At 59.0% G+C, this 224318-nt stretch carries 230 protein-coding genes, 2 tRNA genes, 7 pseudogenes and 2 riboswitches (2 of these 241 only partly in view); of the genes and pseudogenes, 124 read left to right on the forward strand and 115 right to left on the reverse strand.

Going from position 1 to position 224318, the window contains the following annotated elements:
• From benC to IF199_RS12805, 18 genes are all read left to right on the forward strand, one after another.
• A protein-coding gene (gene benC / locus IF199_RS12720; RefSeq protein WP_192560611.1) for a benzoate 1,2-dioxygenase electron transfer component BenC crosses the window boundary here: on the forward strand, positions 1-22 show its final stretch. 986 nt of this gene lie to the left of the window's left edge; the window shows 22 of its 1008 coding nt (coding positions 987-1008); its start codon lies beyond the left edge, outside the window; its stop codon occupies positions 20-22.
• A gap of 27 nt (positions 23-49) precedes the next feature.
• Entirely contained in the window at positions 50-811 is a 762-nt protein-coding gene (locus IF199_RS12725; protein WP_192560612.1) for a 1,6-dihydroxycyclohexa-2,4-diene-1-carboxylate dehydrogenase, read from the forward strand.
• Positions 812-833: 22 nt separating this feature from the next.
• On the forward strand, positions 834-1955 hold the full coding sequence (locus tag IF199_RS12730) for a muconate cycloisomerase family protein (RefSeq protein ID WP_192560613.1): 1122 nt from the start codon (positions 834-836) through the stop codon (positions 1953-1955).
• Between the two features lie 18 nt (positions 1956-1973).
• On the forward strand, positions 1974-2264 hold the full coding sequence (gene catC / locus IF199_RS12735; protein ID WP_192560614.1) for a muconolactone Delta-isomerase: 291 nt from the start codon (positions 1974-1976) through the stop codon (positions 2262-2264).
• A gap of 41 nt (positions 2265-2305) precedes the next feature.
• The gene (gene catA / locus IF199_RS12740) at positions 2306-3220 is read left to right on the forward strand and encodes a catechol 1,2-dioxygenase (RefSeq protein ID WP_192560615.1); all 915 of its coding nucleotides are present in this window, start codon (positions 2306-2308) and stop codon (positions 3218-3220) included.
• Between the two features lie 321 nt (positions 3221-3541).
• On the forward strand, positions 3542-4057 hold the full coding sequence (locus IF199_RS12745) for an Hcp family type VI secretion system effector (protein ID WP_007949952.1): 516 nt from the start codon (positions 3542-3544) through the stop codon (positions 4055-4057).
• Between the two features lie 128 nt (positions 4058-4185).
• Complete coding sequence (locus IF199_RS12750) at positions 4186-7092, forward strand: type VI secretion system Vgr family protein (RefSeq protein ID WP_192560616.1); 2907 nt, start codon at positions 4186-4188, stop codon at positions 7090-7092.
• Entirely contained in the window at positions 7089-11795 is a 4707-nt protein-coding gene (locus tag IF199_RS12755; RefSeq protein WP_192560617.1) for an RHS repeat-associated core domain-containing protein, read from the forward strand. Before IF199_RS12750 ends, IF199_RS12755 begins: the two co-directional genes overlap by 4 nt.
• Positions 11796-11811: 16 nt before the next feature.
• On the forward strand, positions 11812-12426 hold the full coding sequence (locus IF199_RS12760) for an Imm43 family immunity protein (protein ID WP_192560618.1): 615 nt from the start codon (positions 11812-11814) through the stop codon (positions 12424-12426).
• Complete coding sequence (locus tag IF199_RS12765; protein ID WP_096821616.1) at positions 12423-13061, forward strand: hypothetical protein; 639 nt, start codon at positions 12423-12425, stop codon at positions 13059-13061. Before IF199_RS12760 ends, IF199_RS12765 begins: the two co-directional genes overlap by 4 nt.
• 23 nt (positions 13062-13084) lie before the next feature.
• Complete coding sequence (locus tag IF199_RS12770) at positions 13085-13570, forward strand: DUF4265 domain-containing protein (RefSeq protein ID WP_208491909.1); 486 nt, start codon at positions 13085-13087, stop codon at positions 13568-13570.
• Positions 13571-13622: 52 nt separating this feature from the next.
• Positions 13623-13964 carry an immunity protein Imm33 domain-containing protein gene (locus IF199_RS12775; RefSeq protein ID WP_244142465.1) on the forward strand — a complete coding sequence of 114 codons (342 nt, stop codon included), beginning with the start codon at positions 13623-13625 and terminating at the stop codon, positions 13962-13964.
• Between the two features lie 21 nt (positions 13965-13985).
• Positions 13986-14249 (forward strand): PAAR domain-containing protein, encoded by a 264-nt coding sequence (locus IF199_RS12780; RefSeq protein ID WP_169430019.1) that lies wholly within the window; start codon positions 13986-13988, stop codon positions 14247-14249.
• A 135-nt stretch (positions 14250-14384) separates the two neighbouring features.
• Complete coding sequence (locus IF199_RS12785) at positions 14385-14780, forward strand: hypothetical protein (RefSeq protein WP_192560619.1); 396 nt, start codon at positions 14385-14387, stop codon at positions 14778-14780.
• A 249-nt stretch (positions 14781-15029) separates the two neighbouring features.
• Positions 15030-16082 carry an isopenicillin N synthase family dioxygenase gene (locus IF199_RS12790; protein ID WP_192560620.1) on the forward strand — a complete coding sequence of 351 codons (1053 nt, stop codon included), beginning with the start codon at positions 15030-15032 and terminating at the stop codon, positions 16080-16082.
• A gap of 27 nt (positions 16083-16109) precedes the next feature.
• On the forward strand, positions 16110-16919 hold the full coding sequence (locus IF199_RS12795) for a MetQ/NlpA family ABC transporter substrate-binding protein (RefSeq protein ID WP_192560621.1): 810 nt from the start codon (positions 16110-16112) through the stop codon (positions 16917-16919).
• The gene (locus IF199_RS12800) at positions 16916-17716 is read left to right on the forward strand and encodes a methionine ABC transporter ATP-binding protein (RefSeq protein WP_192560622.1); all 801 of its coding nucleotides are present in this window, start codon (positions 16916-16918) and stop codon (positions 17714-17716) included. The genes IF199_RS12795 and IF199_RS12800 overlap by 4 nt, the downstream gene beginning before the upstream one ends.
• Positions 17713-18384: a methionine ABC transporter permease gene (locus IF199_RS12805; protein WP_102622740.1), complete on the forward strand. Its 672-nt coding sequence runs from the start codon at positions 17713-17715 to the stop codon at positions 18382-18384. Before IF199_RS12800 ends, IF199_RS12805 begins: the two co-directional genes overlap by 4 nt.
• A 15-nt stretch (positions 18385-18399) precedes the next feature.
• Here IF199_RS12805 and IF199_RS12810 read toward each other — a convergent pair whose 3' ends face one another.
• Together IF199_RS12810 and IF199_RS12815 are read right to left on the reverse strand one after the other, a co-directional pair.
• Positions 18400-18813, reverse strand: coding sequence for a cupin domain-containing protein (locus tag IF199_RS12810; RefSeq protein WP_192560623.1), 414 nt, complete (start codon positions 18811-18813; stop codon positions 18400-18402).
• Positions 18814-18856: 43 nt separating this feature from the next.
• Entirely contained in the window at positions 18857-19609 is a 753-nt protein-coding gene (locus IF199_RS12815; protein WP_192560624.1) for an SDR family oxidoreductase, read from the reverse strand.
• 241 nt (positions 19610-19850) lie between these two features.
• Between IF199_RS12815 and IF199_RS12820 the strand changes: the two genes are divergently transcribed.
• The 7 genes from IF199_RS12820 to IF199_RS12850 all read left to right on the forward strand — a co-directional run bounded on the left by IF199_RS12820 (position 19851) and on the right by IF199_RS12850 (position 30181).
• Positions 19851-21419: a winged helix-turn-helix domain-containing tetratricopeptide repeat protein gene (locus IF199_RS12820; protein ID WP_192560625.1), complete on the forward strand. Its 1569-nt coding sequence runs from the start codon at positions 19851-19853 to the stop codon at positions 21417-21419.
• A 243-nt stretch (positions 21420-21662) separates the two neighbouring features.
• Positions 21663-23219, forward strand: a complete 1557-nt coding sequence (locus IF199_RS12825; protein WP_192560626.1) for a sugar ABC transporter ATP-binding protein — start codon at positions 21663-21665, stop codon at positions 23217-23219.
• The gene (locus IF199_RS12830; protein WP_192560627.1) at positions 23212-24237 is read left to right on the forward strand and encodes an ABC transporter permease; all 1026 of its coding nucleotides are present in this window, start codon (positions 23212-23214) and stop codon (positions 24235-24237) included. The genes IF199_RS12825 and IF199_RS12830 overlap by 8 nt, the downstream gene beginning before the upstream one ends.
• A gap of 31 nt (positions 24238-24268) precedes the next feature.
• The gene (locus IF199_RS12835; RefSeq protein WP_192560628.1) at positions 24269-25324 is read left to right on the forward strand and encodes a substrate-binding domain-containing protein; all 1056 of its coding nucleotides are present in this window, start codon (positions 24269-24271) and stop codon (positions 25322-25324) included.
• A 9-nt stretch (positions 25325-25333) separates the two neighbouring features.
• A complete protein-coding gene (locus IF199_RS12840; protein WP_192560629.1) occupies positions 25334-25999 on the forward strand; it encodes a sulfite oxidase-like oxidoreductase in 666 nt (221 codons plus the stop codon).
• A gap of 388 nt (positions 26000-26387) precedes the next feature.
• On the forward strand, positions 26388-28775 hold the full coding sequence (locus IF199_RS12845) for a TonB-dependent receptor plug domain-containing protein (RefSeq protein WP_192560630.1): 2388 nt from the start codon (positions 26388-26390) through the stop codon (positions 28773-28775).
• 41 nt (positions 28776-28816) lie between these two features.
• The gene (locus tag IF199_RS12850) at positions 28817-30181 is read left to right on the forward strand and encodes an APC family permease (RefSeq protein WP_192560631.1); all 1365 of its coding nucleotides are present in this window, start codon (positions 28817-28819) and stop codon (positions 30179-30181) included.
• On the opposite strand, the gene IF199_RS12855 is transcribed toward IF199_RS12850, so the two are convergent.
• Positions 30178-30639: a DUF3574 domain-containing protein gene (locus tag IF199_RS12855; protein ID WP_192560632.1), complete on the reverse strand. Its 462-nt coding sequence runs from the start codon at positions 30637-30639 to the stop codon at positions 30178-30180. The genes IF199_RS12850 and IF199_RS12855 overlap by 4 nt on opposite strands.
• A 390-nt stretch (positions 30640-31029) precedes the next feature.
• Between IF199_RS12855 and IF199_RS30360 the strand changes: the two genes are divergently transcribed.
• Positions 31030-31539 carry a hypothetical protein gene (locus tag IF199_RS30360; RefSeq protein ID WP_244142466.1) on the forward strand — a complete coding sequence of 170 codons (510 nt, stop codon included), beginning with the start codon at positions 31030-31032 and terminating at the stop codon, positions 31537-31539.
• Positions 31540-31620: 81 nt separating this feature from the next.
• Here the strand turns inward: IF199_RS30360 and IF199_RS12865 are convergent, their stop codons facing one another.
• The 3 genes from IF199_RS12865 to IF199_RS12875 all read right to left on the reverse strand — a co-directional run bounded on the left by IF199_RS12865 (position 31621) and on the right by IF199_RS12875 (position 33443).
• On the reverse strand, positions 31621-32211 hold the full coding sequence (locus IF199_RS12865; protein WP_173861382.1) for a helix-turn-helix domain-containing protein: 591 nt from the start codon (positions 32209-32211) through the stop codon (positions 31621-31623).
• A gap of 53 nt (positions 32212-32264) precedes the next feature.
• Positions 32265-32426, reverse strand: coding sequence for a hypothetical protein (locus IF199_RS12870; protein ID WP_192560634.1), 162 nt, complete (start codon positions 32424-32426; stop codon positions 32265-32267).
• Positions 32427-32531: 105 nt separating this feature from the next.
• Entirely contained in the window at positions 32532-33443 is a 912-nt protein-coding gene (locus IF199_RS12875; protein WP_096821634.1) for an AraC family transcriptional regulator, read from the reverse strand.
• A gap of 104 nt (positions 33444-33547) precedes the next feature.
• Here IF199_RS12875 and IF199_RS12880 point away from each other — a divergent pair, with 104 nt between their 5' ends.
• The 5 genes from IF199_RS12880 to IF199_RS12900 all read left to right on the forward strand — a co-directional run bounded on the left by IF199_RS12880 (position 33548) and on the right by IF199_RS12900 (position 37994).
• Positions 33548-34093, forward strand: coding sequence for a carboxymuconolactone decarboxylase family protein (locus IF199_RS12880; RefSeq protein ID WP_096821635.1), 546 nt, complete (start codon positions 33548-33550; stop codon positions 34091-34093).
• 62 nt (positions 34094-34155) lie between these two features.
• Complete coding sequence (locus IF199_RS12885; RefSeq protein WP_192560635.1) at positions 34156-35226, forward strand: acyl-CoA dehydrogenase family protein; 1071 nt, start codon at positions 34156-34158, stop codon at positions 35224-35226.
• Positions 35223-36065, forward strand: a complete 843-nt coding sequence (locus IF199_RS12890; RefSeq protein WP_192560636.1) for an ABC transporter ATP-binding protein — start codon at positions 35223-35225, stop codon at positions 36063-36065. Before IF199_RS12885 ends, IF199_RS12890 begins: the two co-directional genes overlap by 4 nt.
• On the forward strand, positions 36031-37233 hold the full coding sequence (locus IF199_RS12895; protein ID WP_192560637.1) for an ABC transporter substrate-binding protein: 1203 nt from the start codon (positions 36031-36033) through the stop codon (positions 37231-37233). Before IF199_RS12890 ends, IF199_RS12895 begins: the two co-directional genes overlap by 35 nt.
• Positions 37230-37994, forward strand: a complete 765-nt coding sequence (locus IF199_RS12900) for an ABC transporter permease (RefSeq protein ID WP_192560638.1) — start codon at positions 37230-37232, stop codon at positions 37992-37994. The genes IF199_RS12895 and IF199_RS12900 overlap by 4 nt, the downstream gene beginning before the upstream one ends.
• 30 nt (positions 37995-38024) lie before the next feature.
• Here the strand turns inward: IF199_RS12900 and IF199_RS12905 are convergent, their stop codons facing one another.
• The 3 genes from IF199_RS12905 to IF199_RS12915 form a co-directional block, all read right to left on the reverse strand.
• The gene (locus tag IF199_RS12905; RefSeq protein WP_192560639.1) at positions 38025-39467 is read right to left on the reverse strand and encodes a YdgH/BhsA/McbA family protein; all 1443 of its coding nucleotides are present in this window, start codon (positions 39465-39467) and stop codon (positions 38025-38027) included.
• Positions 39468-39597: 130 nt separating this feature from the next.
• The gene (ahr, locus tag IF199_RS12910) at positions 39598-40629 is read right to left on the reverse strand and encodes an NADPH-dependent aldehyde reductase Ahr (protein ID WP_192560640.1); all 1032 of its coding nucleotides are present in this window, start codon (positions 40627-40629) and stop codon (positions 39598-39600) included.
• Between the two features lie 87 nt (positions 40630-40716).
• Positions 40717-40950, reverse strand: coding sequence for a hypothetical protein (locus tag IF199_RS12915; protein WP_192560641.1), 234 nt, complete (start codon positions 40948-40950; stop codon positions 40717-40719).
• Between the two features lie 164 nt (positions 40951-41114).
• Between IF199_RS12915 and IF199_RS12920 the strand changes: the two genes are divergently transcribed.
• The 3 genes from IF199_RS12920 (at position 41115) to IF199_RS12930 (ending at position 42735) form a co-directional block, all read left to right on the forward strand.
• The gene (locus IF199_RS12920) at positions 41115-41759 is read left to right on the forward strand and encodes an ATPase (protein ID WP_192560642.1); all 645 of its coding nucleotides are present in this window, start codon (positions 41115-41117) and stop codon (positions 41757-41759) included.
• An 86-nt stretch (positions 41760-41845) separates the two neighbouring features.
• On the forward strand, positions 41846-42187 hold the full coding sequence (locus IF199_RS12925) for a hypothetical protein (RefSeq protein ID WP_096821644.1): 342 nt from the start codon (positions 41846-41848) through the stop codon (positions 42185-42187).
• A gap of 155 nt (positions 42188-42342) precedes the next feature.
• Positions 42343-42735, forward strand: a complete 393-nt coding sequence (locus IF199_RS12930; protein WP_192560643.1) for a DUF1801 domain-containing protein — start codon at positions 42343-42345, stop codon at positions 42733-42735.
• Positions 42736-42785: 50 nt separating this feature from the next.
• On the opposite strand, the gene IF199_RS12935 is transcribed toward IF199_RS12930, so the two are convergent.
• The 5 genes from IF199_RS12935 to IF199_RS12955 all read right to left on the reverse strand — a co-directional run bounded on the left by IF199_RS12935 (position 42786) and on the right by IF199_RS12955 (position 46102).
• Positions 42786-42860 (reverse strand) — tRNA-Gln (locus IF199_RS12935).
• Between the two features lie 201 nt (positions 42861-43061).
• Positions 43062-44525 (reverse strand): GDL motif peptide-associated radical SAM/SPASM maturase, encoded by a 1464-nt coding sequence (locus tag IF199_RS12940; protein ID WP_192560644.1) that lies wholly within the window; start codon positions 44523-44525, stop codon positions 43062-43064.
• Positions 44526-44628: 103 nt separating this feature from the next.
• A complete protein-coding gene (locus tag IF199_RS12945) occupies positions 44629-45207 on the reverse strand; it encodes a DUF1842 domain-containing protein (protein ID WP_192560645.1) in 579 nt (192 codons plus the stop codon).
• A 42-nt stretch (positions 45208-45249) separates the two neighbouring features.
• Positions 45250-45882, reverse strand: coding sequence for a DUF1842 domain-containing protein (locus IF199_RS12950; RefSeq protein WP_085708430.1), 633 nt, complete (start codon positions 45880-45882; stop codon positions 45250-45252).
• Between the two features lie 34 nt (positions 45883-45916).
• A complete protein-coding gene (locus IF199_RS12955) occupies positions 45917-46102 on the reverse strand; it encodes a DUF1843 domain-containing protein (protein WP_085708738.1) in 186 nt (61 codons plus the stop codon).
• Positions 46103-46651: 549 nt separating this feature from the next.
• On the opposite strand from IF199_RS12955, the gene IF199_RS12960 reads away from it, so the two are divergent.
• On the forward strand, positions 46652-47569 hold the full coding sequence (locus tag IF199_RS12960) for a LysR substrate-binding domain-containing protein (protein WP_192560646.1): 918 nt from the start codon (positions 46652-46654) through the stop codon (positions 47567-47569).
• Positions 47570-47606: 37 nt separating this feature from the next.
• Here the strand turns inward: IF199_RS12960 and leuD are convergent, their stop codons facing one another.
• The 6 genes and pseudogenes from leuD to IF199_RS12985 all read right to left on the reverse strand — a co-directional run bounded on the left by leuD (position 47607) and on the right by IF199_RS12985 (position 51985).
• Positions 47607-48215, reverse strand: coding sequence for a 3-isopropylmalate dehydratase small subunit (gene leuD / locus IF199_RS12965; RefSeq protein ID WP_192560647.1), 609 nt, complete (start codon positions 48213-48215; stop codon positions 47607-47609).
• Between the two features lie 3 nt (positions 48216-48218).
• Positions 48219-49640, reverse strand: a complete 1422-nt coding sequence (leuC, locus tag IF199_RS12970) for a 3-isopropylmalate dehydratase large subunit (protein WP_192560648.1) — start codon at positions 49638-49640, stop codon at positions 48219-48221.
• A gap of 151 nt (positions 49641-49791) precedes the next feature.
• On the reverse strand, positions 49792-50304 hold the full coding sequence (locus IF199_RS30365; protein ID WP_244142481.1) for a GNAT family N-acetyltransferase: 513 nt from the start codon (positions 50302-50304) through the stop codon (positions 49792-49794).
• A pseudogene (locus IF199_RS30370) lies at positions 50302-50859 on the reverse strand (HD domain-containing protein); the annotation flags it as partial. The pseudogene IF199_RS30370 and the gene IF199_RS30365, both read right to left, overlap by 3 nt.
• An 85-nt stretch (positions 50860-50944) precedes the next feature.
• Positions 50945-51502, reverse strand: coding sequence for a helix-turn-helix domain-containing protein (locus tag IF199_RS12980; protein ID WP_096821653.1), 558 nt, complete (start codon positions 51500-51502; stop codon positions 50945-50947).
• Between the two features lie 78 nt (positions 51503-51580).
• Entirely contained in the window at positions 51581-51985 is a 405-nt protein-coding gene (locus tag IF199_RS12985) for a RidA family protein (RefSeq protein ID WP_192560650.1), read from the reverse strand.
• A gap of 134 nt (positions 51986-52119) precedes the next feature.
• Here IF199_RS12985 and IF199_RS12990 point away from each other — a divergent pair, with 134 nt between their 5' ends.
• Positions 52120-53061: a LysR family transcriptional regulator gene (locus IF199_RS12990; RefSeq protein WP_192560651.1), complete on the forward strand. Its 942-nt coding sequence runs from the start codon at positions 52120-52122 to the stop codon at positions 53059-53061.
• Here IF199_RS12990 and IF199_RS12995 read toward each other — a convergent pair.
• Positions 53024-53884: a LysR substrate-binding domain-containing protein gene (locus tag IF199_RS12995; protein ID WP_096821656.1), complete on the reverse strand. Its 861-nt coding sequence runs from the start codon at positions 53882-53884 to the stop codon at positions 53024-53026. The genes IF199_RS12990 and IF199_RS12995 overlap by 38 nt on opposite strands.
• A 137-nt stretch (positions 53885-54021) precedes the next feature.
• On the opposite strand from IF199_RS12995, the gene IF199_RS13000 reads away from it, so the two are divergent.
• The 4 genes from IF199_RS13000 to IF199_RS13015 are packed head-to-tail and all read left to right on the forward strand — an operon-like array spanning position 54022 to position 58257.
• On the forward strand, positions 54022-55074 hold the full coding sequence (locus IF199_RS13000) for an agmatine deiminase family protein (protein WP_192560652.1): 1053 nt from the start codon (positions 54022-54024) through the stop codon (positions 55072-55074).
• A 3-nt stretch (positions 55075-55077) separates the two neighbouring features.
• On the forward strand, positions 55078-55986 hold the full coding sequence (aguB, locus tag IF199_RS13005) for an N-carbamoylputrescine amidase (protein WP_192560653.1): 909 nt from the start codon (positions 55078-55080) through the stop codon (positions 55984-55986).
• A gap of 1 nt (position 55987) precedes the next feature.
• Positions 55988-57091, forward strand: a complete 1104-nt coding sequence (locus IF199_RS13010; RefSeq protein WP_102621663.1) for an extracellular solute-binding protein — start codon at positions 55988-55990, stop codon at positions 57089-57091.
• Positions 57092-57138: 47 nt separating this feature from the next.
• Positions 57139-58257: an agmatine deiminase family protein gene (locus IF199_RS13015; RefSeq protein ID WP_096821660.1), complete on the forward strand. Its 1119-nt coding sequence runs from the start codon at positions 57139-57141 to the stop codon at positions 58255-58257.
• Positions 58258-58266: 9 nt separating this feature from the next.
• Here the strand turns inward: IF199_RS13015 and IF199_RS13020 are convergent, their stop codons facing one another.
• The 4 genes from IF199_RS13020 to IF199_RS13035 form a co-directional block, all read right to left on the reverse strand.
• A complete protein-coding gene (locus IF199_RS13020) occupies positions 58267-58929 on the reverse strand; it encodes a glutathione S-transferase family protein (protein ID WP_192560654.1) in 663 nt (220 codons plus the stop codon).
• A 105-nt stretch (positions 58930-59034) separates the two neighbouring features.
• A complete protein-coding gene (locus tag IF199_RS13025) occupies positions 59035-59397 on the reverse strand; it encodes a hypothetical protein (RefSeq protein ID WP_192560655.1) in 363 nt (120 codons plus the stop codon).
• Positions 59398-59414: 17 nt separating this feature from the next.
• On the reverse strand, positions 59415-59921 hold the full coding sequence (locus IF199_RS13030; RefSeq protein ID WP_192560656.1) for a PaaI family thioesterase: 507 nt from the start codon (positions 59919-59921) through the stop codon (positions 59415-59417).
• A 70-nt stretch (positions 59922-59991) separates the two neighbouring features.
• Positions 59992-60828, reverse strand: coding sequence for an SDR family oxidoreductase (locus tag IF199_RS13035; RefSeq protein WP_192560657.1), 837 nt, complete (start codon positions 60826-60828; stop codon positions 59992-59994).
• A 112-nt stretch (positions 60829-60940) separates the two neighbouring features.
• On the opposite strand from IF199_RS13035, the gene IF199_RS13040 reads away from it, so the two are divergent.
• Entirely contained in the window at positions 60941-61846 is a 906-nt protein-coding gene (locus IF199_RS13040) for a LysR family transcriptional regulator (protein WP_192560658.1), read from the forward strand.
• A 39-nt stretch (positions 61847-61885) separates the two neighbouring features.
• Here the strand turns inward: IF199_RS13040 and IF199_RS13045 are convergent, their stop codons facing one another.
• Positions 61886-62155, reverse strand: a complete 270-nt coding sequence (locus IF199_RS13045; protein ID WP_192560659.1) for a FecR/PupR family sigma factor regulator — start codon at positions 62153-62155, stop codon at positions 61886-61888.
• Between the two features lie 214 nt (positions 62156-62369).
• Here IF199_RS13045 and IF199_RS13050 point away from each other — a divergent pair, with 214 nt between their 5' ends.
• Positions 62370-64280: a tyrosine-protein phosphatase gene (locus IF199_RS13050; RefSeq protein ID WP_192560660.1), complete on the forward strand. Its 1911-nt coding sequence runs from the start codon at positions 62370-62372 to the stop codon at positions 64278-64280.
• 30 nt (positions 64281-64310) lie between these two features.
• Here IF199_RS13050 and IF199_RS13055 read toward each other — a convergent pair whose 3' ends face one another.
• Together IF199_RS13055 and IF199_RS13060 are read right to left on the reverse strand one after the other, a co-directional pair.
• Entirely contained in the window at positions 64311-65285 is a 975-nt protein-coding gene (locus IF199_RS13055) for a helix-turn-helix transcriptional regulator (RefSeq protein WP_102621655.1), read from the reverse strand.
• An 82-nt stretch (positions 65286-65367) separates the two neighbouring features.
• Complete coding sequence (locus IF199_RS13060) at positions 65368-66273, reverse strand: LysR family transcriptional regulator (RefSeq protein WP_102621654.1); 906 nt, start codon at positions 66271-66273, stop codon at positions 65368-65370.
• 105 nt (positions 66274-66378) lie between these two features.
• Here IF199_RS13060 and IF199_RS13065 point away from each other — a divergent pair, with 105 nt between their 5' ends.
• From IF199_RS13065 to IF199_RS13075, 3 genes are read left to right on the forward strand one after another with little or no spacing between them, the layout of a single operon-like run.
• Complete coding sequence (locus IF199_RS13065) at positions 66379-68106, forward strand: amidohydrolase (protein WP_192560661.1); 1728 nt, start codon at positions 66379-66381, stop codon at positions 68104-68106.
• Positions 68107-68146: 40 nt separating this feature from the next.
• A complete protein-coding gene (locus IF199_RS13070; RefSeq protein ID WP_192560662.1) occupies positions 68147-69220 on the forward strand; it encodes a C45 family autoproteolytic acyltransferase/hydrolase in 1074 nt (357 codons plus the stop codon).
• 48 nt (positions 69221-69268) lie between these two features.
• Positions 69269-70615 (forward strand): MFS transporter, encoded by a 1347-nt coding sequence (locus IF199_RS13075; protein ID WP_192560663.1) that lies wholly within the window; start codon positions 69269-69271, stop codon positions 70613-70615.
• 45 nt (positions 70616-70660) lie between these two features.
• Here the strand turns inward: IF199_RS13075 and IF199_RS13080 are convergent, their stop codons facing one another.
• Positions 70661-72337 carry an MFS transporter gene (locus IF199_RS13080; RefSeq protein ID WP_192560664.1) on the reverse strand — a complete coding sequence of 559 codons (1677 nt, stop codon included), beginning with the start codon at positions 72335-72337 and terminating at the stop codon, positions 70661-70663.
• Positions 72338-72868: 531 nt separating this feature from the next.
• Between IF199_RS13080 and IF199_RS13085 the strand changes: the two are divergent.
• Positions 72869-72982: pseudogene (locus IF199_RS13085) on the forward strand (hypothetical protein); the annotation flags it as partial.
• 120 nt (positions 72983-73102) lie between these two features.
• Here the strand turns inward: IF199_RS13085 and IF199_RS13090 are convergent.
• Positions 73103-73798, reverse strand: coding sequence for a transposase (locus IF199_RS13090; protein WP_192560665.1), 696 nt, complete (start codon positions 73796-73798; stop codon positions 73103-73105).
• A 1046-nt stretch (positions 73799-74844) separates the two neighbouring features.
• On the opposite strand from IF199_RS13090, the gene IF199_RS13095 reads away from it, so the two are divergent.
• Positions 74845-75222: a hypothetical protein gene (locus tag IF199_RS13095; protein ID WP_192560666.1), complete on the forward strand. Its 378-nt coding sequence runs from the start codon at positions 74845-74847 to the stop codon at positions 75220-75222.
• Between the two features lie 55 nt (positions 75223-75277).
• Here IF199_RS13095 and IF199_RS13100 read toward each other — a convergent pair whose 3' ends face one another.
• Positions 75278-75661, reverse strand: coding sequence for a DUF6124 family protein (locus IF199_RS13100; RefSeq protein ID WP_192560667.1), 384 nt, complete (start codon positions 75659-75661; stop codon positions 75278-75280).
• A gap of 508 nt (positions 75662-76169) precedes the next feature.
• Between IF199_RS13100 and IF199_RS13105 the strand changes: the two genes are divergently transcribed.
• Entirely contained in the window at positions 76170-76550 is a 381-nt protein-coding gene (locus tag IF199_RS13105) for a RidA family protein (RefSeq protein WP_065261325.1), read from the forward strand.
• A gap of 266 nt (positions 76551-76816) precedes the next feature.
• The gene (locus tag IF199_RS13110; protein WP_192560668.1) at positions 76817-78805 is read left to right on the forward strand and encodes a peptidase U32 family protein; all 1989 of its coding nucleotides are present in this window, start codon (positions 76817-76819) and stop codon (positions 78803-78805) included.
• A gap of 60 nt (positions 78806-78865) precedes the next feature.
• Here IF199_RS13110 and IF199_RS13115 read toward each other — a convergent pair whose 3' ends face one another.
• From IF199_RS13115 to IF199_RS13130, 4 genes are all read right to left on the reverse strand, one after another.
• A complete protein-coding gene (locus IF199_RS13115) occupies positions 78866-80176 on the reverse strand; it encodes an MFS transporter (protein ID WP_102621647.1) in 1311 nt (436 codons plus the stop codon).
• A gap of 285 nt (positions 80177-80461) precedes the next feature.
• Positions 80462-81697 (reverse strand): aromatic ring-hydroxylating oxygenase subunit alpha, encoded by a 1236-nt coding sequence (locus tag IF199_RS13120; protein ID WP_192560669.1) that lies wholly within the window; start codon positions 81695-81697, stop codon positions 80462-80464.
• Between the two features lie 103 nt (positions 81698-81800).
• Positions 81801-83141 (reverse strand): MmgE/PrpD family protein, encoded by a 1341-nt coding sequence (locus IF199_RS13125; protein WP_192560670.1) that lies wholly within the window; start codon positions 83139-83141, stop codon positions 81801-81803.
• Between the two features lie 123 nt (positions 83142-83264).
• A complete protein-coding gene (locus tag IF199_RS13130) occupies positions 83265-84224 on the reverse strand; it encodes a LysR family transcriptional regulator (RefSeq protein WP_096821679.1) in 960 nt (319 codons plus the stop codon).
• 366 nt (positions 84225-84590) lie between these two features.
• On the opposite strand from IF199_RS13130, the gene IF199_RS13135 reads away from it, so the two are divergent.
• From IF199_RS13135 to IF199_RS13165, 7 genes are all read left to right on the forward strand, one after another.
• Positions 84591-85625 (forward strand): quaternary amine ABC transporter ATP-binding protein, encoded by a 1035-nt coding sequence (locus IF199_RS13135; protein WP_102621644.1) that lies wholly within the window; start codon positions 84591-84593, stop codon positions 85623-85625.
• Positions 85626-85692: 67 nt separating this feature from the next.
• On the forward strand, positions 85693-86646 hold the full coding sequence (gene proW / locus IF199_RS13140; protein ID WP_192560671.1) for a glycine betaine/L-proline ABC transporter permease ProW: 954 nt from the start codon (positions 85693-85695) through the stop codon (positions 86644-86646).
• Positions 86647-86688: 42 nt separating this feature from the next.
• Positions 86689-87711, forward strand: a complete 1023-nt coding sequence (gene proX, locus IF199_RS13145) for a glycine betaine/L-proline ABC transporter substrate-binding protein ProX (RefSeq protein WP_192560672.1) — start codon at positions 86689-86691, stop codon at positions 87709-87711.
• Positions 87712-87753: 42 nt separating this feature from the next.
• A complete protein-coding gene (locus IF199_RS13150) occupies positions 87754-89070 on the forward strand; it encodes an NAD(P)/FAD-dependent oxidoreductase (protein WP_192560673.1) in 1317 nt (438 codons plus the stop codon).
• 62 nt (positions 89071-89132) lie between these two features.
• Positions 89133-90035 carry a dihydrodipicolinate synthase family protein gene (locus tag IF199_RS13155; protein ID WP_192560674.1) on the forward strand — a complete coding sequence of 301 codons (903 nt, stop codon included), beginning with the start codon at positions 89133-89135 and terminating at the stop codon, positions 90033-90035.
• A gap of 1 nt (position 90036) precedes the next feature.
• Entirely contained in the window at positions 90037-91527 is a 1491-nt protein-coding gene (locus tag IF199_RS13160) for an aldehyde dehydrogenase (RefSeq protein WP_102621641.1), read from the forward strand.
• 128 nt (positions 91528-91655) lie between these two features.
• Entirely contained in the window at positions 91656-92681 is a 1026-nt protein-coding gene (locus IF199_RS13165) for a GlxA family transcriptional regulator (protein WP_192560943.1), read from the forward strand.
• A gap of 22 nt (positions 92682-92703) precedes the next feature.
• Here IF199_RS13165 and IF199_RS13170 read toward each other — a convergent pair whose 3' ends face one another.
• Positions 92704-93765, reverse strand: coding sequence for an alpha/beta fold hydrolase (locus IF199_RS13170; RefSeq protein ID WP_192560675.1), 1062 nt, complete (start codon positions 93763-93765; stop codon positions 92704-92706).
• A 254-nt stretch (positions 93766-94019) separates the two neighbouring features.
• On the opposite strand from IF199_RS13170, the gene IF199_RS13175 reads away from it, so the two are divergent.
• The 7 genes and pseudogenes from IF199_RS13175 to IF199_RS13205 all read left to right on the forward strand — a co-directional run bounded on the left by IF199_RS13175 (position 94020) and on the right by IF199_RS13205 (position 99343).
• Positions 94020-94856, forward strand: a complete 837-nt coding sequence (locus IF199_RS13175; RefSeq protein WP_192560676.1) for an AraC family transcriptional regulator — start codon at positions 94020-94022, stop codon at positions 94854-94856.
• A 51-nt stretch (positions 94857-94907) separates the two neighbouring features.
• On the forward strand, positions 94908-95504 hold the full coding sequence (locus IF199_RS13180; protein ID WP_192560677.1) for a LysE family translocator: 597 nt from the start codon (positions 94908-94910) through the stop codon (positions 95502-95504).
• A gap of 65 nt (positions 95505-95569) precedes the next feature.
• A complete protein-coding gene (locus IF199_RS13185) occupies positions 95570-96265 on the forward strand; it encodes a tRNA (adenine(22)-N(1))-methyltransferase (RefSeq protein WP_244142467.1) in 696 nt (231 codons plus the stop codon).
• Between the two features lie 137 nt (positions 96266-96402).
• The gene (locus IF199_RS13190) at positions 96403-97740 is read left to right on the forward strand and encodes an alpha/beta hydrolase family protein (RefSeq protein WP_192560678.1); all 1338 of its coding nucleotides are present in this window, start codon (positions 96403-96405) and stop codon (positions 97738-97740) included.
• Positions 97741-97853: 113 nt separating this feature from the next.
• Positions 97854-98663 (forward strand): tetratricopeptide repeat protein, encoded by an 810-nt coding sequence (locus IF199_RS13195; protein WP_192560679.1) that lies wholly within the window; start codon positions 97854-97856, stop codon positions 98661-98663.
• Positions 98664-98871: 208 nt separating this feature from the next.
• Positions 98872-99129, forward strand: a pseudogene (locus IF199_RS13200) (tRNA (adenine-N(1))-methyltransferase); the annotation flags it as partial.
• Between the two features lie 52 nt (positions 99130-99181).
• Positions 99182-99343 carry a DUF2986 domain-containing protein gene (locus IF199_RS13205; protein WP_192560680.1) on the forward strand — a complete coding sequence of 54 codons (162 nt, stop codon included), beginning with the start codon at positions 99182-99184 and terminating at the stop codon, positions 99341-99343.
• A 100-nt stretch (positions 99344-99443) separates the two neighbouring features.
• On the opposite strand, the gene IF199_RS13210 is transcribed toward IF199_RS13205, so the two are convergent.
• The 3 genes from IF199_RS13210 to IF199_RS13220 form a co-directional block, all read right to left on the reverse strand.
• Positions 99444-99797 (reverse strand): DUF190 domain-containing protein, encoded by a 354-nt coding sequence (locus tag IF199_RS13210; protein WP_096821700.1) that lies wholly within the window; start codon positions 99795-99797, stop codon positions 99444-99446.
• A gap of 10 nt (positions 99798-99807) precedes the next feature.
• On the reverse strand, positions 99808-100191 hold the full coding sequence (gene crcB / locus IF199_RS13215; RefSeq protein WP_192560681.1) for a fluoride efflux transporter CrcB: 384 nt from the start codon (positions 100189-100191) through the stop codon (positions 99808-99810).
• Positions 100192-100334: 143 nt separating this feature from the next.
• Positions 100335-100395: riboswitch (Fluoride riboswitch) on the reverse strand.
• Positions 100396-100471: 76 nt separating this feature from the next.
• Complete coding sequence (locus tag IF199_RS13220) at positions 100472-101257, reverse strand: AraC family transcriptional regulator (protein WP_192560682.1); 786 nt, start codon at positions 101255-101257, stop codon at positions 100472-100474.
• A 109-nt stretch (positions 101258-101366) separates the two neighbouring features.
• On the opposite strand from IF199_RS13220, the gene IF199_RS13225 reads away from it, so the two are divergent.
• Positions 101367-102263: an EamA family transporter gene (locus IF199_RS13225; protein ID WP_192560683.1), complete on the forward strand. Its 897-nt coding sequence runs from the start codon at positions 101367-101369 to the stop codon at positions 102261-102263.
• 30 nt (positions 102264-102293) lie between these two features.
• Here IF199_RS13225 and IF199_RS13230 read toward each other — a convergent pair whose 3' ends face one another.
• On the reverse strand, positions 102294-104678 hold the full coding sequence (locus tag IF199_RS13230; protein WP_192560684.1) for a DUF3772 domain-containing protein: 2385 nt from the start codon (positions 104676-104678) through the stop codon (positions 102294-102296).
• A 158-nt stretch (positions 104679-104836) separates the two neighbouring features.
• On the opposite strand from IF199_RS13230, the gene IF199_RS13235 reads away from it, so the two are divergent.
• From IF199_RS13235 to IF199_RS13255, 5 genes are all read left to right on the forward strand, one after another.
• Entirely contained in the window at positions 104837-105178 is a 342-nt protein-coding gene (locus tag IF199_RS13235) for a hypothetical protein (protein ID WP_096821826.1), read from the forward strand.
• A 99-nt stretch (positions 105179-105277) separates the two neighbouring features.
• Positions 105278-106534 carry a TolC family protein gene (locus IF199_RS13240; protein WP_192560685.1) on the forward strand — a complete coding sequence of 419 codons (1257 nt, stop codon included), beginning with the start codon at positions 105278-105280 and terminating at the stop codon, positions 106532-106534.
• Positions 106531-107778 carry an efflux RND transporter periplasmic adaptor subunit gene (locus IF199_RS13245; protein ID WP_192560686.1) on the forward strand — a complete coding sequence of 416 codons (1248 nt, stop codon included), beginning with the start codon at positions 106531-106533 and terminating at the stop codon, positions 107776-107778. The genes IF199_RS13240 and IF199_RS13245 overlap by 4 nt, the downstream gene beginning before the upstream one ends.
• The gene (locus IF199_RS13250) at positions 107775-110933 is read left to right on the forward strand and encodes an efflux RND transporter permease subunit (protein WP_192560687.1); all 3159 of its coding nucleotides are present in this window, start codon (positions 107775-107777) and stop codon (positions 110931-110933) included. Before IF199_RS13245 ends, IF199_RS13250 begins: the two co-directional genes overlap by 4 nt.
• A complete protein-coding gene (locus IF199_RS13255) occupies positions 110930-111280 on the forward strand; it encodes a copper-binding protein (RefSeq protein WP_192560688.1) in 351 nt (116 codons plus the stop codon). Before IF199_RS13250 ends, IF199_RS13255 begins: the two co-directional genes overlap by 4 nt.
• A gap of 56 nt (positions 111281-111336) precedes the next feature.
• On the opposite strand, the gene arsH is transcribed toward IF199_RS13255, so the two are convergent.
• From arsH to IF199_RS13275, 4 genes are all read right to left on the reverse strand, one after another.
• Complete coding sequence (arsH, locus tag IF199_RS13260; RefSeq protein WP_192560689.1) at positions 111337-112026, reverse strand: arsenical resistance protein ArsH; 690 nt, start codon at positions 112024-112026, stop codon at positions 111337-111339.
• A gap of 11 nt (positions 112027-112037) precedes the next feature.
• The gene (locus IF199_RS13265; protein WP_102621626.1) at positions 112038-112508 is read right to left on the reverse strand and encodes an arsenate reductase ArsC; all 471 of its coding nucleotides are present in this window, start codon (positions 112506-112508) and stop codon (positions 112038-112040) included.
• A gap of 9 nt (positions 112509-112517) precedes the next feature.
• On the reverse strand, positions 112518-112865 hold the full coding sequence (locus IF199_RS13270) for a metalloregulator ArsR/SmtB family transcription factor (RefSeq protein WP_192560690.1): 348 nt from the start codon (positions 112863-112865) through the stop codon (positions 112518-112520).
• A 103-nt stretch (positions 112866-112968) separates the two neighbouring features.
• Positions 112969-113637 (reverse strand): hypothetical protein, encoded by a 669-nt coding sequence (locus tag IF199_RS13275; RefSeq protein WP_244142468.1) that lies wholly within the window; start codon positions 113635-113637, stop codon positions 112969-112971.
• Positions 113638-113855: 218 nt separating this feature from the next.
• On the opposite strand from IF199_RS13275, the gene IF199_RS13280 reads away from it, so the two are divergent.
• Positions 113856-114317 carry a hypothetical protein gene (locus IF199_RS13280; protein WP_096821712.1) on the forward strand — a complete coding sequence of 154 codons (462 nt, stop codon included), beginning with the start codon at positions 113856-113858 and terminating at the stop codon, positions 114315-114317.
• 117 nt (positions 114318-114434) lie between these two features.
• Here IF199_RS13280 and IF199_RS13285 read toward each other — a convergent pair whose 3' ends face one another.
• The 3 genes from IF199_RS13285 to IF199_RS13295 are packed head-to-tail and all read right to left on the reverse strand — an operon-like array spanning position 114435 to position 116750.
• Entirely contained in the window at positions 114435-115055 is a 621-nt protein-coding gene (locus IF199_RS13285; RefSeq protein WP_192560691.1) for a LysE family translocator, read from the reverse strand.
• Between the two features lie 43 nt (positions 115056-115098).
• Entirely contained in the window at positions 115099-115566 is a 468-nt protein-coding gene (locus IF199_RS13290) for a metallophosphoesterase family protein (protein WP_096821714.1), read from the reverse strand.
• Between the two features lie 47 nt (positions 115567-115613).
• Complete coding sequence (locus tag IF199_RS13295; protein ID WP_192560692.1) at positions 115614-116750, reverse strand: tetratricopeptide repeat protein; 1137 nt, start codon at positions 116748-116750, stop codon at positions 115614-115616.
• Positions 116751-116945: 195 nt separating this feature from the next.
• On the opposite strand from IF199_RS13295, the gene IF199_RS13300 reads away from it, so the two are divergent.
• The 3 genes from IF199_RS13300 to IF199_RS13310 all read left to right on the forward strand — a co-directional run bounded on the left by IF199_RS13300 (position 116946) and on the right by IF199_RS13310 (position 119496).
• A complete protein-coding gene (locus IF199_RS13300) occupies positions 116946-117677 on the forward strand; it encodes an NAD-dependent epimerase/dehydratase family protein (protein ID WP_192560693.1) in 732 nt (243 codons plus the stop codon).
• A 600-nt stretch (positions 117678-118277) separates the two neighbouring features.
• Positions 118278-118640 carry a hypothetical protein gene (locus IF199_RS13305; protein WP_192560694.1) on the forward strand — a complete coding sequence of 121 codons (363 nt, stop codon included), beginning with the start codon at positions 118278-118280 and terminating at the stop codon, positions 118638-118640.
• A 1-nt stretch (position 118641) separates the two neighbouring features.
• The gene (locus IF199_RS13310) at positions 118642-119496 is read left to right on the forward strand and encodes an SAM-dependent methyltransferase (protein WP_192560695.1); all 855 of its coding nucleotides are present in this window, start codon (positions 118642-118644) and stop codon (positions 119494-119496) included.
• 615 nt (positions 119497-120111) lie between these two features.
• On the opposite strand, the gene IF199_RS13315 is transcribed toward IF199_RS13310, so the two are convergent.
• Positions 120112-120624 (reverse strand): GNAT family N-acetyltransferase, encoded by a 513-nt coding sequence (locus tag IF199_RS13315; protein ID WP_192560696.1) that lies wholly within the window; start codon positions 120622-120624, stop codon positions 120112-120114.
• Positions 120625-120952: 328 nt separating this feature from the next.
• Between IF199_RS13315 and IF199_RS13320 the strand changes: the two are divergent.
• Positions 120953-122206: pseudogene (locus IF199_RS13320) on the forward strand (IS3 family transposase).
• A 123-nt stretch (positions 122207-122329) separates the two neighbouring features.
• On the opposite strand, the gene IF199_RS13325 reads toward IF199_RS13320, so the two are convergent.
• Positions 122330-123253: a bifunctional helix-turn-helix transcriptional regulator/GNAT family N-acetyltransferase gene (locus IF199_RS13325; RefSeq protein ID WP_192560698.1), complete on the reverse strand. Its 924-nt coding sequence runs from the start codon at positions 123251-123253 to the stop codon at positions 122330-122332.
• A gap of 130 nt (positions 123254-123383) precedes the next feature.
• Here IF199_RS13325 and IF199_RS13330 point away from each other — a divergent pair, with 130 nt between their 5' ends.
• Positions 123384-123827 carry a hypothetical protein gene (locus IF199_RS13330; protein ID WP_192560699.1) on the forward strand — a complete coding sequence of 148 codons (444 nt, stop codon included), beginning with the start codon at positions 123384-123386 and terminating at the stop codon, positions 123825-123827.
• A gap of 61 nt (positions 123828-123888) precedes the next feature.
• Here the strand turns inward: IF199_RS13330 and IF199_RS13335 are convergent, their stop codons facing one another.
• From IF199_RS13335 to IF199_RS13350, 4 genes are all read right to left on the reverse strand, one after another.
• The gene (locus tag IF199_RS13335; protein WP_192560700.1) at positions 123889-124380 is read right to left on the reverse strand and encodes a GNAT family N-acetyltransferase; all 492 of its coding nucleotides are present in this window, start codon (positions 124378-124380) and stop codon (positions 123889-123891) included.
• A gap of 35 nt (positions 124381-124415) precedes the next feature.
• Complete coding sequence (locus IF199_RS13340; protein WP_192560701.1) at positions 124416-125105, reverse strand: phytanoyl-CoA dioxygenase family protein; 690 nt, start codon at positions 125103-125105, stop codon at positions 124416-124418.
• 111 nt (positions 125106-125216) lie between these two features.
• Positions 125217-126254 (reverse strand): alpha/beta hydrolase family protein, encoded by a 1038-nt coding sequence (locus IF199_RS13345; protein WP_192560702.1) that lies wholly within the window; start codon positions 126252-126254, stop codon positions 125217-125219.
• Between the two features lie 18 nt (positions 126255-126272).
• Positions 126273-126704, reverse strand: coding sequence for a bleomycin resistance protein (locus tag IF199_RS13350; RefSeq protein WP_096821725.1), 432 nt, complete (start codon positions 126702-126704; stop codon positions 126273-126275).
• A 213-nt stretch (positions 126705-126917) separates the two neighbouring features.
• On the opposite strand from IF199_RS13350, the gene IF199_RS13355 reads away from it, so the two are divergent.
• The gene (locus IF199_RS13355) at positions 126918-127364 is read left to right on the forward strand and encodes an anti-virulence regulator CigR family protein (protein WP_192560703.1); all 447 of its coding nucleotides are present in this window, start codon (positions 126918-126920) and stop codon (positions 127362-127364) included.
• Positions 127365-127442: 78 nt separating this feature from the next.
• Here the strand turns inward: IF199_RS13355 and IF199_RS13360 are convergent, their stop codons facing one another.
• From IF199_RS13360 to IF199_RS13385, 6 genes are all read right to left on the reverse strand, one after another.
• Positions 127443-127769 carry a low molecular weight protein tyrosine phosphatase family protein gene (locus IF199_RS13360; RefSeq protein WP_192560704.1) on the reverse strand — a complete coding sequence of 109 codons (327 nt, stop codon included), beginning with the start codon at positions 127767-127769 and terminating at the stop codon, positions 127443-127445.
• Entirely contained in the window at positions 127766-127960 is a 195-nt protein-coding gene (locus IF199_RS13365; RefSeq protein WP_192560705.1) for a hypothetical protein, read from the reverse strand. Before IF199_RS13365 ends, IF199_RS13360 begins: the two co-directional genes overlap by 4 nt.
• Positions 127961-128158: 198 nt before the next feature.
• Positions 128159-129073, reverse strand: a complete 915-nt coding sequence (locus IF199_RS13370) for an ABC transporter substrate-binding protein (RefSeq protein WP_192560706.1) — start codon at positions 129071-129073, stop codon at positions 128159-128161.
• Positions 129070-129429 (reverse strand): (2Fe-2S) ferredoxin domain-containing protein, encoded by a 360-nt coding sequence (locus tag IF199_RS13375; protein WP_192560707.1) that lies wholly within the window; start codon positions 129427-129429, stop codon positions 129070-129072. Before IF199_RS13375 ends, IF199_RS13370 begins: the two co-directional genes overlap by 4 nt.
• Positions 129429-131366 (reverse strand): TonB-dependent receptor plug domain-containing protein, encoded by a 1938-nt coding sequence (locus tag IF199_RS13380; RefSeq protein WP_192560708.1) that lies wholly within the window; start codon positions 131364-131366, stop codon positions 129429-129431. The genes IF199_RS13375 and IF199_RS13380 overlap by 1 nt, the downstream gene beginning before the upstream one ends.
• A gap of 92 nt (positions 131367-131458) precedes the next feature.
• Positions 131459-131664: riboswitch (cobalamin riboswitch) on the reverse strand.
• Between the two features lie 34 nt (positions 131665-131698).
• Positions 131699-132607 (reverse strand): LysR family transcriptional regulator, encoded by a 909-nt coding sequence (locus tag IF199_RS13385; RefSeq protein ID WP_096821732.1) that lies wholly within the window; start codon positions 132605-132607, stop codon positions 131699-131701.
• A gap of 171 nt (positions 132608-132778) precedes the next feature.
• On the opposite strand from IF199_RS13385, the gene IF199_RS13390 reads away from it, so the two are divergent.
• Both IF199_RS13390 and IF199_RS13395 read left to right on the forward strand, forming a co-directional pair.
• Positions 132779-133219: a DoxX family protein gene (locus IF199_RS13390; RefSeq protein ID WP_096821733.1), complete on the forward strand. Its 441-nt coding sequence runs from the start codon at positions 132779-132781 to the stop codon at positions 133217-133219.
• An 87-nt stretch (positions 133220-133306) separates the two neighbouring features.
• Positions 133307-134206 carry a pirin family protein gene (locus tag IF199_RS13395; protein ID WP_096821734.1) on the forward strand — a complete coding sequence of 300 codons (900 nt, stop codon included), beginning with the start codon at positions 133307-133309 and terminating at the stop codon, positions 134204-134206.
• Positions 134207-134230: 24 nt separating this feature from the next.
• Here IF199_RS13395 and IF199_RS13400 read toward each other — a convergent pair whose 3' ends face one another.
• Positions 134231-134989 (reverse strand): sulfite exporter TauE/SafE family protein, encoded by a 759-nt coding sequence (locus IF199_RS13400; protein WP_192560709.1) that lies wholly within the window; start codon positions 134987-134989, stop codon positions 134231-134233.
• A gap of 153 nt (positions 134990-135142) precedes the next feature.
• Between IF199_RS13400 and mug the strand changes: the two genes are divergently transcribed.
• Positions 135143-135652, forward strand: coding sequence for a G/U mismatch-specific DNA glycosylase (gene mug / locus IF199_RS13405; protein WP_192560710.1), 510 nt, complete (start codon positions 135143-135145; stop codon positions 135650-135652).
• On the opposite strand, the gene IF199_RS13410 is transcribed toward mug, so the two are convergent.
• A complete protein-coding gene (locus tag IF199_RS13410; protein ID WP_192560711.1) occupies positions 135625-136257 on the reverse strand; it encodes a TetR/AcrR family transcriptional regulator in 633 nt (210 codons plus the stop codon). The two genes, mug and IF199_RS13410, sit on opposite strands and share 28 nt — an antisense overlap.
• Before the next feature lie 112 nt (positions 136258-136369).
• Between IF199_RS13410 and IF199_RS13415 the strand changes: the two genes are divergently transcribed.
• Positions 136370-137026, forward strand: coding sequence for an O-methyltransferase (locus IF199_RS13415; protein WP_192560712.1), 657 nt, complete (start codon positions 136370-136372; stop codon positions 137024-137026).
• A gap of 145 nt (positions 137027-137171) precedes the next feature.
• The gene (locus tag IF199_RS13420; protein WP_096821828.1) at positions 137172-137675 is read left to right on the forward strand and encodes a hypothetical protein; all 504 of its coding nucleotides are present in this window, start codon (positions 137172-137174) and stop codon (positions 137673-137675) included.
• A gap of 18 nt (positions 137676-137693) precedes the next feature.
• Here the strand turns inward: IF199_RS13420 and IF199_RS13425 are convergent, their stop codons facing one another.
• The 5 genes from IF199_RS13425 to IF199_RS13445 all read right to left on the reverse strand — a co-directional run bounded on the left by IF199_RS13425 (position 137694) and on the right by IF199_RS13445 (position 140537).
• The gene (locus IF199_RS13425) at positions 137694-138074 is read right to left on the reverse strand and encodes a c-type cytochrome (RefSeq protein ID WP_096821740.1); all 381 of its coding nucleotides are present in this window, start codon (positions 138072-138074) and stop codon (positions 137694-137696) included.
• Between the two features lie 77 nt (positions 138075-138151).
• Positions 138152-138337: a hypothetical protein gene (locus IF199_RS13430; RefSeq protein ID WP_244142469.1), complete on the reverse strand. Its 186-nt coding sequence runs from the start codon at positions 138335-138337 to the stop codon at positions 138152-138154.
• Between the two features lie 679 nt (positions 138338-139016).
• Positions 139017-139667, reverse strand: a complete 651-nt coding sequence (locus IF199_RS13435; protein WP_192560713.1) for an SMI1/KNR4 family protein — start codon at positions 139665-139667, stop codon at positions 139017-139019.
• A 99-nt stretch (positions 139668-139766) separates the two neighbouring features.
• A complete protein-coding gene (locus tag IF199_RS13440; RefSeq protein WP_096821744.1) occupies positions 139767-140159 on the reverse strand; it encodes a hypothetical protein in 393 nt (130 codons plus the stop codon).
• Positions 140160-140192: 33 nt separating this feature from the next.
• A complete protein-coding gene (locus IF199_RS13445; RefSeq protein WP_192560714.1) occupies positions 140193-140537 on the reverse strand; it encodes a hypothetical protein in 345 nt (114 codons plus the stop codon).
• A 185-nt stretch (positions 140538-140722) separates the two neighbouring features.
• Here IF199_RS13445 and IF199_RS13450 point away from each other — a divergent pair, with 185 nt between their 5' ends.
• On the forward strand, positions 140723-141646 hold the full coding sequence (locus tag IF199_RS13450) for a LysR family transcriptional regulator (RefSeq protein ID WP_192560715.1): 924 nt from the start codon (positions 140723-140725) through the stop codon (positions 141644-141646).
• Positions 141647-141754: 108 nt separating this feature from the next.
• Positions 141755-142480, forward strand: coding sequence for an alpha/beta fold hydrolase (locus IF199_RS13455; RefSeq protein WP_192560716.1), 726 nt, complete (start codon positions 141755-141757; stop codon positions 142478-142480).
• Between the two features lie 51 nt (positions 142481-142531).
• On the opposite strand, the gene IF199_RS13460 is transcribed toward IF199_RS13455, so the two are convergent.
• Positions 142532-142990 carry a hypothetical protein gene (locus IF199_RS13460; RefSeq protein ID WP_192560717.1) on the reverse strand — a complete coding sequence of 153 codons (459 nt, stop codon included), beginning with the start codon at positions 142988-142990 and terminating at the stop codon, positions 142532-142534.
• Between the two features lie 221 nt (positions 142991-143211).
• Here IF199_RS13460 and IF199_RS13465 point away from each other — a divergent pair, with 221 nt between their 5' ends.
• The 6 genes from IF199_RS13465 (at position 143212) to IF199_RS13490 (ending at position 148389) form a co-directional block, all read left to right on the forward strand.
• Positions 143212-143676, forward strand: coding sequence for a MarR family winged helix-turn-helix transcriptional regulator (locus IF199_RS13465; protein WP_192560718.1), 465 nt, complete (start codon positions 143212-143214; stop codon positions 143674-143676).
• A gap of 362 nt (positions 143677-144038) precedes the next feature.
• A complete protein-coding gene (locus IF199_RS13470) occupies positions 144039-144560 on the forward strand; it encodes an AidA/PixA family protein (protein WP_096821748.1) in 522 nt (173 codons plus the stop codon).
• A gap of 332 nt (positions 144561-144892) precedes the next feature.
• Complete coding sequence (locus tag IF199_RS13475; RefSeq protein WP_192560947.1) at positions 144893-146203, forward strand: glycosyltransferase family 39 protein; 1311 nt, start codon at positions 144893-144895, stop codon at positions 146201-146203.
• Between the two features lie 156 nt (positions 146204-146359).
• Positions 146360-147898, forward strand: coding sequence for a cryptochrome/photolyase family protein (locus IF199_RS13480; protein ID WP_192560719.1), 1539 nt, complete (start codon positions 146360-146362; stop codon positions 147896-147898).
• A complete protein-coding gene (locus IF199_RS13485) occupies positions 147895-148041 on the forward strand; it encodes a DUF2256 domain-containing protein (RefSeq protein ID WP_192560720.1) in 147 nt (48 codons plus the stop codon). The genes IF199_RS13480 and IF199_RS13485 overlap by 4 nt, the downstream gene beginning before the upstream one ends.
• A gap of 27 nt (positions 148042-148068) precedes the next feature.
• Positions 148069-148389 carry an isochorismate lyase gene (locus tag IF199_RS13490; RefSeq protein ID WP_192560721.1) on the forward strand — a complete coding sequence of 107 codons (321 nt, stop codon included), beginning with the start codon at positions 148069-148071 and terminating at the stop codon, positions 148387-148389.
• 60 nt (positions 148390-148449) lie between these two features.
• Here IF199_RS13490 and IF199_RS13495 read toward each other — a convergent pair whose 3' ends face one another.
• The 6 genes from IF199_RS13495 to IF199_RS13520 form a co-directional block, all read right to left on the reverse strand.
• Positions 148450-148791 carry a hypothetical protein gene (locus IF199_RS13495; RefSeq protein ID WP_244142471.1) on the reverse strand — a complete coding sequence of 114 codons (342 nt, stop codon included), beginning with the start codon at positions 148789-148791 and terminating at the stop codon, positions 148450-148452.
• A 43-nt stretch (positions 148792-148834) separates the two neighbouring features.
• A complete protein-coding gene (locus IF199_RS13500) occupies positions 148835-149191 on the reverse strand; it encodes a DUF7079 family protein (RefSeq protein WP_192560722.1) in 357 nt (118 codons plus the stop codon).
• A complete protein-coding gene (locus IF199_RS13505) occupies positions 149176-149958 on the reverse strand; it encodes a hypothetical protein (RefSeq protein WP_192560723.1) in 783 nt (260 codons plus the stop codon). Before IF199_RS13505 ends, IF199_RS13500 begins: the two co-directional genes overlap by 16 nt.
• Positions 149959-149968: 10 nt before the next feature.
• A complete protein-coding gene (locus IF199_RS13510) occupies positions 149969-150514 on the reverse strand; it encodes a PAAR domain-containing protein (protein ID WP_192560724.1) in 546 nt (181 codons plus the stop codon).
• 172 nt (positions 150515-150686) lie between these two features.
• On the reverse strand, positions 150687-151046 hold the full coding sequence (locus IF199_RS13515; RefSeq protein ID WP_096821752.1) for a DUF6124 family protein: 360 nt from the start codon (positions 151044-151046) through the stop codon (positions 150687-150689).
• A gap of 539 nt (positions 151047-151585) precedes the next feature.
• Positions 151586-151804, reverse strand: coding sequence for a hypothetical protein (locus tag IF199_RS13520; protein ID WP_192560725.1), 219 nt, complete (start codon positions 151802-151804; stop codon positions 151586-151588).
• 385 nt (positions 151805-152189) lie between these two features.
• Between IF199_RS13520 and IF199_RS13525 the strand changes: the two genes are divergently transcribed.
• Positions 152190-153164 (forward strand): DUF4365 domain-containing protein, encoded by a 975-nt coding sequence (locus IF199_RS13525; RefSeq protein ID WP_192560726.1) that lies wholly within the window; start codon positions 152190-152192, stop codon positions 153162-153164.
• 81 nt (positions 153165-153245) lie between these two features.
• Here the strand turns inward: IF199_RS13525 and IF199_RS13530 are convergent, their stop codons facing one another.
• The 7 genes from IF199_RS13530 to IF199_RS13560 form a co-directional block, all read right to left on the reverse strand.
• Positions 153246-154175, reverse strand: a complete 930-nt coding sequence (locus IF199_RS13530; protein WP_192560727.1) for a hypothetical protein — start codon at positions 154173-154175, stop codon at positions 153246-153248.
• A 1-nt stretch (position 154176) separates the two neighbouring features.
• A complete protein-coding gene (locus IF199_RS13535) occupies positions 154177-156687 on the reverse strand; it encodes a hypothetical protein (protein WP_192560728.1) in 2511 nt (836 codons plus the stop codon).
• A gap of 240 nt (positions 156688-156927) precedes the next feature.
• Positions 156928-157695 (reverse strand): phosphonate ABC transporter, permease protein PhnE, encoded by a 768-nt coding sequence (phnE, locus tag IF199_RS13540; RefSeq protein WP_192560729.1) that lies wholly within the window; start codon positions 157693-157695, stop codon positions 156928-156930.
• Positions 157692-158519, reverse strand: coding sequence for a PhnE/PtxC family ABC transporter permease (locus IF199_RS13545; protein WP_192560730.1), 828 nt, complete (start codon positions 158517-158519; stop codon positions 157692-157694). The genes phnE and IF199_RS13545 overlap by 4 nt, the downstream gene beginning before the upstream one ends.
• Positions 158513-159310, reverse strand: a complete 798-nt coding sequence (locus tag IF199_RS13550) for a phosphonate ABC transporter ATP-binding protein (protein WP_192560731.1) — start codon at positions 159308-159310, stop codon at positions 158513-158515. Before IF199_RS13550 ends, IF199_RS13545 begins: the two co-directional genes overlap by 7 nt.
• Entirely contained in the window at positions 159307-160161 is an 855-nt protein-coding gene (locus IF199_RS13555; RefSeq protein WP_192560732.1) for a putative selenate ABC transporter substrate-binding protein, read from the reverse strand. Before IF199_RS13555 ends, IF199_RS13550 begins: the two co-directional genes overlap by 4 nt.
• Before the next feature lie 100 nt (positions 160162-160261).
• Complete coding sequence (locus IF199_RS13560; protein ID WP_192560733.1) at positions 160262-161158, reverse strand: LysR family transcriptional regulator; 897 nt, start codon at positions 161156-161158, stop codon at positions 160262-160264.
• Positions 161159-161322: 164 nt separating this feature from the next.
• Here IF199_RS13560 and IF199_RS13565 point away from each other — a divergent pair, with 164 nt between their 5' ends.
• Positions 161323-162072 (forward strand): SDR family NAD(P)-dependent oxidoreductase, encoded by a 750-nt coding sequence (locus tag IF199_RS13565; RefSeq protein WP_192560734.1) that lies wholly within the window; start codon positions 161323-161325, stop codon positions 162070-162072.
• 20 nt (positions 162073-162092) lie between these two features.
• Here IF199_RS13565 and IF199_RS13570 read toward each other — a convergent pair whose 3' ends face one another.
• Complete coding sequence (locus tag IF199_RS13570) at positions 162093-162755, reverse strand: paraquat-inducible protein A (RefSeq protein WP_192560735.1); 663 nt, start codon at positions 162753-162755, stop codon at positions 162093-162095.
• On the reverse strand, positions 162752-163348 hold the full coding sequence (locus IF199_RS13575) for a paraquat-inducible protein A (protein ID WP_096821765.1): 597 nt from the start codon (positions 163346-163348) through the stop codon (positions 162752-162754). The genes IF199_RS13570 and IF199_RS13575 overlap by 4 nt, the downstream gene beginning before the upstream one ends.
• A 176-nt stretch (positions 163349-163524) precedes the next feature.
• Here IF199_RS13575 and IF199_RS13580 point away from each other — a divergent pair, with 176 nt between their 5' ends.
• Positions 163525-164211, forward strand: a complete 687-nt coding sequence (locus IF199_RS13580) for an alpha/beta hydrolase (RefSeq protein WP_192560736.1) — start codon at positions 163525-163527, stop codon at positions 164209-164211.
• Positions 164212-164235: 24 nt separating this feature from the next.
• Here IF199_RS13580 and gstA read toward each other — a convergent pair whose 3' ends face one another.
• Positions 164236-164847 (reverse strand): glutathione transferase GstA, encoded by a 612-nt coding sequence (gene gstA / locus IF199_RS13585; protein ID WP_192560737.1) that lies wholly within the window; start codon positions 164845-164847, stop codon positions 164236-164238.
• A gap of 108 nt (positions 164848-164955) precedes the next feature.
• Between gstA and IF199_RS13590 the strand changes: the two genes are divergently transcribed.
• The gene (locus IF199_RS13590) at positions 164956-165843 is read left to right on the forward strand and encodes a transcriptional regulator GcvA (protein WP_192560738.1); all 888 of its coding nucleotides are present in this window, start codon (positions 164956-164958) and stop codon (positions 165841-165843) included.
• A 131-nt stretch (positions 165844-165974) separates the two neighbouring features.
• Positions 165975-166400, forward strand: coding sequence for a cupin domain-containing protein (locus tag IF199_RS13595; protein ID WP_192560739.1), 426 nt, complete (start codon positions 165975-165977; stop codon positions 166398-166400).
• A 112-nt stretch (positions 166401-166512) separates the two neighbouring features.
• Here IF199_RS13595 and IF199_RS13600 read toward each other — a convergent pair whose 3' ends face one another.
• Positions 166513-166674, reverse strand: a complete 162-nt coding sequence (locus IF199_RS13600; RefSeq protein WP_192560740.1) for a hypothetical protein — start codon at positions 166672-166674, stop codon at positions 166513-166515.
• A gap of 220 nt (positions 166675-166894) precedes the next feature.
• On the opposite strand from IF199_RS13600, the gene IF199_RS13605 reads away from it, so the two are divergent.
• Positions 166895-167353: a GNAT family N-acetyltransferase gene (locus IF199_RS13605; RefSeq protein ID WP_192560741.1), complete on the forward strand. Its 459-nt coding sequence runs from the start codon at positions 166895-166897 to the stop codon at positions 167351-167353.
• Positions 167354-167445: 92 nt separating this feature from the next.
• Here IF199_RS13605 and IF199_RS13610 read toward each other — a convergent pair whose 3' ends face one another.
• Positions 167446-167865 (reverse strand): organic hydroperoxide resistance protein, encoded by a 420-nt coding sequence (locus tag IF199_RS13610; RefSeq protein ID WP_192560742.1) that lies wholly within the window; start codon positions 167863-167865, stop codon positions 167446-167448.
• Positions 167866-167992: 127 nt separating this feature from the next.
• Entirely contained in the window at positions 167993-168610 is a 618-nt protein-coding gene (locus IF199_RS13615) for a LysE family translocator (RefSeq protein WP_192560743.1), read from the reverse strand.
• A 66-nt stretch (positions 168611-168676) separates the two neighbouring features.
• On the opposite strand from IF199_RS13615, the gene IF199_RS13620 reads away from it, so the two are divergent.
• Positions 168677-169597, forward strand: a complete 921-nt coding sequence (locus IF199_RS13620) for a LysR family transcriptional regulator (protein WP_192560744.1) — start codon at positions 168677-168679, stop codon at positions 169595-169597.
• Positions 169598-169666: 69 nt separating this feature from the next.
• Here IF199_RS13620 and IF199_RS13625 read toward each other — a convergent pair whose 3' ends face one another.
• The 5 genes from IF199_RS13625 to IF199_RS13645 form a co-directional block, all read right to left on the reverse strand.
• On the reverse strand, positions 169667-171202 hold the full coding sequence (locus IF199_RS13625) for a tyrosinase family protein (RefSeq protein ID WP_192560745.1): 1536 nt from the start codon (positions 171200-171202) through the stop codon (positions 169667-169669).
• A gap of 43 nt (positions 171203-171245) precedes the next feature.
• Entirely contained in the window at positions 171246-173426 is a 2181-nt protein-coding gene (locus IF199_RS13630; protein ID WP_192560746.1) for a multicopper oxidase family protein, read from the reverse strand.
• A gap of 103 nt (positions 173427-173529) precedes the next feature.
• Positions 173530-173760, reverse strand: a complete 231-nt coding sequence (locus IF199_RS13635) for a type 1 glutamine amidotransferase family protein (RefSeq protein WP_192560747.1) — start codon at positions 173758-173760, stop codon at positions 173530-173532.
• A 237-nt stretch (positions 173761-173997) separates the two neighbouring features.
• Positions 173998-175377: a sensor histidine kinase gene (locus tag IF199_RS13640; RefSeq protein WP_102622290.1), complete on the reverse strand. Its 1380-nt coding sequence runs from the start codon at positions 175375-175377 to the stop codon at positions 173998-174000.
• Entirely contained in the window at positions 175355-176047 is a 693-nt protein-coding gene (locus IF199_RS13645) for a response regulator transcription factor (protein WP_192560748.1), read from the reverse strand. Before IF199_RS13645 ends, IF199_RS13640 begins: the two co-directional genes overlap by 23 nt.
• Positions 176048-176164: 117 nt before the next feature.
• Between IF199_RS13645 and IF199_RS13650 the strand changes: the two genes are divergently transcribed.
• From IF199_RS13650 to IF199_RS13665, 4 genes are all read left to right on the forward strand, one after another.
• A complete protein-coding gene (locus IF199_RS13650; protein ID WP_096821784.1) occupies positions 176165-176854 on the forward strand; it encodes a response regulator transcription factor in 690 nt (229 codons plus the stop codon).
• A gap of 105 nt (positions 176855-176959) precedes the next feature.
• Complete coding sequence (locus IF199_RS13655; protein ID WP_192560749.1) at positions 176960-178378, forward strand: efflux transporter outer membrane subunit; 1419 nt, start codon at positions 176960-176962, stop codon at positions 178376-178378.
• Positions 178375-179541 (forward strand): efflux RND transporter periplasmic adaptor subunit, encoded by a 1167-nt coding sequence (locus IF199_RS13660; protein ID WP_192560750.1) that lies wholly within the window; start codon positions 178375-178377, stop codon positions 179539-179541. Before IF199_RS13655 ends, IF199_RS13660 begins: the two co-directional genes overlap by 4 nt.
• Positions 179538-182615 carry an efflux RND transporter permease subunit gene (locus IF199_RS13665; protein WP_192560751.1) on the forward strand — a complete coding sequence of 1026 codons (3078 nt, stop codon included), beginning with the start codon at positions 179538-179540 and terminating at the stop codon, positions 182613-182615. The genes IF199_RS13660 and IF199_RS13665 overlap by 4 nt, the downstream gene beginning before the upstream one ends.
• Positions 182616-182618: 3 nt before the next feature.
• Here IF199_RS13665 and IF199_RS13670 read toward each other — a convergent pair whose 3' ends face one another.
• Positions 182619-183680 (reverse strand): YncE family protein, encoded by a 1062-nt coding sequence (locus IF199_RS13670; protein WP_192560752.1) that lies wholly within the window; start codon positions 183678-183680, stop codon positions 182619-182621.
• Positions 183681-183974: 294 nt separating this feature from the next.
• Here IF199_RS13670 and IF199_RS13675 point away from each other — a divergent pair, with 294 nt between their 5' ends.
• From IF199_RS13675 to IF199_RS13685, 3 genes are all read left to right on the forward strand, one after another.
• A complete protein-coding gene (locus IF199_RS13675) occupies positions 183975-185129 on the forward strand; it encodes an MBL fold metallo-hydrolase (RefSeq protein ID WP_192560753.1) in 1155 nt (384 codons plus the stop codon).
• Positions 185126-185875, forward strand: a complete 750-nt coding sequence (locus IF199_RS13680) for a class I SAM-dependent methyltransferase (RefSeq protein ID WP_096821790.1) — start codon at positions 185126-185128, stop codon at positions 185873-185875. The genes IF199_RS13675 and IF199_RS13680 overlap by 4 nt, the downstream gene beginning before the upstream one ends.
• Before the next feature lie 326 nt (positions 185876-186201).
• Positions 186202-187287: an acyltransferase family protein gene (locus tag IF199_RS13685; RefSeq protein WP_192560754.1), complete on the forward strand. Its 1086-nt coding sequence runs from the start codon at positions 186202-186204 to the stop codon at positions 187285-187287.
• Between the two features lie 147 nt (positions 187288-187434).
• Here the strand turns inward: IF199_RS13685 and IF199_RS13690 are convergent, their stop codons facing one another.
• The 6 genes and pseudogenes from IF199_RS13690 to IF199_RS13715 form a co-directional block, all read right to left on the reverse strand.
• On the reverse strand, positions 187435-187980 hold the full coding sequence (locus tag IF199_RS13690; RefSeq protein ID WP_192560755.1) for an NADAR family protein: 546 nt from the start codon (positions 187978-187980) through the stop codon (positions 187435-187437).
• A 107-nt stretch (positions 187981-188087) separates the two neighbouring features.
• Positions 188088-188621: pseudogene (locus IF199_RS13695) on the reverse strand (enhanced serine sensitivity protein SseB C-terminal domain-containing protein); the annotation flags it as partial.
• A gap of 125 nt (positions 188622-188746) precedes the next feature.
• Positions 188747-188968, reverse strand: a complete 222-nt coding sequence (locus IF199_RS13700; protein WP_192560756.1) for a hypothetical protein — start codon at positions 188966-188968, stop codon at positions 188747-188749.
• A 48-nt stretch (positions 188969-189016) separates the two neighbouring features.
• Positions 189017-189424 (reverse strand): hypothetical protein, encoded by a 408-nt coding sequence (locus IF199_RS13705; protein ID WP_192560757.1) that lies wholly within the window; start codon positions 189422-189424, stop codon positions 189017-189019.
• A 48-nt stretch (positions 189425-189472) separates the two neighbouring features.
• Entirely contained in the window at positions 189473-189856 is a 384-nt protein-coding gene (locus IF199_RS13710) for a hypothetical protein (protein ID WP_192560758.1), read from the reverse strand.
• A 102-nt stretch (positions 189857-189958) separates the two neighbouring features.
• Positions 189959-190046, reverse strand: a tRNA-Ser gene (locus IF199_RS13715).
• Positions 190047-190168: 122 nt separating this feature from the next.
• Here IF199_RS13715 and IF199_RS13720 point away from each other — a divergent pair.
• A complete protein-coding gene (locus tag IF199_RS13720; RefSeq protein ID WP_003224442.1) occupies positions 190169-190840 on the forward strand; it encodes a Bax inhibitor-1/YccA family protein in 672 nt (223 codons plus the stop codon).
• Positions 190841-190912: 72 nt separating this feature from the next.
• On the opposite strand, the gene IF199_RS13725 is transcribed toward IF199_RS13720, so the two are convergent.
• Complete coding sequence (locus IF199_RS13725; RefSeq protein WP_192560759.1) at positions 190913-191239, reverse strand: YceK/YidQ family lipoprotein; 327 nt, start codon at positions 191237-191239, stop codon at positions 190913-190915.
• A 40-nt stretch (positions 191240-191279) separates the two neighbouring features.
• A complete protein-coding gene (locus IF199_RS13730) occupies positions 191280-191717 on the reverse strand; it encodes an Lrp/AsnC family transcriptional regulator (RefSeq protein ID WP_064381847.1) in 438 nt (145 codons plus the stop codon).
• A gap of 139 nt (positions 191718-191856) precedes the next feature.
• On the opposite strand from IF199_RS13730, the gene IF199_RS13735 reads away from it, so the two are divergent.
• A complete protein-coding gene (locus IF199_RS13735; protein WP_096821798.1) occupies positions 191857-192750 on the forward strand; it encodes a DMT family transporter in 894 nt (297 codons plus the stop codon).
• Between the two features lie 2 nt (positions 192751-192752).
• On the opposite strand, the gene IF199_RS13740 is transcribed toward IF199_RS13735, so the two are convergent.
• Entirely contained in the window at positions 192753-193793 is a 1041-nt protein-coding gene (locus IF199_RS13740; protein ID WP_176504879.1) for an FUSC family protein, read from the reverse strand.
• Between the two features lie 46 nt (positions 193794-193839).
• Positions 193840-195465: an NADP-dependent glyceraldehyde-3-phosphate dehydrogenase gene (locus IF199_RS13745; RefSeq protein WP_096821799.1), complete on the reverse strand. Its 1626-nt coding sequence runs from the start codon at positions 195463-195465 to the stop codon at positions 193840-193842.
• Positions 195466-195732: 267 nt separating this feature from the next.
• On the opposite strand from IF199_RS13745, the gene IF199_RS13750 reads away from it, so the two are divergent.
• The 3 genes from IF199_RS13750 to IF199_RS13760 all read left to right on the forward strand — a co-directional run bounded on the left by IF199_RS13750 (position 195733) and on the right by IF199_RS13760 (position 198774).
• Positions 195733-196086, forward strand: coding sequence for a c-type cytochrome (locus IF199_RS13750; RefSeq protein WP_192560760.1), 354 nt, complete (start codon positions 195733-195735; stop codon positions 196084-196086).
• A 76-nt stretch (positions 196087-196162) separates the two neighbouring features.
• Positions 196163-197491, forward strand: coding sequence for a D-arabinono-1,4-lactone oxidase (locus IF199_RS13755; protein WP_192560949.1), 1329 nt, complete (start codon positions 196163-196165; stop codon positions 197489-197491).
• Between the two features lie 74 nt (positions 197492-197565).
• Complete coding sequence (locus tag IF199_RS13760; RefSeq protein ID WP_192560950.1) at positions 197566-198774, forward strand: DSD1 family PLP-dependent enzyme; 1209 nt, start codon at positions 197566-197568, stop codon at positions 198772-198774.
• A gap of 3 nt (positions 198775-198777) precedes the next feature.
• On the opposite strand, the gene IF199_RS13765 is transcribed toward IF199_RS13760, so the two are convergent.
• From IF199_RS13765 to IF199_RS13785, 5 genes are read right to left on the reverse strand one after another with little or no spacing between them, the layout of a single operon-like run.
• Complete coding sequence (locus IF199_RS13765) at positions 198778-199044, reverse strand: bacteriocin immunity protein (protein WP_244142472.1); 267 nt, start codon at positions 199042-199044, stop codon at positions 198778-198780.
• Positions 199041-199295, reverse strand: a complete 255-nt coding sequence (locus tag IF199_RS13770) for a bacteriocin immunity protein (protein WP_192560761.1) — start codon at positions 199293-199295, stop codon at positions 199041-199043. Before IF199_RS13770 ends, IF199_RS13765 begins: the two co-directional genes overlap by 4 nt.
• Entirely contained in the window at positions 199292-199540 is a 249-nt protein-coding gene (locus IF199_RS13775) for a bacteriocin immunity protein (RefSeq protein ID WP_192560762.1), read from the reverse strand. The genes IF199_RS13770 and IF199_RS13775 overlap by 4 nt, the downstream gene beginning before the upstream one ends.
• Positions 199537-199809 carry a bacteriocin immunity protein gene (locus tag IF199_RS13780; RefSeq protein ID WP_192560763.1) on the reverse strand — a complete coding sequence of 91 codons (273 nt, stop codon included), beginning with the start codon at positions 199807-199809 and terminating at the stop codon, positions 199537-199539. Before IF199_RS13780 ends, IF199_RS13775 begins: the two co-directional genes overlap by 4 nt.
• A gap of 9 nt (positions 199810-199818) precedes the next feature.
• Positions 199819-201132, reverse strand: coding sequence for an S-type pyocin domain-containing protein (locus IF199_RS13785; RefSeq protein WP_192560764.1), 1314 nt, complete (start codon positions 201130-201132; stop codon positions 199819-199821).
• Positions 201133-201410: 278 nt separating this feature from the next.
• Between IF199_RS13785 and IF199_RS13790 the strand changes: the two genes are divergently transcribed.
• From IF199_RS13790 to IF199_RS13835, 10 genes are read left to right on the forward strand one after another with little or no spacing between them, the layout of a single operon-like run.
• Positions 201411-202028 carry a transposase gene (locus IF199_RS13790; RefSeq protein WP_371858329.1) on the forward strand — a complete coding sequence of 206 codons (618 nt, stop codon included), beginning with the start codon at positions 201411-201413 and terminating at the stop codon, positions 202026-202028.
• Positions 202029-202083: 55 nt separating this feature from the next.
• Positions 202084-203679, forward strand: coding sequence for a ShlB/FhaC/HecB family hemolysin secretion/activation protein (locus tag IF199_RS13795; RefSeq protein WP_192560765.1), 1596 nt, complete (start codon positions 202084-202086; stop codon positions 203677-203679).
• 14 nt (positions 203680-203693) lie between these two features.
• Positions 203694-205493 (forward strand): DUF2341 domain-containing protein, encoded by a 1800-nt coding sequence (locus IF199_RS13800; RefSeq protein WP_192560766.1) that lies wholly within the window; start codon positions 203694-203696, stop codon positions 205491-205493.
• An 11-nt stretch (positions 205494-205504) separates the two neighbouring features.
• The gene (locus tag IF199_RS13805; RefSeq protein WP_096821810.1) at positions 205505-205930 is read left to right on the forward strand and encodes an ExbD/TolR family protein; all 426 of its coding nucleotides are present in this window, start codon (positions 205505-205507) and stop codon (positions 205928-205930) included.
• Between the two features lie 3 nt (positions 205931-205933).
• The gene (locus tag IF199_RS13810) at positions 205934-206638 is read left to right on the forward strand and encodes an energy transducer TonB family protein (RefSeq protein ID WP_192560767.1); all 705 of its coding nucleotides are present in this window, start codon (positions 205934-205936) and stop codon (positions 206636-206638) included.
• A 39-nt stretch (positions 206639-206677) separates the two neighbouring features.
• Entirely contained in the window at positions 206678-208375 is a 1698-nt protein-coding gene (locus IF199_RS13815; protein ID WP_096821812.1) for a putative porin, read from the forward strand.
• Between the two features lie 17 nt (positions 208376-208392).
• The gene (locus IF199_RS13820; RefSeq protein ID WP_192560768.1) at positions 208393-209022 is read left to right on the forward strand and encodes a DNA repair protein; all 630 of its coding nucleotides are present in this window, start codon (positions 208393-208395) and stop codon (positions 209020-209022) included.
• Between the two features lie 29 nt (positions 209023-209051).
• Positions 209052-209519 carry a YbjN domain-containing protein gene (locus tag IF199_RS13825; protein WP_192560769.1) on the forward strand — a complete coding sequence of 156 codons (468 nt, stop codon included), beginning with the start codon at positions 209052-209054 and terminating at the stop codon, positions 209517-209519.
• Positions 209516-210463, forward strand: a complete 948-nt coding sequence (locus tag IF199_RS13830) for a peptidylprolyl isomerase (protein ID WP_192560770.1) — start codon at positions 209516-209518, stop codon at positions 210461-210463. Before IF199_RS13825 ends, IF199_RS13830 begins: the two co-directional genes overlap by 4 nt.
• Positions 210464-210502: 39 nt before the next feature.
• Positions 210503-211480 carry a LysR family transcriptional regulator gene (locus IF199_RS13835; protein ID WP_192560771.1) on the forward strand — a complete coding sequence of 326 codons (978 nt, stop codon included), beginning with the start codon at positions 210503-210505 and terminating at the stop codon, positions 211478-211480.
• Positions 211481-211552: 72 nt separating this feature from the next.
• Here IF199_RS13835 and IF199_RS13840 read toward each other — a convergent pair whose 3' ends face one another.
• Positions 211553-213277, reverse strand: a complete 1725-nt coding sequence (locus IF199_RS13840; RefSeq protein ID WP_192560772.1) for an Ig-like domain-containing protein — start codon at positions 213275-213277, stop codon at positions 211553-211555.
• Between the two features lie 176 nt (positions 213278-213453).
• Positions 213454-213552 (reverse strand): annotated as a pseudogene (locus IF199_RS30585) (DUF6124 family protein); the annotation flags it as partial.
• 148 nt (positions 213553-213700) lie between these two features.
• Between IF199_RS30585 and IF199_RS30590 the strand changes: the two are divergent.
• Positions 213701-213796 (forward strand): annotated as a pseudogene (locus IF199_RS30590) (GNAT family N-acetyltransferase); the annotation flags it as partial.
• A gap of 77 nt (positions 213797-213873) precedes the next feature.
• On the opposite strand, the gene IF199_RS13850 reads toward IF199_RS30590, so the two are convergent.
• The 4 genes from IF199_RS13850 to IF199_RS13865 all read right to left on the reverse strand — a co-directional run bounded on the left by IF199_RS13850 (position 213874) and on the right by IF199_RS13865 (position 218107).
• Positions 213874-215151: a hypothetical protein gene (locus tag IF199_RS13850; RefSeq protein WP_192560773.1), complete on the reverse strand. Its 1278-nt coding sequence runs from the start codon at positions 215149-215151 to the stop codon at positions 213874-213876.
• Positions 215152-215335: 184 nt separating this feature from the next.
• Entirely contained in the window at positions 215336-215707 is a 372-nt protein-coding gene (locus IF199_RS13855) for a DUF6124 family protein (RefSeq protein WP_192560774.1), read from the reverse strand.
• A 525-nt stretch (positions 215708-216232) separates the two neighbouring features.
• Complete coding sequence (locus tag IF199_RS13860; RefSeq protein ID WP_192560775.1) at positions 216233-217552, reverse strand: Ig-like domain-containing protein; 1320 nt, start codon at positions 217550-217552, stop codon at positions 216233-216235.
• Between the two features lie 183 nt (positions 217553-217735).
• A complete protein-coding gene (locus tag IF199_RS13865) occupies positions 217736-218107 on the reverse strand; it encodes a DUF6124 family protein (protein WP_192560776.1) in 372 nt (123 codons plus the stop codon).
• Positions 218108-218487: 380 nt separating this feature from the next.
• On the opposite strand from IF199_RS13865, the gene IF199_RS13870 reads away from it, so the two are divergent.
• Both IF199_RS13870 and IF199_RS13875 read left to right on the forward strand, forming a co-directional pair.
• Positions 218488-218997 carry a GNAT family N-acetyltransferase gene (locus IF199_RS13870; protein WP_192560777.1) on the forward strand — a complete coding sequence of 170 codons (510 nt, stop codon included), beginning with the start codon at positions 218488-218490 and terminating at the stop codon, positions 218995-218997.
• A gap of 115 nt (positions 218998-219112) precedes the next feature.
• Entirely contained in the window at positions 219113-219604 is a 492-nt protein-coding gene (locus IF199_RS13875) for a hypothetical protein (protein WP_192560778.1), read from the forward strand.
• Between the two features lie 47 nt (positions 219605-219651).
• Here the strand turns inward: IF199_RS13875 and IF199_RS13880 are convergent, their stop codons facing one another.
• Positions 219652-219873, reverse strand: a complete 222-nt coding sequence (locus tag IF199_RS13880; RefSeq protein WP_096821818.1) for a CcoQ/FixQ family Cbb3-type cytochrome c oxidase assembly chaperone — start codon at positions 219871-219873, stop codon at positions 219652-219654.
• Positions 219874-219888: 15 nt separating this feature from the next.
• Positions 219889-221316: a cytochrome-c oxidase, cbb3-type subunit I gene (gene ccoN / locus IF199_RS13885; protein ID WP_096821819.1), complete on the reverse strand. Its 1428-nt coding sequence runs from the start codon at positions 221314-221316 to the stop codon at positions 219889-219891.
• Between the two features lie 324 nt (positions 221317-221640).
• Here ccoN and IF199_RS13890 point away from each other — a divergent pair, with 324 nt between their 5' ends.
• From IF199_RS13890 to IF199_RS13900, 3 genes are all read left to right on the forward strand, one after another.
• Positions 221641-223314, forward strand: coding sequence for a nitrite/sulfite reductase (locus IF199_RS13890; RefSeq protein ID WP_192560779.1), 1674 nt, complete (start codon positions 221641-221643; stop codon positions 223312-223314).
• Positions 223311-223790: a DUF934 domain-containing protein gene (locus IF199_RS13895; protein WP_192560780.1), complete on the forward strand. Its 480-nt coding sequence runs from the start codon at positions 223311-223313 to the stop codon at positions 223788-223790. Before IF199_RS13890 ends, IF199_RS13895 begins: the two co-directional genes overlap by 4 nt.
• Positions 223791-223929: 139 nt before the next feature.
• Positions 223930-224318: the start of a hypothetical protein gene (locus IF199_RS13900; protein WP_192560781.1), read on the forward strand. The gene runs 586 nt beyond the window's last position; the window shows 389 of its 975 coding nt (coding positions 1-389); its start codon is at positions 223930-223932; its stop codon lies off the right edge, out of view.

Below are 224318 nucleotides of genomic sequence, written 5' to 3' on the forward strand. Positions count from 1 at the left end.
CGAGAAGTTCGCGGCGGCCTGAGTCTTTTTTCTGAATGTCGAGGTTGTCATGAACAACAGATTCGCCAACAAGGTCGCGCTGGTCACCGGCGCGGCGCAGGGCATCGGTCGCCGGGTGTGCGAGCGATTGCTGGAAGAGGGCGCACACGTCGTCGCCGTCGACCGCTCCGCACTGGTTCACGAACTGCAAGGCGAGGGCGTTTTGTCGCTGACCGCCGACCTTGAGCAATACGCCGATTGCGCCCGGGTGATGAGCGCCGCCGTCGATGCATTCGGGCGCCTGGATGTGCTGGTCAACAACGTCGGCGGCACCATCTGGGCCAAGCCGTTCGAGCACTACGACGTCGAGCAGATCGAGGCCGAAGTGCGCCGCTCGCTGTTCCCGACGTTGTGGTGCTGCCACGCCGCATTGCCGTACATGCTCAAGCAGGGGCGCGGCGCGATCGTCAATGTGTCGTCGATTGCAACCCGCAGCCTGAACCGTGTTCCGTACGGCGCAGCCAAGGGCGGCATTAACGCATTGACCGCGTGCCTGGCTTTTGAGAATGCCGAGCGCGGGATCCGGGTCAACGCCACCGCGCCCGGCGGCACCGAAGCACCACCCCGGCGCATTCCGCGAAACACCACCGAACAGTCCGCGCAGGAGCAAGCCTGGTATCAGGAAATCGTCGCGCAAACCCTCGATAGCAGCCTGATGAAACGCTACGGAACCCTCGACGAACAGGTCGGCGCGATCCTGTTTCTGGCCTCGGACGACGCCTCCTACATCACCGGCGTGACGCTGCCGGTCGGTGGCGGCGATCTCGGCTGACACCTATTGAATGGACACCTCAATGAACCGAATCCTGATTGAAAACCTGTCGACGATCATCGTCGACCTGCCGACCCTCCGCCCGCACAAACTGGCGATGCACACGATGCAGAACCAGACGCTGGTGATCCTGCGCCTGCGCTGCAGCGATGGCATCGAAGGCATTGGCGAAGCCACCACCATCGGCGGCCTGGCCTATGGCTACGAAAGTCCGGAAAGCATCAAGGCCAACATCGACGCGCACCTGGCGCCGGCGCTGATTGGCATGGACGCGAGCAACATCAACGCCGCCATGCAGAAGCTCGACAAAATCGCCAAGGGCAACACCTTCGCCAAGTCCGGGATCGAGAGCGCATTGCTCGACGCCCAAGGCAAACGCCTTGGCCTGCCCGTGAGCGAACTGCTCGGCGGACGGGTCCGCGACAGCCTCGAAGTCGCCTGGACACTGGCCAGTGGCGACACCGCCCGCGACATCGCCGAGGCCGAGCAGATGCTTGATCTGCGACGGCATCGGATCTTCAAACTGAAGATCGGCGCCAACCCGCTGGAGCAGGATCTCAAACATGTGGTGGCGATCAAGAAAGCCTTGGGTGATCGCGCCAGTGTGCGGGTCGACGTCAACCAGTACTGGGACGAGTCCCAGGCGATTCGTGGCTGTCAGGTGTTGGGCGATAACGGTATCGACCTGATCGAGCAGCCGATCTCGCGAGTCAATCGTTCCGGGCAGATTCGTCTGAACCAGCGCAGCCCGGCGCCGATCATGGCCGACGAATCCATCGAAAGCGTGGAAGACGCGTTCAGCCTCGCCGCCGACGGCGCCGCCAGCGCCTTCGCCCTGAAGATCGCCAAGAACGGCGGTCCGCGCGCCGTATTGCGCACTGCGCAAATCGCCGAAGCCGCCGGCATCGCCCTGTACGGCGGCACCATGCTCGAAGGCTCCATCGGCACGCTGGCTTCGGCCCACGCGTTCCTCACACTCAGGCAACTGACGTGGGACACCGAGCTGTTCGGCCCGTTGCTGCTGACCGAAGACATCGTCACCGAGCGCCCGCAGTACCGCGACTTTCACCTGCATATTCCACGCACCCCAGGCCTGGGCCTGACGCTGGATGAAGAGCGTCTGGCGCGTTTTCGCCGGCACTGATTCCCCAAGGAGAACGCCATGCTGTTCCACGTAAAAATGACCGTGAAATTGCCCGCCGACCTGGACCCGGCCGTTGCCACAAAGCTCAAGGCCGACGAGAAAGAACTCGCCCAGCGCCTGCAACGCGAAGGCCAGTGGCGACACCTCTGGCGCATCGCCGGGCACTACGCCAATTACAGCGTGTTCGACGTACCCAGCGTCGAGGCGCTGCACGACACCCTGATGCTGTTGCCGCTGTTTCCCTACATGGAGATCGAGATCGACGGCCTCTGCCGTCATCCCTCGTCGATCCACGCCGACGACCGCTGAGCCCGGACTCAACCCCACAACAACAAGATGAGGTGAACATCATGACCGTGAACATTGCCCACACTGCCCAATTGCAGAAGTTCTTCGAAGAAGCCGCCGGTTTTGCCAACGATGGCGGCAGCTCGCGCTTGAAAACCATCGTCCTGCGGGTGTTGCAGGACACCGCCCGGATCATCGAAGACCTGGACATCAGCGAAGACGAATTCTGGAAAGCCGTCGATTACCTCAACCGTCTGGGTGGCCGATCCGAAGCCGGGCTGCTGGTGGCCGGCCTCGGGCTTGAGCATTTCCTCGACCTGTTGCAGGACGCCAAGGATGCGCAGATCGGTTTGACCGGCGGCACACCGCGCACCATCGAAGGCCCGTTGTACGTGGCCGGCGCGCCGCTGTACGAAGGTGAATGCCGGATGGACGACGGCAGCGAGGAAGGCGTCGCCACGGTGATGTTCCTTGAAGGCCAAGTGTTCGACCCGCAGGGCCAACCGCTGGCCGGCGCCACGGTCGACCTGTGGCATGCCAACACCAAGGGTACTTACTCGTTCTTCGATCAGAGCCAGTCCGACTACAACCTTCGCCGCCGGATCATCACCGACGCCGAAGGCCGTTACCGCGCCCGCAGCATCGTGCCTTCCGGTTATGGCTGCGATCCCCAGGGCCCGACTCAGGAATGCCTGAACCTGCTTGGCCGCCACGGCCAGCGCCCGGCTCATATTCACTTCTTCATTTCCGCGCCTGGGCATCGGCACCTGACGACGCAGATCAATCTGTCGGGGGACAAATACCTGTGGGATGACTTCGCCTATGCAACCCGTGAGGGGTTGGTCGGGGAAGTCGAGTTTCGTGAGGATGCCGCGGGGCGTCGTGCCGAATTGAAGTTCGACTTCCAGTTGCAACAGGCGCCGGATTCGGCAGCCGAACAGCGCAGTCAACGGCCACGGGCGTTGCAGGAATCCTGATTCCAGAGCTCTGACCGGATTGGTTGAACTGCGCAAGAAGTTGCGCAGTTGTCCGTAATAAAACCAGGTTCAAAACCGCTACAGGCCTTGCCGATCATGGCCTACAGCCAAGTGCGCAAGAAGTTGCGCAGTACTGCGCAACTTCTTGCGCACTTTTTCGCTTTTTCCTACAGAAAAAAACGAAAAAAAACCGCGCGAGCTTCGTAAACCCTTGATAGGTAATGGCCATATGATAGCTGGCACGGCTTTTGATTACTCCTTTGCCACCTGGACAGGCAATCACGCCGTCCGGTCCTGTCTTTTGAGCAAGGAGCACACCCCATGGCAACACCAGCGTACATGTCGGTTACCGGCGAAAAACAAGGCCTGATCACTGCCGGCGCCTTCACCGCCGACTCCGTTGGCAACACCTACCAGGAAGGCCACGAAGACCAGGTCATGGTTCAGGCTTTCACCCACGACGTGATCATCCCGCGTGACCCGCAATCCGGTCAGCCAACCGGTCAGCGCGTTCACAAGCCAGTTGTGATCACCAAGGTCTACGACAAGGCTTCGCCTCTGCTGCAAGCGGCTCTGACCTCCGGCGAGCGCATGAGCGAAATCGTTATCCAGTGGTACCGCACTTCGGCGCAAGGCACCCAAGAGCACTACTACACCACCAAACTGGAAGACGCGATCATCGTCGCCATCAACAACAAAATGCACAACTGCCAGGATCCAGGCAACGCGCACTTCACCCACCTGGAAGAAGTGCAGTTCACCTACCGCAAAATCACCTGGACCCACGAAGTATCCGGTACTTCGGGTTCCGATGACTGGCGTGCTCCAGTCGTTTAATTACGACTGATGGTTGTACCGCCTCGGCCGGTTTCGCCGGTCGAGGCACCTTCACTACTCAAAGAATTTTCAGCGTCAGATTCTTATCGATCTGGCGTGCGCAGCAGCACAGCACGAGGGACAAGGGAATGTTCTCACCGGCCAACCAGGCTCATTTCAACCTGACCATCGATGGCGCGGACAGCGATTTCCAGGTGCTGTCGTTCACCGGTCGGGAGGCCCTCAACACGCCCTTCGAATTCGAGCTGGAACTGGTCAGCGAAAAGGCCTCGATCAACCTCGAAAGTCTGCTGCACAAACTGGCGTTTCTTCAGCTGTCGCCGAGCGGCACCGGCATTCACGGGCTGATCTACAGCATCGCTCAGGGCGAGGCGGGCAAGCGCCTGACCCGCTACAAGATCTCGCTGCGCCCGCAGCTTTCGTACCTCGCGCACCGTTTCAACCAGCGCATTTTCCAGCAGATGACCGTGCAGCAGATCATCAGCCAGGTGCTGGAAGAACACGGCATCCTCGCCAGCGACTACCACTTCCAGCTGAGCGCGATCTATCCCGAGCGCGTCTACTGCACGCAGTACGACGAAAGTGACCTGCATTTCGTCCAGCGCCTGTGCGAAGAGGAGGGGATTCACTACCACTTCCAGCACACCGCCAGCGGCCACAAACTGACCTTCGGCGATGACCAGACGGTGTTCCCGAAACTGGCGCCCGTGGCCTATCAGCAGGACTCCGGGCTGGTGGCGGACAAACCGGTGGTCAAGCGTTTCGGCCTGCGCCTGGCGACCCGCACCAGCCGCACTACGCGGCGCGATTATGACTTCGTCAAACCGAAGATCGAGCTGGAAAGCGACGCCAAGAGCAGCGCCCAACCGGACCTGGAAGACTACGATTACCCGGGGCGTTTCGTGGACCGCGAGCGCGGCAAGCATCTGGCCAACCGCAACCTCGAACGCCACCGCAGCGACTATCGGCTGGCCGAGGGCAACAGCGACCAACCGATTCTGGTCACCGGGCATTTTCTGGCCCTGACCGACCACGCCAACCCGACGTGGAACGACCTGTGGCTGCTTACGGACATCTTCCACGAAGGCAAACAGCCGCAGGTGCTGGAAGAGTCGGTGACCAGCGACACCACCGACAACAAAGACGATTTCCATCAGGGCTATCGCAACCGCTTCAACGCCATCCCCTGGGACGTGCCGTACCGTCCGCCGCTGGACCACCCGAAACCCAAAGTCCTCGGTTCGCAAAGCGCCGTGGTCACCGGCCCCGAAGGCGAAGAAATCTTCTGCGACCAGTACGGCCGGGTGAAGGTGCAGTTCTTCTGGGACCGCGAAGGCCAGCACGACGACAAGACCACCTGCTGGATGCGCGTGGCCTCCAGCTGGGCGGCTGAAACCTTTGGCTCGATCAACATTCCGCGGGTCGGCATGGAAGTGCTGATCACCTTCCTCGAAGGCGATCCCGACCAGCCGCTGATCACCGGTTGCCTGTACCACGGCGCCAACCTGCCGCCGTACAAACTGCCGGACTTCAAGACCCTGGCCACGGTCAAGAGCAAGGAATACAAGGGCAGCCGCGCCAACGAACTGCGCATCGACGACACCACCAGCGAGATCAGCATCGCGCTGCGCAGTGACCACGGCGCGAGTGCGATCAACCTTGGTTACCTGACCCACCCGCGCCCAAGCGGCGGCCAGCCGCGCGGCGAAGGTTTCGAGTTGCGCACCGACCGCCACGGCGCCGTGCGCGCCGGTGCCGGCCTGCTGATCACCACCGAGCCGCGCCCGAACGAATCGAAGCACCACAAGGACCTGCCGGAAACCGCCGAACGCCTGGCCACGGCCAGCGATCAACAGGATGGTTTCGCCACGCAGGCCAAAGAGCTGCAAGCCCAGGAAGCGGGCGACCAGGACGACGTGGCCAAGGCCTTGCACGCGCAGCATCAAGGCGTACTCGGCTCGGGTCCGGCAAACCTCACCGCCAACGAATTCCCCGAGTTCACCGAGCCGCATCTGGTGCTCGCCAGTCCGGCCGGTATCGCCCTGACCACACCGCGCTCCAGCCACATCGCCACCGGCGAACACCTGGCGCTGAGCAGCACCGGGCACACCAGTTTTTCCATCGGCAAACGCCTGCTGGCCAGTGCCAGCCGTGGCATGCGCCTGTTCGTGCAGAGCATGGGCTGGCGGCTGGTGGCGGCCTCCGGCGACATCGACGTCAAGGCACTCAAGGACAGCATCAACCTGCTGGCCAAGCTCAACATCACCGCCAACGCCGACCGCATCACCATCACCGCCAAGACCGAACTGGTGATCCAGGGCGGCGGCAGCGCCACCACCTACAACGCCGGCGGCATCACCCACGCCACCAGCGGCCCGTACACCGCGCATGCGGCGAACTTCGCCTACACCGGGGCGAAATCCTTGGCGGGCGTGTTCCCGGAACCGCCGAAACCGGGCAAGGGCAATCTCGAATTGTTCAACCAGTACGCCGGGCGTCAGGGCATCAAGGAAGGCGACTACGAAGTCATCGATGCGCTGGGCAAAAGCATCAAGGGCAAGCTCGACGGCAAGGGCTTCGCCAGCGTCGCCGGCGCCGCACCGGGGCCGGCGCGCGTGCTGTTCGGCAAGGATCCGGCGGATACCTGGAGTGAAGGCAGCTACATCGGCAAACCGGAATGGCCGTTGAATCCGCCGGGCGCGGAAGACATTCCGAGTCAGGTGCAGGCCATGGTGGCGCAGGCGTTGCCGAGCAAGAACTGGGATCTGTTGGAGAAGGGCAAGGAATTGGCACAGACCGGGATGGGCGCGATGCAGACCGCACAAGGCGCGATGCAAACAGCGCAGCAGGTGAAAGGCGCCGTGCAGGGCGGAGCGGCGGGGCTGCCGAAACTGGCGAGTGCGGCGATGCCGAGTGCTTCCGGGCTGCTCGGGGCGGCGAGCAAGGCGGGCAAGTTGCCGAGTCTGCCAGCACCCGCGCTACCGAAATCCTCGCTTAAAACCCCTGGGCTGATTGCAAGTGAGATGCTGTCATGACTACCGCAAGCGCAACACAAAGCCGAGAGTCTCAAGTTGCTGTCGTGCCACTGAATCAGATTCAAGTAGCGGATGTCGGACGCGATGCTGCCAAGTTCGATGCATGGCTGCAGGAAGTCAGTGGCGGTTACGTCACCCTCGAGCGAATCAAATATGTCGCCGGAGCCCTGCCGGTAGTTGGCAACATCATGGCGTTGGTCGATGTCTTGAATGACATTGCCGTTTTATCTCGAAGTGAAAAGCGCGATCCGCTGGATTGGGTCAGCCTGGGCATCGACCTTATCGGTGTAATACCTGTCCCTGCGAATATGGCTGCCGCACGCATGAGCCTTCGACCGACGCTTTACCTGGTTCGGCAGGAAATGAAGGTGGCTGGCAAGGCGCTTTTGGGCGACGCGTTGATCAACGTGATTGCCGGTCACTTGAACGCAACGATTGTTGGCGAGATTGATCACTTCGTTAAGACCGCCCAATCTGCCTTGCCTGATCTGCTGGATAAAGCCGGGCAAAAGGGTGAAGAGTTCCTCAAGCAGATTGCCACGGGATTGAACGCTGTTGTCGATGCTGAACTTGATGCCGGTGCTGACCTCAAGCGAGCAGGGAAAAAAATGGACGGTGTGGGGGGGCAACTCCTGCACGATCCCGGCAAGGCCATCAGCAATATTTTTGACGCAGCCTTCGATGTCTATAAGGCCGCGGGAAAGGGCGTAGTCAATAGCGCTGCAAAGCATCTGTTGCCTCGGGAAGCCAAGAAGCTCGTTCACGATCAAACCAAGATACTGGTTGCCATGGGGCCGGAGCTAAAGGCTCAACTGAAAAAGCTCAGTAATCCGAACATGCCGTTTTCCATCGGCGCGCTGCTGATCGTACTGACAAAGGCTGTCGAGGCCTGGAATCTGCGTAACAGGCGTGGTGTCGCCGGTCACGTGAAAGTCGGCGGAACGAGCCAGGCCAAACACAGGGCAGGTGAGGGCAGAACCGAAGTCAGGAAAACGGAAGTCCCGGCGAAGAAGAAACCCAATGCTGAAAAAAACGGTACCTGCCCGGGTACCTGCGACAGCATCAGCTTTGCAGTGGGCTCCGAAAGCATTGCTCACACGGATTTCAATTTGACCGGCCCGTTCCCGATCGAGTGGACGCGTATTTACAGCTCGGATCTGGATACCTATGACCAAGGCGATTTGGGTGCACGATGGATCACTTCGTTCACCACACGATTCGACCTCGTTGACGGTGCCTTGCAGTTCCATGATGCGGATGGCCGCAGCCATGACTATCCGCTGCCCAAAGTTGACCTGTTCCATTACGACGCGATCGAAAACCTCACGGTTGTCCGCGTTAGTGACGACAAGCTGTTGCTCTGCCGTGGTTTCGAACGCAAGGAAACCTATGTCCGTCGTGGCCAGCAGTTTCTGCTGGTCGGTGTGGAGTTGCGCAGCGGCGCCGGCATCATGCTGCATTACGAGCATCGCTACGGTGACCGGACAGTACTGTCCGACCTGATTACGTACGAGGGGGATCCGGGCAAGGTGCATCTGCACCTCGGCACGATGATTGATGGACAAGGGCGCTTGACCGGGCTCTGGGAGATCCGTGACGGTGAGCCTCTGCGTCAGCTTTGTTCCTATGTTTACGATTCGGCGGGCGATCTGGTTCAGGCACAGGATGAAAACGGTGCTGCATGGCGTTATCAGTACCAGCATCACCTGATCACCCGTTACACCGATCGCACCGGGCGCGGCATGAACCTGCAATGGCTGGGTCATGGTGCAGACGCCAAGGCAGTTCGTGAGTGGGCGGATGACGGCAGTTTCGATACCCGTCTGGAATGGGATGAAAACATTCGACTGGTGTACGTCACGGATGCGCTCGGTCATGAGACCTGGCATTACTTTGACAGTCTGGGTTACACCTACCGTATTCGGCACGCCGACGATCGTTCTGACTGGTTCTTCCGCGATAGCGCAAAAAACGTGATCCGCCACGTCCGTGCCGATGGGCGCTCGGATCGCTACAGCTATGATGAACGAAGCAATCTTCTCGAACACATTCGCACCGATGACACGGTGGTCCACTTCGCCTACGACGATCTCGACCAACTGATCAAGATCAGCGATGCCGAGGGCGGGCAATGGACAAGGGCCTATGACGACGCTGGCAACCTTGTCGAGAGCGTCGATCCACTGGGCAACAAGACCGAATACGCTTACAACCCGGCCGGGATGCCAACCTCGGTCAAAGATGCCAACGGCAATGAAAAGAAACTGGCCTACAACGCTTCCGGGCAATTGGTGGAGTACGTCGATTGTTCAGGCAAGACCAGTGCCTGGGAGTACAGCGAACGCGGCCAGATGATTTGCTTCACGGACGCTGCCGGCCACAGTACCGAATACCGATACAGTGCCGGGCAATTGACGTTGATCATGCACCCGGACAAGACCGAGGAGCGCTTCGAGCGTGATGCCGAGGGCCGATTGCTGGCCCATGTCGATGGTCTGGATCGTTGCACAACTTGGAAGTACAGCGCGGCGGGGCTGATCGCCGAGCGGGTGGATGCGCTGGAGCATGCCGTTCGTTATCGCTGGGACAAGCTCGGTCGACTGATTGCACTGGAGAACGAGAACGAACGTCGTGCTCACTTCAACTACGACCCGGTCGGTCGTTTACTTGAAGAAACAGCTTTTGACGGGCGTTCAGCCCGTTATTCGTACGAGCCCGAAACCGGGCGGCTTGCGAAAATCTACAACGGTGAACATTGCGTCGAGATACGTTTTGACTCAATGAATCGTTTGATCGAACGCAGAGCGATTCTGGGTGATCAGCAGCAAAGCGAAACCTTCGATTACGACGGTAACAGCAAACTGATCATGGCTTGCAACGCCGATAGCCGCCTGCAGTGGTTCCATGATCTGGCGGGTAACATCCTGCGTGAGCATCAACACTATCTGGGCCTCGAGAGCCCGATGGTCGCCATATGGCAGCATGAGTACGATGCACTCAATCAACGCGTTGCAACCCTGCGCCCCGATGGCCACCGAGTCAGTTGGCTGACCTACGGCAGCGGCCACCTGCTGGGATTGCGTCTGGATGACCATGAACTGGCCGGATTCGAGCGTGACGATTTGCACCGTGAAGTCGCTCGCCATCAAGGAAATCATCTGTTGCAAACGCAGAAATGGGACCCGGCCGGGCGCTTGCAAGCTCAGGTGCTGGAGCGCAGTGCCGACAAATCGGTGCTGCTCAAGCGTGACTACCAATACGATGCCGCTGGTCAACTGACGGATATCAATGACAGTCGTCGGGGCCCGCTTTCCTATCGTTATGACCCTGTCGGTCGTTTGATCAATGCCGTTACGCGTATAGGGGTCGAAACCTTTGCGTTCGATCCTGCCGGGAATCTCCTGGATGAACGAGCCTTTGAAATCCGCCGGCCTCTGGACCAAGAGCCTGCGCGAAGCAAACTGCTGGATAACGTGTTGCGTGAATACGCGGGCACGAATTATGAGTACGACGAGCGCGGCAATCAGATCAAGCGCTGGAGTAACGGCAGCGTCTGCGAAATGCGATGGGACCTGTTCGATCGCCTGGTGCATTTCGAAGATGATCGTCTGTCGGTGGATTATGCATACGACCCGTTAGGTCGCCGCCTGCACAAGAACTCTCGAGCGCACTACAAGCATCGTCCAGAGGCAGGCTCTCTGTGGAACAGCAATGAACATGCACGTAAACAACGTGAGCATGACTGTGGCTTCACGATGTTCGGTTGGGATGGTGACAATCTGGCGTGGGAGAGCAGTCCCCCGCAGCTGGATGGTGATACCGGACGCACGGTTCATTACATTTACGAACCTGGTACCTACAACCCCGTGGCACAGGCGCTGAGTCAGCAGCCTGTTCGTCTGGTGCCTCAACCCGAATACGGTGACGTTTACGCGGCGGACGAGGATCCACTTTGGAATCACGCTCCGGTTCCGCCCCCGTTTGATTCGATTGCCTGGTATCAGTGTGATCACCTCGGTACACCCCAGGAAATGACCGATCAGCAAGGGAATGTGGCTTGGAGCGCTCATTACAAAGTGTGGGGGCGGGCGATTGAACAGCGCTCATCATCAGCGCTGCAGCAAGGGTTGAAAAACCCATTTCGCTTCCAGGGTCAGTATCACGACCATGAGACCGGCCTGCATTACAACCGTCACCGGTACTACGATCCAGACGTCGGTCGCTTCGTTTCTCGTGATCCGATCGGGTACGCGGGTGGTATCAACTTCTATCAATATGCAATCAGTCCGACCCAGTGGGTCGATCCGAACGGTCTTTGCAGCACTGCACTCAATCGGGCACTGGGCGGAAAAACCCATGACAAGATGCAGGCCCATCACCTGATTCCCGAGGAAGTATGGGGACGGCAGGCCAGCTTCTTCTCGGATATCGGGATGGGTGGAGAACGCGATAAAAAGGAAAACGGATTGTTGATGCCCGACAGTGCCGATCAGGCCAAGAAAACCAAGCGTGTTTTTTACCACTGTGGGTCGCATGGTAAGGTCTACAGCCCGATGGTTAACAACATGGTAACGACCGTCAGAAGCAAATATGAAGCTGGTGTGATTGACGAAGCGCAGGCGCGAACTCAGATATCCGCGATTCAGACAAGACTGAGAGCCAGTCTTTCCGTACCTGGCACAACACAGCGCAGACTTAGATAAGCAGGGAGAAGGGATTATGGAATACTTTGTGCTTTCTCAAAAAGAAGAGCCCGGTTGCCCGGTCGGATTCTTGCAGGCGGATCTATACGATAAGTTCTATTCAGATACCAAGGACGTTGAGCATGGTTTTTTTTCGTGGTACGCGGAGAAAATTCATTACAAAACGCACACGCCTTATCCAGAAGGCATGGTGCTTATTTCAAAAGACAAGCTCTATGACTTTGATATACGTAGCATTGCCCGCTTTTATATAGTCAGTGACGAATTCATGTCTGTTTGCAGCGAGATGGATGTTGCTGTTACTGATTCGGTGCCAATCAAGGTGGTTTCCAAAGCTGGAGAAAGTATTTCATCCAGAAACTACAATGCTGTTCTTTTTGAGGAACTGGATGCGCGCTCGCAAACTGACCCGGCATCGACTTTTATAGAGGAGGATGGGTTGATTTTCAGATTCAAAAAGCTTGTATTGCCAGCAGGCTTTAATCGGAATCTGTTCAAGTTCAAGGGGCTGATTTCAGGTAGTAATACGCTTATCTGTTCCAGTGAGTTCAAGAAGCTCGCGGAGGGGATCAAAGGGGTGAACTTCACTCCTCTGAAGGATGTGATCTGGTCGGGCGTGAGACCTATTTGACTGCGAGCACAGAGTTTATGAATTTTTATGTGCTTTCACAGAAAGAGGAGCAAGGCTGTCCTGCCGGGATTTTACGTGCTGATCTTTTCGACAGATATTATTCCTGCACAAGAGATGTTGAATTTGGTTTTTTTCCCTGGTACGCGGAAAGGGGGAAGCCCGGGCCGCGTACCCCCTTTCCGGAGGGCATGGTTTTAATTTCCAAAGATGAAAACTATGAATTCGATATTCGAAGCGTTTCGAAATTTTTTTATGTGGTGAGTGACGAATTTTTAGCCGCCTGCAATAGCTTCAACGTGAATGTGGTTGATAGCGTCAGGATTGACGTGCTTTCGGAGGGCGGAAAACGCACTTCCTCAAAACATTACAATGCTGTGTTGTTCGATGAGTTGGATGTACGGACAAACTGCGATCCAGCCTCTACGTTTGTAGAGGAAAAGGGCAGGCCAATCAGGTTCAAAAAATTAATTCTCGGTGATGATTGGAAATTCGATCTTTTCAAGTACGGGAGACAGGTGTCAGGAAGTGATAGTCTGATCTGTTCTCAGGCGTTCAGGGATGCGGCAATCGATTTCAAGGGTATTGATTTTACCTCGTTGGAAACAGTTGTGTGGTCCGGGGTTAGGCGAATATGAACGATACAAAGCTGAGTTTTCGCATAGCCGACAAAACCAACCCTGTTCATATTAAGGTATTTGCAGGCAGCCACTCTGATGGTCCGGTATACGAGGAGCTCCCGGCTCGTCATGTAGGCGCGACAGCCTATGAACTGCTGTCCTCACCCGGGCTGGCGCTGAATATGGCTCGCGGAGACGTCATATCGATCAAAAACAAAAACACCCATGCGGTGGTGCTTGAACGAGGTGGTAACTTTTGCATTCACATCTACGCCGATTCCATTCGTGCTGCGGATATCGCTGAGCTGGAAGTCGATGTGCTGCGTGAACTGGGTGGAACGCTGGACGGCGTGTTTGAGGGCAATCTTTCGTTGGCTGTTCCAGCGAGCAACGGGATGAACAAGATCAACGAGGTTTTTGACCGATTTCGCGATAGAACCGGGATTCAATGGTATTACGCCAACATCTATCAGAACCTGGATGACGATGATGACGAGACGCTGTTGAACTGGTGGCTCGAAGGCTGACGACCCTGAACCCACAATCGAATGGAATCGGATCAACAAACAAGGAGTGGCTGTGAGCGAACATGAGCGGGTTTATCCCAGTGCTGCGCAGAACGTGATCTGTGAAAAATACGGGATGTCTGTGCTTCCTCCCGAGGAAATGGTCGCTATCGCCATCGAGTCGCTAGGGAACACACCCATTTATGGCACACGCGTTTGTTTGCCGGATGGGGGGAATGTCAGCTGGTTCATCCACGGCGGCACGCATTCAGCGGCGATTGATTTTTACCAGCCGGTTTGTATTGAACACTTACCCGAAATGCTTCCGCTGGTGATGAAATATCTGTGTTTACCCACGGGCGCCAAATTCATCATCGATACCCAAGGGTACGAAGACGTCTGGATGGCTGAGTAACTTGGTCAAAGGAGTGACAACATGAAAGACGCAATTCGCCTCGGCGACTCCACCACCCACGGTGGCAAGGTGCTCGAAGCCTTCTCCCAAACCAACCTCAACGGCAAGCCGATTGCCGGGGTCGGTCACAAGGTCAGTTGCCCATTGTGCAAAGGGGTATTCCCGATTGCCGAGGGCAGCAGCACCTACACCGTCGATGGCACACCCATTGCGCTGGACGGTATGAAAACAGCCTGTGGGGCGGCGCTGATTGCCAGCGGGCCCAAAGGGGCCGTTGTCAGTTAAATCCATATTTGCACATTGATTGCCATCTCCATGACGCGGCCTTTTCGGCGCGTCATTTCAACAAGACTTGCTTCAACCAAAACATGCTTCACCCAAAACAGAGTTCAAAACTCTCCAACATTTAAAGGAATAAATATGAAAACCGCTTCTTTGATTCTCGCCATGGCAGCCGCTTTTGGCACCAGCATGCTCGCCCACGCCGAAGGGCAAGACGCCGCCACCCTGAAAGGGATATACGACAACGGCCGCAACATGTCAGGTCTGATTAAAAGCTGTGTCGACAAGGGGTTCCTGAAAGCAGATAGCACCGAGAACGCCAATAAGATGGTTGCATTCGTTGGCAACATGCCTGGCGATTTCGACAAGCGTGACGGCGACAAAAACGAACAGTTTGGCCGTAAAGGCGAAGTGTTCACGGATGGGGAATACAAGAGCCTGGAAAGCAACCTGCCGCCGAACCTCACCCTTAAACAATGGTGCGAACAGGCCGATCAAGGCATGCGCGAAGGGTTGAAGCGCGTCGGTCTGTAGCAGTCAGCCGATTCAGGACCGACGGTAACGGCAAGCCGATTGCCGCGGTCGGTCCTGAGGTCAGTGGAGCCCCCTCGATAGACAGACCTAAGCTAATGCAAAAAAGATATTTGTTCGGAGTTTTATATATCGTTTAGTTTTGATTCACAGACGAATCAAAGCATCAAACCGACAGACCCCCGATTGCCATGACGGCACACGCTGAATCGATCACAGGCTCTTCAGGTTTGATTCACACGGGAGTGAATCATGCCGCACACCTCAGACATCACCGCATTACCCATCCTCGACTTGTCCCTGCTCGACGGTACGCCGCAGCAGCGCCAGACCTTTCTCGATGACTTGCGCCACGCCGCGCGCGACGTCGGTTTTTTCTACCTGACCGGTCATGGCATCGACGCTGGTCTGCTCCAGCAAGTGCAAGACCACGCCCGCCAATTCTTCGCTTTGCCTGACAGCGAGAAAACCGCCGTCGGCATGGTCAACTCCCCGCACTTTCGCGGTTACAACCGCGCCGCTTCGGAGATCACTCGCGGCCAGCCCGATCAGCGTGAACAGTTCGATCTGGGCGCCGAGCGTGAGGTCTTGCCGTTGACGCCCGACAGTCCGTTGTGGGCGCGCCTGCAAGGCCCCAATCAATGGCCGCAGGCATTGCCGCAACTCAAACCGTTGCTGCTCGATTGGCAGCAAGCCATGACCCAAATGTCTTTGCGCCTGTTGCGCGCTTTTGCCAAGGCGCTCGCGCTTCCGGAAGACGCCTTCGACCAGTTGTACGGCGATAAACCCAACGAACATATCAAGTTGATTCGCTATCCCGGGCAGCCCTCGAAGGCGAGCAATCAGGGCGTCGGCGCGCACAAGGATTCGGGTTTCCTCAGCTTCCTGCTGCAAGACCAGCAGGCCGGTCTGCAAGTGGAAATCGAAGAAGGTCGCTGGATCGATGCGTTACCACGGGACAATACCCTGGTGGTCAACATCGGCGAATTGCTGGAGCTGGCCACCAACGGTTATCTGCGCGCCACGGTGCATCGCGTGGTCTCGCCGCCGGCAGGCAGTGAACGGTTGTCCATCGCGTTTTTCCTTGGCGCGCAACTCGACGCGGTGGTGCCGCTGTACCCGTTGCCGGCGGTGTTGCTGCGCGAAGCGCGGGGGCCGGCGAGTGATCCGCTCAATCCGTTGTTCCGTGACGTCGGCTGGAATTACCTCAAGGGCCGACTGCGCTCCCATCCCGATGTCGCGCAGCGCTTCTATGCCGATGCGTCGAATACCCGGACACCGCTTCGCAAGACCGCCAACGCCTGATCCATCACTCGCAAAAGGACTCTTCCCATGTTGAAAAAAGCAGGCTTGACCCTGGCCGTTCTCGGCGCGCTGGTGGCTTCGTTTGGCGCTCAGGCGCTGGAACCGTTGCGCGTTGCCGCCGACCCGGTGCCACACGCACAGATCCTGGCCTACATCCAGAAAATCGATCCGCAACTGAACCTCAAGGTGATCGAAATCCCTCAGGGCGTGAACTCCAACGAGTTGCTGGTTCACGGCGATGTGGACGCCAATTACTTCCAGCATCTGCCGTATCTGCAATCCCAGGAAAAAGCCCTCGGCGAGAAACTTGCGGTGGCCGCGACGGTGCACATCGAACCGCTGGGCATCTACTCACATCGCCACAAAACCTTCGCCCAAGTGCCGGACAAAGGCACCGTCGCCGTACCGAACAACGTCACCAACCTGAGCCGTGCGCTGTACCTGTTGCAGGACAACGGCCTGATCAAGCTCAAGCCCGGTTTCAATGACCCGGCGGCGGATCAGGCAACGCCCAAGGACATCGCCGAAAACCCGAAACACCTGAAGATCCTCGAAATCGAATCGCCGCAACTGCCTCGTGCGCTGGACGATGTGGACCTGGCGGTGATCAACGGTAACTACGCGCTGGAGGCCGGTCTGGTGCCGGCCAAGGATGCGCTGGGCCTGGAGAAAGCCGAGCACAACCCTTACGCCAACATTCTGGTGACCACGCCGAAACTGGAAAACGATCCGCGCATTCAACAACTGGCCAAGGACCTGACTTCGCCGCAAGTCGCCAAATACATCGCCGAGAACTTCAAGGGCTCGGTGATCCCGGTGGCGGACGCCAAGCCATGATCCTCGTCGAGCAGTTGAGCAAGACTTACCCGTCAGCGCCGACACCGGCGCTGGATCAGGTATCGCTGAGTATTCCCGATGGTGCGATCTACGGGATTCTCGGGCGCAGCGGCGCGGGCAAGTCGACGCTGTTGCGCTGTCTCAATCTGCTCGAACGCCCGGACTTCGGGCGGATTCTGCTGGACGGCGAAGACCTCACGGCGCTGTCCGACGGTGAGCTGCGCCGGCAACGTCAGCGCATCGGCATGATCTTTCAGGGCTTCAATCTGCTGCATTCGCGCAACGTGTTCGACAACGTCGCAGTGCCGCTGGAAATCGCCAAAGTCGCCAAACCACAGCGTCATGAACGGGTTCGGGAGCTTCTGGATCTGGTGGGCCTGAGCGACAAGGCTGGAGCATTCCCGTCGCAACTGTCCGGCGGGCAGAAGCAGCGGGTGGGCATCGCCCGGGCCTTGGCGGCGCGTCCGGCGTATCTGCTATCGGACGAAGCCACCAGCGCCCTCGACCCGGAAACCACCGCGTCGATTCTGGAGCTGTTGCGCGATATCAACCAGCAGTTGGGTTTGACCATTGTGCTGATCACCCACGAGCTGGACGTGGTCAAGTCGATCTGCGATCACGCTGCGTCCATGGCCAACGGAAGATTGGTGGAGGCGGGGCCGGTCGCCAGATTGCTGGCGACTCCGGATTCCGCGCTCGGCAGCTCGCTGCGGCCCAGTTGCGGTTTGCCGCTGGGGCACGACACACCGGGGCTGAGTTTTCTGCGGCAATACGGTGTACGGGCGGCCCACTCATGAACCGTACCGTCGACTGGAATGAAATCTTGCAACTGGTGCTCAACGCCACCGGCGAGACCCTGTACATGGTGCTGCTCGCCGGGCTGTTCACCTTGCTGATCGGTTTGCCGCTGGGGGTGTTGCTGTTCATCAGTCGCCGTCAGGGTCTGTATCCGTTGCCCCGGATCAATCAGGCATTGGGCGCGGTGATCAACCTCGGTCGGTCGCTGCCGTTCGTGGTGATGCTGATTGCCCTGATCCCGCTGACCCGGCTGGTGGTCGGCACCACGTTGGGCAGCACGGCCGCCGTGGTACCGATCACTATTGGAGCTTTTCCGTTTTTTGCGCGGATCGTCGAAAACGCCCTGGACGAAGTTGAAAAGGGCCGGATCGAAGCGATCCTCGCCATGGGGGGCGACATCCGTCATGTGATTTTCAAAGTGCTGTTGCCCGAGGCGCTGCCAGCCTTGCTGGCGGGCGTCACCCTGACGCTGGTGATGCTGATCGGTTTTTCCTCCATGGCAGGAGTGATCGGTGGCGGCGGACTGGGCGATCTGGCGATCCGCTACGGCTATCAACGGTTCAACAACGAAGTGATGGTCGCCACCGTCGTGGTGCTGGTCATCCTCGTCCAGGGCGTGCAGAGCCTGGGCGATCGGCTGGTGCGATCGCTGGCTCATCGACGTTGAAGGTCGGTTGCAGGCTTACTTTTTGATGGGCGTGACGAGCACCGTTTCGTCGGTGTCGAGGACGAATACCGCCAGCAGGCGTGCAGGCTGGGTATCGCTGGCGTTGGCACTCACCAGGTGCACGGAGCCCGGTTCCTCGACGAAGTTTTCGCCGACGTGGTAGATCTTTTCCGGCTCGCCTTTGACTTTGATGCGGAACGAGCCTTCCAGAACCGTGGCGTAGATAAAGGCAGTTTTCGGATGAGTATGGGACGGCGATGCCGCTCCCGGCCCGTATTCGACCACCACACCTCTCATGCTCTTGCCGGGGATGTTGGGAATCGGCCGATCAAAGACCACCGAGACCTTGCCGGCGGGTGGCTCGGCGGCCGACGCGGCGCTGATCGACAGCGCTGCGAATACGGCAGTCAGTAAAAATCGGATGACCATGTTTTTTCTCCTTGGCAAAAAGGGAAGGGAATGGCGCGAATGACTATCGCGCGGTCGACCGAGTGATCCAGTCTTCAAAACGGATGGCACCCAGGCGCGAGTGCTTGCCGGTGACCAGCGATTGATCGTCGAGCAGCGTCCCGTAGTAGCGTGCGTGCACGTCCGGTACGACCTTGCGGTTGTCCTGGCTCGCCTGCAGGAAGCGTCGGACCAGTTCGTCCAGCGGCAGCGCTTCGGGCCCTCCGACATCCACTGAGCCGTTGAGCGGGGCGGCCAGGACGACGTCTGCCAGCGCCGCCACCACGTCGCCAGAAGCAATCGGCTGAATCAGCGCTGGTGGCACACGAAGTTCATCGGCGACGGCAAAGGATTCAGCGATGCCACCGACAAATTCGAAAAACTGCGTGGCCCGCAGGATCGAGTAAGGCATGCCGGATGCCTTGATCAGGTTTTCCTGGGCCACCTTGGCGCGCATATAGCCGGCCTCGGGCAAGCGTTCACACCCGACAATCGACAGCGCTACGTGATGGTGCACCCCGGCAGCTGCCTCGGCCGCCAGCAGGTTACGGCACGAGGTTTCGAAGAAGTCGAGGACGGCCTGATCCTCCCACGACGGAGCATTGGCCACGTCGACCACGACATCGGTGCCGTCCATGGCGGCCGCCAGACCTTCGCGGGTGATGCTGTTGACGCCCGTGCTGGGGCTGGCGGCGAGCACGTCATGGCCGCGTTCGCGAAGAAGGTTCACCAGTTTCGAGCCGATGAGGCCGGAGCCTCCGATAACGACGATCTTCATGGGGTCTCTCCTCGATGACGCCAACCATTGGCGTCGTTGGAATGGAGAGTGCCGGTGCAGGGGAGAGAAGTCCTTGTGGCGACCTTGGGTTTGCCTTGTCGAACCCTTGCATTTTTGTCCAGCCAGCGCCCCGGAATGGACGCAGTGGCGTGTTCAAGTCAGGCGTATTATCGTTCTCGACTTCTCACCATCTGCCGCCCGGGACACGGAGTTGAAGGCGCGTCGCCAAGGGACGTTCGCTGTGCCATTCACGTTTGAAGACTATGTACTGGATCAGGAACGTCGCGAGCTGACCTTGCGCGGGCAGGTCGTGGCCGTCGGCCCGCAGGTCTTCGATCTGTTGCTGCTGTTCGTCAACAACCCCGAACGCGTGCTGAGCAAGGACGAATTGCTCGGCACGGTATGGAGCGGTCGCATCGTTTCCGAGTCGACGATCACCAGCCACATCAACGCCGTGCGCAAGGCTATCGGTGATACCGGCGAGGAACAGCGTCTGCTGCGCACGGTCGCCCGCAAGGGCTATCGTTTCATTGGCCAAGTCAGTTCCGATATGACCGAGCCGGTGCCTGACACCGACGAGGGCTCAACTGCATCTCCCCGCGTATTGGCGCTGCCGGACAAACCCTCGATCACCGTCCTGCCTTTCTACAATCTGAGCGGCGATCCCGAACAGGATTACTTTGCCGACGGTGTCGTGGAGGACATCATCGCGGCGTTGTCGCGTCTGCGCTGGCTGTTCGTCATCGCACGCAATTCGAGCTTCACGTTCAAGGGGCGCACGGTAGATGCCCAAGGAGTCGGGCAGGAACTGGGCGTGCGCTATGTGCTGGAAGGCAGTGTGCGCAAATGCGGAAATCGGGTGCGCATCACCGGGCAACTGATCGACGCCACGAGCGGGGCACACATCTGGGCCGAGCGTTTCGAAGGCACCCTCGACGACATCTTCAAGCTGCAGGATCAAATCACCGAAAGTGTCGTCGGGGCCATCGCGCCACAACTGGAGCGCGCGGAGATCGAGCGCGCCAAACGCAAACCGACGGAAAGCCTCGACGCCTACGATTACTACTTGCGCGCCATGGCAAAGCTGCACAGCGGCACCCAGGAGGCCATCGAGCAGGCGCTGCCGATGTTCTACAAGACCCTCGAACTCGATCCGGAATTCGCTTCCGCCTATGGCATGGCCGCCTGGTGTCACTTCTGGCGCAAGCTCAATGGCTGGATGACGGATCGGCCGGCCGAGATCGCCGAAGGCATTCGACTGGCGCGTCTGGCGGTCACGTTGGGGCGCGATGATGCCGTGGCGTTGACGCGCGGCGGACATGCGCTTGCGCACCTGGCCGGTGATGTGGATGCCGGTATCGCCTTGCTCGATCGCGCGCGCCTGCTCAATCCCAATCTCGCACCCGCGTGGTTTCTTGGCGGAATTCTGCGTGCGCTTCGCGGTGAAACCGCGTCCGCCATCAAGGACTTGAACCATGCTGCGCGCTTGAGCCCGCTGGATCCGGAAATGTTCAGAATGCACGTCGGCATGGCCCTCGCGCATTACTTCGCCGGGGACTTCGAGGCCTCGGCAGATTTCGCCGAAAAAGCCTTGGGTAACCTGCCCACGCTGTTGGTGGCGGCGGCGCTGGTGGCGGCCAGTCATGCGCTGGGCGGGCGTCCGGATAAAGCCCGCTGGGCGATGCAGCGTTTGCAGACGCTGAATCCGGCGTTGCGCCTTGGCCACCTCAAGGACTGGCTGCCGATTCAACGGCCCGAGGATTTTGCCCGGTTCATTGAAGGGCTTCGACTCGCGGGGTTGCCGGAGTGATGGCTCGAGTGCACCTGCTCCGATCTCGCGGACATGCACGGCGGTACCGGGCCTAAGCTAATACCAAAACGGTATTTGTTTGTTGTTTTTAAGATCGTTTAGCTTTTACTGACTCACCAATCAGACTTTCAAACAATAGAACCCTCGATTGCCATGACGGCACGCGCTGAATCGATCAAAGGCTCTGCAGAATTTTCTTGCTGATGGGCGCCACACACTGGCCCATCGACTTTAAGGATTTGTATGAGTGCGCCTGTCGCCGTGGCCTCCGAGCCGCTGATTCGTGTACGTGAACTGAGCAAGACCTTCGGCTCGAACCGTGCGCTGGATCGGGTCAGCCTGGAGATTTATCCCGCCGAAGTGGTTGCGTTGCTGGGTGCCAACGGCGCGGGCAAGTCGACGCTGGTGAAGATCCTCGCCGGCAGCCAGTCCCATGAGGGTGGCGAGATCCGGATTGATGGCCAGCCCCGGCATTTCAGTTCGCCGCTGTCGGCGCGCCGCTTCGGCATTGTCGCGGTCCATCAGCAGATCAACGAAGGCATCGCGCCCGGATTGAGCGTGGCGGAAAACCTGCTGCTCGATGAACTGTGCCGCCCCGACGCCGACTTCTGGCTCAATCGCAAACGCCTGCTGGAGCGCGCCGCAAGCATCGCCGCCGGCCTCGGTCTGGTGCTGCCGCTGGAACAACCGATCGAACACCTCGGCCAGGCTGAACGGCAACTGGTGGTGCTGGCCCGCGCCTTCGCGTTGCAACCACGGTTGCTGATTCTCGACGAACCGACAGCAGCGCTCTCGGATGCCGAAGCACAGCGCCTGTTCGGCCTGATCGACACGCTGCGCAGCCGGGGCGTGGCGATCGTTTATATCTCCCATCGCCTGTCGGATCTGCAACGGGTGGCGGATCGCGCCATCGTCCTGCGTGACGGGCAACTGGCCGGTGAATTCAGTGCCCGGCAACTGCCTCAGGCGCTGGAAGCCATGCTCGGTCAGGCGCTGGAGGCGCATGTCTATACGCCGAGAGCGGCGGGGCGCGAAGTGCTGAAGCTGCACGACGTGAAACTGCTGCCACGCACCCGAGCCTTCGATCTGACCCTGCATGAAGGCGAAGTCGTGGTGCTGACCGGATTGCTCGGTGCCGGTAAAAGCGAGATCGCCGAAGTGCTGTTCGGTCTGCGCAAACCCTTGTTCGGATCATTGCAACTGGATGGCGCCGACTGGCAACCGGGCTCGCCCCGTGAGGCGATCCAGAGCGGCGTGTTCTTCGCCGCCGAGGATCGCGCGAGCCAATCGTTGGTGCCGGACTTTTCATTGCGCCGAACCCTGACCCTGCCATTTCTCGAACGCTTCACCCGTGGCGGTTTCATTCGTAACCGAGCCGAAGCGGCAGCGGTGGAGGCGCAAACCGCGGCGCTGGGGATCAAGACCGTCGGCATCGATGTGCCGATGAGCGCACTGTCCGGCGGCAATCAGCAGAAAGTCGTGCTCGGCCGCTGGCTGCTCGGCGAGGGCAGGGTGTTGATCCTTGATGAGCCCTTTCAAGGCGTTGATGTGCGTGCCCGACGCGAGATCGGTCAGTTGCTGCGCGATAGCGCCGATGGTCGTGCCACGCTGGTGATCTGTGCGGATGTCGATGAAGCCCTGGAAATCGCCGACCGGATCCTGCTGGTACGCGATCACGCCGTGGTGGCCGAGTACCCGCGTGCCGGGCTGGATCGCGCCACCCTGGTCGCCGCGCTGGCCGGCACTGATCCAGAAAATTCTTTTGTTCAAGCCGCGCCAAGGAGTAGAGCGAGTGCCTGATTCGAGTTCCCTGTTGTCATCCGCCCCGGCGCCGTCCGAGCGCTTCGTGCAAGCGTTGATTCGCTACGGCCTGCTGTGGGTGCTGGCGTTGATCGTGGTGTTTTTCAGTGTCGCTGAACCAGCGTTCCTGCGGGTCGGCAACCTGTTCAGCATCTTGCAGTCGGTGTCGATTGTCGCGCTGCTGGCGTTGGGTGTGACCCTGACCATGGCTGTCGGCGGGCTGGATCTGTCCATCGGTGCGGTGGCGGCCATGAGCCTGATGATCGCCAGTTACGTGATGGTGGTGCTCGGTTGGGGCGCGGTGCCGGCGGTGCTGATCAGCCTCGCGGGTGGCGCGCTGGTCGGGCTGCTCAACGGCTGGCTGATCGTGAAGATGCGCGTGCCGGACATTCTCGCAACGCTCGGCAGCATGTTCCTGGTGATCGGTGTGCAGCTGATTCCCACGGGCGGGCGCTCGATTGCGGTGGGCATGACCCTACCCAATGGCGACGAAGCCGAAGGCACGTTCAGTGCGCTGTTTCTTGCACTTGGGCGCGGGCGGCTGTGGGACGTCGTGCCGATTCCGGTGTTGATCACCGCAGTTGTCGCGGTGGCGGTGTGGCTGTTTCTCGAACGCACGCGCATCGGTCGGTTGTTCTATGCGATTGGCGGCAACGAGCAGGCGGCGCGTCTGGCCGGTGCGCCGGTGCAGCGCTTCAAGCTGCTCGCTTATGTGCTCTCGGCGCTGCTGGCGTCGCTCGGCGGATTGTTGTTGGCGGCGCGCCTGGGGCGCGGCGATGTCAGCTCCGGCAACGGTCTGGTGCTGGATGCGCTGGGTGCTGCGCTGATCGGTTTTGCCGTGCTCGGGGCGAAGAAGCCCAACGCGTTCGGCACGCTGGTCGGTGCGCTGCTGGTGGCCTCGTTGCTCAACGGCCTGACCATGTTCAACGCGCCGTATTACGCGCAGGATTTCGTCAAGGGACTGGTGCTGGTGCTGGCCCTGATGTTCACCTTCGGCCTCGCGCATCGGGCGCGCTGAGCCGGTTCATTGAAGCTTCAAGGAAAGATCCATGCACGGTTCAATCAAGCAGTTCGCACGCCATTGTCTCGCTGGTGCCTTGCTCTCGGCACTGGCGCTCAATGCCCATGCCAAAGCCCTGCCGGGGGCGCCGGCACCGTTCGACAAAGGTCAGGTACAGATCGCGCTGGTGGGTTATCTGTTCTCCGGGGATTTCCCCGAAGCCTACCTGCGCGGCGTCGAGAAACAGACCGAAGCGCTGGGCGCCAACCTGCGGGTGTTCGACGCCCGGCAACAGGCGGCCAGCCAGGGCGAAATGATCGATCAGGCCGCCGACCTCGGCGTCGACGGGATCATCGTGCAACTGGGCCTGGCGGAAACCCTCAAGGGGCCGATTGACCGGGCGCTCGCCAAAGGCATCAAGGTCGTTGCGTTCGACGTAGACCTGAACACACCGCAAGTGACCCAGGTCGAGCAGGACCACCACGCGCTGGCGCGTCTGGCGCTGGATCAAGCGGTCAAGGACAACGGCACTCGCTTCGACGCCGGGTATGTCTACATCAGCGGTTTCACACCGATGGAACGCCGCGACGAGATCTGGAGCCAGGTCAAGGCGAGCAATCCGGGGATCATCGAGAAGGCCCGTTTTGGCACGCTCAATCCGCCGATTGCCAACTCGGTGGCCGATCAGGCCAGCGCCGTGCTGCGGGCCAATCCGGGAATCAGCGTGATCTTCGCGCCGTTCGACGAGTTCGCCAAAGGCGCGAAAATCGCCGTGGACGAGGCGGGTCTGAGCAGCAAAGTGAAGATCTACAGCGCCGATATTTCCACCGCCGACATCCAGATCATGAAAGAGCCGGGCAGTGCCTGGGCCGCGACGGCAGCGGTCAATCCGCAAGTGGCCGGCGCGATCAGCGTGCGCAGTCTCGCGTTGCTGATCGCCGGGGAAAACCCGGGGAACAAGGTGCTGGTACCGCCGACATTGATCACCCGCCAGCAACTGCTGGATCTGGACGTGAAGAACGTGCGGGATCTGGGGCAGAAACTGCCGTCCTTCGGTGATACCGCCAATGTGGCTCGGGCACCGTGGATTCCCGTGGCGAACTGAGGAGCCGACATGCACGACAAGGCTGCGCGCCTGCGCAAGAGCCGTTCGCCGCAAGCCGATGTGGCGCTGGGCGAACGGCTGCCACCGGGGCAGGTGCTGACGGAGCGTTTCCCGATCCTGCACGAAGGCGAGGTGCCGGCGTATGACCTGGCGACGTGGTCGCTGCGCCTGTTCGGCACCTTGGCAAACCCGGTCGAGCTGACCTACGCCGATCTGCAAGCGCTGCCGCAATGCTCGTTGCAATGCGACATTCATTGCGTGACACGCTGGTCGAAGTTCGACACCCGCTGGAGCGGGGTGCACCTGCAGGATCTGTTGCAGGCCCTGGACATCCGGCCGACGTCGTCCTTCGTCATGGCCCACGCCGATCACGATTACCAGACCAACCTGCGTCTCGATGACCTGCTGCACCCGGACAGCCTGCTGGCCACCCATTACGACGGTCAGCCGCTGACTGCGCAACATGGTTGGCCGCTACGTCTGGTGGTGGCAGGTAGGTACTTCTGGAAGAGCGCGAAATGGCTGCGCGGGCTCGAATTCGTCGATCAGGAACAACCGGGCTTCTGGGAGCGCAACGGCTTTCATTTGCACGCCGATCCGTTCATTGAACAGCGCTTCAGCGGTGATGCGCTGGACATAGCCGAAGATGCCTGGCGGGAAAAGGATTTCGACTGACGGCATTTAACTTCGCGGCGGAAAAAACACAGATTAATAACGTGCTCTACAACAGCGTGGAGTTCGTTCTTGTGCGTAATTAGTTGCCCGTTAGTTGGCTGTTCATGTTGTTGCGTAAACACAAGTGTTGCTCAGGCAACACTCCGTTCGTCGGGCATAACCTAAGCGTTATTGGTTCTTTTGCGGCAGGCGACTGCTCGTCTAGGATCGGTAAACAGGGGGTTCTACTAACTTTGGGGTTCTTGCGCTCTAACAGTTGATAGTTGTTCGACACACTTCGCTGCCTTTCTGAACATCAAAACTACAGCAGAAATTACCGTGCACTGATTGCCGACGCTTAATGATTCGGCAGCGGCCGGTTATTAACTGCGATTCAAGGAGCTGTCACATGATTCACCGTTCGCGTTCATTACTCGCCATCGCTGTTGTCAGTGCAATCTGGCAACTTCCTGCGCAAGCCGAAGAGACTTCCGCGCGCGCCGACGATGACACACGGCTGGGTACCGTGCTGGTCACCGGCACCCGTGGCACCGCCCGGACGGTGCTGGATTCACCAGTGCCGGTGGATGTGCTGACCGCCGAAGACCTGAAGACCGCCGGCGCCAGTGACGGCGAGTTGGGTCAGGCGTTGCAGACGCTGTTGCCGTCGTTCAGTTTTCCGCGTCAATCCAACTCCGGCGGTGCCGACCATGTGCGTGCCGCACAGTTGCGTGGCATGAGCCCGGATCAGGTGCTGGTGCTGGTCAACGGCAAGCGTCGGCACACCTCGGCGGTGGTCAATGACTCGTCGAAAATCGGTCGCGGCACGGCGCCGGTGGATTTCAACTCGATCCCGATCAGCGCCATCAAACGCATCGAAGTGCTGCGTGACGGCGCGGGTGCGCAGTACGGCTCCGACGCGATTGCCGGGGTGATCAACATCATCCTCGACGACGCCCCCGAGGGCGGTGAAGTGTCCACCAGTTACGGCGCCTACCACACCCATCAGGACGCCATCGGCAAAACCACCACCGACGGCCAGAACAGCGTGACCACTGCGAAGATCGGCACACGCCTGGGCGAAGAGGGCGGTTTCATTCGCGGCGGTACCGAGTACAAGAATCGCAACCCGACCAACCGCGCCGGTTACGACGGTTTTGCCGACACACCGAACCAGCGCAACTATGTGATGGGCGATGGCATCGCACGGGACGTCAATCTCTGGTTCAACAGCGAATTGCCGCTGGCCGGCGGCAAGGCTTATTCGTTCGGCACCTACAACCAACGGCACACTACAGGCGCCGAGTTTTATCGCTATCCATCCGAGCAGCCGCAGTTCTACCCCAACGGTTATTTGCCGCAGTCGATCGGCGACAACAAGGACATCTCCGCCACGGCCGGTTTCAAAGGGCTGATCGGTGACGACTGGGATTTCGACAGCAGCATCACCCACGGTCGCAACCGTTTCGACGGTGCCACCCGGCGCACCCTCAACGTCAGCCTCGGCGAGGACTCGCCAACCCGGTTCGACACCGGCGATTACGAGTTGCGCCAGACCACCGCCAACCTCGATTTCAGCCGTGAACTGCGCCTGGGCGGACGCTCCTTCGTCCTTGCGCTCGGCAGTGAATACCGCTACGAAAACTACCTGACCTACGCCGGTGACGAGGCCTCTTACATCGGCTCCGGTGCAGACGGCGCCAACGGTTTGCGCCCGAGTGAAGAGTCGGACCTGGACCGCAACGTGTTCGGCACCTACGCCGAATTGTCCGGTGATCTTACCGACCGTTTCTTCGTCGACGCCGCCACGCGCTGGGAGCATTACGACGATGCCGGCAGCAAACTCACCGGCAAGCTCAGTGGTCGCTACAAGTTGACCGAGCAGTGGGCGTTGCGCGGTGCGATATCGAACAACTTCCGTGCGCCATCGCTGGCGCAAAGTGGCTTCCAGAGCACCACCAGCAACTTCGGCGACGGCGGCACGCTCACCGACATTCGCGTGCTCTCGGTCAACGACCCGATCGCCCGTGCCCTCGGTGCGCAGAAGCTCGATCCGGAAACTTCGAAGAACTACAGCCTCGGCCTGACGTTCCAGTTGAACGAACGTTTCGACGCGTCGCTCGACGTGTTCCGCATCGACGTCAAGGATCGCATCACGCTGTCGCAACGCATCGGCAGCGACGCGCTGGAAAGCTACATCAATGACAACTTCGGTGTGGCGGGCGTGCACGATGTCAACTTCTTCACCAACGCCGCCGACACCAGCACCCACGGCGCCGAACTGGTGCTCAACTATCACCAGCCGTTCTACGAAGGGCAACTGGGCCTGACCACCGCGTACACCTACAACCACACCAAAGTCACCAGCACCAAGGGCACTCCGTCGCAACTGACCGCGTTGGGGATCGGCAACGATGCACTGGTCGGCGTCGAGGAAACCAACACCCTCACCGATGCGGCACCGAAGGATCGCTTCGTGTTTTCTGCCAACTGGGCCAGCGAACATTGGGGTTTGCTCGGCCGTCTGACTCGTCAGGGCGAGACCACCCGGGTGTTCGATTTCGGCGACTCGCAGCCTGAGCAAACCTACGGCGCGGTGTGGCAACTGGATGCCGAGGTGACCTACAAATTCACCCCGAAATTCAGCGTCGCCCTGGGCGGCAACAACCTGACCGACAACTACCCGGAACGCTCCGGCTCGGCCATCAACTACGGCGGCAACCTGCCGTACGACGTGCTCTCGCCGATCGGCACCAACGGCGCTTACTACTACGCCACCGCCACCTACGGCTTCTGAGTCTTGCCGCCAAGGATGGCGGTTCATCAGCGGGAACACTCATGACTCAAACCAATGGTCCCAAGCGGCATCTGCCGGTATTCCAGGCATTGCTGATCACGCTGGGCATGGTCATCACCACCGACATCCTCAAAACCGCGCCGACCGTTGCCTTGAACGTCGGGCCGGAACATTTCTATTGGGTCTGGGTCCTCGGCGGATTGGCGTCGATGGCCGGGGCCTTGTGCTTCGCCGAGATGGCCACCGCGTTTCCGCACCCGGGCGGTGACTATCATTTCCTGCGCACCGCGTATGGCGAGCGCATGGGTTTCCTGTTCGCCTGGTCGCGTTTCTCGGTGATGCACACCGGGTGGATCGCGTTGTCGGCGTTCATGTTTGCCGACTATTTCAACGCGGTTTTTCCGCTGGGACAGTACGGATCGGGACTGTTTGCCGGCGCGATCATTGCCGCACTGGTGCTGCTGAATCTGACCGGCAAGCACATTGGCTTCATCACCCAGACCGTGCTGGTGGGGCTGCTTGCCGCGGGCTTTCTGAGCATTGCCAGCGCCGGTGTGTGGCTGGTGTGGCAGGGCGTCGAGCCGCTTGCGCCGAGTGCGCCGGTCACACCTGAGCACACGGGGGCGGCGGGATTTTCCGCCGCGATGATCTTCGTGTTTCTGGCCTTCGGCGGCTGGAGTGATGCGGCGACGTTGTCCTCCGAAGTGCGAGATGGCCGACGCGGGATTTTCATTGCCATGCTCGGTGCACTGACGGTGTTGATGGCGATCTACCTGGCACTGAACTGGGCGTTCGTCCAAGGCCTGGGGTTCGAAGGCCTGGCCGCGAGCAACGCGCCGGCGGTGGAATTGTTGAACCGCGCATTCGGTGCGCCGGGTGTGATGCTGATTCTGTTGATGGTCGGTATCGCGGCCATCGCCACCATCAATTCAACGCTGTTGGTCGGTGCCCGCACAACGTACGCCGCCGCCCGCGACGTGCCGCAACTGCGTCGCTTCGGTGAATGGGACGAACGCGATGGCGTGCCGCGCAAGGCCTTGCTGGCCGAGGGTGCGGTGGCGTTGTTGTTGGTGTTGTTTGGCAGCTTTACTCAGAGTGGCTTCAACACCATGGTTGAGTACCTTACGCCGGTGTACTGGTTGTTTTTGAGTTTAAGCAGCCTGGCGTTGATCATTCTGCGGCGGCGGTTTCCCGAGGTGACGCGTCCGGTCAGGGTGCCGCTTTATCCGTTGCTGCCGCTGCTGTTTTTCGGGTTGTGCGTGTACATGCTGTATTCAAGCGTGACGGTGGTGGGGTTGGGGGCGTTTCTGGGGATTGGAGTGTTGCTGGTGGGCGCGCTGTTGCTGGCGGTGTTGAGCCGCCTGGTGTCGACACCTCGGCAAGCTCTGCAGCGCACCAGCGATTAGAACGATACCTGCGCCGGTTGCGACAAACGCAGCACCGACAGATCCCCTGTAATCCGTTTGTAAGCCAGACGAATCGCCTCGATGTCGCTCTCACGCTTCGGGCTGCCTTCGTGCAGGATCACAATCACCTTGGTCGCCAGCCGCTCCGGCGTTTTCGCATCGTGGTCCTTCCACTGCCCATAGGCATCGAACACGCTGAAACCGTCCGGGAAACGCGTCGTCACTTCCTGATCGAGAAACTCGCGCCAGCGCGCCGGGCTCACCACTCCTTCCTTGCCCTCAATCGGCCCCACCGAGAAGTACAACTCGGTGCGGACCCACTGCGCCTGTGCCGGGCGCGTGGCATCGCCTTGCAGGGTTGAGCTGGCGGGGTCTTTGGTATGTACGGAAACAGGAGGAGGGCTGGCACAACCGGCGACCGCCAGGAACAGTGCTGCCATCAGGAAACGTTGCGGCATGGAACTTCCTTATTGTTAAGAACTGTCCCGAATTATAGGTGGCGGTGGTAATAGCAATAAAAGATTAAAAAGTGGATCGGTCGTTAACTAATGGAATAAGCAGATGGCGTGAAAATAATTCCTGCTGGTTAGAACGATTATTTCTTTAAGTTATTTGCTTGGTTTTGGATCGCATATCCAGGACGTTGAAAAACCTGTTCTTGCATTTGATAGATCTGTCATTGCGTCTACTCTGCTGCTTCAACGGTTCAAGGCGCACGGAATGCTGCACTTGAAGCGTTTGAACAGCACTTTTTGCTGCTCGATGGGCAGCTTGTTCCGGTTTGGCCAATCCTTAGAATCCGCTCCATCAACTTCTCATCCAGTTCTTAATCCTCAGGGAGCTCCACCATGATGAACGCCATGCAGATGCAAATGCCGATGAACGCCAACATGCCGATGATGCCGATGACCGGCATGCCGATGATGATGGCGACCATGTCCTGCGAAATGATGGACGACGGCATGATGTGCAAGATGATGCCGGCCGCTGGCATGGACATGGCGATGTTCAAGAACAGCTGCGAAATGATGCAGATGATGATGGACTGCGGCATGCCGATGATGATGCATTGCGGCAACATGAGCATGATGTGCATGTCCCAGGCGGCCATGGCCATGCCGATGATGAACATGATGATGCCGATGCCGATGATGGGCATGCCGATGCCTTCGATGAAGTGCGTGATGGAATGCACCATGATGGCCGACTGCATGATGTGCAAAATCATGCCGATGCCGGGCATGAACATGGACATGATGAAAAACTGCTGCGCCCTGATGATGAAGATGATGAACGACTGCAGCATGCCGATGATGATGAGCTGCAACGGCATGCCGATGATGTGCTGCACCTGCTGATTTCTGACCGCGCATGAAAAAGCCCCCGCAGCTTGATGCTGCCGGGGCTTTTGCATTTCTGGAATTCGGTGAAAACGGTTTTCAGTCCAGACGTTCGGGGTAGGTGACAACCAGATAGGCCACTGCCTCACTGTCAGCCGGATTGCGATAGCGGTGCGGCTGGTCGGCGTAGAACAGGATCGAGTCACCGGTCGACAGCAGATAACGCTCGTCGTTGACGCTGATCTCCAGCACGCCCTGGGACACCACCAGATTCTCCTGCACACCGGGGCCGTGGCCCTCGGAGTGATCCTCACCCAGGGGGCTCAGGCGTAATTCGTAGAATTCCGATTGGCGCGCCACATCGAACGGAAACAGCGCCCGACTGACAAATGCGCCGCTGGCACTCACCAGCCGTTTGCTCTGACTGGCCGACAACACGGCCACACCTTCGAACGCACGGTGCTCCAGAAACGCCGCCACCGACACTTTCAAACCCTTGGCAATTTTGCACAGCACCTTGATCGACGGCACGCTGCGGCCGGACTCGATCTGCGCCAGCATCGCCCGGCTCACGCCGCACTGGCGGGCGAGGGCATCCAGCGACAGATGCCGCTTGCCACGCAGGCGTTGCAGGTTCTGCGCGACGCGCTCGCAGATCGGGTCTTCTTCCAGTGATTCGAGGTTGTTCAGATCCAGCACGGGTTCGTCGGCGCTCGCCAGAAAGCGCGAGGGTTCACGTGCGTTCACGCTTGACGCGGCTCGTCGGAACGAGCGGCCTGCGCCCACTGAAAAGCCTGGTAGCCGGCGTTGCGCGCATACATTTCCCACATGGCCCGGGCCCGTTGCTGAGCTTGGCGGCGTTTGCGGTAGGCGGCGAAGTCGATCAGGTTGTCGGTTGGATTCATGGCGCACTTCACTGTGATCAATGACGGGATGAGCTGAGAGTACGCCGATATTTTTATAACGATAAATACTGATTTTGTATTTATTAATTCTTTTAGGTTATTTATTCAGCGCCCCTCATGCTGCTTGCGATAAGCCCCCGGTTGCACCCCCACCGACTTGGCAAACGCCCGTGTGAACGCGGCAATCGACTGATAGCCCACGGCAGCGCAAACCTGCTCGACCGTGTGATTGTTCTTCAGTAACTGGCAGGCATGGCGGATGCGCAGCGCCAGCAGTACCTGCCCTGGCGACTGGCCTGCGAGTTCGTTGAAGCGTTTGAAGAACGCCGAGCGCGAGAGTCCGATGCAGGCCGCCATGCTTTCCAGCGACCACGGCAGTTGCGGTTGCTCGATCAGTCGGTCCAGCAGCGGCGCGAATTGCGGATTGCGCGCCAGCGCTACCAGTCCGCCGAGTGACGGGTTGTCGGCCATCTGTTGGCGCAGTACATACAGAAACAGCAGGTGACTCAGCCGCTCCAGCAGCGCCGAAGAGGGCGTCGGCTGGCGTTCGCATTCTTCCAGGATCAACTCGAACAAGGCCCGCGCCGCACTGGAAGAAGGATCCCCCGCTCGCAGGACGATCCAGTGCGGCAAGCCTTCGATGATCAGCGACGACAGCCCTGATTTGAAGTGGAAGAACCCACAGACCAGCCCGACGCCATCCTCTGCCTGGCTGTCCAGAGCCGTCATGGTCATGCGCGGCAAGGTCTGCGCGATGCCTGAGTCTTCAGCGCTGGACAGCCGATAGTTGAGGTCGCGCAGCAGGAACACCGCATCGCCGGCATTCAGGCGTAAGGCCTGAGTCTCGCCCTCGATGTGCAGCCAGCAATGGCCCTGAACGATGAGGTGAAAACTGGCCCGCGCCAGGCCATGCGTGCTGGCGTGCCAGCCGCCGCAATAGCGGCCGACATGGAACAGGCTGGCGTCGAGTTCGAGGCTCTCTAATAACCAATCAACCAGTGGGCTGGACGAAATCATCTAATGGAAACACTCAGGAGCAAGTAATCGCTACTTTAGAATATGGATCGGAATTCTTATAACCAACAGACTGGCCCGACACCCCAATAGCAGGAGTCCAGCCCATGTCACGCGTCACGCTACACACCTTGCAAAGCGCGCCCGAAGCGGCCCGGCCGTTTCTTGAAAATGCGCAGAAGAATTCCGGGTTCATTCCGAACCTGCTGGCCGTTCTGGCCAACGCGCCGGCCGCGCTGGAAACCTACGTTACGGTATCGGCGCTCAATGGCAAAGCCGAGTTGAGTCTGGCCGAGCGCGAAGTGGTGCAGTTGATCGCAGCGACTAACCATGGATGCGATTTCTGTGTCGCAGGTCATACCGCCGTCGCGCTGAACAAGGCAAAACTGCCACAGGAAGTGGTCAGCGCATTGCGTGAGCGGGCGACCGTTCCCGAGCAAAAGCTTGAGACGCTGGCGGCGTTCACCCGTGAAGTGATCGCCACCCGTGGCAACGTCAGTGAGCAGACCTACAACCAGTTCAAGGCCGCCGGTTACACCGAAGGCAACGCGCTGGAAGTGATTCTCGGCGTGAGCCTGGCGACCCTGTGCAACTTCGCCAACGTGTTCGCCGATACGCCGCTCAACCCGGAGCTGGCGCCGTACCGCGCGTGACCGGCGGATCGATTCAGGCAGCGTGGTCTATGGTTGACGCTGCGTACAAGGAGAGAAACGACATGCTCGATCCGGCATTGAGTCAATGGCTGGACACCCACGCCCAGGCCCTGGACCTGGGCGACAGTGATCCGCAGCAAGTGCTGACGCAACTGGCGGCGGCCGATGTCCTGCGGGTTGGTATCAGTCCGTCATTGGGCGGCAGCGGCGGCGACATCAACGACGCCGTGGAAGTGCTGGCCGAAGTGGCCAGTCATTCGCTGGCAGCGGCTTTTGTGTTCTGGGGCCAGCGGGCGTTTATCGAATACCTGCTGCAGAGCCCGAACGTGACACTGCGCGAGCGGCTGTTGCCCTCGTTGATCAGCGGCGAACTGGCCGGTGCGACCGGGCTGTCGAACGCGATGAAATTCCTCTCGGGCATCGAGGCCCTGCAAGTGCGCGCTCGCACCGAAGGCAACGGCTGGAGCCTCGGAGGCCGGTTGCATTGGGTGACCAATCTGCGCAAAAGCGGCTTCGTCGTCGCCGCTGCGATTGAGCACGAAGAGGGCGGCTCACCGTTTGTGCTGGCGATTCCCGGCGAGGCCACTGGTGTGTTGCGTTCGGCGGATCTGCAACTGATGGGCTTGCAGTCAAGCAACACGGCGGCCATCGATTTTGCCCAGGTTCAGGTCGGTCGCGAGTGGTTGCTGCATGGCGATGCGCGGGCGTTTTTGCCGGCGGTGCGTCCGGCGTTTCTCGGCTTGCAATGTGGTCTGGCCATCGGTCTGGCGCGGCGCGCCTTGAGCGAAGTGCAAAGCCATTTGCAGGACGGTCGCTCGATCCTGCTGGAGCCGCTGCATGAACAGCGCGAACAGTTGCAACACACGGTGGAACAACTCAAACAGGGCCTGCTCGATGGCCGCTTCCTGGCAAGGCCCGCTGCGTTGTTCCAGCTGCGCATCGCCCTTGCCGAATCGGCGGCCAGCGCGGTGCAACTGGAGTTGCAGGCCAGTGGCGGCAAAGCCTATCTGACCGAACATGGCAGCGGGTTCGCCCGGCGCTGGCGCGAGTCGGCATTCGTGCCGATCGTCACGCCGAGCCTGGTGCAATTGCGCGCCGAACTGCAACGGCAGAAGCGGGAAGCGGCGGTATGACTCAGCCGTTGCTGCATGCCCGCGACATCAGTCTCGGCTATCCGCGCGCCGAAGGCTGGCACACGGTGCTGGAGGCGTTTAACTTGCAGTTGCAGCCGGGTGAAGTGGTGTCGATCCTCGGCCCCAGCGGCGTCGGCAAATCCAGTCTGTTGCGGGTGCTGGCGGGGTTGCAACCGGCGCAGCGCGGCAGCGTCAGCCTGCTCGGTGAACCGCTGAGCGGTCCCCACCCACGGGTGGCGGTGGCGTTTCAGGATCCGAGCCTGTTGCCCTGGCTGACGCTGGAAAAGAACGTGGCGTTCGGCCTCGACTTCGCCCGTCAACCGCACCTGAGTGCCGAGCAACGCAAGGCGCGGGTCGACCACGCCATCGCCGCAGTCGGCCTGGAACACGCCCGGCAGTTTCACCCGGCGCAGTTGTCCGGCGGCATGGCCCAGCGCACCGCACTGGCCCGGTGCCTGGCACGGCAGCCGCAAGTTCTGTTGCTCGACGAACCGTTCGGTGCGCTGGATGAAATCACCCGCGCCGACATGCAACAGCTGTTGCTGCAACTGATCGCCGAGCACAACACTGCAGCGCTGCTGATCACTCACGACATTGACGAAGCCCTGCTGCTTTCCGAGCGGATTCTGCTACTGGGTAACAGCCCGGCGCGGATCCTCGGCGAATGGCGCGTCGACCTGCCTCAGCCCCGCGCCGAGCTGGTGGACGAACTGGGTGCGCTGCGTATCGATATCCTCAAAACCCTTCGGCGGGCGAGCCGCAATCCACTTACCCCACCTTTGCCCGAACCGTCGGAGATTGATCATGTGCCTGGACGACTTCACTCACACACGTCGTGACTTCCTCAAACTCAGCGCCTTACTGACCGCAGGCGGCGCTCTGCCGCTGCTCAACAGCCTCAATGCCCGCGCTGCGTCGGAGCCGAACGCGCCGGTGCGCATCGGCTACCTGCCGATCACCGACGCCACGCCATTGCTGGTGGCGCACAACAACGGGCTGTTCGAAGCCGAAGGCATCCAGGCCGAGCGCCCGGTGCTGTTACGCAGTTGGGCGCAGGTGATCGAGGCGTTCCTGTCGGGGCAGGTCAACGTGATTCACCTGCTGTCGCCAATGACCGTCTGGGCCCGCTACGGCAGTAAGGTGCCGGCCAAGGTCGTGGCCTGGAACCATGTCGGCGGCTCCGGCCTGACTGTGGCCCAGGGGATCACCGAGGTCAAACAGTTGGCCGGGCAAACGGTGGCGATTCCGTTCTGGTATTCGATCCACAACGTGGTGGTGCAGCAGTTGTTTCGCGATCACGGACTGCTGCCGGTGAGCAAACCGGCAAGTGCCGCGCTGGCCGCCAACGAGGTCAACCTGGTGGTATTGCCGCCCTCGGACATGCCGCCGGCACTGGCCGGCAAACGCATCGCCGGTTACATCGTCGCCGAGCCGTTCAATGCGTTGGCCGAAGAACTCAAGGTCGGGCGGGTGCAGCGTTTTACCGGCGACGTCTGGCGCAATCACGCTTGCTGCGTGGTGTTCATGCACGAGCAGGATCTGAACAACCGCCCCGAGTGGTCGCAGAAAGTGGTCAACGCCATCGTCAAGGCGCAACTCTGGACCCGCGACAACCGCGCCGAGGCCGCGAAGCTGTTATCCAGGGACGGCGACAACCGCTACACGCCCCATGCCCAGACCGTGTTGAACCGCGTACTGGCGCCGGCCGCCGCAGATCGCGAGCAATACCTGGTCAGCGGCGCAATCCAGCACAGCCATTGGGACGAGCAGCGCATCGACTTCCAGCCGTACCCGTTCCCCAGCTACACCGAAGAACTGGTCAAACGCCTCAAGGACACGCTGATCGAGGGCGACAAAGGCTTCCTCGCCAGCCTCGACCCGCAGCACACAGCCAAGGATCTGGTGGACGACCGCTTCGTGCGCAACGCCATTGCAGCGGTCGGCGGGATGAAGGCGTTCGGCTTGCCCGAAGGCTTTGAGCGCAGCGAGGAGTTCAGTCTCCGATGAGCAAGTCGAGTTCACCCATCGTCCACGGGTTGTTGGGCGCGGCAGGATTGCTGGGGTTGTTATTGCTGTGGTGGCTGGGTGTGCATCTGGCCGGTGGAGGCGATGGTCTGGCGGCGCGGTTTTCGCCGCAGGCGACGTTGGTCAGCCTCGTTGAGTTATTGGGGCGGGCCGAGCTCTACGAACATGTGCTGGTCAGCCTGAAACGGATCGTGGTCGGCTTGCTGCTGGCCTTGCTGATTGGCGTGCCGCTGGGGCTGATGATCGGCAGCTACCGGCATCTCGAATCGGCGACCACACCTGCCTTTCAGTTCTTGCGAATGATCTCGCCGTTGTCGTGGATGCCGGTGGTGGTCATGCTGATGGGCGTGGGCGATCAGCCGATCTATTTCCTGCTGACCTTCGCCGCGATCTGGCCGATCCTGCTGAACACCGCCGCCGGGGTACGCCAGCTCGATCCACGCTGGCTGCAATTGAGCCGCAGCCTCAGTGCCACACGCTGGGAAACCTTGCGCAAAGTCATCCTGCCTGGCGTGCTCGGTCACGTGTTGACCGGGGTTCGGCTGTCGATCGGGATTCTGTGGATCGTGCTGGTGCCGTGCGAAATGCTTGGTGTCAGCGCAGGGCTGGGCTACTTCATCCTCGACACGCGGGATCGGCTGGCGTACTCGGAATTGATGGCGATGGTGCTGTTGATCGGTGTACTCGGATTTGCCCTTGATGCGCTGGCTCGAGGACTGCACCGGCGCTGGGCACCGGCCTGAACATCGAATGGCTGCTCAGGCCGGGACCGATCACTCAAAGACCTTGAGGGACCATTTTTTCTCCCAGCCTTTTCCGGAGAAGTGAAGGGGTACAAACAGTCCGTAAGTCTGCAGATACGCGTAGGTGATCGTGCCGTCACCGATGATGTCGTTTGCGCCAGTGCAACCGATGATTTTGGCAGTACCGGTCCAGGACGGATAAATCTCGTTGGCAGCCTTTTGTTCCTTGACGTCGCAGTTGAACTGTTTTTCGATCAGCGGTTTGGGCTCCTCGTACCACTTGTGAGGCCTTTGAATCGTGTAACTCAGATGCGCGCCGAGCGGCATGGTCGCCCAGTCGCCGGTGAACCTGAGATCGGTGAGGCCTTCTTCCTCTGTTTCCAGAGGTCTTTTATAAGCAAACGTGGATTTGGCGAGGGGGATCAATCCGCGAAAACTCAATTCGACCGACTGATGCAGATCGAAGCCTGAACGTTCGGTCAGTTGGCTGCCCGCCCTGGCCGGAAGGAATTTATTCATCGGCCCCATGCGTGGCGGCTCGCTTGGCTGGCCTTGGGAAGTAATGACCGTTGACTGTCGCAGACGAGCGACGCTTTTTTCCGGCTCGGGCATCTTCAAGGCTTCGATGGCCTGCTTGACGGTTGGCGCCAGCTCGGGCTCCGGCAACACAAAGGGCTTCAGCTCGCGGCCGGTGAAAAGTCTGAGCTGATCCAGCGCCAGCGGCCTGGTGCAGACTTGCTGAAAGATCCGGCGCTGATCATCGTCGAGATTTTTCAGGTCAACCGGTTCGCGTGCAGCCTTCAACTCCCCCTCAAGCACATTGCCTTTTTTGCTGAGCGAGAAGGTGCTGAGCGCCGTGAGTTGCTGTGAGACACAGTCAGCTGTCCAGCGTTGCCTCACCTGTGAATACAAGGAAACCTTGTCCGCCGTGAGTGTCTCGGCGGGAAGCACCCGGGCTGACCAGAACGTCACTGAATGTCCGTCTGCTTTCAGGTTGGCCTGGTCGATCATTTGCCAGACCTGATCTTCGGCGGCCGAAATCACTCGCCATTGCGGCGTTGCGGTTCGGGCGCACACGTCTTTGAATTGAGCGCTTTGCAGGAATTGTTTCTTTTGTTTGTCTGGCAGCTGTCTGCGATCGCTGGCACCCCGGCGTTCGGTCGTGAGAACCACGCCACCGGAGTTGGTCATGTAGGCCATCTGCGCATCCGGTCGATGGCAGTCCCCATCAAATCGCACGAGGTAATACCGCTTTCCCTCAATGGGAGGCTTCACCAGGTAAGTGACGATGTCGGCCTCACGCACGATCGAGTCGGGGGCAGGCGTTACCTTCAAGGCTTCATCGAAGATTTTGAACGCAATCGGAGGCGGCTTGGGGGTTGTGTCTATGCCATAGAGCGACTGGCAACCGGACAGTGCGACAACCAGAAAAATCGGGGATAACCGTTTGAGATGATAAATCGTGGCGTCCATGCGGAATCTGCTGAGAATTAAAATGATGGCATATTAGCATTATCCCTTGCCATCACAGATGCCGGCCAGCGATCACCTGTTCCAGTCAGCAGGTCTGGAACAGGTGAGAGGCTAGTTTGCTGTTTGTTTCTTACTGGCTGGCGTTCAACACAATCCGATACCGCGCCTTGCCACTGCGCAAATGATCGATGGCTTCGTTGACCCGGCTCATCGGAAATTCCTCAACCTGCGGCAGGATCTGATGCCGCGCGCAGAACTCCAGCATGGTCGCCGCCGTGGCAGGCGAGCCTACTGGGGAGGCAGACAAGGATTTCTGTTGAGGAATCAGATTGAACACGTGCACCGGAATTGCGTCGGGCACGATACCGACGAAGTGCAGCCGGCCTTTGCCGCGCAGGGTGGCGAGCATTGCCGTCCAGTCGAGGTTGGCGTTGGCGGTGATCAGCAGGAAATCCAGAGTACCGGCAATCGCTTTCAAGGCATTGCTGTCGGTGGAGGCGACGACCTTGTGGGCGCCGAGGCGCTTGGCTTCGTCCTGTTTGCTCAGTGACGAGGTGAATGCCGTGACGTCGCAACCCCAGGCATTGAGGAAACGCAGCGCCAGGTGACCGAGGCCGCCGATCCCGACGACACCGACCCGGTCAGTGGGTTTGATGCCAAATTCCACCAGTGGGTTGAACACCGTGGAGCCTGCGCAGAACAGCGGGCCGGCGAGGGCAGGGTCGATGTTGTCCGGGAGCTTCAGCGCCCAGGCCCAGTGAGTACGCAGTCGATCGGCGAAACCGCCGTGGCTGCCGATGATCGTGGGTTTGGCGGTCGGGCAAAGGTGATGGGAACCGCCGATGCAGGACGAGCAATGCATGCAGCTGCTCTTGTACCAGCCGATGCCGACCCGTTGGCCGACTTCGAGGCCGCGGACCTGCGGGCCTGCACGCACGATGCGGCCAACCACTTCGTGACCGGGAATGAACGGGTACTGGCTGATGCCCCAGTCGTTGTCGATCAGCGACTGGTCGGAGTGACAGACGCCGCAATATTCCACGGCGACTTCGACTTCTTCATCCCCGAGCGGACCGGGATCGTAACTGTAGCGCTCCAGTGGTGCGCCGGCCGATGTGGCGGCCCAACCGGTAAACGTCGTCGGTTCGGTGTTATTGCTCATTGGACACCTCCAGGTCTGGCGACAGGGCCATGGCGGCCCGGTGCTGCGGGCGCAGCCTGAAGAGTCTAGCGGGTCATCGGGCGATCGCTAGAGCCAGGTGGCGAGCACGCGTCGGTCCAGTTCTTCCCAGTCCGCCATGCCCAGCACTCGCGTGGTATTGAGCCCGCGCAGATAGCCGCGCAATTGATTGGCGACGGCCCGCACCGACTCCGAATCGTCCGCTGACTGGCCCAGCACGGTTTCGTATTCGACGAGGTATTCGGCCACCCGGTCGCGGAATTCGGGCAGCACGGCATCGCGGATCAAATCAAAGGTTCGCACGGATAATCCTCATTTGTTTTCGTTGTGATCGAGTGTGCAGCAGTCTGCACGCTGCGCAACTATTGGTTCAAGTAATAGTGACCATCAAGAAACGCAAGTTCTGCTTTGCGGCCGACAGGCGGAAAATCGCCTCCATCGAAGACGCTGCTGAAGGAATTTGCGCGATGAAGACATTGACCCGACTGGCTGTAGTCGCCCTGCTGATGGGCGGGGTGGCCGTGACCGCACCGACTTACGCAAGCGACGCCGGTACGTGCCATTTTCTGCCCATCGCCGGTGCCAGCAGCGGGCTGCAGCATTCGCAAACCGTGGGTGTGCTGTACAGCGAAAATACGCTGGAGAACCAGCAATACCTGGAGCGTTATCACGACGTGGCGGTGAATGGTGCCAAGGATGCGCTCGATGCGCGGATCCGCGACGCCTTCGTCAACAGCTCCGATCCGGAACTGGCCATCGACTGGTTGATGAGTTCGCTGCAGCAGCAATTTCTCTCGGTGACCGTCTACGACAACCTCGATTCATTGGTGCAAGCCCATCCGGATGTGGTGGTGATGCTCGACACCCACAACCGTTTGCTGACGCAACGCAACAGCCAGGTCGAAGCACGGTTCGCCGCACGCTTCTACGACGCCAACCTGCAATACATCGGCAAGGCGGAAGGCGCAGTGCAAAAGCAGATGCCTTCGGTGTGGGTCCACAACAAGGCAGCGCCCGAGATTGCAGCGCAGATTGAACAGCAACGGGATCTGCAATTCAGCGCCCTGAAGCAGTTCGATGACTCGCTCAAGGCCCTGGTGAGTGCTGGCTGAACACCCAAATCAAAAATCGCAACGGCAGCGCCCGTGACGCTGAACGTTGCTTGAGAACCGAACCGTTTATTTTCAGGATTTTATCCATGCGTGCCTTTTTTATCCCTGCCATGGCGTCTGCCACTTTGTTGCTGACTGCTTGCGCCTCCGCACCGAACGACCCGACGCTGACCTTGCAGACCCACAAGACGCCCGCCCAATACGCCGAATGCGTTGTGCCGAAATTGCAGCACGGTGCGATGAACCCGACGGTCTCGCAGACCCAGCGCAGCTACCGGATCGTGGTGCCGAGCAAAGTGTCGGCGGACAACGTGCTGGAAGCCTACAAGGCGCAGGACGGCGGCAAGGTGTTTTTGTACGAGCGCCACTTGCTGGCTTCAAGTTTCACACCGTCGAGTTTTGAACGGGCTGCCCAGGAGTGCCTGTGACGCCTGACGGTTAACGCTTTTGACGATGCTCCTTTGGTTGGCCGCAACCAACCAATTCCTTTGCCCCGCATCTTGCGGGGCTTTTTTTTGCCCGGCGTTTGGCGCAGTCGGCGCTACGCTGGAGAGCGGATAAGGTTTTTCGGGAGAGTAAGGAGATGAAGAAAGACAGCAGCGACTCTGCGGCTGAACAGCCTTCTGCACTGATCGACGCAAGAATCCAGGAACTGAACGACTGGCGTGGCCAGAAACTGGCCGAGATCCGCGCGATCATTCACGAGGCGGACCCGCAGGTCGTCGAGGAGTGGAAGTGGCGGGGCGTTCCGGTCTGGTCACACAACGGCATCATTTGCACCGGGGAAACCTACAAGGCCGTGGTGAAAATGACGTTTGCCAAAGGCGCGGCGCTGGAGGATCCGTCGGGACTGTTCAATGCCAGTCTGGAGGGCAATACCCGGCGGGCGATTGATGTTCACGAGGACGACAAAATAGATGCAAAGGCATTGAAAGCGCTGGTGCGTTCGGCGATTACGTTGAATACAAAAAAATGATTTGCCGTTGAGGCAGAGGTGAAGCGGGGGAGGGTGAAACGAGGAAAAAATGGCAGGGGCGGCTGGATTCGAACCAACGCATGGCAGGATCAAAACCTGCTGCCTTACCGCTTGGCGACGCCCCTGTAGCTATTGGTTTCAGTCCCGAGAGGACCTCTGCAACAGTGGGCGGCACTTTACCAGCGCTCTTGCGTTCTGGGAACCCCTGAAGCAAATAAATTTCATGGAAAACAGCTACTTATTTCCCGGAGCGGTTGAAACGGCCGGATTTTCAAGACGCCTGAGGGGGCCAAGCGCCCGAATCCTGCGGGCGCTTGAACCCGATTTCATACCAAAGTACTCGGCGCCACCCCCAGCAACCCCGTCAATGTGTTCATGATCGCCTGCTGACGGGCTCGGTCCGTCTGGTGCCGAGCCTCGGCGGCCGCGACGTCGGCGTGGCAGTGTGGGCAGATCGATTCGTGTGGGTGGATGTATTGCAGGCAGCTGCGGCACAGCGCCAGTTGCACGGGGATGCGTCCTTCCTCCGGGGATTTCTGGCCTTGATTGATCCAGGCGAGTTTGATCACCTGGCCGCTGTCACTGACGCTGCTGACGTGCTCGCCGGTGTCGATGCGTTCGGTGATCAGGTCAAAGCGTCCGACGGCGAAGGAACGCTGCGCCGCGTCTTCAATCTTGACGATACGCTCGCGCAGTCCGCGTTTTTGCAGTTCCAGGGTGCGGTAATGGCAGTACGGGTTGTTGCCGGGTTTGCCCAGCAATGAGTGCGAAGTCCAGGTGCAGCCGCCCCGGCAGACATCGTTGTAATAGCAACTGCGACAGTAGCCCCACAGGTCGTCGACCGAGCGCAGGCGACCGAAGTGGATGCCTTCGCTGTAATGCCAGATATCGTGCAGGCTCATGTTGCGCACGTTGCCGCCGGAGAAACCGACGGTCGCCAGTGACGGGCAGCCTTTCACCGTGCCGTCGGCTTCGAGCGCCAGTACGGTCTGACCCGCCGCGCAGCCGCTCCAGTGCACGCGCTCGTCACCGAAGCCACGCCACAAATGTTCGTAAGGACCGTAATAGCCGATGTTGTTGCCGACGTTCATCAGCAGGCCGCGATCCACGCCTTCGCGGTACAACCGCGCGAGCAGCGGCATCACTTCCAGCAATTGATAGGGTTGCAGCAGCAGTTCCGGGTGATCCACCGCATTGCCCATGGCCACGGTGATCTGGATCTGCCAATGGGTGGCGCCGAGTTCGATGATCGTGTCCATCAGCTCCGGCAAATCAGGCAACGTAGCCGCGCCGATCTGGGTGTTGACGCTGACGGCCAGCCCGGACGCCTTGGCCCGGCGCAGGGTGTCGACCGCCTTGTCGAAGGAGCCGGGGACGTTGCGCACCTGGTCGTGCAATGGTGCGAGCCCATCCAGAGAAATCCCGACCCCGTTGAGGCCCGCATCAACCGCCGCCTGCATCTTCGCCGGTGTCAGGTTGCGTCCGCCGGTCTGGATCGCGCAGTACATGCCGTGGTCGTGGATGGCCTGGATCAGTTGCGTCCAGTCCTTACGCAAATAGGCTTCGCCGCCGATCAAAGTGATCTCGCGGGTGCCGAGTGCGGCGAGGGAGTCGATCACATCAAGGCATTCACGGGTGTTCAGTTCATCGGGGCGTCGATGCCCTGCGCGTGAGCCGCAATGCAGGCATTTGAGGTCGCAGGCCAGGGTGATTTCCCAGACCACGTGCACCGGCACGTAGCGTTTGAGATCGGTGTCATTGAGGTAGCGGGCAGGGCGGATGTCTGTCATGGGAGATCCTTGCGCACGGTCCTGTGCGCGGCACGATTGGACTGATCTCGATTCGCCGCAAGACCGGGCGAGGCCAGCAGTGACCTCGCCCGGGGCGTGCGGTTTAGCGTGCTTCCAGACGCGCGATTTCTGCGTTCAGATGCTCAAGGGCACTGCGCAATGCTCCCTGGTGGGCCACTTGCTGTTCACCCTGTTGCACCACGGTTTTCAACTGCGCCAGATCACCGCTGGTTTGCGCTTGCTGCACGGCCACGGCATACAGCGGCTGGAAGTGACGCTCGTGCGGTTGCGGCTCGATGGTCGGCGCCTGATGCACAGCAACGTGCCTCACGTAATGCCACTGGCCTCCCTCGTTGTAACGGTAATCGACAAAGCCGCTGGTCCAGTCGTCGAGGATGCCCTTGAGGCTGAAGGTCTGCGCAATCTGACTCAGCGGACCGCTCGGGCTGCCATCGAGGGTGAGAATGATGTAATTCTCGGTCGATGGGGTCAGCCGTGCCTCGGAATAATCGCCCCAGACCCGGGCATGGAAATTGACCGGTGGCCAGGTGCTTTGAAAGACGCTGGCAGCGCCGCTGACTTTTTTACGCACGGTATCGACCACGAGGTCGAGGGTCAGAACCGGTGCGCCGAGCAGTGAGTTGCTGGCGATGAGGCGGGTATGAAAAAGTCCAATCGACATGGTGCTTACTCCCTTAAGTGAATGGCGGACTCAGTGGTCGAATCAGCGGGCCTGCAGCTTGCTGATTTCGCTCTTGGCGGCGTCCAGTGCCTTTTGCAGTTGGGGTTGCTGATCCAGTTGCTGCTGGGCGAGCTTCGCCAGGTTTTTCATCTGGGCCAGGTCGCCACTGGCGATGGCGCTCTGGATCGGCGCGGCATACAGCGGCAGGATCGGCGGATGCGGAAGAATCACCGGGCCCGGATGGAACGGCTGGAAGACATTCGAGGGCACCTCGACCAGATGGGCCGGCACGTTGTTCAATTCGTGCCAGCGTTGCCCGTCGAAATACTCGTAATTGGCCACGCCTTCACGCCAGTCGGTGCCGACCACCAGTTGAATCTTGAAGTTCACGATGGAGTTGGAGCCGGGGCCACCTTCATTGCCCTCGGCGGTGATCAGGATTTTACTGACACCGGGCTTCATGACCGTCAGGTAGGTGTATTCGCCCCAGACATCCGAATCGATATCCAGCGGAGGGTTGGTTGCCTGAGTGATGGCGGAGGTGCCGCTGACTTCATGCTGCGGTGTGGAAACCAGCAGGTTGAGCGCAAGGCTTTGCGCCCCCGGCTGACCCGTACCGATCCGATAGCTCACGGGGAACAAGCCGACATTTTGTTGCTGAACTGAACCAGACATGTGAATTGCCTCCATTGCAATGTGGGAAATGGCCTTAGTGTTTTTCCAGACGGGAAACTTCTTTGGCCAGTTTTTCGTACGCGGTTTGCAGCTCTTTCGCTTCCGGCTTCGTCGAATCGCGCTGTTTCAACAAAGTCTTCATCTGTTGCAGATCGCCTCCCGTGATAGCGCTCTGGATGGCGACGCCGTAAGGCGGCATGTTGTGTTTTGAGCCAGTCATATCGAGGGTTTCCTCGTGGTGGTTGCCAAACGTCCCCTTCAGGCGAGGGGAGCCTTCCCTGACAGGCAGGCGACAGCCAACGGCAAGAACGACTGGCGACAGTGGTTCCCGGCTACGTGAACGCCTGATCCGTCTGGATCCGGTGGAGCGGGTCAGTTGATTCGCGCGGGTTCGAAGTGTCTGTCTCGACTCACGCGCAGGCGTCGTCAGCCAAAACCGTCAGGCCTCGCGGCGGGCGTCAGTAATGAGGTTTGCCGGAGCGGCAAAGGGGGGGAGTTCACCTGTACGTTGGTCATCTTTCTGTCCTTGATAGAAAGCAACGAAACACAGGGATAGGTCGTAATAACCCGCAACCACAAAAACCATCCCTGATTTTTCTTCCAGTGCGGCTGATGGCGCCCATCGAGAGATGTTTGCCAAATGGCCAGCATATCGCCAGCCACGCAACCCTAGCCCCGTTTGTACGGGGCTGCCAGAAAAAGCGCCGAACGGTCATGGCCGCTGCTATCCTTCGTCGATTGCGAGATAAATAGTGGAAAAAAACGGCCTATGAACACGAATCGTGACCAATTTCCCTTGCCTGAAGACCTCAAGGTTTTCCTCACCGTCATCCGCAAGAACAGCTTCGCCAGCGCCGCCTATGAATTGGGCTATTCGCCGGCCTACGTCAGCAAGCGCATCGCGGTGCTCGAAACCACGCTCTCGACAAAGTTGCTGCACCGCACGACCCGGCGCATTGCGCTGACCGACGATGGTGAACGAGTGCGGATCTGGGCGGAAAAACTGCTGGGTGATTTCGATGACTTTCTCGGCGAGATTGCCCAGGCCCGGCACCAGCCGGCGGGTTCGCTGCACATTTGCAGCAGCTTCGGTTTCGGCCGCAATCACGTCGCGCCGGCGATCAGTGAACTGTCCCGAACGTGCCCGAAGCTCGACATTCGCCTGGACGTATTCGATCGCGTGGTCGATCTGGTGGGCGAGGGCTTCGATCTGGAAATCCTCGTCGGCGATGACCTGCCGGGCCAGCACCTGGCGCGCAAACTGGTCAGCAACCGGCGAGTGCTGTGCGCCACGCCGGAGTACCTCGAACGCCGGGGTACGCCGCAATCGCTCGAGGACCTGAAGGATCACGATTGCCTGGTGCTCAAGGAGCGCAACAATTCATTCGGCATCTGGAACCTGACCCGCGACGGGCAAGAAGAATCGGTGCGGGTCAGCGGCCCGTTGTCCTCCAACAGTGGCGAAATCGTGATGGAGTGGGCCTTGAGCGGCGGCGGGATTCTGTTGCGCTCGATGTGGGACGTCAAACCGATGCTCGAACAAGGGCGGCTGGTGCAGGTGTTGGAGGATTACACCCAGAGCGCCAACGTCTGGGCGGTGTACCCGACACGGCTCAGCGAGTCGGCCAAATTGCGGGTGTGTGTGGAATTTCTCGAAGAGTATTTCCGCGACTTGTCGGTTGAATGAAACCGGGTGGTTCAGTGAACCACCCGGTTTTTTGTTTTCAGCCCAACCAGGGATTTTCCGCGAGATGCCGCGCTTCAAAAGCGCGAATCTGCTCGGTGCGTTGCAGCGTTGTGCCAATGGCGTCCAGCCCCAGCAACAGTGACTGTTTGCGCAGTTCATCAATCTCGAAAGCGATCAATGTGCCGTCCGCCAACTCGATGGTTTGCTCGGGCAGGTTCACGCGGATGTGCGCGGTCGCCGGAACGCTGATGACGTCGGCGACCTGTTTGAACTGCTCTGCATCGAGTTGAATCGCCAGCACGCCGTTGCGCTGACAGTTGTCATAGAAAATCCCGGCAAACGTGGTGCCGATCAGCGCCCGGATCCCGACCTGCTTCAAGCCCCACACCGCGTGTTCCCGGCTGGAACCGCAGCCGAAATTGGGGCCCGTCACCAGAAACGCCGCGTCCTGCCAGGCCGGTTGGTTGAGCACGAAGTCAGGGTCGGGTTCACCGGAGGCTAGAAAGCGCAGATCGAAAAACAGCCCTCGATCCAGCCCCTGACGATCAATGCCCTTGAGGAACTGCTTGGGCATGATCACATCAGTGTCGATGTTGGACGCGAGGAACGGCGCGGCACTGCCGCTGATGATGGTGAAAGGTTGCATGGCTCAAACTCCCGGCGCGAAGGCGCGAACGTCAGTCAAATGTCCGGTGATGGCGGCTGCCGCGACCATTGCCGGGCTCATCAAGTGCGTGCGCGCACCCGCGCCCTGGCGGCCTTCGAAGTTGCGGTTGGTGCTCGATGCGCAGCGATCACCGGTTGCCAGTACGTCGTCGTTCATCGCCAGGCACATCGAGCAGCCTGATTGCCGCCACTCGAAACCGGCATCGAGAAAGATCTGCGCCAGCCCTTCGTCTTCGGCCTGATCGCGTACCCGCGTCGAGCCGGGCACGATCATCGCCCGCACGTGAGCCGCGACTCGCTTGCCGCGCACCACGCGGGCCACGTCACGCAAATCTTCGATCCGCGCATTGGTGCAGGAGCCGATGAAGGCGTGGCTGATCACCACTTCGTTCAGCGGCGTGCCGGGTGTCAGGCCCATGTAATCGAGGGCGCGTTGCAGGCCCTGACGCAGAATCGGGTCGGGCTGGCCGGCCGGGTCCGGCACTCGTCCGCCAATCGGGGCGGCCTGATCCGGGCTGGTGCCCCAGGTGACCATCGGTTCCAGCGCGGTGACATCTAGGCTGACTTCACGATCGAACACCGCGCCATGATCGCTGTGCAGGGTTTTCCAGCGCTCGACGGCCTGTTCCCAGATTTCCCCTTTGGGCGTGCGCGGCTTGAGTTGCAGATAGGCGAAGACCTTGTCGTCCGGCGCCATGAACGCACCACGGGCGCCAGCCTCCACGGCCATGTTGCAGATGGTCATGCGCGCTTCGACGCTGAGGTCGCTGATCGCCGGGCCAGTGAATTCAATCGCATAACCGGTGGCCCCCGAAGCGCCGATCTTTTCGATCAGGGCCATGATGATGTCTTTCGACGTGACGCCCGCACCGAGCTCGCCATTGACCGTTACGCGCAAGGTTTTCAGGCGTTTGTAGACCAGGGTTTGCGTCGCCAGCAGGTGTTCGATTTCCGAAGTGCCGATGCCGAAACCGAACGCACCCAGCGCGCCGTAGGTGGTGGTGTGGCTGTCACCGGCCGCCACCACCATGCCCGGCAGAATGAAGCCTTGTTCCGGTGCCACGACGTGTTCGATGCCCTGGCGCTTGTCCAGCACGTCGAACAGCTCGATGCCGAAGTCGCGGCAGTTCTCTTCGAAATACGACACCTGCCGCGCACCGCCCGCGTCGGGCATGGTCGCAGTGCGGGTCGGCGCTGTAGGGTTCACATGATCGACCACCGCCAGCGTGGCAGCCGGGCGCCAGACCTTGCGCCCGGCGTCGCGCAAACCGCTGAAAGCTTGCGGGCTGGTGTATTCGTTGGCGACCTGGCGGTCGATGTAAAGCAGCACGTGGCCCTGATCGTCGAGGGTGCAGACCGTGTGACTGTCGATGTGTTTCTGGTACAGGGTTCTCGGGCTGGGCATGGCGTTGGCTCTTTTCTGTCAGGGGCAAAAAAACGGCTACTGACAGAATATTGATCGCCGAAACGGCATCAAGAGCGCTTTGGTGAAGCCGTTGAACACGCATTGTGAGCAATTGAAAGTGCTCGCTGCCGCTTTGAGCGGCAGCGAATGATTACGCGGTAGCGTCGAAAGCCTCGTGATACTTCACGACACCGACCGGCAATTCCCCGCCAAACGCCAACGCCTGAAAGTACTCCGCCGGAATCCCCGGCAACTCCAGACCTGCATGGGCCTTGAAGCCGAAGCGGCCGTAGTAGCCCGGATCGCCAAGCACCACGCAGCCAACCCCGCCAATGCGCTGCAACTCCGCCAGCGAGGCTTTCATCAGCGCCGAGCCGATGCCTTGCTGCTGGCGGGTCGGGCACACGGAGATCGGGCCCAGGCCATACCAGTCTTGTGTGCCGGAGGAAATCGTCACAGGTGAAATGGCGACATGGCCGACCACCGTGTCGTTCTCGACGGCCACCAGCGAAACGCTGAGCTGACCGGCGCGGCGCAAGGCGTTGACGATGAATTGTTCGGTGTGGCTGGAGTGTTCTTCGTGCTGGAACGCGGCCTCGGTGATTCGGGCGATGGCGTCGATGTCTTCGGGGCGTTCGTTGCGGAGGGTGATATTTGTATTCATGCGTTCTCGGGTATCCCGGTCGATCAGGGTTCGAAGAGTTTCGAACAGCGGATCGGCGTTGGTGTATTGCTTGCCGTAGGCCAGGTTGAAGCCATAGTCGAAGTCTGGCGGATTCTTGCCTTGAGTGTGTTGTAAAAGTGTTTCCAGCTTGTCCAGCGCCTTCACCGCTTTGGCTTCGGGAGAACGGGCGTTTTCGTAGTCGTCCCAGAGCACGAGGATTTCGTTTCTCAGCGCGTCGTCCAGGGAACGGGTGAGCAGCAGCAAGTCGTTGCGCTCCTGTTCACCTTTGTCGGGGAAGTCGGCTTTGTTGACCGCCGGGATATCACCGTTGATGGCTTCGCCGAGGTCGTGGATGACGCACATTTTCAGGACTTTCAGCACGTCGAGCCCGGCCAGGTCATCGGCGAACAAGATCGCCATCAGGCACAGGCGCCAGCTGTGTTCGGCGGTGCTTTCGTTGCGACCGGAGGAGGTGTGGGCGCTTCTGAGGACGTCCTTGAGCCGTTCTGCTTCGCGCAGAAAGTCGAGGCGTCCCTTGATTTTTTCGAGGTTCATACGGTGGCCGGGATAAAGAGAGCAGGGCTCAAAGCCTAGGCCCGGCCTCGATCATCGTCCACGCATAAAATATGCGGCACGCGGCCTACAGCGTTTCCACCAGCCGTGCGGCGGTGCCGTCCGAAAGTGCGATCCGCGTCCAGCGGCAAAGACTTTCGCGGATGGGGACAAGGGTTGAATCATTGTGGCCGGTGACGAATTCCAGTGCTGGTGGCGCCTGGACTTCTCGCCAGCCAGCGTCATCCAGCAAGGACTCCTTGTGCTGGATTTGCGCCGTCGCAAAGCGCCACAGCGATTGCCCCAGCAGATCGCTCAGCGGACTGCTGAACTGCGCGGCGCGGGCCGGGGAGCAGGCCAGCAGGCGATGGGTCAGATCGCAGACCAGGTGAACCGGGCGTGCACTGTCCGTAACCAGTCGTGCGAGGGCCTGATCGGCCGCGCTGTCGAGTCGTGCTGCGAGCAAAGTCTCGAGTTGCCTGTGCGCCTCCGGGTCCATTGCCTGCATGCCGCTTTCCCAGCGGGAAATCGTCGACTGGGTGACCTTGAACAACTCGGCGGCGTGGCTCTGCTTGACGCGATGCAGCACTCGCCAGCGGCGCAGGGCGATGCCGGGCAGACTGGGCTTCAACAATGTGTCGGGCATGGCGATGGATCGCAAAAGGAAGGCGGGCCGACAGTCTGAAGACTGTCGGCCTGTGCTGCAAATCGACGCGATATCAGGTCATTCCGACAGCCTGGCGATCACCTTGATCTCGAACTGAAAGCCATACAGCCACGTCACGCCGACCGCCGTAATGGTTGGATGCGGCGCCTCGCCCCAGAACTCGGGCACCACTTCCCAGATGGTTTCGAAAGTTGATTGCGGGTCGACCATGAACACGGTCACGTCCACCACGTCGTCGAAGCTGCCGCCGGCCGCGCCGAGAATCGCATTCAGGTTGGTGAAGGCCAGGCGCACCTGTTGTTTCAGATCTGGCTCGGGCGAGCCGTCCTCAAGACTGCCGACCTGGCCGGAGACAAACAGAAAACCGTTGGAGCGTACGGCCGGCGAATAGCGATTGCGCTCGTAGAGGGCATGGCGTCCGGGCGGGAAAACCACGTCACGTTTTGGCTGGGTGTTGGTCATGGAGTGTCTCCTTCAATGGGTTGAAAACCTGCGATGGAGAAACTCTAGGGACTTGCCTCTTCGCGATAAACGCGCAACCTTGGCGATCACTGTTTGTAAATCCCAAACAATCGAGCCGCTATTAGAGGTTGGCTATGGACCGTTTTGACGCGATGCAAGCCTTCGCCCGGGTGGTGGAGGCGGGGAGTTTCACCAAAGCCGCCGAAACCCTGCACATGAGCAAGACCACCGTGACCCATCTGGTGCAGCAGCTGGAGGCACGCCTGCGGGTCAAGTTGCTCAACCGCACCACGCGCAAGGTCAACGCCACGGCGGACGGCGCAGCCTATTACGAGCGGGTGATCAAGTTGCTAGCCGATATGGACGATGCCGAAACCAGCCTTCCCGGCGCGGCGGCGCAGCCCAAGGGACGCTTGCGGGTCGATGTGCCGAGCCCCTTGGCCAATCTGATTCTGGTGCCGGCGCTGCCCGAGTTTTGCGCGCGCTATCCGGAGATCCAGATCGACATGGGCGTCAGTGACCGAATCGTCGACATCATCGATGAGAACGTCGATTGCGTGGTGCGCGGGGGCGAGCTGCGGGATCAGTCACTGATGGCCCGGAAAGTGGCGGATCTTCAACTTGGCGTGTATGCCGCGCCGAGCTATCTGGCCCGTGCCGGCACCCCGGCGCATCCCCGAGAACTGGAAGACAGCCATCATCGGGTAGTCGGTTTCCTCTGGGCGCGCACCGGCAAACCCGTACCTTACGCCCTGCACAACGAACACGAAGATCTGCAGATCAAGGGCCGCCATGTGCTTGCCGTCGATGACGGCAATGCCTACCTGTCGGCGGGCCTCGCGGGGCTGGGCGTGTTGTGGCTGCCCAAGTACATGTCCAAGGCTCACGAGGCGAGCGGTAATCTGGTGCCGCTGTTCGAAGACTGGCGCCTCGATCCGATGCCGCTCTATGTCGCCTACCCGCCGAACCGCCACATCAGCCGCAAGCTGCGGGTGTTCATCGACTGGATCGCCGAGGTAATGGCCCGCCACGCACCGGTCATGGATCGCTCAGGTTCGCCAGCAACCACTCGGTAAAACTGCGCGCCATCGGATCGCTCTCGCTGTCGCGGTGGGTCAGCAGTGCCCAGTTCGGGCCGCGAATGGTGTCGTCCACCAAGGGCTGCAACAGCCCGTCGGCCCGGGCCTTGCGGCTGAGCAACTGGCTGACCAGCGCGATGCCGAGCCCGCCGCACGCCGCGTCCAGTAGCAAACCCGGATCGGAGAAATTCAGGCCCTGATCCTGCTGGCCGACGTCGATCCCGGATTCCACCGCCCAATGGCTCCAGTCCATTTCTCGCTCGCCGTGCAGGGTGGTGCGCTGTGCAGGCGGAACCGCCAGCAGACTTGGATGGCACGCCGGATAGAGTCGATCCGCGTGCAGCACTTTGAAGCTGCATTCGGCCTGGGAGCTGATGTCGTCGCGCACCGCCAGATCGATGGTCTGGGTCGCCATCTCCGGCACTTCGTCGGTGCTGAAAATCCACAGGTCCACATTCGGGTGCTGGCGGCGGAAATCCCCCAGCCGTGGCAGCAACCAGTGCCGGGCAAACGCCGGCGTGGTGTTGAGCACCAGTTGATTGGGTTTCTGGTATTGCCCCAGCCGCCGAATCCCGACCGACAGTTGCTGCAGCATCGCCTGAGTGGTGCTGAGCAGATCGTGGCCGGCGTCGGTCAGGCTGACGCTGCGTCCGCTGCGGAAAAACAGCGGCTGCTCCAGGTATGCCTCAAGGCTGCGAATCTGCTGGCTGATGGCCGATTGCGTGAGGCTCAGTTCCTCGGCGGCTTTGTGAAAACTGCCCAGCCGCGCGGCCGCTTCGAAGCCGCGCAACGAGCTGAGGGGTGGCCAGTGTTTCAGCATGATCGATAAGTTCCTCTAATCAGTTTTCCGCTAAATCCATCGTTTGTTTGCCCGTAAGGCCGCCATTAGCATGCACGTCAACGCCGCCAAGGCTGTTTTCATTGAACACAATGGCTTAACTCAAAGGGCTTTTTACCATGCAGCAGAACAAAAACAACAACAGCGGTTGGATGATGCCGGCAGAGTGGGTAACGCACGCCGCGACCTGGATGGTCTGGCCACACAATCAGGCCCTGTGGGAGTCGGGCTGGGGCGTGACCTTGCCGTTGGTGCAGGAAGATTTCGCTCGCGTCGCCAACGCCATCGCCCGGTTCGAACCGGTGAAAATGGTTGTCGATCCGTCGGCCATCGCCCGTGCCAAAACCTTGTGCGGACCGAACATCGAACTGATTCCGCTGGCAGTCAACGACAGCTGGTGCCGCGACTCCGGCCCAAGTTTCGTGGTTCATCCGGAGCAAGGTCTGGCCGGGGTGAGCTGGCGCTTCAACGCGTGGGGCGGCAAGTCGGCCCACGACCTGGACGAAAGCCTGGCCCGCCGCGTGCTCAATCACCTGGGCGGCGAGTGCTTCGGCACGGCGCTGAGCAACGAGGGCGGCGCGATCCACGTGGACGGCGAGGGCACGTTGATCACCACCGAATCGGTGCTGCTCAACCCCAACCGCAACCCCGGCGTTAGCAAAGCCGAGATGGAAGAGATCTTCAGCCGTCTGCTCGGCGTGAAGAAAACCATCTGGCTGCCGGGCGATCCGGATTACGTCACCGGCGATATGACCGACGGCCACGTCGATGGCGTCTGTGCCTTCGCTCGCCCTGGTGTGTTGCTGGTGGACGCCACCCATGATCGCAGCTCGGTGTACGCCGAAGTGGTGCGGGAAAACCGTCGCGCACTGGAACTGGCCACCGACGCCCAGGGCCGCAAATTCGAGCTGATCGAGCTGTATGAAGCCACCGATGCGGTGGACACCGAAGCCGAAGTGTTCTGCGCCTCGTACACCAACTTCTACATCGCCAACGGCGCGATCATCATGCCGGCGTACGGCATCGAGGCCGACCATGTCGCGGCAGAAACCCTGGCCAAGGCGTTCCCGGGACGTGAAGTGGTGCCGGTGCAGATCAATCATCTGGCCCATGGCGGCGGCGGTGTGCACTGCATCACCCAGCAACAGCCAGCCTGGCCGGTGGAGGGTTGATCGATGACGATGCTGAAAGTCGCTACTACCCAGATGCCGTGCACCTGGGATCTGAAAAGTAACCTCGATCGCGCCGAGCAGTTGGTGCGTGAAGCGGCCGCACAGGGCGCACAAGTGATCCTGTTGCAGGAGTTGTTCGCCACGCCGTATTTCTGCATCGAACAGAGCCACCATCACATGGCGCTGGCCGAGGAGTTTCGCGACAGTCAGGTGCTGTCGCGCTTCGCCGCGCTGGCCCGTGAGCTCGGCGTGGTGCTGCCGCTGAGCTGGTACGAGAAGGCCGGCAATGCCTACTTCAACTCCCTGAGCGTGGCCGATGCCGACGGGCGTTTGCTGGGTGTGTACCGCAAGACCCACATTCCCAACGCCATCGGCTATCAGGAGAAGGAATATTTCAGTCCCGGCGACTCCGGTTTCAAAGTCTGGGACACCGCGTTCGGCCGCCTCGGCTTGGGCATCTGCTGGGATCAGTGGTTCCCGGAAACCGCCCGCTGCCTGGCCTTGATGGGCGCTGAAGTGCTGCTGTTCCCGACCGCCATCGGCTCGGAACCGGGCTGCGCGGATCTGGATTCGCGCGACCATTGGCAGATGACCATGCGTGGCCACGCTGCTGCCAACCTGCTGCCGGTGATCGCTTCCAACCGCGTTGGCCGCGAAGTGGCGGGTACCGATGCGACGCTGCAAATGAATTTCTACGGCTCGTCGTTCATCTGCAACCACAAGGGAAAAATGCTCGCCGAAGCCGATCGCGCCAGCACCGGCGTTCTGGTGCAAAGCCTCGATCTGGCAGCCATGCGTGAAGAGCGCCTGAGCTGGGGCATCTACCGCGACCGTCGCCCGGAAATGTACGGCGCCTTGTTGAGCCAGGACGGCCGTCACCTTCACGCCCGCTGGAACCCTCAAGGAGTCTGATATGCCTACTTCACACAAGTGGTTGCTGGGCGCTCTGGGCCTGGCGCTGGCCGGTTTGATGCCGGCCGTGCACGCCGAAGACAAGACATTGCGGCTGTACAACTGGGCGGATTATTTCGCTGAAGACACGCTGACAAAGTTCACCGCCGAAACCGGGATCAAGGTGATCTACGACGTGATGGACGGCAGCGAAACCCTGGAAGCGAAGATGCTCTCCGGTGGCAGCGGCTATGACTTGATCTTCCCCGGCGACACCGTGGCCGAACGGCTGATGCGCGCCGGCAGCCTGTTGCCGCTGGATCCTTCGAAGGTCACGGCGATGAACGACATCGAGCCGGGCCTGCAAAAGCTGCGCAGTCATTACGAGCATTCGAACAAGGCCACGGTGCCGTATACCTGGGGCACCATCGGCCTGACCTACAACGCCGAGCAGATCAAGCAGCGCATGGCCGACGCCCCGGTCAATAGCCTGGACATGCTGTTCAAACCGGAACTGGCCGCCAAGTTTGCCGATTGCGGAATCTCGATGATCGACTCACCGGACGAAGTGCTGGCCGTGGTGCTCAATTACCTGGGCCGCGATCCGCGCAGCGCCAAACCTGCGGATCTGGCGGCAGCCAGTGACTTGTTGATGAAGCTGCGGCCGCACATCCGCAAGTTCCAGTCGCAACCGGTGACCGATCTGGTCAACGGCAACCTGTGCCTGTCCCTCGGCTACAGCGGTGACATGACCCAGGCCCAGCGCACCTCGGACAGTGCCGGCAAACAGACCCGCTTCCAGTACCGCGTTCCCCGCGAGGGCACCACGGTGTGGATGGACACCATGGCCATTCCGGTCGATGCCAAACACCCGGAGTACGCCTACGCGTTCATCAACTTCGTGATGCGCCCGGAGAACATGGCCGCGATCAGCAATTTCACCGGTTACCCGACCTCCAACGCCAAGGCCCGGCCAAACGTGGATGAGGCCATGCGCAACAACCCGGACATCTACCTCGACGAAGCGACCTATGCTCGTCTGATACCGGGCAAGGACATTCCCCAGGCCGATATGCGTGCCCGCATGCGCACCTGGACCAAGTTCAAGACCGCCACTGCAAAGTGATTTTTCCGGGCCGCTTCGGCGGCCCCTTACACCACAGGAACGTACACATGCCGACTCGTCGCGAGTTCATCAAACAGGTTTCAGTCGCCGCCGGCGTAGGCGCTGCCGTCATGGGCCTCGGCCTGTCCCCGGCGCGGGTGCTGGCGGCCAGCGAAGGTCGCTGGTTCATGCCCGACGAGGGCGACAAACACGAACGCGCCTACATGGCGTTCGGCGCGCAGGACGCGATCTGGGAAGATTTCACCGAAGACGTCCAGGAAGCGCTGGGCCGGATCGCCCGCGCCATCGCACGTTACGAGCCGCTGACCATTTACTGCCGCAGCGGCGAACGCAGCCTGGCCGAAGAGATTTGCGGCACCTCCAACATCACCTACCAGATCGCCAACCTCGACGACATCTGGATGCGTGACATCAGCGCCAACTTCGTCATCGATGACAAAAGCGGCCTCGGCGCGGTGGACTTCAATTTCAGCGGCTGGGGCAACAAGCAGCAGCACTCCAAAGACGCGAAAATCGCCCAACGAGTGGCGCAAGACGCACAAGCGACCTACATCCGCAGCGAACTGGTGGGCGAGGGCGGCGGCATTGAGGTCGATGGCCACGGCACCGGGATCATGACCGAAAGCTGCTGGGTCAACAGCAACCGCAACCCCGGCTGGAGCAAGGCTGACGTCGAGGCGGAACTGAAGGCACGGCTGGGCCTGCGCAAAATCATCTGGCTGCCGGGCATCAAGGACAAGGACATCACTGACGCTCACGTCGATTTCTACGCACGCTTCGTCAAGCCTGGCGTGGTCATCGCCAACCTCGACACCGACCCGAAATCCTACGACAACAAGGTCACGCTGGCGCACCTGGAAATCCTGAAAAAGGCCACCGATGCCGACGGTCGTCCGTTGCAGATCCACACCGTGTCGCCACCGCTGAAACCACGCAAGACCAAATTCAACAAGAACAACGACGACTTCGCGGCCGGTTACATCAACTACTTCGTCATCAACGGCGCGGTCATCGCCCCGGAGTTCGGCGACAAGGACGCCGACAAGAAGGCCTTCGACCTGCTCAAGCAGCTCTACCCGAACCGCGACGTGGTGCAGATCAACATCGACGCCATCGCGGCCGGTGGTGGCGGGATTCACTGCGTGACCAGTCACCAGCCGGCGTAAGGGCCGCGTTCAGCGAAACCGTGGGGGAATCGCCTCGGCAAAGGGATAGAAGTCAAACCACGGTTTGGCTTCTTCAAGGACCTGTTTGAAAGCGGGGCGCTGAACCAGCCGCTCGAAATAGGCATTCAAGTGGCCATGGTCGCCGGGGAACGGCACCAGCGTGTTGGCGTAAAACAGGGCCGGGCTCGCGGAGCAATCGGCCATGCTGAAGTCCGGGCTGGCGATCCACTGACGGGTCGCCAACTGACGTTCGAGCATGCCGTACGCGGTGTTCAGCAGGGTGCGCTGGCTGGTCAGGTCGCCGTGTCGGTCGTGGATGCGGTCGGCGACAATCTGCGACATCGGCGTCATCACGTAGTTGTCGAAAAACCGGTCCCAGAGGCGAACTTGCAGGGCCGTGTCCCAATCGTCGGGGATCAGCCGACCGGCTCCGGCATGGTAGTGATCCAGATACTCGATGATCACGCTCGACTCCGGCACGCTGCGCTGGCGGGCACGATCATGCAGCACCGGGAATTTGACCAGCGGCCACAGAGCCCGCAGCTCAGCGCGCTCGGCTTCACTGGAAAGGTCGATGACACGTTTGTCGAACGCGGTGCCGTGTTCGTAAAGGGCGATCAACACCTTGTGGCAGTAGGACGACAACGGATGGTAATAGAGGGTCAAGTCCATGGTTCAACGCCTCGCGTTGGTGGTGAAAAGCACTACACAGGTATAGCGCGCCTGCGCACGGCCATGCATTTGATTTCCACCAGCAGCCCCGAACGCTGAATCGGGTCACTTCGCGCGAAAGTACCGGATCAGGTTGACCGATTTTGTGAACACCGCGTAAGCCACCGCTGCGATCATGAGTCCGGCCACGGCCGGGCCGACCGCATTGAGGCCGGTAATGAGCAGCATGTAGAGCGACAGCATCAGTATCAGCACGACATAACTGGCGAGTGTCTGTCTAAAGAACGCCAACAGCAGCGGGATGAATGCCACTGCCACCGAGTGGATGGCCACCGCCTGCAAAATCTCGATTATCAGATACGAGAAAGCATCTTTGCCGCTTGCTTGCGTGGCGATCAGCCAGGATTCGTTCATCAGCCAATTCAGGCCGCCAACCACCATCAGGCTGATGACGACAATCAGCGCCATGTTTTTTGCTCGGCTACTCATTGGTCTTCATTGCGCCCATGAGCGGCCGCCGCCAGTTGTTCGGTATCCACCCGAACAAACACCGAATCACCCACCGCCGTCAGCACCTCCCCGGCATACACCTCGCAGATCACCCGGCTCTTGCGCCCGACTTCACCCTCGACTTTCGCCTTCAACGTCAGCGGCACGCCCATCGGTGTCGGTTTGATGAACTTGATGCCGAGGTTGCCGGTGACGCAGTTGATGCGCGGCAGGCTTTCCGCTTCGCGGCTTTCCGCGCGGTAGTGGTAGGCCATTGCGGTCCAGTTGGAATGGCAGTCCACCAGCATCGCGATCAGGCCGCCGTAGACCAGCTCCGGCCAGCCGCAGTATTTGGCTTCCGGGATGTGTTCGGTCATGACGTGCACGCCGTCCTCGTGCCAGAAACTCTTGATGTGCAAGCCGTGCGGGTTGCTGCTGCCGCAGCCGAAGCAGACGCCGTCGGGGGCGGCGGTGTCTTGCAGGGAAGTGTCGAGGGTGGACATGCCGGGGTCATCCTTAAACTGTTAGCCGAACCGGGCGGATTCTAACCCTGAATAAAGGATGAAGCGTGATTTAGTCCGGCGCCAGATCCCCATACCAGTAAGCCGCCGTGACACCACCATCCATGAGGAAGTCGCTGCCGGTGATGAACGTGCCCTCGGGTCCCATGAGCAATGCGCCGACGGCCGCCACTTCATCCGGTGTGCCGCCACGCCCGGCGGCGCTGCGTTCGATCATGCGCCGGTAGCCTTCACCGCGCGGGCCGCTCAACTCATCCCGGGCCAGTGGCGTGAAGATGATGCCCGGGCTGATCGTATTGACCCGTGCACCCCGTTTACCCCAACGCACGGCCTCTGCTATGACCCGCAGCGAGTTGCCGCGTTTGGATACTTGATAAGCATGCAACGGGTCGCTGATGCGCTCGGCCGACAGCGTCGGCAACGCCAGCAGTTCCTCGGTCGGTGTCGTGGCCAGCGCCTTGTTCTGTTCAGCGCTCAGCGCCGGCAAGCGGTGACCGGATTGCGAGGCAATCACGATGGCCGAACCGCCGGCAGCGATGACCTGGCCGAATTCCTCCAGTACGACGGCCGTGCCGTACAGGTCGACGCGCAAAATGGTTGCGGCTGACGCTTGCGAGGGCGAGACCCCGGCCGCATGAATCACCCCGCTGATGTCACCGAGGGCGGTAGCGGTCCGGACCAGCGCTTGCACCGAGGCGCGAGAGGCGACGTCCACCACGGTGGTGGTCACGTCGAAACCTGCATCGAGCAAGACCTTTGCTGCTGCGTCGGCGTTTTCCTGCTTGATATCGGCCAGCACTACATGCTTGCCGGCACTGACGCGCCGGGCAATCGCCTGGCCGATGGCGCCCGCACCGATCACCACGATTACTTTCGCTGAATTGTTCATGGGTTCATCTCACGTGAGAGCCGGATTCCCGACGAGGTGAACGACTCTATATTGCTGCTGATTGCTCAACAATATAGGGTTGGCTGCATGCCTTAGTGAGGGATTTTCATCAATGTTGCGCGCAGATCTGCCGGGCCTTACCGCCTTCATCGCCATTGCCGAACAGCGCAGTTTCAGTGGTGCAGCGCGGGTGTTGGGAGTGTCTTCGTCGGCGCTCAGCCATTCGATGCGCAATCTGGAGGCGCGCCTGGAAATGCGCCTGTTCAACCGCACGACGCGCTCGGTGTCGCTGACCGAGGCGGGGGAGCAGTTGCTCAACGGGGTTCGACCGTTGATGAATGACCTGGCGAACGTGGTCAACGAGGTCACATCTGCCCGGATCAGTCCCTCAGGTTCGATCCGCATCAGCGCTTCAGAGTCATCGATCCGGCCGCTGATTCGCCACGTGGTTCCTGAGTTCATTGCCCGTTATCCGAACATCCACATCGAGTTCGTGGCCGACGCTGCGCTGCAAGACATTGTCGGCGACGGTTTTGATGCCGGCATCCGGCTGATCGATGACGTGCCACGCGACATGATCGCCATTCGCTTCGGGCCTGACGTGTGTTTCGCTGCCGTGGCCTCGCCGGACTACCTTCAACAGCATCCGGCGCCACAGGTGCCGCAGGATCTCAAGGCCCATCGCTGCATTCGCTTTCGCTTCACCGGTGGTGGTCTGTTTCGCTGGGAATTCAAACAGGGCGAACAAAGCGTCAGCCTGGATGTGGAAGGTCAGTTGACGATGGACAACCTCAACCTGATGGTCGAGGCCGCGCTGGCCGGTGCGGGAATCGCCTGGGTGCCGCAGTCACTGGTGGCGGAGGCTCTGCAGGCCGGATGGTTGGTCCGTTTGCTGGAGCAATGGAGCCCGAATTATTCCGGGCTATGTCTGTATTACCCGGCCAACCGTCATCCGCCCACCGCGCTGCGGTTGTTCGCTCAGGCCGTGCGGGACTGGGCGAGCCAGGGTGTGTCGTAGCTTTGCGTCAGATCAACAACCCCGGCGTATCGCGGCGCATCAGCTACGTTGCGCCAGGTTGCGTTGAAACTCTTCGAAGCTGCAGGGCAGGGTTGTGGCCTTGCGCTTTTTCGACTTGTCGCGCTCGTCCGGCAGTTGATCGCTGAGCTCCCAGACCTCGAGCATCTTCGCGTATTCGAAGGCGTGGCGCGGGTCGGTCTGAATCCATTGCTGGAATTCCAGGCGCTCGTCAGGCGTGCAGGTATCGTCTTGCAAACGCAGGCACCAGTGCGCCGCTTGCGTCAGGATTTCTTCGTCTGCGTCGTTCATTGACGGTTCCCAGGATGGCCGAAGCGAGCAATTTACGTGGCGTCTTGCAAAAAAAACGTCAAAGCACGGTGAGGATTTAGTCCGCGTCGCGGACAGAACGCGCACCCGCCGGACAGATCGCGCCACCATTTACGCTTTTCGAAGATTTGCCATATTCAGTCACATTGCGTTGTAGATAGTGGGCAGCCCAACCGGTTTCCAATGAGGCTGCATCGTGTTTCCACGTCTTCTGTGTTCGCTGTCCGTGTTGAGTCTGTCCATCGCCGCCGCCCACGCGGCCGACCTTGATACCCCGCGCCTGAAGGGCATCGACAACTTCCGCGATATCGCCGGTATCACCACGGCCTACTCGACGACCCACGACGGCACGATGCGCGCCGGTGTGTTCTACCGCTCCAACGCGCTGACGCCGACGGCGTCGGACCTGGCGATCCTCAACGGTCTGGGCATCAAGGCCGTTTATGACTTGCGTACGCCCAGCGAAATCGCTGGCACGCCGGACACGATGATCAGCGGCGCGACCTACCAGAACATCGACATCATCGGCGCCACCACCTCGGGTGCGAACATCACCACCGTCTCGTTCAAAAGCGCGGCCGATGCGGTTGCGATGATGCAGGAGACCAACCGTGCGTTTGTCAGCGACGCCGGCATGCGTGGTCAGCTCAATGTGTTGTTCAACGAACTGGCCGGCGTCGACGGTGCCGCGCTGTTCCATTGCACCGCCGGCAAGGACCGCACCGGCTGGACGGCGGCCGTGCTGCAAAGCATCGCCGGGGTCGACAACGCCACGATCATGAGCAACTACCTGGCGACCAACGATTACACCGCCACCCGTGTGGCCAAGACCCTGGCGATGATGCCGCCGAGCATGGCCGCGATCTACGCGCCGCTGCTGGGCGTGGAGGCGAGTTACCTGCAAGCCGGCCTGGATCAGGTGACCGCGCAATACGGCAGCATGGACAACTACCTCAAACAGGGGTTGGGTCTGTCTCAGGAAACCATTTACGTGCTGCGCGGCAAAATGGTCGAGTACAACAGTCTGCCCGGTCAGGCAGGGCTGATCGGCAACGCCGCGGCTGGCGCGCAACTGTTGCAGGAGTTGCAGAACAGCAAACTGTCGGGCACCTACAGCGCCTACAACTACTACCTGCAATCGGCCATCGACGCCGGCACCCTTGGCGGCGTCGAATCCACCGTGGGCGGCCAGGTGCACGCCGATGCGGCGAGTTATCTGCTGCGTCAGAACGCAATGATCGAGCAGGCCGCTGCGCCGTTTGCCAGTGGTACCGACCTGAAAGTCGGCCAGTACCGGTTGTGGAGTACCGCGCTCGCCGGCTACCTGGGCACCGACGGTTCGGCCCATGCCCAAAGCAGCAATGAACACAGTCAGGGCCTGATGGTCGGCATCACCCAACGCTTCTCCGAGCAACTCAGCGCGCGCGGCGGCATCGGTTACAGCAAAGGCACAGTTGGCGGGGCGGGTGGCGAGGCCGATACCGATTTCACCTTCTTCGACCTTGGCGCGCGTTATGGCTTCACGAGCCTGGAACGAGGCCTGTTTGTCGATGCCAACATCAGCGCCGGTTACGTCGACTACGACAGCAAACGCGACCTCGGCGGTGGCCTCGGCTCGGCGAAGGGCGACACCCACGGCAACCTCAGCGGCGCGACGCTGGCGCTGGGTTATCGCATGCCAGTGAACAGTGTGATTCTGGAGCCAAGCCTCGGCCTGCGCGTCAGTCGTCTGGATCTGTCGGGCTTCCAGGAGAAGGGCAGCGAACTGGCCCTCGACGTTGATGGCATCCAGCAAACCCGGCGCAGCGCCGTGGCCAATCTCGACGTCTCGTTTGCCCCGATGCCCATGGGCGCGTGGCAACTGGTGCCGGGCGTGCGGGTCGGTTATGAGCGTGTGCTCGGCGATCATCAGGTCGACAGCGAAGGGCACCTGCTGGGGCTGGATATCGAACAACGCGCGGCGTTCGACAATCGCGATCAGTTCAGCGGCGGCGTCAACCTGATGGCCAACCTCGGCGCCCTGAGCCTGGGGGCCGAAGTCGGTGCCAGCGGTGGGGGCGACAGCCACGGCTTCAGCGGTGGGCTCAAGGCCAGTTATCAGTTCTGATCAACCTGAAGGTGAAGAAAAAGGACTGCCTCAGCGCAGTCCTTTTCGCATTTCTGCGGGGCTCACGCCGTAGGCATCCTGAAAATACTGGCAGAACCGGCCGACGTTGCTGAATCCGTATTGCAGGGCCACATCGGTCACCGAAGACGATTGGCCGTGCTTCAGCGCTTCGCAGGCCCGCTCCAGCCTGACCTGGCGCTGATACGCGACAATCGACGTCCCGACGAACCGCCGGAAGCCTTCCTGCAAGGCCCGCAGGCTGACGTTCACCAGTCCTGCCAGATCCGTCCCGCTGACCAGTTGCTCGGGATGCGCCTGAATGTATTCGATGGCCTGCTTCACATGTCGAGGTGCAATCGATGCCTCGGGGCGGCGCAAGGCTTCGCTGAAGTTGTGCGGCCAGGCTTCCAGCACCGCGTCCACCAGCATTTCCCGCAGGCGCGACGGCATCAAGGAACCGGCGTTCAACAACAGATCGAACTCGGTGCCGGTGGCCAGATCGATCAGCGCGCGAATGCCCTGAAACGCCGGGCTGTTCAGATCCACCCTCGGCTCGAAATGCAGCTTGTGCACGATCGGTCGGCCCAGCAGCGACGACAGCCGTTCGGTGAGCGCTGCGCGGCTGATCGACATGCCGTGCTGGGCGTGATTGTCGACGAAACGCATTGAACGCAGGTCCGCCTTGTCGATGGCCAGCCCGATGTGCGGCAGGCCCAGGGATTCGGCCGAGTCGTTGAAGATGATCCGGCCGGCAGTGGGAATCACGAAAGTGATTTCATCGTAGGGTTCGGGGAACGCCACGGTGAAATCGCCCCGGTAATGCATGCGCCGGAAACTGACCCCGTCGTGCCGGCCGTACACGCCGCCGATGATGATGTCCTTGGGCGGTGGCGGTGTGTCGCCATAACGATTTCCGAACATGCGGGAAAACAACGCGCCGAAGTCGTCGCAGGACATATCGGCGGATCTGAGGATGATGGTCTGGCGCGTCGGGCTTGAGTACACCGGGAGGGTCACCTTGGCAGTCGGGGCAAAGAGGCGCGAGGACGTTAGCAACCGAGAGTGACAGCGACATGACACAAACGGATTACGGCGTTTGCCAGTGCGCCTTCAGGAAGTCGATAAACACCTTCACCTTGCGTGTATTGCGCCGATGGGCCTGATACAGCACGTAGATCCACGGTCCGAAAGCGCTGGGCTCACGCCAGTATTCGGGCATCAATTCCACCAGTTCGCCCCGGGCGAGATACGGCGCGGCGCTCCACTGCGGGAGAAATTGCAGGCCCTGGCCGTCGAGCAGGCAGGCCAACAGGAAATCGTAATTGTCGCTGGCGATGCGCGGCGTCGGCTGGGTCATGCGCAGGCGTCGCTCGCCCTGTTTGACCCACCAGAAATGCCGGTTGAGCAACGGATGACGGAAGATCAGCCAGTCGTGCTGGTGATAGTTGTCCAGTGACACATCGCTGCCCTTGCGCGCCAGATAGGCCGGGCTGGCGCAGAGCTGTACGCGGTTTTCCACCAGCGGTTGAGCGATCACCCCCGGCAGGTCGATCGGCCCGTCACGCAGCGCCAGGTCGTAGCTGCCATCGACCGGGTCGTCGTAGTTGTCGCTCAGATCCACTTCGAGATTCACCTGCGGGTGCTCGTTCAGGAAGCGACAGCACACCTGATTGAGAAAGGCCGGGGCGAAGGAGGGCGGGGCGATGATACGCAACTCGCCGCGCAATTCGTGCTTGAGCTGTTCGACGCCTTCGCTCGCCAGTTGCAGTTGCAACAGCGCCTGACGCGCCCCTTCCAGATAGATCCGCCCGGCCTCGGTCAGCGCCATGCGCCGGGTCGTGCGATCGAACAAGCGGCTGCCGAGTTCTTCTTCCAGTTGCGCCACGGCCTTGGTCAGGGCCGACGGCGTGTTGCCGAGCACCTCGGCGGCACGGCTGAAATTACCGTGTTCGGCGGTGGCGACGAACATGGTCAGGGCGCTCATTTTGTCCATTGATCTATTCCTGATGGGCACAGAAGTTGTGCGTGAGACGGCATTCAGTTATCCGGCGGGCTTGGCTAATCTGGCCTCAGCCTAACAAAAATAACGAGAACGCTCATGAAGCAGCTTCTGACCCTGATGGTGTCGTCCGCACTGGCTTGTGCCTCGCTGGAAAGTCTGGCGGCCACCGACCTGATCCTGCACAACGCGAAGATCTACACCGCCGAACCCGGCCAGCCGTTGCAGCAGGCTGTAGCCATCGAGGGCGACAAGGTGGTGGCGGTCGGTTCGGATGCGCAGGTGCTGCGCCTCAAGACCGCCGACACCCGGCTGATCGATCTGGGCGGCAAAGTGGTGATGCCCGGTTTCATCGACTCTCACTCCCACACCATCAAGGGCGGCTTGCAGCTGCTTCAGGCCAATCTCGACGGGCAGATGCTACCGCTCGATGAGCTGGAATCGCGCTTGCGCCAATGGCGCGAGGACGGCAAGGCCCGGCGCGGCGAATTCCTCAGCGTCGGCGGATTGCCCTCGACCTACTGGAACCAGACCGACGCGCTGGAGAAACGTTTCAATCAGGGCGAGTGGGCCGATCAGCCCTTGTTGCTGCTGGGCTGGGACCTGCACACCGGCTGGGCGAATCGGGCGATGCTCAAGCGCGCCGGCATCGATGCGGCGCGCATTCAGGCCCTCAAGCCCGAAGAGAAAGACACCCTCGGTCATCACCCAAACGGACAGCCGAACGGTTTTATGGTGGACGCCGGGCTCTATCCGGTGCAGGCCTTGTTGCCGCCGCCGACCGATGAGGCGCTGCTGGCGGGTGGTCGCGCCGCGCTGGATTACTACAAGAGTCTGGGCATTACCGGGTGGATGGACCCGCTGGCCAACGAACTGCCCGGGGCCGACGTGAAAAACGACTCGCTGGGCGTGCTGCCGACGTACAAGAAGCTTTCGGAACACGGCGAACTCACCGCCCACGTCGCCGCGTTGCTGATGGCCGATTCGAAAGCCACACCCGCCGACCTCGATGAGCTGGACAAGGTGCGCCAGCAGTTCCTCGGCGTGCACAACCTGACGCTGCCGGGCATCAAGGTGTTCGCCGACGGAGTGGCTGAATCCCCCGCGCAAAGCGCAGCCATGCTTGAGCCTTACAAGAACTCGAAGAAGTCCGGCGAGTTGCTGATCGATCCGGCGCACTTTGGCGAACTGGTCAGCGCCGCCGACGCCCGTGGCTGGCTGGTGCATATCCACGCCATCGGCGACCGTGCGGTGCGCGAATCACTCAATGGCATCGAGCAGGCGCGCAAGGATCGCCAGAGCGGCATCGCTCATTCGATCACTCATTTGCAGATGGTCAACCCGAAAGAATTCACCCGGTTCAAGGCGCTGAACATCATCGCGTCGATGCAGATGTACTGGGCCAGCGCCGATGAATCGAGCATGGATCTGGTCAAGCCGTACGTCAGCGCCATGGCCTTCATGTACACCTATCCGGCGCGCTCGCTGCTCAAGCAGGGCGCCACCATTGCCGGTGCCAGCGACTGGCCGATCACCACGCCGGAACCTTGGAAAGCCATTTACCAGGCCGTCAGCCGCAAGGGCCCGAAAGGCGTGCTCAACGCCGCCGAAGACATCGACCGCCAGACCATGTTCCAGGCCTACACCCTGAATGCGGCCAAGGTTCTGCGCCTTGAAGACAGCATCGGCTCGCTCAAACCCGGCAAGCAGGCCGACCTGATCGTGCTCGACCGCGATGTGTTCACGGTCGCCGCCGAAGCCCTGCGCGACACCCAGGTGCTCAACACTTTCTTCGCCGGCCGCGAAATCTATCGCCGCCAGCCGTAAGCCGCACTCCGATTACAACGCTAAAAAAGGAAACCCTTTCGTGAACCTTCATTGCTTCGTCACAGACACCCATAACCCGCAAACCCGTGGGCACCAGATCGGTGACGCCTTCAGCGCGCAGATTCGCCAGACCGTTGCGCTGTATCTCGACTTTTTCGATCAACTCGATATTCCGTCGCAGCAAGTACGCGACATCGGCGACGCCAGCCTGAAAGCCCTGGAAGACTGGAGCCCGGCACTGGCCGAGGAAATCGTCGCCATGGCCGAAGGCGCGGATCTGCCGGCGTGGCAGCTTGCGGCCCTGAATGCCCGTACCGAAATCCTTGCCGTTATGCCCTCGACTGAAGGCGAATGCTCGACGGCGGTCTTCGCCCCCCAGGGCTCGGCGGCACTAAAAACGATTCAGACCTGGGACTGGCACGACACGCTGGTACCCAACGGTTTGATCCTGCAACTCACCACCGACGCCGGGATGACCGTCAAGCTGTTCACCGAATTCGGCATGCTCGGCAAGATCGGTGTGAACAGCGCCGGGCTCGGGCTGCACTTCAACATTCTTCACCATGCCAGCGACAACGGCGCCGCCGGTGTACCGGTGCATGCGATTGCGCGACGGATTCTGGAACAGGCGCGCAGCGTCGATGAGGCCATCGAACTGGCGCGTTCGGCGCGGGTCAGCGCGTCCACGGTGTTGACGGTGTTCTCCCGCGCCGACTCGACCCTTCGTGCCGCCAGCATCGAGCTGTCGCCAGCCGCCACAGCCGTGGTGTTGCCGAACGCCGAAGGCTGGATCACCCACACCAACCATTTCCTCGATCCGAGCCTGAGCGCTGGCGAACGCACGCCGGACGCCTCGACCACCTACGCCCGCATCGACCATGTGAACGCCTTGCTGAGCGGCATGACCGAGGGCGACCTGATACTTCGGGCCGATGCCATGTGCGGCGCGGCCGGCGAGGAAGCACCGATCTGCTTCCGCCCCGATCTGAGCATGCCGGCCACCGAGCGTTGGGAAACCTTGCTGACCATTGGCATCGACACCGAACTGGGCGTCCTCGAATACGCCGCCGGCAACCCGAAACAGTTGGCCAGAAACGGTTACCAGCGTTTCTGAAACCCTGAAGCAACGCCCCGAAAAACAACAACAAGAGGAGCACCCCATATGGCCAGTCACCCTGAACGCACGGCGGGTTCACCGTCGGCGCTGAGAACCTTCTTCGTCTCCGGCATGGGCACCGCCCTGGAGTTCTATGACTTCGTGATCTACGGAACCGCCGCCGCGCTGGTGTTTCCGAAGGTGTTTTTCCCGCAGATGGATCCGCTCACCGCGACGCTCGTTGCCTTTGGCGCGTTCGGCGCGGGGTTCTTCGCCCGGCCGTTGGGCGGCATGGTGTTCGGGCATTACGGCGACAAGCTCGGCCGCCAGAAAATGCTGGTCATCACCTTGTTGTTGATGGGGCTCAGCACGTTTCTGATCGGGTGCCTGCCGGGCTACGCGTCGATCGGTTTGGGCGCGCCGGCGTTGCTGGTGCTGCTGCGACTGGTGCAGGGCTTTGCGGCGGGAGGCGAGTGGGGCGGGGCGGCGCTGTTCGGCATCGAGTCGGCACCCGTGGGGCGTCGAGGGTTGTGGGGCAGTTTCACCAGCATGGGCATCGGCATCGGCGGGATTCTCGGCTCGGCGGTGTTCGCTGTGGTCAGTGTGGCGGCGAACGATGACCTTGCCGATTTTGCTTGGCGCATTCCGTTCTGGCTGGGCGGTGTGCTGGTGCTGGTCGGGCTGTATGTGCGGTTACAGAAACCGGCGCAGTCACTCAACGAACCGAACGTCCACGGGCGCATGCCGTTGATTGAAGCGTTGCGTGCGCGACCTCGGGCCATGTTGCTGTGCACTGGCATCGCGTTTGGCTACGTGACCATCGCCTACATCGGCAGCACGTTCTTCCTGTCCTACGCCACGCAGTTGGGTTATGGCAGCACCGATGCGCTGATTTTCGACATCGCGCTGTCGGTCGCCATTGTCATCACCGCGCCGCTGTTTGCCTTGCTTTCCGACCGCATCGGCCGGCGCAAGGTGATGATCCTGGGGGCGTTCATCATGGCGGCCGGGTTCTTCATGTTCTTCCCGTTGGTGGGCCTGAAAAGTCTGTTGATCTCCACACTCGCCTACATCGTGATCGGTGCGTTCATGGGCGCAACGCAAGGGCCGATCCCGGCGTTCCTGGCCGAGCAGTTTCCACGGGACATGCGTTATTCGGGGATGTCGGCGGCGTACCAGATCGGTGCCGCGCTGGGAGGCGGGACGGCATCGAGTGTGGCCACGGCCATTCTGATCGCCAACAACCACGACGCGTTTGGCGTAGCAGTTTACGGCGCGGTGGCGTTGGGGATCGTGGCGGTCTGCTCGTTCTTCCTCAAGGAAACCGCGCACTTGAACCTGGAAGAAATCGATGCGTCAGTGACGGCTGCTTCGACAATCCCGCCTGCCGTGCAACGCTGGGAAACACGGTGAGGCTGGCGCCGCCCCTTCTTTGCAGAAGCGGGCGGCGCTCTATCCTCAGGTGTGATGGATGTCCCGATCCTTGGTTTCCGGCATGAAGAAGATGCCGAGAATCGCCGTCATCACTGCGATGACAATCGGGTACCACAGGCCGTAATAGATATCCCCGGTGGCCGCGACCATGGCGAACGCCACGGTCGGCAGGAACCCGCCGAACCAGCCGTTGCCGATGTGATAGGGCAGCGACATCGAGGTGTAGCGGATGCGCGCCGGGAACAGCTCAACCAGCCACGCCGCAATCGGGCCGTAAACCATGGTCACGTAGATCACCAGCACGGTCAGCAGGAGCAGCACCATCGGGTAATTGGTCTTGGCCGGGTCGGCTTTTTCCGGGTAACCGGCCTCTTTCAACGCGGTGCCGAGGCTGGCGGTGAAGGCGTCGTTGCGGGTCTTGAAGTCGGCGGCCGGCATGGCGGTGCCTTCGAAACTTTCGATGACCTTATCGCCGATACGTACCTGAGCCACGGTGCCCGGTTCCGCCACCACGTTTTCGTACGGAATCGCCCGTTTGGCCAGGATGGTCTTCGCCAGATCGCAGGAACTGGTGAATTTGGCCTTGCCTACCGGATCGAACTGGAACGAGCACTGGTCAGGGTTGGCGACCACTTTGACCGGGTTCTTTTCCTGGGCGACGAATACGTCAGGGTTACCGTACTGGGTCAGCGCGTGGAAGATCGGGAAGTACGTCACCGCCGCCAGAATGCACCCGGCCATGATGATGCCTTTGCGCCCGATTCGGTCGGACAGGCTGCCGAAAATCACGAAAAACGGCGTGCCGATCAGCAGCGAACCGGCGATCAGCAGGTTGGCGGTTTGCGGGTCGATCTTCAGTGTTTGCAGCAGGAAAAACAGCGCGTAGAACTGCCCGGTGTACCAGACCACCGCTTGCCCTGCGGTGCCGCCAAGCAGCGCCATGATCACGATTTTCAGGTTGTCCCAACGGGCGAAGGATTCGGTCAGCGGCGCTTTCGAGGACTTGCCTTCGGCCTTCATCTTCATGAACACCGGCGACTCGTTCAGTTGCAGACGGATGTACACCGACACCGCCAGCAGCAGGATCGACAGCAGGAACGGAATCCGCCAGCCCCAAGCCTCGAACGCCTCGGTGCCCAGCGCGGTGCGGCAGGCCAGAATCACCAGCAACGACAGAAACAGCCCCAGCGTCGCCGTGGTTTGAATCCACGAGGTGAAATACCCGCGTTTGCCCTTCGGCGCATGCTCGGCCACATACGTCGCCGCGCCGCCGTATTCACCGCCCAGCGCCAAGCCTTGCAACAATCGCAGGGTAATCAGAATGATCGGCGCCGCGACCCCGATGGTCGCGTAACCGGGCAGGAAACCGACAATCGCCGTCGACACCCCCATGATCACAATCGTGATCAGAAACGTGTGCTTGCGCCCGATCATGTCACCCAGTCGCCCGAACACCACCGCACCAAACGGCCGCACCGCAAAACCGGCGGCGAAGGCGAGCAGGGCGAAAATGAAGGCCGTGGTCTCGTTGACCCCGGCGAAGAAGTGCTTGGCGATGATCGCGGCGAGCGAGCCGTAGAGGTAGAAGTCGTACCACTCGAACACCGTTCCGAGGGAGGAGGCGAAGATGACCTTGCGCTCCTCTCGGCTGACGCTGTGGTGCGGGGCACTGCCGGTGGACATGCTGTCGAGTACTGCCATGGGTGTTCTCCGTCGTGCTTGTTGTAGGCCGGAGCACTTCATCAACGTCGCGTACCCGAGGCCTTTGGCTGGTGCTGGAGCAGGTGTTTCGTGGAGCGTGCACAGAATCAGGACCTCGCGCGGGAGGGCGGGGTTTCATTGAGCATAATTGGGATTGGGGGGATAGCCAGTGGGGGGGGCGGTGGGTGTGGGTGTTGTCGGAGATGGAATAGTTGATTCGGGAGGAGGTTAGGGCTGCCAGCGAAAGAAGGGACAGTGATGGGTGCAATTTCAAATAAATATAAAAAACTAGTATTTCTGACAGTGGATTTGCAGTTGTAGGCGCGCAAGTATGAATTTGGCTCAAGTTTTTAAGAGCCAAGAACAGAGTGCGAAGGGCACGGATTTATTAGTGGAGCTCAAGGAGACGCGGCAATGGCTAATAAAACGCTTTTGGTCACGGAATTGCCTGAGGAGGCGACGCCTGACATTGTCAAGGCTGCAATTGAAGGTAAATATAAAGTGAAGGTGTTAGAAATGGGGCCTGTTATTCGAAAGGGTAGTATTACGTCAGTACAAGCTATCTATGTTCCCGCAGATGATATAACTGATCCCGCTCCCGCAACGACTTTTGCACATTTGGACTCCACAATAGTTTTGTCGCGGTGAGTTAATCTAAGGATAATCACAGGGCGATAATCAAAGCAAATCAAAAGGAAATCAAAAGGGGACAGATTTATTTAGAATCAAAAGGGGACAGATTTATTTAATTGTCCCCTTTTGATGTTAAGCACTTTTCTCTGGTCGTCCTCGGTCTCTGAATTGAATGCGTCTCCCGGTGATTTTCTCGATTTCGTCAACGAATCTCATGTTTCCAGTCAGTTGGCCCCGCTGAAGTGCTCCCCTTATGAGTTGCAATTCATTGGTGGGTGTCGCCATCTCAACAAACGATTTATAGCGTTCACGCCTTATGGCATCCGTAGGCCCTAGCTCCAGAAAGCAGGGATCTTTGTCCAGCCATGTGGATTCAGAAAAATCGCACAGGCGCAGAGCAAAACTTGACCAACGATAATCTTCTGCTCGCGCCACCATGCGGGCTCGCACTGGGTTTAGCTCGATGTAGCGTCCGCAAGCCAATAGATAAGTGTCGGATTGAACGGCGCTGGATTTGTAGCGACTTTCCCATAGCGTCCCGGTTCTCCCCTCAACCTTGTTACGATACCGCGTCATCCGCCCGGCGAGGGCTTTCATGAGCTGTCCAAGGCTGGACGTTGATTCCCCTGGGGCGAGCAGCAAGTGGACATGGTTGGTCATCAAGCAGTAGGCATAAACTTTTATACCTAAGGCTTCCTTGAGCTCGCGCAGGTCAGAGACATAGCGTTCGAAGTCCATTGGGTCGGCGAAAACGACCTGTCTATTGTGGCCGCGCTGCACGATGTGGTGCGGGTAGTGGGGTAGCACGATGCGTCCCGTTCTGGGCATGAGTCTTCTACGTCCTTGTTTTGACGGATGAAGCTTAGAAGGTGGCGAGACTGACGCAGGCAGGAAATGTCAGAGAATGTATCCGCCTTGGCTGAGCGCACGAATTTAATGAGCCTGCGTACCGTTATCTATTATGGTTAATCAGAATTTTGGTTGTTCTAAATAAGTATTAAAAACTGTTATTTCTATCAGGTGCGATTGCGGCTGTTTGTGTTGATACTCTGTTTGGGAAAGGGAGTGGAAAATAAATCTGTCCCCTTTAATGTGTTAATGGGTCCCCTTTAATGTGAAAGAAGTCAGAGGTGGGCAGTCAAAAGGGGCAGGTTTATTTAAGCGTCTTCTGAAAATAAATCTGTCCACTTTGATTAGCCCCCGTTGGTTACTGTTTGATAGAAAAGGGTGAAGGCAATGGACAGGAAGCTCAACCACGCTACAGCGTTTACATATTGTACAGGGCTAGTATCTATGAGTGTGATATCCGCCGCACTCACGATTTTTACGGTGGGTTCGGCGCAAGGAGTTGCATTCCAGCAAACAGACGAAGACATGATATTGGAGCACGCAGCTCGTTGCCTCGGGTTGTCGAATATTTACAGAATTAGCGCAGAGCAGCTAGTGCAGGCGAGCGGACTCGACCAAACGTGCCAGCCGTTCACACCAACCCCTAATTCGACGTGTCGCCGGCGGGCGCCGCTGGACATTGGAAAATCCGTCTTAGCCGAGGCCAAGGCTACCCCAGAAAATATTGGGGCGGTGGAGGCTTACGCCCGGTTTATCCGATTCCCGGGCGGCGGTCCCTCTAAACCGCAAGGCGCGTCGAACTCGGGTGTAGGAAATCTACCCGCTGCAGCCGCAGTTACATTACCGGCATGCCCCTAGTTTCAAGAACTGTCTAGTCCTAATACAGGTGTAAACCTATTTCAGGACTAGACAGGTGTAAACCTTATTCAGGACGGGACAAGTTTAATTAAAAGGGGACAGATTTATTTAATCGTCCCCTTTTGATGTTATGTGGTAAGAAAGGTGACCCCAGGAATCAATCTGTCGTGAGTGCATTCGTCGCGTCGTTTGTCGCACTTTGCGCGCCTGCGTTGGTGCACGCAGCTCCAGTCGCTTGCGATGGCGTTACTGTAGTTCTGATAACCCCCGACATAGTCAGAGGGTTATCCTTTAACGTCGAGGTGGCGGTGGACAGCGGTTTTCTGGGAAATGTTAGCGGCGTGGTGCAGTTCACTGGCCTTCAAGGGCCGGGTTCAATTCTCACGTCACCTAACCAGACGTTCTCTGCAGCAAAGACCACAGTAACGGTCAGTACGAAACCCACGACCATCGCCAATAACTACAAGGGCACGCTGCTGGGCGTTGTGAACGGCGTTCAATGCGAGAAACGGGTGGAGGGGGTGCTGGATTTGCGTGCTTCCTGACGCGATGCGAGATTTCAGAAAAAGTGACGCGGAATTACCCGCGTCACTTTTTTTGTTATTCCGTCGGCACAACGTTATCCAAAACCTGATTCACCGCCAGTTCCGCCAGCATCACGATCTGCGCGATGCCTTGCGCGGTTTTGCGGTGGGGGCCTTCGAGGAGGTCGACGAAGTTGTTGAGCATGACGTTGGCCGAGCCAAGGGTTTCGACGGCGTCGGCGAGCAGGGATTCGTTGTTGCTGGCCGGGTTGGCCTGGTAGAGGCGGTTGGGGTAGTAGGGCGCGGCCATCATGTGGGCTGAGATCGGGCCAAGGTGGTAGTCGAGGGCGCGGTTGGCGGCTTCGTTGAATCTCTTCGAATCAGGGCATTCGTAGGGTGAGGTTGGGTCGGTGATGCTGGCCGGTTCGGTGACCGGGGGATTTGGCGTTGCTTTGAACATGTTCATTCTTTTCCTATGGTGAAGCCGCCAGACCCGAGCTACTAAACAAGGGTGGAGGCAGCTGTGCGCAGGTTAGTAGACCGGGGAAAAGAAGAAAGCCGGCGTGCCCGAGGGCACCCTACGCACAGCCACCATCAAATCCAGGCATGGGAATACCTGACTGACAGACACCTGTGCACTCTTCAATTACCAACGGGCTACTAAACCCGATCACTGCGAATCAGTGACCCGATCCAAGTTACCGGCCGACCCCAAGGCGCACAAGCCGGCGGATTCTGGCGTAGCCGTAGGCTCTGGCGCAAGGATTTGTGGGCAATTGCGCGTAACTCCAGGTGTCTTTAAACACACGCATCGAAACCTGTTTATCGGCCCCCAAAGCACGCTGAAACATCCCCCCGAAACCACCCCGGAAACCACCATGGCTTCAAACCCGCCGCCGTGTCTGTAAACTGGCCACCCGAAACGGCGCGCGATGGCGCCGTCCTCACTGCCAGCGAAGGACTTTCCCATGGCCAACCAAGACATCACCTACACCCCGGATCCGGATGCAGACTCGATCTCTTCGGACGTGACCGAATTCAACGGCATCCTGATGTCGACCCAGATTCCGACCCGTGCCGACGGCAGCCTGGAACTGGGCGACGTCACTGCGCAAAGCGAATGCACGTTGCAGGCGCTGAAAGTCGCACTGGAAAAGGCCGGCAGCTCGATGGACCGCGTGCTGCACCTGACCATCTATCTGACCGACATGGCTGACCGCGCCGCATTCAACGAGGTGTACAAGCGCTTCTTCGCCAAGCCATGGCCGGTGCGCGCGGCGGTTGGCGTGGCGGCGCTGGCGGTTGAAGGGATGAAGGTGGAAGTGACTGCGATGGCCGCGAAGGCCTGATTCAGCCCCGGATGATCGTTCCCACGCTCTGCGTGGGAATGCCTCCATGGACGCTCAGCGTCCTGCCGTGGAAGGGACGCGGAGCGTCCCGGGCTGCATTCCCACGCGGAGCGTGGGAACGATCTACGACCGTCCGCGCGGGAACGATCTGAACGATCTGCGTCCGGGCGGGTTTAAAACAGCCACCCGGCAGCACAGGCGTGCCGGCCACGCGTTTCGCGGCTACAATGCGCGCCTCGACCGTGACAGCCTGACTAAAAAAACATATGTCCTTGCCCAAACATCACCTGGAACTGCTCAGCCCCGCCCGTGACGTGGCCATCGCCCGCGAGGCCATCCTGCATGGCGCCGACGCGGTGTACATCGGCGGCCCGAGCTTCGGGGCGCGCCACAACGCGTGCAACGAGGTGAGCGAAATCGCCGAACTGGTGGAATTTGCCCGTCGCTATCACGCGCGCATCTTCACCACCATCAACACCATCCTGCACGACAACGAACTGGAGCCGGCGCGCAAGCTGATCCATCAGTTGTACGACGCCGGCGTCGATGCGCTGATCGTCCAGGACCTGGGCGTGATGGAGCTGGACATTCCACCCATCGAGCTGCACGCCAGCACCCAGACCGACATCCGCACCCTTGAGCGGGCCAAGTTCCTCGATCAGGCCGGTTTCTCGCAACTGGTACTGGCCCGTGAACTGAACCTCAAGGAAATCCGCGCGATCGCCGATGAAACCGATGCCGCCATCGAGTTCTTCATTCACGGCGCGTTGTGCGTGGCGTTTTCCGGCCAGTGCAACATTTCCCACGCGCAGACCGGGCGCAGTGCCAACCGTGGCGACTGCTCCCAGGCCTGCCGTCTGCCGTACACCCTGAAAGACGAAAAGGGTGGCGTGATCGCCTACGAAAAACACCTGCTGTCGATGAAGGACAACAACCAGAGCGCCAACATCCGCGCGCTGGTCGAGGCCGGTGTGCGCTCGTTCAAGATCGAAGGTCGCTACAAGGACATGGGCTATGTGAAGAACATCACCGCCTATTACCGCCAACGCCTGGACGACGTGCTCAACGACCGTCCTGACCTGGCCCGCGCCTCCAGCGGCCGCACCGCGCATTTCTTCATGCCGGACCCGGAAAAAACCTTCCACCGTGGCAGCACCGACTACTTCGTCAGTGATCGCAAGATCGACATCGGCGCGTTCGATTCGCCGACCTTCACCGGTCTGGCGGTGGGCGTGGTCGAGAAAGTCGGCAAGCGTGACATGCAAGTGATCACCCACGAGCCGCTGTCCAATGGCGACGGCCTCAACGTGCTGGTCAAGCGTGAAGTGGTGGGGTTCCGCGCCAACATCGCCGAAGCCAAGGGCGAGTTCGAGGAAGAAGGCGAGAAGCGCTACCGCTACCGCGTCGAGCCGAACGAAATGCCGGAAGGCCTGTACAAGCTGCGCCCGAACCATCCGCTGAACCGCAACCTCGACCACAACTGGCAGCAGGCCTTGCTCAAGACTTCTGCCGAGCGTCGTATCGGCGTGAGCTGGCTGGCGAAGCTGCGTGAAGAGCGTCTGGAACTGACCGTGACCAGCGAAGAGGGCATCAGCGCCAGCGTTGCGCTCGACGGCCCATTCGGCGTCGCCAACAAACCGGAACAGGCGCTGGACACCTTGCACGACCTGCTCGGTCAACTCGGCACCACCGAGTACCACGCGACCTCGATCAAGCTGGATGCGCCGCAAGCGTTCTTCATCCCGAACTCGCAGCTCAAGTCGTTGCGCCGCGAAGTGATCGAAGCGCTGACCGCCGCCCGCGTTGCCGCCCACCCACGGGGCGGCCGCAAGGCCGAGACCACGCCACCGCCGGTGTACCCGGAAGCGCATCTGTCGTTCCTGGCCAACGTCTACAACCAGAAAGCTCGCGACTTCTACCACCGCCACGGCGTGAAGCTGATCGACGCGGCGTACGAGGCCCACGAAGAAGCGGGCGAAGTGCCGGTGATGATCACCAAGCACTGCCTGCGGTTCTCCTTCAACCTGTGCCCGAAACAGGCCAAAGGCGTGACGGGTGTGAAGACCAAAGTCGCGCCGATGCAGTTGATCCACGGCGACGAAGTGCTGACCCTAAAGTTCGACTGCAAACCGTGCGAAATGCACGTGATCGGCAAGATGAAGGGCCACATCCTGAATCTGCCGCAGCCGGGCAGCGTGGTGGGGCATATCAGCCCTGAAGACCTGATGAAGACCATTCCTCGGGCGCCGCACTGATTCAGAGGCAATAAAAAACCGGTGACGAAAGTCACCGGTTTTTTTATGCCTGCCAGAAACTCAGCTGGCTTCGTAGCGTGATCCCGTTGTCGGCGCCGCTTCGCCACTCAACGCATCGACCATCGGCGGATGCTCCTGCGCGGCCTGACGCAGATCCTCGGTCACCCGCAGCTCGGCGCCAGTTGGCGAGAAGGTTGCCGCTGCTGCAAACGGAGCAGGATTGGCCGGCACCGGACGCTTGCCACGGCGCCAGAAGAAGAACGTCACCATGCTCAGGTTGACCAGCGCGAAGGCCCAGAACAGGCCGCTTCCGCCATGGGCGTTCATCGCCGGCGAAATCAGCAGCGGGCTCATCGCCGAGCCCAACGAGTTGATCAACAGCATGCCTTGAATCATCGGCACCAACGTTTCGACCGGTGCACGGTCGGCAGCGTGGCTGACGGCCACCGGGTACAGCGCGAACACGCCGCCGCCCAACAGGAACAGAGCCGCCGCGAGCATGGCCGAGGACAGCGGCACCAGCACGATCACCAGCGACAGCACGGTGCACGCGGCGCACAGCACGGTCAGCACTTGCAGGCGATCCTTGCGGTCGGACCAGCGCCCGACCGGGTATTGCAGGAGCATCGCGCCGAGAATCGTCCAGGCCATCATGCTGCCGACTTCGCCGACGTTCAGGCCGATGCGTTGCAGGTACAGCGGCAGCAGGGTGTAGATCGCGGCGATGGTCACGCCGGAGCCGAAGCAGCCGACCAGCCCGGTCGGTGATACGCCCAGCAGTGCCCGTGGCTTGAGCGGTTCGACCTGTTCCAGTAATGGCGACACTCGCGGCAGGATCACGATTGGCAGCACCGACAACGTCGCCAGCATGCCGGCCACCATGAACGGTGCGGTATCGCCCAGGCCGGTGATTTTCCCCAGCGTGGCCTGGCCGAGCACGCCGGCGCCGTAGAGGACGATCATGTACAGCGCCAGCAGACGCCCGCGAATCTTCGCGTCGCCGGCCAGCAGCAGCCAGCTCTCGATCACCAGAAACACGCCGACCGTGGCCCAGCCGTTGATCAGGCGCAGGACGACCCAGCCCCAGGTGTCATAAAACAGCCCTTGCAGCAGGATGGTCGCGGCGATCAGCGAGGCGAAGCTGCTGTAGGCGCGGATGTGGCCGATGCGCAGGATCAGCCGGTCGTTGAAGATCGCCCCCAACGTCAGACCGATGAAATAGGCCGAGGAGACGATGCCGATCATCGTCGCCGATTCGCCGGCAGCGCCCAGGCGCAAGGTGGTCAAAGAAGACAGAAAACCGTTGCCCAGCGCAACAATGAACAGCCCGAGCAGGGGCGCCAGCGCCATGGCCAGCAAACGCGGTGTCATAAAAACCTCAAGTGATCGAACAGCGGAACGTGCGCCTCTGCGCATGCGAGTGCCAAGCCGAAGTGTGTTGAAGACAAGCGACCGCCGAACGGGCAGGACGATTGAGCCTGGCGCACTGTGTGAAAGTGGCCGGCTGTTCAAACCTGAGGGTTGTCATGGCTGCGGGCAGGCGCCGGTCGGGCGACTGCAAGAGGAGGCGCGATTTTAAGCCTTGTGTGGCGTTTGCCAAGGTGCCGGGCCTGCGACGCTGGGACGCAGGCCGGCCGATGTTGCCCCGAATGCCAGTCAGCCCACGGACTTCAACGGAATCGGCCCCTTGAGCCGGTCCGTCATCGTGGCGCAGTACCAGTCATCGAACTGGCAGACGCCGGTCTCCGCTGTTTCCGAGTACGGCCCCGGTTCATAGGACGGGGACGTCACGCCACGCTGGGTACCTTCGACCAGCGTGCGGTCCTGATCGTTGGTGGCGACCCAGACTCGGGTCAGGCGTTCGAGGTCGTAATCCACACCTTCCACCGCCGTGTCCGGCACCAGCCATTTGGTGGTGACCATGGTTTGCGTGGCGCTGATCGGGAGCACCCGGAAGCTCAGGGCGTGGTCGCCGAGGAAGTGGTTCCAGGTGGACGGGTAGTGGAAGTACAGCAGCGCGCCGATGTCCGGTTCGGCGGTCTTGTCCAGGCGCCCGGCCACCGCAGGTTTGCCGTCCATGGTGTAGCTGACCGCCCCGGACGACAGCGGGATGCGGGTCATGCGGTACTGGCCGTTGATGTCCATCACCAGTCGGCTTGGCAGCCCGGCTTTCTCGCAGGTGTTCCAGTAGGCCGTCAGGTGCGGATCATCTTCGCCACCGGCGCCACCCACGGACGGGTTGTCGACGTAGGATTTCAGCAGTTCGGGGTGGGAGCCGTCGCAGTGGTAGCACTCGCGGTTGTTCTCGAACACCAGTTTCCAGTTACCGTTCTCGATGATGGTCGACTCGAAAGCCACTTTGCAGTTGTCCAGATAATGCGGGGCAATGAACGGGCTGACGGCCTTGCGAAAGCCTTCGAAGTCCGGCGCCCTGGTGGCGACGCAGACATAGATGTAGCTGTGCACGATTTCGCAGTGCACGGATTTGAGGTTGTACTGCGCCTTGTCGAAATCCGGGCCCATGTTGCCGGCGTACAGCAGGTTGCCGTCCAGCTCGTAAGTCCACTTGTGGTAGGGACAGACCATCTTCGCGACTTTGCCGTGCTCGTGTTCGCAGATCTTGGCGCCGCGATGGCGGCAGGCATTGTGAAACGCGCGGACTGCGCCGTCCTTGCCGCGCACCACGGCGACCGGGTAATCGCCGATCTGCAGGGTGAAGTACTGGCCCGGTTTTGCGATCTCGAACGTATGTCCGGCGAAGATCCAGTCCTTGTGCCAGATCTGTTCGAGGTCCTGGCGGTAGACGTCTTCATCCTTGTAGAGGGCGCCCGGCAGCGAGTGCCAGGGTTTGCGCTGGGCGATCAGGTCAACCACGGTGTCGTTGTTATTCATTGTTATCCTCGTCATGCGCGTAGGGCCGGAACGGGTTCCAGCCTATCTGTGCCAGGAAAGCCGTCACAAACGACATTTCCGGTGGGCAATCGATGCGTTGAGGTTATGGGTGAGGGCGCGCGAAAACCGGCTCGAGCGTGGCGATGGCCGACGCAGACTGGTCCAGATTGCGAATGGCCTGTTTCACCGCGAGGCTGCGTTCGCGGCCGAGGCTTGAGGCGAACAGGTCGAATTTCTGCTCCAGTTCTTCGCGGCTCAGGGCCGTTTCGGGATCGCCGCGTGCGGCGGTGATCGGGCTGACGAGCACGCTGCCGTTTTTCAGCGTGACGGTCAGGCGCGACAGAATTTCATTGGGGAACCGCGCGGAAATATCGGCGGCTTCGACAATCTCGATGCGCGCGCTCAAGGCGCGGATGTCGGCGGCGTGGATGGATTCGCCGGTGACTTCGTCCGGCCCGAGTTTGCCCCTGACGATCAGCGCTGCCAGCGGAAAGGCCAGGGCGTATTGCGCCTGATCGGCATCCGCCGGGGCATGACCTTGCAGGCACATCGACTCGTAGAAGGTCTCGACGCGGATCGTTTCGATCACCTCGGCATTGAGCGCTGGATTCTCCTTTTGCAGTTGCAGCATCGCGGTCAGCGCCGGTTGCGCCCAGCGGCACACCGGCCAGGGTTTGAAATACTGGCTGTCGATTTCCCAGCGCTGGCCGAGGTCGAGCCAATGCTCGGCCACCGAAGCGTCCTCGACGGTTTCTGCCGGCGCACCGGTCACACCTTCCTTGGCCATCAACAGCGCATTCAATCCGACAAAGGCGCCGCTGCCGTGGGCGTCGCGCAACATGGTCGGAAACGCGATCAGTCGCATCATCGGGCAACGGGCGCTGAAGTACTCGGCGATGCCGAGTGCATGGCGGAATGTCGTCTCGTCAAAACCCAGCAAACGGGCGCCGGCGCAGACCACGCCAATCGCCGAAAAACCGCCGGACGCGTGGTAGGTCGGGGAGGTCGCCATCAGGGCCGTTCCGGCGCGCAGTCCGGTTTCATAACCGAGGCACAACGCGCTCAACAGTTCATGCCCGCTAATGTCCTTGCCTTGGTGATGCAGGGCATCGGCGAGGGCAAGGAGAGCCGGTACCACGGTCGCGCCGGCGTGCCCCTTGGATCGGAAGTGGCCTTCGTGGGCATCGAGGCTGTCGGCGGAAAAGCCACCGGCCCAACCCGCGCCCAGCAGATTGACGCGCTGACCGTCGAACAGCAGGCGGCTGCCGTACTCGCCGGCGGGGTAGTGTGAAACGGCAAAACGGCGCAGCGCCACACTGGTGTCGTTGGACGCAGCACCGGCCATGACGCCGACGATATCCAGCAAACTGTTCTGCAGGATCTCCCGGGTCTTGGCCGGCGCCTGGAGGAAATCAAAGTCGCGGCAGAATTCGTAGAGTGACATTCAACAGTTCCTTCCTGTGAGGGGAACCGGCCAGATCCCGGCCGGCGCCGCTCCACAATGAGTCAGGAAGGTGATGCCGCTCCAACGACATTTTCATCGGGCAATTGATAACTAAACCGATGGCTAGCGGCGCGGAAACTTCGACAGGATCCAGTCGCGAAACCGGCGCAGGGCGTCTTCGTTGTCCGCCGTCTCTCGGCAGCTCAGGTAGTGCCAGCTGTTGCGCAACTGCACTTCCTGTTCAATCGGGCGCACCAGCAAGCCGCGCTGCAACAGCGGCGCAACCAGGTGATTCCAGCCCAGTGCGATGCCCTGATGGGTCAGCACCATGCTGATCAGCAGGTTGTAGTCGTTGGCATTGAAAATCTGCGGGCTGGTCGCCGGGCGGTCGTCGATGTCGATGGACTGAAACGCCAGCCACACGCCCCAATCGACATGCTCGGCGACTTGCGAGCGACCATAAGGGCTCAGGTTCAGCAGGGCCGAATCGCGCACGCCTTCGATGGTCGAGATTTCCGGGTGCTGCTCCAGGTACTGCGGCGTGCACACCGGGTAGATCAGGTCGTGGCACAGCGGGTAGCTGCGATAGCCTTCGCGGATGCGCGAAATCTTGGTGATGAACACGTCGGGTTGCACGCCCGGTTCCATGGTCAGGAAATTCTGGGTGGTGATCAGGTTCAGTTCGATGCCTTCGCTCTGGGCGAAGAATTCCGGCAGGTGATTCGACAGCCACAGCGCAGAGAACGCCGGGGAACAGCAGATGGTCAGCACTTTCTTGCCGGACTGGCTGCTGCGGATGCGCTCGGCGGCCTGGGCGATGTTCACGAATGACAGCTGCGCGGCGTCGAAAAACAGCGCACCCGCCGAAGTGAGCTCGACGGCCCGCCCGACACGGGTGAACAACTGCGCCCCCAGGTAGCTTTCCAGTTCGCGGATCTGCCGGCTGATGGCGGCTTGCGAAACGCACAATGCTTCGGCGGCACGGGTGAAACTCTGATACTTGGCGGCAGCGACAAATGCCTTTACGGCCCTCAAGGACGGCATCTTCAGCAAGATGGTGTCAGGGTCGACATGCTTGGTCATTCGTACGGCCTCCTCACGATACGGCTCCCCGGCGAAGCGCGACGAGGGTAGCCCAAGCCTGCGCGCAGGGATATGCCGGCGTCGCAGCAAGGATAGTCGCAGTCGCTGGTGGGCGATGCCCGCTGCAAGGGGCGGATGCCGGCGTGATCGATAACCCGACGTTATCAACTTGCCCCTATAAATGTCGTTGGATTAAGCGCGGGGATGCTAATAAATTTGAAACGTCCCTCGTTCCTGGGGTCCCAAAAATAATAAAAGGAAACCCGTCGTGACGACATATGACTATTACCGCTGCCGCTTAAAACCAGTTTCGCTCGATTGCATGTTGCTTGAACCCGAATATGCACAACGCGATGGAGGCAAGGTATGACTCGCTCCGACGAAATAATCTGCGTCAAGAATGTATATAAAGTCTTCGGCTCACAGCCAGCACTGGCCATGAAGTTGATAAAAGAAGGTGCATCGAAAGCCGAAGTATTCAAAAAGACCGGGCAGGCCATTGGTGTGTTCGATGCCAACTTCTCGGTCAAGCGAGGCGAGATCTTTGTCATCATGGGTTTGTCCGGTTCCGGCAAATCGACCATGGTCCGACTGTTCAATCGCCTGATTGAACCCACCGCCGGCAGCATCTTTCTGAATGGTCGGGAAATCACCGGTCTGGGCGACAAGGACCTGTTGCAGGTGCGCCGCAAAGACATGGGCATGGTCTTCCAGTCGTTTGCCCTGATGCCGCACATGAGCGTCATCGACAACGTCAGCTTCGGCCTGGAAATCAGCGGAGTCGGCGAAAAGGAACGTTACTGCCGGGCCATGGACGCCCTTGAACAGGTCGGGCTTTCCGGGCAGGAAATGTGCTTCCCCCATCAGCTCTCCGGCGGCATGCAACAGCGGGTCGGCCTGGCCCGGGCGCTGGCTAACGATCCGGCCATCCTGCTGATGGACGAAGCGTTCTCCGCGCTCGATCCGATGATCCGCAGCGAGATGCAGGGCGAGCTGATCAAGCTTCAGGCTGAGCAGGATCGCACCATCATTTTCATTTCCCACGACATTGAAGAAGCCGTACGTATCGGCCATCGCATCGCGATAATGGAGGGCGGGCGCGTGGTGCAGATCGGCACGCCCCGTGAATTGCTGTGCAACCCGGTGAACCAGTATGTCCGGGATTTCTTCAACGGTTTCGACACCAGCCGGATATTGCGGGCAGGCGATATCGCGCAAACCGATTCGGGCATTACGTATGACCCGGCCCGTCAAACCCCGATCAAGGCCGACGCTTCCTTGCGCGAGATCTTTCATATAGTCGCCGCTTCTTCAACACCGATGCCGGTGGTCGATGAAGTTGGACTTTATAAAGGGTCGATCTCGCAGGGGCATCTTTTAAGTTGTCTCGGTAATAACTGAACGCTTGTTTAACAGCGCTTCTGTTTAAAAAGAATGATCACGCAGTACGCAAGTGCGAGGTAGCGTCATGTCCGACTTTAACTTTCTGGATCCCTTCCAGAGTTTGAATATTCCTCTGGGGGCGTGGGTTGAAACCGCCCTTAAATATCTGGTGCATAACTTCCGGGATGTCTTCCGCTCGATTCGCTGGCCGGTCGATCAGGTGCTCGACGGCGTCCAGTGGGGACTGCTTTCGTTGCCGCCGACGGTCTTCATCATCATCGCCGGGCTTATCAGCTGGCAGATCGGCGGTAAACGCATCGCGATCTTCAGTGTGGCGACGTTGACCGGGCTCGGACTGATCGGCGTGTGGAACGACGCGATGGTCACACTGGCGCTGGTGCTGACCTCGCTGTTGTTCTGCGCGGTGATCGGCATTCCGCTGGGCATCCTCTGTGCTCGCAGCGACCGCACGGAAATGATCATCCGCCCGGTGCTCGACGCCATGCAGACCTTGCCGGCGTTCGTGTACCTGGTGCCGGTGGTGATGCTGTTCGGCATCGGCAACGTGCCCGGTGTGATTGTCACGATCATCTTCTCTGTCGCGCCGCTGGTGCGCCTGACCAACCTCGGTATTCGTCAGGTGCCGGCGGACAAGGTCGAGGCGGCGCGAGCCTTTGGCTGCACACCGATGCAGATGCTGATGAAGGTTCAACTGCCGCTGGCCGCGCCGACCATGATGGCCGGGTTGAACCAGACCTTGATGCTGTCGCTGTCGATGGTGGTGGTCGCCTCGATGATTTCGGTCGGCGGGCTGGGGCTGATGGTGCTCAGCGGCATCGGTCGCCTCGACATGGGCCTGGCCAGTGTCGGCGGGGCAGGGCTGGTGTTGCTGGCGGTGTTCCTCGATCGCCTGACCCAGGCCATGGGTGAACGCAGCAGCGATCTGGCCACCGGGCAGCGCTGGTATGAGAGCGGGCCGGTCGGCCTGGTCATGAAGTTGAAGAAAAAGAAGAACGTTGCTCGTGCGGTCATTAACTGAACCTTTCTGCTCACCGATCAAAACTCCAAAGCGTGGTGAAACATGAAACTGGCAAATCTCAAGAAAAGCGTCGTGGCGAGTCTGGTTGCTTTCCTGCTGGGCACGGTCCTGTGTTCCGCAGCGTACGCGGCTGACGCCAACAAGCCCGGCGCCGGTGTGTCGATCACGCCGATTTTCCCGACCATCGCCGAAGAGCGTTTTCGCGGTGAAGTGGTCATGGCCGGGCTCAAGGAACTGGGCTACGACGTCAAGCAGCCTAAGGAGACCGACTACCCGGCGATGTTCCTGGCGCTTTCTTACGGCGACGCGGATTTCACCGTGCATGAATGGGAAAACCTGCACGAAGCCTTTTATGAAAAGGCCGGCGGCGATGACGTGATGGTCAAGGTCGGGCAGATCATGAAGGGCGTGTTGCAGGGTTACCTGATCGACAAGAAAACCGCAGACGCCTATCACATCAAGGATCTGTCGGATCTGAAGAAGCCGGAGATCGCCAAACTGTTCGACAGCAACGGTGACGGCAAGGCCGATCTGACCGGTTGCAACCCGGGCTGGGGCTGCGAGGTCATGGTCGAGCACCACATGAAGGCTTACGGCCTGGAACCTACCGTCGTCGACAACCGCGGCTCGTACTTCGCGTTGATGGCCGACACCATCGCCCGCTACCAGCAAGGCAAGCCCGTGCTGTTCTTCACCTGGGTGCCGCAGTGGATTTCCAGCGTGCTGGTCGAAGGGCGCGACGTGGTCTGGCTGCCGGTGCCGTACACCGACCTGCCTGACGGCAAGGAAAGCAAGGACACCTTCTACGAAGGCAAAAACCTCGGCTTCCCGGTGGACACGATCAATGCCGTCATGAACAAGGAATTCGCCGAGAAGAACCCGGTGGCCCGTAAGTTCCTCTCCGAAGTCAGCATCAGCACCGCCGACGAAAGTGCGCAGAACCTGAAGATGCAGCAGGGCGAAAAGTCCCTCGCCGACATCAAGCGCCACGCCGCCGAATGGATCAAGGCCCACCAGCAAAGCTACGACGGCTGGCTGAGCGATGCGCGCGCGGCGGCCAAGTAAGCCGGTTCGATTTGTCCTCCCTACGATAGACGGTTCAACACTATGAAAGTCAGTTCGCTACCTGCCGATGATGACAGTTGTGGCTGGTTCCACCTGAGCCGCCCACGCAGCCCCGAGCCCGGTCATCGGGGACATCGCTCGGCCCGTTGGGTGATTGTCGGTGCCGGTTTCACCGGGCTGGCCGCTGCACGGCAACTGGCGCTGAGTTTTCCTGATGACGAAGTGGTGCTGGTCGAGGCGCAGGAAGTGGGGTTGGGGCCGTCCGGTCGCAATGCCGGTTTTGCCATCGATCTGCCCCACGACATCGGGGCCGAGGACTACATCGGCGATATCGATCTGGCCCGGACCAGTCTGAAACTCAATCTGGCCGGCCAGTCGATCCTGCGTTGCCTGGTCGACCGGTTCAACATCGAGTGCCAGATGAAAGCCTGCGGCAAGTATCAGGCCGCTGTCGAAGAGCGTGGCATTGCGGTGCTGGAGGCTTATCGCCGGGGGCTCGACAAACTCGGTCAGCCTTATCAGATGATCGATGCGGACGAGTTGCCCTCGCACCTGGGGACGCACTTTTATCGCAAGGCCTTGTACACGCCCGGTGCGGTGCTGGTTCAGCCTTCGGCGCTGGTGAAAGGGCTGGCGGACAGTCTGCCGGCGAACGTCACCTTGTACGAACGCACGCCGATTCTGGAAGTGGAATACGGCGCCAAAACCTTGCTCAAGCACGCTCACGGCAGCATCACCGCCGACAAACTGATCCTGGCCAACAACTCGTTCGGCATGCGCTTCGGTTTTCTGCAGGGCCGCATGTTGCCGATCTACACCTACGCCAGCATCACTCGCCCGCTGACCGACGAAGAACAGACGCACCTGGGTGGCAAACCGTTCTGGGGCGCGATTCCGGCCGATCCGTTCGGCACCACGGTGCGCCGCACACCGGACAACCGCTTGCTGATCCGCAACAGCTTCAGCTTCAACCCCGACGGGCGCAGCAACAGCAAATACAACGAACGCTTCGTGCACCGTCACCGAGCCTCGTTCGATCAGCGCTTTCCGATGCTGCCGGGCGTGCCGTTCGAATACACCTGGGGCGGCGCGCTGGCCATGTCGAGGAACCACAACGGCTTCTTCGGCGAATTGGCGCCGAACGTTTACGGCGCGCTGGGTTGCAATGGCCTGGGCGTCACCCGGGGCACGGTCACCGGCAAGTTGCTGGCCGACTGGCTGGCCGGGCAGCGTGACGAGCTGATCGATTTCCTGCTGCAAGGGCCGGGGCCCAACGGCAATCCACCGCAACCGTTTCTTTCCCTCGGGGTGAACATGAACCTCAAGTGGGGGCAGTACCGCGCCGGTCGAGAAAGTTGAATGAGGTCTTCGAGTCATCGAGGGCTTAGCGATTGAACACTGCAAACACTGGAGAAAACCCTATGAACTTTGACGGCATCTTTACCCCCGCCATTACGCCTTTGTCCGCCGATGGCCAGATCGATTACTCGACCTTCGCCGAGGTGCTCGAGTACCTGATCGAGTCGCGGGTTCACGGCATTGTCATCGGTGGTTCGACCGGCGAGTACTACGCCCACACCACCGCCGAGCGGCTGAAAGTGGCCGAGCGCGCCAGGGAAGTGATCAACGGCCGGATTCCGCTGGTGATCGGCACGGGCGGAATTCGCACCGAGGATGCGGTTTCCTTTGCCGAGCATGCGAAGTCGATCGAAGCGGACGCGATTCTGGTGGGCTCGCCGCCGTATGCCTTGCCGACGCAAAAGGAAATCGCCGCGCACGTGCTGGCCGTGGATAAGGCTGCCGGTCTGCCGATCATGCTCTACAACTATCCGGCGCGGATGGGCGTAGCGATGGGCCCTGAGTTCTTCGATGCGATTGCCGGTTGCAAGAACATCGTCGCGATCAAGGAAAGCTCCGGCGACACCGCCCAGTTGCATCGTCTGGCGCATTCGCATCCCTCGATCCAGCTGTCCTGCGGCTGGGACGACATGGCCCTGGAGTTCTTTGCCTGGGGCGCGCGCAGTTGGGTTTGCGCCGGTTCGAACTTCATTCCGGCCGAACACATCGCGCTGTACGAAGCCTGCGTTCTGGAGAAGAACTTCGACAAAGGGCGGCGGATCATGTCGGCGCTGTTGCCGCTGATGGATGTGCTGGAAAGCGGCAAGTTCGTCCAGTCGATCAAGCACGGCAGCGAGCTGGTCGGCCTGCGTGCCGGTGGCGTGCGCAAGCCGATGCAGCCGCTGGAAGCGTCCGAGAAGGAAGTGCTGGAAAGCGTGATCAAAACCCTCAAACAGAATGTCGCGCGCATCGTCGCGGAGGTTTGAAATGGCCGGACTTCTGAGTCAAGCGCAATACCGCGAACTGGCTGCGAAGCTTGAGTTTCGCAATCAGGCGTTCATCAACGGCACGTTTCGCAGCGCGCTGTCCGGCAAGACCTTCACCACGACCAACCCGGCCACGGAAGCGGTGTTGACCGAGATTACCGCTTGCGGTGCCCAGGACGTGGACGTTGCTGTCGCCGCCGCCAAGGCCGCGTTCGAAGACGGGCGCTGGCAAGGGCTGGCGCCTTCGGCGCGCAAATCGGTGTTGCTGCGGTTCGCCCAATTGCTGGAAGACCACTCTCATGAACTGGCGGTGCTGGAAAGCCTCGACAGCGGAAAACCGATCCGCGAATGCCAGAACATCGACGTGCCCGAAACGATTCATACCCTGCGCTGGCACGCCGAGCTGATCGACAAGATCTACGACTCGACTGCGCCGACCGGTAACGGCGCGGTGACCATGGTGGTACGCGAACCGATCGGCGTGGTCGGCCTGGTGTTGCCGTGGAATTTCCCGCTGCTGATGCTCGCGTGGAAGATCGGCCCGTCGCTGGCCGCCGGTTGCTCCATCGTGGTCAAACCGGCCAAGGAAACCACCCTGAGCACCCTTCGCGTGGCCGAGCTGGCGCATCAGGCGGGGCTTCCAGCCGGTGTGTTCAACGTGGTGCCCGGCGGCGGCAAGGAGGCGGGCGAACCGCTGGGCCGTCATCCGGATGTCGCGATGGTCAGCTTCACCGGATCCACCGAAACCGGGCGCTTGTTCCTCAAGTATTCCAGCGAATCCAACCTGAAACGCATCGTGCTGGAGTGCGGAGGCAAGAACCCGGCGGTGGTGATGAACGATGTCGAAGACGTCGATCTGGTCGCCCAGCACGTGGTCAACGGTGCGTTCTGGAACATGGGCGAGAACTGCTCGGCTTCGTCGCGGCTGATCGTGCACACGGACATCAAGGAACAACTGCTCCAGCGCGTTAAGGTGCATCTGGCCGACTGGAAAATGGGCGATCCACTGGACCCGGAAAACCGTCTGGGCTCGATGATCAGCAAGGCGCATTTCGAGAAGGTCCGCTCGTACCTCGACCATGCCCGGGACGAGAATCTTTCGGTGCTGGCGGGGGGCAATACGGCCGACAACATTTTCGTCGAACCGACCATCGTGGATGGCGTCGGCCGTGACAGTCGTCTGTTCCAGGAAGAAATCTTCGGCCCGGTGCTGAGCGTGACCACGTTCACCTCCGTTGACGAAGCGATCAACCTGGCTAACGACACGGCTTATGGCCTGGCAGCCTCGGCCTACACCGGCAGCCTGCGCCATGCGCTGAAACTCTCGCGGGGTATCCGCGCCGGCATCGTCACCGTGAACTGCTTCGGCGAGGGCGACGCTTCGACGCCTTTCGGCGGGTACAAGGAGTCGGGTTTCGGCGGGCGCGACAAGTCGATCTGGGCCCATGACCAATACACCGAGTTGAAAACCATCTGGATCGACGCGTCCTGATCCATCGCGGTTCGCCGCAGGTCACTTTCGCCCCGATCGGCACGCGCGTGCCGGTTGGGGCGAATTGCGTTCATTCCCGAGTATTTTGCCGCCCCGGCGGTTAGCATGGCGCTACAACAATGAAACCGATGGACCACACCTTGATCGAACGACGCCAATTCAGCGGTGGCATGAAGGGCAAGAACCTTCGCTACCTGAACGAGCCTTCCTCCGGGGCGGGGCGCATGACCCGCACGGGTTTTGTGCTGCTGGAGCATTTTTCCCTGCCAGCGTTTACCCAGGCGCTGGACACAATCATTACTTCGAATCTGCTGCGCCCCGGTCTGTTTTCCACGCGAACCTTCGGCCTGAGCGATGGCGAGGTGATCAGCGATCTGGGTCTGGTCATTCGCCCGGATGCGCGACTGGAGGCGGGCGCGATACAGGAGCTGGACCTGCTGGTGATCTGCGGCGGTTACCGCACGGAATTGAAGGCCAGCGACGAGTTTATCGGTCTGCTGAAAATGGCCGCCGAGGCGGGAGTGATACTCGCCGGGTTGTGGAACGGCTCCTGGTTTCTGGGGCGGGCAGGGGTGCTGGAAGGCTATCGCTGTGCGATCCACCCGGAACATCGGCCGGCGTTGGCGGAAATTTCCAAGGCCACGCAGGTCAGCAGCGAGCCTTATGTGATCGACCGTGATCGGCTGACCGCTTCGAGTCCGTCCGGCGCCTTCCACATGGCGCTGGACTGGATCAAGAGCCTGCACGACAAGGCGCTTGTCGAAGGGATCGAAGACATTCTGGCGTTCGAGGAATCGCGCTACCGGCGAATCAAACCGGCCGAGAACATCTGCGTCAGCGCACCGTTGCGCGAAGTGGTGAAGCTGATGGATGCCAACCTCGAAGAGCCACTGGAGCTGGAACAACTGGCGGTGTATGCCGGTCGATCCCGACGTCAACTGGAGCGACTGTTCAAGGAACAGCTGGGCACCACGCCGCAGCGTTATTACATGGAGCTGCGGATCACCGAAGCCCGGCGTCTGCTGCAACACACCGAGCTGTCCCAGGTGGACGTGCTGGTGGCCTGCGGGTTCGTGTCGCCAAGCCATTTCAGCAAGTGCTACAGCGCCTATTTCGGTTATCGACCGTCCAAAGAAAAACGGCTCGTCAAGTAACGAGCCGTTTTTGTGCGCCGCTTCAGAGGTGGTCGGCGTCGATGATCGCCTTGGCAAAGGTCTGCGGACTTTCCTGCGGCAGGTTGTGGCCGATGCCGCCGTTGATCAGACGGAACTCGTACTTGCCGGTAAACCGCTTGGCGTAATCCTCGGGCGCCGGGTGTGGCGCGCCGTTGGCATCGCCTTCCAGAGTGATGGTCGGCACGCTGATCGATGGCGCGGTGGCGAGTTTCTGTTCCAGCGCTTCGTACTGGCTTTCACCCTGCACCAGGCCCAGACGCCAGCGGTAGTTGAACACGGTAATGGCGACGTGATCGGGGTTTTCCAGGGCCTTGGCGCTGCGGTCGAACGTGGCGTCGTCCAGCGCCCATTTCGGTGAGGCGGTCTGCCAGATCAGCTTGGCGAAATCGTGGGTGTTCTTGGCGTAACCGGCAGCACCACGGTCGGTGGCGAAGTAGAACTGATACCACCATTGCAGCTCGGCCTTGGGCGGCAGCGGATTCTTGCCGGCGGCCTGATTGCCGATCAGGTAGCCGCTGACCGACACCAGCGCTTTGACGCGTTCAGGCCACAGCGCCGAGACGATATCCGCCGACCGCGCGCCCCAGTCGTAGCCGCCGAGCACGGCTTGTTTGATGTTCAACGCGTCCATGAAATCGATCACGTCACTGGCGAGCGCCGCCGGCTGACCGTTGCGCACAGTCTTGTCGGAAAGGAAGTGCGTGTCGCCATAACCCCGGGCGTACGGCATCAGCACCCGATAACCCTTGGTCGCCAGAATCGGTGCGACTTCGTCGTAGCTGTGAATGTCGTAGGGCCAGCCGTGCAGCAGAATCACCACCGGGCCATCGGCCGGGCCGGTTTCGGCGTAGGCCACGTCCAGTACGCCGGCCTTCACATGCTTCAACGCGCCGAAGGGCAGGTCGGCTTTCACGCTGACGGCTTCAACCTTGACCGGTTGCGGCGCCGCCGATTGTGCGTTGGCGAACGTGCCGAATTGCATCAGGGCGGTGGCGAGAATCGACAAGCCCAGCAGGCGACGACGGGTGTTGCCGTTAGCGGTGGTGTGCAGTGCATGCTTCATGGGAAGACTCCTTTGCAATCGACGGGGGCCGGGTTCGGGGTGAACCCTTCTGAACTGGAGTCCAGTAAAGCCCGGCGATGTATCCGCGCTGTTTCCGGTTTGCGCGCCAGATGCAGGCGGGTGTATCCGGGAGGGGGTCGTACACACTGAGATACAAACCCGTTGCAATGCGTCGGTGGCTGCACAAATCTTCTAAACGCGCTGGCGTGAAGCGCGGTAATTTAGCCGTTGAACCCATTTCTCTGGAGCCTTGCGTGGACAAACGCAACTGGATCGACCTGTCCCAGGATGCCGACACCGGGATCGAGTCGATTCGTGCCCACTTCCAGGGCCATGCCTACGATCCGCACTGGCATGACAGTTTTCTGGTGGGCGTGACCGAGCAAGGTGTTCAGCAGTTCGATTGCCGGCGCGTGCGGCACTTCAGTACGCCGGGCAAGGTGATCATGCTGGAGCCGGGGGAAATCCACGATGGGCATGCGCCGACCGAGGAGGGTTTTACTTACTCGATGCTCTATTTCGATCCGCACTGGCTGGAGCGCGAGTTGCTTGCGCTGTTCGAACACGTGCCGGACAACAGTCAGCTCGGGTTCGCCGACACCCTGAGCCAGGACCCGCGCCTGGCCACTTCCATCAATCAAGCCTTTCAAGCCCTGCATCACGGCGATTTGCGCATCGTCCGGCAGAGCGCTGTCGACCACTTGCTGGGTTCTTTGACGTCCCACCTCGACTGGCGCAAGCGTCAGGTGTTCGATCCGCGCTTGCCGCGGGTGGCTCAGGTCGCGCGGGATTATCTGCATGCTCATGCTTTCGAAGATATCGGACTCGATGATCTGGCCCGGGCCTGTGGGGTTGATCGTTTTCGTCTGACCCGGGCTTTCAAGTCGGCCTTCGGTCTGGCGCCCCATGGCTACTTGATCCAGTTGCGGCTGGCTCGGGCCCGGCAAATGCTGGCGCGGGGCGAAACGCCCGCCAATGTTGCCAGCGCGCTCGGGTTTGCCGATCAAAGCCATCTGGGCCGCTGGTTTCGCCGCGCCTATCACCTGACCCCGGCCGACTACCGCAAGCGCTGCTCAAACCTTCCAGACTGAACGTCTCGCAACCGCGACCATGGCCTCCTGTTCTGATTCGGAGTTCCTGTCATGGAATCGTTGTTACCCTTTCTGCTGTTTTCCTTCGTTGCCTCGATCACCCCGGGGCCGACCAATATTCTGGTGATGAGCCACAGCTCGCGGCGCGGGATGGTGGCTACGCTACCGATCATCCTTGGTGCCTGTGTGTCGGCTGCACTGGTGGTGCTGGTTGTCGGGCTCGGTGTGGGTGAAACGCTGCTGCGCTATCCCCGCGTGCAGCAGGCAATGGCCGGGGCCGGGGTGCTGTGGTTGAGCTGGCTGGCGTGGCAGATCTTTCGCAGTACGCCGCCATCGCTGGACTCCTCAACATCGGGTGACGACAGTTTCAGCGTTTTCGGTGCCGCCGGCCTGCAATTGATCAACCCCAAGGTCTGGATGATGGCCGTGGCGGTGGTGAGTGTGTTTGGCGGGAACGGTGACGAACAGGCACGGATGGTGCTGTTGGCCTTTGTGTTTCTGCTGGTCTGCTTGCCGTGCATGACGGCGTGGGCGTTGCTGGGGGTGGGCAGTGCGCGGTTCTTTGGTTCACCACGGGCATTCAGGCGAATGAATGCCGGGCTGGCGTTTTTGCTGCTGTTGTCGGCTTGGTTGACGGTGTTGGTGTAGCCCCCCAGAATCGCGCCCCGATCCGGCCACTGGTGCCGGACGCTCAAGGTGAAAAGGGGTAGCGGTTGAACGAACAGACATTGTCCATGCGCCTGGAGCGTGTAGCCGCGCAGGTACCCGCCGGTGCGCGCCTGGCCGATATCGGCTCGGATCACGGCTACTTGCCGGTAGCGTTGATGCGTCGCGGCGCCATCGAAGCGGCGGTGGCGGGGGAGATGGCGTTGACGCCGTTCCGCTCGGCCGAGCGCACTGTGCGTGAAAATGATCTGGGCCAACTGATTACCGTGCGCCTGGCCAATGGCTTGATGGCGATCGAGCCGCAAGACGGGATCACCGCGATCAGCGTCTGCGGCATGGGCGGCGAGACCATCCGCGACATTCTCGAGGCAGGCAAGGCACGTTTGAGCGGCCGCGAACGCCTGATCCTGCAACCCAACGGCGGCGAGCAACCCCTGCGCCAATGGCTGATGGACAACGACTACCGGATCCTTTGCGAGGAACTCTTGCGGGAAAACCGCTTCGACTACGAAATCATCGTCGCCGAACGCGATGGGCCAGTGGCCTACACCCCTGAGGAACTGTACTTCGGACCGTTTCAGATGCAGGCGCGCAGCCCGGCGTTTGTCAGCAAGTGGCAGCACCGGTTGCGACACAAGCAGCAGACCCTGAGCCACTTCGGGCGTGCGCGGCATGTTGTTTGCGAGCAGAAAGTCCAGAATCTGGTTCGGCAGGTGCGGTGGATCACCGACGTGCTGAAGTGAAACACGTTCCATGGCGTGTTGCTGAATTGCGGCGTGCTCGTTCTGCATTGATTCATGATGAAATTGAGGTGGCCAATCAATTATCGGCTACCCTTGGTTGATGGCACCTTGTTATCGCCGTGTTCAAGGAGGAACTTATGAGCAGAGCAGGCCGGTTTCTGGCGTTCATGCTGATCGCTGCACTCCTCAGCGCTTGTATGCCTCAAGGTCCTTTCCGTGTCAGCCCCGATCTACCCCCTCTGGCAAACGGCCAGCTTGCCCCTAATCCGCTTTTCGATGCCAGCAAGTCCAGGCAGTGCGAAAGCATTAGCAATAACGAAAGCTGCATCAATTTTGTGGAATTCGATGAGTTCGGCAATGCCTTCAGCCGTCAACAACTCAATGCTGGCGTATCTGCTGCCAGTGACACGGCTAATAAGAAAGGTGATGTGGTCGTCTATATTCACGGCTGGCACCATTCATCCCGGCCGGGAGACGAAGACGTTGATAATTTTCAAAAACTGATCAATCGAGCCAACCTTACCGGCAAGGGTAGAAAGACCGTTGGCATGTATTTGTCGTGGCGAGGCGACTCCATTGATACGGACACCCCTTTAGTCGGATTCAGCAGCTATGTACTGACGTTTTGGGACAGGAAATCTACCGCACAAAACATTGGTGCTGGCGGTGGCGTTTCTGAATTGCTGAGGAAACTCTCGAATATTCGTGAGGAGAATCCTGAATCACGTTTGGTGATAATTGGTCACAGTTTTGGCGGCGCTATTCTCTATTCATCGATATACCAGACTTTGGGAGATCAGATTCGTCGAGATGCCAAGGGCGGGGGCGGCGCGAAAATGCTGTCAGTAGCTGATCTGGTGGTGCTGGTTAACCCTGCGTTTGAAGCCATGCGCTTGAAGCCACTGTTTGATATGGCGCGTTCCTACGACTATAGCGCCGAAACAAGGCCAAGCCTCGTCATCGTGACAACCACGGCAGATTGGGCCACGAAAACGACATTCCCGCTGGGCAGAACGTTCGGGACACTATTTCAGTATCATCCCAACCACGATTACTGGAACCTGGACACAACGGCTGTCGGTCAGTACGAACCTTTCATCACTCATCAGTTGATTGTTAAAGAGTGTGAACCCCAAGACCAACAGCCAAGCCTTTTGAAAGCACTCAATCCCAACAGGACTTATTGCATTCCAGCCAGAAAAGGTGTCGATGGGTTAGTTGATGTGCCATCGATGCTGTGGACGCGATGTGAGGAACCGGGTGACTGTGAAAAGGTGATAGGAGACAAGTATCTTAAGCGAGGTGCTGTGGAGCAGGGTTATATGCCCTACAGGTTTCCGATAGCCAACATTCGCACTGATGTATCGGTCATGAAAGGACACACGGATATCTGGAATGACCGAATGTCTAATTTCCTGTATGAACTTTTATCTGCCGTCAGAGACCGTCCCATCGTAGTGCCAATGATCGAATAAACTCAGCGATAGGACAGAGCAAAACTGAACAACGTTTGTGTTCGATGAGCGGTTGCTCACGGCTACAAAAAAACGGATGGTGCGCGCTAAAAATTCTGCGAGGATTAAATGCAATGGACTCTGACTATTCGATTTTGGCGATAATTATATCTGCGGGTTTTTTTGGTGGTCTGATTAATTACTCGAATACTCCCAAGGATCAGGATGTACCGTTTCTGAAGGGGAATTTTTTTAAATCCATCAGTGTTGGAGTCGCTGCTGCTACGTTGATGCCTGTTTTTTTGCAAATGATATCGAGTAATTTGATTACGCAGTTTGATGGCGGTGACAAGAGTAAATTTATTTTGTTCGGGTTTTCTCTTATTGCAGCAATTTCCTCCAGGTCGTTTATTGATAATATATCTAGAAAGATTTTGAATCAGTTAAGGGAAACAAATGCAAAGGTTGATGAGATTGAGGTTGAGTCTCGGCATGATAAAAAAGATATTGCATACCTTATGGCGGAAAATCTAATGGTGAGAGGAAAGCTTAATAGAGCGGAGGGTGCTCATGAAGAGGCGTTGAAGATGTTTGAGGAGGCCATAAAGATCGAAAGTTCCGATAGGGCGTGGGGACTGAAAGCGCTACAGCACTTTTACCTGAAACAGTATGACGAGGCTCTAAAGGCAAACTCGAAAGCTCTTCTTCTTGAAAGATCCGGGGATACTCAGGATTATCAACTTCACTGGAATCAAGCCTGCTTTTTATCGCTGCTCGAGAGAGAGATTGACGAAATCATGCAGCACATTGATCAAGCATTAAAGTTGCGCCCGGAGCTCAAGGCTAAAATAGCCACTGAGGCGGAGTTTGAGTTTGCAAGGCGGAACAAGATGTTTCGCGAGAAATATAATATCGACTTTATCGAAGGCAAACCCGTTAAATAATTCGGCCGGTGGCGCTGTCGAAACGACTGCCTCGGGACCTACTACACCGTATTTCCACAGGACGCCTTTGAGTCCCCTCATCAGAGAAATACATTCTGAAAATCCGCGCTTGCAAGCGTCAAGGCGAAGACCAAAAGGGGACAAGACCAAAAGGGGACAGATTTATTTTTCAGAAAATAAATCTGTCCCCTTTAAAGTATTAAAGTACTTGCGGGAAAACCGCTTCGACTACGAAATCATCGTTGCCGAACGCGACGGGCCGGTGGCCTACACCCCTGAGGAACTTTACTTCGGACCGTTGCAGATGCAGGCGCGCAGCCCGGCTTTTGTCAGCAAGTGGCAGCACAGACTGCGTCATAAACAGCAGACCCTGAGCCACTTCGGGCGTGCGCGGCATGCCGTGTGCGAAGAGAAGGTGCAGGACCTGGCCCGGCAGGTGCGGTGGATCACCGAAGTGCTCGCTTGAACCCGACTCAGGGCTGATATCATTCAACAACTTTCAAGCAGGGCAAAACACCATGAACCGTCAGAAGAAACTGCAACAGCTCTTCAAGGAAAAATCCAGAAAGGCCAACGCCAAACTGGCGCCGAAAAGCAACAAGCCGAAGTACATCAGCAAGGCTGACCGGTTGAAAATGGAAGCTGAAGCGGCTCAGGTCTTGGTCGTTTCCACTGAGTGAACGAAAAGGGGACTGTACGAAAAGGGGACAGATTTATTTTCAGAAAATAGATCTGTCCCCTTTTGTCCCGTGTCCGCTTTTGTCCTTGTTCAGGGCTTGATCATGGGGCGCCATGGGTTGAAGGAGGCGGCCTATCGGCCTTTCTGCCGACAAAGCCCATTTCAATCGGCGTCCTTATGTAAAACACAGAGAAATCTTCCGTCTCCAGGCGCTTGAACAGTCTGTCGGACTCTTCTTCGGTGATCGCCATTCGGATTTCCGTCGGCTGATCCGCCAGTTCAAAAAAGTGCGAGGAATGCAGTCGCCCGGTATGGCCGAAACCTTCGATGGCAGTGGAGAGGGTCGCACCGCGCAGGCCCAGTTCCTTTGCCAGATCGACAATCCAGTCGCCGAGCATCTTTCCTTGATGACGACGGTTTTGTTGAGTGAAGAAAATCACCAGAAAACCTTTCATTTCGGTCTCCTTAACGCGTGCCTATCAATTGATAGGACAACAGTCCCGCCGCAGTCATTGCCAGCGAACCGACGACGTGCAATGAAATCGAGCCGAGCGCCCAGAGCAGTCTGCCTTCCTGAATCAGGGCAACGGTTTCAGCCGAGAATGTAGAAAAGGTCGTCAGGCCACCGCAGAAGCCCGTGATGATCAGCAGCCGCCATTCGGGGCTCAGCGAAGGGGAGGCGGCAAGGAATGCGATAGCCAGGCCGATGATGTAGCCGCCGACCATATTGGCAACCACGGTGCCCGGTGGAATCGCGGGGTACAAGGCGTTTAGTTTCATGCCAAGGATCCAGCGCAACCAGGCGCCCAGTGACGCACCCACGGCAATGACCAGAAGTGATTTCAGCATACCGGGCTTACCTCTTCAGACCGTTGCGGCCAAACAGGTAGCGGAGGGGAAAAGCAAAAAACAGCGGGTTGAATAAAGGGAATCATGATCCTGTCCTGTAGTGGGGGACAGGGAAGCAGACACGCCTACGCACCCTGTCCAGGGTTCACGTAGGCATCATCAGCACGAGGCGGTTTGAGGAGGAATGCCATCTCCTGCAAAGATCCTATAGCAATCAGACACGGCACTTCAACGACCAAAAGGGGACAGATTGATTTTCCAGAAAATAAATCTGTCCCCTTTAAAGTAGAGATTTTTCTGCAAAGTATCGACTGGGCACTTCTCCCAGCAAGTGCTTGAAAGCCGTTGTGAATGCACTCGAGCTGCTATAGCCCAACATCATCGCGACCTGTGTGACCGACTGGCCTTTTCCCAACTGCACAACCGCAGAGAGCAGGCAGGCCTGTTGTCGCCATTCGATGTAACTGATGCCCGTGTGCACGCGAAACTGTCGGGTAAAGGTTCGGCGGCTCATGCCTGCACGTTGGGCCATTTCGTCGATACCCACCTCCAGCGAGGGCTGGGTCAGAAATTCGCGGCATACCCGCGCGAGACGCGGTTCTGTCGGCAACGGCGCATTGAGTGACAGCGCGGGCATCCCGGCAATTTCGTGCAGCAACAACCCCATCAGATGACCGTCGCGCCCCTGAGTGGAATAGCGCGCAGGCACATCGATTGCCTTCAGCAACAACTGGCGCAACAACGGCGATACGTCCAACACCTGACACTGATCCGCCAGCCCGAGACGCTGCGCCGCATGTTTGCGGATATAGGTGTTGTGGAGCGTGACAGGGCCGCGCATCTGCATGGAATGAGGCAGTTGCGCCGGGACCCATATGCCGCGCTGAGGCGGGACGACCCAGTTGCCGTGATCGGTAAAGACGGTGATGACGCCACTGGCAGCATACGCAAACTGTCCACGCGGGTGGTCATGCAACGGGAACAGCGTTCCATCCGCGTAGTCACGTGCGGTCACGACGGCATCGCGGGGTGTGCTCTGGTAGGTCGGTACGGTTTTTTCGCGCATGGCCCGATATTAATGAAAGTTGGCCTGTGACTGAAAGCAGGCCAGGTCGATTGCTTGCATATTTCTCCTGGCACGAGCATTTCCGCTATGCGCTGGGGAAACACTGAATATGCAAAAGAAGCACTTTTTACTCGCCGTCCTGGTAACGGCTGTCTGGGGATTGAACTTCCCCGTCACCAAGCTCGGGCTGGCCGGTATCGACCCTCTGCTGTTGACGGCGTTGCGTTTCGCACTGGCAGCGTTGCCCTGGGTGTTTTTCGTCAAGCGTCCGCAGGTTGCCTTCGGATGGATCGCGGCCTATGGACTGATCTTCGGTGTCGCGATGTGGGCGTTGATCAATCAGGGGATCTCATGGGGCGTACCGCCGGGTAGCGCCTCGTTGCTGATCCAGTTCAGCGCGTTCTTCACGCTGGGCTGGGGCGTGCTCTTCTTTGGAGAACGCTTGGGACGGCTTCAGTTGATTGGCAGTGTGTTGGCTGCTGCAGGATTGGTGGGGATCGTCTTGTGCAGTCCCGGCGATGTACCGAGGGCTGGTTTTGCCCTGGTGATTGGCAGCGCAGTGGCCTGGAGCATGGGCAACGTGATCATCAAGGTTTCCAGAGCGCGTGAAATCTTTGCCTTCGTCGTCTGGGCGAGTTTGTTTCCACCCATCCCGCTCTTGCTGTTGACGTGGCTGCTACACGGTTCCGCTCCTTTCAATGCGCTGCCTTCGCAACTGAATGGCATGACGCTGTTTTCACTCGCGTTCCAGGTGTACGCCGCGACGCACTTCAGTTACTGGGGATGGAACCTGCTGTTGCGTGAATACCCGGTTTCGCGCGTGGCACCGTTGTCGCTGCTGATTCCGGTATTTGGCATCGTCAGTTCGATGGTCATTCTCGGCCAACACCCTGGCCCCTTTGATTGGGCGTTTATCTTGCTGGTTCTACTGGCGCTGGCCTTGGGTTCAGTGAAGTTGCCCTTCACTCAACAGCGTTCGGCTCCGCAAGTGTCCACATCCCGCTGAGGATCTGCGCTTTCAGCCGGTTTAACCGCATCAGGCACTCGGCTGCACCGGTTTGGCCAACTCAATCCCTGCCGCCCCCAGCCGCTTGAGAATCTCGAACAACAGATCACTCTTGGTCTTGCCGACAATCCGCGGGCTGTCGACGTAACCGGTCACGGTCAGGGTAATGCCATCGGGCGAGAGCTTGCTGAACCGCACGAACGGCGCCGGTTTGCCAAGGATGGTTTCGTGTTCTTTGTAGGTGTCGAGCAACAGGTTTTTGACCTGCTCGGGGTCGATGTCCAGCGGGAACATCAGCTCCAGCGTCGCCACGCCCTGGGCGCTGCCGCCGAGGGTGACGTTGCGCAGGTTCTGCGAGATCAGTTGCGAGTTGGGCACGATCACGATGGAGCGGTCGCTGAGCTGGATCTCGGTGGCACGCACGTTGATCCGGCGGATGTCACCCTCGACGCCGCTGATGCTGATCAGGTCGCCGACCTTGACCGGGCGTTCGGTGAGCAGGATCAGACCGGAGACGAAGTTCTTCACGATCTCCTGCAAGCCGAAACCGATCCCCACCGACAGGGCGCTGACGATCCACGCCAGATTGGTCCACTTCACGCCCAGCGAAGACAGCGTCAGCAACACCACCAGCGCATAACCGATATTGGAAAACAGCGTGCTGAGCGAGGCGCACATGCCCGGGTCCATGTCGGTCTTGGGCAGGAATTCGTTGTCCAGCCAGCGGCGCAGGGCGCGGATCAGGTAAATGCCGATCAGCAGCGCGAGCACCGCGTTGAGCAAATGCCCGGGAACAATGTTCAGTTTGCGCAGGCCGGCGCCACCGAGAATCGCGCCGATGTTGGTCGCCAGTTGGCCGAGGGTGGTGCCGATGCCACCTACGAACAGGGTGATCACCGCCAGCAGCAACAGCGCGGCGCGGCCCACGCCGGCCAGCAGGGTCGAGGCTTGTTCGAGGCGCCGGTCGCCGACCCCCAGCAATTGTTTCAGCGCCTTGCCGCTGGAGTGGCGGGGCGAGAAGAAGTATTCGCAGCTGTCCTTGAGCAACTGCATCAGCAGGTAGAAACCGGAGAAAACAATAAACGCCCACACCAGTTCGTAGGTAATGAACCGCGCGAGCGACACATACCCCGTCAACAGCGCGCCCAGGGAAATGACCATCGCCAGCGTTGCAATGGTGTAGACCACGCCGGCGAACGTGTTGCCCGTCACCTGCGCATCGCCGGCCGCCGCCAGCGCCTTGCGCACCTTGCCGACGCGCATCAGCAGCACCGTGACGATGCCCAGCACCACCAGCGCAATCACGCCCCGGCCGGTGATCACGATCTGGCTGCTCATGCCGGACGCGTTGCTGACCTGCACCGCCGTCACCAGCACCAGCAGCGTGGCGGACAGGATCCGGGCGAACGGCTTGAGTGTCTGTGCCACCGGCTCGGCAATCACCGGCAGCCGCCACGACGGGTGCTCGGTGGACAGCAACGCGCGGCTCAGGCCGGTGATCATCACGCAGGCATACACCACTTTCTGGAACTCGTCGGAAAACGTCGCCAGCATCGGTGGCAACGGCACATGCCGCGTGCAGGCGTAATACAGCAACTCCAGGGCAATCGCGGTGGTCGCCAGTGTCGCCAGCGCCGAGGCAAACGCCAGGGAACTGCGGCGCAGCCGACCTTCCGGCATGCGATGAATGCACACCCACGCCAGCCAGCGGTCAGCGAGCCGGCGACCCAATGTCCAGATGATGAAGGCCAGCACCACCAGCACACTGGTGTAGAACCGTTGCCCTGGCTGCCAGGCCTCGGTGCCGGTTTCCTGGATCTGATCGACGAATGAACGCAGGCGCTGGCGATCGTCAGGGTCGGGATCGACCAATGGAGCCCAGAAGCCGGGGCTCAGGATGCTGTCGGTGCCGAGGGTCAGCTCGCTTTCGAGCAACGTACGGCGAATGCTGGCAATTTGTGTGATCAGGTCGGTGGCGTTCTGCTTGAGTGTCGCCAGGTTCTTCAGGGCAGTGTCGACTTTGTTCTTCTGCTCGATCAGCGTCGCCCGTTGTGCGGCGATATCGGCCTGTTCAGCGGCTACCGTTTCCGCCGGCGTCGCCCCCAATACGCCCAGTTGCACGGTCAGTTGTGCCTGCTGCGGCAGCAGCGACGCCGACAACCGGTCGATGTCCAGAATGAACATCTGCACCCGATCCTGCGGGCCTTCGAGCTGGTTGTAGTTGTTGGCGGACGAGATTTGCTGCTTGAGGCCATCGAGGCGTTGTTGCAGCGCTTGCAGATCGTTTTGGCCGACCCCGGGAAGCGGGGCGCCGATGTCGATTGTGCTCGACAAGTCAGCGGCCGACACGGTTGTCAGGCCCGGGCCGAGCAGGGTCAGAGCGACGAATACCAATGACATCAATGCATTGCGCATGGGACTGGCTGATTCCGGTTGATCACACAATCAATGAGGTTAGGTGATCAGGCGCCTGCTGCATCATTTTCTGCTGCTAATCCTGGCTTAATGCGTGTCCGGTGATATCGCCGGGCATCGAATTGAAAGCACTCTTTTTCGCGACTAAACTCCCGGCCATGAAACGCTACCTGCGGTTTTGTCTCATCTTCCTGATCAGCCTGGCGCTTCCCCTCAGTGGGATGGCGGGCGTGCAGGCGCCGACAGAACCCTGCCCGATGCAAGCCATGGGCATGGCGATGATGGACGGCATGAACATGGATTGCTGCAAGGACATGAAAAGTCCTGCCGACCATGGCACCCCCTGCAAGCCAGGCCAGGAGTGCAAGACCGGCGGCGTGCTGCAGGTCTCGATCCTCAAGCCGCCCGTCACTGTGTTCAGCCCCGTGACGCTTTCATTCTTCAGCGATTCCCTGCCTGTAGCGACCCCGTCCGGGGTCTGGCGACCGCCCCGCGTCTGATTCCTGTCTCCCTTCGAAGCTCATTCCGCCCAGGCGGAGTGGATTGGTTGTGCGTGTGTTTTTCACCGCGCGCAGCGGACGATCACAGGAGTCGTAAACATGAAATTCAAGTGCAATTGCACGGGGTGGCCGTTGGTGGCCAGTCTCGCGGCAAGCGTGCTGGCGTGGCCGGGTTTTGCCGCCGCGCTGACACTCGATGAAGCGCTGCGGCTGGCGGAAACCCATGCGCCGTCGCTGAATGCGCAAGACGCAAAAATCCAGGCCGCCAGCAGCGCCGCCATCCCGGCGGGGGAGTTACCCGATCCGAAACTGGTGCTGGGCGTGCAGAACTATCCCATTGGCGGCCCGGATCGCTACAGCCTCAACCAGGACTTCATGACCATGCAAATGGTTGGCTGGCGCCAGGACATGCCCAACGGCGACAAGCGCAAGGCGCGCATCGAGGTCGCCGACGCGGCCATTGAACGTGCGTCGGCGGAGCGTCGCGTCGAGCGCCTGAAAGTCCGTCAGGCCACGGCACTGGCCTGGATCGGCAGTTATTCGGTGGAGCGCAAACAGGGTTTGCTTCAGGACTTCTACAAGGAAAACCGTATGCTGACCGACACCGTCCGGGCGCAGATCGCTGGCGGCCGCGCGCAACCTGCCGACGCCGTGACGCCGAAGCAGGAAGCCGCCCGACTGGCGGAGCAGGAAGACAACCTGACACTGGAGCGCACCCAGGCCCGAGCGGCCCTCAAACGCTGGATCGGTGCAGCCGCCAACGACAGGCCCGAAGGCAACTTGCCGCAATGGCCGGTCGAGCCCGCCACCTTCAACCATCAACTGCAACACCATCCCGAACTGGCCGCGTTTGCGCCCATGACCCGCGAAGCGCAGGCGAAGGTGCAAGAGGCGGTGTCCGAGAAAAAGTCCGACTGGAGCTGGGAAGTGGATTACCAGCACCGTGGCCGCGAGTTTGGCGACATGGTCAGTGTGCAGTTTTCCTGGGATTTGCCGCTGTTCCCCGAGACGCGGCAGAACCCGAAAATCGCCGCCCGACAAGCCGAACTCAGCCAACTGGAAGCCGAGCGCGAAGCCCTGTCCCGTGAGCACACCGAGCAATTGGAAAACCAGTTGGCCGACTACGCGCGCCTCGACCGGGCGCTGCTGCGCAGTCAGCAAAGCCTCGTGCCGCTGGCCAAAGAGAAAGTCGACTTGAGCCTGGCCAGTTATCGCGCCGGCAAGGGCGATCTGAACGCGGTGGTCAGCGCCCGCCGTGAACTCATTGAGGCTCGCTTCCAACAGATCGACGTGGAAGAACAGCGCGCGCTGACCGCTGCGCGTCTGCACTTCGCTTATGGGGAGACCCGCCTGTGAACCGACCCAATTTCAATGGCTTCTGGCTGGCCGGTCTCGCCCTCGCAGTGGGCGTTGCCGCAGGCTACGGCGTGGCTTATCAGCGCATGAACGGCGAACCCGGCGCAGCTCCGGAGCAGGGTGCCACATCGAAAGCCCTGTACTGGTACGACCCGATGTATCCGCAGCAGAAGTTCGACAAACCGGGCAAGTCGCCCTTCATGGACATGCAACTGGTACCGCGATACGCCAGCGACGGCGTAGGCAATGCGACGGTCAGCATCGATCCGGGCCTGACCCAGAATCTGGGCTTGCGCACGGCAAAGGTCACGCGCGGGGCCTTTGCCTCCAGCCTCGATGTGACGGGCGTACTGGCGTTCAACGAGCGGGATGTAGCGGTGATCCAGACGCGTACCAGCGGGTTTGTCGAATGGGTTTATGCCCGGGCACCGGGGGATGTGTTGGCGGCAGGCGCGCCGTTGGCAGACATTCTCGTACCGGACTGGGCGGCGGCGCAGACCGAGTTTCTCGCCCTCAAGCGCAGCGGCGAGCGCGAGCTGATTTCGGCGGCGCGCCAACGGCTGCAACTGACCGGCATGCCAGCGAACCTGATTGCCCAGGTGGAACGCAGTGGCAAGGTTCAGCCGAACCTGACCGTCACCAGCCCGGTGGGCGGCGTGGTACAGGAGCTCAATGTGCGCACCGGCATGACCGTGGCGAACGGCGAAACACTGGCGCGGATCAATGGCCTGGGCAGTGTCTGGCTCGCCGTAGCGGTGCCGGAGTCGCAGACCGGCTCAATCACCGAGGGGCAGTCCATCGAAGCGCGATTGCCGGCGTTTCCCGGCAGCGTGTTCAACGGCAAGGTCAGCGCGATTCTGCCGGACACCAACCCCGACAGCCGCACCCTGCGCGTACGGGTCGAATTGGCCAACGCTGATGGACGCTTGCGGCCGGGGATGACCGCACAAGTGCGGCTGAACCACCCGACCGGGCAAGACAAGCTGTGGGTGCCGACCGAAGCGGTCATCCGCACCGGCAAGCGCGCGTTGGTCATGCTCGCTGAAGAGGCGGGGCACTACCGCCCGGTAGAGGTACGTCTCGGTCAGGAAAGCGACGGCAAAACGGTGATCCTCAAAGGTCTGGAGGAGGGGCAGGAAGTGGTGACGTCCGGCCAGTTCCTGCTCGATTCCGAGGCCAGTCTCAGGGGCATCGTCGCCGAGCCGCTTGAGGTGGACGGGAACGCCTCGGGGAGCCAGCCATGATCGCCGCGCTGATTCGCTGGTCCGTGGCCAACCGCTTTCTGGTGCTGCTGGCGACGCTATTTGTCACGGCCTGGGGCGTGTGGTCGGTGCAGAGCACGCCGATCGATGCGCTGCCGGATCTGTCCGACGTGCAGGTGATCATCCGCACGCCGTATCCCGGACAGGCGCCGCAGATTGTCGAGAACCAGGTGACCTATCCGCTGACGACCACCATGCTCTCGGTGCCGGGGGCGAAAACCGTGCGCGGCTATTCGTTCTTCGGTGACAGCTTCGTTTACGTGCTGTTCGAGGACGGCACCGATCAGTATTGGGCCCGCTCGCGGGTGCTGGAATACCTGAGCCAGATCCAGAGTCGTCTGCCGGCCAGTGCCAAACCGGCATTGGGACCGGATGCCACCGGGGTCGGCTGGATCTATCAGTACGCGCTGGTGGATCGCAGCGGCGGGCACGACCTGGCACAGCTTCGCGCCTTGCAGGACTGGTTCCTCAAGTTCGAGCTCAAGACCCTGCCCAACGTCGCTGAAGTCGCCACGATCGGCGGCATGGTCAAGCAGTATCAGGTGCAGCCCGACCCGGTGCGGCTGGCCAGTCTCGGCATCACCCTGGCGCAGGTGCGTGAGGCCATCGGCAAGGCCAATCAGGAAACCGGCGGTGCCGTGCTGGAAATGGCCGAGACCGAGTTCATCGTGCGGGCATCCGGCTACCTGAAGAGCCTCGACGACTTCCGGGCGATCCCGCTCAAACTCGGCGCCGGTGGAGTGCCAGTGACCCTGGGCGATGTCGCGACGATCCAGACCGGGCCGGACATGCGCCGGGGCATCACCGAGCTGGACGGCCAGGGCGAGACCGTCGGTGGCGTGGTGATCCTGCGCAGCGGCAAGAACGCCCGCGAGACCATCGCGGCGGTCAAGGCCAAACTCGACGACATGAAAAGCAGCCTGCCGCCCGGCGTGGAGATCGTCACCACTTACGATCGCAGCAAGCTGATCGACCGCGCCGTCGATAACCTCAGCCACAAACTGCTCGAAGAGTTCATCGTCGTCGCGCTGGTTTGCGGGATCTTCCTCTGGCATTTGCGCTCTTCATTGGTGGCGATCATCTCGTTGCCGGTGGGTGTGCTGATCGCTTTTATCGTGATGCGCCATCAGGGGCTGAACGCCAACATCATGTCGTTGGGCGGGATTGCCATCGCCATCGGCGCGATGGTCGATGCAGCCGTGGTGATGATCGAGAATGCCCACAAGAAAATCGAAGCGTGGCACGCGGCCAATCCGGGACAGGAACTCAAGGGCGAGCGCCATTGGCAGGTGATGACAGACGCGGCAGCGGAAGTGGGGCCGGCGCTGTTTTTTTGCCTGTTGATCATCACGCTGTCGTTCATTCCGGTGTTTACCTTGCAGGCTCAGGAGGGGCGGCTGTTCGGTCCACTGGCGTTCACCAAGACCTACGCGATGGCGGCGGCAGCGGGCTTGTCGGTGACACTGGTACCGGTGCTGATGGGCTACTGGATTCGCGGGCGGATTCCGGATGAGCGCCGCAACCCGCTCAACCGCTGGCTGATCCGGATCTACCAACCGGCGCTGGATGCGGTGTTGCGCCGACCGAAATTCACCTTGCTGGTGGCGCTGCTGGTGTTCATCAGCGCGGCATGGCCGATCTCCAGGCTCGGTGGCGAGTTTCTCCCGCCGCTGGACGAGGGCGATCTGCTGTACATGCCGTCGGCCTTACCGGGACTGTCGGCGCAAAAAGCCTCGCAGTTGCTGCAACAGACCGATCGCCTGATCAAGACCGTGCCTGAGGTCGAGCATGTGTTCGGCAAGGCCGGCCGTGCCGAAACCGCCACCGACCCTGCACCGCTGGAGATGTTCGAAACCACCATTCAGTTCAAGCCCCACGAGCAATGGCGCCCGGGCATGACCCCGGAAAAACTCGTGGAAGAACTGGATCGTGTGGTGAAGGTGCCGGGCCTGACCAACATCTGGATTCCGCCGATCCGCAACCGCATCGACATGCTCGCCACCGGAATCAAAAGCCCCATCGGCGTGAAAGTCGCCGGCAACGATCTGGCCCAAATCGATGCAGCGACTCAGGCCGTCGAACAGGTGGCCAAAGGCGTGCCTGGCGTCAGTTCCGCGTTGGCCGAACGCCTGACCGGTGGCCGCTACATCGACGTCGATATCGATCGCATCGCGGCCGGCCGATACGGGCTGAACATCAGTGATGTGCAGTCGATCGTCGCCGGTGCCATTGGTGGCGAGAACGTCGGGGAAACCATTGAAGGGCTGGCGCGGTTCCCGATCAACATCCGTTACCCGCGAGAGTGGCGCGATTCGCCCGGTGCGTTGGAACAGCTGCCGATCTACACGCCTTCGGGCAGTCAGGTCACCCTCGGCATGCTGGCGAAGATCAAGGTCACGGACGGCCCGCCGATGCTCAAGAGTGAAAACGCCCGACCGTCCGGCTGGGTGTACATCGACGTGCGGGGGCGGGACATCGCTTCGGTGGTGGCTGATCTGCGCCGCGCGGTCAGCGAACAGGTCAAGTTGCAGCCGGGCATGAGCCTGAGCTACTCGGGGCAGTTCGAGTTTCTCGAACGGGCCAACGCTCGCCTGAAACTCGTGGTGCCGGCCACGCTGCTGATCATCTTTGTGCTGCTCTACCTGACCTTCGCCCGCTTCGATGAGGCGCTGCTGATCATGGCCACGTTGCCATTCGCCCTGAGCGGCGGTGCGTGGTTTCTCTACCTGCTGGGCTACAACCTGTCGGTCGCCACCGGGGTCGGGTTCATTGCGCTGGCCGGGGTCTCCGCCGAGTTCGGCGTGATCATGCTGCTCTATCTGAAAAACGCCTGGGCTGAACGCGAAGACCTCGGCGATCGCACCGAGCGCGGACTGGTCGAAGCGATTCGCGAAGGCGCTGTGCAGCGCGTGCGTCCGAAAGCCATGACCGTGGCCGTGATCATCGCCGGTCTGTTGCCGATTCTGCTCGGTAGCGGCTCCGGCAGCGAGGTCATGAGCCGCATTGCCGCGCCCATGGTCGGCGGCATGGTCACGGCGCCCTTGTTGTCCCTGTTCGTCATCCCGGCGGCGTATCGACTGATGCGCCGTCGTCACTTGTCCGTTGAAACCCTCCAACCTGAAGGAAAAACCTCATGAAACTGATCCCGATCACTGTTGCCGGCACGCTGGTTGCGTTTGCATTGACTGCCCACGCCGAGGACATGCCCGGCATGAAGATGGACGACATGCAGGGCATGCAGATGCAGGCCGCCACTCAACAGGCTCCGGCCGCGAATGCCGAAGGCACGATCAAGGCCATCGATGCCACGAAGCACACTGTGACCATCGCTCATGGTGCGGTTGCGGCGTTGCAGTGGCCGCCGATGACCATGGGGTTTGCGGCAACTGAGGAACAGTTGGCCGGGTTGGCGGTGGGGGACCGGGTGAAGTTTTCGTTCCGGATGGAGGGCAGCAAAGCGACGCTGGTTTCGATCAGCAAGTAAGGCTGTGACGTAAAAAAAAACGGCGCGAATCATCGCGCCGTTTTTTATTCAGGTTTTCAGATCGAGCGCTGATTGACCCGTTGCATCAATTCCTCCGCCGACTCCTTGCGCTCCGAGTAGCGATCCACCAGGTCCGGGCGATCACGCAGCAACAGCGTGAATTTCACCAGTTCCTCCATCACGTCAACCACCCGGTCGTACAGCGCCGAAGGCTTCATGCGATTGCCTTCGTCAAATTCCAGATACGCCTTGGGCACCGACGACTGATTAGGGATGGTGAACATGCGCATCCAGCGGCCCAGCACGCGCAGTTGATTGACCACGTTGAACGATTGCGAACCGCCGCAGACCTGCATCACTGCCAGGGTCTTGCCCTGGGTCGGGCGCACCGCACCGAGCGCCAGCGGCACCCAATCGATCTGCGCCTTGAACACCGCCGACATCGCGCCGTGACGTTCGGGCGAACACCAGACCTGGCCTTCGGACCATTGCATCAGCTCGAGCAGTTCCTGGACTTTCGGATGGTCGCCGGGCGCATCGTCCGGCAGCGGCAAGCCCGAGGGGTTGTAGATCCGCGTCTCGGCTCCGAAGTGCTCCAGCAGTCGCGCGGCTTCTTCCACCAGCAATCGGCTGAACGAGCGTGGGCGGGTCGAGCCGTACAACAGCAGAATGCGCGGCTTGTGGAGTCCGTCGTCGCGGGTGGTTTTCTGAATCAGTGATGGATCGAGGTTGGGCAGGTCGGTCATGACGGCTCCGGTCACAGCGTGCTGATGCGGTCGAGCTCACGCTTGAGGGCATCGCGGTCGAGTTGGGCGAAGGGCAGGGCGAGGAAGGCCCGGCAGCGGGTTTCGATCCGGGCGAGGGTCCCGTGGAAGGCTGCGTTGATGGCGGCTTCATCGCCGCGCACCTCCGACGGATCCTCCAGCCCCCAATGGGCCTTCAAGGCCGGGCCGAAGTAGACGGGGCAGGCTTCGCCGGCAGCCTTGTCGCACACGGTGATGACAATGTCCGGCGGGTTGTCTTCGAAGGCGTCGTTGCCCTTGCTGCTCAACCCGGCGATGGAAATGCCGGCCTCCTGCAATGTGGTCAGGCTGCGCGGCAGCACCTGGCCCTTGGGGAAACTGCCGGCGCTGACCGCTTCGAAACCTTGCGGCGCAAGGTGATTGAACATCGCTTCGGACAGAATGCTGCGGCAGCTGTTGGCTGTGCACATGAATAGAACGCGCATGTTCGGTCCTCAGCAGCAGGCGGATGTATTGAGCGGGCGGTCACCCATGGCATCGAGCCGGGCGCTGTTTTCTTCCAGCCACGCGGTGTTGGCGGCCAGGGTGGTTTCAAGCAGTGTGCGGATCCACGCTGGCAGGTCAGGGTTGAGCCGGTAATAAACCCACTGGCCCTGACGGCGATCCAGCAGCAAGCCGCAGGTGCGCAACTGCGCGAGATGGCGGGAAATCTTTGGCTGACTGTCGTCCAGCGCGCAGACCAGTTCGCAGACACACAGCTCACCGTCACGGGTGATCAGCAGCGTGGCCCGGGCGCGGGTTTCGTCGGCGAGGCATTTGAAAACGGAGGCGGGATTGAGCATGACAATGCCTTCAATACATATGGTTGTCCGAATATACGGATTTCCATATGTATTGGGCAAGCCTCTTCTTTAATGAACTCTGCGGAAACGCTGTCAGAGAGGATCACGCAAGGTAAAGGGCCAGGATGTCGTGCAGTGGACGGGCAAGGGCGAGCGTCCGTTTGACTGTTATCAGTTCCGAACCTGCCAGACGCTTGCTGCCCAGTCTGCAGAAAACACCGCCCGGATCGATGTGCAGCGAAAACAGTCCGATGACCTCGTTCCCAATGACTTTTACGATCAACTCCATGAAGGCTTCATGCGGTGTGCTGGCGGTCAGGTAGGTGAACTCCTCAACAGTAGCACTGCCAGCCCAAGACACTTCATCCCAGGCCAGACGATCCAGGTGTATGAAGTTTTGCTGCGTCTGCAAATCCTCCACAAGCGCTCGCAATACATTCACAAACCGCTCACACGTAAGGATTTCGAGTTCGTATCGATAAAGGCCTGAGGGGGCAGTGCCGACGACTTTGGCGGTCAGGAGGTAGCTCTGCGCAATTTCCGAAGGCTGTCCATCCCAGCCATTCAGGTCGGATACCGGCGGGCACCAAATGACCTGAATTGTTTCGCCGGTGCGGATCAGTTCGCTTTGATCAAAACGGGCCGATGTGGTTTGGCCAACACGTGGCAATAAGTCGTGGAGGTGGAGTACCGGGGCACTGTAATCGATGCCGGAGTCCTGTGACCAGAATGTGGGGAAGTGGATTTTCATGGGGTGATCGTAGTTCATCATGTGGCTCTCGGGTCTTCATCAGCCGGTAAAACGCTTACCAGGTTATCGCCAGCCCAGGCGCTGGCTGAAGGCCAGATGCTCGCCAATCCACAACCCGCGAGGGTGACTTTTTCGGGGTGAGTGATAGCATGTGGCCTTCATTGCGAAACAACGCGTGCTTTGACTTGGTCGACTGCCAGGACATCAAGTTTTCATCTTCAATCAATGCAGATTTATCAATGATCAAGATTGCGATACCGACGTTTATCCTGCTGCTGTGCCTGCAGGGTTGTGCAGAGATGCCTGCGTATTCGAACGTACAGTCCGGTGAGCCGAGCGACGAAACCCGTTACACCGTCGTCGAAACCGATACCTATGCCGGAAGGCCTCAGCGCTCCTGGGGGGACGGCGAGCCAAACCTGAACATCATTAGAATCAACGACAAGAAAGTGGGGAACATTCCATTCTCCACTTACTATTACAAGAATGACTCGCCTCAGCGTGCTGTGCTGATCCCGGGGAAGTACACGATTCAACTGGAATACAATCTGCCGTTGCAGTTCCTGTTTGCCGATCTGGAGTTCGAAGGCAAACCCGGTCAAAAGATCATCGCCCGTTCGCAATATGTGGGTCTCAACCGATTGGAAATATGGTTGGAAGACGCGGCTACCGGTGAAATCGTTGGTAAGCGTGTGCACTGACAAGGTTAAAGCGATGGCTGTGAAGTAACGCGCTTTCAGCGATTGAACGAAGAGGGGGATTTTGAATACTTATTCAAAATCCCCCTCTTGTTTTTTGACCCCGTAAGTTCGGGCGATTCAGCGCTTGCTGAAAGCCAGTCGCGCCGCAAACAGCACGAAAATCATCCCGGTGGTGCGATCCATCCAGCGAATCACCTTCTCCCGTCGCAGAAACCCGGACAGGGGCTGTGTCGCGCCGATCAACACCAGCGACCAGAGCAACCCGAGCACCACATGAATGCTCACCAGCCCGAACGTCCAGGGCACAAGCGGCTGCCCTTGCGGAATGAACTGCGGCAGAAACGACACGTAGAAAATCCCGATCTTCGGATTGAGCACATTCCCCAGCATGCCCTTCAGAAACCAGTTGGCCCCCGGCTTGCCGTTGGCCTCGGCGGGAGCCAACGAGCGGCGAGGGCGCAACAACATGTTCAACCCGAGCCACGCCAGATAAGCCGCGCCGCAGTACTTCAACAGGTTGTAGGCCAGCTCCGACACCGCAATCAACGCCCCGAGGCCGAACGCCACCGCCGCACCCCACAACAGGCAACCGGCGTTGATGCCCAACGCAGCGCGCAAGGCCTGTTGCTTGCCTTCGACGGTGGCGGTGCGCAGAACCAGCGCGGTGTCGAGACCGGGTGTCAGCGTCAGCAGTGTGGCGGCGAAAGTGAAGGCGAGGAGGTTATCGGCGATGGACATGGCACGTGGGTTTCCTGTTCTGGATGGGGGAACGGTAGCGGTTTCAGGCGGGGGGATCCAGCAGGGAGATGAGGCGGGGTTCGATGGCGTCAGGTTGTATCTCAAGGATTGCCAGGGTGACCGGCAGTTTGAAACGCCGGGGACCGGCGCTGCCCGGATTGACGTAGAGCCGGTCGCCGCGCCATTCGATTCGGGGTTTGTGGGAGTGGCCGGTGATGATGAGTTTCACGTTGGGGTCGAGGTCAGTGGGGACGTCGGCGATGTCGTGGACGAGGAGGGTTGACCAGCCGTTGAGGTTTACGCTCAGGAGGTCGGGGAGGTCTTGGGCCCACGGACTGTTCAGATCGTTGTTGCCGCGCACTGCATGGACGGGGGCGATTTTGGCCAGTTGCGCGAGGATGTCCGCGTTACCGATGTCGCCGGCATGGATGATCTGATCGCAGCCTTGCAACGCGGCCAGGGCTTCGGGGCGCAGGAGGTTGTGGGTGTCGGAGATGAGGCCGATCTTCATACGGAGCTCCGGGTTGAGTAGGGCCGGGATGCTGGCTTCCACCGAATTCAGCCTGTCGGCTCAGCGGGTTTCGCTATCTGTTCGCTTGTCAGATCACCTTGCAGTTCCCTGAGACCCGCTGGGCTTGAGTAGAGTTTTTCCATAGCCAGTACTTCGGTCAGTTGTTCCGGCGAAAGTGTCTTCTCTTCCTTCTCAAGCTCCACGCGCATGGGGCCTGCGATATTGTCAGGCAGTGTCTGTTTGAGCGCTACACGCAATAACCCGCAAGCCTTGCGCTTGTTCTTCTCGAAGCCTTGCCCGTTATCGAGATGAACGGCAAGGGTAACGAGCGAAACAGCGTGTCCTTGAAGGGCCGCCTGCAACAACCAGCGATTCGCCAGTGGGTAGTTAACCGGCACATCAGTGCCACTGCTGTAGAGGTTGCCGAGGACGAACTGTGCCTTGGCGTCACCCTGTTCGGCTGCGCGGGTATACCAATGCAATGCGGCAGGCAGATCTTTGGGAATGCCTGTGCCAACGCCGTTGAAATAAGCCGCTCCCAACATTCCGGATGCCTGGCTATCGCCGGCAGTGGCCGCTTGGGTAAGTAGTTTCACGGCTTGTTGAGGGTCTGCTGAAACGCCGTGACCAAACAAGTAGAGGTTACCCAGTAATGTCAGAGCCTCGTTATCGCCCTGAGCGGCTGCTTTGCTGGCCCAGTTGAAAGCCTGCCGAGGGTCTGCTTCGACACCACTACCTTTGTAATAAAGGGAGGCGAGTTGACGTTGAGATTTGGCATGACCTTGTTCTGCAGCCTTGCGAAACCATGTAGCGGCCTGGGTAAAGTCCCTCGGTATTTCCAGGCCCGCAATGCTCGAAACACCCATGAAATACTGGGCGTCTGGGTTACCGTGCTCAGCCGATTCGCTTATCAACTGCAGGCCTTTTGGTCGATCAACTTCAACACCTCGACCGTAATATTCAATGAGGCCGAGCTTGAACTGCGCGAGACGATCTCCTTTTTCTGCTGCGCTCAAATACCACTCGGCAGCTTTGCCAGGGTTGCGGCCAACTACCAGGCCATCCTCGTAGGCTGAAGCGATCAAGGTGGTGAGGTTAAAAGGGCTTCGCCACAGCGTGATAAAGAAGGTAACAACGATATATGCAACGACGCTAAGGATTAGAACAACTGAAAACCGGCGCAATTTCGAATCCGTTCATAACGTGGTAAGCGGGGGAGTGTATCGATGCTTTTTCGTACTGCCCAGTCTTACAGGGTTCTAACCTGTTCTCCTCCATAGACAATATTTGGCGTTCACACTTTTCACTCATCCTTAACGTTGTGAACCGGTCTCAAGCCTGAGAGGCTGGCGTGAGGTTTACCATAAGGACATACGGACATGAGCACGCCAAAAATTTTGATCACGGGGGCTTCGGGCCAGATCGGCAGAGCTTTCTGGACCGCGCGGGACGATAAATCCGATTTGCGCCTGGCCGATATGGACGTCGCAACACTCCCGGAATCGGCACAACGTTTCTCTCTCGACATCAGGGACCAAGCCAGTTCTCTCGAAGCCTGCGAAGGCATACACACCGTGATCCATCTCGCTGCTGATCCGAACCCGGACGCCGACTTCACGTCTTCGCTGCTGCCTGTGAATATTATCGGCACCTACAACATGCTGTTCGCCGCAAAAGCTCAAGGCTGCAAGCGCTTCATATTTGCGAGCAGTGCCCAGGCGATTGAGGGTTATCCGAAAGACGTCCAGATACATGAAGGGATGGCACCGAAACCAGGCAACCTTTATGGGGTGAGCAAAGCGTTTGGCGAAGCGCTGGCTTCGATGCATGCAAACGATGGTCAAATGACGACAATCGCGGTCCGTATTGCAAACGTCGCCAGATTTCACGCTGGCGAAACCCACAGCCCCCGGGACGTGGCTGCGTTTATCAGCTACAGGGATGTCGTTGCGTTACTGGAGCGATGCGTCGAGGCCGAGCTGAGCGGATTCCATGTTGTCCATGGCGTCTCGGATAACCGCTACAAACGGCTTTCAATTGATCAGACCAGAAAAACCGTTGGGTACGCGCCCCTTGATAACTCATTCGAGATTCTGGAAGGGCGCGCTTGATCTGATTGAGTGCGGTAGCTTTCAGGTCACCTGAGTACATCACGAACGACCCAACGGATGCGGCAGGAGTGGAAGGGGACTGATTTATTATTTGAAAAATATATCAGTTCCCTGTTTCTAATAAATGCTCAACAGTTTATGCCAGTCTCATTTAATTAACACGAAAATACTACGGTAGATGGCTTGCCTTTTCGATTTATTAAACTAACCTGTTTCACAATGGCAAGAGATAAAGGCTTTATTTTGTACTTTCAGTAATATCCCGAAAATTTAGAGTTGGATATGCTGGGGGTGATACTTTCCCTGCTATTCGGATGGATGGGCGAAAGTATGGGAGTGTCTCGCGAGTTTGTTTAAGAGGGTCAAAGTTTTAAGCAAGCGTTAGTGTGCGATATTTTGTGAAATGCTTAAAATCTTTGAATTTTAGCGCTGTCTGCTAAAAAACATTCAAAGGGGTGAGGTCAGGTTCTAATTCTAATTCTAATTCTAATTCTAATACTAAGGTGTGATTGGGAATTTTATTGGAGGCGATCTGGCTGTGGTTTTCAAACGCTGCCAATCTCGTCGGATTGGTCTGCTGTAACAAGAAAGGAGAATTAAATGTCTACTGTATTTACCGACTTCCTATTGGCAACGTCACGTCCAGCGACGTTGATGCGATTTATTTCTAATAAAGAGCACGTGATGAATGAATTGTTACTGTCAGAGGAGGAGAAGGAGGCCGTTCGTTCGGGAATAGCCTCGCAGATGCGGAAGTATGCTATATCAATCGAGCATGAGTCTGAAAGTAAGGCTCAATTTACTTCTGAGCGAACTCTGCAATTCAATCCAGCGCTGATCGAAATCGAGCCGGTTGTCGAGATTCATATAACAGTCGACCAATCAACGGTTGAGATTCCAAATCAACTATTCAAAGATGCGAGTGGTCAATTGTTTATTAGTCGCGGCCAGGAGATAAGATAACATGACGAATCGGGGCTCGCTTGTTGTGGTTGGAAGTGGGATTTCTGTCGGGCACGTTTCGGAAGAGACAAAAGGATGGATCGAAGCCGCGACAAAAGTTTTGTATTGCGTGGCCGATGCTCCTACGGAGCGGCTAATAATGAATTTGAATCCAAATCACGAATCGCTGTATGTTTACTACGGTGAGGATAAGCCGAGGACTGAGACCTACAGACAAATGGTTGCTAAAACTCTTGAGTATGTGAGAGCCGGCGAACAAGTCTGTGTCGTGTATTACGGCCATCCCGGAATTTTTGTTAACCCTGGACATCGCGCAGTAGCAATCGCTCGTGACGAGGGTTACCAAGCTAAAATGCTTCCCGCCGTTTCATCACTTGATTGCCTATTCTGCGACCTCGGCTTTGACCCCTCGAGAGGCTGCTTGATCTATGAGGCAACAGATTTGGTCGTGAGAAAACGCACGCTCGATCCAACTCTGCATACTGTGATATGGCAGATTGCTTGCGTCGGTGATTTGGGATATAGCTTCGCAGGATTTGACGGGAGAAATACACAGCGGCTCGTCGATTATTTGCTGACCGCATACAATGGTGATCATCAGGTGGCTATTTACGAGGCAGCTCAGTTCGCGATATGTGATCCGGTCATCAAGTGGATACGAATTTCCGATTTGGCGACTATCAAGCTTTCTGGAATCGACACTCTATATGCCCCCCCAGAAAAGCTAGCACCAGTTTATATTGAGGAACTCACGGCGTTAGGATTGGGCTCCGCGCTAGACAATATCCGCATGGAGCCTGTCACGAAAGATGAAGCTGATAATTTATTATGTGTGAATCAGAATTTGAGGCAGTAGTAAGATTTTCAGGATTGGCATACCCATTTAGGGCTTGGATGGAGAGCTTATGGGGTACCACGGATCTCGAGCATCTGCATCACCGCATGGCTGTTAACTTAGGGAATTATGTGGAGAAAGTGAGATTTTTTCAAAGTCAATGCGATATTCATGTCGATGAGATTCGAGAAATTTTGTTTCGTTATTTAGAAGAGGTAGTGGAGCCGCAAGTCGGAAAAGCAGTTTACGTGCAGTCTTCGCCAACATTTCGAGCGCACTTTTCCGTTGAACTTATTAACTCCATAGAGCATGAGCTGTTAGCGGGAACATTGGATACCAGGGGTTTCTTAGAAAGATTTTATTGGTGTGCGAACGAACAGAGCGCACGAGGTTTTCACAGAGACGCTCAGTATGGTCTTCCGAAGCACGCAGTCAACATATGGACAGCGCTCACTGATAGCTACGGAACGAACTCCTTATGGGTTGGCGACGCCAGTGATGAGGGGGTAAACTCCTCGCGACCTGTTGAGGTTTCTAGAAATTCTTGTTTTATCTTTAATGGGGCCACTCGGTGGCATGGAACAGTTTGCAATACGTCAGGTCATACTAGAATTAGTTTTGATCTTCGTGTTTTAACTAGATAGGATGGTTTGATTGGCGCCACGCACTCCTCGTGAGTTCGAAGATTTTAAAATCATAAGATTCATCCGTTTCTACTATTTCAGAATAAGGTAATGATAAGAGAAATTTTTCTGCAGCAATGTTTGATCTTGAAATTTTAGATAATAATCTTTTTAGATTTAGCTCCCCGAAGGCGTGCTCGGCTAATAGAAGTCTAGATGCTTTCGCATATCCTCTGCGTCGGCTGTTCCCTGGCGCTATTAATGTTCCAGTCCATGCCTCACGCGAATTGTCATTAATGCCATAGAGCATTGTGAGCCCGACAAGCCCCCCGGCTTCATTTTCTATAGCAAAACCTTTATTTCTTTGATCTGACGCTAACATATCGAAAAATGCCTTCGTTCCTTCGAATGTTAGGGGGAAATGCCAGCTTAGCTCCTCCGCGACCCTAGGTTCTTTCAACCAATAGGTGACGACTTCTATATCAGAAATCTCGATTGCTCGCAGTGTGATCGGTGTCAGCGACATAATCTGGTACCCCGATATCAATTACGACTTCCTAGCATTATGTATAAAAACGTTTCATATGGAGCGCGATAGGCACAACTTGCATTCTGGTCGTAGGTGAATTTGTTCTGATATTAACGGCATTTGATGCTTGGTCAATAAAAATACTACTGTGCCGTTAAAGGGGGGGTGAAAAATACATCAGTCCCATTAATATGAAATGCTAGGTCGGTTGTGGTGTCACTTGTCGGGCGAAAGGGGACCGGGCGAAAGGGGAGTGATTTATTTTTTGAAAATGTCCCGTCCTGAATAAGGTTTACACCTTCTGATCTATTTTCAGGAGGACGTAATGGAAGCGGCTAAAAGGCGTAGTCAGCGAGACTACACGCTGACTTTTAAATTGTCGGTCGTGGATCAGGTCGAAAGAGGCGAGCTGAGTTATAAAGAGGCTCAGGAGCGCTACGGGATTCAAGGCAAAACGACTGTTCTGATGTGGTTACGCAAGCACGGTCGGCAGGATTGGAGCCCGGGCACATACATTGGCTCGCCGAGGATGGGGTCTATGCCCGACAAAAACCGCTCATTGACGCCAGAGCAACGTATCAAAGAGCTTGAAGAGCAGTTGGCTCTGTCCAATCAGAAAGCCCAGTTTTTCGAGGCAGTCGTGGACGTGCTGAAAAATGACTACGGTCTCTCTGTCGTAAAAAAGCGTCCCGGCAAGTCCTCGCCCAAAAACGAATCCAAAACCTGAGCATCAGCAGGGCTTGCCAGTTCATGGGGATAAGCCGACAGGCTTACTACAAGCGCAATCGCGCCGATGCGGCTCGGTTCGTTCTGGATCAGCAAGTTGCCGATTTCGTTCAGCAAAAGCGTCAGCGACAGCCACGCCTGGGCACCCGAAAGCTGCATTACTTGCTGCATTGTCAGCCTCGACGTGAGCTGCAAGTGGGTCGAGATCGGTTGTTTTCAATTCTGCGCGAAAGGCGTTTGTTGGTGGCACGCAAACGCGCTTACCACAAGACAACTGACAGCCATCATCGCTTTCGGCGTCATCCAAACCTACTCAAGGCAGGCCCTGACCAAATTGTTCCAAGCGGTCCTGAGCAAGTCTGGGTGGCTGACATCACCTATCTGCCCACTCAGGAAGGTGTGGCTTATCTGAGCCTTGTGACGGATGCCTTTTCACGAAAGATCGTGGGTTATCACGTCCATGAAAGCCTGCACACTGAATCGGTAGCGCAAGCGCTACGCCGGGCGGTGAAACAGCGTCGGACGGAACAACCGCTGGTTCATCACTCGGACAGAGGCAGCCAGTATTGCTCAGGCATGTACCAGGAGCTGCATGCGAAACACGGCATCAGGTGTTCGATGACGGACGGCTATGACTGCTACCAAAACGCCTTGGCAGAGCGGGTCAACGGGATATTGAAGACGGAGCTTTTGCTCCAGCGACCACAGGACTTGATGCAGGCGAAAAAGATGGTGAGTGAGTCGGTCTCGATCTACAACCGTGAGCGTCCGCACCTGTCTTTGAAATACAAAACGCCCGATGCGATGCATCGGGCGCTGGAGTGAAACAGGTGTAAACCTATTTCAGGACTAGACAAAATATCAGTCTCCTTAATCACACACACAGCAAAACACCCAAGGCTCTGTCACATTCCGCATAACCAGAACACGTCGGAACCCTGGGCGCTTCACGTCGGAATCAGACGAAACAGAGCCTTCACAACCCAATCGCCCACGTCTGACTCACCAGATCCTTCCCGAAGCTGAATATCGGCTCTTCCTCCACCAATTCAAACCCCGCCCGCTGATACAACTTGCGCGCATCCACCAGGTTGCTGGTCGTCCACAGAATCATCTTTTTATACCCGACATCCCGGGCAAACCTCAGGCATTCGTCAACCAGCCGATTGCCGATCCCCAGCCCCCGAGCACTGGCGTCGACAAACAGCATGCGCAGTTTTGCCGTGGTTTCGTCGTGCCGGATGACAAACACCGAGCCCACCACCTTGCCGTCCTTTTCCGCGATCCAGCAGCGTTCGCTGGCAGGCTCGAACTCACGAAGGTACTTGGCGACGATCTCGGCGACCAGCGCTTCGAACTCCCAGTTCCAGCCGTATTCACGGGTATAGATCACGGTTTGTTGCTGCACCACCAGCCCCATGTCGCCGGGTTGCGGGTCGCGCAACAGGTAGGTCGGCTGTTGGCGGCCCTCGAGCAAGGTCTGGATTTGCTTCATGGATTCGATCAATTGCAGTTGCTGCGGCTCGGCCATGCGTTCGAGCAGGGTGATGACTTCCTGCCGCGACGCTTGTTCCAGCGGGGCGAGTATTGCGCGGCCGAGGTCGGTGATGTGCAACTGGCTGGCGCGGGCGTCGGTGGCGGAGGGGACTTTCTGGATCAGGCCTTTTTTGTCGAAGCCGCTGATGATGCGGCTCATGTAACCCGCGTCGAGGCTCAGCATCTGGCGCAGGTCGGCGCTGGTCAGATCGCCGCCGGAGGCCAGTTCGTAGAGGATGCGCAGCTCGGTTAACGAGTAGTCGCTTTGCAGCAGGTGTTCCTGCAGAACGCCGATCTGGCGGGTGTAGAAACGGTTGAACTGGCGGACGATGTCGGCTCGTTCGATGAGAGGGGGCGTGGACATGGTGGGTGCTCAAATAGTTGCCTTGAGCAACTATATAGTTGCTCAAGGCAATCAAGTCAAATGAATTGCTGACCAACGGCAGCCTCCCTTATCCTGCGTGTTCATGGAGCCACACTCACAAGGAAAGAACGTGAAATTACTGATTGCTGCGTCTGTATTGGCCCTTCTGGCCGGTTGTGCATCCCACGGCAAGAGCGACGACGCCATTTACCGGGAAGCCGCCGACGCCCATGTCATGACCCTTCCTGCCGGGCAGAACAAGGTCAGCCTGCCCGCAACCAAAATCCAGAGTCACGGCCTGATCGCCGACAATCTGGCGATTGCAGCGGGAGGCGGGGCCAACGCCACGCTGCTCAAGCAACAACTGCTGATCGCCAAGTCTGCCGGCGAAAGCGGCTTCTTGATCATCGGTGCGGGGACGTCACTCGACGTGGCCATCATCAAGAATGCGTTTGAGTCGCTCGATCTGAATGGCATGCGCATCTATTACGCGGGCGGTGAAGGTCAGAAGGATGCGGCGCGCAGTGCCGTAGAAAAAGCCCAGGCGAAATTCCAGTACATCAGCGTGCAATGAGCGAGGCTGCGTCACGACGTGCGCATTGAGAATGCACACGTCGTGACATGGTCGGCGTTGATCATACCGGGGACAAACGCATACCCATATCGACGGTGCGGCTCTCAAACCCGAACTCTGCATACATCCGTGCCGCGCGTTCATTGAACGGCCAGACCGATAATCTCAACTCTTGGGCGTTGTGTTCGATGGCCCAGCCTTTGACCCGCTCCATCAATTGACGGCCGATGCCTTTGCCCCAGAAGGCTTCGGCGACGCACACCGATCCGATGCGCACGATGTTCATGGGTTGCATCAGCGGGCTGGTGCTGGCCGAGAGGCTGGCAGCGATGAAGCCTGCGGGCTGCTGACCGACGTGTGCAATGAAGACAACCTGACCCGGTTTGTCGAAGTAGTTCATCCAGTGCGGCAGGTCACGGGCGAAGTCCTCGGTGGTGGCGGTGTAGATGTCGGGGCGGGCTGCGTGGTGGACGGCGTTGAGAATCTGGCCCAGTTCGCAAACGATCAATGCATCTTCAGCGGTGGCAATTCTGTACTGCGTGGTGTCGTCCATGGGGTGTCATGTTCCTTCAGTGGCGGGTGGCTGCTTCAGTTCTGGGGATCGAGGACGAAGTCCGCCGGATCGAACCGCTCGGTCGTGTCCATTTGTATGTTTCTAAGGCTCACCGTTTCCAGGTGTGTGGCGTAGAGCGATTCAGAAAACCAGGTGATCAACAGGGTGCGACGGCGTGCGCCGGTCGGGTTCAAGCTGCCTGCGTGGATCAGGTCGGCATCGAATATCAGGATGTCGCCAGCACGGCCGGAAAGCTGCACCGAGCGGGATTCGTCAGTGAAATCGAACGGGGGCTCGCCGAGTGCAGGGCGATGGCTGCCGGGGACGATGCGGGTTGCGCCGTTGTCGGGACCGTAATCGTCGAGGTACACCAGCGCGTTGACGGTGTCGCCAGGGCGTTGCGTCGACAAGTCTCGGTGCAACTGTTGATGGCCGCCACCGGCAAGCGGCTCGCGGCCCTCCACCTGGGAGAGGAAGAAGCGTTCGCCGATCAACTCGCCCACCACCGCCAGCAATTGTGGCAATCGACACACGGCCTGAACGGTCGGGTCAGTGTCCAGCAGCGAATGGCGCCAGTCCATGCCACGAGGCACGGGCCATTCGCTCGAAGGTTTTACGCCGAGATCGAACGCGGTGTGAAGGTTGGCCAGCCACGCCGTCGGAATGGCCCGGCGCAGCAGGGCGTATCCGTTGTGGTGGAGTTGCCTACCTGAGAGCGTAGACATAGGCATCCATTGCCGTTCCGTCATCCAGAGTCACCTTGGTCAAAACCCGCTGTTATTCAGCCCTTTCAAACTCATCAAGCGCCGCCCGGTGCTGCGCGGGCAACACCGTCATCAGTTTGCAAGTGACCGGGTCAGAAACCCGTCGATCAATGCCACAACCTGTTGCTGGATCACCTCACGCGAACGGCCGCCGCCATCCCCGCAAATGATGCCGTCGCCTGGCGAGTCTTCTTCAAGCAACTCCACTGCGCCGGGCTTGCACGATGCCATGAAGCTGAAATGGCTGGCGTCGCTGATCTCGACATACTGCGACGATGCCGAAGGCAGCCGCTTGGCAAGGTTGGCCGACTCCAATTGGGCGGGCAGGTCTTCTGACGGTACGCCAGCGCCAATCACCAGTGTCGGAATCGGCAGCGCGGCGAGGCTTGTATCGGTCATGCCGCGTGACAGGCCCAGGTCCAGTGAAACGATCGCGCCGACGCGTTTGTCGCTCAAGTCGGCGCTCATCCGGCTCTTCGATTCTGGCGTGTCGGCGACGTTGATCGTCTTGTAGACCGAGCAACTGGCCAGTTTTTGATGGGCTGCGCAGTCCTTCGCAAAGCGCTCGGGATCGAACCGTGAACCGGCGATTTCGAGGGCGGTCCAGCCGCCGAGTGAATGGCCGGCTACCGCAATTCGCCGCATCGAAACGGCACCCAGTTGCTCCGGCCTAGCGGTGACTGCATCGATGACGCGGCTGATGTCGGCAGGTCGCTGCCACAACTGTGCAGCGGCTTGAGGACTGCGGTCATGCGTCGTGGTGCCGGGATGGTTGACCGCCGCCACGATGTAACCCTGACGGGCCAAGGCGGTAGCCAGCCAAGCCTGGTTGCTCCAGTTCCCTCGATAACCATGCGAGAGCACCAGTAACGGATGCTCACCGGTAGTCGGTGGTGCATCGCGCACGGCAGACGTCCCGACGAACACAATATCGTCGGCAATCAACTGCGGGGTGGCGGTGGTCTTGGCGGGATACCAGACGACCATCTCCAGCGGACGGTCGTTGTGCGCATCCAGCAGTGTGGCGGTCCGGAAACCGATGGGGTTTTCGTCAGCGTGTGCGCTGGCCGAAAAGCAGATCAGAAGCAGGATGCGGAAAGCGTTTTTCATTGTTTTTATCTTCCTTGATCAAATCGGGCAAACAGGACGTTCGCCCAGACGTTCTACCAGTCTTACGAGATAACCGTCGGGATCCTGAACGAGAAATTCACGCTGGCCGACTTCGACATCGTCAGCGCGATACCAGGTGTCTTTGCAGGTTTTATAGAGTGAGACCTGGGCAGTGCCCAGTCTTTCGATGATGGGGGCAACCGCCTCAACGTCAATCTGCAGATTGACGCCTCTTCCGAAAGGCTTGCTCAGATCCGCCGTCAGCCACTGGCCTGCATTCGGTTCAACCTGCTCGAGCATGACTTGAGCGCCATTCAGGTCGAGGTAGGCGAAGCCATCTTCAGGGCGTTGATAAGCGATGTTGAACCCCAGGCAGGAGACCCAGAACGCGAGGCTGGCCTGCAGATCCGTGACCATCAATTCTGGAACCAGTTTGTTCCGTTCAAACATGGGGTGAATTCCTTTTCGTTGAAGTCGGGACGACGGCGCCAGACTTCTTCCCTGCAGTAATACGAGTCGGGCGCATGGTAAGCGCGAATCGGGGAGTACCGGAAGCTGCACGCATCAAAAATCGTCACAAGCCGCGATGACAGGGCCGTCTCTCCATACCTGTAAAAAAACTGACTAGAATCCACAGACACCCATTCATTCAAGGAACGACCGATGTCCGGTTTACGCACATTGATTGTGACCACGACCTGTATTGCGCTGCTGAGCAGTTCGGTGACAGCGCTGGCCGATCCTGGCAACGGAAAGGGGCAGGGCAAAGGCAATCCGCATAACAGCCAGGGCCATGGCAATCAGGGGAAAAAAGGCGGGGACGGGTATCAGGGGCATGGTCCGAGTATCGACTACGCCGGGGTGATCGGGATTGTGGACGGGTATCGCGGCTACTGGACCCCGGGCCCGGCGTTGCCGCCCGGGATCCAGAAGAACCTGGCCCGGGGCAAGCCGCTCCCACCCGGGATTGCGAAGAAGCTCGATGGTCGACTGGTCGGCAGACTGCCGCACTACGACGGCTACGAATGGCAGCAGGTCGGCACCGACCTGATCCTGGTCGCGCTGGCCACCGGGTTGATTTATGAAGTGCTAAACGGCGCCTTCGATTGAAAAATAGATCTGTCCCCATATGATGCAGACATGAGGGGAATTCCGTTTTATTTGTTTCATTGCCGGGCGACGGAGAAGTCAGTCAGGGAGGTAGGGTTTTACCGATTTCTCAAGAAGCTCTACCAGCTCCGGATCCATGTAGTGATAGTCATCCGGAATGTCCAGCGAGTGAATTCGCTTGTGCTCCAGCAGCCGGGCGTACTCGGCCCGCAGGCGATTCAGGTGTTTGGTTTCCATCACAAAAATGAAATCGGCCCAGCGAATATCCGCTGGGCCGATGGTCTTGCGTGCATTGGGGCTGGTGCCCGCTGAACGAACATTGAAGCCGGGCCGGCGGCGCCAGACTGCTTCCGCTGTTGGGCTGCGCCATTGGTTACGACTGCAAATGAACAGTAGGTTCGTCACTCTTGATCCAGCAATTGGCGGGTGGAACGAATGGGGTAGCTCATGCCGAGTTGGCGAGCCCTGACCAGTTTGGTGGATCGGATGTACATCAACTTCCAGTTCTTTTCCGGCTTGAAAGTTGGCGGACGAACCGCTTTATCAATGCCGTGCTTACGGGCCTGGGAACGTCTCCAGGCGCGGGTTCTGTTCATGGTCTGTCCTCGTGAATACCGGGTTCAGCAGCCGCGGTAATACGAGTTGGGCGTATGGTAAACGCGAATCGGGAGTACCGAAAGCTGGACGCATTGAAAATCGTCATTTGCCGCCATGAATGGCGGCGGTGCGGGATTCTCACCAAGAACTCGCGAAACGCCTTTCAACCGGAGGCAGGAAAAATAAATCTGTCCCCTTTAAGGACTCAATGCCTTGAGCTGTCGCGCCAACTCCAGCGCCACCCGACCACTACCCACCGTCGGCAACAGATGCGTAAAGGGAATATCGATCATCCGGTTCTCGCGTACGGCTCGCAGGGTCGACAGCACCGGATCCTGCATCAGCAACTGACGCTTGCGACTGGCCGGCGACCATTGCGCGTCGGCCAGCAGGATCACGTCCGGGTCACTGGCGAGCAGGGTTTCGCGGCTGACGGTCACCCGGTATTGATTGATGTCGGCGAACAGGTTTCGAGCCCCGGCTGCGGCCAGCAGGGTGGTGACGAAACCCCGTCGACCTTCGCTGTCGAGACCGTTGACCTCGCTGTCGAGATAGAACACTGACAGTGGCCTGCCCCGGCGGGTTAACGCCTTGGCCTTTTCCAGATCGGCATCCATCGCATCGCTCAGTTCTCGAGCGCGCTGCTGTCGGTGCAGCAAGGCTCCGAGGGTCGAGAGGTCGTTGCGGATGTGTTCGAAGTAATCCAGCGAATGTCCGTTGCAGGCCGATTCCAGCAAATACGAAGCCACGCCGTTGCGCCCCAGTCCGCTGCGTGACGTGACGCCGTTGCCAAACGCCGTGGCGAAGCCGCCGACCACCAGATCCGGTTTCTGCGCGTACAGCACTTCGCTCGATGGATAGCGGGGCGAAATCACCGGCACGCCGAAGTACTCGGATTGCGGCGCACCGGTGTCATCCAGATAGGCGACGCCGGCCAGCGCCGGGCCGGCGCCCAACGCCAACACGAGATCGGCCACATGCTGATTGAGCGCGATAATCCGCGACGGCGGCGATGCCGGCAGGTGCCAGGTCTCACCACAATTGCGGTAGCTATCAGCCAAAACCAGCGAAGCACAGAGCAGGGCGCCCACCAGCAAACACAGCCTTCTCATGAGCGCTCCTTGATCAACAGATCCTCGACCACTTCACCGCCCACCAGGTGCACTTCGACCAGCCGTTGCGCATCCGCGTGGCTGCGCACGCCATACCAGCAGGCTTCCGGGTACACCGTCATGACCGGCCCCAGGTTGCACGGGAACTGACAGTGCGTGCGGGTCAGCAAAACCCCGCCCGGTGTCTCGATGCGGTCATGCGCCAGCAAGTGTCGACGCAGGGTTTTCCATATCTGCAAGGCGCCGCGCTGGGTGCAGCGCGGGCCGGTGCAGAGGAACACGTGGCGGGCATGGGCGGGAACGTGCGACCAGTCCGGGTGCGTGTCGACGCCGTCGATGGTTTTGATTTCAGCCATCAGAAACGGTACGTGTAGCGGGCTTCGGAGGTGAACGGCCGTCCGAGGTTGTCGACGTTGTTCGAGCGGCTGGTGACGTAATCGCGGTCGAACAGGTTTTCCACCAGCAGGCTCAGTCGGTGCTGGTGCGCGCCGTCCAGGTAGCGATAAGCGTCGGCGTCCACCACGGAGTAATGGCCGTACTCGACCTGTTTCGAGCTGATCACATCGCGGATATAGCGGATCGCACCGCCGGCGCCCCACATCCGGTCAACCGACTCGTAACCGATGCGCGAGCGGGCGAAGAAGCTCGGCACATCGTTCAGCGTCACCCCGGCGCGCGATTCGGTGAGGTTGCGAGTCATGTCCGCTTGCAGGCTCCATTGCTCGTTGAGCGCCAGTTTCGCGTCCGCCTCGAAACCGCGCATCTGGATCCGCCCCTGGCCGTTGACCCATTGGATGTCGTCGAGGGTGATCAGGTCGTCGATCTTGCGTTTGAACAGGGTGACGCTGGCGCTGAATTCGCGATCGAGCAGCAGGCCTTTGTAGTCGAGACCCAGTTCGGCGTTACGGCTTTTCTCCGGTTTCAGGTTGCGGTTGCCCAACTCGTCGCCCGGTTCGTTGACGAACAACTGCTCGGCGTTCGGCAGTTTGTAGGCAGTGCCGTACTGGCCGCGCAGTGCCCAGTGTTCATTGAGGTCATACAGCGAAGTAAGCATGCCGACCGTGGCGCTGTCGCCGCCGCTCATGGCTTCGTGACGAATACCGATGCTCGGATGCCAGTCGGGCAGGGCGTCGATCTGCGGGCGCAGTTGAGTATAGAGCGCGTGGGCTTCAGCCTTGTCATTGTCGATGATCAGCACATCGTCCTGGCCTTTGAACCACTGGTTGTCCGTCCCGAACACCAGCACATGGCCGCCGGGCAATTCGGCTTTGCCTTCGGCCTGCACGCCCCAGTCGGTGAAGCCCCAGTAGTCGTTGTGATTGATGGTTCTGGTGCCGCCATTGGCGGTGTTGTTGATGCGCGTGTAGCGGGTATCCCAGTCGTTGATGTGGCCTTTGACGAAGTAGCTCAGGCGCTCGTTGATGTTCTGTTCGAAGGTCGCCGTGGCGATCTGCTGGACGCGGTCGTTGGTGGTCTTGTGGTTGTCGACCGGGCGGGCGAAGTCGAGGTTGGCGTCGGCGTATTGGTAGAACAATTCCATCCGCGCATCGTCGCCAAAGGACTGAATCGCCTTGCCGCCGAAGGTGGTGACTTCGTAGGCGCGCTTCTTGTTGCTGTCGTTCTTGATGTCGCGATTGCGAAACGGCTGATAGCCATCCGAAACGTTATGACTGACGTAGGCCAGCAAGCCCAGATCGCCGAAACCGTTGGTGAAGATGTTCTCGACCCGCGCATCCTCGGTGGTGCCACCGAAGGTATCCACGCCCATGTTCACTTCGCCGGAGGCTTTGCGGCTTTGCGGGCTGCGGGTGACGATATTGATCACGCCGGACACGGCCTGAGTGCCGAACAGCAGGCTCTGCCCGCCCTTGAGCACTTCGATGCGTTCGATGGCGTTGGCCGGCAGGGTGTCCAGGTACAGGCCGCCGTACAGGCGATTGTTCAGACGCACGCCGTCGAGCAGGATCAGCGTGTCATCGTTGCGCCCGCCCAGCAGGGAATAGGTGCCGTAGTCGAACGGGCCGTTTTTCGGCGCGACGTACAGGCCGGGAATGAACATCTGCATCACGCGGGTGACATCGGCGCTGGGGCCGGCACGTTCGATCTGCTCGCGGGTGACGATCTCGACCTTGCTGCCGAACTGCGCCATGTCGGCCACGGTCGTGGACTCCACGGACGGTGCGGAAACGATTTGCTGAGTGAGTTCGAGCGGCGCGTCGTCCGCCAGCAACAGGGGGCTGAACAGACAGCCAAGCAACAGGGATGGAGCCGGAGTGTTGAAAGGTCGAATCATTGTCTTCTCGAAAGGATCTTCGCAGAAGAGCATGCAGGAGAAGGCATCGCGCACACGCCGACACCGGCCCATGCCCGCCCACCGCAGGAGTTTGCCAAACAGAATTTCAGGCCGGTCTCCGGGCTCGCGCGTATGGACGCTTTCACCTTCCCATGGCCGTCTGGCCACAGTGGTGTGTCGAAAGCATCACGCGCCTACCGTTGCGGGGGCAGCACCGGACTTGTTCGAAAAGAACGTACCGGTTTCCCGTTTCACCCCATGCACGGCGGCATGGGACACCTGAAACAGGGCGGCATCTGAACATTCGGATGACCGCTCGTCAACTTTCCGGGTCAAGCCTCGTGCGTGTTCTGCTGAACGAAGCGCTCGATCAACCACCGCGCCGCCGGGCCCGGTGGCACATCGGTACGGTAGATCGCATCGAAGGTGTATTGCCCGCTGGCGTACTCCGACAAATCCAGCTGTACCAGTCGGCCGCTGTCCAGATCCTCCTGAATCATCGGCTTCGGCATATTCCCCCAGCCGATGCCCTCGCGCAGCAACATGTGTTTGGCACCCAGGTCCGCCAGGCGCCAGGTGCGGTTGCTCAGCACGGCGAACTCCCTGTCTTTGGTCAGGCGTGAGCGATCGGACAGCACCAGTTGCGTATGCTCACGTCCGGCACCGGGAACGTTGGCTTCGCCCGAAGCCAGCGGATGATTTGGCGCTGCCACCGGAATCAGCTCGACGCTGCCGATGCCGATTCTTTCGATGCCGTTGATGCCGTCGTTCATGGGCCCGCTGACGCCGACCACCGCGCCGCGATTGATCACCCGTTCAGTCACGGCGCCGAGTGCTTCCATGTGCAGGTGCAAGGCGACGGTGGGGAATTCTTCCCGAAAGGATTTCAGCGCATCCACCACGCGCTCGGCGGGCAGCATGACGTCGAGCACCACATGCACTTCGGCTTCAAGTCCCTGAAGGAGGCCTTTGACTTTGGCCCTCAAGCCATGCACGCCGTTGGCGATGGTCCGGGCTTCGGCCAGCACGGTGCGGCCGGCGTCGGTCAGTTGCGGTTTGCGGGTGGTTTCACGATCAAACAGGGTGACGCCCAATTGCATCTCAAGGTTGGCGATCGAGTAGCTGATCACCGACGTCGCCCGGTGAAGCTTGCGCGCAGCGGCCGCAAAACTGCCGACTTCGACGACGGTCAGGAATACGCGCAGTTGATCGAGTGTCGGTGTGCCTGGATCGGAGATCATGCCTGTGTCCTTGAGTCGCCATGGGCGCGTTACCGTGGAATATGCAGCTTACCTATTTTATCGAACGTAATGATCTAAATTAGTCGGCTATTCAGATGAGCTGCCGAGGCGCAACATTTCTTCATCCGGACGGTTCAAGTCGAACCGGACCCCATTGAAGGAAATACTCCCATGGCTACTTCTGCAAACATCGCTCAAACACAGGCTTCTGAACAGAACGCTTCCGACACCAAACAAGCTTCGGCTGCCTTGATCGGCCGCGTATTGCTCAGCGTGATTTTCATTCTCTCCGGTTTTTCCAAACTCGCCGCGCCGGCGATGATGATCGGTTACATCGGCTCGGTGGGCCTGCCGCTTCCACAAGTGGCACTGGCAGTGGCGATCATCGTTGAAGTCGGTGGTGGCCTGGCGCTGATCGCCGGATACCGCACCCGCACCGTCGCCGCTGTGCTGGCTGCGTTCAGCGTGTTCACCGCACTGGCCTTCCACAGTGCACTGGCTGACCAGAACCAATTCATCCACTTCTTCAAGAACATCGCCATGGCCGGTGGCCTGTTGCAGGTCGTGGCTTTCGGCGCCGGCCGCTTCAGCCTCGACGCTCGCCGCGGTTGATGCCCGAGCGCGGTGAAGGACAGGTTCCTTCACCGCGTTTCAGCATTTTTTGTTGGCCGTACCCCGCGACAGAACCGAGTAATCATCATGACCGTTCAGCAGCAACTTTCTGGCTATACCCGTGAGACCCATACCCTCCGAGCAATCCGTTATCGCACCAGCGGCAGTGGGCATGGCGCGATCGTGCGACTGATGAGCCCTTCGGATCTGGGGCATCTGATCAAGCCGTTCGTGTTTCTCGATCTGTTTGAAGGCGAGGCTTCGTTCATTCACGGCATGCCGATGCACCCGCACTCGGGGATTGCCACCGTCACGGTGATTACCGAGGGCAACTTGCGATTCGAGGACGCCGAATCGGGCAAGGGCATGATTGATTACGGCGGCGTGGAGTGGATGCGGGCGGGCGGCGGTGTCTGGCACGGCAAGGAAATGTCGGTGGGTACTTCGGAGCGGGTTCAGGGCTTTCAACTGTGGGTGGCGCTGCCTCCAGAGCTGGAAAACGCCAGTGTCGACAGCCAATACCTTGAGTCCGGCGCGATGCCTGAAGTGGGGCCGGCGCGGGTGATTCTCGGCTTGCACCAAGGTGTCCAGAGCCCGGTTAGAGCGCCTGCGGGAATGAATTACTTGTTGGTCACGCTGGGTGCCGGGGAATCCTGGACGTACACCCCACCCGAAGGTCACGAGTCGTTATGGCTGAGTGTCAGCCGTGGATTGCTGGCGGCGCCGGATCTGGTCAGCGCGGGTGAAATGGCGGTCTTCGAACCTGGCAACGGCGCCGTGACGCTAAAGGCCATGCGCGAAGGCACGGTGTTCGTGATCGGCTCGGCGCAACCACATCCCTATGACCTGGCGCTGGGAAACTACTCCGTGCACACCAACCCGCAAGCCTTGCGAGAGGGTGAGGCGAAGATTGCGGAAATCGGTGGGCGGTTGCGTGAGTATCTCAAACAGTCGGACGGGTCGGCTGCCGTGCCGGTGTTCAAGTAAGCCGGGTCTGGCCTGGGAGTTCACTCAGGCCATGTATCCCTCGACACCATCCCACAACAGTTTCAGCGCCGTGACTACCAGCAAGCCATAACAGGCGCGGTACATCTGGCGCTGATCCAGTCTGGCGTGCAGCCGCCAGCCCAGCCAGACCCCGCTGGGTACGGCGAGCAGGCTGACGAACATCAGCGTCAGGACGTTGCCGCTGGGTTTGGCCAGCAGCAGCCAGGGTACGGCTTTAAGCAGATTGCCGACCGTGAAAAACAGGCTGGTCGTTCCGGCATACATCTGTTTGCTCAGGCCCAGCGGCAACAGATAGATTGCCAGCGGCGGCCCGCCGGAGTGCGCGACCATGGTCGTGATGCCCGATGTAAGGCCGGCGGCCAGCGCTTTGGGCGATGAGCGCGGCTTCACGCGGACTTCTCCACCCGCCTTGAACCACAAACCGACAAACAGCAGGGTGACCACCGCCATTACGATGGCGATCGCTCGGTGATCCAGCACCCGAAAAAGCAGATAACCCAGGCCGATGCCGACGACCAGTCCTGGTACCAGCAGGCGCAGATCCGGTTTTGACCAGGTTGAAGGCTTCCAGTAGCGCAGACTGAACAAGTCCATGGCGACAAACAGCGGCGCCAACAGCCCGCCAGCCGTGATCGGGTCCATCACCAACGACAGCAACGGAATCCCGACAATCGCAAAACCACCGCCGAACGCCCCCTTCATGAAGCAGATCAGGAACACGCCGGCGAAGGTGACGAGGAGGGTGGTGAGGGTCAGTTCCAAGGTTTTCGCTCACTTCATGAGGGCGGGAAATGGCCATAATTTCGCTCATGATCTGCGCGGTTAACAGTTACAGTTTTGAGGTTATTCCGTGGGCCAGTTGCCGGGCGGATCGAATGCCGGCCTTCGGCGGGATGTAGCAAATGGGGAAGACACATGGGGCTTGAAGACATCCTGACCGAAGGCCTGTCCGTGGTGTTCTGCGGGATCAATCCCGGCTTGCTGGCGGCGGAGCAGGGGCATCACTTCGCCGGGCGAAGCAATCGCTTCTGGCGCACGCTGCACCTGGCCGGGTTCACGCCCCACGAGGTGAGCCCGGAAAACGATCGCTCGATCCTGCAATTTCACTGCGGGTTGACTGCGGTGGTCGAGCGGGCGACGGCCCGGGCGGATCAGTTATCGGCGGACGAATTCACCGCCGCCGCTGCGAATTTCGAACGCAAGATCGCCCGGTATTCGCCGCGCTTCGTGGCGTTTCTCGGCAAGGCTGCCTATGCCGGGTTGTCCGGGAAAAAGTCGATTGAATGGGGGCTGCAAAACACCCCGTTTGGCGGCGCGGCAGTGTGGGTTCTGCCGAATCCCAGCGGCCGCAATCTGGCGTTCAACCAGGAACAACTGGTGACGGCGTATCGACAGCTTTACCTGGCATCGAGCGAAACCACATAAGCACGAAACATGTCGGCCATCGCCTCCGCACGCGCGGTGATTTCGTCGTCAGTACGCGGGCTGAGTGAGAAATCCTTCCCCACCGAACTGAGTGTGGCCAGGATCAGATCGCAGGCCAGTGTACGAGTGGATTCGCTCGCCTCGGGCAGCAATTCAACCATGAACGCCTCAAAGGTTCGCTTGCCCGCCGCCCGCACTTCATGGGCCTCCGGTGCATCGCGATAGAGCGGCGCCGCATCGCTCAACGCACCGCGCATCTGCGCCTCTTCACACTCCGAACGAATGAACGCATGCACCAGCGTGCGCAGGCGATCCAGTGGCGGCGCCTCCCGATTTTGCAGAATCCGCTGCAGCATCTCCGTGGTCTGCAACCACTCATCACTCTGCAACCGAAACAGAATCGCCGCCTTGTTCGGGAAGTACTGATACAGCGAGCCCACGCTCACGCCAGCCTTCTCCGCAACCCGCGCCGTGGTGAATCGGGCCGCACCTTCCTTGGCCAAAACCTGAATAGCCGCCTGCAGAATCGCCGAAACCAACTCGGCGGAGCGGGCCTGCTGCGGCTGTTTGCGAGAGGAAATACGGGCAGTCTGGCGGTCGGTCATGGTCGGCTCAGGCGTGAAGAGGGAATGCGAATAGCGAATCGGGCCATTCGCTCGCATCATTTAAACGCGACGAATCATTCGCATTTTAGCCCTCAACTGACGGAAAACCACCATGACAACCTTGACCACTGAACCCCTGGCAACCCTGATCGAGCGCCTCTACACCCAGGCTAGCGCCGCCACCAGTCCGCTCCTGAACACCGTCTCCAACGAAGAACGCGAGCGCCTGATGCACAGCAAAACCGAGTACCGCGAACTCTACGGCATGCTCAAAGACCTGTGGCTGCCTGTCTCCCGCGACACCGGCAAACTGCTGTACATGCTGGCCCGTAGCACCCAGGCCAAAGCCATTGTTGAGTTCGGCACCTCGTTCGGCCTGTCGACCCTGCACCTGGCAGCGGCGCTGCGGGACAACGGCGGCGGTGTGCTGATCGGCAGCGAATTCGAACCGTCGAAAATCGAACTGGCGCGGCATCACTTCGTTGAGGGTGGCGTCAGTGATCTGATTGAAGTCCGCGAAGGTGATGCACTTGTGACCTTGGCGAGTGACCTGCCGGCGACGGTCGATCTGTTGCTGCTCGACGGCGCCAAGGCGTTGTATGGCGACGTGTTGAATCTGGTTGAAAAACACCTGCGCCCCGGCGCACTGGTGGTGGCCGACAACACCAATTACTGCCCGGAATACCTGGCCCATGTGCGCTCGCCGGAGAACGGTTACCTCAGCGTGCCGTTTGCCGATGACATTGAAGTGTCGATGCGGTTGGGCTGAGCGGTGGCATCCGAAATGCCGCGAGGGTGGGTGTTGCTTCAGAAGCGGACCTTCGAGGCATTTTCCGGTTTGATCTTTCATGCGTGCGACAGGATTCGTCTATCGTCATGAAGACCAACACATGGCCAGGATCAGGGAGCTGATCATGAATCGTCAGGACGACCTCAACATCATCTGGAAGCGGATATTCTGGATTTTCATAGCCCTGTTGTTGCTGGCGATTGCCGTCACTTACAGTCTGCCCGACTACAAAGTGCCCTTTATCGTTTGTATCGCCGGGAATATCGGGGGCTACGTAGGGTTTCACAGACGACTGTCGATACTGACCGATCCGGAAATCGAAAACCTCGCCAAGTCATGGTTCGCTTTGATACTGCCTTCATTCATCGGCGGGATACTGGCGGGGCTGTTGTATCTCCTGTTCCTTTCCGGCGTTATCAGGGGCGATCTGTTTCCGGTGATCGTTCCGGACGACGATCCGAAATGTTTGAAGCAAATCTTCAACGATATTTTTTGCCAACATGCGGAAGGGTACGCGGCCTACGCCAAGTTGCTGTTCTGGTCATTCGTGGCGGGCTTCAATCAAGACTACGTCGTTGACCTGATTGAAAACATAAAAGGCACCGACAAAAAGACTGACCAAGGCTGAAGGGTACTGTTGCCCGGCTTAGTGCTGCTTTTTTGAAATGACATCGTTCATGTACTGATTCAAATCGCGAAAATCGCTGACGCTCCAGGCGTGCGGCGGGATCTTTACACCATTCTCGCGCAAGGTTTTTGGAATCAGGTCGCCGTTCGGGCGAAGGATGATCGAGGACACGATCACGCCCGGGTAATCATTCAGCCGCTTCTTGAAGGCAGGTGTTGTCAGATCAGGTGTCGGAGGATTGCTTTTATGGGCCAATGGCCCGGTTCCCTTGATATCGGGTCCGTGGCACACGGCGCATCTCTGTGAGTAGAGATTCTTTCCGTTGAGGTTGTCCGCAAAGGAAGGGCCTGTTTGAGTGAGTAGCAAAATGGCCAGTAAAGAGAAGACTGATGTTTTCATTTTTATAGGTCGATATTGATGGGTTTTGACGATGAAACGCATCGTGCGCTTCTGAACATAATTTGAGTGACGGATAGCTACCCGCCGCTGTAATGAATGAGCAGGGCGATAAAAACCACAAAAGGTGTGTACAGCACCAAACCGCCGACGGCGAGTGCCCAGCCCCAGGCAAAACCGCTTTCACCCTTGAAACGGCCGCCACTCAGCAGGCGCAGCACGAAAACGCCAACCTTGTAAGCCAATACGTTGAACAGGAAGTCCACGATGAAATCCATTTTTGGTCCAGTGCCTCCCTGGGTGCTCATATTTTTACAATCTCTCTCACAGACCAATTCGTCATTGCTGTCATAGCAGATAACTCCCGCTTTTGGTCCACTTCGGGCGGTGCCGACCGGCAGTGTTGGGTTGTTTTCTTCTGTCTCGCGGCGGGCAGAAGATGGCCGATAGCAGTCCACACTCATTAGCCCTTTGCAGGCATTTAGTCACCCGACTTGCCAGCGCAATGCCACGGAACTTCTTGGAACGCCCCGCTGGTGGTCAGTATTGAGCCGAGCTCATAAATGAGTTGCCTATTGAGAGTGGCATTATCGGAGCACTGGTCGGCTTCTCCGAACGTGCTCCAAGAGTCGCTATCAATTCGAACAGTTCCAAACTTGCTTTCTAGATGGGAGTGGGATGCCCAAATGCCATGCTCAGTGGTGCTGACTGAGAACCCCAATGGCGCCAGTACCAGGCGGAGCGCCTCCTGGAACCCAATATCCGATGGCTGTGGATAGAACTCAATTAGCAGTTTGTTGCTGCCATAGCCTTGTCTAATCGCGAAAGCGTACATGACCGTCCTCTTGAAGTATTTCGAGCACGTTGCACCGTCTGGAGTGAAAAAAAGGGGCATGATTTGTTATTTGAAAAAAAGCCAGTTCCCTTTTAAGTGCTTATTCCGACTCACTCAGCACGCTGTGCCCCAAACAGAACGGGAACCGCATCCAGAAAATGAAATAACTCGGGCACCTTGGTGTTCAAGCTTCGCGAACCATCATCTTCCTCACTGATTGCGAAGTTGCCACTTTCGAGCTGATCAACCAGCCATTCCATAAACGTAGCGACGGAGGTAGCCACAACGTATTTATCCTCTTCGTCACTGCCAAAGTTGATGACCTGACCCACGGTTCCGCGCGCTCCTGGGTCCAGATCAACGCCGAGATGGTTGCCACAGTAGTCGTAGGCGAAGGGAATCCAGTATCGGTTGGCGTACAACGCCTGGACAGCGTCGGGCGTTCCAGACGTGCAGAAGGCGCTCCCCTCGGTCATTTCCTCGGGCGACCACTCATCGATAATGTCTTTCCAGGATTCCCAATTCTCCCTGGCCTTTGCCAGCGACAGAAACTCAAGACCATAGAAAAGGCCTGAATTCGTAGCACCGCGTTGCCCGTCATGCCACTTGTAGAGATCCTTCAGGCTGTCTGGAAAAGGCCTGCCAACCAGGCTTTCGAACTCGGCGATTGCAGCGTCCGAACATCCCGGCGCCAAATCTTCACGTATTTCAGGAATATTGGTTTCCAACCATTTTTCAAGTCGTTCCATCACTGCTTTCATTGAAGCTTCCCGGCATAAAAACGTGCACGCTAACGTAGCTTGAGGCTTTGTGAAAGGCCGGAACATCCATCGGATGCCCGGGCAATTCCTCGTGCTCCGTCAAATGCTCAACAACGCTTTGGCGAATTGACTGACCTGCTCAGGCGTCACTAAAAAAGAGCCATTCATCTGCCAATCGCAGGCGTCATCGGACGTGGAGCCCAGGTACACACGCAAGTAAATGAACCCGGGAAAGAATGGGTCCAAAGTGGCGGACAAAGAAAAGTCCTGGCTTTCAGAAAGCCAATCTTGATCGACCCCCACCTTAATCTGCGCAACCGACGCAAAAAACGCGTCAAGCGGCTGCTGGATATCCGCAGAAAATTTCTCCGACGTTATTTCTGCCTGCATCGCAGTGCCAGTGAGGCGAACCTGAATACAGCCCGACCGACCGCGTGGGCATGGCAGGATGGTCATCGTCAGCCCATCGTGTTGACTTAATTCTGCTGGCATTGCTTCTCCGTTATTGCCGTTCAATCCAGGATTTTACTGAGCATACTTTCCTTGGAATTCGTGAACTCGCTTGCTGAAAAGTAAATAGTGAGCGCCGCGCGCCAGAAGCACTGCAGCAGCAATCAAGACAGCGCTCATATAGATGCTGCTATCGCTGATTTCTATGGCAGCGCCGAGAGAGCCCTGAGCCGCAATGGCGCAGATGATCGCCAGAATATTGCAAGCAATCACACTTCCGTAGAAAGCAAAAAGCGAAACAGTCAATGAAAATGCGACATAGCCCAGATTGTTTGGTGTAGGCCCAAACAGGATTGGCCATACAGAATAGGCGACATACAAAGTGATAATGAGCGCAAGAAAGGCGGGTGGCTTTTTCATGTCTGGATTAGCTTTCGTCCGAGTTGAAGGCTGGCAAAAAACGCCGGAATACTAGCCATATTTTCAGCCGCTGTCGTTACGCGTTCCAACCGATCTTGTTCCAGAACGCCTCGTCCGATACCTGTCAATTGAAGGGCGCTCACGCTATCGTGGCTCCGAACAATCAACCAAAAGGCTACAACAGGATGAAGCCCCTGGACCTGACGCGTTTCGACCTCAACCTGTTGGTGGTGCTCGAGGCGCTTTGGGCCGAAAGACATGTCGGTCGCGCCGCCGAACGATTGCATCTGTCCCAGTCCGCCACCAGCCACGCCTTGTCGAGGTTGCGTACCGCTTTCGATGATCAGCTGTTTATCCGTCACCCCCGAGGCATTGCCCCGACGCCGCTGGCCACGGAGCTAATGCCGAGAGTCGCGGCGGTGCTTGAGTCGGTCAGGCTTGTCGCCAGTCCTCGTGGCTCGTTCGATCCCAGCCGTTTACAAACCGAACTCAACGTGGCGGCCACCGATCACGCGGTGTTGACCGTCATTGCCCCGGCACTGGCCCGGATTCAGGCCGCCGCGCCCGACGTGGTGCTGAAACTCAGGCCGGCCGATGGCGAATCCGCTCTGCGCCAACTGGACGCCGGCGAGCTGGACATTGTGCTGGGCTCGGGTTCTTTCGCCCAGATTCCACAACGTTTTGATTGTCAGCTCGTCCATCAGGAACGTTTCGTCGGCATCGCGCGCAAGGGCCACCCGGCGCTGGTCAAGCGCGGCAAGAAGTTGCACATGGAACTGGATGACTTCGTGCGCCTGCCGCACATCTTGGTTTCGCCACGCGGCGATGCTCGGGGCGCCGTCGACGAGGCGCTGGAGAGCCTCGGTCGGACTCGCAAGGTGAGCGTCACTTGCCCGAGTTTTCTGGCCGTTCCGTTCATGATCGGCGCGTCGCAATCCATCGCCGTGGTGGCCGAGCGCGTCGCCTTGCAGTTGCAAGAAACCGCACAACTGAGCCTGTTCGAACTGCCCTTGGCGCTCCCCACCTGGGAGGTGCTCGTTGTTCGAGCACGAGGGCGCGCCAACGAGCCCGCCATCGAGTGGATCACGAACATGATGATCGCCGACTGAGGCTTTATGAATCTGGTGCATCAACAGGCTGTGTAAAAGCCATTGGATCGCCTGCGTCGGTCTTCCTAGAGTTCGGTTGTCGTTCATTCAACCCGCCAGGAATACCCCATGCGCACAGAGCCCACTTTGGTCATGATCCCGTGCTTCGCCGGGGCCCCGTGGCAACTGAACCAGTTGACCCACTTGCAGCACCGACCCATGCGTACCCTGCGTTTGCCGGACGACGTGTGTGAGCTGGAAGCGTTGGCCAACGTCATCACCGACCAGGTGAAAGACCTCGAAAACTACGTGCTGGTGGGTGATTCCTACGGCGCAGTGTCCTCGATCGCAGTGGGGGCTCGGCAGCCGAAAGGCCTCAGAGGGTTGGTGCTCTCCGGCGGTTTCGCCAGGAGCCCGATCACCTCGCCCTGGCTCAAGACCCTGGCAGCCCTTGCACCCTTTTTCCCTGGCCCGTTCTACCGGCAGATGACCCTGCGCATTCACGCCGCGCAATTGGCGTCGGCGTTCGACAGGGAAGGGGAGATCCCCTGGTCAACCGACAAGAGCCGCGCCTTCTTCATCAAGGAAACGTCTCACAAGGCCTACATCAACCGCATGCGCTCGATCGAGAAAACGGACTACACGGCGCTGCTGAAAAAGATCGACGTGCCCACACTGATTCTCACGCCCGAGGAAGACAAACTGATCGGCAAAGACGCCGCAGGCGTGCTCCTCAACGGCATCAAGGGTTCACAGGAAGTCATCCTGCTGCGCACCGGGCATATGTTCAGGTTTTCGCATCCGGGGGCGTATTCGCTGGAGATCAAAAGGTTTCTGGAGCGGGTGTCACTTTAGGTTCATGCAGCAAGACATGATCCGAGTGCCAGAGCAAAGGATGCCCCGAGCTTACCGACCGTGAGGTATGGCCCGCTGCAACCTGCCGCTCAAACGCAAGCCATCGCGCACATTCAGCCCCATCAGCGTGAGATTGACGGCCCCTGCGATGAGTTCGATGACCTGTACGATGTAAAACCACATGTCGAATCTTCCAGTGGCCGCCCATAGGTTGAGCGCAATTGCGCACGGTACAAGCACCAACAGGCCATTGGCGGAAATGAACGGCATACGTTTCTTCTTTGCGCCCACCAGGCGTCCTTGCCGTGATCGGCTCAGCAGCATTCCGCTCGCCCCGGCCAGCACCATCGTCGGGATCAGCACCCAAAGTCCGGGGCTGACGATCAGGTGCTTGAGCTGGGCGATCGACTGCCGGGCTCCCATGGTTTCGACAAGAATCGTCGATAGAAAGAAAGTGGCGATGCAAAACAGTGCCAGCATGCTGGCGGTCAAGTGGAGTCGTTTCAGCATTTATCGAATACCGTCAGTCAATTGGGCGTTACTCAAGCGGTACAGATGTTCGGCACCGCGACCTTGGTAAACAGATGCGGCATGGCCATGGCGCTGGAGGGGTAACGGTTCAGCTAGAAAGCATGATGACCTCCAGTTTGTAAACATGATGACAATGTGGTGCGAGGTGTCGAAACTCTAGTTAATTGACACCATGGTGTCAATATGGAAAGGTTCGCACCATGAAGAAGCCAAACCACACCCCCGCTGGGCGCGCGATGACGGATCTGGTCCTTGAACTCTTTCGAGCAAGTGCACGAATGATCACGGCAGGCGATCGCCTCGTAGCAGAAATAGGTCTCACAAGTGCCCGCTGGCAGCTCCTGGGAACGATTGTCAATGCCGATCGGGCGCAACCCGTCTCATGGATTGCTCGCGACATGGGCGCGAATCGCCAGAACGTTCAGCGGATCGTCAACGATCTCGTGAAGGATGGGCTGCTGGAATTTCAGCCGAATCCTCACCATCGCCGAGCGCAGCTGGTTGTGCTGACGGATGCCGGAAGAGAAGCATTCGAACGTGCGATGAAACTTCAAGCGCCCTGGATCAACACACTTTCGGAGGGGCTGGACGTCGATGACATCCTGACGACCCACAATGTGCTGAACCAGCTCCGCAACAGGCTTGAGGAAGACCAAAGGGACTAACCCGCCGATATCTGAAACCCAATGCGGATCGATATAGCGCTGAGAGGGGACGTATCTATTTTTCCGGAAATAGATACGTCCCCTTTTTACTATGCGGCACTTGCCGACAACAACTGTGCGCCTTTGCCAACTCAAGCAGTCAGCGAACATCCAGAAAACGATGACGAGATTGGCCAGCAGAGAAGCAAATCAAAGCCTTGGTCGCGCCGCATCACACCGCGTTTATCCCGCGTCAACTGATCGCACGTTGACACTATAAAGCCATCTCCTATTGTTCTCCGCAGACCGCATCCAGGGACCGGATGAGCCGGACAGCCTTTGCGGGCGCGGTCGTTTATGCCATTCCCACAAGGAGCAGCAAAATGTCCAGTGCGACCCAAACCTTTGACGTGCTCGTGAACGTCGATGCCGATTACCTATTGGACCATCCCGGCAATGTGGCCGGCGCAATTTCCATGCTGGTAACGCGCTCTGCCATCGACAGCCATGCCAGCGGTGACACCGGCGAAGGCGGCAGCGAGTTGTGGTTCGATGTCAACTCCGGCGACAACATCCGTTGGCGCGCCACGACACTCTCGCGCAACTTCGATCGCATCGCCGTCATTAAAAGCATCCAGAGCGGCGGCAGCAATGGCGGCGAGTACCCGGGCACCATGTCGCAACCGCAGTCCTACAACCTCCCTGGAGTGGTGGCCTATCTGAACAATGGCGTCGCCGGCGGCCTTTCCAAAACCGATGTGGTCTACACCTTGTGGCAATCCATTGCGCAGAAGCCGGGAAAACTCTGGTACACCATTACCTTCGCCCTGTACGACCGTGATCTGAACCAGATTGGCTCGAACTTCAACTGGGACCCCTACATTACCGTCAATAACAGTAACTGAACTGTGTACACAGCCCGGCCCGATACTCTTCGTCAGTGACGAAGGTATCTGGCCGGGATTTTTATTGACTTTCGTTAGTCTCGTTCAGGAAGTGTTGGGGAGCGTGCTGCTTGAATAGTCCATGTCATGGGCTAGGCTCAAAATCAACTTTCCAGAGCGCAAGACTTCACTTTCAGCGTTAGCGCGCATTCCGGACTGGAGCCAAAAAGAACAACTTCACTAAAGGGTTACCGATGGATCGATATGATGCCCCGCTTGTTGTAGAGCGCACTTGGCGGGCAGGCATGTTGAAGGGATTGATTACAAGAAATCCATGCCTGAGCATTTTCTTCATGACACTGGCCGTGTTCATGGTGTTGCAGTACAAACCCGCTGTCCTCAACTACACAACCCGCTTTGTCGACTTCGCCGATTACATGCTGGCGAATGGCGTCACGCTGTTTCCCATTGCCGACGACCTCAAACCGTATCCCGACTATACGGTCCTTAACACTTTACTGGTCTATCTGGCTTCCTTGCCGTTTGGGCGCGTCTCCATACTTTCAATGGGCCTGCCTTCCTGCATTGCCGCCTCCCTGATGCTGGTGTTCATTTATCGGCTCGGGGCGTTGCACAGCAAGAAGTGGGGCGCATACGGCGTTCTTTTCAGCCTGTTGACCTGGGCCTTTCTGGATGGCGTGAACTCACTGGCACTTGATATCTATCCGGCCCTGTTCACGTTGATCTGCTTCTACGTTGCCTATTCGGCCGAGTTGAAAAAAGACCCACGGCGCCTGGTGTTTCTGTTCGTGGGGCTGGCGCTGGGCTTTGCGTTTCGTGGGCCTATCGGTTTGATCGGGCCCGCCTGTGTCATCGGGGCTTATTACTTCCTGAGCCGCCAATGGCGCATGTTGCTGCTGTTTTCATTCCTCTCGGGCCTGATTCTGGCCGCCGGGGTTGTGCTGCTGGCATGGGCGGCGTACCTGCAAGGGGGGCAAGCGTTTCTCGAAGACGTGCTGAACATGCAGGGCATCGGGCGCTTCGGTTCCGACCACGCACCGCGCTATTACTTCTACTTCTCCGCAGGCCTGTTTACTTACGGTTTCACGGTGTTTTACGCCATCAGCGTGATTCTGAAGAAGTACAAACTATTCTTCAGCTCGACCCGCGATAAAGACATCGACCTGCTGCTCTACTTAACAGGGTGGCTGCTGGTACTGCTTGTACTGTTCACCATTCCAAGCTCCAAGAAAGCACGCTACATACTGGCAATCACCCCGGCCATTTCCTTGTTGGCCGCCTACCTCTTTGTCAGCCATGAAGCAGCATTCGTGCGCGCCAAAAACGGCTTGATGCAGTTCTGTCTCAAGTTGCCGGCGCTGGGATTGGGCCTGCTGTTGTCGGTGCTGGTGTACAACTACTTCGCCGAAGTCCCGTTGCAGCCCAACTACCTGGGCGCAGGCCTTGGACTGTTTGCGCTGTTGAGCTTCTACCATGCCAAACGCGAGTACTTCGCCGAGCATCGCTACCGTGAGTTCATGACGCTGTCGTTTGGGGTAGGGGCCTTTCTGATACTGGATATGTTCTTCTTCAACCCCATCACCTACCACCTGGAACTCATGATCGAGCCCACGCCGAAGTTTTTGCCGTATTGGTTTTGGTGAAGCGCTGGGCGTGTCCCAGCCAGTACCCTGCGATAAAATTGTACATTTCATTATTCTTGTACAAGAATTCAGGTCTCCCTTCTTGAAAAACGTTGCGTGGATTTAATCCACGAAATCGTCGGGCCTTCACGCTCCCCGTCAACTGGAACCTGATTGATGAATACGACTCGCCGATTGTGCCTCGTCCTGGGCGACCAATTATCTTTCGATCTCGCCTCTCTGCAGGGGCTGGATCAAGAGCGCGATACGGTGCTCCTAGTCGAGGTGATGGAAGAGGCCAGCCATGTTCCTCATCATCCGCAAAAGATCGTCCTGATTTTCAGCGCCATGCGTCACTTCGCCGAAGCGTTGCGGCAGAGGGGAATCCGGGTGCAATACGTAACGCTCGATGATCCGGAAAATACCGGCTCCGTGCCGAGCGAAATACACCGCTGGCAGTCACGCCTGCAACCGGATGAACTGCACATCACGGAGTGCGGTGACTGGCGACTGGAGCATTCAATCAGGGACTGTGGCTTGGCGATCAAGTGGCATTCCGATAGCCGCTTTCTTTGCACGCGTGCCGATTTCTCTCACTGGGCGCAGGGCAAAAAACAGCTGCGCATGGAGTTCTTTTATCGAGAGATGCGCCGCAAGAGCAGGTTGTTGCTCAATGGCGACGGCACCCCGGTCGGAGGCGCCTGGAACTTCGATGCGGAAAACCGTAAAGCCTTGCCCAAGGGTGTCAGGCCGCCTTCGCCCGCCCGTTTTACGCCAGACGCAATCACCCGTGATGTGCTTGCGTTAGTTGCCAAAAACTTCTCCGGTCACTATGGCGCCCTCGACACGTTCGACTATCCGGTCACCCACGCCGAAGCTCAGGCCCTGTGGGATTACTTTCTCGATTGGGGTCTGGCAGCCTTCGGCGACTATCAAGACGCCATGGCCAGCGATGAGCCGTTTCTGTTTCATGCGCGTATAAGCGCGGCACTGAATATCGGCTTACTGGATCTTCGTCAGCTTTGCAGCGATGTGGAATCTGCTTATTGGTCCGGCAGCATTGCACTCAACGCCGCCGAAGGCTTTATTCGACAACTGATCGGCTGGCGTGAGTATGTCCGAGGCGTCTACTGGCTGAAGATGCCTGATTATGCCCATGGAAATGCCTTTGGTAATACGCGGTCGCTTCCAGAGTTCTACTGGACAGGTAAAACGCAGATGAACTGCATGCGCCAGGCCATCAGCCAGAGCCTGGAACATGCCTACGCCCACCACATCCAACGACTGATGGTGACCGGCAACTTTGCACTGCTCGCCGGTATCGCACCGAGTGAAATATGTGAGTGGTATCTGGCTATCTACATGGACGCCTTCGACTGGGTGGAATTACCCAATACACTGGGCATGGTCATGCACGCCGATGGCGGCTATCTCGGTTCCAAACCCTATTGTGCGAGCGGCCAATACATCAAGCGCATGTCCGACTACTGCCGTGGCTGCGCCTACAAAGTGAGCAAAAGCACCACCGACGACGCTTGTCCTTTCAACTCGCTCTACTGGCACTTTCTAATGCGTCACGGCGACCGACTGCGCGGCAATCAACGCATGAGCATCATCTACAAAAACCTCGACCGCATGCCCGAATCCAGACAACAGGCGCTTTGGCAACGCGGCGAGTGGTTGCTCAACCGATTAGACGATGGTGAGTCGTTGTGAAAAAAAGCGAGCTCCCCGTCAAAACCTGCGCGACCTGCGGTCTTCCATTCACATGGAGGAAGAAATGGGCTCGCTGTTGGGAGGACGTGCGCTACTGCTCGGAGCGTTGCCGGCGTAGTAAATCAAGACACCCACCTATATGACAATTTCAGCAAACGGAGCCAAGCAACATGGACGTCATCAATCAATTGCAGCCCGAAGAGTGCGCCGGCATGGAGGATATCCGACGCGAAATCGATGCCCTTGATCAGGCTGTTATCAAGCTGTTGGGCAAGCGCTTTCAATACGTACTGGCGGCCTCGAAATACAAGACCTCAGCAACTTCCGTGCGTGCCCCGGAGCGTTTCAAGGCCATGTTGGCAACACGACGCGAGTGGGCCGAGGCTGAGGGCCTGAGCCCGGATGCAGTCGAGCAGATGTACCGTGATCTGGTAAACCACTTCATTGCGGAAGAAATGAAACACTGGTTGGTCCATCGATCCGACACCTGATCCTGGTGTCCGGGCTGGCGGTCATGGTACAGCAGCAGGATTGAGGCGTTTTAAAGAGCCTCAATCCTTCTCAGGACATTTGAAACCCCAGGAATAGACCTTCATGTCTTTGACCTCTTCCCCGATAGTCGCCACACCCAGGCAGACGCCATTCCTGATGTAGTTGAAACTGCAGAATTGAAGACCAACCGTGCACGACTCGACTTCAGTGAAGCCTTTTCTCTGGAGGATGTTTTCGACCCCGTATTCACCTGTGTAGGTGGGGTTCGGCTTCCAGCCATTTTTGATCAAAGCCTTTCGGGCATTTACAAAGGGCATGTGTTCTTTGATCGGGACGTCGGTTGCGTGGGAAAGGGGGCTGATGCAGCAGAGAAGGCTGATGAGGAGTGGTTTTAGTTTCATTTGATGGTACTGACAGAGCCTCTGTGATTTTTCCCGATTGCATTCAAAGTCTGGAGGCGATTTCCTTCCAGATGTAGCCGTAGTTGTACTGCAGCCAACGAACCAGTGCCTTATCGAACTGCCGGCGGAACCAGTTACGTCTTCTCGCAGCCAGTCTTTCCTCTATTGAGGTTCTGAGTCTATCGGGATCGAATCCCGTCCATACCGGGGGCACTGCTGCCACAAGATTGGTGAAGCACACCGGTGCTACCTCTGAATAAAGGATTTCGTAAAGCGCATCAGGATCGACGCCTCTAACTTTATCCGCTACATAGTCATACTCAACCGGAAAGTCGTTGAATGGCCAGGAAAGTGCAGCTCTGACTTCGGACAGCTGCGGCTCACTCAGAAAATGTCCCAATGCGAAAACTCCTCCAGCTCTTCATCCAGTGAGTCAGCCGCTGCTTGGCCTGCAACACCACCTGCAACAGTCCCTATCAAGACGACCGCGATCGCGCAAATAGGTGCGCCAGGGCCACAAATTGCACTGATGCCTATTCCTGCGAGGATACCGCCCGCGGCACCAGCACCTACAATGATGCCTTGGCGCGCTGTTTCTTTGGCCTTGTTTTCAGCATTCAATATTTGATAGGTGGCCAGAGCGGCAGTCACGAGAATGCCAAGTTTGCCCATGATCAACATTTTTTTTGTTCCGCTCGTAAACTTGGCGTTATCTCGGCCTGCGGACTCCAAGATGGTGTAGTGCACTTTGTTCTTTTCTACCTCTGAAAGGCTGTCGTAACCTTTTTTGAATAGGGATTCAGAGTACATATCCAGTAGTGTTTTGAGGGCCTTTCCGTCTTTTTTCTTCTTTTGAACAATCGCCAATCCCTGCGCGGAGGTGAGTTTGCGATGTTCCATCATGATCTTGTTGCGCATTTCATGGCTGAATTTCACACCCTCTTGCGCCGTAATCTTCCCGGCTTTTACATCCTCCAAGGTTTGCTGAGACATACGCTTGATGTTCTTGAGATAGTTCGCCCTGACCTTTTCATCAGAGATTGCATCCAGCGAGAACCTCAGGGCAGCACCTTCCATAAGCTCTAACGCCCTGTCGAGGGGGGAGTCTTTCAAGGCGTGTTCGCGTTGAACAACATAGCTGCCAGTGACGATGTACGGCTCTGTCATAGGACGTTCCTTATCCTAAAATTTTGTTCAATAAACTATCGGTGAGGGAGGGGGAGTCGGCAGGCGGTTCATCGTCGAATTTCAGCATGAGGCAGGTTTTGCCTGATGGGTTCGAGAATTTGACGGCATTGTCTTTGTTGAACACGCCCGGAAGGGTTGAACCATCCTCAAAGTGAGCAGTGCAGGATAAACCTTCATAGCTTTCGTCCGCAGGAATTCTAAAACCAATCCACTTTGGCTGGCCGGGCAGGAGCGTTGGAGGAATGAATTCGCAAGGTGTGTGCGAGTCGCCAATAATCACCGTCCCCGACCCACCGATGACAATGCTGCCATGGGTTCCGCCGGTATCGATGGTCGCGGCATTCTTGCCATTGATGAAAACGGTTGAAGACAGACCTGAGGACAGTGCGCTGCCACAAGTGCAAGTGTCACCTTGGCGTGCGGCGGGTAGGCCGTCGAAAAATACGTCGGGAGAACCTGTTGCGATGGGGTTGGTGCCATGTCCGGGTAAGGGACAACTCGATGGATCACTCTTCCGTGCCGCTGCTTTAGCCATGATGACCTCCTGTCAACAATCCTTGTGAGTGGCACAACCTATCACGAACGCAACGTCTATTAGTAACCCTCGGATATGACGTCCTGTGCTTACGGGAGGTTAGTGTGGCCCCAGTATTGAACGAGCCTCACTGTAGAAGCAGCCGCGTACTGCTTCTACAGAGGCTCGAGGGTTACGCGACTTCGACGTGATCCAGCGCCTGGTTCACCGCCAGCTCGGCAATCATCACCACTTGCGCAATGCCCAGCGCCGTCTTGCGGTTCGAGGGATCGAGCAGGGCGGCGAAGTTACTGAGCATCTCGCTCGCAGAACTCAGGGTTTCACTGGCATTGGCCAGCAAGCATTCGGTGTTGTACTTCGGATTGGCCAGGTACATCCGCTCGGGCTCGTTGCAGGACGACATGACCCCGGCGGCGGGGAAGAGGTAGTGATCCAGCGCACGCTCGGCGGCGTCGTGGAGTTTTTTGGAGTTGGGGGATTCGTAGGGGGAGGTTGGGTCGGTTTCGGGCGGGTTGGGTGTTGGTTTGATCATGGTGAAACTCCTACATCGTCAAATGGGAGCCGACACTCTCGCTACCAAACGATGGGTGGCGGCCATGCTCAGGTTGGTAGACCGGGACGTAGGAACCGGCGCGCCCGAAGACGCCCTGTGCATGACCACCATGACGCGGAGCCTTTCAGACACTGCACATCATGATGCTTATGCAACCTACGATAATCCGGGGCTACCAAACCCCGTCACTGTTTTTCAGTGACCGGGGAACGATAAGACCCGCGTCGTAGACGCACAAGCCGGCGGATTCTGGCGTAGTCGTAGGCAATGACGCAAGGCGTTGTAGCCTTGGGGAAGTTACGGCGGGTTGTTTTAAACGAACCTGTTTAAGCGCTCAAAGGAGAGGGCTTATTTCCTGAAAACAGTCCGGTCCCTCATTGGCTGAAAGAGAGAGGGCGAAGTTATTTGGAGGTCGGAGACGGCGGGGTCGTGCGAGTAGTTCGCAGCAGTGAGAAGCGCTTGGCACAGAACCAAGCGCTCAGGGTAGTGCGGGGCACTCACGGCTCCACCCTGATGTTTCAGTTTTTGCTGGCGTTCAGCTTGCGCAGCTCTTCGTAGGTCGCCGACTGGACGAACCAGAAGCCGGAAATGATGCACCAGCCCAGGGTGCCGGCCACGAAGATACCCAGCGCCGGCAAGAATCCGCTGGTGAAAATCGAGACGATAGCGACCAGCCAGATGAATGCCAGGGAGAGATAGAGGACGGTGTTGTTGACGCTGATGACGAAGTCTTTCACGGGGCATATTCCTTGCGGGATGTAGAAAAAATCCCCCTCTCCGGGGGGAGGCGCAGCATGCCATCACAGTGCCTTCACTGGCCAAGAAAAGTGAACTCTTCATTTGAAAATACATCCGTCTCCTCTTTTCATTGCGAGTGTCCGCTATCGGCCAAAAAGCAGATATTAAGGGATGGGACAATCACTTCAACCTCGCGATAGACACCCTGCAAATGACTTCGTATCCTCCTCGCAGTGCTCGTTCTTATTTCCTTTGTCTATGCTGCAATTCTAACGACAGATCCGACGGGCTCCGGGTAATACGTATGGACAAGGAGCGTTATGTCACACAAGAGGCGTAAACCATTCCATATTGTGCCCCACCTAATTATTTATAAGGAAGGTCATGCGAAAAAAACAGAGGTCATTAAACCAAGTAAAAGAAGATATCTCCGTTCGGGTTTTGCGAGAAAAGCTTCCAAAAGAGTGGGTTGTACATAGCTATGGAGCTGACTACGGGATTGACTGTGTTGTTGAACTTTTCGACTTTATCGATGAGGAAAAAAATATAGCTGAAACGCTCGGCGAAAATTTCTTCGTTCAGTTAAAGTCATCCGATTGCATTGAGTACGGTACGAGAAAGGCATATGGCCGAGGAAATGTTGCTAAAGGAGCCCTAATCGAAGACAAAGACGACTGCGTTGAAATCCCGGTAGCTAAATTTCAATTGGATATGTCCGACATCCTAACCATTCAGTCAATTGGAATTGCAATTCCAGTGCTTTTGGTGTTGGTTGACACAAATTCCGAAAGGGCCTTCTTTTTATGTCTTAATGATTACATAGATAAAGTTCTTATCCCAGAGGATCCTAGTTATGCATCAAAAGGATCAAAGACAATCTACATCCCAACTGCCAATGAAATACTAGATACAGAAAATGCGCTCGTGGCATTAAGAGCGTATGGTAAACGCTCAAAAATGTATGGTGCGTTTGCTTTGTTTAACTATCAATTAAAAGAAATTTTTCGGATGCAGGGCAAAGCTGCATCCCCACATTTAATACCACTTGCGCAAGCAACGGAAATGATTAATGCCTTCGTCGATATTTCTTTACGACAAGACATATGGACAGGCCATGAATTCTGGAAGCCAGTTCTGTGGAGCCACAGTGAACTACTCACGCTTAAGGAGAAATTAAGCAGGGGTGTGAAGTCTGAAGATCATGAACAATTCTTGACTTACTGTTCGGATTATGTTTGGCATCGTTTAACGAATTTGTCCAACATGTATGAGGAGTTAGTTAGAGAGTGGTTTATGCCTACGTATCTGGCCATGCTTGCATCCTACCCCCCGAAAGAAAGTGAAGAAGTAAATGATTAAAGCATTAGCAACGCGCTCGATCATCATTTACTTCGCTCGTTGCATAAACAAAAAAGTCGATCATGCGGCCGTCGCTAAACTCTAATCGAAAACCAGCTTATACATTTCTTCAAAATTTATTTTCCCTAGATGCAGATCATTCGCACCTTCCAATATTTCGGCAGCTGAGGGTAGCCCCGAAATTAAAATAGTGCAGTTTAGGTCAAGTCGTTGGAGGAGAATGTTTAGCTCGCTTACAATGTGTTCTCGCAATAAATTTTGGGCGTACTTGAACATGGATCTTTTGTGCGTCCTGTAATACTCGCACTGTGTATCGTCGGACCAGTCTCTTCGATGCCAGTTCCAATTTGAAGTTGCTTTGTTTATATAAAGCTTCTGCAGTGCCGAATACTCATTGAAGTCAAATATTGAGGGCTCTACGCTATTCTCGAGTTCTTGCATCACGAATTGTGGGGTTGAGGCCGGCGGGATTTTTTCCAGTCGGCTTATCATTTTCCTATAGCCCTTAGCGCCTCCAAGCGCTTTCGGTATAGAGATCGACCAAATATAGCGATTACTTTGGTGTAAAATTTTTCTTCGCCATGTCTGCTGGTCGGCACGTGGGATCACCTGGAACGTATAAAATGGTAATCTGAACGTGCGCCTTGAGGATACCGGGTGAATACTGACTGATTTCTGGGTATTCACTATTTCATAGAGAGAAGATGGTGCCCAAGACAGCGCGCGAGCTATTTCTTCAATCGCTCGGCTGATGATTTCATTAAGATCACGAGCGCCCCTTTCTGAGAAGGAGGCAATTAATTCTCTGGCGGAGTTAATTTCATTTTCGGCTCCCTGGATACTTGCTGCGAAGTTTGGATGATGCCTGCTCCGACCGCCCAGCGGCATTATTCCTGTGGCAATATCCTCTCTCAGCATATGAGCGTATAGATGATGCTCTCGATGATGCGTGTTCAAAGAGTAAAAAAATGAAGCTAGCTTAGGCGTAGGATTAAAAAATTGTTTTTTCATTTTAATCACCAATGCTTTCGCTACCAGAATTTACCAAGTTGATGGTTTTTAACAAGCGTTCTTGCTTCCAGTTTAGTTTGAATGCGTTTGGCTTTATGGCATGCACGTACCAGCTAACGATAAATAAATCATAGCCGCTGGGCAGTCTCTCAAAATGCCTGAAGTCTAAAGACTGGATCAGCGCGCTGGGATGAACGAAGCGATGGGCGACACTAATTCCATGGTGCTCGATAATTTCTTCGGTTTCTAAATCTCTGAATAGATCTAAAATAACTCGCTCCCATTCATACCTTAATTCTGCTCTTAATGGCAGTCCGAAGCCATTGTTATTAAGGTTTGTAACTAAGCTCAGATAAGCCATGATGGTGTCTCTATTTGCCCCCGTAGACAATGCTGACCAAGCGGCCTTGACGGGTTTCCAGAGTGCCTTGTTACCATGGAGTTCTGACAAAAGTACAGCGTATCCGCTTAACTCAATGAGATCTAATAGGCATGCTGCAGCGGTTCGAAACGAGTCTTCTATTCCTACTGTAGTTCCGCTGGGCGGTCTAAGATTTTCAAAGCGTGTTATGCAACTGAGCATGTACGTGTGAAATATAGAGTTCGAAAGTTTATCGTCGTTCTCACATAGTGCTTGTAAAAAAGCTTCGCCGATAATAAAGGAGAATTGCCCTGGGTAGTCGGGAAAATCTTCGACCCTTTCCGAAAGTAGCAGGTCTGACTGTTGAGCAATCGACAGTATTAATTCTTTTTTGTGCTTGGCTATTTCGCTTTCAAGCTCATTGATTTTTAGCAAAGGCCATGGAAGATCGGATAAAAATCGAGATTCATTAGACGACAACCAGCTTGTATTCAACTCTTGCTGCGTGCGCTCGGCCTTATGCCAAAACTCATATTCACTACTTTGAACACATGCCTTTAGCCAACGGACCTCGTGACTGGAGAAGCTGTCTGAAAAATTTTTATAAAAGGCGCAAGATCTGCGAGGGAATGACACAATAATCTCTGCAAGACTTTTAGAAAATGCCAAGTTCAGTATGTCATTCTGGTACCAAACAGGGGATATCACCCTGCCTTCAGATCGGAATTCCATACTCAGGCGAGTAAACAACCATTCGCCTTGTTGGATCAAGTAGGTGGGTAGGTTTATGTCATAGAGAGTTTCCTTAGCGCTCCAGTTCACATTTGTTAGCGATTCTGCGAGCTTTTGTATGCTGTTATGTTCAAGATGTTTGGTTAGAGCTAATGCTATTATTATAGGCAAACTTGCAACGCTTTCTATAATCGAGAGTCTTTCAAGATCCGTTAGGTGGATACTTTTTTTGTTAGATTCGTTTATGGCTTCAATTATTGTTTTTGATGCTCTTTCAGCAAGTCCAAATGCATCACTAAAATTACCATTGGCGACGTTGACTCTGATGTATGACTCTAGGTGATTTATAAGTTGGATTGCATCTGCATGCCGGGTCTGTGTAATTGCCATTTTGATTGTTCGGAATACATCTGCGTGCAACTTTTGCTCAACCCAATGCAAGGATCTAGTCATATCTGGCTGAAGCTTTGTCCCTGTGCGGTGAGCGATCATCACTCTGTGCGCCGGTGTGGCATACCAGTCTCGATGCTTGTATTGTTGAGGATACCAGTGACTATCTGAGGGGATTTTCCTTTTCAGATTCTCGTAAGCAGTTAAGAATAGTAAAACATGGCAAGTAAGCTGTGTCAGCGGTCTACCGTTCTGATGCGTTTCCTTCATGGTAATATCAATCAGTAGCCGTAGCGTCTCAATGCTGTGGTTAGCTAACTTGTAAGCATGGTGCTGGAATGCTGATGCCGACCAGTGGGGGCTGCCAGGCATTGTAATTAGAATTGCTTTATTAAATTCTTCGTATAAGTGGTATGAAAGCGCCGTGGGATCGAAGAGGTTAAATGCTGATCTTCCTAGCTTGACGAACGCAACGATTCCGGCCCCAGCTAGGAGTGCGATGAATGGAATTGCAACTATTATTCGAGGGAGGCCAACCACTCGACAAGCAATCAAAGTTAAGCATAACAACGTGAGCATCGATAAATATCTCATGTACACACTGCCGGACCGCTCTCTGGCTAAAAGATCTCTGATGCTGCCGGGAACTTTTGCATATATGGCGCTTCCCACTGATGTCAGAGCGGCATAGTACAAGCCTATAAATACTCCGCCAATGCCGGCGACCGAGGCTAAAAATGTTACATAGTCGCCATCATCTTGTACCTTCCATCCTGCGTCATTCAATGGGGACGCGAGCAGCGTGTTAACTCCGTAAAGCCCCGCCGATATACAACACGCGATGATGAGTGAGTTTAAAGTTGCTTTTAAAGTGTAGGAAAGAGTGAGTGCGTCCAGAGCGTTTTTCTTCGCGTGATCCTTAATTGAATAACTGTTGCTCTGGAGAATAAAATGAAAACGATTGATATGCTTCCGCATTCTCCAATATGTTTTTCTGTCGAATAGCCGCTGCCCGGAAAACAAAGCCATAATGATTCCCTTCTTTCACCGGCTTCTGTGCTCGGTGCTCTTAACGTTTTTGATAGTCCAAAATCTCACGACACATTGCATGGAATATCCCATCGATGACAGTCCAGTCAACAGATAGCCATAGGTAGAGTGAATAGCCTCGGCCCCCCTAGAAGCTACCATGCCTAATTGCGAGTCCGCTTTTGGCCGGAAGCGGGCCTCGACGAATATTTGTATTAGCCGACTTCAGAGACTATCCACTTAAGCCTTAACCCACCGCCCCCGACCCCAACCACTCAACCAATCCACCCCCCACACAAGCACCAACATCGCCAATATCACCGTCCCCGCCTGCGCCTCCTGAAACAGACTCAAGCTCACATACAACATCTGCCCCAACCCCCCAGCTCCGACAAACCCCAGCACGCTGGCCATCCGAATATTGTTCTCCCACCGATACAAACAATACGCCAACAACTGCGGCGCCAGGTTCGGCAGCGTCCCATAACAAAACGCCAAAACCGGATTCCCTCCTTGCAACCGAATCGCCTCCGCCGGCTCCGGCGGCGTGTTCTCCAACGCTTCAGCAAACAACCGCCCCAACACGCCCGTGGTGTGCAGAGCCAGTGCCAGTGTCCCGGCATTCGGCCCAAGCCCGGCCGCAAGCACCATCAACGCAGCCCACACCAGTTCAGGAATGGCGCGCAGGGCATTGAGCAGCAGGCGGGCAACACTCTGAAAAAACCAGCCAAACCGGCCAGCAGCGGGGAGTGCCAATACCAGTCCCAACACGGCGGCGAGGAGGGTGCCGAGGGCGGACATGGCGAGGGTTTCCATCGAGCCGCGCAGAATGGCGCTCAGGTAGCCGGGGCTGAGGTCGGGGCTGAGAAAACGGCCTACGTACGAGCCCATCTGTTTAAGGCTGGTGGCGCTGCCGAGTTCTTCCAGGTCGAGGCCGAGGTAGGCGAACGAGGCGATGACAGCGGCGACGATGGCGATGATCAGCAACGGATTGATCAGGCGTTTCATGCCAGCCTCCAGCGCAGCAGGCGGCTGAGTTGGTCGGCGCCGAGGACGAGGAGGAGGAAGGTCAGGAGCATACTGGCGACTTCGCCGCCGGCGAACATGCGGATCGACAGGTCGATCTGTTGGCCGAGGCCGCCGGCGCCGACGAAGCCCATCACGACCGAGGCGCGGATGGCGCATTCCCAGCGGTAGACGGTGTAGGAGAGCAGCTCCGCCGCGACGTTGGGCAGTACGCCGTAGGCGAAACTGGCCAGGCGTCCGCTGCCGGCCTGGAGCAGGGCGTGGGCCGGGCGTTGGTCGGTGGATTCGAAGATTTCGGCGTAGACCTTACCGAGCATGCCGCTGTAGGTGATCGCGATCGCCAGTACGCCCGCTGCCGGGCCGAGACCGACGGCGCGCACGAACAGCAGCGCCCAGACGATTTCCGGCACGCTGCGCAGGAAGATCAGCAGCCCGCGCACCGGCCAGCGCAGCAGGCGGCCCAACAGGCTCGGGCGGCCGCTGCGTGACGCGGCGGACAATGATAAGGCGCGGCTGGCGAGCAGGCTGGCCGGCACCGCCAACAACAGGGCCATGGCCATGCCGGCGGTGGCGATGGCCAGGGTTTGCAGGGTGGCTTTGAGCAGTAGTTGAAGAAACTCCCGATCATGTTCCGGAGGCCAGAATGTCGAGACAAACCGGCCGATTTCGTTCTGATTGTCGGCACGCAACAGCACACCCACATCCAGTTCGCTGAGCTGAATCCCCGGCCACAGCAAGGCAATCGCCAGCACGGTCAGCAGCAGCCGTGGCAGTGCGGCGGGGTCGCGGGTGTCGGCGCTCAGCATCGGGGAATCTGCACAACCAGCGGCGGCACGGTCGGCGCCGGGGATTGCAGTTGTTCGTTGGCGTAGAGGGTGTCGAGCATCTCGCGGCTGACCTGCGCGGACGGGCAGTCGAAGAGGATTTGCCCCTCGCGCAAACCGATGATGCGCGGGAAGTGCGCCAGCGCCAGTTCCACCGCATGCAGGCTCGCGACCAGCGTGACGTTGTGCTCCCGGGCATGGCGCGACAGGATCGACAGCGTGTGCCCGGCCAGCACCGGGTCCATGGCCGAGACCGGCTCGTCAGCCAGCAACACCTCCGGTGCCTGATACAAAACACGGGCAATGCCGACCCGTTGCAATTGCCCGCCGGACAGTTGCCGGCATTGGCTGAAGAGTTTGTCCGCCAGATCCAGTCGCGCCAATGCCGTGCGAGCGCCGGGCACGTCGAGCGGATGCAGCAGGTTGATCAGGCTTTTGCCCAGGCTCCATTGTCCGAGTTTGCCGGCCAGCACCGCCGTCACCACCCGTTGCCGGGGCGGCAGGGGTGGCGCCTGATGGATCAGGCCGATGCGTGCGCGCAGGCGTTGTCGCTGGTGGGCGGACAAGTGCCAGGCGCGCTCGCCCAGCACTTCGATGTCGCCGCTGCTGGGGCGAATGGCGGTGGCCAGCAGATTCAGCAGACTCGATTTGCCGGCGCCGGACGGGCCGATGATCGCCACCTGTTCGCCGGCCTCGATCTGCAAATCCACGCCGCGCAGGGCTTCGACGCCATGGGTGTGGCGCAGAAAACCCTGCTGGAGGCGCAAGGTCATTTCAGCAATTCGGCGGCGCGGGCGGCTTCCTCGATGCCTTTGTAGTTGTCCGGGCTGGTGGCGATGAAGCGACTGGCGGCTTGCAGGTCGAGGATTTTCTTCTGCTCGGGGTTGGCCGGGTCGAGGTCGAGGAAGGCCTGTTTGATCTTCGCCGCCAGCGCCGGGTCGAGGGTGCCGCGCACGGTCCAGTTGTAATCGAAGTAGGTCGGGGTGGTGGCAAAGACCTTGACCTTGTTGGTGTCGACCTTGCCGGCGTCCACCAGTTTCTGCCAGACGCTGGCGTTCAGTACACCGGCGTCGACCTTGCCGGCCTGCACCCAGGCGACGGTGGCGTCGTGGGCGCCGGAGTAGCCGACGCGGCTGAAATAGGTTTCCGGTTTGATGCCGTCCTTGAGCATGAAATAGCGCGGCATCAGGCTGCCGGACGTCGACGACACCGAACCGAAGGCGAAGGTTTTGCCTTTCAGGTCGGCGAGGCTTTTGACGTTCGGGTCGGCGGTGATGAATTTGCTGGTGAACTGCGCATCTTGCTCGCGCTGGACCAATGGGATGACCTTGGGATCACTTTTCAGCTGTGCCTGGACAAAGGTGAAACCGCCGAGCCACGCCATGTCGAGACGGTTGGTGGCCAACGCTTCGACCACCGCCGGGTAGTCGGCCACCGGCACAAACTCGACTTTCATGCCCAGTTTCTGCTCCAGATAAGCCCCCAGCGGCTCGAACTTGCGCAGCAGCTCGGTCGGGGCTTCGTCGGGAATCGCGCTGACCTTCAACACATCTGCGGCGTGCGCCAGCACGGCGGACAGGGACAGGGCCAAACCAGCGGTCAGTGCCAGGGTTCGCTTGAGCATGGAGTTCTCCGTTTCGTGGTCGTCTGGATCGATGCGCGGGTGATGACATTCGTCATCGGGTGCAAAGTCAGGTTAGACGAAACGGCGCGATTGCGAGGGCTCAGTCCACTTGAGAGAAACGCTCCACCAGCCAATCGATGAACACCCGCACCCGATTGCTCAAATGCCGGTTCGGTGGATACAGCAGATGAAACGGATACGCCGGCGGCCGCCAGTCCGTGAGGATCGGCACCAGTTCACCGCGCTCGATGGCGGCCCTGACCGTGTAGCTGAAGGTGTGGATGATCCCCAGTCCCGCCAGCCCGGCTGCCAGGTGCGCGTTGCTCTCGTTGACGCTGACCAGGCCTTTGCCTTCGATCTGATGGCGTTCGCCGTGGCGCTGGAAGTTCGACGGCAGGATGCGCCCGGTGGACGCCGAGCGGTAGGTGATCATCTGATGGTTGGCCAGCTCCTGCGGATGGCTCGGCGTGCCGTGACGTTGCAGATAGTCGGGCGTGGCGCAGGTGGTCCATGAGACTTCGCCGAGGCGGCGCACGGCGAGGGTTTGCTCGGTCAGCGCGCCGCCGCGAATCACGCAGTCGACGCGCTCGCTGATCATGTCCACCGGGCGGTCGCTGACGCCCAGATCAACCTGAATATCCGGGTAGCGTTCGAAGAACTTCGGCAGCTCGGGAATCACCAGCATCGTCGCGGTGGAGCCTCCGATGTCCACGCGAATCTTGCCGCGCGGTAACCCCTGGGCTTGGCTGAAACCCTGATCGATGTCGTCCAGTTGATGCAGCAGTTGTTGCGTCAATTGGTAGTAGGAAGCGCCGTCGGCCGTGACGGTGAGGCGGCGGGTGGTGCGTTGCAACAGGCGCACGCCGAGGTGGCTTTCCAGTTGCCCGATCAGTTTGCTGACGGTGGTTTTCGGCAGGTTCAGCGAGTCGGCGGCTTTGGTGAATGAACCGCTTTCCACGACGCGGGCAAAGGTGCGGATCGCCATTAACTGATTCATCGGCTCGGGCTCGGAGGGGAAGGCAGGGCTGAGTATTGTGCATGTATGTGCACAAACAAAACCGATTTGGCGGATTTTTCAATTCAATCCATCGGCCTAAAGTCGCTTTCAACGGCTCACCTACGACCCGTCACCTTCCTTGAAACGGTTATTGGAGACACATCATGAGCAACAGACTTGAAGGCAAAATCGCACTGATCACTGGCGGCACCACCGGCATCGGCCTGGCCTCGGCACAGGAATTCGTCGCCCAGGGCGCCACCGTATTCATCACCGGCCGGCGCCAGGCTGAGCTGGACAAAGCGGTCGCCGCCATCGGCCCACGGGCCATCGGCATTCAGGGCGACGTGGCGAATCTGGAGGATCTGGATCGCATCTACCGCGAAATCGCCGAGAAGGCCGGGCACCTCGACATCGTGTTCGCCAATGCCGGTGGCGGGGACATGCTGCCGCTGGGTTCGATCACCGAAGAGCACTTCGACCGGATTTTCGGCGCCAACGTGAAGGGCACGCTGTTTACGGTGCAGAAGGCGTTGCCGCTGCTGCGCGATGGCGCATCGATCCTGCTGACCTCATCGACCACTTCGGTGCAGGGCACGGAAAACTTCAGCGTCTACAGCGCGAGCAAAGCGGCGGTGCGCAACTTCGCCCGGTCGTGGTTGCTGGATCTGAAACCTCGTCGTATCCGCGTCAACGCCATCAGCCCCGGCCCGGTGCGTACGCCAGGTCTGGCGGGGCTGGTGCCGGCGGAACACGCTCAAGGGTTGTTCGATCAACTGGCGTCTATCGTGCCGATCGGGCGTCTGGGTGAGCCGAGTGAAATCGCCAAGGCTGCGTTGTTCCTGGCCTCGGATGACAGCAGCTTCGTCAATGGCATCGAGTTGTTCGTCGACGGCGGCACCGCGCAGATCTGATCCGATCTGATTTAAGGCGCTTAATGCCCCGGCACTTGTTCAGTCGAGTGCTGGGGTTCGTCCGTTTCTTCGGCCGGCGCGTTATCCCAGATCAGACGCGGGTCGAAACTCATCGCCGACAACATCGTGAACACGACCACAAGGCCAAAGAACAGAATCCCCGGTCGCGGCTCGATATCCCCCAGGGCCTGGAACTTCACCAGCGCCGCCACCAGCGCGACCACCAGCACATCGAGCATTGACCAGTAGCCGATCAACTCGACGAATCGGTACAGCTTCGAGCGTTCCCGGCGCGCCCAGTGACTGTCCCGCTGCACGGTCACCAGCAGCAGCGTCAGTGCGACGAATTTCACCCCCGGCACCGCGATGCTGGCGATGAAGATGATCAGGGCAATGTCCCACGCACCGTGCTCCCAGAACTCCAGCACGCCGCTCATGATGGTGCTGTCGGCGCCATTGCCGAGCAGCGTGGTGTTCATTACCGGCAGCAGATTCGCCGGCACGTAAAACGCCAGGGCGGCGAACATGTAGGCCCAGGTGCGGGCCAGCGAGTTGGTCTTGCGCCGGTGCAGCGGGGCGTCGCAGCGCGGGCACTGGTGGGGCTCGCCGGTCATGTCGCAGGCCAGTCCGCAGCTGTGGCACAGGCAGAGGTTGAGTTCGCTGGCAGTCGGTGGTCGCTTCATAGGATGTCCCACAGTTCACGCACGTCGCGCCCGGCGATGCGGATCAGCAACAGGCTGAGCACGGCCAGCGCAAACAGGCCGATGCCGGGAATCACGTCGAGCATGCCCGCCAGTTTGAACACCGCGACCATGGCGCCGAGCAGACACACTTCGAGCATGCTCCAGGGCCGTAGCGTTTCCAGCCAGCGCATGCACACCTTGAAGGCCGGGCAACGGCGCGAGGCGAGGGCGAAGCTCAGTACCCAGATCAACAGAACCAGCTGAAAGGCCGGGGCGATGATGATCGAGATCGCCGCGACCATCGCCATGAAGGTGATCGGGCCCTGACTCAGCGCCAACACCGAATCCCACAGGGTCGCGCTGTTTTTCAGGCCCTGCATGCTGATGCTCATCACCGGGTAGAAATTGGCGAACAACCACAGCATCGCCGCCGTGAAACTCAGGGCCAGTCGTTGTTCCACGGTCAGGCCGCTATAGCGCTGGAGCACGCCGCCGCAGCGCGAACAGAGGGTTTTCTGATGTTTGGCGAGCGTGGCGTGTTCGTACACGCAGTCGCAATGCTCGCAGATGATCAGTCGATCGGTGCTGGCCATGGGCGCTCGTTGGGAGGAGGGCGTGAACCCCTTCAATATAGGCGTGTTGAGGCATTCGACAACTTTCACATCTGGAAACGCGCCTTTGGTCTGGCCGGCAGACACGTCACCGGAACCGTTCCATACTCCTGTGCGCCATTGGTAAATCGACCTTCATCATCCGCAGGAGAAACGCCATGAGTGAAAAACCGACGATTGTGCTGGTGCACGGATTCTGGGGCGGTGCCGCGCACTGGGGCAAAGTCATTGTTGAGTTGACACGCAAGGGTTACAGCGCGATTCAGGCCGTGGAAATGCCACTGACCTCGCTGGCCGACGACGCCGAGCGCACCCGCAAAATGGTCGCCCAGGTGAGCGGGCCGGTGCTGTTGGTCGGGCACTCGTATGGTGGGGCGGTGATCACTAAGGCCGGCAATCAACCGAATGTGGTCGGGCTGGTATACATCGCCGCGTTCGCTCCGGATCAAGGCGAAAGCCCCGGCGGTATCACTCAGGAACATCTGCCTGCCGCCGCGCCGAATCTGGCGCCGGACAGCGACGGTTTCCTCTGGCTCAAGGCCGACAAATTCCATGAAAGCTTCTGCCAGGACCTGCCGGCGGATGAGGCGCTGGTCATGGCCGTGACGCAGAAAGCGCCGCTGGCCAGCACCTTTGGCGATGTCATCGGTGATCCGGCGTGGAAGCACAAACCGTCCTGGTATCAGATTTCCAGTCAGGACCACATGATTCACCCGGACAACCAGAAACGCATGTCCGCCCGGCTCAACGCGAAGAAAGTGATCACCCTCGACGCCAGCCACGCCTCGCTGGCCTCCCACGCTGCTGAAGTGGCGGCGCTGATCGACGAGGCCGCCAAGGCCTGACAACGACCACGCAACCGGCCGTTTTCAAACCGGTTGCGTGGCATCTTCTTCCGCGATGGCCGCCCGCACGCCGGGCCGTTCGGCGATACGCGCCATGTAGTTCGCGAGCGCTGGCCAGTCTTCAATGGCGATACTGAATGTCGGCAGCCACTTCAACACCGTGAACAGATAGGCATCCGCCACGCCGAACGCCTGCATCAGGAAGGGCTGGGTCGCGAGGATGCGGTTCAGGTAATCCAGACGTTTGAACAGTTTGTGTTTGAAGATCGTTTTGGTGAATTCCGGGATTTCGCTGCTGAACAACGGCGCGCTGCCCCCATGAATTTCCGAACTGATGAAGTTCAGGTATTCCTGCAGGCGCGAGCGCTCCCAGGTGCCATTGGCCGGGGCCAGCGTATGACCGGGCACGAGGTCGACGAGGTACTGCAAAATGGCCGGACCTTCGGTCAGCACCTCGCCACTGTCCAGCATCAGCGCCGCCACGTAGCCCTTCGGGTTGATCTCGCGAAAGTCCCGGCCATCGGCGGTGCGCTTGGTCTGGTTGTTGACCCGGATCAGTTCGAACGGCAAGTCCAGTTCTCGCAGCACGATGTGCGGGGATAGCGAACAGGTCATGGGCGCGAAGTACAGTTTCATGGGATCTCCCTCCTGGTGAAGGCCCAGAATCCACTACTGCTGCGCCGCTTCGCAAAGGACATCTGTGGTGCTAGCGTATGACAAAATCTCATGGACTGAAGAGGTCATATGCTCCCCCGACTGCCATCGCTCAACGGATTGCGAGCCTTCGAATGTGCGGCCCGCCATTTGAGTTTCACCCGCGCCGCCGAAGAACTGAACGTCACGCAAACCGCGATCAGCCATCAGATCCGTCGCCTCGAAGATGAACTCGGCGTGCGCCTGTTCATGCGCTCGAAGGACGGGTTGACGCTGACGGATGAAGGCAACGCTTATTTTCCCGGGATTCGTTCGGCGTTTCTGGAGCTACGCCATTCGACCGAGCGTTTGCAGGAAGCGAACAACCAAAGCGTCCTGACGATCAGTACCCTGGTTTCGGTGGCGTCCAAATGGTTGTTGCCGCGTCTGCCGTCGTTTCGCGAGGCGCATCCCGAGATCGATGTGCGGATCAGTGCGTTAACCCGACTGGTCGACTTTCGCAAGGTCGGCATCGACGCGGCGATCCGCTACGGCAAGGGTGAATGGCCTGGATTACGGGCTGACTGGTTGATGTCCGACGAGGTCTTTCCCGTGTGCAGCCCGCGACTGCTGACGGGCGATAAACCTTTGAAGACGCCGGCGGACCTGGTTCATCACCCGTTGCTGCAAGTCAGCGGCCTGACCGCCAATGACTGGAACGACTGGCTGCACGCGGCAGGCCAGCCACCGCTCACGACCAAAGGCCCGCGTCTGACTTTCGATCTGGCCATGATGGCGGTGCAGACAGCGATTGACGGGCAGGGCGTGTGCATCGGGCGCTCGACCTACGTCGATGACGATTTGCGGGCCGGGAGACTGGTGGCGCCGTTTGATCTGCGGCTGAAATCCGACTCGGGGTTCTACTTCGTCACGCCCCATGAAAACGCGAATTCGAAAAAGGTCGTCGCCTTCAGACAGTGGCTGTCGCAAGTGGTGTGAGTTGTATGCGCGTGTATCAATCCCGCGCTCGTACACAGTGAGGTAACAAGCGCTGGTATCGGGACACATTCCCGGTACATGCCATCTTCAAAGTAGGGACGTCACTTCACTACTTCCGAGAGGGCAACACCATGCGCCGCACACTTCTGATGACCGCTGCCGCCGCACTCGTTTCACTGACCGGCCTCGCGCACGCAGCTGACACCCAATCCGCCGCCCCGGCCAAGAGCTGGCAACAAGGTTTGAGCCGCACGGATCTCGTCCGTCAGGATCTGGGCGCAGCGGAGCGCGAAGTGATTCAGGCCCGGGTGGATTTCGAGCCGGGCATCACTTCCCCCCGGCATGCGCATCCGGGCGTTGAAGTCGCGTACGTGATCAGCGGCACCTTCGAATACCAACTCGAAGGCCGGGCACCGGTGACGCTCAAGGCGGGAGACTCGCTGTTCATCCCGGAGGGTGTGGCGCACATCGCGAAGAACATCGGTAACGAAAAGGGTTCGGAACTGGCGACTTATATCGTCAAGAAGGGCGAGCCGTTGCTGATTCTGAAACAATAGCCGTCTGAAAACTGAAAAGGCCTGCCACATTGGCAGGCCTTTTTGTTGCTGGCGGATTCAAGGCAGGCAGATGATCAAGCCGACAGTGCCGCCCCAACAAACTGAAAGAGCTTCAGCGTGCATCGACCTCTTTCACATTCTCGGCCGATGCTCTTTGCCTGCGCCTCTTAAGCCAGCTGAAAAACGCATGCACCGGATGAAGAACGGCGGTCAGCACGCCAAGCAGCAGGATGATGAAGAGGATGATCAGCGGGACGCTTTCGTGCGAGAACATGGTGGGTTACTCCTGTAGTCACTATGTTGGAACCCGCAGACTAGACGCATCTGGTGATGATTTTGGTGAACGTATGTTCATCCTCGGGCGCTTCGATTGTGCTACGGAAAGGCTTGGGATCGGCTCCGGAATGGTCAGAAATTCAAAGGCCCGGCGTTGGCAACGAACGCCATCCATCGCATGCTGAACGTCTCATTCATCGTCACTGAAGAGGCATCCCTTGCAGACCCTTCGCCGTGCTCAATCCGAAGACGCCGCGCCCATCGCCGCGCTGGTCGATGAGGCCTACAGCCCCTACATCGCCCGAATCGGCCGCAAGCCCGCGCCCATGCTCGATGTCTACGAACAAGTGCTGCGTGAAACCGATACGTTCGTGCTGACCGACAACGAGGAGATCCTCGGTGTGCTGGTGATGAGCCGGGAAGGCCAGGAGTTGCTGCTGATCAACGTCGCGGTGTCGCCTCGGCACAAGGGCAAAGGCCTGGGCAAAGTGCTGATGTCGTTCTGTGAAGAGCATGCGTTGAGTGCCGGCTGCGAAACGGTGCGGCTTTACACCCATGAGCGGATGACCGAGAACATCGCCATCTATGAAAAGCTCGGGTTTGTGGAAACCCATCGCGCCACCGAGGACGGATTTGCCCGGGTTTTCATGCGCAAGACGCTGGCCGGTTCTCGCTGACTGTCACGCCGGTATGCCGCACACGAGTGATGTAAAAAAACGCCCGAAGCGGTGCCTCGGGCGTTTGAGGATGAAACCGGCGTAAACCTGTTTCAGATCAGGCGCAGGGTCACGTCGATATTGCCGCGAGTGGCCTTGGAGTACGGGCAGGTCTGGTGCGCGGCTTCCACCAGCGTTTGGGCGACTGAAGTTTCCAGCCCCGGCAGGCTGACATTCAGGCGTGCCTGAAGGAAGAATGCATCACCGGTCTTGCCCAGATCGATTTCGGTTTCCACCGCCACATCGGCCGGCAGTTTGATTTTCAACGCGGCAGCGGCCTTGCCCATGGCGCCGATGAAGCAGGCTGACCAACCGGCCGCCAGCAATTGCTCCGGGTTGGTGCCGCTGCCACTGGAACCGGGTGGCGACAGTTTGATGTCCAGGTTGCCGTCCGAACTGCGCGAGGCGCCATCGCGTCCGCCAGTGGTGCGGGTCTTGCCGGTGTACAGCACGGTGTCGATTTGGTTGATCATGGGAATGCCTGCCTGAGTGAGTGATGGAGTCGGAAACGAAGGTTCCGATGGCCTACACTTTTGCATCGCCATGTACCCGGGATGTGTCGTGCAGCGGGGGTTTATGTATCGCTGTGTAGCGGTTGGATCATCCTGAGCGCTGAGAGAGGCTCAGCAGTATCCCGAAGCTGACGAGCAGGCCGCCGAAGGCCCGGTCAATCCACAGTCGTGCCGCCATCAGCTTCTCGCGCACCCTCCCGGCCGAGAAACACAGCGCGACCAGGCTGAACCACGCCACGTGCGCCCCGGCAATGAACAGCCCATAGGCCAGTTGCAGCGGCAGGCCGGTGTCCGGTCGGACGACACCCATGAACAGGCTCACGATGAAAATCGATGTTTTGGGGTTCAGCGCGTTCGTGAGAAACCCCGCACGCAGCGCGGCCAGATCCGACAGGGCAGGTGGCGGCGCATCCTGCGGCTGAACATCGGGCCTGGAGCGAAGCATTTTGATGCCCAGGAAGACGAGATACCCAGCCCCGGCCAGCTTCAGCGCATTGAACAACCAGGGCGTTTGCTGAAGCACCCATCCGAGCCCGAGCAGCGTATAGCCGACGTGAACCAGCACCCCCAGACCAATGCCCATCGCAGTGAGAACGCCTGCGCGTCGAGACAGCAGCAAGCCGTTGCGAGAGACCATGGCGAAATCCGGCCCGGGGCTGATGCATGCCAGCAGTGTGATGGTGATTACGGCTATCCATTCGCTCATGGTGGAACCTTGCGGTGGTTGGTGATAGAAAGCCATGTTTACAGATGTCGTGCGCTGGAACTAACGATGATTTCTGAAGTAGATGGTGACTTTGAATCACTGAAATACGAATCGAGAATGCCTTCTCTGCTGGCGCTGCGTTGCTTCGAATCTGCTGGCCGGTTTGAAAACTTCGCCCGTGCGGCTGATGAACTGCATCTGACGCCCGGCGCCATCAGCCGGGCCGTGCGTCTGCTTGAAGAGGATCTGGGCGTTGACCTGTTCGAGCGGCGCAAGCGCAGGGTTTTCCTGACGGACGCTGGAAGACGACTGCTGAAAGCAGTGAGTGAAGGGCTTGGGGTGATGAACCATGCCGTCCGCGAGATACGCAGCGAGGCACGCCGCACGCGGCGGCTGGTCCTGTCCTGCGAGCCAACGCTGTTGATGCGGTGGCTAATCCCGCGCTGGGGTGATTTCCAGGCACAACATCGTGGCCCGGACATTCATCTGGTGGCCGGCGGCGGTCTCTTTTCCTTTGAACAGGGGATAGACCTGGCCATTCGGCGAGACGATTTCCCCCGGCCCCCCGGTTACCACGCCGAGAGGTTATTTGCCGAGAAGGTCGGGCCTGTGTGTCGGCCAGATAAAGTCGGTCAGTGGTTCGATGAACGGGGGAAATGCCTGCGCGCCACGGCTCCTCTGCTGCAAACGACCAGCCGACCCACCGCCTGGCAGGAATGGGCCGCCGCAACAGGGCAGCCGGTTCCGGCGACGCAGATGCAGTCCTTCGAACACTTCTATTTCAGTATTCAGGCAGCGGTCGCCGGCCTGGGGGTGGCCATGGGGCCGTGGCACCTGGTTCGCGACGATATCCAGAGCGGCGTATTGGTCGCGCCATCCGGGTTTGTTGAAGACGGCTCGCATTATTGCTTGCTGTCGCCGATACCTCCCAAGCTCGGCAGCCTGGAGACGGATTTGCTTGAATGGTTGCGGGCGGTGGGTTGTTAGGTGATGTCTGCCCAACGTCGGCGCCGGCCCTTATCACGTAGGCTCCGGCGCCAGGGTCCAGCAGCGGCGCTAATCCGTTTGCAGCAATAGATGCACATCGATAACCGGGTTACCCATCAACTTCTGCGGGAAGCGGTCGCCGACGAAACTCTTGTTCACCGGTTCCACCCAGACACTCAGTTTGCCGCCCGATACCTCGGCCAGCGGCAGCTCGAAGTCGAAGTGGCTCATGGCGTTGGCCACGCAGTTGGCGCAGGTTTGAACCGCCACCGGCTGAAACAGTGATCGGGTTGCGATGGTCTTGCCGTCTTTCTGCAAATGCACCGAGAAGCTGCCGGGAATCTTCAGGCGATTGATACCGCTGACCCGCACGTTGACCCGACTGGTCTGGACCGTGAAATGTTTGTTGGCGGCGAGTGTGCGCTGGGTCTTGGGCAGAAAGTCGACGTTCGAGGCTGTCGCGGAAGGGCCGTAGTCAACGTCGAGTCGGGCGACCGAGTCGATGATCGCCAGCGTGTTCAACTCGGGTGGGTTGCTGGTGAACGGGTTCAGGGACTGGAGCGCCGCTTCATTGAAGATCTGATAACTCAAGGGGTCGCTGTCCTGGTTGATGGTGGTCAGCAAGCCATGCAGGTCGGTGGCCAGCATCTTTTTCTGCCATTCCCAGAACAACCTGTCCCAGTTGCAGTGGAAGAACCAGAACACCGGGTCGAACGCCGCGATCTCCTGGGCGCCCATGGTCGGGCCAATGGAGTTATGGCCCCCGTCATGGGCCGCGATGATGGTGTTGTAATTGGCGTCTGACCAGTAGCCGTGGAAGTCTTCCCAGTCGGTCTTGCTCATGGCGCGGTTCACGTCGTCGGCCACACCGTTGTTCAGCAGGTTCTGGGCAATCGTGTCGTAGTCAAAACGTGAAGTGCTATAGCCTTCGGGGTAATCCGGGCTGACCGCTTGTGGTAGCACGTACGTATCGAAGGGCGCGCTTTTGAGCACGTCGGGGAAGGGCGTGGTGATATCCCAGTAGGGCAGCGTCACACTCTCGCAGCCGGGGACCGATCTCAGGGCATTTTCGAAACTGACCAGATACGCCCGGTGCCACGGGTTGTAGCCCGGGACATGGTGCATGCAGTAAGTATTGGGGGCCGGAAACCAGTGGTAGCCGGCCTGGACGAAATAGCTGTTCGGGTCGCCAGGATCCTTGGCTACGATGCCGGAAAACGCCTGTTTGAGCAGGTTGAGTTCAGTGCTGGACAGCGTGTTGATGTCCTTGCGGATCCTGCCGGCCGGGGCCGCTGCAATGGACAGCAATCGAGCATCGAACTCCACTTCGTTGGCGCTGGTGACAGGGACGCCTTTCGGATAGCCATTATTCATCCAGTTGAGGAAGGTGCTCACCCAGTCAGGGGACCAGGGTCGACCCGGTGGCATGTTCCCAACCGCCACTTGTTGATAGATGTCGCCGGCGTGATTCACCACGGCCTCGTAGCTGGCAAGGTCCAGGCCTTGCGCGGCCATGTGCTGCTGGTCCTGGGTGGTGAACATGTCGCGGATCTGCCCGTACCAGGTGGGGTTGGTGACAGGCGTTGATGTTGATGTAGTTGTCATGCCCGACTCCTTGTCGTGAATTTTCGTGCAAAGGGGTTACCTATCAGTGCTGATGGGTGCCCGACGGTTGATTCGCTGCGTGCTTCATGCCGGCCATGCCGATGCCGCCGCCGGCGGCATTGAGGTCCGGGACGATCCGGATGTTGGTCATCATGCCGCCGTCTTCGTGGTCGAGGATGTGGCAGTGGATGACGAACTCACCGATGTAACGGTCGTAGTGAGTGCGCACCAGCACCTGATAGTCGTTCTGCACGAAAAGGGTGTCCTTGAATTCATGCCACATCCCGCAGTACTGGTTTTGCAGTCCCAGTTCGTCGGCCGGCACCAGGCATTCGCCATTGGGGCCGTAAATGCTTTTGGGCTTCTCGCCGGGCTTGGCGTACAGCACATCCATCACCTGGAACGGGTTGACGTGAATGTGAAAGATGTGGGGCTCGCCCTGGGAGGTCAGCACCCAGTCATCGGTGGTGTTGACCTGGCGGGTGAAGTCGACCCGGTCCGGGTCATAGGATTTGTAGTTGATGAAAAAACCGAACGCACCCGTCCACGGTTCTCCCGGTTTCGACGGTGGGGTCGCAGGAGGTGAGGGCGGGAATGGCGCATTGCCGATGAAGAAGTCGACCTTCTGAATGTCATCGTTGACCACAGCATCCTTGAGGTCGTCCATCCCGCGCCACGGCTTCAGGTTGCCGGTCAGCAGTCCTTGCAGGGCCTCGGCCGGCAGCGATGAGTCTGATTTGTTGCCGTCGTAGAGCGCTTGCTGGATATAGCGCTGCGGGTCGTCGGTGACGACTTTTCCGCCCGAGACGATGACCGTCGCCAGCAATTGGGTTTCGTTCGGTCCCTGGCCGCCGGGTCCACCATGAGGCCCGGCGTTGGCGCGTTCTGCAGGCGTTGCCGCCTGGTTCAGCACGCAGTAGGTGCCGTCACGGGGGAACATCAGCAGCACGTCACTGCGATAGCCGGGTTGCAGAAAGTTGCTGCCGATGCCGCCGCTGATGCTTTTCTTGTTCACGCCTATGGGGCGGATCGCCGTGCGCGTGATTCCGTCGGCGGCAATTTCGAATTGCGGGACAAGCTCGACCGGTTTGCTGGAGTCGGGCACCGTCACCGGGCACAGGTCGGCGATGATCGCTTCCTGTTCCTTTGGCGTGCCGCCGAGCACACCCTTGAGGGCGAGACTCGCTTTGGGACTGGCCGTGTTCATGGGCACGATCTGCAGGTTCACGGTGTCGTGGATGCCGCCGTGAATAAAGCGCCAGCGCTGGATCTCGCCCGCAGCGATGCCTTGCAGTGTCGGTTGCACCACGCCGTTGATGCTGGTGAATCGACCGCTCTCGTCCCAGACCGTGGCCGAAGCGAGCTGCTCGTCGAAATTCTCCACCACGCCAGTCTTGCCGCTGGGGCACGTCCAGGTGTGATCCTTTTGCGTGATGATGGTGCCATCGTCGTTGAAACAGGCGTAGGGAATCTGCTGGAACAGAAAAACCTGTTCGGTAAACGGCTTCCCGGTTGCGTCCTTGAGGATGGTGTCGATGTCGCCCGGTTTGTCGCCGGTGTAAGGGCGGTCGCCGCGCACAATCAAGGCGCCGGCCGCGCCGCTGGCGACCTGCAGCGCGGTGGAACCATGCCGGTGCGCGTGATACCAGAAGGTGCCGGATGGGTGATCGGTGGGGATGTTGATCTCGTATTCGAATTTTGTTTGCGGCGCGATGTTCAATAGCACGTTGTCACTGTTGCCCGCTGGCGAAACGTGCATCCCGTGATAGTGCAGGTTGATCGTGTTGAAGCAGCCGGGGTCACCGTTCGCCGGGTCCTGTCCCCCCGGACAGCTGGGGTCGTTTTTATCCAGTTGATTGTCCAGATGCACTCGCAGGGTATTGCCGGGCCTTACGTCGATGAGCGGCCCCGACAGGCAGCCGCCATACGAACGCAGCATCACTTTGTCCTTGGCACCATCGGGATTGCCCGGGTTGTACATGTAGTTCTCGCGTTTCTGCACTTGCAGGTTGAGTTCCACGGTTTGCCCGTCGCGGGTGATATCGCCTGCCGGATTGCAACCCGTTTGCGCAACGGCCAGTTCGGTGGCTTTCAGTGTGCCGGGCCGGCCCTTTTCAAGAAGCCTGGGCGGTGACAGGAAAGGCTGCGCCGCCAGGTCGGCGAGCGCTGCGTGGGAGGCTGTACACATCATCAATCCGGCCAGAACCCTGTGAAGCGAAGCCATGTTGTGCTCCCTGCGTCGTTGCGCGAGTGTCTGCGACAGCCTTGATGGCTGCGTGTCCTTTGATCAACTGAACAACTTGAGAAGTGTTGCTGCACGCTCGATGTCAGGAGGGGCCTGTGCGTTTGAGCACGCTGACGATGGTCATGCCGTCACCCGTGGCAATGGCTGGTCCATCAAGGGAATCCAACTGAACGGGGCGGGGTGAGGTGGCGGGATCGTGCTGCGATTCAACCGGAGCCATGCAGTTGAATGGCTGGTAGGGAACACTGACGTCGAGCAGATCCACGCCATCGTAGACCGCGATTGCGATCAGGTACTGTCCTGGTGCAGGCATGACTCCCTCCTGGGGAACACCGCGGCGAACGCAATGGCGTCGTCAGGTGCATAGCGTCTTGCTAATCAGCGTTGCGAGGCCCGGACAGCAAAACCGGAGGTTCAGCCGCTTAAGGCCAATGGCCAGTAGGACAGCTGTTGGGAGCATAGTCGGCGTTATTCTGCGTGCAAGGCGTTTTCCTGGGCATCTGCCGAGTGGTATCAGGCGCTGCTGGCGGCATCCACAGGCGCCCGTTTTTCAAGGCCGGTCGATAACCGGCGTTGCCTTGCCCAGCAAGTCAATCCGACAGCCCGGCGCCGCATCGCTCACCGTCACCCGCATGTCATGCAGGCGCGCAACCGCTGACACCATGCTCAATCCCAACCCGTTGCCCGGGGTGTGGCGGCTGGATTCCGCGCGGTACAACCGGCGCAACACCGCTTCACGCTCGGCCGGGGGGATGCCCGGTCCGTTGTCAGTGACACGAATCCCGACGCTGTCCTGATCGGCGATCACGCTCAGGCGCACCTGGCTGTGGTCGGGCGAGAACTTGATGGCGTTGTCGAGCAGGTTGCACAAGGCGTCGAACAGCAGTTGTGCGTCACCGGCCATGATCGCGGGGGCCTGACTGTTTTCGATGGTCAGGCTGATGCCGCGTTCTTCGGCCAATGGCTCATACAGCTCGGCGGCATCGGCGCTGATCAGGTTCAGGTCCAGCGGGGCGAAGTGACTGCGCCGGGCGCTGTTTTCGATTTCCGAAATCCGCAGCAGAGCCTTGAAGGTCAGCAGCAAGGCCTTGGCTTCCGTCAGCGCCGCATCGATGCTGGCGGCGTATTGCGCTTCATCCAGGCCCCGGCGTTGGGTGCGTTCAAGGCCGGCGATCAAGCGGGTCAGCGGGGTGCGCAGGTCGTGGGCGATGTCGTCGCACACGCCTTTGACCTCACTCATCAGTCGTTCCAGCTCGTCCAGCATGCCGTTCACCACCGAGGCGAGCCGGTCGATGTCATCGTTGTTGCCCTGAACCGGCAAACGCCCGGTCAGGTCGCCCTCGATGATGCCTTTGATCGAGCGGCTGACTTTATCCAGCCGGCGATGCGCCGAATAACCCAGCACCACGGCGCCGAGCAACCCGACCAGCAACAGCAGCAGGCCGCCGGAGATCAGCGCGTTGATCAGCAGCTCGTCGAATTCGCGAATGTCGTGGACGTCCTGGGCGACCAGCAGGGTTTTGCCGTCGGCCAGTTTATGAACGATGAACCGAACCGGCCGATGATGCCCGTTGGACTTGAGCCAGCGAAATTCCTGCGGCTTGTCATAGGCGGAGAAGGGCGGCAGTTGCTTGATCACGCCGGCAATGAATTTGCCGTCGGCGTCGAACAGGCTGTGGGGCAGGCGCGCTTCGACGTCCTGCAGGGCGTGTTTGCGGATCTCCTGCAATTGCAGTTCCGGCGGCTGTGCACTGCGGTTTTCCACCTGCCGATAGAGGGCCGTGTCCGCTTCGGTTTTCAGGTAGAACGCGGTTTGCCAGTAGACGTAACCGAACAACGCCAGAAACGAACAGCCGAACAGCCCGAGAAAAAGCAGCGCGGTACGAAAGCTGATGGTGCGCGGGATTTCACTCAGGTGAACGGAGAACATACCCGGCTCCACGAATGGTATGGATCATCGGCGGTTCGCCGTCACCGTCGACCTTGCGGCGCAATCGGCTCATGTGCACTTCGATGACGTTGGTGCGCTCGTCATAGCTGTAATTCCACACCGCTTCGAACAGCATGGTGCGGGTAACCACCTGATCGGCATGACGCACCAGATGTTCGAGCAGCGCGTATTCCCGGGGCACCAGATCGATGGTGCGCTCGCCGCGTCGGACGGTCCGGCTCAGCAGATCGACTTCCAGACTGCCGACTCGCAAACGGGTTTCCTGAACCTGGGATACCGGCTCGGCGCGACGCCGGTTCAGGGCATCGAGGCGGGCGGTCAATTCGATGAACTCGAACGGTTTGGTCAGGTAGTCGTCGCCGCCCGCACGCAAGCCGCGTACCCGTTCATCGAGCGCACTCAGGGCGCTGAGAATCAGCACCGGCGTGTTCACACTGGCGGCCCGCAACGCGGTGAGTACGCCCAGACCATCGAGGCCACCGGGCAACATGCGGTCCAGAACGATCAGGTCGAACGGCTCGCCGAGGGCTTTGAGCAGGCCTTCGCGGCCATTGTCGACGCTGCTCACGGTGAAACCGTGGTCGGTGAGGGCCGCTTCGATTTCGCGGCGGGTGGGCAAGTCGTCCTCGACGACCAGAACATGGGTCATGGCTTTTGAACCACTCACATCATCAGGCAGAGATGGCATAGTGTGGCAAAGCCTGCGGTCGCGCCACGTTCCCGCTGGATAAATAAAAGTTCAGGTTGGCTTGATGGAGTAGGTGCCTTGCGCATTCTCGTGGTTGAAGATGACGCCCAGACCGCCGCTTATCTGCTGCGCGGGTTGAGCGAAAGCGGGCATGTGGTCGATGTCGCCAGCGATGGCAACAGCGGTCTGGACATGGCGCTGGAAGGCATTCACGACGTGCTGGTCGTCGACCGGCGCTTGCCCGGCCTCGACGGCATCGGCCTGATCAAGGCCTTGCGCGCCCGGCAGGTGCGGGTGCCGATCCTGATGCTCAGTGCCCAGGCATCGACCGAGCAGAAAGTCGAAGGCTTGCAGGCTGGTTGTGATGATTACCTGGCCAAACCTTATGCCTTCGCCGAAGTGCTGGCGCGGCTCGAAGCCTTGTTGCGCGGGCGTGATCAGGTCGCCGGGCCGGCGCGGCAATTGGTCGTGGGTGAATTGCAACTGGACTGCGCCACGCGTACCGCGGTGCGGCGGGGCAAGGTCATTGCGTTGCAGCATCGCGAAGCCCTGTTGCTGGAAAAACTCATGCGCCACAGCGGCCAGATCGTCACTCGCGACATGTTGCTCGACAGTGCCTGGGATTACGAATTCGACCCCAACAACAACGTCATCGACAAACACATCCACCGCTTGCGGCGCAAACTCGATGACGGTTTCGAGTATTCGCTGATCAAGACGGTGCCCGGTGCCGGCTACAGCTTCCAGACGACACCCGAGCAAGGCTAAACAAAAGTTTATCTGCCGGGGAACGCTCTGGCAGGCACCCCTCGCTATCTTCGCCGCATTCGTGGATCGCTCCACAAAGGCTCAAGCGGGGGAGACAGCTTGCTCATGTCGGTTTCAAAGACCAAGGCGCGCAGACGGCGCGTTGCATTTCAATCATCAGCGACGCTGATCCTGCTGGGCGCATTGACGCTCGGCGGCTGTTCGATGGTGCCCGAGTATCGGCAACCCGAACTGCCCTTGGCCCAGCAGTGGAACGAGGCTTCCGGCGGTCAATCGGCGGCGGGTGGGCAATGGTGGCGCGAGTTTCACAGCGCCGAGCTGGATCAGTTGATCGACCGTGGGCTGGCCTCCAACTTCACCCTCAAAGCAGCGATCAGCCGTATCGACGAGGCGCGGGCCTCCGCACAGGTGACCGGCGCCGGGCAATACCCGGCGCTGAATCTGGGCGGCAACTATCAGCGCCAGAACAATTACGGCACCACGCAAAAACGCAGTGTATTTGCCGAAGCCACGTATGAAGTGGATTTCTGGGGCAAGCAGCGCGCCGCCGCCGATTCGGCCGATGCGCTGGCCGACGCCACCGCGTTCGATGCCCAGACTCTGCGCATGAGCCTGAGCGCGAGCATCGCCGACAGTTACTTTCAGGTGCTGTCGCTGGAAGAGCGCCTGCGTCTGGCCCAATCGATCGCCGACGACGCCCGTCAGGTGCTCGATCTGGTAGAGATCCAGGCCGGTCAGGGCGCGGTTTCCAATCTTGAGGTCGCCCAGCAGCGCAACGCCATGCAGACGTTCGAAGCAGCAATGCCGCCCTTGCGTCAGCAACGGGATCAGGCGCTGTATCAACTGGCGGTGCTGGTGGGGGCGCCACCGCAAGGGTTCCATTTGCAGGGCGACGGCCTCGGTACCTTGCAAGTGCCGCAACCGGTGACCGGCCTGCCGATCGGTCTGCTGCGCCAGCGGCCGGACATTCAGGCTGCCGAAGCTCGGCTGAAATCCGCCAACTTCGACGTCGGCGTGGCCCGCGCCGCGTTCCTGCTCAACCTGTCGCTGGACTTGCTGGGCGGCATCGACACCTTGGCCGGCGGGCAGATCTGGAGCGTCATCGGCACCCTCGGTCAGCCAGTGTTTGCCGGTGGCCAACTCAAGGGCCAACTGCATTTCGATCAGGCCCACGTACAGGAACTGACCGCCAGTTACCGCGAGTCGATCGTCGAGGCCCTGCAAGACGTCGAAACCCAGATCAGCGCCGCCAGTGAACTCGACAAGAGCTACGCGTTGAACACCTCGGCGGTGGATTCGGCACGGGAAGCGGCGCGCCTGGCGCAGGTTCGCTATCGCCTCGGCTCTACGGACTTCCAGACGCTGCTGATCGTCGAGCGCACACAATACCAGGCCGAAGACACGCTGTTGCAGGTGCGCCTGCAACACCTGCAAGCGGCTGTCGGTCTGTTCCGCGCTCTGGGGGGCGACTTTTCCGCTGATGCCCTCGCTCTCAATTCTTCTGCTCAGGTGACTCACCCATGACTGTCCTGCACCCACGTCGTCGCGCCGTTTTCCTGGGCGTCGCGGCACTTTCGCTGGCGGTGGCCGTCGGCGGTTTTCAATGGATCAAACAGGCTCAGGCCGCACCGGTAAAGACTGACAGCGGAGCGATCCCGGTGCAGATGACGCAGGTCAGTCGTCAGGATCTGCCGGTGTGGATCAGTGCTATCGGCAACGTGCAGGCGCTCAACAGCGTCAATGTGCGGGTGAGGGTGGATGGCGAGTTGCAGAAAGTCCTGTTCAACGAAGGGCAGACCGTTACCGCCGGCAGCCTGTTGGCGGTGATCGATCCGCGGGTCTATCAGGCCCAGGTCGCTCAGGCTCAGGCATTGCTGGCGAAGGATCAGGCGCAACTGGCGAACCTCAGAGTCAATCTCGACCGCGCGAGCAAACTGGCCGCTGCCAAGGCCGGGCCGACCCAGGACGTTGACACTTACCGCGCACAACTGGCCGCGCAACAGGCGACCGTGCAGGCCGATCAGGCGGCGCTGGATGCGGCGCGGCTGCAACTGGAATTCACTCAGGTCAAGGCACCGCTGACCGGCCGCACTGGCCAGCGTTTGCTGGATGTCGGCGCGATTGCCCACGGCGCCGAAGCGACAGGGCTGGTGACGATCACCCAGATGAACCCGATCTCCGTCGCGTTCGCCGTGTCCCAGGACGAATTGGCGGAAATCCTCGAAGAGAACGCCAAAGGCGCCCTGCAAGTAGTCGCCATGACCCGCGATGGCCAGCAGGAAATCGCCCATGGGCATCTGAGCTTCATCGACAGCCAGGTGACGGCGGCCAGCGGTCAGATCCAGCTCAAGGCGCAGTTCGACAACGCTGACGCCAAACTCTGGCCGGGTGAATTGGTCAGTGCGCGGTTGCTGGTGCAGACCCACCGCGATGTGGCCGTTGTCCCAGCCGATGCGGTGCAATTGGGGCGTCAGGGCAATTTCGTCTACGTGGTCGATGCCGAGCAGCGGGTGCAGCCACGTCTGGTGGACGCCGCCAATGTGGTGGACGGCAAGCAGTGGATTCGCCAAGGCCTGAATGCGGGCGAAACCGTTGTGGTGCAGGGCCAGTCCCGGGTCGCACCGGGGCTGAAGGTTGTGCCGGTCAAGACTGACACCACCGCCGATCTGGCGGAGGCTGCCCAATGAATGCGCTGGCCGGACTGATTCAACGGCGTGTGGGGCTGAGCCTGCTGGCGCTGGGCGTCATGCTGCTGGGGGCTTTCGCGTACTTCCAGTTGCCGGTGGCGCCGCTGCCGACGGTGGATTTCCCGACCATTCAAGTCACCGCGAAACTCTCGGGGGCGAGCGCCGAAACCATGGCGTCGTCGGTGGCAACACCGCTGGAGCGCGCCTTCGCCGCCGTACCGCAGGTCACTTCGATGACCTCGTCGAGCGCGGCCGGCAAGACTCAGGTCGTGCTGCAATTCGATCTGTCGCGGGACATCGACGGCGCTGCGCAGGACGTACAAACGGCGATCAACACCGCCACCCCGAACCTGCCCAAGACCATGTCCAGCGCGCCGACCTTCAACAAGGTCAACCCGGCCGAAGGCACCGTGCTGTCGCTGGCGGTGACGTCGCCGACCCGCACGCTGCCGGAGCTGGATCGCTACGCCGACAACTACATTGCCCAGCGCCTGTCGCAAATGCCCGGCGTCGGCCTGGTGGATTTCCATGGCGAGCAGAAACCGGCGGTTCGCGTGCAGATCGACCCCGATGCGCTGGCCGCACGGGGCCTGACCCTGGAAGATGTGCGCAGCGTGATTGGCGTCAGCACCCTGGATCAGCCCAAGGGCACGCTCGATGGCCAGAGTCGTTCGATCACCCTTGGCGCGACCGACCAGTTGCTCGATCCGCAGCACTATCGCGATCAGGTCGTCGCTTACAAGAACGGCATGCCGATCAAACTGGGCGACCTTGGCCGGGTGATCGCCGGGGCCGAGGACACCCAGCAAGCCGCGCAGTTGGGAGGCGAGCCCACGGTCATCGTCGACATTCACAAGCAGCCGGGTTTCAACCTGCTGTCGACCATCGCCACAATCAAGGCCAAGTTGCCTGAGCTGACCGCTTCATTGCCTCGTGACGTGCAGGTGCAAGTGGTGGGCGACCGTACCCAGACCATCGAAGCATCGGTCAATGACATGCAGTTCACCTTGCTGCTGTCGATTGCGCTGGTGGTTGTGGTGATCTTCGTGTTCCTGCGCAAGGCCACCGCCACGCTGATTCCCAGCCTGACCATTCCGCTGTCGCTGGTGGCCACGTTCGGTGTCATGTACTTGCTCGGCTACAGCCTCGACAACCTGTCGATCATGGGCCTGGCGATTGCCGTCGGGTTCGTGGTGGACGACGCCATCGTGGTGATGGAAAACATCGTCCGGCACCTGGAAATGGGCAAGTCGCGCCTGCAATCGGCGGTCGATGGCTTGCGCGAAGTGGGTTTCACCATCGTTTCGATGACGGTGTCGCTGATCGCGGTGTTCCTGCCGATTCTGTTGATGTCCGGCATCGTCGGGCGCTTGATGCGTGAGTTCGCGGTGACTGTCAGTGTCGCGATCATCATGTCCGGCATCGTCTCGCTGACCATCACGCCGATGCTGTGCGCGTGGCTGCTCAAACCCCATGCCGATCAGGAGGAGGGGCGCTTTGCCCAGGCCTGCGAGCGCGTGTTCGACCGACTGCACAACGGCTATCGACGCAGCCTGGACTGGGTGCTGGATCATCAGCGCATCACCATGGCAGTGGCCATTGCCACGCTGGCGGCCACGGCGGTGCTGTATGTCGGCATTCCCAAAGGGTTCTTCCCGCAGCAGGACAACGGTCTGATTCAGGGTGTCGCGGAAGCGGCGGCGGATATTTCGCCGATCGCCATGCGTGCGCAGGTCAACCGGGCGGCCGAGATCATCGGCCAGGACCCGGCGGTGGCGCGGGTGTATTTCTGGATCGGCCCGAACCCGACGGTCAGTCAGGGCAAGGTGATGATCAACCTCAAGCCGTTCAGTGAACGCACGGCGAGTGCGGCCGAGGTCATCCGGCGCTTGCAACCGGCGCTGGACGGGTTATCCGGGGTCAAGGTGTTTATGCAAGCCAACCAGGACATCCAGATCGGCGGCCGGGCGAGCAAGACGCAGTATCAGTACACCCTGCAGGACCCGGACAGCGTCGAGCTGGATCACTGGAGCGGGGTGCTGCTGGCCAAACTGAAGACCTTGCCGCAACTGCAACACGTCACCTCTGACCAGCAACAGGCGATCGCTCAGTCGACGCTGGTGATCGACCGTCCGACCGCTGCGCGCCTGGGCGTGACCGTTCAAGCGATTGATGACGTGCTGTACGACGCGTTCGGTCAGCGGCAGATTGCGACGATGTTCACTCAACTGGATCAGAACCATGTGATTCTCGAACTCGACCCGAGCTGGCAGACGTCCACTGCCACCCTTGAGCATCTGTTCGTTCGCGCCAGCTCCGGAGCCTTGGTGCCGCTGAACCTGCTGGCCAGTATCAAGACCGAACAGGTGCCGATCATCATCAACCATCAGGGCGTGTTCCCGGCCATTACCCTGTCCTTCGACCTCGCGCCGGGGCATGCCTTGAGCGAAGCGGTCAGCGCGATCAATCAGGCGTCGCTGGCGGTCGCGATGCCCGACACGGTGGTGGGCAGTTTCCAGGGCACCGCCCAGGCGTTTCAGGATTCGCTGAAGTCGCAGCCGTGGCTGATTCTGGCGGCGATCCTGACGGTCTACATCGTGCTCGGGGTGTTGTATGAAAACGCGATCCACCCGCTGACGATCATCTCGACTCTGCCGTCCGCCGGTTTTGGCGCGCTGCTGGCCTTGATGCTGTGCGGGCAGGATCTGTCGGTGTTGGGGATGATCGGGATCATTCTGCTGATCGGCATCGTCAAGAAGAACGCGATCATGATCGTCGACTTCACCTTGCAGGCGCAGCAGCGAGGGCTGTCGCCTCGGGACGCGGTGAGGGAAGGGTGCCTGTTGCGTTTGCGGCCGATCCTGATGACCTCGCTGGCCGCGTTGCTCGGTGCCGTGCCACTGGCCTTCGGGCATGGCGCTGGCTCGGAGTTGCGTCAGCCACTGGGCATCGCGATTGTCGGTGGTCTGGCGGTTTCGCAGATCCTGACGCTCTACACCACGCCGGTGGTCTACCTGTGGTTCGAGCGTCGGCGGCACAAGACACAGGCCGCCGGGATCATCGAGGCATCCTGACGCTTACTGCGACTTGAAGGTCAGGACCGTGAAGGTGCCGGGGTGAAACACCGGGTCGGGCTTGGGCTGTTCCCGGCTCGGTGCCGGCTGGGTGAAGTCGGCGGTGAACAGGTAGGCCTGACTGCGTTTGGTGTCCAGCACCATGTTGTGGGCCCACGGCCGCGTCCCGACTGTACCGCGCAGTTGGTATTGGCCCTGGTTGTCGCGCTGGACGATCGCAAGACTGGCGTCGGTGCCGCTGGGCACCAGCAATTGGTCTTTCACGGGATCGTAAGCCAGTGCGTTCACGGCGCGGCCGATCGGCAGGGTGCTGAAGGCCTTGCCCGTGTTCAGGTCTGCGATCACCAGAACGGGATCGCCGCCTCGGCACGCCACGAACAGACGTTGATGCGGTTCGTCGACGGCCAGAGCGCTGGGCTTGCTGCAGCCTTTGAATGTCCAGAGTTGCTGGTGTTCAAGTTTCTTTCCGGAAAGAACGGCGACCTGGTCTTCATCGCGCATGGGCACAATGAAGTTGCCGTTTTCAAGAATGACGGGGCCGTCGAGCTTTTGCGCTGGCACGTCCACCGCGTCCGTCAGGCGATCGGTTTTCGGGTCGATCAGGTACAGCGTCGAATGATCACCGCGCCGGCCACTGGTGACGATCAACCGGTCACGGCTGGCGTCGTAAAGCAGATTGTTGAGGTTGCCGGAATCGAGCTTCAGCCGTTGCAGGACTTGCAGGCGATCCAGCGCCACGATCCCCAACGTCCCGTCCATGTTGGCGACATACGCCCGATTGCGCTCAGACACGAAGGCGACGGCGTTGGCGCCGGCGGAGTTGTCGAGGGTCTTCACCAACCGTTGCTGTTCGACGTCGAACACCGACAGTCCGTTTTCCCGGCGGGACACGAACAGGCGTGGCCCCTTGGGTTCCAGTGCCCCGAAGCCCCAACTGTAACCGTCGCCTGGCAATACCGTCGAGGCGCTGAGGGTGTATAGCAGCGGCTCTTTCGCTTGAGCATGGGGGCCGATCAGGCCAAGCGCCAGGCCTGCAAGTGCGAGCCACGTTTTTGAAAACAACATCAAAGACCTCAGTATTTTTGTTGAATGGACAGGTGTGGAATCGCGTTTGGCGGCCGATACAGGCCCAGAGTACCTTGCTGATCTGCGCGCTGCGACGACCGCGTTGCTACTTTTCGTACTGAGCCCGGGTGTGTTATTTTTTTGAGCAGGTCATTGAATATGTATACAAAGTGGTGTAGCGGCTGCGTTTAGTGGTGATCTGTCAGCAAACTGGCAACGGGTTTTTTTTTTTGAGGTTGTTGTTCTTTTGCTTAACTCACAGTTTGATTAATTAATATATGAAGGGTTAGGCAGTTGGATATAGAGTTCGTCAATCACGCCTCATTGCTTCTGGAAGAGAAGGGCAGTTATTTTCTTACTGATCCCTGGTACGTTTCTCCTGCGTTTGGCGGCTGGATTCAAAACCCGTCACCCAGAACAGCAATGATTGAGAAGTTGCTTTCTCTTCCGGCCGATAAACTTAATGTCATTATCTCGCATGGCCATGATGATCATCTGGATGAGTTTTTCATTCAGCAGCATTTGGCGGATGCTACGTTCTTTGTTCCGAAATTCAAGACGAATGGGCTTTCCAAGCGGATTGAGCGCCTCACCGGCCGTTATCCGGTTGAACTGACAGAAGAAGCCTATTACGTCGATGGGGTGGAGTTGAGATGCTTCATCAATCCGGATTTCACGGAATATGATTCGATTGTGACTGTCGTGTCTGAAACCGATGCGGTTATTCATGCCAACGATAACTGGCACGAGTATCCGGTTGCGCTCACCGATGCGCTCAATGAATGCTTGAGTGCTGTCCCGGTTGAAAACCGTTACTTTTTTATTCAGTTCGGTATCGCTGACAGTTTCCCGGTCAACTACCCGTCCTTTGACAAGCAAAGTGCGGACGAGATGATTGAATCCCGATTCAAGTCTTATCAGGCCGCCACCACGGCGAACCTCAAACACCTGGGGCTCGACAAGGGCTTCTATTACGCGAATCAATCGCTGTATCAATACCCGGCCTCTTGGGATCGCGGGTCGCTCTATGATCTTGCGCAAGACTTTCTGCGCCGGAATCCAGGGCCGTTCACCCAGTGTGTGTCTGGAATCGACATAAAAACGAGCCAGCTCCACGACTCCCCAGGTGAAGAACTCTTTGATTTGCTGCTTGGGCAGCTCGAGCGTTTTCTGAACAAGGCCGTGGGCGGTCCTGTTCCCGTCAGATTGCTCACCGCGTCGGATGAATATGAGAGCGGTACCGTCGGCTACGAGGCTTCGCGCCATGTCTGGTCACGGATATTGAACGCCGAGTTGACGCTGGAGGCGATTATCATCGGAGGCATGGGGCTCGTGCACAGGCCGGATCAAAACATATCCAGTATCCACGCCAAGGTTTCCAAACTGGCGTACCTGATTCAAAGCAAACTCATTTCGAACGGTCTTAACTTTTTGATGGAAAGTAAATGAAAACTCAAGACGGTCAGCTGTTTTTTACCCCTCCCAGCCAGGCGGATGCCTACAAGGAACTGCGGGATATTCATGGCGAGATTCATACAATCGCAGGGGAATACTGGAACTGGCCTTCGGTTGCTACGCTGTCACGACCTTCGCTGGCGCGAATCCTGAACCTTAACCTCCTGTACGACGAGATGCTCCCTGTTGCGGGATCGATCTGCGAGTTCGGCGTTCATTACGGCAGCAGCCTGGCAACATTGCTGAATCTTCGGGCTATCAAGGAACCCTACAATTACTCGCGGCATATCTTTGGCTTCGACACCTTCAGCGGTTTTGCCGAAGTTGACGAGAAAGATGGCGCGCAAGTCAAAGCAGGCGACTTTCATGTAGACGATGGTTATGAGAATTTGCTGGAGCGGCTGCTCCAGGCTCAAGAGTCGCTGAGCCCCAATAATCACCTGAAGAAGTTCACCCTGATCAAGGGTGATGCTTCAGAGACCTCGAAACAATGGCTTGAAGACAATCCTCACTCGCTCATCTCGATGGCCATTTTCGATATGGACGTTTATAAGCCGACGAAGGATGTACTGGAAGCGATCAAGCCACGACTGTCAAAAGGTTCGATTCTGGTTTTTGACGAGCTGAACTGCCCTCACTTCCCAGGCGAAACACAAGCGCTGCTTGAAGTGTTTGATATGAACACTATTCAGGTTAAGCGCTCGCCGTTCCTGCCTTACGTATCGTACTTCCGCTTGTGATTTGCAGTGATGCGCTGTCTGAGTGGTCATGGATTTTTCTTTCGGGAATCCACGATCAATTTTCGCCGGTCAGCCGCTCAGTCGTAGCGGCCCACAGCGTCTGAGTCATTCAGCGTGTCCTGCTCCACTCAGAGGCCGGTCAACCGGTCTTTGAGCCCCGGCGACTGAGAGCAGGATGAGCTCCTGTTTCGGCCTCCGTCGAGATCCTGCGTGAACATGTACCCTCAGATCTACCTTCCCGAGGGGAGGGCTGAAAGGAGTTCAGGGCGGGCGTGTATTTGGCATGATACAATCGCGCCGCATTACAATATGGCATGATCTCGGGCATGAAAAAATATACGATGGAGTGGTATCGCTATTTAACTGAAAATAGCAAATATCAAGGCCTGGATGCATTGCGGGCAATTGCTATCGCAATGGTTCTTGTGTGGCATAATATTCCACAGGATTTCAGAGTAGGTTGGGTCGGTGTTGATCTTTTCTTTATACTGTCTGGTTTTTTAATCGGCTCTATTCTTTTTTATTTCATGTCATCTGGGCGATTTGCGTACAAGGATTATATTGTTAATCGTCTGCTGAGAATTTATCCGTTATATATAGCGTCGGTTGTTTTCTATCTCATCGATTTGAAACACCTGGGCTTCTTGAACTCCTTTGCTGAAGCGTCAAAAATATTCATAGCCCATGCTTTTTTCCTGCAGACGGTTGTCTATGACATATGGCACATAGACCTGCCTTTCTATCAGGTTACGTGGAGTCTGGTTGTCGAGATGGCATTCTATGCCACCGTGCCCGCGTTGCTTGTTCTCATGATTCGGTACAAGGCGGTTTGGTCCGGGTTGGCTGCGCTGCTGGTGGCCTTCCTCTGTTTGCGATTCTACCTTTCTTCTGGCTATCTACCCGATGACAACAACTGGCAGTTCTTTCTTTTCATTAAGCCGTATTACCGATACGACGAGCTGCTTTATGGTGTGATCGTGGCTTATGCCGTACACAATAAAATTGATTTTCTCAGAAAGACAGCGTTGCCTGTTGGGCTGCTGATTGTCGCGGCTTCTTTTGTATATATATGGATGCTCCCGGGAGCCGATAAATTTCCAAGTATCGGTCTTTTGACAAGGGATGGAATAGTAATGCCAACGGTTTTGGCATTGGGGTTCGCCCTGGTTGTCTATTCGGTATATGACAAAAAGCTGTCTTCGCCAATCATTAATGTTGTGGCAAGGCTGGCGTATCCTCTCTACTTGTTACACATGTTTGTTTTGCATCAATATCATGGTTTGGCGGGCTACCTGGCTCTTAGCTTTGTCGCTGCCGTTATCTGCTCGTATGCTATCGAGTATCCATTCATTCGGATGTACAAGGTAAAGAAAGCCAGTTCTGCCCCAGCTGCTGTCACGGCACTGACCTGATTCCTCAGACTGAACGAAGCCCGCCGCGAGCGGGCTTAATGAGATGGTCAGCCTGACCGAGAAGCCCTGCAGGTTTCCGCTTGCAGGGCTTTTCTCGTTTTCGGTGGAGGATCGCTCGAGTGCACAAAAGGCGTTACAGCAGGCGAATCAGGCTCCGTCGCGCACCTGCATAAGTGCGAACCCCAGCAGGTTCAGGCCTTGCCACAGGTTGGGGTTCCTCGCGTTTTCGTGGTCCTGGGCGAGCCCGATGCCCCAGATGCTATCAACCGGGCTTGCCTCAACGATGATGCGCGAACCGGTGTCCTTGAGGAATGCATTCAACTCCGGGTTTTGAGAGAACTTGGCCTGGTTGGCCCGGACGACAATTGCATATCTGTGTTGCAGCCAATCCTGTTCGTTGAATTCACGCACGTTGCGGCCCAGAGCTTTCGCTGCATTGGGTGTAGGTGCCTGGAGTACTTGAGCACGAACTTCCTGATCGCCGAACAAGGCGGCCTTCTCGGACATCATGAAATGCTCGGCAGTCGCGTAGCGTTGCCCGTCGACAACGAATTCAGCCTCGAACCACTGGCTGAAGCATGACGCTGTAACGCCGTGCCTGCTTCGCTGGTGTCCCCAGAAAAACGTAAATTCAAGCTCCTCTCCGGAGTTGAAGCGGGAGCGGAGGTCTTCCAGATACTTTGAGTCTTGCAATGAGGTTTCCTCAGCAATTGGCTTTGCGGTGGAAGATTTACCATGACGGAGCAGGGTAAATTTTGATCGATGGGATTACTTGTCTTTGCTGGTGCAGCACGCTTCACGTTGTGATGTGTGGCGAGTAATTGCGTGAGCGAGTTGACCATCTTCGCGGGATATTGCGATGGCTGTCCGAGCAGCACTTGAGTGTCTTTTTCGACCGTGCGCTGCGTCGGCTTTTGGCCGATCTCGTCGCAGAGCAAATGGCGCACTTCCTCCGGGAAGAACTCTTTCCCGTAAGGAGACTTGGGGTTAAGGAAAAGAGGGGTGCCCTGTGTGATTTCAAACAGCGATCTGGCCGGGATCTCGATGTAGGACTCTTCACTGTCGATGGATTTCTGTAGTGTTTGCAACGAAGAGAAAAACGGTATGACAGCGGAGCCGTCGGGCTTTTGCCAATGCGCGATGCTGATGTTGCTGCCTGCCTCAAGGCTGGACAGACCTTCGCCAGTAACGGTTGTGCCAAGGATGTAGATAGTGGAATTCAACAGTGTCTTGAAAAAGTCGGGTCGATGGGCCGGTTCATCCGCCGCCAGCCTGAGTGATTTTTCGAGGGCGTTTTCTTGCTGGGTATCCATGATGTCCATCGGTAGTTCCATCAAGACAGGCAAAAAATGAGTTGCGAAGAACGCGCAGTTTTTCACGCGGCTGTGAAAACGGGAATCACACAAGCCTGATGAATCTGCAGCACAAGGAAGCCGACACCACGTGATCTGCCTTGCCTTCAGTTCATTCGCGCACCATAGAAGTGGTTGAGTAGTATCAGCTCAACCACAGCTACAAAAACGCACAGCACGAGAAAGCCAGGACTGAAGACACGCTTGCGGCCGGATGAGCTTATATCCATCCAGTTAGCGCCTGAATCGCCGGAAGTCAGCAGCAGGAACGCTATCCAGGCACAGGCCCAGACTTTGCCCCAGAAGCCAAGATTTCTGAAAGAAGTCATCCGTGTTTTTCCGTATGCCGCTTGATTCGGCAGATGTTTATCTGTTGGTTAGGCTTGAGAAAATAAAGGGGGCCAGTCCTCATAGAAAGAGCCGCCTATAGGGATCGGGTTGCCATCCATGTGGTATGCAGCCCATGCCAGTAGGTGTGCCATGCGTTCTGCACCAACTGGCGACAGTCTGCAAGACTCTATAACTTCGCCTAGTCGTGCTCGGCAAACATCGAGGTGGCGTCGAACGCCTGAAAACCCGCCAAGATAGAGATAGAACTCGTCGAGAACGATACCCACACCTGGAACACCATAGGTGCCCGCTACACCTGGCGCCTCGTCGTATATGGCCTTCACATCATGACCTTCCAGGATTGCGACCGCGGTTAGTACCTCGCAAAAGGTATCTTTCATGCTGTTGCTGACCCAGAGGTCATAGCTGTTGCCAATAATGATGGGCGCGCCCATGAGTCTTATCCTGATTTTGCTAATGGAACGATAATAAAGGTTTTTATTTTAAGGAGAGGGTGCGGGCGCTTTTCTCCAGACGACAGGCGAAAGTAGAACTACCGCTATAAGAAACGCCACCTGAGACAGGTAGAACAGCTCCAGCCACTGGTGATTCATGGCAACGTAGTAGGTGTTGTGGGCGACGTCCGCCAGAATGATTGCTGCAGTCAGGAAGATTCCAGCCCTGGGCTTTATGAACAGCAGCAGCGCTGCCAGCGGGTCCAGAAACGTAAGCGCTGCCCAGAAAATGCGGCTGGCCCAAAGAGTGCTCGGCCCATATCCGTAATCCCAGAACAGCCCATGCTGGAAATCCGCTCGAATGTGATTGGTAGTCGCCACCAAAAGACAGCAGGCGAACAGAATCCGGATGGCGAATGACAGCCTTGTCATGGATTGCTCCGTTTTCTGAAGGACCGCCATGATGACCGCAGAATTTTCAGAACACCAGAAACGACAAAGCCCTGAATAATCAGGGCTTTGTCGTATCAAATATGGCGGAGGCGATGGGATTCGAACTCATGGACCTGTTACAGTCGACGGTTTTCAAGACCGTTGCCTTAAACCACTCGGCCACACCTCCGTTGCGTTGCGGGCGCCATAATACCTGAATGAAACACACTGTCAAACTCTGTGCATGGCTTGTTACAGAGCGTCTGTTATGATCTTTGCGACTGAACGTTTCAAACCAACAGGAGTGTCGCCATGCGCGAACAGGATTACGCAGTTCACAACAGCGTGCAGGCTGAGCAGCTAGAGGTTAGCCGCGTCCTGCGCAACACTTATGGCCTACTGGCGCTGACCCTTGCATTCAGCGGCGTGATGGCTTTCGTAGCTCAGCAGATGCGTGTTGGCTACCCGAACATTTTCGTGGTGCTGATCGGCTTCTACGGGCTGTTTTTCCTCACCAACAAACTCCGTGATTCGGCCTGGGGCCTGGTGTCCGCGTTTGCCCTGACCGGTTTCATGGGTTTCCTGCTCGGCCCGATCCTCAACCGTTACCTGGGCATGCAGGGCGGCGCTGAAGTGGTCAGCTCGGCGTTCGCGATGACTGCACTGGTGTTCGGTGGTCTGTCGGCCTACGTGCTGATCACCCGCAAGGACATGAGCTTCCTCGGTGGTTTCATCACCGCCGGTTTCTTCGTGCTGCTGGGTGCCACTCTGGCGGGCATGTTCTTCCAGATCAGTGGCCTGCAACTGGCGATCAGCGCAGGTTTCGTGCTGTTCTCGTCGGTCTGCATCCTGTTCCAGACCAGCGCCATCATCCACGGCGGCGAGCGCAACTACATCATGGCGACCATCAGCCTGTATGTATCGATCTACAACCTGTTCATCAGCCTGTTGCAGATCTTCGGCATCATGAGCCGCGACGACTGATTGGTTGAATCGGCGTTAACAAAAAACCCGCGAAAGCGGGTTTTTTGTTGCCTGCGAAAAGGGAGCAGACGATCAATTGATCTCGATGCTGCCATCGGCCTGTTGCTTGTAGATCGTGTAGGGCAACAGCAATGTATCGAGCACTCCCGACACGGCCGCATCGACCAGCAGACCCGGTGTCGCGTTCTTGTAGTCGAACGCATCGACGTCATCCGGCTTTTCGGCGTGCAGCATGCAGAAGTCGTACGTCACGCCACTGTAGATGCGCGGTACGGCGCCGCAGTAAGATTTTTTAGCCTTCAACTGGTCGGTAGAAAACTTGTCACTGAACGCCACGGTCTGCACCGTCCCGCACCCAGCCAACATCAACGCCGCCAGCATCATTGCCTGAATTTTCATGCCGCCAATCCTTCGCCGGAAAAAACTCAATCTACGCCGCTCACGCCATGGGAGGCAATCGACGTTTCACCGGGGTCTTCTTGACGATCGCGGTATTGGTTTCCGCCAGTGTGTTCAGCCGGTCGAGCAGGGTGTCGAGTTGCTCCATCGAACGCACATGCAGACGGGCGATAAAACAGTCCTCGCCGGTGACCTTGTCGCACTCGGTGAACTCGGGAATCGACAGGATCTGCCGTTCCACTTCCTGCAACTGCCCCGGCAACGGCCGCACCCGGACAATGGCCTGCAACTGGTAGCCGAAGCACTTAGGATCGATCTCCACGGTGTAGCCCTTGAGCACGCCGCGCTCTTCAAGGCGCCGCAAGCGCTCGGCCACGCTCGGTGAAGACAAGCCGCTGATTTGCGCCAGCGCCTTGAGCGAACGCCGGGAGTCTTCCATCAAGGCCCCGATCAGGATCTGGTCGATATCGTCGGTCATACAAAAATCTCCCGCATTAGGCGAATGACGCAAACCACCCTTGATAAAAAAGGCAGAAATCGAGTTTAGCCTGCTTTTTGCGCTGGAGAAGCCCCGGTCTCGCTTGGCATACTTTTGCCACACATTAAGGAGATTGATGATGGACAACCCAATCCGTCGCGGCTCATTTGAAATGACCGCTGCCATGCTGATATCCGGGACGATCGGCTGGTTCGTGCTGGTATCAGGCCAACCGGTGCTGGACGTGGTGTTCTGGCGCTGCGTATTCGGCGCCGGCACCTTGCTGCTGATCTGCGCCGCGTTCGGCTTCTTGCGTCCGGGGATTCTGACGCGCACCACGTTCCTGCTGGCGGTGCTCAGTGGCATGGCGATCGTCGGCAACTGGGTGTTGCTGTTCGCCTCCTATTCCCGGGCGTCGATTGCCATCGGCACGGCGGTGTACAACGTACAGCCGTTCATGTTGGTGGGTTTGGCAGCGCTGTTTCTTGGCGAGAAGATCACCCTGCAAAAGCTGTTCTGGCTGGGAATTTCCTTCCTCGGCATGTTGGCGATTGTCAGTGCCCACGGCGAGCAAGGCGAGGGCGGCAATGACTACCTGATGGGGATCGCCCTGGCCCTTGGCGCGGCATTGTTGTACGCCATCGCCGCGTTGATCATCAAGCGCCTGACCGGCACGCCGCCACACTTGATTGCGTTGATCCAGGTCTGCACCGGGGTGTTGATGCTCGCACCGTTTGCTCACTTCAGCGCGCTGCCGCAAGCGCCCAGTGCCTGGGCGAGTCTGGTCACGCTGGGCATCGTTCACACGGGTCTGATGTATGTGCTGCTGTATGGGGCGATCCAGAAACTGCCGACCGCACTGACCGGCGCCTTGTCTTTCATCTACCCGATCGCGGCGATTTTCGTCGACTGGTTTGCCTTCGGCCATCAACTGCAAACCCTGCAATGGGTGGGCGTGGCGGCCATCCTGCTGGCCGCTGCCGGGATGCAACAGGGCTGGGGTTTCAAGTCGCGACGGTTGGCGGCGCAGTAACCTCAGATGTTCCAGCGCGGCGCGGTTTTCGCCAGGCGCTGGCGCATTTCGCCGATGTTGGACGCCAGTTGCCGGGTCAGCAAACGGTAACCGTCCAACGGGTTGTAGACCGGGGCGTCGAGGCTGGCGTCCGGTAATTCCACCGGGCGCCCGAGGCGCTGGGTTGCACCGGTTTTCAGGGCCCGGGCCATGCCGATCAGTTGCACGCGAATCTGCCGGTGCTCGGCCTTCAATGCCGATTGCAGATGCGCCATCGCTTCAGGATCGTTGGTGTCCGGCCGGGTATTGCCGAGGATTTCCAGGGTGCTGATGCACATGCGCAGGTTGCGCTGGATCGCATCCAGTTCGGTCATCGAGACCTTCACTTCCTTGGACACCGATGGCATCAGTGAGCGCAGTTGCACCATCACCGTGTTCAGCCGGCCCATCAGTTTCAAGTGTTCATCGGCCGAGACCGGTTCACCGCTGATGATCCGCCCGTACACCGTGGCGCAATCGCGCAATGCGTCGGCCAGGTTGTAGCGCCACGAGTACACCGCATACAGCGGCAGGGCGAAGGAAAAGGCCAGGGCCAGGGCGATACCGATCAGGATATCGACCCCGCGCCACAGCCCGTCGGTGATCGGGTTGTCGCCATGCCCGGCGACGATGAACACGGTGATGGCCGATAGCAGGGCGGTGTAGCCGCCCTTGCCGATGGCGTGATACGAGAAGAATCCGCACACCACCGCCATCGCAAAATAGGTCAGCCACGGCAGACCGAGCCATGCCTGTTGCGCCACCAACAACAGGCCGACGCCGGCACCGATCAAGGTGCCGGTGGCGCGCTCGGCGGCTTTCTTGCCGATGTTGCCGTGGTGCTGCAAACCACCGATGACCACCAGCATGGTCACCGACGCCCACTCGCCGTGGGGCAGGTTGATGCCGGTGGTCAGCAGGATCGTCGCCAGTAACCCCAGCGCCACCCGCACCGCATGAATCAACCGCGCGTGTCGGTAGCGACGGTACGGGTCCAGCAGCGGCCGCAGTATCCGCCGCAACAGCGGCGGCCAGCGGTGGGGGCTGAAAGTGCTCAGCGGTGATTCCTCCTTAAAAGATGTAATCGGTCGCGATGAAGTTTGAATCCCGTCCGCGAATGATTTCGCTGATCAGATCCTTGTTGGGTTCCTGGAACTTGGTCGCCACCAGCGTACGGATCGAAAACACCCGCAGCGCATCGTGTACCGACAGCGTGCCTTCGGCGGAGTTCTTGCGCCCGTTGAACGGGTAGGTGTCCGGGCCGCGCTGGCATTGGGCGTTGAGGTTGATACGCCCGACCTGGTTGGCGAAGGTGTCCACCAAGCGGCCGACGGCCACCGGGTTGGTGCCGAAGATGCTCAGTTGCTGGCCGAAATCCGATTCCAGTACGTAATCGATCACGGTATCGAGGTGACGGTACGGCACGATCGGCACCACCGGGCCGAACTGCTCTTCCTGATACACGCGCATCTGTGGCGTCACCGGGTACAGCACCGCCGGATAGAAGAACGACTCTCGCGACTCGCCGCCATTCGGGTTGACCACTTGGGCGCCTTTGCTCTGCGCATCGGCCACCAGGCCGTGCAGGTAGTCGACCTTGCCCGACTCCGGCAGCGGCGTCAGCGAAACCCCGCTGTCCCACGGCATGCCCGGTTTGAGGCTGGCCAGTTTGGCGTTGAATTTCTCGATGAAGCTTTCAACCACGTCTTCATGCACAAACAGGATCTTCAGCGCGGTGCAGCGCTGGCCGTTGAACGACAGCGAACCGGTAACCGCTTCGCTGACCGCGTTATCCAGATCGACCTCGGGCAGGACGATGCCGGGGTTCTTCGCATCCAGCCCCAATGCGGCGCGCAAACGGTGTGGTTTCGGGTGCAGTTTCTTCAGGTCGCTGGCGGCCTTGTTGGTGCCGATGAAGGCGAAGATGTCGATCTTGCCGCTGGCCATCAGCGCACTGACGGTCTCGCGGCCGCTGCCGTAGATGACGTTGATCACGCCGGTCGGGAAGCTGTCGCGGAAAGCTTCGAGCAATGGACGGATCAGCAGCACCCCGAGCTTGGCCGGTTTGAACACCACGGTGTTGCCCATGATCAGCGCCGGAATCAGCGTGGTGAAGGTTTCGTTCAGCGGATAGTTGTAAGGGCCCATGCACAGCGCCACACCGAGCGGTACGCGGCGGATCTGGCCCAGGGTGTCCTGTTCCAGCTCGAAACGGCTGGAGCGGCGGTCGAGTTCTTTCAGCGCATTGATGGTGTCGACGATGTAGTCGCAGGTGCGGTCGAACTCTTTTTCCGAGTCCTTCAGGTTCTTGCCGATTTCCCACATCAGCAGTTTCACCACGGCGTCGCGCTGTTGGCGCATGCGCCCAAGGAAGGCTTCGACGTGCTGGATGCGTTCGGCCACGCGCATGGTCGGCCACAGGCCCTGGCCCCGGTCGTAGGCGCGCACGGCGGCGTCGAGGGCGGTGAGGGCGGTCTCGGCGTCCAGCAGCGGCGTGCTGCCGAGGATCACTTGTTCGTCGCCGTTGTCACCCTTGAGATAGACCGGGCTGCGCACGGTGGCGAGCGGGCCGTCCCAGCGGCGCAACTGGCCATCGACCAGGTATTCGCGTTGCTCGACCTGACCGTCGAGGCGGTATTTTTCCGGGATGTCGCTGACAGAAGGGAACAAGTTGCCAAGGATGTTTGCTGTGGTCATGTCGCTACCCTGCTTGCCAATTGAAAAAGTCTGTACAGGTTATACGCCTGAATGCGCTGAAATTTAAACCCGCAAATGTCACCCGAATGTCACGCAAAGGCGCAGGGCAGAGGGCTCAACAAGATTCCCACCTTTTATTCGATCCCGAGTCGCATCCCGACTGTCCCCGTTTGCCCCCTTCACTGGCCCGCAATGCCCTCAACCCGCCGCCGTCGCTGCCTTAAGGTGTGATCACAACAATAAGTGGCACCCCACGCGAGGATCGTTATGCGGGCATCCCGAATCACGTTGCTGCTGATGCTGGTCACTGCGCTGGCCGGCTGCGGCGAAGACCCCAAACCCCCGGCCAGTACTCACAACGCCATGCCCAAAGACCCGGCGCTGGCGCAGATCTACGCCAACAGTTGCCAGCTCTGTCACGCCAATCCTGCCGCCAACGCGCCGCTGACCGGTGACCGCAAGGCCTGGGAACCGCGCATCCAGCAGGGCGCCGACACGCTGCTCGACCACGCCATCAATGGCTACAACGGCATGCCGCCAATGGGCCAGTGCGTGGAGTGCTCGGAAGAACAATTCCTTCAGTTGATCGGCTTCATGGCCGATCAGCCGCTCCCACAATAAGGATCCTGGCATGCCGATAGATCTGACACGCCGGCAGTTATTGCAACGGGCAAGCATCGTCGGGGCGTTCAGCGCACTGGCCTCCAATCCGGCGCTGGGCCAGTTGATGCGCGCGCCGCGACTGATTCCCTGGCGCAACTGGTCGGGCGGGCAGAGTTGCCTGCCGGCGGCGCGGGTGGCGCCGAAGAATCTGGATGAACTGACGGCGGTGATCCAGCAGGCACCGGGCAAGATTCGCCCGGTCGGCTCGGCGCATTCCTTCAGCGCGTTGGTGCCTACCGACGGCACGCTGTTGTCGCTGAGCTACTTCAACGGTCTGCTCGATCACGACCCGAAAACCCTGCAAGCCGAATTTGCCGCCGGCACGCCGATGTCGCGCATGGGCACGCCGCTCAAAGACATCGGCCAAGCCCTGCAAAACATGGCCGACATCGACTATCAGACCCTCGCCGGGGCCATTTCCACCTCGACTCATGGCACCGGCAAAACCTTCCAGTCCTACTCGGCCCACGTCTGCGGGATGCAACTGGTGACCGCCAACGGCGAAGTGCTGGACTGCGACAGCCAGCGACATCCCGAAATATTCAATGCCGCCCGGGTATCCCTCGGCGCGCTGGGCGTAACCACCAAAATCCGCCTGCAAAACCGCCCGGCCTATCGCCTGCGCGAACGCCAGTGGATCGCCAAGACCGAAGAACTGCTGGAAGACATCGACAAGAACACCCGCGAAAACCAGCACTGGGAAATGCTCGTCGTCACTCATTCCGACTACGCCTTGTCGATCGCCCTCAACGAAACCACCGACTCGCCCACGCCGCCGATCCCGCCTGAAGAGGAGGGCGGCAACGAGTTCGTGACGCTGATCGAGAAGATCGACAAGTACGGCAGCGACTTCCCGAACCTGCGCAGTTCGCTGCTCAACAGCCTGCGGCATCTGGCGAGTTTCGATGACCGGGTTGGCGACTCGTTCGACATCTACGCCAACGTGCGCACGGTGCGTTTCAACGAAATGGAATATTCGGTGCCGGCCGAACATGGCCCGGCGTGCCTGCGCGAGATTCTCAAGCTGATCCGCGACAAGGACCTGCGCACCTGGTTTCCCATCGAGTACCGCTACGTGAAGGCCGACGACATTCCGCTGAGCATGTTCGAGGGCCGCGACAGCTGTTCGATCTCGGTCCACCAGCATTACCAGATGGACCATCACAACTTCTTCGCCGCCGTCGAGCCGATCTTCTGGAAGTACAACGGCCGCCCGCACTGGGGCAAGTTGCATACACTCAATGCCCGCACGTTGCAAACGCTCTATCCGCGCTGGCAGGAGTTTATTCAGGTGCGTCAGGCGCTGGACCCGAGTGGCAAGTTCCTCAATGCGCATCTGTCGTCAATTCTGGGGGTGAGCTGATGGCGGTCAATCGACGTAATTTCGTGCTCGGCACCTTGGGTGTCGGTGCCTTGCTGGTGGGCGTTGGCGCATGGCTGCGGCCGGGGGATCGCGGCGGGCCCTACAGCGAATATTTCCGGGCGCTGAACAATGAGCTCAAGGCAAAAGGCCCGATGCGCCCGGTGTTGCTGATCGATCTGGATCGGCTGGATCACAACATCGATGTGGTGATGCGCTCGGTCAAACGCACCGGCAAACACCTGCGGTTGGTGGAGAAGTCGTTGCCGTCGCCGGGGCTGCTCAGCTACATCGCTCAAAGGGCAGGGACGCAGCGACTGATGTCGTTTCATCAGCCGTTTCTCAATCACGATGCACAGGTTTACCCGCAGTCCGACATTCTGCTCGGCAAGCCCTTGCCGGTGCGCTCGGCGGAGCTGTTCTACCAGACCCACAAAGGCCCGTTCGACCCGGCGAAGCAACTGCAATGGCTGATCGACAACCCCGAACGCCTGCAGCAATACCTCGCGCTGGCCCAGGGTTTGGGTACGCGGATGCGGATCAACATCGAGCTGGACGTCGGCCTGCACCGTGGCGGCGTCAGTGACATGAACGTGCTCGGGCAGATGCTCGCGCTGATCGCTGCCAACCCGCAGCATCTGGAGTTCGCCGGGTTCATGGGCTACGACCCGTTCGTGGGCATGGGCGTGCCGGGGATGCTCGGTTCGCCCGAAGAGCTGTTCGCCAAGGTGATGGTGATTTATCAGCGCTGCGTCGACTTTACCCGGCAGCAATATCTGGCGCTGTGGCATGACGGCTTGTGCCTGAACACCGCCGGCAGTCCGAGTTACCGCATGCACGAAAACGAAAATCTCAGCAGCGAGGTGTCGGTGGGGACGGCGATGCTCAAGCCGACTCATTACGACTTACCGTCGTTGGTCGAACACGAGCCTGCCGCGTACATCGCCACACCGGTGTTGAAAAGCACGGGGGCGGTGAACATTCCGGCGCTGGACGACAAGTCGAAGCTTTTTTCGTGGTGGGACACCAACCAGCGCCAGACCTTCTTCATCTACGGCGGCAACTGGATGGCCGAGTTCGAATCGCCACCGGGGCTTCAAAGCAATGGTGTTTATGGGCGCAGTTCGAATCAGGAGATGGTCAATGGTTCGAATGCCGTGGGGCTGACGGTGGAGGATCAGGTGTTCCTGCGACCGACCCAGACTGAGGCGGTGTTGCTGCAGTTTGGTGATTTGCTGGCGGTGCGCGGCGGCAAGATTGTCGATACTTGGCCGGTGTATACCTGATGACTAGTCGGGTTTGAATCCCGGCAGACCTTGGGATATGCGCCATTCTTTCAGGGTTCTTGTGATTCCCTGTGCAGAATCATCTGCACCGTCATCCGGGTAGAAAATCAGATCGGAGCCAGCAGGGTGCTCGCAGATCGTATTGAAGTGGTGCACGAGCGAGTTTTCGTTCTCTTCGCTTTCTTCGTTCCCCTGGATGCGTTGTAGCAAGCGGATGAACTCGTCTTCTGTGTAATCAGAAATGCTGGCTTTGATGAACGAGTCACTCACTTTTGCTTGAACCCCTGCAAGCCTCGGTCACTACGCCATTGTTTCACTGTGCGTGCAATTCCTTCCGGGGAACTGTCCCGACCCGGTTCCGGATAAAAGATCAGGTCAGTACCTTCAGGGTGGGCCGCAAGCATTCTGAATTTCGCCAGCATATCGCCTAGCACCTCATCAGAATCAGATCTATTGATCGCGATAATCTGTTGGATGATGTCAATGAACTCGGCTTCGGTGACGTCCGAAATGTTTTTCATGAATCTTTGAATCGGTGCATACCATTTAGCACGCAATAAGCATCGATCGTTCGCACTATGCCATCGGGAGACTCATCGGCACCGGCTTCCGGATAAAACAGCAAATCACTTCCGGCCGGGTGTGGCACGATTTTGTTGAAGTGGTCTACTAAAGAGCCTAGCTCGTCCTCTGTTTCAGCCTCCTCAATAGAAACAATCAACTCCTTGAGTTCCTGCCTGGTGTAGTCGCTCAGAGTGTCCCTCATTCTTGCTTGAATCCCGGCAGGCCTTGGGATATGCGCCATTCTTTTATGGTTCGGGTTATTCCTTCCGCTGAGTCATCGGCCTCGGGCAGCGGACGATAGATCAGGTTCATCTTCTCCGGATGCCCGACGATCTTGTTGAAGTGGCGAACCAGCAAGTCGGCGCGGGTATCAGAAGGCGCCTGGTCCTCCTTGAATATTTCTTCCAGAAAACTAACGAACTCGCGCTCCGTGTATTCAGAAATGTTGTTTTTGATAAAGGGATCCTTCATTTTCTTTCCTTAATTCTGATGTACGTCAATGTGGTTTCGAGGTGTGTTAACTCGCATGTTATCGACGTCGTAAACCGGACCACCCTCTGAAATCAGCTCCACGTGATGTATCTCATGCGAGATCCTTGAGCCTGCCACATCCGAAATATCGACACGCGGGGCTTTTCCTGCTCGCATACGATCCAGATCCCTGCGCGAAAACTGGGAACTCAATTCCGGCCTTTTCGATACGGCGGTCCAGAACGCTCGTCGGAATGCATCGAAGCTGGAGAAACGACGTCCTCTTAATTGACTGGCCATATTGGTTGGAATTGGCGCTCCGAGTCCGGAACGGGCAGTGTCGAGCCATCGTCCCTCCACATCCTCACCCACCCCCGTCACAACCCCCGGCTCATACCGCGTGCTGAGCACCACATAAATCGGTGCCAGCCCCGCATCCGCCGGAAACCAGACGATTGCGTCGTGATAATCCGGCGGATGCTGCGGATTGACGAGGATGCGGTCAGTCTTCTCGCCCGGCGGATAGACCCAGATCGTCGGCAGCGGCGGAGCGCCTTCCAAGGCTGGGATGGGTGGCGCGTCGTCGGGATTGGCGGCAGGTGTCCAGATCAGGCCGATGCCGTGGCCGAGGTCGGCGACGAAGTGTTCGCCTTCTCGTTGCGCCTTGATGACCGGGACGAACTCCCAGTCTTTCTTGCCTCCCGTGTAGAAGCCGTAGGCGCTGATTGAGCCGTCGGGCAGTGTCTTGGCACTGAAGCGCACACGGGTGCGGCCGCTGGCGAGTAGTGCGTATTGTTCGGTTGTGTAAAAAGCGCTGTCGGACGAGGTATCCGTGTTGGGGATCAACAACGCCAGCGTGCCGACGGTACTGGCGCCACTCAACAGGCTGAGCCCGAGCGAACCGCCGAGCCGCTGGGCCAGCGCCCGACCGCTTCCGGAGCCTGCCGCCCATTTCAATGGCACGCCTTCAGCGCTGATCGGTACCTGACTGCCGAGAACGGCCCACTGACCGTACTCGGCCAAGCGTTCGGTCGGGATGAAACCGGCCGGATTTTTGTGATCTATCACGCCGTCCGGAAGGTTGCAGCTTTTGGCGAACACACAACCCCGGCCGGGCGCTTGCGGACGCTGCTCGACCTGGCGCAAGTGCCGATCTTCATACGCCTGCTGGCGGGCGATCATTGCGTCGTAGGTCGCTTCTCGGGCTTTGAATTCGGCGAACTCGGTCGACGTCATGTCCCGTGGGACAAGCCTGCCGTGTCCGGCGCCGCCATTGCCGCCCCGGTCTTCCCAGACCTGAGGAATGTCGTTGTCCCGCGCCATGGTTGTTTTTCTGCATGTAACCGAAGAGGCGCGAAACCTAACCGGGCGGCCCCTGACCTGGCGTTAGGACGTTTCCTAAATGCAGCGCTGAAATTTCCTGTTTCGCGGTGTTGCTGCAGCTTCCTCAACCCTCACCGGATTTCTGTAATGAAGCTTTTATGACAAAAGTTCGGTAGCACATCGCCAGTCCGGTCATGCCTATGTAACGCGCTTGAGGGGCCCAACAGGGCGCTTTTCACAAGCCGAGGCGGGACGCCGGGAGTGAGGCAATGGGGACTATGGAACGCTACTCGAAAGTGGGCATGCAGGAACTCGATCAACGCCTGTCGAAGATCGTCGAAGCCGCGCGCAAGAAGCCGGTTTCGGTGTATCGCTACGGCGCGCCGTGGGTCTGGATCGTGTCGCAGGATGACTGGCAGGGCGCCTTGAAAGAGGTCTCCAGCTACATTCCGCCGGGGCATTCGCTGGTGCTGCTGCGCCCGCAGATCGATGACCTGTTCGACGCTCACAGCGATCTCCTGCACGACCTCAACGCCCAGCCCGGCATGCTGATCCCGGCGCAAACGGTCATGCACATCCTGCTCCTGCAACTGCTGTATTCGGTGCCCAGCGAGCAGCAGCTCTACGAACAGCTCAATTACAACCTGCTGTTCCGCTGGTTCGTCGGCCTGGGCCTGAATCAGAAAGTCTGGAGCTTCAACGTCCTCAGTCGCGACATCGCCATGCTGCTCAACGAGCCGCGTGCGGTGCAGCTCATCCAGAAAATCATCGGTGAAGTGTTCTGCGGCGCGCTGCTGCAAATGCCCGAGTTCTCCTTGAACTTCGCGCTGCTGCACACCTGGCTGGGCAAACACACCGGGGCCTGCACTTCAGCAATCAAGAACGCCAGTAACTGACGCACACGCAAGGCGCATGAGCGCCAACAGGTCATCGCGAATTTCAGGGGGTAGTGTGGATCAGATTTTCACGTCACGGCTGGCGCTGTGGGGCTGGCTGCTGGTGACGGCCGGCGCGCAGCCGGCGTTCGCCGAGGAGGCCGAAAACACAGCGGCGCAGCGTCTGGTGGACGTCAACGAATACTTCGTGCGCGGCAACACCGTGCTCGATGCGCGGGCGATCGAAGAAGCGGTGTATCCGTTTCTCGGCCCGCAAAAAGCCTTGAGCGACATCGAAGGCGCGCGGGACGCCTTGCAGAAGGTCTATCAGGAACGCGGCTATCAATCGGTGTTCGTTGAACTGCCGGAGCAAGCGGTGGCCGACGGCATCGTCTACCTGCAAGTCAGCGAAACCAAGGTCGGCCGGGTGCGGGTGGTCGGCGCCAAACACTATTCGCCGCTGGATATTCGCGACAACGTCCCGGCTCTCAAAGAAGGCGAAGTGCCGGACTTCGCCAAGGTCCAGGGCGAACTGGCGCAACTCAACAAGACCCCGGGCCGCCAGGTGATGCCGCTGGTTCGCGAAGGCCAGCGCCCCGGCACCATGGACGTGGACCTGCAAGTCGAAGACCAGAACCCGTGGACCGCCAGCGTGGGGCTGAACAACGACTACAGCGCCGATACCGAAAAACTCCGCGCCGTCACCAGCCTCGGCTACAACAACCTCTGGCAACTCGGCCACAGCATCAACCTGACTTACTTCACCGCGCCGCAGGACACCGACAACGCCAAGGTCTGGTCGGGCTCGTACACCGCGCCGCTGACCGAGCGCTGGAGCGTGCAGTTCTCCGGTTACCAGTCCGACAGCAACGTCGCCACCATCGGCGGCAGCAACGTGCTCGGCAAGGGCCATTCCTACGGCGTATCGGCGATCTACACGATCCCGTCCAGCGGCAACTGGTCGAACTCTCTGTCGGCCGGCATCGACTTCAAGGACTTCGACGAACGCCTGACCCTGTCCGGCGAAAGCGACAAGGTGCCGCTGAAATACGCGCCGTTCACCTTCGCCTACAACGGCTATCGCTACACCGAAAAGAGCCAGCTCGGCCTCGGCCTGAGCCTGGTCGCGGCCACCCGCAGCATTTTCGGCTACGGCAGCTCCGACGAAGAGTTCGACTACAAACGCTACCGCGCCAACCCGAGTTTCGCCGTGCTCAAGGGCGACACCAACTTCACCTGGACCTTCGACAGCGACTGGCAGAGCGCAAGCAAAGCCGCGTTCCAGCTGGCGTCGGGGCCACTGGTTTCCAACGAACAATTCTCTGCCGGCGGCGCGACCTCGGTACGCGGTTATCTGGCCGCCGAGCGCACCGGTGATGACGGCGTGCTGCTCAGTCAGGAAGTCCGCACGCCGTCGCTGGCCAAGTACGCCGGCACCTGGATACAGGACTGGCGCTTCTACGCCTTCGCCGAAGGCGCGCAACTGTACCTGCGCGACGAACTGCCGGACCAGGACGCCAGTTACGCCCTGGCCAGCGTCGGCCTCGGCACCCGCGCCAGCCTGAGCAAATGGCTGTCCGGCAGCGTCGACTGGGGCTACCCGCTACTCGAAGGGCCGAACACCTCGAAACAGGAATCGCGCCTGCACTTCAACCTTCAGGCCACTTTCTAACAAGGAGCACTTCCATGCAGCGCCTCTTCCTTTCGTTGTTGATCTGCCTGGGCTTCGTGCTCCCGGCCACGGCTCAGGCCTGGTGGCAGGACGACTGGCATTACCGCAAACAGATCGCTGTCGACACCACGCCGCAGGGCGCCGGGATCAATCAGGCCCTCGGCCGCACCGCGCTGCTGGTGCGTCTGCACACCGGCAACTTCACGTTTGATGGCGTGAAAGAGGACGGCTCGGACCTGCGCTTCGTCGCGGCCGATGACAAGACCGTGCTCAACCACCAGATCGAAAGCTTCGATGCGCTGATGGGCATGGCGCTGATCTGGGTCGATGTGCCGAATGTCGAGGGCGGTCAGCGCCAGGACATCTGGATGTACTACGGCAACCAGAAGGCGCCGGCGACCGGCAACGGTCAGCTCACATTCGATCCGAATTACACCGCGCTCTATCACTTCGAAGGCGCCACCGGCACCCCGGCGAAAGACACCACCGCTTACGGCAACACCGCGCAGAGCGCGACCGGCGCCGCCATTGATGGCGTAGTAGGGCGGGCCTTGCAGTTCAGCGGTCAGCCGTTGCTGCTGCCGGCCAGTCCGTCGCTGCAACATAACGCTGGCAGCGCCTTCACTTTCAGTGCCTGGCTGCGACTGGATCAGGCCAACGGTGAGCAACTGATTCTGGCCCGCCGCGAAGGCGCCAACAGCCTGCTGGTCGGTGTGAATCAGGGCGTGCCGTTCGTGGAAATCGACGGCCAGCGCGCTGTGGCCACACAACCGTTGAATCCGGGCCAATGGCAGCACGTTGCGCTGACCGCCGAAGGCGCGAAAGTGACGCTGTACATCAACGGTCGCGAAGGCGCGGCATTGGCCCAGGCGATGCCGGCGTTCAATTCGGTCATGGCCATTGGTGCTGATCTTTCCCCGAGTGCGTTCCAGCCGTTCGTGGGCGCCATCGATGAGCTGCGCCTGTCGAAAGTTGCCCGTCCGGCGCCGCTGTTGCTGGCCGACGCCACTTCCCAAGGCGCCGAGTCGAAACTGGTTGCTTACGGCGTCGATGAAGAACAGTCCGGCTACGGTTTCGGCAGCCTCGGCTTCCTGCTCAACGCCGTGCCGGTCGATGCCTGGGTGATCATCGCGGTGCTGGTGCTGATGATGTTCCAGTCGTGGATCATCATGCTGCGCAAGAACCGCACCCTCAGCCGAGTGACTGCGGCCAACGAAGACTTCCGCGTGCAATTCGCCAAGGTTGGCACTCGCCTGGAAATGTTCGCCGACGACACGCAACTCGCCCAGCGTCTGCAGCACTCGCCGCTGTGGCGCCTGTATCAGGTGGCGGTGAAAGAGATCCGTACCCGCCGCGAACAGGGCGCCGATACTTCGTCGGTTTCGGCGGCGACCATCGAAGCCATCCGCTGCTCCATGGACGGTGTACGTACCCGGGAAAACCAGCAGCTGAGTTCGAAACTCTCGACCCTGTCCAACGCCATCGCCGGCGGCCCCTACATCGGTCTGCTCGGCACCGTGCTGGGGATCATGGTGGTGTTCCTCGGCACGGCCATGGCCGGCGACGTCAACATCAACGCCATCGCCCCGGGTATGGCCGCAGCCTTGCTGGCCACCGCCATGGGCCTGTTCGTCGCGATCCCGGCGCTGTTTGGCTACAACCGCCTGATCACCCGCAACAAGGAAGTCAGCGCCGACATGCGCGTGTTCGTCGACGAGTTCATCACCCGTCTGGCGGAGATGCACGGCGAAGGCCAGTCCAGTGAAGCGGCGCATCAGCGCGGTCATCACGCCAACCATTCCGTACCGGCCTGAGGAGCACTGACATGGCGTCCGTAAATGCCTCCCACGACGATGACGAAGATGCCGCAGTGGACAGCATCAACATCACGCCACTGGTGGACGTGCTGATGGTGGTGCTGGTGATGTTCATCCTCACCGCCACCGCGCAGGTCTCCGGGATCCAGATCAACTTGCCCAAGGCCAGCGCCGCTGTGTCGCTGTCCGAAGCCAAGACCAAGGCGATTTCGGTCAACGACGGCGGCCAGGTGTTCCTCGACGCCTACCCGGTGACCTTGCCTGAGCTGGAAGAGCGCCTGCGCATCGAGAAGGCACAGAACCCGGACTTTCCGGTGATCGTGCGCGGTGACGCTACGGTGCAGTACCAGAAGGTCATCGAAGTGCTGGATCTGCTGCGCCGGCTCGAACTGTCCCAGGTCGGTCTCGTCACCGGCAAACCGAGTCAGGGCTGAGTCATGACCGCACAACTTCCGATCGAACCGCTGCCGGTGAAGCCGTCGCCCTTGCGCTATGCGAAGTGGGGCGCCGGGCTGGTTCTCGCCGCACTCGCCGCGTGGTTCCTGTGGCAGTGGGCCAACGACATGAGCGGCATCCGCCGCGAAGCGCCGAAAGTGCCGACGATCATCCCGTTGCCGCCACCGCCACCTCCGCCGCCGGAAAAACCGCCGGAGCCGGAAACCCCGGTGGAAGAAAAAGTCGTCGAGCCGGAACCGACGCCCGAACCGCAAGAGGTCAAGCCCGAGGAAGAAGCGCCACCATCGCCGGCAGACGACCTGGCCAACCCGATGCAAATGGACGGCGACGCCCAGAGCGGTAACGACGCCTTCAACATCGGTGCGGGCAAGGGCGGCGGCATGGCGGGTGCCGGTGGTGGGCGCGTAGGCAATGGCACCTACAGCCAGTTCCTCGCGTTCACCTTCCAGAAGCTGCTGCGCGAGAACCCCGACCTGCGCAACCTCGCGTTTTCGCTGCAGGCCGATGTGTGGCTGAGCAGCGTCGGCGAGATCACCCGGGTCGAGCTGATCAAGTCCAGCGGCAACCCCGAGATCGACAGTCAGGTGCTGGCGGCCTTGCGTAACGCGCCGCATCTGAGCGAACGGCCGCCGGCCTCCATCACCTTGCCTGTGCGCATGTCCCTGCAAGGGCGGCGTCCGGGTTAACCGAATTCATAAAGCTGTATGAAAAGGAGTTGTGTGCAGATGATTTCCAACGTGAATCGATTGTCCCTGGCAGTCGGCATGGTCATCGCGACCCTGGTCGGTCAGGCCGCGGCAGCGCCTGCGCCCTCGGAGAACGCCACGATCAATCTGATCCGCTTGCTGGTCGAGCAGGGCATTCTGAAACAGGACAAGGCTGACGCACTGATCGCCCAGGCCCAGAACGAAGCGGCCCAGGCCAAGCAGGCTGCGGCGTCTACCGCTGTGGCAGCCGGGCCGGTCGCAGCACCGGGCGATGTGCGGGTGCAATACGTGCCGGCCGCGGTGCGCGACCAGATCCGTGATCAGGTCAAGGCCGAGGTCATGGCCACCGCCAAGCAAGAAAACTGGGCCGCGCCCAACACCTTCCCGGACTGGGCGTCGCGCATCAGCTTCGACGGCGACATTCGTCTGCGTGACGAATCGCGCTACTACTCGGGCAGCAACAGCAACGAAATCGTCGACTTTGCCAAACTCAACAACAACGGCCCGTACGACGTGAACCCCAACAGCAGCACCGCATTGCCGCCGTTGCTCAACACCCGTGAAGACCGTACCAACCTGTTCCGCCTGCGCGCCCGGCTGGGCATGAAAGCGGTGATTTCGCCGGAATGGACTGCCGGTATCCGCATCGGCACCGGCTCGGACAACAACCCGGTGTCGACTACCCAGAGCCTTGGCGGCGGCTTCGCCAAGAAAGACATCTGGCTCGATCAGGGTTACCTGACCTGGAAGCCGTCGGATGAACTGACCCTGACCGGTGGCCGATTCGCCAACCCGTTCATGTCCACCGACATGCTGTATTCCAACGACCTGAACTTCGATGGCGTGGCGGCGATTTTCGACCACAAACTCAGCAGCGACTGGGGCGTGTTCGGCACCATCGGCGCGTTCCCGGTGGACTACACCAACGACACCACCACCAGCAACGGCTTCGACAAGGAAGAAAGCGACAACAAGTGGCTTTATGGCGGGCAGGTCGGCGCCAAGTGGGCGATCAACAGCAACAACCGCTTGAAAGGTGCTTTGGCTTACTACCGCTTCCAGGACATCCAGGGTCAGCGCTCCAGCCCTTGCGAGCCGTGGGCCGGCGCGCCGGGCTGCGACAGCGACGGCACCCGTGCGGCGTTCATGCAGAAGGGCAACAGTGTGTTCCTGCTGCGTGACATCACGCCGAACCCGCTCAACCCGAGCACCACGCCGCAGCCGCAATTCGTTGGCCTGGCTTCGGAGTTCAACCTGCTGGACCTGAACCTCGTGTGGGACGCCGACCTGCCGGAAGACTTCAAGCTGCGCACCCAGGGCAACTACATCCACAACCTCGGCTACGACGAAGGCGACATGCGCAAGCGTGCGGCCGGGCAACTGGTCAACAACCTCGACAGCAACGGCAACATTGAAAGCGGCGCCAACGCGTGGATGGTTCAGTTCACGCTCGGCAGCGCGCTGGAGCTGAAGAAGCAGGGCGACTGGAATATGTTCGCCGGCTACAAGTACATCCAGCCTGACGCCTTGCCGGACGGTTTCAACGACTCGTCGTTCCACCTCGGCGGCACCAACGCCAAGGGCTATTTCCTGGGTGGCAACTACGGTCTGGCGAAGAACGTCTACGCCACCGGCCGCTGGATGAGCACCGAGGCGGTGTATGGCGCGCCGTTCGACATCGACGTCTTGCAGCTCGAGATCAACACGCGCTTCTAAGGCGCCGGGAGAGGGTTATGAACGCGCGATTTTTAGTGTTGGGTCTGGGCTTGATAGTCGCCAGCGGGGCCAGCGCCGAAGGCATGGAGGAGCGTCTGCGCACTCAGTTGCGCAGCACCACCCAGCAGCTGCAAACCCTGCAAAGCCAGCAGGCCCAGGCCAGCGCCGCGCAGCTGGCGGCGCAGAACGAAGCCAAGGCAGCGCAGGCGCAAATCAAGCAGTTGACCGCCGAACTGGCCAAGGCCAAAGGCGTCGCCGAGCAACTGGCCGGGCAGCAGCAAAGTCTGTACAGCCAGGCTCAGGCGCAGGTGGCGGCGAGTAACGAGCAGACCGGCAAGTTCAAAAAGGCCTATGACGAGCTGCTGGTCATGGCCCGTGCCAAAGAGGCAGAACGGTCTAAGCTTCAGGCGCAATTGACTGAACGTGACACACAAGTGCAGCAATGTTCGGTCAAGAATCAGCAGATGTACGGCGTGGCCAAGCAGATTCTCACCGCCTACGAAAACATCGATGTGGCCGAGGTGATGAAAATCCGCCAGCCCTTCGCCGGGAGCGCCCGGGTCAAGTTCGATGAACTGGCTCAGGGCTTCGGCGATGAGCTGTACAAGACTCAATTCGATGCGCCGCAAGCCGCGATCGCGCACTGATTAAAAGACTCATAAACAAGGAAGAAGTAATGACTCAATTGATCTCCCACGTCTCCCCGCAATCCCTGACCGACGTACTGCAAGCCGCCGGTTATCGCGTCAACCAGACCGAACAGAACGGTATCGTCCAGTTGCTCAGCGCCAGTCAAGGCATCGGTTACGCGGTGCGTTTCGGCAACCCGGCGGTGGCGGAGCAGGGCAGCTACGTCGACTTCACCTTCAGCTGCGCCTTGCGCGTGCAGGGTGAGTTGCCGGCCGGTGTGGCCGAGCAGTGGAACGCGACCCGCCGGTTTGCCCGGTTGTCGTTGCAGGGCGAGTTTCTGGTGATGGAAATGGACGTGGTGGTGGCCGCTGGCGTCAGCAGCGATTACCTGCGTGGCAACCTTGAATTGTGGGATCGCCTGCTTCAGGAGTTCATTGTTTACCTGCGTGATTTCACCCAGAACGCTGCCGTCGCCCAGGCTCCAAAGGTTGAGCAAGAGGAAGTCGCGCTGTGACGAAACCTGCCATGGTAATCAGCGCCGCTGCGGTGGCGCTGTTGGTGGTGGCCGTGGCGCTGGTGGTGCGGCCGGGCAATGACCCGGTCGCTGCCCAGCAACCAGCGCCGGTCATTGCGGCGAATGCCGGACCGGCGGTGGCGCGGCTGGGCAATCAGCAGGTGTCGCCGGAGGAGTTGCAGGCGCTGCTGGCGGCCGTACCGCCGCAGACCCGCGAGCAATTGCGTGGAAATCGTGAAGCGCTGGAGCGCTGGATTCGTTCACGCCTCGCCGAAAAGGCCGTGCTGGAGCAGGCCGATGCCCAAGGCTGGGCGCAGCGTCCGGACGTGGTACGGCAAACCCGCGCCGCCACCGAGCAGATCGTGTTCCGCGACTATTTGCAGTCGGTGAGCAAAGTGCCGGCGGATTACCCGAGCGCCGCCGAGTTGCAGCAGGCGTATGACGCGGGCAAGGCCAATTGGCAGACGCCGGCGTTGTATCGGGTGAGCCAGATTTTCCTCGGCGTGAATGAGCCGCAGAATCTTGACGCTGTGCGCAAGCAGGCGGCGGAGTTGAGCAAGAAAGCACAGGCGAGCCCGGCGGAATTTGCAGCGCTGGCCAAAGAGTTTTCCCAGGATCGCCTCACCGCTGAACGCGGCGGCGATACCGGCCTGCAACCGTTGCAGCAGCTGGTGCCGGAAGTGCGTGGCGCGGTGGCGCGGCTCAAGGTCGGCGCGGTCTCCGAACCGGTGCAAAGCAGCGCCGGTTTTCACGTGATCAAACTCACCGAACAGCAACCGGCCCGCACCGCGACCCTCGACGAGTTGCGCGATCAACTGACCCAGGCCTTGCGGGCCCAGCGTCAGGAACAGATCGCCCAAGCGTATCTGGACGGCATGCTCAACACCGCGACGCTGAGCATCGACGGGGCCGAGCTCAACAAGGTGCTGGAGACCAAACCTTAAGCGCTGCACACCAAAACAAAGATCGACAGGGAGTCATCGATGTCATTCACCGAACCCGCAGCACGACAGAGCAGCGCCGATTTCCGCTGGCCTCAGGACAAGGACGAACCCTGGCTGGCGCAAGCGGCGACCCTCGACGGCGACGTCGCCCAATACTTTCTGGTCAGCGCCCGTTGCGGCTGCTTCATGCAGGCCGCCCGCAGCCTCAACGTGCGCTCGACCCTGCTGCGCAAACAACTGGCGCAGCTTGAACAGCAACTGCAATGCGCGCTGTTCAGCTTCCAGGGCAGTGCCTTGACCCTGACCCGCGAAGGCCAGCAATTGCAGGCGCAACTGGTTGCCCTGGCCCACGAGCGCAAACTGCCGGTGATCGAGCAACCCTTGATCAGGCTGGCGGTCGCCGAATCGATCCTGCACGACATCCTCGGTCGTGACCTCATCGCACTGCTGCGCCGCAACGCCAGCGTACGCCTCGAGATCATCGCCCTCGACAGCGAACTGGCTCTGCGCGCCGTCAGTGCCGACATCGTGCTCTGGCTCGCCCACGGCGACACCCCGCACCCCGGCCCGACCTTCGCCACCAGCGAACCGCAACACCTCGCGCAACTGGAATACCAGCCGCACATCGCCAAACGCTATTCCCGCGTGACTGCACGCCCGGAAAGCCCCGATGACCTTGCCGATTTCATGCTGGTGCAATGGCAGCATGACCGGCAGATCGACAGCTTTCGGCCGTGGAATGAACTGGTCGAACAGCGGTTGGCGGGCGTGGTGCAGATGCAGTCCTATGAGCTGATGCTGGAGATGATTCGGTGCAGTGCGTGCATCGGGTTGTTGCCGATGTACATGAGCCGGTTTGATCGCGGGTTGGTGGCGTTGCCGGGGTTGTTTGACGAGGCGATGCGGTTGCAGGCTTGGTTGGCGGTGAATTCCGCATCGCAGGGTGTGGCTGAAGTGAAGGCGTTGGTTGAGCTGATTCAACGAACATTTAGTGAACGTCGGGAGTGGTTTGAATAACCGCGTAAAAGGGCGGACTTATTTGATTAAATAAATCCGTTCCCTTGTTCTATTGTTCTACTGTGTTTGCACTCAAACCTTCACATAGAGGAATCGCCAGGAATAAATACTGTCCTGATATGTTCTGGATTCATTGGTCCAGATGAAGCCCCAGTGCTCGCCAGGCCCTCCAACAGTGGAAGTCAAAGTGGCTGAACTCTGACCCACTATCTGAAACTTTGCTGGTACAAAACTGCGATAGATTGATTGAATTTCAGCCAGCGTAAACAATCGGCCCCCCACGGCATTGAGGTATGGCCCGATCTCGGCCCATTTTCGATGAGGAGCGCTAGACCAATATACCGGTATAGCAGTACCCGAAGTGGTGACGGTATAGCTTTTTGTCTGGTTGGCCGAGTCTCTGGCGGTAATGATCGCAGTACCATTTCCTCTGGCATAACTTCGCCCGTTGCTGCTGACCGCTACAATTTCGTCATCACTGGAGTGATAGGAAATGGTGCCTGCACCGCCCGTTGCAGGTCGGTCGATTGAAGTACCGGGATTAGGGTGTGAAGGAAACCCATAATCTCCCAGGTCGGGCGTCACCCTCGGTGTCACGTAATGTCGAGAACCGGACAGAAACACTGGCGTGGTATCCATTTTCAGTTCAGGTAATCCAGTCCCCACGACCTGCGCTTCGGCGGTTTTGGAAATCCCAATGACTCTACCTGCCCTGATTTGTTCAAACTTGACCTTCACCTGACTGTTGGCAGCCACCTTCATATTGGGTATTTGCCAGGAAAACTGCCCCGGGACATTGCTGATTGGAAAAGTCTCGTCATGGGTGGCGACTACAGTGTCGTTCAGCCACGCCTCGAACGTTAGATGAATCTGGTCCCCCGCCTGCCAGATCGAAGGAATCAGGTGAATCAGCGCCCACAACGGCCCGCCATTCATCTTGCCCAGATCAACAATGGCCGGATCGTCACCGTTGTCTCCGAGGATTTCCTGAAGGATGGTTTCCACCAGTTCTGCCCAATCCAGATGCACATTAACCACACAGTCCTTCGACCAGAATTCCTGCGGGTTGAATACTCCGTTCGATGACGTGCCGGAAAAGTCGTCTATCTGACTGATGACGTTGTACTTGAATATGAACTGTGGGTTGTTGTGGGCATGGGTGAAATCGGCAGTTTTGTAGGTCAAGACCACTGGTTTGGTTTCGGGATTTGGATCCTGCGCAGTTGGCACGAGCCGATGGGTGAGGGTTTTACCGCCATAGTTGATCGTCAACAGGTCATACAGTTGCTTGCCCGGATAATCCATTGTCACGATCACGCCCGCTGCTGCTTCGGCCGGGCCGATACTCTTCGGGGTGACATCAATTCTCAGCAACGAGTTGCCAGGGTTCGGGTCCGTGTCATTGCCGGCAGGGTCAACGAGGGAATGCAGCACGCGCAGCTCTGCCGATTTTTCATTGCCCGACTGGCGCTGGAGGTTGACCTCCAGGGTGTTGACTCCGTCCAGGAACATGTTCATCGGCACGAGAAACTCAAGCGGTGAGTTCGTATCCACGGTGGTCTGGGCCGGGGTCGGCACAGGCAAGCCATTGAGGTAAATCCGTCCGGTCTCGTTGCGTACCTGACCAAGATAAGGCCCAAACACCACCAACAGGCCCTTAGGGTCCGCGTAGTAATTGAGCCGAGAGAGTCCTACCTGGGCGACCGGGTGAATGATCGGGTAGGTCTGGCTTGGAATATAGGGCGGTGTCAGTGCCAGGGCGACGATGGGGCCGCCGCTGGATGCGGGATTGTTCATGGCACGCAACTCCTTGGTGATTGATGTGCCATGAAACCCCTGTGCGATCCATTTCGACTACTGTCAGATCTGACAGGTGAGACTGGTTTTAAGACGGGCGGTCATCAATCGGAGTCGTCCATATGCTTCCCGAAGTTAGAAAGACAGCCCGCAGAGGGCCGTTTTGGTTTCACCACTTAGTCGCGCGGCTCAGCCTTCAACTCCAGATTATCCAGCGCTCGATTCACCGCCAGTTCCCCCAGCATGATCAATTGCGCAATCCCCAACAGCACATGCAATAAAAAAGGGGACGGATTTATTTAATTATATTTAATTAATAAATCTGTCCCCTTATTCTCTGCTTATTCTCTAAGCAGTCATGGCGAATCCGTGAAGAAGCGGTTTACAGTGACCGGCCACGCACTGATCCAGGAGGGATCTTTCATGCCTGAGCACAACCCCGCCATTCACCTCGAACGCTTCAACGAATCCCACGTCGAGGGCATCACCGCGCTCTATAACGACCCGGCCGTAATTAAATAAATCTGTCCCCATTGTTTTGTTGTTTTGATTGTTTTAAACAGCATCTGGCGGCGACGCCGGGGCAGTATCGGGGATTACCTGGGGACAATAGTCAAAGCTCTTACCTTGTCCGCACTGGTTAATGGAATAGTAGTAGCTCCTATATACGGATACGAACCTCCCGTCTCCCAGAGCAAGATCTGAATGCTATTGAGACTGGGAATATCGAAATTGCAACAAGCCACACTCCGGCCAGCCACGTTATCAAATAGATCAGGCAACGGATTGACCAGATCAAGAGCAGCCAGATTCGACACTGCAGTATCTACCAAGCCACCGACGCTTCTTATCCAGGCCAATGCTTGAGCAGGGCTCATTGACGACTTGTTGACCAAAAGCTGATATTTGTTGGATACCTCAACGGGATAGGAATCGCTCTTGCCGTTGGCAGCAGTCACGGTGATTAACGTGCTACCGGTCTGGCCACTAGTAACCGTACCGCTTGCATCGACTTGTGCGACCAAGACATTCGCTGAGCGGTATTGGAACGGAGCCTGCCCCGCGATCGGTATCCGTCGTTGTGGAGCTTCAGTAACTACTTTGGTGGCCCAACCATATGAGTTCTTGTAAACCGGAGTGTCCATATGCATTGGGGTTTTATCAATGACCAATTCTTGTTGCTGATTTGCACGAATATCAATAAACGACGTCGCCGACATATTGCTGTTGGTCAATTGATCGACCACCGTGGCACTGACCGGGTGGTTACCGTCACCGATCTGCTGAAGGTCAGTGACTGTCAGGGGATAAAGGATCGGTTTGGTGTGATCGAAGTTGGTAAGCGTGATGCTCCAGTTGCCGATGGTCAGCGTCACGGTTCCGAAGGGGCGTGGGTAGCTGATGGTGATGGTGATTGGTCCCGTTTGTCCTGGGCCAATGCTGGCCGGATGGCTGACCGTGATACCGGAGACCGGGTTGTTGAATAGCACATTCAGTGTCGGGGTGGATTGATCTTTATTACCGCTGACCCGGGTGACTTCGTAGTACAGCGTATTGAGGCCATCCTTCAACACTCCCCAAGGCAACTCCATAAAAAAGCGGTCGTTCTCTTCGCCCGGCTTGATAGGCTTGATCACGGATGTCGCCTGGCTGTTTACCCACAGCTTTACGGAGTCACCTGCTGCAAAGGGAGTGGAAAACAACGTGACCGGGTCGATCACCATGAAGAGTTTGGTGGATGGCGAATGAATGCTTTCGGGAATGCCGAGATGGTAGGCCCCTGGCGGTTGCAGGTTTTCTACTGCGCCGGGAATGGCCATCGGATATAGCTGGAGCAAGGCGCTGATTTGTGTCGAATTGACGTTGATGCTCATGTAGTTCTCCTGCCGCTCGGTAAATAGCCATCTTCGGGACGAAGTTCATGACACCGCGAAAGAGGAGCATCGTCACCTGTCAGATCTGACAGGTGAGTGTGATTTCAAGACGAATGGTCATCGGTAAACAGTTTTCCTGCAGATACAAAAACGGCCCCGTAAAGGGGCCGTTTCGGTTTCTCACTCAGACGCGCGGCTCAGCCGCCAACTCCAGATTATCCAGCGCCCGGTTCACGGCCAGTTCCCCCAGCATGATCAATTGCGCAATCCCCAGCAGCACATGCCGATGCGAGCCATCCACCAGTCCGGCGAAGTCGGTGGCCATGGTTTTGGCCGAGGTCAGGGTCTCGCAGGCGTCGGCCAGCAGTTCTTCATTCGGGATGCCGGGGGCGATGAGGTAGCGGGTGTTGGGTTTGAGCAGTGGTTTTCTGGGGTGGAACGGATTGAGGTAGTGATCGAGGGCGCGTTCGGCGGCTTCGTGGAATTTCTTGGAATCGAGGGTTTCGTAGGGCGAGGTCGGGTCGGTTTCGGATGGATTGGGTGTCGGTTTGATCATTGTGAAGCTCCTTGAGAAATGGAGCCGTCATCCACCGCTGCTAAACGAATGGGGTGGCGGCTGTACGCGGGTTAGCAGACCAGGCTCAAGGATCCCGGCGCACCGAAGTGCCCCACGCAAGCCGCCATAAAACAGAAATGGCGAAACCAGCGTGCCTTGAAATTAACCGAGCTGCTAAACCCGATCGCTGATTCGTCAGCGACCCGAAAACGATAGAGCCGGCCCTCAAGGCGCACAAGCCGGCGGATTCTGGCGGATGCGTAGGCAATGGCGCAAGGCGTTGTGGCTTGCCGGACGTTTCGGTCAACGGCTTTAAACAGTCATGGCGAATCCGTGAAGAAGCGGTTTACAGTGACCGGCCACGCACTGATCCAGGAGGGATCTTCAACCCCGCCATTCACCTCGAACGCTTCAGCGAGTCCCCCGTCAGAATCAAATAAATGCGTCCCCTTTTGTTTTTTTGTTCCTCTTTTGTTCCTTTCACCTCGAGCGCTTCCGAATCAACTCAATGAGTCCTTCTTTGTTTCAAGTCCGCACGTAGACAATTGCTTTTGCTTTGTGGACAGGATCCGGAAACTGACCTGGATCCAAGGCATGACCTGCACCAGCGATGACTGTTGAATTATTCGCCTCCCACCAACCAAAGAAGTTCTTCCCTGGAAATGAAGGATGAGCAACCACGTACCCCCAGCGACGTCCCGGCTCACCTATTGAATTGAAGAAAGCCTGTCTTACATCAACAAGATTGGATTGAAGTGCGTCAGACAAGAATGGGAGTGCCGAATTCATAGTCCCGCCCAGACTGGCGGCCCAGTTGTAGGCCTGTTCGCACGTAAGTAGTGCATCGTTGACATACACTCGAATGACGTTTGAGACGTTGATCGGGTACGAAACCTTTGCGCCCTTAGCGTCCGTAACTTCAATGATAGCCTGTCCGTTTTGCTCTCCGGTGACTTCTCCAGTTGCTATCGCAGTGGCTACCAAAGGATTACTCGAGGTGTAGACGTAAGGTTCCACTCCACCTGTTGCTGAACGAATGGCAGAGTTACCGGGCACCTTCTTGGTCAACCATCCATAGTTTTGAATTATTTTTGGTCCATTCAGCACCATCAGGGACTGATCAATAGCCAGCGGAGCTTGGTTGGCGCGAATTTCAATATCGGTATCCGTCGAGACACCGGCGTTATCCAACTGATCAATAGCTATAACACTGACCCGATGCTTTCCATCGCCGATCAGACTGAGTTCGGCGGACGTCAGCGTATGGTTGATGGGGGAGGTCAGATTGGTAAACGTGATACTCCAAGACCCTATCTTCAACGTGACCTTACTGTGGAGGGGCATATAACTGATGTTGATGGTGATTGCACCCGTCTGTCCCGGACCGATGAATGCGGGATGGCTGACGTTGATGCCGGTCGGTGCCGGGGAGCCGATGATCGGGTTGTGGTACAGGACATTCAGTTCCCGCGAGTCGTTGAAGTTGCCACTGACGCGTTTGACTCTGTAGAAAATTTTATTGATGCCGTTAATAAACCAGAGTGCCGGGACAAGCAGGAGAAAACGGTCGTTTTCTTCCCCGGGGTAGATCGTTTTGGATACCCCGGTTGGGGAGTCATTAACGTATATCTCCGCCACGTCATAAGGCGCCATGGTCCAGTTCTTCATTTCGGTAAAAGGCTCGATCACCATTTCAACACCCGGAGATGCGGACGCAGCTTGGGACAGGCCTCCGTCAGGGATCGGCGGCCCCGGCTGCTCCGGCAGCACGGGAGTTTTCCACCTTGGCAGGTACACTGGAAACAACACGAGGGCCGCGGTTACCGATTGAGACTGAAGGTTCATGGATTACTCCTGAGGACGGGCCTTGAGCCATATGAATTCGAAATTCATAAAGCCTCGAAAAGAGAGCATCGTCACCTGTCAGATCTGACAGGTGAGTGTGATTTCAAGACGAATGGTCATCGGTAAACAGTTTTCCTGCAGATACAAAAACGGCCCCGTAAAGGGGCCGTTTCGGTTTCTCACTCAGACGCGCGGCTCAGCCGCCACATCCAGATTATCCAGCACCCGATTCACTGCCAGCTCACCGAGCATGATCAGTTGCGCAATCCCCAACAGTACATGCCGCTGCGGCGCATCGATCATCCCGGCGAAATCGCTGGCCATGGTTTTGGCCGAGGTCAGGGTTTCGCAGGCGTCGGCCAGCAGTTCTTCGTTTGGGATGCCGGGGGCGATGAGGTAGCGAGTGTTGGGTTTGAGCAGCGGTTTTCTGGGGTGGAACGGATTGAGGTAGTGATCGAGGGCGCGGTCGGCGGCTTCGTGGAATTTCTTGGAGTCGAGGGTTTCGTAGGGCGAGGTTGGATCGGTTTCGGGCGGGTTTGGCGTTGGTTTAATCATGATTGAATCTCCAGAGTCATGGAGCCGCCACGATTCGCTGCGATACGAAGGGGTGGCAGCTATACGCGGGTCGCAGACCGGGACTCTAGAACCGGCAGACCCGAGGGTCTCCCACGTACAGCCGCCATAAAACTGGAGGATGTTGTGCGTCTAGAGATCGCGGGCTGCGAGACCCGATCGCTGATTCCTCAGCGACCCGGAAACGATAGAGCCGGCCCTCAAGGCGCACAAGCCGGCGGATTCTGGCGGATGCGTAGGCAATGGCGCAAGCCGTTGTGGCTTGCCGGACGTTTCGGTCAACGGCTTTAAACAGTCATGGCGAATCCGTGAAGAAGCGGTTTACAGTGACCGGCCACGCACTGATCCAGGAGGGATCTTTCATGCCTGAGCACAACTCCGCCATTCACCTCGAGCGTTTCAACGAATCCCACGTCGAGGGCATCACCGCGCTCTATAACGACCCGGCCGTGACCCGGCAGGTGTTGCAGATGCCGTTTCAGACCACCGAGGTCTGGCGCAAACGCCTGGCGCCGGACAACGAGCGGGTGGTGCAACTGGTGGCGCTGCATCAGGGTGTGGTGATTGGCAATCTGGGGCTGGAACAGTTTTCACGGATTCGCCGCAGTCACGCCGGCAGTGTCGGCATGGCCGTTGCGGTGGCGTGGCAGGGCAAGGGTGTCGGTTCGAAGCTGTTGGTGGCGGCGCTGGACGTGGCGGACAACTGGATGAATTTGCACCGGGTCGAGCTTTCGGTGTACGCCGACAACGAGGCGGCCATCGGCCTCTATCGCAAGTTCGGTTTCGAAACCGAGGGCCTGTTCCGCGATTACGCCGTGCGTGACGGGCAATGGGTCGACACCCTGAGCATGGCGCGTCTGCGCAAACGCTGACCTTCTGTCCGTCAATGGCTGACGAGGCGACCGTGCAGGCAAATGACTTGTACGGTCGTCATCGGCATCTGCCATGCTCAAAGTCCGCAGCACCGCTCCTTGAAGGAACACCGCAATGGACGACGTACAGCAACTGGGCGAAATGCTTCGCCACTATGCCGACAGCGAAGCGCACAAGAAGCAATTGTTCGAGACCCAGTCGGCGACCTGGGCTACACGGATCAACGAGTTGTTCGGGCAGATTCAGCAATGGCTGGCACCGGTGCAGGCGCCGGGTTTGCTGGAGGTGAGTCGGGAAGTGTACGTGGCGTTCGGGCCGAGCATTCCGGTTGAGACGTCAACCTTCAAGACTGAAAAACTGAGCATCCTGATTGCTGGCAAACCGGTGGAGTTCGTGCCGGATGTGATGGGCAGCGGTGGGCAGATTTCGCTGGCGGTGATGGGGCTGACGGCGGCGCGGTACGGGAGTATTTCGCTGGTGGGGCTACCGGGCGGGGAGTGGCAGTGGCGCAAGACCAATGGGTTGAAGGATCCGGATACGTTTGTGTTTGATGCGAATTTTCTGGCGCAGCAGCTGCAGAGCCTGATTCCGCGCGATCGCACCTAGGGCCAAATCGATCCCACACCCAGTGTGGGATCGATCATCGGGTGCAATTACATTTCGAGGTTGACCCACCCCGGCTTCGCCACCTCCGGCGCCACCGCTTTCACAGTCTTGCCGGTGGCCAACTCAACCCGCCGCGCCACCTCCGGATCATCGGCAAACGGCGTCAGACTCGCATCATCCAGGCTTTCAGCCGTTTCGTGGCGCAAGCAATACTCCACCGACAGCCACAAAAACAGCACGCCCAACACATTCAAAAAGATATCGAACATGACCGGCTTCCTTGATCAGGCGATCTGCGCTTCACGGTGGGCAATCGCGACATCCGCCACCCGCACGGTGCGCCATACGTTGTAGGCCATCAGCAACATGCCCGTCAGGAAGAACACCCCACCGGCAAACCGCACGACAAACCCCGGATGACTGGCCTGCAACGCTTCGACAAACGAATAGGTCAGCGTGCCGTCCTCGTTGATCGCCCGCCACATCAGGCCCTGCGTAATCCCGTTGACCCACATCGAAGCGATGTACAACACCGTGCCGATGGTCGCCAGCCAGAAGTGCAGGTTGATCAGCGGCGTGCTGTGCATGCGCTCGCGGCCGAAGACCTTGGGCACCATGTGATAGGTCGCGCCGAAGGTGATCATTGCCACCCAGCCGAGCGCGCCGGCGTGTACGTGGCCGATGGTCCAGTCGGTGTAGTGGGAGAGGGCGTTGACGGTCTTGATCGCCATCATCGGGCCTTCGAACGTCGACATGCCGTAGAACGCCAGCGACAGAACCAGGAAACGCAGAATCGGGTCGGTGCGCAACTGATGCCAGGCGCCGGACAAAGTCATCATCCCGTTGATCATCCCGCCCCAGCTCGGCGCCAGTAGAATCAGCGACATCGCCATGCCCAGCGACTGCGCCCAGTCCGGCAGGGCGGTGTAGTGCAAGTGGTGCGGGCCGGCCCAGATGTAGAGGGTGATCAGCGCCCAGAAGTGCACGATCGACAACCGGTACGAATACACCGGCCGATTGACCTGTTTCGGCACGAAGTAATACATCATCCCGAGGAACCCGGTGGTCAGGAAGAAACCCACCGCGTTGTGCCCGTACCACCACTGCACCATGGCGTCGGTGGCGCCGGAATACACCGGATAGGACTTGAACCAGTCCACCGGAATCGACAGGTGATTGACCACGTGCAGCATGGCGATCACCAGGATGAACGCGCCGAAGAACCAGTTGCCGACGTAGATGTGCTTGGTCTTGCGCTGCACCACGGTGGTGAAGAACACCACGGCATACGCGACCCAGACTACCGCCATCCAGACTGCGCCGGAGAATTCGATCTCGGCGTATTCCTTGGTGGTGGTGTAGCCCATCGGCAGGGTGACCAGCATGATCACGATCACCGATTGCCAGCCCCAGAAAGTGAAGGCTGCGAGTTTGTCCGAGTACAGCCGCACCTGGCAGGTACGCTGCACCGCGTAGTAACTGGCGGCGAATTGCGCACTGCCGGCGAAGCCGAAAATCACCAGACTGGTGTGCAACGGTCGCAAGCGGCCGAAGGTGGTCCACGGCAAGTCCAGATTCATGTCCGGCCATACCAGTTGCGAGGCGATCCATACCCCCATCGCCATGCCCACGACGCCCCAGAAAACAGTCGCGATGACGAATTGGCGGACGACCTTGTAGTTATAAGCCTGTCCGATTGTTGCTGTGCTCATGGTCAATTCTTCCACGGTTGCAAAGTCTTGCCAGGCCACCCGGTCTGGCACGAGCTGCACTGTAGAAACCCCGCCAGAAACAAAACAGGCTCAGGAATTGTTCATTTATGCGGATCAGATCGAAGCGCTGCCTGCGGCCATCTGCCGCGCCCTGATACGGTTTTTATGTGTTCAGGTGAATCTGTTGTGCACTGCGCCGTTCGTCCATAGTCAGGGAAAATACTGTGGGAACGGGCGAACCCGAGATAGCGCCAGACGCGAACTGGCGCTATCTCGGGTTCGCCCGTTCCCACAGGAATCTGTGCATTCCTGATGAGGTAGCCGATGTATCAATACGACGATTACGACCGGGCACTGGTGTTCGAGCGCGTTGCGCAGTTTCGCGATCAGGTCGAGCGCTTCATGGCCGGGGAGTTGAGCGAAGAAGAGTTCCTGCCGCTGCGCCTGCAAAATGGCCTGTACATGCAAAAGCACGCTTACATGCTGCGGGTGGCAATTCCCTACGGCACCTTGAGCGCCGAACAGATGCGCACACTGGCGAGCATTGCCAGTGACTACGATCGTGGCTACGGCCACTTCACCACCCGGCAGAACATGCAGTTCAACTGGATCGAACTGCACGAGGTGCCTGACATTCTCGAACGTCTGGCGCAGGTCAACATGCATGCGATCCAGACCTCGGGCAACTGCGTGCGCAACATCACCACCGAAGCCTTCGCCGGGGTCGCGGCGGACGAGTTGATCGACCCGCGTCCGCTGGCGGAGATCCTGCGGCAATGGTCGACGATCAACCCGGAATTCCTGTTCCTGCCGCGCAAGTTCAAGATCGCCATCTGTTCGGCGAAGCAGGATCGCGCGGCGATCATGATGCACGACATCGGCCTCTACCTTTACCCCAGCCGCGACGGCCAGATGTTGCTGCGGGTGATTGTCGGCGGTGGTCTGGGGCGCACGCCGATCCTCGGTCTGCAGATTCGCGACGGTTTGCCGTGGCAGCACTTGCTGTCTTACGTCGAGGCGGTGCTGCGGGTCTACAACCGTCACGGCCGACGCGACAACAAGTACAAGGCGCGGATCAAGATTCTGGTCAAGGCGCTGGGTATCGAGGCGTTCGCCAAGGAAGTCGAAGAAGAATGGCAACACCTCAAGGATGGCCCGGCGCAACTGACTGAGGATGAATACCTGCGGGTTGCCAGCGCCTTTGTGCCGCCGAGCTACTGCACACTGGCGGGCACCGATCTGGATTTCGGCACGCACCTGGCCGACAACCCGGCGTTCGCCCGCTGGGTCGCGCGCAACGTGCAACCGCACAAGGTGTCGGGCTACACCAGCGTGGTGCTGTCGACCAAACCGGGCCTGGCCTCGCCCCCGGGGGACGTGACCGGTTTGCAGATGCTGGCGGTGGCCGACTGGTCCGAGCGTTTCGGTTTCGGCGAAATCCGTATCGCCCACGAGCAGAACATCGTCCTGCCGGATGTGCCCAAATCCGAGCTGTATGCGCTGTGGCAACTGGCGAAAGAGCAAGGGCTGGGCGCTGCCAATGTCGGCCTGTTGACCGACATCATTGCCTGCCCCGGTGGCGATTTCTGTGCGCTGGCCAACGCCAAGTCGATTCCGATTGCCCAGGCGATTCAGGCGCGTTTCGACAACCTCGATTACCTGCACGACCTCGGTGATATCAGCCTGAACATTTCCGGCTGCATGAACGCCTGCGGCCATCACCACATCGGCAACATCGGGATTCTCGGCGTCGATAAGAACGGCAGCGAGTGGTACCAGATCACCCTCGGCGGGGCGCAGGGCAAAAACAGCGCACTGGGCAAAGTCATCGGCCCGTCGTTCAGCGCTGCCGAAGTGCCGCAGGTGATCGAACGGATCATCGGCACCTTCGTGCGCTACCGCGAGAGCGAAGAACTGTTTGTCGATACCGTGGCGCGCATCGGGCTGGAGCCGTTCAAGGAACGGGTCTACCCGAAAGCGCTGGAGGTGTCGGCATGAACAATCTGCTGCGGATGGAGGCGAGCGGGGCGCGGATTGTGCTCGACGATCCATGGACGCTGATCCGCTCGCCTGAAACAGAATTCAGCGCCGGGATGTTGATTCTGCCGCTGGCCCACTGGCTCGAATCACCCTCGACCCATGCAGTGTGGCTGGGCCCGGACGACGGCGTCGAAAGCCTGCTGCCGTGGTTGGCATCGCTGCCGCTGATTGCCCTCGATTTCCCGAGTTTTCGCGACGGCCGCGCCTACAGTCAGGCTTATCTGCTGCGCAGCCGTTTTGGCTGGAAAGGCGAATTGCGGGCGATTGGCGATGTGCTTCGCGATCAACTGAGCCACATGCGCCAGTGCGGGTTCGACAGCTTCGCCGTGCGCGAGGACAAATCCGCCGAGGATGCGCTCAAGGGGTTGGCGGGGATGAGCGTGTTGTACGGGCGCTCCGTCATCGAGCCGCGACCGTTGTTCAGGCGGCGTTGACGCGCTGCCCGCACAGGGGAAACCCTTAGAACCCTTACAAATCGGGGATTTTTCCTTGGGTCGATGGTGGCCTTTTGGTAGAGTCCCCGTCGCCAGCGGGTTTTCGGCTGGACGACGGAACGAAGAAGGGAGTCTGTTTGTGAGTGCGGGCAAGAAGATCTTGGGCCTGACGGCGTTGCTGTTGATGCTGACGTTGTGGGCCGGTTACATCTACGTATTCAACGAAAGCCGTGGCGGTCAGCTCGGCGGTGTCGGCGAAAGCACCGCGTGGTGCGGCACGCCGCCGTCCTCGGATGCGGCGCTGCTGGGCAAGGATCAGTTGACCTTGCGCATCACCAACAACCTGCGCGGCGAGTTCATGCTCAGCGGTGCGGTGGTGGTGTCCGAACGCACCTTCAACCGCTATGACCTGGGCCGCAACGAACTGCGTCTTCGCCTGGAACCGTTGCAGTGGACTTACGGCGCCACGCCGATCTTCCTTGAGCAAGTGAAGGTCCTGCCGCTGAGTCGCAACCTCGCCTCGACTGA

The sequence above is a fragment of the Pseudomonas allokribbensis genome (assembly GCF_014863605.1).
In the GTDB taxonomy this organism is placed as follows: domain Bacteria; phylum Pseudomonadota; class Gammaproteobacteria; order Pseudomonadales; family Pseudomonadaceae; genus Aquipseudomonas; species Aquipseudomonas allokribbensis.

What these genes read in the sequence shown, in the direction of transcription:
- IF199_RS13420 (WP_096821828.1), top strand. Translation starts at nt 137,172, where the DNA reads ATGAATCGTCAGGACGACCTCAACATCATCTGGAAGCGGATATTCTGG.
- IF199_RS12885 (WP_192560635.1), top strand. Translation starts at nt 34,156, where the DNA reads ATGCTCGATCCGGCATTGAGTCAATGGCTGGACACCCACGCCCAGGCC.
- IF199_RS13720 (WP_003224442.1), top strand. Translation starts at nt 190,169, where the DNA reads ATGCGCGAACAGGATTACGCAGTTCACAACAGCGTGCAGGCTGAGCAG.
- IF199_RS12785 (WP_192560619.1), top strand. Translation starts at nt 14,385, where the DNA reads ATGAAAACCGCTTCTTTGATTCTCGCCATGGCAGCCGCTTTTGGCACC.
- gstA (WP_192560737.1), bottom strand. Translation starts at nt 164,847, where the DNA reads ATGAAACTGTACTTCGCGCCCATGACCTGTTCGCTATCCCCGCACATC.
- IF199_RS13665 (WP_192560751.1), top strand. Translation starts at nt 179,538, where the DNA reads ATGAATGCGCTGGCCGGACTGATTCAACGGCGTGTGGGGCTGAGCCTG.
- IF199_RS13570 (WP_192560735.1), bottom strand. Translation starts at nt 162,755, where the DNA reads ATGAAGCGACCACCGACTGCCAGCGAACTCAACCTCTGCCTGTGCCAC.
- IF199_RS13815 (WP_096821812.1), top strand. Translation starts at nt 206,678, where the DNA reads ATGATTTCCAACGTGAATCGATTGTCCCTGGCAGTCGGCATGGTCATC.
- IF199_RS13735 (WP_096821798.1), top strand. Translation starts at nt 191,857, where the DNA reads ATGGACAACCCAATCCGTCGCGGCTCATTTGAAATGACCGCTGCCATG.
- IF199_RS13255 (WP_192560688.1), top strand. Translation starts at nt 110,930, where the DNA reads ATGAAACTGATCCCGATCACTGTTGCCGGCACGCTGGTTGCGTTTGCA.
- IF199_RS13020 (WP_192560654.1), bottom strand. Translation starts at nt 58,929, where the DNA reads ATGGACTTGACCCTCTATTACCATCCGTTGTCGTCCTACTGCCACAAG.
- ahr (WP_192560640.1), bottom strand. Translation starts at nt 40,629, where the DNA reads ATGAGCAATAACACCGAACCGACGACGTTTACCGGTTGGGCCGCCACA.
- IF199_RS13370 (WP_192560706.1), bottom strand. Translation starts at nt 129,073, where the DNA reads ATGAGAAGGCTGTGTTTGCTGGTGGGCGCCCTGCTCTGTGCTTCGCTG.
- IF199_RS13870 (WP_192560777.1), top strand. Translation starts at nt 218,488, where the DNA reads ATGCCTGAGCACAACTCCGCCATTCACCTCGAGCGTTTCAACGAATCC.
- IF199_RS13010 (WP_102621663.1), top strand. Translation starts at nt 55,988, where the DNA reads ATGCCTACTTCACACAAGTGGTTGCTGGGCGCTCTGGGCCTGGCGCTG.
- IF199_RS13800 (WP_192560766.1), top strand. Translation starts at nt 203,694, where the DNA reads ATGCAGCGCCTCTTCCTTTCGTTGTTGATCTGCCTGGGCTTCGTGCTC.
- IF199_RS12950 (WP_085708430.1), bottom strand. Translation starts at nt 45,882, where the DNA reads ATGTCTGGTTCAGTTCAGCAACAAAATGTCGGCTTGTTCCCCGTGAGC.
- IF199_RS13680 (WP_096821790.1), top strand. Translation starts at nt 185,126, where the DNA reads ATGAAAACTCAAGACGGTCAGCTGTTTTTTACCCCTCCCAGCCAGGCG.
- IF199_RS13275 (WP_244142468.1), bottom strand. Translation starts at nt 113,637, where the DNA reads ATGATGAACTACGATCACCCCATGAAAATCCACTTCCCCACATTCTGG.
- IF199_RS13075 (WP_192560663.1), top strand. Translation starts at nt 69,269, where the DNA reads ATGGCCAGTCACCCTGAACGCACGGCGGGTTCACCGTCGGCGCTGAGA.
- phnE (WP_192560729.1), bottom strand. Translation starts at nt 157,695, where the DNA reads ATGAAACGCCTGATCAATCCGTTGCTGATCATCGCCATCGTCGCCGCT.
- proX (WP_192560672.1), top strand. Translation starts at nt 86,689, where the DNA reads ATGAAACTGGCAAATCTCAAGAAAAGCGTCGTGGCGAGTCTGGTTGCT.
- IF199_RS12870 (WP_192560634.1), bottom strand. Translation starts at nt 32,426, where the DNA reads ATGAATCCAACCGACAACCTGATCGACTTCGCCGCCTACCGCAAACGC.
- IF199_RS13590 (WP_192560738.1), top strand. Translation starts at nt 164,956, where the DNA reads ATGCTCCCCCGACTGCCATCGCTCAACGGATTGCGAGCCTTCGAATGT.
- IF199_RS12920 (WP_192560642.1), top strand. Translation starts at nt 41,115, where the DNA reads ATGAAGACATTGACCCGACTGGCTGTAGTCGCCCTGCTGATGGGCGGG.
- IF199_RS13335 (WP_192560700.1), bottom strand. Translation starts at nt 124,380, where the DNA reads ATGGACGACACCACGCAGTACAGAATTGCCACCGCTGAAGATGCATTG.
- IF199_RS13165 (WP_192560943.1), top strand. Translation starts at nt 91,656, where the DNA reads ATGGACCACACCTTGATCGAACGACGCCAATTCAGCGGTGGCATGAAG.
- IF199_RS13305 (WP_192560694.1), top strand. Translation starts at nt 118,278, where the DNA reads ATGTCTACTGTATTTACCGACTTCCTATTGGCAACGTCACGTCCAGCG.
- IF199_RS13180 (WP_192560677.1), top strand. Translation starts at nt 94,908, where the DNA reads ATGGAATCGTTGTTACCCTTTCTGCTGTTTTCCTTCGTTGCCTCGATC.
- IF199_RS13195 (WP_192560679.1), top strand. Translation starts at nt 97,854, where the DNA reads ATGGACTCTGACTATTCGATTTTGGCGATAATTATATCTGCGGGTTTT.
- IF199_RS13325 (WP_192560698.1), bottom strand. Translation starts at nt 123,253, where the DNA reads ATGTCCACGCCCCCTCTCATCGAACGAGCCGACATCGTCCGCCAGTTC.
- IF199_RS13060 (WP_102621654.1), bottom strand. Translation starts at nt 66,273, where the DNA reads ATGGACAAAATGAGCGCCCTGACCATGTTCGTCGCCACCGCCGAACAC.
- IF199_RS12895 (WP_192560637.1), top strand. Translation starts at nt 36,031, where the DNA reads ATGTGCCTGGACGACTTCACTCACACACGTCGTGACTTCCTCAAACTC.
- IF199_RS13660 (WP_192560750.1), top strand. Translation starts at nt 178,375, where the DNA reads ATGACTGTCCTGCACCCACGTCGTCGCGCCGTTTTCCTGGGCGTCGCG.
- IF199_RS12835 (WP_192560628.1), top strand. Translation starts at nt 24,269, where the DNA reads ATGCACGGTTCAATCAAGCAGTTCGCACGCCATTGTCTCGCTGGTGCC.
- IF199_RS13745 (WP_096821799.1), bottom strand. Translation starts at nt 195,465, where the DNA reads ATGACCACAGCAAACATCCTTGGCAACTTGTTCCCTTCTGTCAGCGAC.
- IF199_RS12810 (WP_192560623.1), bottom strand. Translation starts at nt 18,813, where the DNA reads ATGGTCATCCGATTTTTACTGACTGCCGTATTCGCAGCGCTGTCGATC.
- IF199_RS12840 (WP_192560629.1), top strand. Translation starts at nt 25,334, where the DNA reads ATGCACGACAAGGCTGCGCGCCTGCGCAAGAGCCGTTCGCCGCAAGCC.
- IF199_RS13470 (WP_096821748.1), top strand. Translation starts at nt 144,039, where the DNA reads ATGTCCAGTGCGACCCAAACCTTTGACGTGCTCGTGAACGTCGATGCC.
- IF199_RS13090 (WP_192560665.1), bottom strand. Translation starts at nt 73,798, where the DNA reads ATGCCCAGAACGGGACGCATCGTGCTACCCCACTACCCGCACCACATC.
- proW (WP_192560671.1), top strand. Translation starts at nt 85,693, where the DNA reads ATGTCCGACTTTAACTTTCTGGATCCCTTCCAGAGTTTGAATATTCCT.
- leuC (WP_192560648.1), bottom strand. Translation starts at nt 49,640, where the DNA reads ATGCCCAGCCCGAGAACCCTGTACCAGAAACACATCGACAGTCACACG.
- IF199_RS13705 (WP_192560757.1), bottom strand. Translation starts at nt 189,424, where the DNA reads ATGGGCGCGCCCATCATTATTGGCAACAGCTATGACCTCTGGGTCAGC.
- IF199_RS13850 (WP_192560773.1), bottom strand. Translation starts at nt 215,151, where the DNA reads ATGAGCATCAACGTCAATTCGACACAAATCAGCGCCTTGCTCCAGCTA.
- IF199_RS13355 (WP_192560703.1), top strand. Translation starts at nt 126,918, where the DNA reads ATGTCCGGTTTACGCACATTGATTGTGACCACGACCTGTATTGCGCTG.
- IF199_RS13365 (WP_192560705.1), bottom strand. Translation starts at nt 127,960, where the DNA reads ATGAACAGAACCCGCGCCTGGAGACGTTCCCAGGCCCGTAAGCACGGC.
- IF199_RS12755 (WP_192560617.1), top strand. Translation starts at nt 7,089, where the DNA reads ATGACTACCGCAAGCGCAACACAAAGCCGAGAGTCTCAAGTTGCTGTC.
- IF199_RS12990 (WP_192560651.1), top strand. Translation starts at nt 52,120, where the DNA reads ATGGACCGTTTTGACGCGATGCAAGCCTTCGCCCGGGTGGTGGAGGCG.
- IF199_RS13700 (WP_192560756.1), bottom strand. Translation starts at nt 188,968, where the DNA reads ATGACTTCTTTCAGAAATCTTGGCTTCTGGGGCAAAGTCTGGGCCTGT.
- IF199_RS12780 (WP_169430019.1), top strand. Translation starts at nt 13,986, where the DNA reads ATGAAAGACGCAATTCGCCTCGGCGACTCCACCACCCACGGTGGCAAG.
- IF199_RS13490 (WP_192560721.1), top strand. Translation starts at nt 148,069, where the DNA reads ATGGACGTCATCAATCAATTGCAGCCCGAAGAGTGCGCCGGCATGGAG.
- IF199_RS12760 (WP_192560618.1), top strand. Translation starts at nt 11,812, where the DNA reads ATGGAATACTTTGTGCTTTCTCAAAAAGAAGAGCCCGGTTGCCCGGTC.
- IF199_RS13780 (WP_192560763.1), bottom strand. Translation starts at nt 199,809, where the DNA reads ATGAAGGATCCCTTTATCAAAAACAACATTTCTGAATACACGGAGCGC.
- IF199_RS13565 (WP_192560734.1), top strand. Translation starts at nt 161,323, where the DNA reads ATGAGCAACAGACTTGAAGGCAAAATCGCACTGATCACTGGCGGCACC.
- IF199_RS13220 (WP_192560682.1), bottom strand. Translation starts at nt 101,257, where the DNA reads ATGCGCGAAAAAACCGTACCGACCTACCAGAGCACACCCCGCGATGCC.
- IF199_RS13550 (WP_192560731.1), bottom strand. Translation starts at nt 159,310, where the DNA reads ATGACCTTGCGCCTCCAGCAGGGTTTTCTGCGCCACACCCATGGCGTC.
- IF199_RS13265 (WP_102621626.1), bottom strand. Translation starts at nt 112,508, where the DNA reads ATGCGCGTTCTATTCATGTGCACAGCCAACAGCTGCCGCAGCATTCTG.
- IF199_RS13290 (WP_096821714.1), bottom strand. Translation starts at nt 115,566, where the DNA reads ATGAAGATCGGCCTCATCTCCGACACCCACAACCTCCTGCGCCCCGAA.
- IF199_RS13120 (WP_192560669.1), bottom strand. Translation starts at nt 81,697, where the DNA reads ATGAATAACAACGACACCGTGGTTGACCTGATCGCCCAGCGCAAACCC.
- IF199_RS13620 (WP_192560744.1), top strand. Translation starts at nt 168,677, where the DNA reads ATGATTTCTGAAGTAGATGGTGACTTTGAATCACTGAAATACGAATCG.
- IF199_RS12890 (WP_192560636.1), top strand. Translation starts at nt 35,223, where the DNA reads ATGACTCAGCCGTTGCTGCATGCCCGCGACATCAGTCTCGGCTATCCG.
- IF199_RS13415 (WP_192560712.1), top strand. Translation starts at nt 136,370, where the DNA reads ATGACAACCTTGACCACTGAACCCCTGGCAACCCTGATCGAGCGCCTC.
- IF199_RS13160 (WP_102621641.1), top strand. Translation starts at nt 90,037, where the DNA reads ATGGCCGGACTTCTGAGTCAAGCGCAATACCGCGAACTGGCTGCGAAG.
- IF199_RS13230 (WP_192560684.1), bottom strand. Translation starts at nt 104,678, where the DNA reads ATGCGCAATGCATTGATGTCATTGGTATTCGTCGCTCTGACCCTGCTC.
- IF199_RS13380 (WP_192560708.1), bottom strand. Translation starts at nt 131,366, where the DNA reads ATGATTCGACCTTTCAACACTCCGGCTCCATCCCTGTTGCTTGGCTGT.
- IF199_RS13515 (WP_096821752.1), bottom strand. Translation starts at nt 151,046, where the DNA reads ATGATCAAACCAACACCCAACCCGCCCGAAACCGACCCAACCTCCCCC.
- IF199_RS13825 (WP_192560769.1), top strand. Translation starts at nt 209,052, where the DNA reads ATGACTCAATTGATCTCCCACGTCTCCCCGCAATCCCTGACCGACGTA.
- IF199_RS12995 (WP_096821656.1), bottom strand. Translation starts at nt 53,884, where the DNA reads ATGCTGAAACACTGGCCACCCCTCAGCTCGTTGCGCGGCTTCGAAGCG.
- IF199_RS12825 (WP_192560626.1), top strand. Translation starts at nt 21,663, where the DNA reads ATGAGTGCGCCTGTCGCCGTGGCCTCCGAGCCGCTGATTCGTGTACGT.
- IF199_RS13555 (WP_192560732.1), bottom strand. Translation starts at nt 160,161, where the DNA reads ATGCTCAAGCGAACCCTGGCACTGACCGCTGGTTTGGCCCTGTCCCTG.
- IF199_RS13250 (WP_192560687.1), top strand. Translation starts at nt 107,775, where the DNA reads ATGATCGCCGCGCTGATTCGCTGGTCCGTGGCCAACCGCTTTCTGGTG.
- IF199_RS12850 (WP_192560631.1), top strand. Translation starts at nt 28,817, where the DNA reads ATGACTCAAACCAATGGTCCCAAGCGGCATCTGCCGGTATTCCAGGCA.
- IF199_RS30365 (WP_244142481.1), bottom strand. Translation starts at nt 50,304, where the DNA reads ATGAATACAAATATCACCCTCCGCAACGAACGCCCCGAAGACATCGAC.
- leuD (WP_192560647.1), bottom strand. Translation starts at nt 48,215, where the DNA reads ATGCAACCTTTCACCATCATCAGCGGCAGTGCCGCGCCGTTCCTCGCG.
- IF199_RS13615 (WP_192560743.1), bottom strand. Translation starts at nt 168,610, where the DNA reads ATGAGCGAATGGATAGCCGTAATCACCATCACACTGCTGGCATGCATC.
- IF199_RS13465 (WP_192560718.1), top strand. Translation starts at nt 143,212, where the DNA reads ATGAAGAAGCCAAACCACACCCCCGCTGGGCGCGCGATGACGGATCTG.
- IF199_RS13670 (WP_192560752.1), bottom strand. Translation starts at nt 183,680, where the DNA reads ATGTTGTTTTCAAAAACGTGGCTCGCACTTGCAGGCCTGGCGCTTGGC.
- IF199_RS13640 (WP_102622290.1), bottom strand. Translation starts at nt 175,377, where the DNA reads ATGTTCTCCGTTCACCTGAGTGAAATCCCGCGCACCATCAGCTTTCGT.
- IF199_RS13600 (WP_192560740.1), bottom strand. Translation starts at nt 166,674, where the DNA reads ATGTTCTCGCACGAAAGCGTCCCGCTGATCATCCTCTTCATCATCCTG.
- IF199_RS13350 (WP_096821725.1), bottom strand. Translation starts at nt 126,704, where the DNA reads ATGTTTGAACGGAACAAACTGGTTCCAGAATTGATGGTCACGGATCTG.
- IF199_RS12725 (WP_192560612.1), top strand. Translation starts at nt 50, where the DNA reads ATGAACAACAGATTCGCCAACAAGGTCGCGCTGGTCACCGGCGCGGCG.
- crcB (WP_192560681.1), bottom strand. Translation starts at nt 100,191, where the DNA reads ATGCTGAAATCACTTCTGGTCATTGCCGTGGGTGCGTCACTGGGCGCC.
- IF199_RS13860 (WP_192560775.1), bottom strand. Translation starts at nt 217,552, where the DNA reads ATGAACCTTCAGTCTCAATCGGTAACCGCGGCCCTCGTGTTGTTTCCA.
- IF199_RS13685 (WP_192560754.1), top strand. Translation starts at nt 186,202, where the DNA reads ATGAAAAAATATACGATGGAGTGGTATCGCTATTTAACTGAAAATAGC.
- IF199_RS13495 (WP_244142471.1), bottom strand. Translation starts at nt 148,791, where the DNA reads ATGAAACTAAAACCACTCCTCATCAGCCTTCTCTGCTGCATCAGCCCC.
- IF199_RS13155 (WP_192560674.1), top strand. Translation starts at nt 89,133, where the DNA reads ATGAACTTTGACGGCATCTTTACCCCCGCCATTACGCCTTTGTCCGCC.
- IF199_RS13875 (WP_192560778.1), top strand. Translation starts at nt 219,113, where the DNA reads ATGGACGACGTACAGCAACTGGGCGAAATGCTTCGCCACTATGCCGAC.
- IF199_RS13300 (WP_192560693.1), top strand. Translation starts at nt 116,946, where the DNA reads ATGAGCACGCCAAAAATTTTGATCACGGGGGCTTCGGGCCAGATCGGC.
- IF199_RS13645 (WP_192560748.1), bottom strand. Translation starts at nt 176,047, where the DNA reads ATGACCCATGTTCTGGTCGTCGAGGACGACTTGCCCACCCGCCGCGAA.
- IF199_RS13635 (WP_192560747.1), bottom strand. Translation starts at nt 173,760, where the DNA reads ATGCCTGCACCAGGACAGTACCTGATCGCAATCGCGGTCTACGATGGC.
- IF199_RS13805 (WP_096821810.1), top strand. Translation starts at nt 205,505, where the DNA reads ATGGCGTCCGTAAATGCCTCCCACGACGATGACGAAGATGCCGCAGTG.
- IF199_RS13775 (WP_192560762.1), bottom strand. Translation starts at nt 199,540, where the DNA reads ATGAGGGACACTCTGAGCGACTACACCAGGCAGGAACTCAAGGAGTTG.
- IF199_RS12800 (WP_192560622.1), top strand. Translation starts at nt 16,916, where the DNA reads ATGATCCTCGTCGAGCAGTTGAGCAAGACTTACCCGTCAGCGCCGACA.
- IF199_RS13135 (WP_102621644.1), top strand. Translation starts at nt 84,591, where the DNA reads ATGACTCGCTCCGACGAAATAATCTGCGTCAAGAATGTATATAAAGTC.
- IF199_RS13045 (WP_192560659.1), bottom strand. Translation starts at nt 62,155, where the DNA reads ATGAACGACGCAGACGAAGAAATCCTGACGCAAGCGGCGCACTGGTGC.
- IF199_RS12940 (WP_192560644.1), bottom strand. Translation starts at nt 44,525, where the DNA reads ATGACAGACATCCGCCCTGCCCGCTACCTCAATGACACCGATCTCAAA.
- IF199_RS12855 (WP_192560632.1), bottom strand. Translation starts at nt 30,639, where the DNA reads ATGCCGCAACGTTTCCTGATGGCAGCACTGTTCCTGGCGGTCGCCGGT.
- IF199_RS12980 (WP_096821653.1), bottom strand. Translation starts at nt 51,502, where the DNA reads ATGCCCGACACATTGTTGAAGCCCAGTCTGCCCGGCATCGCCCTGCGC.
- IF199_RS12845 (WP_192560630.1), top strand. Translation starts at nt 26,388, where the DNA reads ATGATTCACCGTTCGCGTTCATTACTCGCCATCGCTGTTGTCAGTGCA.
- IF199_RS13315 (WP_192560696.1), bottom strand. Translation starts at nt 120,624, where the DNA reads ATGTCGCTGACACCGATCACACTGCGAGCAATCGAGATTTCTGATATA.
- IF199_RS13115 (WP_102621647.1), bottom strand. Translation starts at nt 80,176, where the DNA reads ATGACACCGCGTTTGCTGGCCATGGCGCTGGCGCCCCTGCTCGGGCTG.
- IF199_RS13890 (WP_192560779.1), top strand. Translation starts at nt 221,641, where the DNA reads ATGTATCAATACGACGATTACGACCGGGCACTGGTGTTCGAGCGCGTT.
- IF199_RS13080 (WP_192560664.1), bottom strand. Translation starts at nt 72,337, where the DNA reads ATGGCAGTACTCGACAGCATGTCCACCGGCAGTGCCCCGCACCACAGC.
- mug (WP_192560710.1), top strand. Translation starts at nt 135,143, where the DNA reads ATGGGGCTTGAAGACATCCTGACCGAAGGCCTGTCCGTGGTGTTCTGC.
- IF199_RS12750 (WP_192560616.1), top strand. Translation starts at nt 4,186, where the DNA reads ATGTTCTCACCGGCCAACCAGGCTCATTTCAACCTGACCATCGATGGC.
- IF199_RS13065 (WP_192560661.1), top strand. Translation starts at nt 66,379, where the DNA reads ATGAAGCAGCTTCTGACCCTGATGGTGTCGTCCGCACTGGCTTGTGCC.
- IF199_RS13410 (WP_192560711.1), bottom strand. Translation starts at nt 136,257, where the DNA reads ATGACCGACCGCCAGACTGCCCGTATTTCCTCTCGCAAACAGCCGCAG.
- IF199_RS13630 (WP_192560746.1), bottom strand. Translation starts at nt 173,426, where the DNA reads ATGGCTTCGCTTCACAGGGTTCTGGCCGGATTGATGATGTGTACAGCC.
- IF199_RS13000 (WP_192560652.1), top strand. Translation starts at nt 54,022, where the DNA reads ATGCAGCAGAACAAAAACAACAACAGCGGTTGGATGATGCCGGCAGAG.
- IF199_RS13725 (WP_192560759.1), bottom strand. Translation starts at nt 191,239, where the DNA reads ATGAAAATTCAGGCAATGATGCTGGCGGCGTTGATGTTGGCTGGGTGC.
- catC (WP_192560614.1), top strand. Translation starts at nt 1,974, where the DNA reads ATGCTGTTCCACGTAAAAATGACCGTGAAATTGCCCGCCGACCTGGAC.
- IF199_RS13820 (WP_192560768.1), top strand. Translation starts at nt 208,393, where the DNA reads ATGAACGCGCGATTTTTAGTGTTGGGTCTGGGCTTGATAGTCGCCAGC.
- arsH (WP_192560689.1), bottom strand. Translation starts at nt 112,026, where the DNA reads ATGACCGACCTGCCCAACCTCGATCCATCACTGATTCAGAAAACCACC.
- IF199_RS13460 (WP_192560717.1), bottom strand. Translation starts at nt 142,990, where the DNA reads ATGCTGAAACGACTCCACTTGACCGCCAGCATGCTGGCACTGTTTTGC.
- IF199_RS13450 (WP_192560715.1), top strand. Translation starts at nt 140,723, where the DNA reads ATGAAGCCCCTGGACCTGACGCGTTTCGACCTCAACCTGTTGGTGGTG.
- IF199_RS13610 (WP_192560742.1), bottom strand. Translation starts at nt 167,865, where the DNA reads ATGATCAACCAAATCGACACCGTGCTGTACACCGGCAAGACCCGCACC.
- IF199_RS13390 (WP_096821733.1), top strand. Translation starts at nt 132,779, where the DNA reads ATGGCTACTTCTGCAAACATCGCTCAAACACAGGCTTCTGAACAGAAC.
- IF199_RS13375 (WP_192560707.1), bottom strand. Translation starts at nt 129,429, where the DNA reads ATGGCTGAAATCAAAACCATCGACGGCGTCGACACGCACCCGGACTGG.
- IF199_RS13510 (WP_192560724.1), bottom strand. Translation starts at nt 150,514, where the DNA reads ATGGCTAAAGCAGCGGCACGGAAGAGTGATCCATCGAGTTGTCCCTTA.
- IF199_RS13580 (WP_192560736.1), top strand. Translation starts at nt 163,525, where the DNA reads ATGAGTGAAAAACCGACGATTGTGCTGGTGCACGGATTCTGGGGCGGT.
- IF199_RS13750 (WP_192560760.1), top strand. Translation starts at nt 195,733, where the DNA reads ATGCGGGCATCCCGAATCACGTTGCTGCTGATGCTGGTCACTGCGCTG.
- IF199_RS13560 (WP_192560733.1), bottom strand. Translation starts at nt 161,158, where the DNA reads ATGAATCAGTTAATGGCGATCCGCACCTTTGCCCGCGTCGTGGAAAGC.
- IF199_RS30360 (WP_244142466.1), top strand. Translation starts at nt 31,030, where the DNA reads ATGATGAACGCCATGCAGATGCAAATGCCGATGAACGCCAACATGCCG.
- IF199_RS12880 (WP_096821635.1), top strand. Translation starts at nt 33,548, where the DNA reads ATGTCACGCGTCACGCTACACACCTTGCAAAGCGCGCCCGAAGCGGCC.
- IF199_RS13475 (WP_192560947.1), top strand. Translation starts at nt 144,893, where the DNA reads ATGACACTGGCCGTGTTCATGGTGTTGCAGTACAAACCCGCTGTCCTC.
- IF199_RS13015 (WP_096821660.1), top strand. Translation starts at nt 57,139, where the DNA reads ATGCCGACTCGTCGCGAGTTCATCAAACAGGTTTCAGTCGCCGCCGGC.
- IF199_RS13455 (WP_192560716.1), top strand. Translation starts at nt 141,755, where the DNA reads ATGCGCACAGAGCCCACTTTGGTCATGATCCCGTGCTTCGCCGGGGCC.
- IF199_RS13865 (WP_192560776.1), bottom strand. Translation starts at nt 218,107, where the DNA reads ATGATTAAACCAACGCCAAACCCGCCCGAAACCGATCCAACCTCGCCC.
- IF199_RS13345 (WP_192560702.1), bottom strand. Translation starts at nt 126,254, where the DNA reads ATGAAAAACGCTTTCCGCATCCTGCTTCTGATCTGCTTTTCGGCCAGC.
- IF199_RS13840 (WP_192560772.1), bottom strand. Translation starts at nt 213,277, where the DNA reads ATGAACAATCCCGCATCCAGCGGCGGCCCCATCGTCGCCCTGGCACTG.
- IF199_RS13440 (WP_096821744.1), bottom strand. Translation starts at nt 140,159, where the DNA reads ATGCCAGCAGAATTAAGTCAACACGATGGGCTGACGATGACCATCCTG.
- IF199_RS12815 (WP_192560624.1), bottom strand. Translation starts at nt 19,609, where the DNA reads ATGAAGATCGTCGTTATCGGAGGCTCCGGCCTCATCGGCTCGAAACTG.
- IF199_RS13545 (WP_192560730.1), bottom strand. Translation starts at nt 158,519, where the DNA reads ATGCTGAGCGCCGACACCCGCGACCCCGCCGCACTGCCACGGCTGCTG.
- IF199_RS13435 (WP_192560713.1), bottom strand. Translation starts at nt 139,667, where the DNA reads ATGAAAGCAGTGATGGAACGACTTGAAAAATGGTTGGAAACCAATATT.
- IF199_RS12945 (WP_192560645.1), bottom strand. Translation starts at nt 45,207, where the DNA reads ATGTCGATTGGACTTTTTCATACCCGCCTCATCGCCAGCAACTCACTG.
- IF199_RS12905 (WP_192560639.1), bottom strand. Translation starts at nt 39,467, where the DNA reads ATGGACGCCACGATTTATCATCTCAAACGGTTATCCCCGATTTTTCTG.
- IF199_RS13785 (WP_192560764.1), bottom strand. Translation starts at nt 201,132, where the DNA reads ATGGCGCGGGACAACGACATTCCTCAGGTCTGGGAAGACCGGGGCGGC.
- IF199_RS13425 (WP_096821740.1), bottom strand. Translation starts at nt 138,074, where the DNA reads ATGAAAACATCAGTCTTCTCTTTACTGGCCATTTTGCTACTCACTCAA.
- IF199_RS13790 (WP_371858329.1), top strand. Translation starts at nt 201,411, where the DNA reads ATGGAACGCTACTCGAAAGTGGGCATGCAGGAACTCGATCAACGCCTG.
- IF199_RS13110 (WP_192560668.1), top strand. Translation starts at nt 76,817, where the DNA reads ATGTCCTTGCCCAAACATCACCTGGAACTGCTCAGCCCCGCCCGTGAC.
- IF199_RS13205 (WP_192560680.1), top strand. Translation starts at nt 99,182, where the DNA reads ATGAACCGTCAGAAGAAACTGCAACAGCTCTTCAAGGAAAAATCCAGA.
- catA (WP_192560615.1), top strand. Translation starts at nt 2,306, where the DNA reads ATGACCGTGAACATTGCCCACACTGCCCAATTGCAGAAGTTCTTCGAA.
- IF199_RS12960 (WP_192560646.1), top strand. Translation starts at nt 46,652, where the DNA reads ATGAACACGAATCGTGACCAATTTCCCTTGCCTGAAGACCTCAAGGTT.
- IF199_RS13855 (WP_192560774.1), bottom strand. Translation starts at nt 215,707, where the DNA reads ATGATCAAACCGACACCCAATCCATCCGAAACCGACCCGACCTCGCCC.
- IF199_RS13575 (WP_096821765.1), bottom strand. Translation starts at nt 163,348, where the DNA reads ATGGCCAGCACCGATCGACTGATCATCTGCGAGCATTGCGACTGCGTG.
- ccoN (WP_096821819.1), bottom strand. Translation starts at nt 221,316, where the DNA reads ATGAGCACAGCAACAATCGGACAGGCTTATAACTACAAGGTCGTCCGC.
- IF199_RS13655 (WP_192560749.1), top strand. Translation starts at nt 176,960, where the DNA reads ATGTCGGTTTCAAAGACCAAGGCGCGCAGACGGCGCGTTGCATTTCAA.
- IF199_RS13625 (WP_192560745.1), bottom strand. Translation starts at nt 171,202, where the DNA reads ATGACAACTACATCAACATCAACGCCTGTCACCAACCCCACCTGGTAC.
- aguB (WP_192560653.1), top strand. Translation starts at nt 55,078, where the DNA reads ATGACGATGCTGAAAGTCGCTACTACCCAGATGCCGTGCACCTGGGAT.
- IF199_RS12795 (WP_192560621.1), top strand. Translation starts at nt 16,110, where the DNA reads ATGTTGAAAAAAGCAGGCTTGACCCTGGCCGTTCTCGGCGCGCTGGTG.
- IF199_RS13395 (WP_096821734.1), top strand. Translation starts at nt 133,307, where the DNA reads ATGACCGTTCAGCAGCAACTTTCTGGCTATACCCGTGAGACCCATACC.
- IF199_RS13035 (WP_192560657.1), bottom strand. Translation starts at nt 60,828, where the DNA reads ATGAACAATTCAGCGAAAGTAATCGTGGTGATCGGTGCGGGCGCCATC.
- IF199_RS13100 (WP_192560667.1), bottom strand. Translation starts at nt 75,661, where the DNA reads ATGTTCAAAGCAACGCCAAATCCCCCGGTCACCGAACCGGCCAGCATC.
- IF199_RS13770 (WP_192560761.1), bottom strand. Translation starts at nt 199,295, where the DNA reads ATGAAAAACATTTCGGACGTCACCGAAGCCGAGTTCATTGACATCATC.
- IF199_RS13105 (WP_065261325.1), top strand. Translation starts at nt 76,170, where the DNA reads ATGGCCAACCAAGACATCACCTACACCCCGGATCCGGATGCAGACTCG.
- IF199_RS13595 (WP_192560739.1), top strand. Translation starts at nt 165,975, where the DNA reads ATGCGCCGCACACTTCTGATGACCGCTGCCGCCGCACTCGTTTCACTG.
- IF199_RS13190 (WP_192560678.1), top strand. Translation starts at nt 96,403, where the DNA reads ATGAGCAGAGCAGGCCGGTTTCTGGCGTTCATGCTGATCGCTGCACTC.
- IF199_RS13310 (WP_192560695.1), top strand. Translation starts at nt 118,642, where the DNA reads ATGACGAATCGGGGCTCGCTTGTTGTGGTTGGAAGTGGGATTTCTGTC.
- IF199_RS12730 (WP_192560613.1), top strand. Translation starts at nt 834, where the DNA reads ATGAACCGAATCCTGATTGAAAACCTGTCGACGATCATCGTCGACCTG.
- IF199_RS13880 (WP_096821818.1), bottom strand. Translation starts at nt 219,873, where the DNA reads ATGTTCGATATCTTTTTGAATGTGTTGGGCGTGCTGTTTTTGTGGCTG.
- IF199_RS13730 (WP_064381847.1), bottom strand. Translation starts at nt 191,717, where the DNA reads ATGACCGACGATATCGACCAGATCCTGATCGGGGCCTTGATGGAAGAC.
- IF199_RS13525 (WP_192560726.1), top strand. Translation starts at nt 152,190, where the DNA reads ATGCGAAAAAAACAGAGGTCATTAAACCAAGTAAAAGAAGATATCTCC.
- IF199_RS13505 (WP_192560723.1), bottom strand. Translation starts at nt 149,958, where the DNA reads ATGACAGAGCCGTACATCGTCACTGGCAGCTATGTTGTTCAACGCGAA.
- IF199_RS12790 (WP_192560620.1), top strand. Translation starts at nt 15,030, where the DNA reads ATGCCGCACACCTCAGACATCACCGCATTACCCATCCTCGACTTGTCC.
- IF199_RS12805 (WP_102622740.1), top strand. Translation starts at nt 17,713, where the DNA reads ATGAACCGTACCGTCGACTGGAATGAAATCTTGCAACTGGTGCTCAAC.
- IF199_RS13480 (WP_192560719.1), top strand. Translation starts at nt 146,360, where the DNA reads ATGAATACGACTCGCCGATTGTGCCTCGTCCTGGGCGACCAATTATCT.
- IF199_RS13225 (WP_192560683.1), top strand. Translation starts at nt 101,367, where the DNA reads ATGCAAAAGAAGCACTTTTTACTCGCCGTCCTGGTAACGGCTGTCTGG.
- IF199_RS13340 (WP_192560701.1), bottom strand. Translation starts at nt 125,105, where the DNA reads ATGTCTACGCTCTCAGGTAGGCAACTCCACCACAACGGATACGCCCTG.
- IF199_RS12900 (WP_192560638.1), top strand. Translation starts at nt 37,230, where the DNA reads ATGAGCAAGTCGAGTTCACCCATCGTCCACGGGTTGTTGGGCGCGGCA.
- IF199_RS13130 (WP_096821679.1), bottom strand. Translation starts at nt 84,224, where the DNA reads ATGACCAAGCATGTCGACCCTGACACCATCTTGCTGAAGATGCCGTCC.
- IF199_RS12875 (WP_096821634.1), bottom strand. Translation starts at nt 33,443, where the DNA reads ATGATTTCGTCCAGCCCACTGGTTGATTGGTTATTAGAGAGCCTCGAA.
- IF199_RS13710 (WP_192560758.1), bottom strand. Translation starts at nt 189,856, where the DNA reads ATGACAAGGCTGTCATTCGCCATCCGGATTCTGTTCGCCTGCTGTCTT.
- IF199_RS13240 (WP_192560685.1), top strand. Translation starts at nt 105,278, where the DNA reads ATGAAATTCAAGTGCAATTGCACGGGGTGGCCGTTGGTGGCCAGTCTC.
- IF199_RS12930 (WP_192560643.1), top strand. Translation starts at nt 42,343, where the DNA reads ATGAAGAAAGACAGCAGCGACTCTGCGGCTGAACAGCCTTCTGCACTG.
- IF199_RS13210 (WP_096821700.1), bottom strand. Translation starts at nt 99,797, where the DNA reads ATGAAAGGTTTTCTGGTGATTTTCTTCACTCAACAAAACCGTCGTCAT.
- IF199_RS13445 (WP_192560714.1), bottom strand. Translation starts at nt 140,537, where the DNA reads ATGAAAAAGCCACCCGCCTTTCTTGCGCTCATTATCACTTTGTATGTC.
- IF199_RS12925 (WP_096821644.1), top strand. Translation starts at nt 41,846, where the DNA reads ATGCGTGCCTTTTTTATCCCTGCCATGGCGTCTGCCACTTTGTTGCTG.
- IF199_RS13810 (WP_192560767.1), top strand. Translation starts at nt 205,934, where the DNA reads ATGACCGCACAACTTCCGATCGAACCGCTGCCGGTGAAGCCGTCGCCC.
- IF199_RS13270 (WP_192560690.1), bottom strand. Translation starts at nt 112,865, where the DNA reads ATGCTCAATCCCGCCTCCGTTTTCAAATGCCTCGCCGACGAAACCCGC.
- IF199_RS13895 (WP_192560780.1), top strand. Translation starts at nt 223,311, where the DNA reads ATGAACAATCTGCTGCGGATGGAGGCGAGCGGGGCGCGGATTGTGCTC.
- IF199_RS13530 (WP_192560727.1), bottom strand. Translation starts at nt 154,175, where the DNA reads ATGAAAAAACAATTTTTTAATCCTACGCCTAAGCTAGCTTCATTTTTT.
- IF199_RS13025 (WP_192560655.1), bottom strand. Translation starts at nt 59,397, where the DNA reads ATGGCGCTGATTGTCGTCATCAGCCTGATGGTGGTTGGCGGCCTGAAT.
- IF199_RS12985 (WP_192560650.1), bottom strand. Translation starts at nt 51,985, where the DNA reads ATGACCAACACCCAGCCAAAACGTGACGTGGTTTTCCCGCCCGGACGC.
- IF199_RS13385 (WP_096821732.1), bottom strand. Translation starts at nt 132,607, where the DNA reads ATGATCTCCGATCCAGGCACACCGACACTCGATCAACTGCGCGTATTC.
- IF199_RS13030 (WP_192560656.1), bottom strand. Translation starts at nt 59,921, where the DNA reads ATGTCCACCCTCGACACTTCCCTGCAAGACACCGCCGCCCCCGACGGC.
- IF199_RS12955 (WP_085708738.1), bottom strand. Translation starts at nt 46,102, where the DNA reads ATGACTGGCTCAAAACACAACATGCCGCCTTACGGCGTCGCCATCCAG.
- IF199_RS13235 (WP_096821826.1), top strand. Translation starts at nt 104,837, where the DNA reads ATGAAACGCTACCTGCGGTTTTGTCTCATCTTCCTGATCAGCCTGGCG.
- IF199_RS13835 (WP_192560771.1), top strand. Translation starts at nt 210,503, where the DNA reads ATGTCATTCACCGAACCCGCAGCACGACAGAGCAGCGCCGATTTCCGC.
- IF199_RS13535 (WP_192560728.1), bottom strand. Translation starts at nt 156,687, where the DNA reads ATGGCTTTGTTTTCCGGGCAGCGGCTATTCGACAGAAAAACATATTGG.
- IF199_RS13285 (WP_192560691.1), bottom strand. Translation starts at nt 115,055, where the DNA reads ATGTCCATCGCCGATAACCTCCTCGCCTTCACTTTCGCCGCCACACTG.
- IF199_RS13170 (WP_192560675.1), bottom strand. Translation starts at nt 93,765, where the DNA reads ATGAAGCATGCACTGCACACCACCGCTAACGGCAACACCCGTCGTCGC.
- IF199_RS13125 (WP_192560670.1), bottom strand. Translation starts at nt 83,141, where the DNA reads ATGTCACTCTACGAATTCTGCCGCGACTTTGATTTCCTCCAGGCGCCG.
- IF199_RS13150 (WP_192560673.1), top strand. Translation starts at nt 87,754, where the DNA reads ATGAAAGTCAGTTCGCTACCTGCCGATGATGACAGTTGTGGCTGGTTC.
- IF199_RS12745 (WP_007949952.1), top strand. Translation starts at nt 3,542, where the DNA reads ATGGCAACACCAGCGTACATGTCGGTTACCGGCGAAAAACAAGGCCTG.
- IF199_RS13040 (WP_192560658.1), top strand. Translation starts at nt 60,941, where the DNA reads ATGTTGCGCGCAGATCTGCCGGGCCTTACCGCCTTCATCGCCATTGCC.
- IF199_RS13280 (WP_096821712.1), top strand. Translation starts at nt 113,856, where the DNA reads ATGATCAAGATTGCGATACCGACGTTTATCCTGCTGCTGTGCCTGCAG.